General features: G+C 71.1%; 201 protein-coding genes and 2 pseudogenes (1 of these 203 only partly in view). 87 read left to right on the top strand and 116 right to left on the bottom strand.

Features of this window, described 5'->3' with window-relative positions; all coding sequences use genetic code 11:
- Positions 1–20: 20 nt before the first annotated feature.
- The 8 genes from OG251_RS26690 to OG251_RS26655 form a co-directional block, all read right to left on the bottom strand.
- Entirely contained in the window at positions 21–1,841 is a 1,821-nt protein-coding gene (locus tag OG251_RS26690; RefSeq protein ID WP_326679505.1) for a DUF3492 domain-containing protein, read from the bottom strand.
- Between the two features lie 190 nt (positions 1,842–2,031).
- The gene (locus tag OG251_RS26685) at positions 2,032–3,801 is read right to left on the bottom strand and encodes an ABC transporter ATP-binding protein (protein ID WP_326679504.1); all 1,770 of its coding nucleotides are present in this window, start codon (positions 3,799–3,801) and stop codon (positions 2,032–2,034) included.
- Positions 3,798–4,787, bottom strand: coding sequence for an ABC transporter permease (locus OG251_RS26680; protein WP_326679503.1), 990 nt, complete (start codon positions 4,785–4,787; stop codon positions 3,798–3,800). The genes OG251_RS26685 and OG251_RS26680 overlap by 4 nt, the downstream gene beginning before the upstream one ends.
- Positions 4,784–5,815 (bottom strand): ABC transporter permease, encoded by a 1,032-nt coding sequence (locus OG251_RS26675; RefSeq protein WP_326679502.1) that lies wholly within the window; start codon positions 5,813–5,815, stop codon positions 4,784–4,786. The genes OG251_RS26680 and OG251_RS26675 overlap by 4 nt, the downstream gene beginning before the upstream one ends.
- Before the next feature lie 2 nt (positions 5,816–5,817).
- Complete coding sequence (locus OG251_RS26670; protein ID WP_326679501.1) at positions 5,818–7,542, bottom strand: ABC transporter substrate-binding protein; 1,725 nt, start codon at positions 7,540–7,542, stop codon at positions 5,818–5,820.
- A 249-nt stretch (positions 7,543–7,791) separates the two neighbouring features.
- Positions 7,792–7,887: an Ms4533A family Cys-rich leader peptide gene (locus OG251_RS26665; protein WP_326679500.1), complete on the bottom strand. Its 96-nt coding sequence runs from the start codon at positions 7,885–7,887 to the stop codon at positions 7,792–7,794.
- A gap of 77 nt (positions 7,888–7,964) precedes the next feature.
- The gene (locus OG251_RS26660; protein WP_326679499.1) at positions 7,965–9,542 is read right to left on the bottom strand and encodes a DUF3152 domain-containing protein; all 1,578 of its coding nucleotides are present in this window, start codon (positions 9,540–9,542) and stop codon (positions 7,965–7,967) included.
- Positions 9,527–10,492, bottom strand: coding sequence for an alpha/beta fold hydrolase (locus OG251_RS26655; RefSeq protein WP_326679498.1), 966 nt, complete (start codon positions 10,490–10,492; stop codon positions 9,527–9,529). Before OG251_RS26655 ends, OG251_RS26660 begins: the two co-directional genes overlap by 16 nt.
- Positions 10,493–10,602: 110 nt before the next feature.
- Here OG251_RS26655 and OG251_RS26650 point away from each other — a divergent pair, with 110 nt between their 5' ends.
- The 4 genes from OG251_RS26650 (at position 10,603) to OG251_RS26635 (ending at position 12,513) form a co-directional block, all read left to right on the top strand.
- Complete coding sequence (locus OG251_RS26650; protein WP_326679497.1) at positions 10,603–10,818, top strand: hypothetical protein; 216 nt, start codon at positions 10,603–10,605, stop codon at positions 10,816–10,818.
- A 169-nt stretch (positions 10,819–10,987) separates the two neighbouring features.
- Positions 10,988–11,629, top strand: a complete 642-nt coding sequence (locus tag OG251_RS26645) for a TetR/AcrR family transcriptional regulator (RefSeq protein WP_073717985.1) — start codon at positions 10,988–10,990, stop codon at positions 11,627–11,629.
- Between the two features lie 130 nt (positions 11,630–11,759).
- Complete coding sequence (locus OG251_RS26640) at positions 11,760–11,987, top strand: DUF3107 domain-containing protein (RefSeq protein WP_073717986.1); 228 nt, start codon at positions 11,760–11,762, stop codon at positions 11,985–11,987.
- A gap of 253 nt (positions 11,988–12,240) precedes the next feature.
- A complete protein-coding gene (locus OG251_RS26635; protein WP_326679496.1) occupies positions 12,241–12,513 on the top strand; it encodes a hypothetical protein in 273 nt (90 codons plus the stop codon).
- A 41-nt stretch (positions 12,514–12,554) separates the two neighbouring features.
- On the opposite strand, the gene OG251_RS26630 is transcribed toward OG251_RS26635, so the two are convergent.
- Positions 12,555–13,310: a ferritin-like fold-containing protein gene (locus tag OG251_RS26630; protein ID WP_073717988.1), complete on the bottom strand. Its 756-nt coding sequence runs from the start codon at positions 13,308–13,310 to the stop codon at positions 12,555–12,557.
- Positions 13,311–13,760: 450 nt separating this feature from the next.
- Here OG251_RS26630 and OG251_RS26625 point away from each other — a divergent pair, with 450 nt between their 5' ends.
- Together OG251_RS26625 and OG251_RS26620 are read left to right on the top strand one after the other, a co-directional pair.
- The gene (locus OG251_RS26625) at positions 13,761–15,857 is read left to right on the top strand and encodes a DEAD/DEAH box helicase (RefSeq protein WP_326679495.1); all 2,097 of its coding nucleotides are present in this window, start codon (positions 13,761–13,763) and stop codon (positions 15,855–15,857) included.
- A 109-nt stretch (positions 15,858–15,966) separates the two neighbouring features.
- The gene (locus OG251_RS26620) at positions 15,967–16,833 is read left to right on the top strand and encodes an alpha/beta fold hydrolase (RefSeq protein ID WP_326679494.1); all 867 of its coding nucleotides are present in this window, start codon (positions 15,967–15,969) and stop codon (positions 16,831–16,833) included.
- Positions 16,834–16,891: 58 nt separating this feature from the next.
- Here OG251_RS26620 and OG251_RS26615 read toward each other — a convergent pair whose 3' ends face one another.
- Entirely contained in the window at positions 16,892–17,803 is a 912-nt protein-coding gene (locus OG251_RS26615; protein WP_326681426.1) for an NYN domain-containing protein, read from the bottom strand.
- A gap of 212 nt (positions 17,804–18,015) precedes the next feature.
- On the opposite strand from OG251_RS26615, the gene OG251_RS26610 reads away from it, so the two are divergent.
- Positions 18,016–18,168, top strand: coding sequence for a hypothetical protein (locus tag OG251_RS26610; protein WP_198676864.1), 153 nt, complete (start codon positions 18,016–18,018; stop codon positions 18,166–18,168).
- Positions 18,169–18,291: 123 nt separating this feature from the next.
- On the opposite strand, the gene OG251_RS26605 is transcribed toward OG251_RS26610, so the two are convergent.
- The 3 genes from OG251_RS26605 to OG251_RS26595 form a co-directional block, all read right to left on the bottom strand.
- The gene (locus OG251_RS26605; protein ID WP_073717992.1) at positions 18,292–18,897 is read right to left on the bottom strand and encodes a MarC family protein; all 606 of its coding nucleotides are present in this window, start codon (positions 18,895–18,897) and stop codon (positions 18,292–18,294) included.
- 185 nt (positions 18,898–19,082) lie between these two features.
- Positions 19,083–19,949 (bottom strand): PHP domain-containing protein, encoded by an 867-nt coding sequence (locus tag OG251_RS26600; RefSeq protein ID WP_326679493.1) that lies wholly within the window; start codon positions 19,947–19,949, stop codon positions 19,083–19,085.
- Positions 19,950–20,043: 94 nt separating this feature from the next.
- Positions 20,044–20,721: a DUF6758 family protein gene (locus OG251_RS26595; RefSeq protein WP_326679492.1), complete on the bottom strand. Its 678-nt coding sequence runs from the start codon at positions 20,719–20,721 to the stop codon at positions 20,044–20,046.
- A 157-nt stretch (positions 20,722–20,878) separates the two neighbouring features.
- On the opposite strand from OG251_RS26595, the gene OG251_RS26590 reads away from it, so the two are divergent.
- Complete coding sequence (locus OG251_RS26590) at positions 20,879–22,111, top strand: MFS transporter (RefSeq protein ID WP_326679491.1); 1,233 nt, start codon at positions 20,879–20,881, stop codon at positions 22,109–22,111.
- Positions 22,112–22,146: 35 nt separating this feature from the next.
- Here OG251_RS26590 and OG251_RS26585 read toward each other — a convergent pair whose 3' ends face one another.
- On the bottom strand, positions 22,147–22,731 hold the full coding sequence (locus tag OG251_RS26585; protein ID WP_326679490.1) for a suppressor of fused domain protein: 585 nt from the start codon (positions 22,729–22,731) through the stop codon (positions 22,147–22,149).
- A 411-nt stretch (positions 22,732–23,142) separates the two neighbouring features.
- On the opposite strand from OG251_RS26585, the gene OG251_RS26580 reads away from it, so the two are divergent.
- Both OG251_RS26580 and OG251_RS26575 read left to right on the top strand, forming a co-directional pair.
- Positions 23,143–24,273, top strand: a complete 1,131-nt coding sequence (locus OG251_RS26580) for a magnesium and cobalt transport protein CorA (protein ID WP_326679489.1) — start codon at positions 23,143–23,145, stop codon at positions 24,271–24,273.
- Between the two features lie 31 nt (positions 24,274–24,304).
- Positions 24,305–24,829 (top strand): hypothetical protein, encoded by a 525-nt coding sequence (locus tag OG251_RS26575; protein WP_326679488.1) that lies wholly within the window; start codon positions 24,305–24,307, stop codon positions 24,827–24,829.
- A gap of 112 nt (positions 24,830–24,941) precedes the next feature.
- Here OG251_RS26575 and OG251_RS26570 read toward each other — a convergent pair whose 3' ends face one another.
- The gene (locus OG251_RS26570) at positions 24,942–25,703 is read right to left on the bottom strand and encodes a hypothetical protein (RefSeq protein ID WP_326679487.1); all 762 of its coding nucleotides are present in this window, start codon (positions 25,701–25,703) and stop codon (positions 24,942–24,944) included.
- A 227-nt stretch (positions 25,704–25,930) separates the two neighbouring features.
- On the opposite strand from OG251_RS26570, the gene OG251_RS26565 reads away from it, so the two are divergent.
- From OG251_RS26565 to OG251_RS26555, 3 genes are read left to right on the top strand one after another with little or no spacing between them, the layout of a single operon-like run.
- Entirely contained in the window at positions 25,931–27,205 is a 1,275-nt protein-coding gene (locus OG251_RS26565) for a magnesium transporter MgtE N-terminal domain-containing protein (protein ID WP_326679486.1), read from the top strand.
- The gene (locus OG251_RS26560; protein ID WP_326679485.1) at positions 27,195–27,755 is read left to right on the top strand and encodes a DUF1003 domain-containing protein; all 561 of its coding nucleotides are present in this window, start codon (positions 27,195–27,197) and stop codon (positions 27,753–27,755) included. The genes OG251_RS26565 and OG251_RS26560 overlap by 11 nt, the downstream gene beginning before the upstream one ends.
- Positions 27,756–27,798: 43 nt before the next feature.
- Entirely contained in the window at positions 27,799–28,932 is a 1,134-nt protein-coding gene (locus OG251_RS26555; protein ID WP_326679484.1) for an Mrp/NBP35 family ATP-binding protein, read from the top strand.
- A gap of 120 nt (positions 28,933–29,052) precedes the next feature.
- Here OG251_RS26555 and OG251_RS26550 read toward each other — a convergent pair whose 3' ends face one another.
- The 5 genes from OG251_RS26550 to sigE all read right to left on the bottom strand — a co-directional run bounded on the left by OG251_RS26550 (position 29,053) and on the right by sigE (position 34,051).
- Positions 29,053–29,712 carry a hypothetical protein gene (locus tag OG251_RS26550; protein ID WP_326679483.1) on the bottom strand — a complete coding sequence of 220 codons (660 nt, stop codon included), beginning with the start codon at positions 29,710–29,712 and terminating at the stop codon, positions 29,053–29,055.
- A gap of 125 nt (positions 29,713–29,837) precedes the next feature.
- On the bottom strand, positions 29,838–30,338 hold the full coding sequence (locus tag OG251_RS26545; protein ID WP_326679482.1) for a sec-independent translocase: 501 nt from the start codon (positions 30,336–30,338) through the stop codon (positions 29,838–29,840).
- Positions 30,339–30,456: 118 nt separating this feature from the next.
- Positions 30,457–32,184 (bottom strand): S1C family serine protease, encoded by a 1,728-nt coding sequence (locus OG251_RS26540; RefSeq protein ID WP_326679481.1) that lies wholly within the window; start codon positions 32,182–32,184, stop codon positions 30,457–30,459.
- 89 nt (positions 32,185–32,273) lie between these two features.
- A complete protein-coding gene (locus tag OG251_RS26535; RefSeq protein ID WP_326679480.1) occupies positions 32,274–33,293 on the bottom strand; it encodes an anti-sigma factor family protein in 1,020 nt (339 codons plus the stop codon).
- Positions 33,290–34,051: an RNA polymerase sigma factor SigE gene (gene sigE, locus OG251_RS26530; protein ID WP_326679479.1), complete on the bottom strand. Its 762-nt coding sequence runs from the start codon at positions 34,049–34,051 to the stop codon at positions 33,290–33,292. The genes OG251_RS26535 and sigE overlap by 4 nt, the downstream gene beginning before the upstream one ends.
- A gap of 181 nt (positions 34,052–34,232) precedes the next feature.
- Between sigE and OG251_RS26525 the strand changes: the two genes are divergently transcribed.
- Entirely contained in the window at positions 34,233–34,898 is a 666-nt protein-coding gene (locus tag OG251_RS26525; RefSeq protein WP_073718008.1) for an O-methyltransferase, read from the top strand.
- A gap of 169 nt (positions 34,899–35,067) precedes the next feature.
- Here OG251_RS26525 and OG251_RS26520 read toward each other — a convergent pair whose 3' ends face one another.
- Positions 35,068–35,235, bottom strand: a complete 168-nt coding sequence (locus OG251_RS26520) for a DUF3117 domain-containing protein (RefSeq protein ID WP_003966491.1) — start codon at positions 35,233–35,235, stop codon at positions 35,068–35,070.
- 314 nt (positions 35,236–35,549) lie between these two features.
- Between OG251_RS26520 and OG251_RS26515 the strand changes: the two genes are divergently transcribed.
- Positions 35,550–36,362 (top strand): enoyl-CoA hydratase/isomerase family protein, encoded by an 813-nt coding sequence (locus OG251_RS26515; RefSeq protein ID WP_326679478.1) that lies wholly within the window; start codon positions 35,550–35,552, stop codon positions 36,360–36,362.
- A 42-nt stretch (positions 36,363–36,404) separates the two neighbouring features.
- Here the strand turns inward: OG251_RS26515 and OG251_RS26510 are convergent, their stop codons facing one another.
- Both OG251_RS26510 and OG251_RS26505 read right to left on the bottom strand, forming a co-directional pair.
- Positions 36,405–36,992, bottom strand: coding sequence for a DNA-3-methyladenine glycosylase I (locus OG251_RS26510; protein WP_326679477.1), 588 nt, complete (start codon positions 36,990–36,992; stop codon positions 36,405–36,407).
- The gene (locus OG251_RS26505; protein WP_326679476.1) at positions 36,989–37,384 is read right to left on the bottom strand and encodes a DivIVA domain-containing protein; all 396 of its coding nucleotides are present in this window, start codon (positions 37,382–37,384) and stop codon (positions 36,989–36,991) included. The genes OG251_RS26510 and OG251_RS26505 overlap by 4 nt, the downstream gene beginning before the upstream one ends.
- Positions 37,385–37,475: 91 nt before the next feature.
- Between OG251_RS26505 and folP the strand changes: the two genes are divergently transcribed.
- Entirely contained in the window at positions 37,476–38,348 is an 873-nt protein-coding gene (folP, locus tag OG251_RS26500) for a dihydropteroate synthase (protein ID WP_326679475.1), read from the top strand.
- 178 nt (positions 38,349–38,526) lie between these two features.
- Here the strand turns inward: folP and OG251_RS26495 are convergent, their stop codons facing one another.
- Positions 38,527–39,312 carry a TIGR00730 family Rossman fold protein gene (locus OG251_RS26495; RefSeq protein ID WP_326679474.1) on the bottom strand — a complete coding sequence of 262 codons (786 nt, stop codon included), beginning with the start codon at positions 39,310–39,312 and terminating at the stop codon, positions 38,527–38,529.
- Between the two features lie 83 nt (positions 39,313–39,395).
- Positions 39,396–40,475 (bottom strand): succinyl-diaminopimelate desuccinylase, encoded by a 1,080-nt coding sequence (gene dapE, locus OG251_RS26490; RefSeq protein ID WP_326679473.1) that lies wholly within the window; start codon positions 40,473–40,475, stop codon positions 39,396–39,398.
- 62 nt (positions 40,476–40,537) lie between these two features.
- On the opposite strand from dapE, the gene OG251_RS26485 reads away from it, so the two are divergent.
- Together OG251_RS26485 and OG251_RS26480 are read left to right on the top strand one after the other, a co-directional pair.
- Complete coding sequence (locus OG251_RS26485) at positions 40,538–41,464, top strand: hypothetical protein (protein WP_326679472.1); 927 nt, start codon at positions 40,538–40,540, stop codon at positions 41,462–41,464.
- Between the two features lie 298 nt (positions 41,465–41,762).
- Positions 41,763–42,227: an ATP-binding protein gene (locus tag OG251_RS26480; RefSeq protein ID WP_326679471.1), complete on the top strand. Its 465-nt coding sequence runs from the start codon at positions 41,763–41,765 to the stop codon at positions 42,225–42,227.
- An 84-nt stretch (positions 42,228–42,311) separates the two neighbouring features.
- On the opposite strand, the gene dapC is transcribed toward OG251_RS26480, so the two are convergent.
- Positions 42,312–43,409, bottom strand: coding sequence for a succinyldiaminopimelate transaminase (gene dapC, locus OG251_RS26475; protein WP_326679470.1), 1,098 nt, complete (start codon positions 43,407–43,409; stop codon positions 42,312–42,314).
- A gap of 212 nt (positions 43,410–43,621) precedes the next feature.
- Positions 43,622–43,942, bottom strand: coding sequence for a ferredoxin (gene fdxA, locus OG251_RS26470; RefSeq protein WP_018956287.1), 321 nt, complete (start codon positions 43,940–43,942; stop codon positions 43,622–43,624).
- A 117-nt stretch (positions 43,943–44,059) separates the two neighbouring features.
- Between fdxA and OG251_RS26465 the strand changes: the two genes are divergently transcribed.
- The gene (locus OG251_RS26465; RefSeq protein ID WP_326679469.1) at positions 44,060–45,064 is read left to right on the top strand and encodes a GNAT family N-acetyltransferase; all 1,005 of its coding nucleotides are present in this window, start codon (positions 44,060–44,062) and stop codon (positions 45,062–45,064) included.
- A 25-nt stretch (positions 45,065–45,089) separates the two neighbouring features.
- The gene (locus OG251_RS26460) at positions 45,090–46,061 is read left to right on the top strand and encodes a transglutaminase-like domain-containing protein (protein ID WP_326679468.1); all 972 of its coding nucleotides are present in this window, start codon (positions 45,090–45,092) and stop codon (positions 46,059–46,061) included.
- A 101-nt stretch (positions 46,062–46,162) separates the two neighbouring features.
- On the opposite strand, the gene OG251_RS26455 is transcribed toward OG251_RS26460, so the two are convergent.
- Entirely contained in the window at positions 46,163–47,140 is a 978-nt protein-coding gene (locus OG251_RS26455) for an ArsR/SmtB family transcription factor (protein WP_326679467.1), read from the bottom strand.
- A 60-nt stretch (positions 47,141–47,200) separates the two neighbouring features.
- Between OG251_RS26455 and OG251_RS26450 the strand changes: the two genes are divergently transcribed.
- Together OG251_RS26450 and OG251_RS26445 are read left to right on the top strand one after the other, a co-directional pair.
- A complete protein-coding gene (locus OG251_RS26450; RefSeq protein ID WP_326679466.1) occupies positions 47,201–48,511 on the top strand; it encodes an MFS transporter in 1,311 nt (436 codons plus the stop codon).
- A 90-nt stretch (positions 48,512–48,601) separates the two neighbouring features.
- Positions 48,602–49,060, top strand: a complete 459-nt coding sequence (locus tag OG251_RS26445; protein ID WP_326681425.1) for a MarR family winged helix-turn-helix transcriptional regulator — start codon at positions 48,602–48,604, stop codon at positions 49,058–49,060.
- 102 nt (positions 49,061–49,162) lie between these two features.
- Here OG251_RS26445 and OG251_RS26440 read toward each other — a convergent pair whose 3' ends face one another.
- The 7 genes from OG251_RS26440 to OG251_RS26410 form a co-directional block, all read right to left on the bottom strand.
- Positions 49,163–50,287 carry an NAD(P)/FAD-dependent oxidoreductase gene (locus tag OG251_RS26440; protein ID WP_326679465.1) on the bottom strand — a complete coding sequence of 375 codons (1,125 nt, stop codon included), beginning with the start codon at positions 50,285–50,287 and terminating at the stop codon, positions 49,163–49,165.
- 155 nt (positions 50,288–50,442) lie between these two features.
- Positions 50,443–51,309: an NmrA family NAD(P)-binding protein gene (locus OG251_RS26435; RefSeq protein ID WP_326679464.1), complete on the bottom strand. Its 867-nt coding sequence runs from the start codon at positions 51,307–51,309 to the stop codon at positions 50,443–50,445.
- 55 nt (positions 51,310–51,364) lie between these two features.
- The gene (locus tag OG251_RS26430; RefSeq protein ID WP_326679463.1) at positions 51,365–51,829 is read right to left on the bottom strand and encodes a hypothetical protein; all 465 of its coding nucleotides are present in this window, start codon (positions 51,827–51,829) and stop codon (positions 51,365–51,367) included.
- A 95-nt stretch (positions 51,830–51,924) separates the two neighbouring features.
- Positions 51,925–52,446 (bottom strand): MarR family winged helix-turn-helix transcriptional regulator, encoded by a 522-nt coding sequence (locus OG251_RS26425; RefSeq protein ID WP_326679462.1) that lies wholly within the window; start codon positions 52,444–52,446, stop codon positions 51,925–51,927.
- Positions 52,447–52,555: 109 nt separating this feature from the next.
- Positions 52,556–53,428, bottom strand: coding sequence for a DMT family transporter (locus OG251_RS26420; protein WP_326679461.1), 873 nt, complete (start codon positions 53,426–53,428; stop codon positions 52,556–52,558).
- Positions 53,429–53,634: 206 nt separating this feature from the next.
- The gene (gene cpt, locus OG251_RS26415) at positions 53,635–54,156 is read right to left on the bottom strand and encodes a chloramphenicol phosphotransferase CPT (RefSeq protein ID WP_442818434.1); all 522 of its coding nucleotides are present in this window, start codon (positions 54,154–54,156) and stop codon (positions 53,635–53,637) included.
- 140 nt (positions 54,157–54,296) lie between these two features.
- Positions 54,297–54,662 (bottom strand): hypothetical protein, encoded by a 366-nt coding sequence (locus OG251_RS26410; RefSeq protein ID WP_326679460.1) that lies wholly within the window; start codon positions 54,660–54,662, stop codon positions 54,297–54,299.
- A gap of 185 nt (positions 54,663–54,847) precedes the next feature.
- On the opposite strand from OG251_RS26410, the gene OG251_RS26405 reads away from it, so the two are divergent.
- The 4 genes from OG251_RS26405 to OG251_RS26390 all read left to right on the top strand — a co-directional run bounded on the left by OG251_RS26405 (position 54,848) and on the right by OG251_RS26390 (position 59,706).
- Positions 54,848–56,125 carry an XRE family transcriptional regulator gene (locus OG251_RS26405; RefSeq protein ID WP_326679459.1) on the top strand — a complete coding sequence of 426 codons (1,278 nt, stop codon included), beginning with the start codon at positions 54,848–54,850 and terminating at the stop codon, positions 56,123–56,125.
- Positions 56,122–56,688, top strand: a complete 567-nt coding sequence (locus tag OG251_RS26400) for a GNAT family N-acetyltransferase (protein WP_326679458.1) — start codon at positions 56,122–56,124, stop codon at positions 56,686–56,688. Before OG251_RS26405 ends, OG251_RS26400 begins: the two co-directional genes overlap by 4 nt.
- Positions 56,689–56,951: 263 nt before the next feature.
- Positions 56,952–58,727 (top strand): coagulation factor 5/8 type domain-containing protein, encoded by a 1,776-nt coding sequence (locus OG251_RS26395; RefSeq protein ID WP_326679457.1) that lies wholly within the window; start codon positions 56,952–56,954, stop codon positions 58,725–58,727.
- A gap of 139 nt (positions 58,728–58,866) precedes the next feature.
- On the top strand, positions 58,867–59,706 hold the full coding sequence (locus OG251_RS26390; protein ID WP_326679456.1) for an isocitrate lyase/PEP mutase family protein: 840 nt from the start codon (positions 58,867–58,869) through the stop codon (positions 59,704–59,706).
- A gap of 166 nt (positions 59,707–59,872) precedes the next feature.
- Here the strand turns inward: OG251_RS26390 and OG251_RS26385 are convergent, their stop codons facing one another.
- Positions 59,873–60,721, bottom strand: a complete 849-nt coding sequence (locus tag OG251_RS26385; protein WP_326679455.1) for an ABC transporter permease — start codon at positions 60,719–60,721, stop codon at positions 59,873–59,875.
- On the bottom strand, positions 60,718–61,632 hold the full coding sequence (locus OG251_RS26380; RefSeq protein WP_326679454.1) for an ABC transporter ATP-binding protein: 915 nt from the start codon (positions 61,630–61,632) through the stop codon (positions 60,718–60,720). The genes OG251_RS26385 and OG251_RS26380 overlap by 4 nt, the downstream gene beginning before the upstream one ends.
- Positions 61,633–61,764: 132 nt before the next feature.
- On the opposite strand from OG251_RS26380, the gene OG251_RS26375 reads away from it, so the two are divergent.
- Together OG251_RS26375 and OG251_RS26370 are read left to right on the top strand one after the other, a co-directional pair.
- Complete coding sequence (locus OG251_RS26375) at positions 61,765–62,424, top strand: histidine kinase dimerization/phosphoacceptor domain-containing protein (RefSeq protein ID WP_326679453.1); 660 nt, start codon at positions 61,765–61,767, stop codon at positions 62,422–62,424.
- Positions 62,421–62,516: pseudogene (locus tag OG251_RS26370) on the top strand (DNA-binding response regulator); the annotation flags it as partial. The gene OG251_RS26375 and the pseudogene OG251_RS26370, both read left to right, overlap by 4 nt.
- Before the next feature lie 66 nt (positions 62,517–62,582).
- Here OG251_RS26370 and OG251_RS26365 read toward each other — a convergent pair.
- The 8 genes from OG251_RS26365 to OG251_RS26330 all read right to left on the bottom strand — a co-directional run bounded on the left by OG251_RS26365 (position 62,583) and on the right by OG251_RS26330 (position 70,237).
- Positions 62,583–63,194: a response regulator transcription factor gene (locus tag OG251_RS26365; protein WP_326679452.1), complete on the bottom strand. Its 612-nt coding sequence runs from the start codon at positions 63,192–63,194 to the stop codon at positions 62,583–62,585.
- Positions 63,191–64,393: a sensor histidine kinase gene (locus OG251_RS26360; RefSeq protein WP_326679451.1), complete on the bottom strand. Its 1,203-nt coding sequence runs from the start codon at positions 64,391–64,393 to the stop codon at positions 63,191–63,193. Before OG251_RS26360 ends, OG251_RS26365 begins: the two co-directional genes overlap by 4 nt.
- On the bottom strand, positions 64,390–65,145 hold the full coding sequence (locus OG251_RS26355) for an ABC transporter permease (RefSeq protein WP_326679450.1): 756 nt from the start codon (positions 65,143–65,145) through the stop codon (positions 64,390–64,392). The genes OG251_RS26360 and OG251_RS26355 overlap by 4 nt, the downstream gene beginning before the upstream one ends.
- Positions 65,142–66,098, bottom strand: coding sequence for an ABC transporter ATP-binding protein (locus tag OG251_RS26350; protein WP_326679449.1), 957 nt, complete (start codon positions 66,096–66,098; stop codon positions 65,142–65,144). The genes OG251_RS26355 and OG251_RS26350 overlap by 4 nt, the downstream gene beginning before the upstream one ends.
- Before the next feature lie 150 nt (positions 66,099–66,248).
- Positions 66,249–68,309 (bottom strand): hypothetical protein, encoded by a 2,061-nt coding sequence (locus OG251_RS26345; protein WP_326679448.1) that lies wholly within the window; start codon positions 68,307–68,309, stop codon positions 66,249–66,251.
- A gap of 175 nt (positions 68,310–68,484) precedes the next feature.
- Positions 68,485–68,964 (bottom strand): DUF6113 family protein, encoded by a 480-nt coding sequence (locus OG251_RS26340; RefSeq protein ID WP_326679447.1) that lies wholly within the window; start codon positions 68,962–68,964, stop codon positions 68,485–68,487.
- Positions 68,961–69,914, bottom strand: coding sequence for an N-acetyl-1-D-myo-inositol-2-amino-2-deoxy-alpha-D-glucopyranoside deacetylase (gene mshB / locus OG251_RS26335; protein WP_326679446.1), 954 nt, complete (start codon positions 69,912–69,914; stop codon positions 68,961–68,963). The genes OG251_RS26340 and mshB overlap by 4 nt, the downstream gene beginning before the upstream one ends.
- 128 nt (positions 69,915–70,042) lie before the next feature.
- Positions 70,043–70,237, bottom strand: coding sequence for a hypothetical protein (locus OG251_RS26330; protein WP_003966517.1), 195 nt, complete (start codon positions 70,235–70,237; stop codon positions 70,043–70,045).
- Between the two features lie 165 nt (positions 70,238–70,402).
- On the opposite strand from OG251_RS26330, the gene OG251_RS26325 reads away from it, so the two are divergent.
- Positions 70,403–72,529 carry a prolyl oligopeptidase family serine peptidase gene (locus OG251_RS26325; RefSeq protein WP_326679445.1) on the top strand — a complete coding sequence of 709 codons (2,127 nt, stop codon included), beginning with the start codon at positions 70,403–70,405 and terminating at the stop codon, positions 72,527–72,529.
- 74 nt (positions 72,530–72,603) lie between these two features.
- Here OG251_RS26325 and OG251_RS26320 read toward each other — a convergent pair whose 3' ends face one another.
- The 13 genes from OG251_RS26320 to OG251_RS26260 form a co-directional block, all read right to left on the bottom strand.
- The gene (locus OG251_RS26320) at positions 72,604–73,773 is read right to left on the bottom strand and encodes a hypothetical protein (RefSeq protein WP_326679444.1); all 1,170 of its coding nucleotides are present in this window, start codon (positions 73,771–73,773) and stop codon (positions 72,604–72,606) included.
- Between the two features lie 399 nt (positions 73,774–74,172).
- Entirely contained in the window at positions 74,173–75,426 is a 1,254-nt protein-coding gene (locus OG251_RS26315; RefSeq protein WP_326679443.1) for an ABC transporter ATP-binding protein, read from the bottom strand.
- Complete coding sequence (locus OG251_RS26310) at positions 75,416–76,393, bottom strand: ABC transporter ATP-binding protein (RefSeq protein ID WP_266803059.1); 978 nt, start codon at positions 76,391–76,393, stop codon at positions 75,416–75,418. Before OG251_RS26310 ends, OG251_RS26315 begins: the two co-directional genes overlap by 11 nt.
- A 13-nt stretch (positions 76,394–76,406) precedes the next feature.
- Positions 76,407–77,384: an ABC transporter permease gene (locus OG251_RS26305; protein ID WP_326679442.1), complete on the bottom strand. Its 978-nt coding sequence runs from the start codon at positions 77,382–77,384 to the stop codon at positions 76,407–76,409.
- Positions 77,377–78,300: an ABC transporter permease gene (locus OG251_RS26300; protein ID WP_073718045.1), complete on the bottom strand. Its 924-nt coding sequence runs from the start codon at positions 78,298–78,300 to the stop codon at positions 77,377–77,379. The genes OG251_RS26305 and OG251_RS26300 overlap by 8 nt, the downstream gene beginning before the upstream one ends.
- Before the next feature lie 108 nt (positions 78,301–78,408).
- Positions 78,409–80,037: a peptide ABC transporter substrate-binding protein gene (locus tag OG251_RS26295; RefSeq protein ID WP_326679441.1), complete on the bottom strand. Its 1,629-nt coding sequence runs from the start codon at positions 80,035–80,037 to the stop codon at positions 78,409–78,411.
- Positions 80,038–80,190: 153 nt separating this feature from the next.
- Complete coding sequence (locus OG251_RS26290) at positions 80,191–81,333, bottom strand: ABC transporter ATP-binding protein (protein WP_326679440.1); 1,143 nt, start codon at positions 81,331–81,333, stop codon at positions 80,191–80,193.
- Positions 81,326–82,384 (bottom strand): ABC transporter ATP-binding protein, encoded by a 1,059-nt coding sequence (locus tag OG251_RS26285; RefSeq protein WP_326679439.1) that lies wholly within the window; start codon positions 82,382–82,384, stop codon positions 81,326–81,328. Before OG251_RS26285 ends, OG251_RS26290 begins: the two co-directional genes overlap by 8 nt.
- A gap of 11 nt (positions 82,385–82,395) precedes the next feature.
- Entirely contained in the window at positions 82,396–83,343 is a 948-nt protein-coding gene (locus tag OG251_RS26280; RefSeq protein WP_326679438.1) for an ABC transporter permease, read from the bottom strand.
- Complete coding sequence (locus OG251_RS26275; protein WP_073718049.1) at positions 83,336–84,268, bottom strand: ABC transporter permease; 933 nt, start codon at positions 84,266–84,268, stop codon at positions 83,336–83,338. Before OG251_RS26275 ends, OG251_RS26280 begins: the two co-directional genes overlap by 8 nt.
- Positions 84,269–84,434: 166 nt before the next feature.
- Positions 84,435–86,072, bottom strand: coding sequence for a peptide ABC transporter substrate-binding protein (locus OG251_RS26270; RefSeq protein ID WP_326679437.1), 1,638 nt, complete (start codon positions 86,070–86,072; stop codon positions 84,435–84,437).
- A 439-nt stretch (positions 86,073–86,511) separates the two neighbouring features.
- Positions 86,512–88,386 carry a translational GTPase TypA gene (gene typA, locus OG251_RS26265; RefSeq protein ID WP_326679436.1) on the bottom strand — a complete coding sequence of 625 codons (1,875 nt, stop codon included), beginning with the start codon at positions 88,384–88,386 and terminating at the stop codon, positions 86,512–86,514.
- Positions 88,387–88,733: 347 nt separating this feature from the next.
- A complete protein-coding gene (locus OG251_RS26260) occupies positions 88,734–91,232 on the bottom strand; it encodes an ABC transporter family substrate-binding protein (protein WP_326679435.1) in 2,499 nt (832 codons plus the stop codon).
- Positions 91,233–91,518: 286 nt separating this feature from the next.
- Between OG251_RS26260 and OG251_RS26255 the strand changes: the two genes are divergently transcribed.
- The 4 genes from OG251_RS26255 to OG251_RS26240 all read left to right on the top strand — a co-directional run bounded on the left by OG251_RS26255 (position 91,519) and on the right by OG251_RS26240 (position 95,481).
- Positions 91,519–91,755 carry a hypothetical protein gene (locus OG251_RS26255; RefSeq protein ID WP_326679434.1) on the top strand — a complete coding sequence of 79 codons (237 nt, stop codon included), beginning with the start codon at positions 91,519–91,521 and terminating at the stop codon, positions 91,753–91,755.
- Positions 91,756–91,911: 156 nt separating this feature from the next.
- The gene (locus OG251_RS26250) at positions 91,912–92,670 is read left to right on the top strand and encodes a hypothetical protein (RefSeq protein ID WP_073718931.1); all 759 of its coding nucleotides are present in this window, start codon (positions 91,912–91,914) and stop codon (positions 92,668–92,670) included.
- Positions 92,671–92,749: 79 nt separating this feature from the next.
- Positions 92,750–94,708: a fumarate reductase/succinate dehydrogenase flavoprotein subunit gene (locus OG251_RS26245; protein WP_326679433.1), complete on the top strand. Its 1,959-nt coding sequence runs from the start codon at positions 92,750–92,752 to the stop codon at positions 94,706–94,708.
- Positions 94,705–95,481, top strand: coding sequence for a succinate dehydrogenase/fumarate reductase iron-sulfur subunit (locus tag OG251_RS26240; protein ID WP_326679432.1), 777 nt, complete (start codon positions 94,705–94,707; stop codon positions 95,479–95,481). Before OG251_RS26245 ends, OG251_RS26240 begins: the two co-directional genes overlap by 4 nt.
- 35 nt (positions 95,482–95,516) lie before the next feature.
- Here the strand turns inward: OG251_RS26240 and OG251_RS26235 are convergent, their stop codons facing one another.
- Both OG251_RS26235 and OG251_RS26230 read right to left on the bottom strand, forming a co-directional pair.
- The gene (locus OG251_RS26235; protein WP_326679431.1) at positions 95,517–96,068 is read right to left on the bottom strand and encodes an isochorismatase family protein; all 552 of its coding nucleotides are present in this window, start codon (positions 96,066–96,068) and stop codon (positions 95,517–95,519) included.
- A 127-nt stretch (positions 96,069–96,195) separates the two neighbouring features.
- The gene (locus OG251_RS26230; protein ID WP_326679430.1) at positions 96,196–96,687 is read right to left on the bottom strand and encodes a MarR family winged helix-turn-helix transcriptional regulator; all 492 of its coding nucleotides are present in this window, start codon (positions 96,685–96,687) and stop codon (positions 96,196–96,198) included.
- A 222-nt stretch (positions 96,688–96,909) separates the two neighbouring features.
- Here OG251_RS26230 and OG251_RS26225 point away from each other — a divergent pair, with 222 nt between their 5' ends.
- A complete protein-coding gene (locus OG251_RS26225) occupies positions 96,910–98,004 on the top strand; it encodes a LacI family DNA-binding transcriptional regulator (RefSeq protein WP_326679429.1) in 1,095 nt (364 codons plus the stop codon).
- 125 nt (positions 98,005–98,129) lie between these two features.
- Here the strand turns inward: OG251_RS26225 and OG251_RS26220 are convergent, their stop codons facing one another.
- Positions 98,130–99,137 carry an acetylxylan esterase gene (locus tag OG251_RS26220; RefSeq protein ID WP_326679428.1) on the bottom strand — a complete coding sequence of 336 codons (1,008 nt, stop codon included), beginning with the start codon at positions 99,135–99,137 and terminating at the stop codon, positions 98,130–98,132.
- A 255-nt stretch (positions 99,138–99,392) separates the two neighbouring features.
- On the opposite strand from OG251_RS26220, the gene OG251_RS26215 reads away from it, so the two are divergent.
- From OG251_RS26215 to OG251_RS26185, 7 genes are all read left to right on the top strand, one after another.
- Entirely contained in the window at positions 99,393–100,637 is a 1,245-nt protein-coding gene (locus OG251_RS26215) for a sugar ABC transporter substrate-binding protein (protein ID WP_326679427.1), read from the top strand.
- Between the two features lie 5 nt (positions 100,638–100,642).
- Positions 100,643–101,635, top strand: coding sequence for a carbohydrate ABC transporter permease (locus tag OG251_RS26210; protein WP_326679426.1), 993 nt, complete (start codon positions 100,643–100,645; stop codon positions 101,633–101,635).
- Complete coding sequence (locus OG251_RS26205; protein ID WP_326679425.1) at positions 101,632–102,534, top strand: carbohydrate ABC transporter permease; 903 nt, start codon at positions 101,632–101,634, stop codon at positions 102,532–102,534. The genes OG251_RS26210 and OG251_RS26205 overlap by 4 nt, the downstream gene beginning before the upstream one ends.
- 108 nt (positions 102,535–102,642) lie before the next feature.
- The gene (locus tag OG251_RS26200; protein ID WP_326679424.1) at positions 102,643–103,845 is read left to right on the top strand and encodes a glycoside hydrolase family 1 protein; all 1,203 of its coding nucleotides are present in this window, start codon (positions 102,643–102,645) and stop codon (positions 103,843–103,845) included.
- Positions 103,846–104,168: 323 nt separating this feature from the next.
- A complete protein-coding gene (locus tag OG251_RS26195) occupies positions 104,169–105,689 on the top strand; it encodes a glucoamylase family protein (RefSeq protein ID WP_326679423.1) in 1,521 nt (506 codons plus the stop codon).
- A gap of 122 nt (positions 105,690–105,811) precedes the next feature.
- The gene (locus OG251_RS26190; protein ID WP_326679422.1) at positions 105,812–107,902 is read left to right on the top strand and encodes a TPM domain-containing protein; all 2,091 of its coding nucleotides are present in this window, start codon (positions 105,812–105,814) and stop codon (positions 107,900–107,902) included.
- A gap of 128 nt (positions 107,903–108,030) precedes the next feature.
- Complete coding sequence (locus tag OG251_RS26185; protein ID WP_326679421.1) at positions 108,031–108,744, top strand: PspA/IM30 family protein; 714 nt, start codon at positions 108,031–108,033, stop codon at positions 108,742–108,744.
- A 64-nt stretch (positions 108,745–108,808) separates the two neighbouring features.
- Here OG251_RS26185 and OG251_RS26180 read toward each other — a convergent pair whose 3' ends face one another.
- The 6 genes from OG251_RS26180 to OG251_RS26155 all read right to left on the bottom strand — a co-directional run bounded on the left by OG251_RS26180 (position 108,809) and on the right by OG251_RS26155 (position 115,844).
- The gene (locus OG251_RS26180) at positions 108,809–111,364 is read right to left on the bottom strand and encodes a SpoIIE family protein phosphatase (protein WP_326681423.1); all 2,556 of its coding nucleotides are present in this window, start codon (positions 111,362–111,364) and stop codon (positions 108,809–108,811) included.
- 192 nt (positions 111,365–111,556) lie between these two features.
- Positions 111,557–112,099 (bottom strand): ATP-binding protein, encoded by a 543-nt coding sequence (locus OG251_RS26175; RefSeq protein ID WP_326679420.1) that lies wholly within the window; start codon positions 112,097–112,099, stop codon positions 111,557–111,559.
- Between the two features lie 186 nt (positions 112,100–112,285).
- Positions 112,286–112,687, bottom strand: coding sequence for a (deoxy)nucleoside triphosphate pyrophosphohydrolase (locus tag OG251_RS26170; RefSeq protein WP_326679419.1), 402 nt, complete (start codon positions 112,685–112,687; stop codon positions 112,286–112,288).
- A gap of 61 nt (positions 112,688–112,748) precedes the next feature.
- On the bottom strand, positions 112,749–112,949 hold the full coding sequence (locus OG251_RS26165; RefSeq protein WP_326679418.1) for an SPOR domain-containing protein: 201 nt from the start codon (positions 112,947–112,949) through the stop codon (positions 112,749–112,751).
- A 187-nt stretch (positions 112,950–113,136) separates the two neighbouring features.
- Complete coding sequence (locus OG251_RS26160; RefSeq protein WP_326679417.1) at positions 113,137–114,858, bottom strand: purine-cytosine permease family protein; 1,722 nt, start codon at positions 114,856–114,858, stop codon at positions 113,137–113,139.
- Positions 114,859–115,091: 233 nt separating this feature from the next.
- Positions 115,092–115,844, bottom strand: coding sequence for a GntR family transcriptional regulator (locus OG251_RS26155; protein ID WP_073718069.1), 753 nt, complete (start codon positions 115,842–115,844; stop codon positions 115,092–115,094).
- Positions 115,845–116,167: 323 nt separating this feature from the next.
- Here OG251_RS26155 and OG251_RS26150 point away from each other — a divergent pair, with 323 nt between their 5' ends.
- A complete protein-coding gene (locus OG251_RS26150; protein WP_326679416.1) occupies positions 116,168–117,601 on the top strand; it encodes a glycoside hydrolase family 18 protein in 1,434 nt (477 codons plus the stop codon).
- A 259-nt stretch (positions 117,602–117,860) separates the two neighbouring features.
- Here OG251_RS26150 and OG251_RS26145 read toward each other — a convergent pair whose 3' ends face one another.
- Positions 117,861–119,444 carry a S8 family peptidase gene (locus OG251_RS26145; RefSeq protein WP_326679415.1) on the bottom strand — a complete coding sequence of 528 codons (1,584 nt, stop codon included), beginning with the start codon at positions 119,442–119,444 and terminating at the stop codon, positions 117,861–117,863.
- A gap of 235 nt (positions 119,445–119,679) precedes the next feature.
- Between OG251_RS26145 and OG251_RS26140 the strand changes: the two genes are divergently transcribed.
- The 4 genes from OG251_RS26140 (at position 119,680) to lanL (ending at position 126,731) form a co-directional block, all read left to right on the top strand.
- Positions 119,680–120,792 carry a threonine synthase gene (locus tag OG251_RS26140; RefSeq protein ID WP_326679414.1) on the top strand — a complete coding sequence of 371 codons (1,113 nt, stop codon included), beginning with the start codon at positions 119,680–119,682 and terminating at the stop codon, positions 120,790–120,792.
- Positions 120,793–121,010: 218 nt separating this feature from the next.
- Positions 121,011–123,647 (top strand): discoidin domain-containing protein, encoded by a 2,637-nt coding sequence (locus OG251_RS26135; protein ID WP_326679413.1) that lies wholly within the window; start codon positions 121,011–121,013, stop codon positions 123,645–123,647.
- 295 nt (positions 123,648–123,942) lie between these two features.
- Positions 123,943–124,125 carry an SflA family class IV lanthipeptide gene (locus tag OG251_RS26130; protein WP_073718075.1) on the top strand — a complete coding sequence of 61 codons (183 nt, stop codon included), beginning with the start codon at positions 123,943–123,945 and terminating at the stop codon, positions 124,123–124,125.
- A gap of 2 nt (positions 124,126–124,127) precedes the next feature.
- Positions 124,128–126,731 carry a class IV lanthionine synthetase LanL gene (lanL, locus tag OG251_RS26125; protein WP_326679412.1) on the top strand — a complete coding sequence of 868 codons (2,604 nt, stop codon included), beginning with the start codon at positions 124,128–124,130 and terminating at the stop codon, positions 126,729–126,731.
- 207 nt (positions 126,732–126,938) lie between these two features.
- Here lanL and OG251_RS26120 read toward each other — a convergent pair whose 3' ends face one another.
- Positions 126,939–127,220: a type II toxin-antitoxin system Phd/YefM family antitoxin gene (locus OG251_RS26120; RefSeq protein ID WP_326679411.1), complete on the bottom strand. Its 282-nt coding sequence runs from the start codon at positions 127,218–127,220 to the stop codon at positions 126,939–126,941.
- 250 nt (positions 127,221–127,470) lie between these two features.
- On the opposite strand from OG251_RS26120, the gene OG251_RS26115 reads away from it, so the two are divergent.
- Together OG251_RS26115 and OG251_RS26110 are read left to right on the top strand one after the other, a co-directional pair.
- Positions 127,471–127,722: a hypothetical protein gene (locus OG251_RS26115; protein ID WP_166027784.1), complete on the top strand. Its 252-nt coding sequence runs from the start codon at positions 127,471–127,473 to the stop codon at positions 127,720–127,722.
- The gene (locus tag OG251_RS26110) at positions 127,722–128,114 is read left to right on the top strand and encodes a DNA-binding protein (protein WP_326679410.1); all 393 of its coding nucleotides are present in this window, start codon (positions 127,722–127,724) and stop codon (positions 128,112–128,114) included. Before OG251_RS26115 ends, OG251_RS26110 begins: the two co-directional genes overlap by 1 nt.
- A 131-nt stretch (positions 128,115–128,245) precedes the next feature.
- Here OG251_RS26110 and ychF read toward each other — a convergent pair whose 3' ends face one another.
- A complete protein-coding gene (gene ychF, locus OG251_RS26105; protein WP_326679409.1) occupies positions 128,246–129,334 on the bottom strand; it encodes a redox-regulated ATPase YchF in 1,089 nt (362 codons plus the stop codon).
- A 315-nt stretch (positions 129,335–129,649) separates the two neighbouring features.
- On the opposite strand from ychF, the gene OG251_RS26100 reads away from it, so the two are divergent.
- Positions 129,650–130,291, top strand: a complete 642-nt coding sequence (locus tag OG251_RS26100) for a DUF6542 domain-containing protein (protein WP_442818379.1) — start codon at positions 129,650–129,652, stop codon at positions 130,289–130,291.
- 22 nt (positions 130,292–130,313) lie between these two features.
- Here OG251_RS26100 and ppgK read toward each other — a convergent pair whose 3' ends face one another.
- Together ppgK and OG251_RS26090 are read right to left on the bottom strand one after the other, a co-directional pair.
- Complete coding sequence (gene ppgK, locus OG251_RS26095) at positions 130,314–131,051, bottom strand: polyphosphate--glucose phosphotransferase (RefSeq protein ID WP_326679408.1); 738 nt, start codon at positions 131,049–131,051, stop codon at positions 130,314–130,316.
- A gap of 38 nt (positions 131,052–131,089) precedes the next feature.
- Positions 131,090–132,079 (bottom strand): 4-hydroxy-3-methylbut-2-enyl diphosphate reductase, encoded by a 990-nt coding sequence (locus OG251_RS26090; protein ID WP_326679407.1) that lies wholly within the window; start codon positions 132,077–132,079, stop codon positions 131,090–131,092.
- Positions 132,080–132,166: 87 nt separating this feature from the next.
- Between OG251_RS26090 and OG251_RS26085 the strand changes: the two genes are divergently transcribed.
- The 4 genes from OG251_RS26085 (at position 132,167) to OG251_RS26070 (ending at position 136,156) form a co-directional block, all read left to right on the top strand.
- A complete protein-coding gene (locus OG251_RS26085; RefSeq protein ID WP_326679406.1) occupies positions 132,167–133,573 on the top strand; it encodes an APC family permease in 1,407 nt (468 codons plus the stop codon).
- Positions 133,574–133,732: 159 nt separating this feature from the next.
- Positions 133,733–134,944 carry an exodeoxyribonuclease VII large subunit gene (xseA, locus tag OG251_RS26080; protein WP_073718086.1) on the top strand — a complete coding sequence of 404 codons (1,212 nt, stop codon included), beginning with the start codon at positions 133,733–133,735 and terminating at the stop codon, positions 134,942–134,944.
- Positions 134,945–135,067: 123 nt separating this feature from the next.
- Positions 135,068–135,322: an exodeoxyribonuclease VII small subunit gene (locus tag OG251_RS26075; protein WP_326679405.1), complete on the top strand. Its 255-nt coding sequence runs from the start codon at positions 135,068–135,070 to the stop codon at positions 135,320–135,322.
- 243 nt (positions 135,323–135,565) lie between these two features.
- Positions 135,566–136,156 (top strand): malonic semialdehyde reductase, encoded by a 591-nt coding sequence (locus OG251_RS26070; protein ID WP_326679404.1) that lies wholly within the window; start codon positions 135,566–135,568, stop codon positions 136,154–136,156.
- A gap of 153 nt (positions 136,157–136,309) precedes the next feature.
- On the opposite strand, the gene OG251_RS26065 is transcribed toward OG251_RS26070, so the two are convergent.
- A complete protein-coding gene (locus OG251_RS26065; protein ID WP_326679403.1) occupies positions 136,310–136,831 on the bottom strand; it encodes a DUF4245 domain-containing protein in 522 nt (173 codons plus the stop codon).
- A 144-nt stretch (positions 136,832–136,975) separates the two neighbouring features.
- On the opposite strand from OG251_RS26065, the gene glpX reads away from it, so the two are divergent.
- Positions 136,976–138,007, top strand: a complete 1,032-nt coding sequence (gene glpX, locus OG251_RS26060) for a class II fructose-bisphosphatase (protein ID WP_326679402.1) — start codon at positions 136,976–136,978, stop codon at positions 138,005–138,007.
- A 79-nt stretch (positions 138,008–138,086) separates the two neighbouring features.
- On the opposite strand, the gene OG251_RS26055 is transcribed toward glpX, so the two are convergent.
- On the bottom strand, positions 138,087–138,458 hold the full coding sequence (locus OG251_RS26055) for a WhiB family transcriptional regulator (RefSeq protein ID WP_326679401.1): 372 nt from the start codon (positions 138,456–138,458) through the stop codon (positions 138,087–138,089).
- Positions 138,459–138,616: 158 nt separating this feature from the next.
- Positions 138,617–139,291 carry a DUF1707 SHOCT-like domain-containing protein gene (locus tag OG251_RS26050; RefSeq protein WP_326679400.1) on the bottom strand — a complete coding sequence of 225 codons (675 nt, stop codon included), beginning with the start codon at positions 139,289–139,291 and terminating at the stop codon, positions 138,617–138,619.
- A 281-nt stretch (positions 139,292–139,572) separates the two neighbouring features.
- On the opposite strand from OG251_RS26050, the gene OG251_RS26045 reads away from it, so the two are divergent.
- A complete protein-coding gene (locus OG251_RS26045) occupies positions 139,573–141,240 on the top strand; it encodes a fumarate hydratase (protein ID WP_326679399.1) in 1,668 nt (555 codons plus the stop codon).
- Positions 141,241–141,441: 201 nt separating this feature from the next.
- Here OG251_RS26045 and OG251_RS26040 read toward each other — a convergent pair whose 3' ends face one another.
- On the bottom strand, positions 141,442–142,443 hold the full coding sequence (locus OG251_RS26040; protein WP_326679398.1) for a LuxR C-terminal-related transcriptional regulator: 1,002 nt from the start codon (positions 142,441–142,443) through the stop codon (positions 141,442–141,444).
- 166 nt (positions 142,444–142,609) lie between these two features.
- Between OG251_RS26040 and OG251_RS26035 the strand changes: the two genes are divergently transcribed.
- The 5 genes from OG251_RS26035 (at position 142,610) to OG251_RS26015 (ending at position 155,387) form a co-directional block, all read left to right on the top strand.
- Positions 142,610–144,031 (top strand): MFS transporter, encoded by a 1,422-nt coding sequence (locus tag OG251_RS26035; RefSeq protein WP_326679397.1) that lies wholly within the window; start codon positions 142,610–142,612, stop codon positions 144,029–144,031.
- On the top strand, positions 143,934–147,287 hold the full coding sequence (locus OG251_RS26030; protein ID WP_326679396.1) for a type I polyketide synthase: 3,354 nt from the start codon (positions 143,934–143,936) through the stop codon (positions 147,285–147,287). Before OG251_RS26035 ends, OG251_RS26030 begins: the two co-directional genes overlap by 98 nt.
- Positions 147,284–153,196, top strand: a complete 5,913-nt coding sequence (locus tag OG251_RS26025; protein ID WP_326679395.1) for a MupA/Atu3671 family FMN-dependent luciferase-like monooxygenase — start codon at positions 147,284–147,286, stop codon at positions 153,194–153,196. The genes OG251_RS26030 and OG251_RS26025 overlap by 4 nt, the downstream gene beginning before the upstream one ends.
- The gene (locus tag OG251_RS26020; RefSeq protein ID WP_326679394.1) at positions 153,193–154,491 is read left to right on the top strand and encodes a M18 family aminopeptidase; all 1,299 of its coding nucleotides are present in this window, start codon (positions 153,193–153,195) and stop codon (positions 154,489–154,491) included. Before OG251_RS26025 ends, OG251_RS26020 begins: the two co-directional genes overlap by 4 nt.
- A 164-nt stretch (positions 154,492–154,655) precedes the next feature.
- Complete coding sequence (locus tag OG251_RS26015) at positions 154,656–155,387, top strand: thioesterase II family protein (RefSeq protein WP_326679393.1); 732 nt, start codon at positions 154,656–154,658, stop codon at positions 155,385–155,387.
- 167 nt (positions 155,388–155,554) lie between these two features.
- Here the strand turns inward: OG251_RS26015 and OG251_RS26010 are convergent, their stop codons facing one another.
- Positions 155,555–157,090 carry a ricin-type beta-trefoil lectin domain protein gene (locus tag OG251_RS26010; RefSeq protein WP_326679392.1) on the bottom strand — a complete coding sequence of 512 codons (1,536 nt, stop codon included), beginning with the start codon at positions 157,088–157,090 and terminating at the stop codon, positions 155,555–155,557.
- 106 nt (positions 157,091–157,196) lie between these two features.
- Between OG251_RS26010 and OG251_RS26005 the strand changes: the two genes are divergently transcribed.
- From OG251_RS26005 to OG251_RS25990, 4 genes are all read left to right on the top strand, one after another.
- The gene (locus tag OG251_RS26005) at positions 157,197–158,600 is read left to right on the top strand and encodes a class II fumarate hydratase (RefSeq protein WP_073718098.1); all 1,404 of its coding nucleotides are present in this window, start codon (positions 157,197–157,199) and stop codon (positions 158,598–158,600) included.
- 290 nt (positions 158,601–158,890) lie between these two features.
- Positions 158,891–159,577, top strand: a complete 687-nt coding sequence (gene fomD, locus OG251_RS26000) for a cytidylyl-2-hydroxypropylphosphonate hydrolase (RefSeq protein ID WP_326679391.1) — start codon at positions 158,891–158,893, stop codon at positions 159,575–159,577.
- Positions 159,578–159,947: 370 nt separating this feature from the next.
- Positions 159,948–161,876, top strand: a complete 1,929-nt coding sequence (locus OG251_RS25995; RefSeq protein ID WP_326679390.1) for an ATP-binding SpoIIE family protein phosphatase — start codon at positions 159,948–159,950, stop codon at positions 161,874–161,876.
- Between the two features lie 134 nt (positions 161,877–162,010).
- Complete coding sequence (locus OG251_RS25990; RefSeq protein ID WP_326679389.1) at positions 162,011–163,474, top strand: catalase; 1,464 nt, start codon at positions 162,011–162,013, stop codon at positions 163,472–163,474.
- 156 nt (positions 163,475–163,630) lie between these two features.
- Here OG251_RS25990 and OG251_RS25985 read toward each other — a convergent pair whose 3' ends face one another.
- Positions 163,631–165,871, bottom strand: coding sequence for a transglycosylase domain-containing protein (locus OG251_RS25985; protein ID WP_326679388.1), 2,241 nt, complete (start codon positions 165,869–165,871; stop codon positions 163,631–163,633).
- A 222-nt stretch (positions 165,872–166,093) separates the two neighbouring features.
- On the opposite strand from OG251_RS25985, the gene OG251_RS25980 reads away from it, so the two are divergent.
- The 5 genes from OG251_RS25980 to OG251_RS25960 all read left to right on the top strand — a co-directional run bounded on the left by OG251_RS25980 (position 166,094) and on the right by OG251_RS25960 (position 171,047).
- Positions 166,094–167,074, top strand: coding sequence for an SPFH domain-containing protein (locus OG251_RS25980; RefSeq protein WP_326679387.1), 981 nt, complete (start codon positions 166,094–166,096; stop codon positions 167,072–167,074).
- Positions 167,071–167,322, top strand: a complete 252-nt coding sequence (locus OG251_RS25975; protein WP_326679386.1) for a hypothetical protein — start codon at positions 167,071–167,073, stop codon at positions 167,320–167,322. The genes OG251_RS25980 and OG251_RS25975 overlap by 4 nt, the downstream gene beginning before the upstream one ends.
- A gap of 112 nt (positions 167,323–167,434) precedes the next feature.
- A complete protein-coding gene (locus OG251_RS25970; RefSeq protein WP_326679385.1) occupies positions 167,435–167,959 on the top strand; it encodes a PadR family transcriptional regulator in 525 nt (174 codons plus the stop codon).
- On the top strand, positions 167,956–168,642 hold the full coding sequence (locus OG251_RS25965; protein WP_326679384.1) for an ABC transporter ATP-binding protein: 687 nt from the start codon (positions 167,956–167,958) through the stop codon (positions 168,640–168,642). The genes OG251_RS25970 and OG251_RS25965 overlap by 4 nt, the downstream gene beginning before the upstream one ends.
- The gene (locus tag OG251_RS25960; protein WP_326679383.1) at positions 168,639–171,047 is read left to right on the top strand and encodes an ABC transporter permease; all 2,409 of its coding nucleotides are present in this window, start codon (positions 168,639–168,641) and stop codon (positions 171,045–171,047) included. Before OG251_RS25965 ends, OG251_RS25960 begins: the two co-directional genes overlap by 4 nt.
- 91 nt (positions 171,048–171,138) lie before the next feature.
- Here OG251_RS25960 and OG251_RS25955 read toward each other — a convergent pair whose 3' ends face one another.
- The gene (locus OG251_RS25955; protein WP_326679382.1) at positions 171,139–172,104 is read right to left on the bottom strand and encodes a hydrogen peroxide-inducible genes activator; all 966 of its coding nucleotides are present in this window, start codon (positions 172,102–172,104) and stop codon (positions 171,139–171,141) included.
- Positions 172,105–172,236: 132 nt separating this feature from the next.
- Here OG251_RS25955 and OG251_RS25950 point away from each other — a divergent pair, with 132 nt between their 5' ends.
- Both OG251_RS25950 and OG251_RS25945 read left to right on the top strand, forming a co-directional pair.
- Positions 172,237–172,791 (top strand): peroxiredoxin, encoded by a 555-nt coding sequence (locus OG251_RS25950; protein WP_073718109.1) that lies wholly within the window; start codon positions 172,237–172,239, stop codon positions 172,789–172,791.
- A gap of 12 nt (positions 172,792–172,803) precedes the next feature.
- A complete protein-coding gene (locus tag OG251_RS25945; RefSeq protein ID WP_073718110.1) occupies positions 172,804–173,337 on the top strand; it encodes an alkyl hydroperoxide reductase in 534 nt (177 codons plus the stop codon).
- A 65-nt stretch (positions 173,338–173,402) separates the two neighbouring features.
- Here OG251_RS25945 and OG251_RS25940 read toward each other — a convergent pair whose 3' ends face one another.
- From OG251_RS25940 to OG251_RS25925, 4 genes are all read right to left on the bottom strand, one after another.
- Positions 173,403–174,812: an AI-2E family transporter gene (locus OG251_RS25940; RefSeq protein ID WP_326679381.1), complete on the bottom strand. Its 1,410-nt coding sequence runs from the start codon at positions 174,810–174,812 to the stop codon at positions 173,403–173,405.
- Positions 174,813–174,951: 139 nt separating this feature from the next.
- Positions 174,952–175,656 (bottom strand): lytic transglycosylase domain-containing protein, encoded by a 705-nt coding sequence (locus OG251_RS25935; protein ID WP_326679380.1) that lies wholly within the window; start codon positions 175,654–175,656, stop codon positions 174,952–174,954.
- Positions 175,657–176,045: 389 nt separating this feature from the next.
- Positions 176,046–177,368 carry a PhoH family protein gene (locus tag OG251_RS25930; RefSeq protein ID WP_073718113.1) on the bottom strand — a complete coding sequence of 441 codons (1,323 nt, stop codon included), beginning with the start codon at positions 177,366–177,368 and terminating at the stop codon, positions 176,046–176,048.
- Positions 177,369–177,800: 432 nt separating this feature from the next.
- Positions 177,801–178,562, bottom strand: a complete 762-nt coding sequence (locus OG251_RS25925) for an isoprenyl transferase (protein ID WP_073718114.1) — start codon at positions 178,560–178,562, stop codon at positions 177,801–177,803.
- Between the two features lie 219 nt (positions 178,563–178,781).
- Between OG251_RS25925 and mgrA the strand changes: the two genes are divergently transcribed.
- Both mgrA and OG251_RS25915 read left to right on the top strand, forming a co-directional pair.
- Positions 178,782–179,819, top strand: coding sequence for an L-glyceraldehyde 3-phosphate reductase (gene mgrA / locus OG251_RS25920; RefSeq protein WP_326679379.1), 1,038 nt, complete (start codon positions 178,782–178,784; stop codon positions 179,817–179,819).
- A gap of 300 nt (positions 179,820–180,119) precedes the next feature.
- Positions 180,120–181,292, top strand: a complete 1,173-nt coding sequence (locus OG251_RS25915) for a winged helix DNA-binding domain-containing protein (RefSeq protein WP_326679378.1) — start codon at positions 180,120–180,122, stop codon at positions 181,290–181,292.
- Between the two features lie 41 nt (positions 181,293–181,333).
- Here OG251_RS25915 and OG251_RS25910 read toward each other — a convergent pair whose 3' ends face one another.
- The 3 genes from OG251_RS25910 to OG251_RS25900 form a co-directional block, all read right to left on the bottom strand.
- Entirely contained in the window at positions 181,334–181,777 is a 444-nt protein-coding gene (locus tag OG251_RS25910) for a hypothetical protein (RefSeq protein WP_326679377.1), read from the bottom strand.
- Between the two features lie 172 nt (positions 181,778–181,949).
- Positions 181,950–182,744 carry a class I SAM-dependent methyltransferase gene (locus OG251_RS25905; RefSeq protein ID WP_326679376.1) on the bottom strand — a complete coding sequence of 265 codons (795 nt, stop codon included), beginning with the start codon at positions 182,742–182,744 and terminating at the stop codon, positions 181,950–181,952.
- Between the two features lie 189 nt (positions 182,745–182,933).
- Entirely contained in the window at positions 182,934–183,812 is an 879-nt protein-coding gene (locus OG251_RS25900) for an A24 family peptidase (RefSeq protein WP_326679375.1), read from the bottom strand.
- Positions 183,813–183,916: 104 nt separating this feature from the next.
- Between OG251_RS25900 and OG251_RS25895 the strand changes: the two genes are divergently transcribed.
- Complete coding sequence (locus tag OG251_RS25895) at positions 183,917–184,294, top strand: DUF192 domain-containing protein (protein ID WP_326679374.1); 378 nt, start codon at positions 183,917–183,919, stop codon at positions 184,292–184,294.
- A 172-nt stretch (positions 184,295–184,466) separates the two neighbouring features.
- On the opposite strand, the gene OG251_RS25890 is transcribed toward OG251_RS25895, so the two are convergent.
- Together OG251_RS25890 and OG251_RS25885 are read right to left on the bottom strand one after the other, a co-directional pair.
- Positions 184,467–184,862 carry a hypothetical protein gene (locus OG251_RS25890; protein ID WP_326679373.1) on the bottom strand — a complete coding sequence of 132 codons (396 nt, stop codon included), beginning with the start codon at positions 184,860–184,862 and terminating at the stop codon, positions 184,467–184,469.
- A 164-nt stretch (positions 184,863–185,026) separates the two neighbouring features.
- On the bottom strand, positions 185,027–185,620 hold the full coding sequence (locus OG251_RS25885; RefSeq protein WP_326679372.1) for a hypothetical protein: 594 nt from the start codon (positions 185,618–185,620) through the stop codon (positions 185,027–185,029).
- Positions 185,621–186,048: 428 nt separating this feature from the next.
- On the opposite strand from OG251_RS25885, the gene OG251_RS25880 reads away from it, so the two are divergent.
- The 3 genes from OG251_RS25880 to OG251_RS25870 are packed head-to-tail and all read left to right on the top strand — an operon-like array spanning position 186,049 to position 189,193.
- On the top strand, positions 186,049–188,067 hold the full coding sequence (locus tag OG251_RS25880) for a hypothetical protein (RefSeq protein ID WP_326679371.1): 2,019 nt from the start codon (positions 186,049–186,051) through the stop codon (positions 188,065–188,067).
- 44 nt (positions 188,068–188,111) lie between these two features.
- Positions 188,112–188,723: a hypothetical protein gene (locus OG251_RS25875; RefSeq protein ID WP_326679370.1), complete on the top strand. Its 612-nt coding sequence runs from the start codon at positions 188,112–188,114 to the stop codon at positions 188,721–188,723.
- 20 nt (positions 188,724–188,743) lie between these two features.
- Positions 188,744–189,193 carry a DUF3592 domain-containing protein gene (locus tag OG251_RS25870; RefSeq protein WP_326679369.1) on the top strand — a complete coding sequence of 150 codons (450 nt, stop codon included), beginning with the start codon at positions 188,744–188,746 and terminating at the stop codon, positions 189,191–189,193.
- Positions 189,194–189,428: 235 nt separating this feature from the next.
- On the opposite strand, the gene OG251_RS25865 is transcribed toward OG251_RS25870, so the two are convergent.
- From OG251_RS25865 to OG251_RS25800, 14 genes are all read right to left on the bottom strand, one after another.
- Positions 189,429–190,076 (bottom strand): OmpA family protein, encoded by a 648-nt coding sequence (locus OG251_RS25865; protein WP_442818433.1) that lies wholly within the window; start codon positions 190,074–190,076, stop codon positions 189,429–189,431.
- Positions 190,077–190,084: 8 nt separating this feature from the next.
- Positions 190,085–190,699: a hypothetical protein gene (locus OG251_RS25860; RefSeq protein ID WP_326679368.1), complete on the bottom strand. Its 615-nt coding sequence runs from the start codon at positions 190,697–190,699 to the stop codon at positions 190,085–190,087.
- 32 nt (positions 190,700–190,731) lie between these two features.
- Positions 190,732–191,340, bottom strand: a complete 609-nt coding sequence (locus tag OG251_RS25855) for a pilus assembly protein TadG-related protein (protein WP_326679367.1) — start codon at positions 191,338–191,340, stop codon at positions 190,732–190,734.
- Positions 191,337–191,567: a Flp family type IVb pilin gene (locus OG251_RS25850; protein WP_326679366.1), complete on the bottom strand. Its 231-nt coding sequence runs from the start codon at positions 191,565–191,567 to the stop codon at positions 191,337–191,339. The genes OG251_RS25855 and OG251_RS25850 overlap by 4 nt, the downstream gene beginning before the upstream one ends.
- A 200-nt stretch (positions 191,568–191,767) precedes the next feature.
- A complete protein-coding gene (locus OG251_RS25845; RefSeq protein WP_326679365.1) occupies positions 191,768–192,832 on the bottom strand; it encodes a response regulator transcription factor in 1,065 nt (354 codons plus the stop codon).
- 21 nt (positions 192,833–192,853) lie between these two features.
- Positions 192,854–194,182: a sensor histidine kinase gene (locus OG251_RS25840; RefSeq protein ID WP_326679364.1), complete on the bottom strand. Its 1,329-nt coding sequence runs from the start codon at positions 194,180–194,182 to the stop codon at positions 192,854–192,856.
- A 49-nt stretch (positions 194,183–194,231) separates the two neighbouring features.
- A complete protein-coding gene (locus tag OG251_RS25835; RefSeq protein ID WP_326679363.1) occupies positions 194,232–195,119 on the bottom strand; it encodes a DUF5936 domain-containing protein in 888 nt (295 codons plus the stop codon).
- Between the two features lie 22 nt (positions 195,120–195,141).
- Entirely contained in the window at positions 195,142–196,086 is a 945-nt protein-coding gene (locus OG251_RS25830; protein ID WP_073718130.1) for a type II secretion system F family protein, read from the bottom strand.
- 10 nt (positions 196,087–196,096) lie between these two features.
- Positions 196,097–197,434: a CpaF family protein gene (locus OG251_RS25825; protein WP_073718131.1), complete on the bottom strand. Its 1,338-nt coding sequence runs from the start codon at positions 197,432–197,434 to the stop codon at positions 196,097–196,099.
- A 106-nt stretch (positions 197,435–197,540) separates the two neighbouring features.
- The gene (locus tag OG251_RS25820) at positions 197,541–197,963 is read right to left on the bottom strand and encodes a TadE/TadG family type IV pilus assembly protein (RefSeq protein WP_326679362.1); all 423 of its coding nucleotides are present in this window, start codon (positions 197,961–197,963) and stop codon (positions 197,541–197,543) included.
- A 3-nt stretch (positions 197,964–197,966) separates the two neighbouring features.
- Positions 197,967–198,338, bottom strand: a complete 372-nt coding sequence (locus OG251_RS25815) for a TadE/TadG family type IV pilus assembly protein (RefSeq protein WP_326679361.1) — start codon at positions 198,336–198,338, stop codon at positions 197,967–197,969.
- Positions 198,339–198,512: 174 nt separating this feature from the next.
- Positions 198,513–199,802 carry an AAA family ATPase gene (locus OG251_RS25810; protein WP_326679360.1) on the bottom strand — a complete coding sequence of 430 codons (1,290 nt, stop codon included), beginning with the start codon at positions 199,800–199,802 and terminating at the stop codon, positions 198,513–198,515.
- A 7-nt stretch (positions 199,803–199,809) separates the two neighbouring features.
- Positions 199,810–200,517: a Flp pilus assembly protein CpaB gene (cpaB, locus tag OG251_RS25805; RefSeq protein ID WP_326679359.1), complete on the bottom strand. Its 708-nt coding sequence runs from the start codon at positions 200,515–200,517 to the stop codon at positions 199,810–199,812.
- Positions 200,518–200,967: 450 nt separating this feature from the next.
- Positions 200,968–201,834, bottom strand: a complete 867-nt coding sequence (locus OG251_RS25800) for a hypothetical protein (RefSeq protein WP_326679358.1) — start codon at positions 201,832–201,834, stop codon at positions 200,968–200,970.
- Positions 201,835–202,485: 651 nt separating this feature from the next.
- Between OG251_RS25800 and OG251_RS25795 the strand changes: the two genes are divergently transcribed.
- Positions 202,486–204,213 carry a chitinase gene (locus OG251_RS25795; RefSeq protein ID WP_326679357.1) on the top strand — a complete coding sequence of 576 codons (1,728 nt, stop codon included), beginning with the start codon at positions 202,486–202,488 and terminating at the stop codon, positions 204,211–204,213.
- Positions 204,214–204,328: 115 nt separating this feature from the next.
- Here OG251_RS25795 and OG251_RS25790 read toward each other — a convergent pair whose 3' ends face one another.
- From OG251_RS25790 to OG251_RS25775, 4 genes are all read right to left on the bottom strand, one after another.
- Positions 204,329–205,804 (bottom strand): GntP family permease, encoded by a 1,476-nt coding sequence (locus tag OG251_RS25790; RefSeq protein WP_326679356.1) that lies wholly within the window; start codon positions 205,802–205,804, stop codon positions 204,329–204,331.
- 121 nt (positions 205,805–205,925) lie between these two features.
- A complete protein-coding gene (locus OG251_RS25785; protein WP_073718137.1) occupies positions 205,926–206,336 on the bottom strand; it encodes a RidA family protein in 411 nt (136 codons plus the stop codon).
- A gap of 6 nt (positions 206,337–206,342) precedes the next feature.
- Positions 206,343–207,101 carry an IclR family transcriptional regulator gene (locus OG251_RS25780; protein ID WP_326679355.1) on the bottom strand — a complete coding sequence of 253 codons (759 nt, stop codon included), beginning with the start codon at positions 207,099–207,101 and terminating at the stop codon, positions 206,343–206,345.
- Positions 207,098–208,192, bottom strand: coding sequence for a sugar kinase (locus OG251_RS25775; protein WP_326679354.1), 1,095 nt, complete (start codon positions 208,190–208,192; stop codon positions 207,098–207,100). The genes OG251_RS25780 and OG251_RS25775 overlap by 4 nt, the downstream gene beginning before the upstream one ends.
- Positions 208,193–208,329: 137 nt before the next feature.
- On the opposite strand from OG251_RS25775, the gene OG251_RS25770 reads away from it, so the two are divergent.
- Both OG251_RS25770 and OG251_RS25765 read left to right on the top strand, forming a co-directional pair.
- Positions 208,330–209,622, top strand: a complete 1,293-nt coding sequence (locus tag OG251_RS25770; protein WP_326679353.1) for an alanine racemase — start codon at positions 208,330–208,332, stop codon at positions 209,620–209,622.
- Between the two features lie 118 nt (positions 209,623–209,740).
- The gene (locus OG251_RS25765; protein ID WP_326679352.1) at positions 209,741–211,375 is read left to right on the top strand and encodes an N-acyl-D-amino-acid deacylase family protein; all 1,635 of its coding nucleotides are present in this window, start codon (positions 209,741–209,743) and stop codon (positions 211,373–211,375) included.
- 45 nt (positions 211,376–211,420) lie between these two features.
- Here OG251_RS25765 and OG251_RS25760 read toward each other — a convergent pair whose 3' ends face one another.
- Positions 211,421–212,263, bottom strand: coding sequence for a siderophore-interacting protein (locus OG251_RS25760; RefSeq protein ID WP_326679351.1), 843 nt, complete (start codon positions 212,261–212,263; stop codon positions 211,421–211,423).
- An 81-nt stretch (positions 212,264–212,344) separates the two neighbouring features.
- Between OG251_RS25760 and OG251_RS25755 the strand changes: the two genes are divergently transcribed.
- Positions 212,345–213,181 carry a TetR/AcrR family transcriptional regulator C-terminal domain-containing protein gene (locus tag OG251_RS25755; protein WP_326679350.1) on the top strand — a complete coding sequence of 279 codons (837 nt, stop codon included), beginning with the start codon at positions 212,345–212,347 and terminating at the stop codon, positions 213,179–213,181.
- Positions 213,182–213,232: 51 nt separating this feature from the next.
- Here the strand turns inward: OG251_RS25755 and OG251_RS25750 are convergent, their stop codons facing one another.
- Both OG251_RS25750 and OG251_RS25745 read right to left on the bottom strand, forming a co-directional pair.
- Entirely contained in the window at positions 213,233–214,111 is an 879-nt protein-coding gene (locus tag OG251_RS25750; protein WP_326679349.1) for a S1 family peptidase, read from the bottom strand.
- Between the two features lie 95 nt (positions 214,112–214,206).
- The gene (locus OG251_RS25745) at positions 214,207–214,752 is read right to left on the bottom strand and encodes a winged helix-turn-helix transcriptional regulator (RefSeq protein ID WP_326679348.1); all 546 of its coding nucleotides are present in this window, start codon (positions 214,750–214,752) and stop codon (positions 214,207–214,209) included.
- A gap of 94 nt (positions 214,753–214,846) precedes the next feature.
- Between OG251_RS25745 and OG251_RS25740 the strand changes: the two genes are divergently transcribed.
- The 4 genes from OG251_RS25740 (at position 214,847) to OG251_RS25725 (ending at position 218,626) form a co-directional block, all read left to right on the top strand.
- Positions 214,847–215,680 (top strand): NAD(P)-dependent oxidoreductase, encoded by an 834-nt coding sequence (locus tag OG251_RS25740; protein ID WP_326679347.1) that lies wholly within the window; start codon positions 214,847–214,849, stop codon positions 215,678–215,680.
- 129 nt (positions 215,681–215,809) lie between these two features.
- Positions 215,810–216,622: an arylamine N-acetyltransferase family protein gene (locus tag OG251_RS25735; RefSeq protein WP_326679346.1), complete on the top strand. Its 813-nt coding sequence runs from the start codon at positions 215,810–215,812 to the stop codon at positions 216,620–216,622.
- A gap of 270 nt (positions 216,623–216,892) precedes the next feature.
- The gene (locus tag OG251_RS25730; RefSeq protein ID WP_326679345.1) at positions 216,893–218,104 is read left to right on the top strand and encodes a pyridoxal phosphate-dependent aminotransferase; all 1,212 of its coding nucleotides are present in this window, start codon (positions 216,893–216,895) and stop codon (positions 218,102–218,104) included.
- Between the two features lie 81 nt (positions 218,105–218,185).
- Positions 218,186–218,626 carry an SCO4983 family protein gene (locus OG251_RS25725; protein WP_326679344.1) on the top strand — a complete coding sequence of 147 codons (441 nt, stop codon included), beginning with the start codon at positions 218,186–218,188 and terminating at the stop codon, positions 218,624–218,626.
- A 64-nt stretch (positions 218,627–218,690) separates the two neighbouring features.
- On the opposite strand, the gene OG251_RS25720 is transcribed toward OG251_RS25725, so the two are convergent.
- A complete protein-coding gene (locus OG251_RS25720) occupies positions 218,691–220,421 on the bottom strand; it encodes an Ig-like domain repeat protein (RefSeq protein WP_326679343.1) in 1,731 nt (576 codons plus the stop codon).
- A gap of 296 nt (positions 220,422–220,717) precedes the next feature.
- Entirely contained in the window at positions 220,718–222,550 is a 1,833-nt protein-coding gene (locus tag OG251_RS25715) for a phosphoenolpyruvate carboxykinase (GTP) (protein ID WP_326679342.1), read from the bottom strand.
- A gap of 211 nt (positions 222,551–222,761) precedes the next feature.
- Between OG251_RS25715 and trhA the strand changes: the two genes are divergently transcribed.
- Positions 222,762–223,451 carry a PAQR family membrane homeostasis protein TrhA gene (gene trhA, locus OG251_RS25710; protein WP_326679341.1) on the top strand — a complete coding sequence of 230 codons (690 nt, stop codon included), beginning with the start codon at positions 222,762–222,764 and terminating at the stop codon, positions 223,449–223,451.
- 73 nt (positions 223,452–223,524) lie between these two features.
- Here the strand turns inward: trhA and OG251_RS25705 are convergent.
- Positions 223,525–225,563 (bottom strand): annotated as a pseudogene (locus tag OG251_RS25705) (thioredoxin domain-containing protein).
- A 217-nt stretch (positions 225,564–225,780) separates the two neighbouring features.
- Between OG251_RS25705 and OG251_RS25700 the strand changes: the two are divergent.
- Complete coding sequence (locus tag OG251_RS25700) at positions 225,781–226,800, top strand: LacI family DNA-binding transcriptional regulator (protein ID WP_326679340.1); 1,020 nt, start codon at positions 225,781–225,783, stop codon at positions 226,798–226,800.
- A 106-nt stretch (positions 226,801–226,906) separates the two neighbouring features.
- On the opposite strand, the gene OG251_RS25695 is transcribed toward OG251_RS25700, so the two are convergent.
- The 4 genes from OG251_RS25695 to OG251_RS25680 form a co-directional block, all read right to left on the bottom strand.
- Complete coding sequence (locus OG251_RS25695) at positions 226,907–228,262, bottom strand: GH1 family beta-glucosidase (RefSeq protein ID WP_326679339.1); 1,356 nt, start codon at positions 228,260–228,262, stop codon at positions 226,907–226,909.
- Positions 228,263–228,354: 92 nt separating this feature from the next.
- Entirely contained in the window at positions 228,355–229,194 is an 840-nt protein-coding gene (locus tag OG251_RS25690) for a carbohydrate ABC transporter permease (protein ID WP_326681420.1), read from the bottom strand.
- Positions 229,195–229,222: 28 nt separating this feature from the next.
- Positions 229,223–230,221: a carbohydrate ABC transporter permease gene (locus OG251_RS25685; RefSeq protein WP_326679338.1), complete on the bottom strand. Its 999-nt coding sequence runs from the start codon at positions 230,219–230,221 to the stop codon at positions 229,223–229,225.
- Positions 230,222–230,235: 14 nt separating this feature from the next.
- Positions 230,236–230,686 carry the 3' end of an extracellular solute-binding protein gene (locus OG251_RS25680; protein WP_326679337.1) on the bottom strand. It continues 866 nt past the right edge of the window, so 451 of the gene's 1,317 nt are visible here — the last part of the coding sequence; its start codon lies beyond the right edge, outside the window; the stop codon is at positions 230,236–230,238.

The following is a 230,686-nucleotide window of genomic DNA, read 5'->3' as shown; positions in this document are numbered from 1 at the left end:
GGTCGTGGCCCGTCAGGTGGTCACGCATCGCCGCCCCCGGTTCCCGCGCCGCCCGCCGCGCCCGCGCACACGCCCGCGGTTTCGGCGGCCCATCCGGGCGCCCGGGCGGCGCGCCGCGTCCAGTGGCCGGACACCTGGGCCTCCGGCGGGGTGGCGAACGGACGGGGATCGCCGTCGGCGTCCACCGCGTCGGCCTCCCGGCACACCGGCGAGCGTGAGATCAGCTCCAGGTAAATGCCGCGAAATGCCGCGAGGTTCTGTTCGACGGTGAACAGTTCGAGCGCCCGCGCCCGCGCCGCCGCGCCCAGGCGTGCACGGCGTTCGGGGTCGCGCAGCAGCGTGACGCAGGCGTCGGCGAGCGCCCGCGGATTGCGCGGGGGCACGACGAGCCCCGTACCGCCGATCACCTCGACGACCGCTCCCACGTCCGTGGAGACGGTGGCCCGGCCGCAGAACATCGCCTCGACCAGACCGGTCGGAAAGCCCTCGACCACGCTGGAGAGCACGACGACGCCGGCCGCCGCGTACGCCTCGGGGAGGCCGGGGACCTCGGGGCCGCCGATCTCCCCGAAGGAGACCGGGCTGCCGCCTTCGGTGCGGGCTCCGGTGGGCTCGTCGGGGAAGAGCCGGTCGGCCAGCGCCCGGCAGTGCATGAGGTATGTGGTGTCCTCGGCGCCCTCGGCCGGGGCGGCGAGGATCCGCAGCCGGGCGGCCGGTTCGGCGCGGCGGACCTCGGTGAACGCGTGGAGCAGGGAGATCAGGTCCTTGGCGGGCTCGATCCGGCCGACCCAGACCAGGGTGTCCGGGCCACCGTTGTCGTCGCCCTCCCCCACACCCGTGAAACGGTCCTCCGCCATGCCGGGGTGGACCGTGCGCAGCTTGGCGCGGTCGGCGCCGCACCGCTCCTGCCAGCGGCGTACATGGGTGCTGCCGGGGGTGATGAGCTCGGCCCGGCGGTAGACCTCGGCGGCCAGCAGTCCGTGGAAGTTCGCGAGCAGGGCGTGTACCGGCGCGCTGAACGGCGCGTCGGGCGCGGCCAGATAGTGCTCCCGCAGGGGCACATCGTGCTCCGTGACCAGCAGCGGCACCCCGAAGAAGCGTTTGGCCAGCAGCCCCGGCAGCGCGGCGGCGCCACCCGACGCCGCGTGGCAGAGGTCGACCGCCCCGAGGCTCTCCCTGCCGTACCAGTCGAGGGAGAGCGGGCGCAGGATGCGCTCCAGCTCGGCGGCGAAGGCGAGGTGATCGGGCACGGTGGCGCTCTGGACGGTCCGGCCGGTGCCACGGGCACGGCAGGCCGACTCCAGGATGCGCACGGTGGTCTCGGAGCGCAGGGCGGTGTGCAGACCGCCGCGTTCCGCGGCCAGCTCGGCCAGCCCGTAGAGCCCCTGGGCGAAGAGCGCACCGGGCGTACCGGCCGCCGCACCGCACTCACCGGAGCCGGGGCCCGCCTCGTGACACGTACCGGCACCGGGCCCCGTGTCCCCACCGATGCCGCCCGTCGCGCAGACCGCGGTGGCGAGCGCCGTCATGTGCGCCCTGAAGCGCCGTCGTTCGCGCCTCCCGTACGAGCCCCGGCCCCCCGTCACGAGCCGGGCCAGGAGCCCGCGCCCGCCGCTGCCGCGCAGGGTGCCGTCCTCGGGGGCCCACAGCGGTGCGGTGCGTACCCGGCTCACGTGGTGCGGGAGCCGGACCCAGCCCTGGTCCTCCTGGTGGGCGGAGCGGCTCAGCGCGAAGAGGTCGAACTCGTGCTGGGGAAGACCGCGCACCAGTCGGCCGCACCAGAGTCCGGACTCACCGGCCGCATACGGGTAGCCACCGTCGGTGAGCAGTCCGATGCGCACGAGTACACCCCCGATCTCCCTTGTCAGCGGCCGCCGTTGGAACGGCGACTCACAGCGGGACGACCGTAAGCGGATACGCCGGTGGCGCGACGGACGGTTGTCCGTCGCGCCACCGAAAGGGGTGAACCGTCGTAACTTTCCCACCCCGGCGGCGTTCCGTCGCGGTATGGGGTCGGGGAGTTACGCAGGGTCAGGCAGCGGCCAGCTCCTTGCGGGCCGCGCGGCGCACCGCGGCGAGTCCCGGGTCGAGGGCGGGCACGGCTGCCAGCAGCTGCTTCGTGTACGGGTGCTGAGGCGACCCGTACACGTCGTCGGCATCGCCCTGTTCGACGACGATCCCGTTGCGCATCACCGCGACCCGGTCGCTGACCTGACGGACGACGGCGAGGTCGTGCGCGATGAAGACCAGCCCGATGCCCAGCTCGCGCTGGAGTTCGGCGAGGAGCCCGATGACCTGCGCCTGGGTGGTGACGTCCAGTGCGGAGACCGGCTCGTCGCAGACGATCAGCTTGGGTTCGGCGGCCAGCGCGCGGGCGATCCCGACGCGCTGACGCTGCCCGCCGCTGAACTCGTGCGGATAGCGCTCGTACCGGCCGGGGTCCAGGCCCACCCGTTCCAGCAGCTCGCCCACCCGGTCGCGGATACGGCTCTCGTCGCTCTCCCCCGCCGCCCGGAGCGGGTCGGCGACGGATTCTCCGATCGACCGGCGCGGGTTGAGCGAGGCGACGGGGTCCTGGAAGACCATCTGGAGCTCGCGCCGGACCGGCCGCAGCCCCCTCTCGGAGAGTGAGCCGATCTCCGTACCCCCGTAACGGAGCCGGCCCGACGTCGGATCGAGCAGCCGCACCAGCATCCGCCCGAGCGTCGTCTTGCCGCTGCCGCTCTCGCCGACGATGCCGAGCGTCCGGCCGGCGTGCACGCTGAGCGAGACCCCGTCCACGGCGGCGACCCGGCCGCGACCGCGGCCGAACTCGCGCCGCAGATCGACCGCTTCGAGCAGCGGCGGCGCGTCGGCCCCGACGGCGACGACGGAGGCACGCGGCGCGGCGGAGGCGTCCGGCGCGGCAGAGGCGTGCGACTCGGCAGAGCTGTCGTCCGGGCCCGGGGCGCGGGGCACCACGACGGCCGACGTGCGGGGCACCGGAACGGACACCGCGTCCGGCACCACCCGCTTCACGTCCACCCTCGGCACCGCGGAGAGCAGTTCCCTGGTGTACGCCTCGCGGGGCCGGCCCAGCACCTCGGCGACCGGTCCGCGTTCGACCTCGCGGCCCGCCCGCATGACGAGCACCTCGTCCACGCTCTCCGCCGCCACCCCCACGTCATGGGTGACCAGCAGCAGCCCCATGCCGCTCTCACGCCGCAGCCCGTGCAGCAGATCCAGGATCTGGGCCTGCACCGTGACGTCCAGCGCGGTGGTCGGCTCGTCGGCGATCAGCAGCCGCGGTTCACAGGCCAGGGCCATCGCGATGAGCGCCCGCTGCCGCATGCCGCCGGAGAACTCGTGCGGCCGGGAACCGGCCCGACGCGCCGCGTCCGGGATGCCGACCCGGTCCAGCACCTCGACGGCACGGGCGCGTGCGGCCCGCCGGGACACGGAGTTGTGCACCCGGTACACCTCGGCGATCTGGTCGCCGACCGTGTAGTACGGGTCGAGCGAGGACAGCGGGTCCTGGAAGACCATGGCGGCCTTCGCGCCCCGCAGCGCCCGCAGCGCGGCGTCGTCCGCGGCGCCCACGTCCGTACCGGCGACTTGGACCGAACCGCCGACCCGGGCGCCCGTACCGCGGTGCAGTCCGAGCAGGGCGTACGCGGACGCGCTCTTGCCGGAGCCGGATTCACCGACGACGCCGAGCGCGCCGCCCGCCTCCAGGGTGAACGAGAGCCCGTCCACGGCCCGGACGGTGCCGAAGTCGATGGTGAGGTCCTTGACCTCGACCAACGGGGAGGGAGTTGTCATGACAGGACCACCCGTCGGTCGGCCAGCGCGTACAGGACGTCCGCCACGGTATTGGCGAGCACCACGAAGAAACCGGTCACCAGCACCATGCCGACGACGACGGGCAGGTCCACGACCTTGACGGCGTGCACCAGTTCGCGGCCGATGCCGGGGATGCCGAAGAGTGATTCGGTCAGGACCGCGCCGCCGAACATCGAGCCGAAGTCCAGCGCGCTGAGCGCGATCACGGGTGCGACGGCACCGCGCAGGGCGTGCCGCCCGATGATGGCGCGCTCGCTGACGCCGTACGCGCGAAAGGTGCGCACATGGTCCTCGGCGAGCGTCTCCAGCATGGAACTCCTGGTCAGCCGGGCGTATTTGGCGGACTCGATGAGGGCCAGCGACACCCAGGGCAGGAGCAGCCCCCAGGCCCACTGCTCGGGATTCTCCGTGAACGGTACGTACGTCGGGGACGGCAGCCACTGGAGTGTGGAGCAGAAGACGATGATGAGCAGCAGCCCGATGACGAAGACGGGCGTGGCGGTTCCGGCCAGGGTCAGCCAGGTCAGCACCCGCTCGGTGATCCGGCCCCGCCGCCAGGCGGACAGCACTCCCGTGCCGACGCCGAGCAGGACCCAGCCCACGAAGGCGCCGATCACGAGCGAGGCGGTGACCGGCAGCTTGGCCAGGATCAGCCGGGTGACCTGCTGGTCGCTCTGGTACGAGACCCCGAGGCAGGGGGCGGAGCAGTGCTCGACCCCGGTGCCGGTGGAGAAGTCGCGTCCGGCGACGATGCCCTGGAGGAAGTGCCAGTACTGCACGTACACCGGGTCGTCCAGCCGTAGCTGCTGGGTGACCTGGGCGACCTGGGCGGGTGAGCAGCGCGGGCCGCAGGCGATCTGGGCGACGTCGCCGGGGGCGACGTAGAAGATCGCGTACAGGATCACGGTCAGCGCGAGAAGGACGAAGACGGCTCCCCCGAGCCGTCGCAGCAGAAACCCGGTCATGCCCGGTCCTCCTCGGACTTCTTGGCCGCCGTGTCCGCACCGGAGTCCTTGGCTTCCTTGCGTCCGGTGCCGATCCGCAGCCGGGACGCGGCGCGCGGGTCGAGTGCCGTGCGGATGCCCTCGCCGAGGACGGTCAGGGCGAGCACGGTGACGAAGAGCAGTCCGGCGGGGAGCAGCAGATAGGTGGGGGCCGCCTGGTACCAGGTGTCGGCCTCGGTGAGCATCTGTCCCCAGGACGGGGTGGGCGGTTTGATGCCGACGCCGAGGAAGGACAGGGCCGCCTCGACGACGATGTTGGTGGGGAACATCAGCGCGGCGTAGGTGATGACGGGTGCGGCGAGCGCGGGCAGGAGTTCGCGCCGGGCGATGCTCCACTTGCCGCGGCCGCTGAGCCGGGCCGCCGAGACGAAGTCGAGGGATTTCAGGGTGAGGGCCTGGGCCCGCACGATCTTCGACGTACCGGCCCAGTTGATCCCGCCGATGACCAGGGCGATCAGCACGGGCCGGGGGAAGGTGTCCGGGACGATCGCCAGGAGCGCCAGGGCGATGACCATGATCGGCAGGGCGACGTTGATGTCGGTGATGCGGCTGAGGATCTGGTCGACCCAGCGGCTGCCGAGGGCGGCGGCGAGACCGATGGCCAGCCCGATCGCGATCTGGAGGACCGTGGCGACGACGGCGACGCCGAGCGAGACCCGGGCGCCGTGGACGATACGGGCGAACAGGTCGCGGCCGGTCTGCGGTTCGACACCGAGCCAGTGATCCGCGCTGATGCCGCCGAAAGAGCCGATGGGCACACCGCCGGCCGCCGAGTCGACGAGGTCGGGGTGGTACGTGTTGGGGTCCTGGCCCGCCAGTGCGCTGAGCAGCGGCGCGGCGAGTGCGACCAGGACGAGCAGGAGGACCACGGCCGCCGCGGCGGTGGCCGCGCGCTGGGCGCGCAGCCGCCGCCAGAACAGCCGGGCCCCCGAGGCGGGGGCGGCGGTGTTCGCCGCTCCCGCCTCCTGGACCAGAAGTGCTTCCGACATGATTACTTGACCGAGACCTGGGAGATGTCGAGGACGCCGGTCCAGTCGCTGATGACGACGTTCTTGATGTCCTGGCCGACGAGCCGCTTGTAGACCGGGTGGAAGAGCGGCACGGTCAGTGCCTGCTCACCGATCTTCTTGTCGAGCGCGCCCCAGCGGGTGGCCGCGGCGCTCAGATCGGTGAGCTTGTTGATCTCGTCGATCTCCTTGTTGACCGCCGGGTCGTTCAGGAAGCCGGAGTTGAAGTTGGCGCCGTCCTTGACGATCTGCCGGCCGTCGAAGATCGGGGCGAGGAACGGGCCGCCGGAGGGCCAGTCGGCACCCCAGTGGGCGAGGAAGAAGCCGGGCTCCTTGGCGGCGCTGTGGGTGGTGTCGGAGTAGTCGTTGCTCTCCAGACCCTGGAGCTTGACCGTGATCCCGGCCTTCTTGAGCGCGGCCTGGAGGGCGGTGGCGATCTCCGGGCTGGTCTCGAAGTCCTTGTCGTTGGAGTGGGTCAGGGTGACGGTCAGGCCCTTGGCGTACCCGGCCTCCTTCAGCAGCTTCCTGGCCTCCTCGGCGTTGCCCGTCTTCCCGGCCGGGAAGTGGTCGTAGGGCGTGTAGCCGAAGGACTTCTGGTTCGGCAGATAGGTGGTGGCGGCCTCGGCGAGCGAGGAGCCGCCGGCGGCGTTGATCACGGAGGAGCGGTCCACGGCGTACGAGATCGCCTGGCGCACCTTCGGGTCGTCGAACGGCTTCACCTTCGGGTTGAAGGCGATGTAGTTGGTGTAGCCGAAGTGGCCGGTGCCGACGCGGGTGGCGAGCTTCTTGTCGCCGGTGACCTTGGCGAGTTCGGCCGGCCCGAGGTTGGTGTCGGTGGTGACGGCCGCGGCGTCGGCGCCCTGGGAGGCGGAGAGCCGCTGGTTGATGACGGCGGAGTCGAGCCCGGAGCGTACGTCGATCCGGTCCGGGTACGCCTTGCGCTCCTCGTCGGTGGTGGCCGACCAGTGCGGGTTGCGCTCCAGGACGAGCCGCTCGCCGTCGTTCTCGTTGGTGACGACCTTGTACGGCCCCGAGGAGACGGGGTGCTCCTCGTACTTGGTGCCGGTGTCCTTGGCCCGGGGCACCGGGGTCGTCTGGGTCTGCGTGGCGAGGTAGGGGAATTCGCCCTCGGGCTTGTTGAGGTGGAAGACGATCGTCTTCGCGTCGGGCACCTCGATGGAGGCGAGGCCCTTCTTGTCCTTGTACAGGCCCTGGTAGTCGGCCCCGCCGATGAGCCAGTCGCGCAGGTACGGGGCGCCGCCGGAGAGTTCGGCGGCGAAGGAGCGCTCGATGCCGTACTTGATGTCCGCGGAGGTGATCGCGGTGCCGTCCTCGTACTTCAGGCCGTCCTTGAGGGTGTACGTCCAGACGGTGGCGTCCTTGCTGGGCGTGCCCAGGTCGGTGGCCAGGTCGGGGACGACCTTCGCGCCCGCCGCGCCGTCCTCGCGGTTGCGGGTGGTGAGCGTACGGAAGACGAGGGAGGGGACGTTGCCGCCCCCGGAGGTGTAGAGCCGCGCGGGGTCGAAGTCCTCCTGCGGGTTGCTGTTGAGGACGGTGAGGGTGCCGCCCTTCTGCGGCTTGCCCTCGGCGCCGGAGCTGCCGTCGCTGCCCTTGCTGTCCTCGGGCCCGCAGGCCGCGGCACCCGCGGCCAGTACGAGACCCACGGCTGCCGCTGCCACGCGGCGCGATATGACGGACGGTTGACGCATCGGAAGATGACCTCTCGGAGTGCTGCAAACAGGAGGAATGCATGGAAAGCAGAAGAAAAGACCCGTGCAGGCGACAGCGAAAGGAGGCATCGGAGCACCGAAGTGCCGATAAACACCGAAAAGCCGCGCCTACGGACGGAATACGCCGGGCGCGGCAGTCATGGGTGACCCACGGAGACCCCGAAAAGGGCTCACCGAGCCCTGAACGGGCTCATGGAGAAGGAGGGCCGACGCGCGCTCGGGCGGGCGTCAGCGACAGAGAACGTCGGCTACGCAATGTCCGGCCACGCCGATGAGCGCCAGCTCGATGGCGGCGCGCTCGGGGGTGACCGGGATGCGTGACATGCCGAGAAATATGGACGACCGCCTCGGCGATGTCAACGCGGAATGAGACGGCCATCTCGGAATGTGGACTGCGGCGATCAACTACCTGGATGCACCCACGGGTTGGCCTTGCACTTGATCCCCTTGAGGTTCAGCGACTTCGTCTGCTGCTGCATCACCGGAGCCAGTGCGCCGGGTGTGTCACAGCTCGCGTGGTCGTGCCCGAGACGATGGCCGACCTCGTGGTTGATCAGCATCTGGCGGTAGATCAACAACTTGTCCGGGCCGTAGGTGGACGAGCCCTGCGCCCAGCGATAGGCGTTGATCATGACCCGGTCGGTCGCGGCGGAATCGCAGGAGACATTGTCGATGGTCGTATCCAGACCGGACTTCCGGCACCAGTCACCGGTGGTTCCCGGACTGGCCAGCGTGATCACGAAATCCGGTTCACCCGAGGAAATACGCTCGAATGTCATCGCCCCGCCGTGCGCCCAACTCCGGTCGTCATTCAGCGTTTTCTGTACGGCCTCGGCGAAAAGGCCGGCATCGAGAGCGAGGCCCTTTTCGACATCGATGCGATAGCGGTACTTCTGCCCCTTGCCCGGCGCCTTCGCCAGGCCCGGAACGGCGTCGAATTTCCCGCTCGCCTTCAGCTCGGGATCGAGCGGATAGGGCTGGGCCATTTTCTCCGCGTACGAAAGGGGCTTGACCTCGGGCGCCTTCGCGGGGGCGGGACGGGCGTCGGAGCGCGAGGTGTCGGAACTGCCGTCCCGTTCCACGCCCGCGGGCCGCGGCGCGCCGTCCCGGCCCTCGGCGTCCTGCGCCACCTGTCCGGCCACGATCACCGCGAGCACGGTGGTCACCGCGGCGGCGGCGATACCGGTGAACGTCCGGCCCCTGCCGCCCCGGCCGCCGTCCCTGCCGTCCTCGGCACCCGGCCCGCCGCCGTCACCGGCCGGGCCCACGGTGCCGTCGTCCCCGTCGGCGACCGGGACCTGCGGGCCGGCGGGAAACGCGGACGACGGAGGCGTCGTCGCCGGCGCCGCGTCGGACCGCACCGCGGCGAACTGCGCCGTGGTGGACGGTGATGCGGTGGACCGCGGCACGGCGGACCGCGGTGCGGCGTCGAAGGCGTCGACGAACTCTCTGCGCGGGCCCGGTATCAACGGGCCCCCGCCGGGTGCGGGCCGCGCCGCCACGCGCCCGTCGGCGGCGCGCTGCGCCGCCTGCTGCGCCGAGACCTGACGCGCCACGGCTTCCTGGCGGGGCGAGGCCCCGGGAGCCGGGGCGTACCCGCCCGGCTGTCCGGACTGCCCCGGAACGACCGGTATACCCGGCGCCATTGACGGTCCGGGAACTCCCGGACGACCCGGCGACCGCCCATCCCCGTACCCCTGGGGCCCGCTTCCCCAGCCGCCACCCGCCTCGCGCTGTTCGGGATGGCCGCCGCGGACCTGCGGGCCGTCATGGAACGGAGTGCTCCGCTCGCCGGACGAGGCGTTCGCCTCGCCGCCCGGCGGTCCGGGAGCGGCCCTGCGGCGTCGCCCGTTGCCCGGCGCGGACCGGGGTGCTCCGCGCTCGCCGCCCGACTCCGGCGCGGCCGGGGCCTGAGGGCTTTTGGCCTCGGGGCCCTTTCGACTGTGTCGTCCCACGCCCCGGATCAGCTCCCGCCACATTCGTCGAGCAGATCCCGGAACGCCTGGGCGACCGCCTCCGGGTACTCCATCATCGCCACGTGCCCCGCGTCGGGCAGTGACAGCAGTCGCGAATCGCGGAAGGCCGCGGACGCTCTGCGCGCCATCCGGTACGAGACCAGCCGGTCCCGTCCGCCGTACACCAGTTGGGTCGGTGCGAGCACCCGCTCGGCCTGGCGCCACAGCCCGTGCTGTCCGCCCAGCGTGTAGGCATCGACGATGCCACGGGCGGAGCGCGTCATGGCGTCCCAGAAGTACGGCAGTTCCAGTCGTCGCTCCATTTCGGCCACCGCGTGGCGGAAGCCTTCTTCGGAGATACGCGCCGGATCGCCGTAACAGAGTGCCATGACCCCGCGTGTGCGCTGCTCCGCCGTCCACTCCTTCGTGAGCCGGGAGAACAGGGATGCGACTCCGGGGATCGCCAGCAGCCCGGTCGGAACGGCGGGCCGCTGCACCCGGATCTCGGGCAGCGCGGGCGAGACGAGGGTGAGGGTGCGCACCAGGTCGGGGCGGACGGCGGCGACCCGGGTGGCGACCGCGCCGCCCAGGGAGTTGCCGAACAGATGGACGGGCCCGCGCTCCCCCGCGTCCAGCAGCCGGATCACCGCACGCGCGTGCCCGGTGACCGAGTAATTGCCGTCGTCGGGCGGCGGCGAGTCCCCGAATCCGGGCAGATCGACGGCCTCGCCGTCGACCACGTCCGCCAGCAGCGGCATCATCGCCGACCAGTTCTGGGAGGAACCGCCCAGCCCGTGCACATACAGCGCGGGGGGCAGCCCGGTCCGGTCCCCGGGCCGGGCGCGGACGGTCAGGCTGAGTCCCGGCAGCGAGACGGAGCGCAACCGCTCACCCTCCGCGACTCTGACGGCACTGACCGTGGGGGCCATCGCGGCGGCGGCGGCACGGGCACCCGGCAGCTCGGTCGAAGACATGCGGCAATGTTACGAGACGATCACGTGCCGATTCATGTGTTCGCCGTCACAGGCCGCATCGCGGCGCGGGAGGGTTGCTCCTACGCTTCAAGGGAAGGAAGGGAGCCACCATGACGGTCGATCCGAGCGACCCGGAGACCTTCGAGGAAGTCGAGCCGGACGAGCTGGACCCGGAGACCCCCGAAGCCGATGCCGCCGAACAACTGCTCGACCTCCAGCAGCGGAACGACGAACCGCTGACGGACATCGACCGGGACACCGCCAATGAGGCGGACGCCGCGGAACAGAGCCGGGTTGTCGCACAGGATGAAGACGATTACCGGTAATACGCCCCGCTTTGTTCCCTGACTCGTTGAATCTGTGGCTACCGCAGTCGTCCGGTCCGTGAAATTCTGCGTCCGCGCCGCGCGCACCCGGGTTACTCAAAAGTACGATGGCTGTACGGCGCAGCGTGTAAACGAACGGCTGTGCTTGATCACAATTTTGGGAGGCGGCGTGACAGCCATCGAGCAGACAGAGGCAGCGCGCCCGCGGGGCACTCGCCTGCCCCGCCGCGCCCGACGCAATCAGCTGCTGGGGGCCGCGCAGGAGGTCTTTGTCGCGCAGGGCTACCACTCCGCGGCCATGGATGACATCGCCGAGCGCGCCGGGGTCAGCAAGCCGGTGCTCTACCAGCACTTCCCGGGCAAGCTGGAGCTCTATCTGGCCCTGCTCGACCAGCACTGCGAGGCGCTCCTGGCGGCCGTGCGCACGGCGCTGGCCTCCACGACGGACAACAAACTGCGCGTCGAGGCCACGATGGACGCCTACTTCGCGTACGTCGAGGACGAGGGCGGCGCCTTCCGGCTGGTCTTCGAGTCCGACCTGACCAACGAGCCCGCGGTACGCGAACGGGTCGACCGGGTCTCGCTCCAGTGCGCGGAGGCCATCTCCGACGTCATCGCCGGCGACACGGGGCTGTCCAAGGACGAGTCCATGCTCCTGGCGGTCGGCCTGGGCGGGGTGTCCCAGGTGGTGGCCCGCTACTGGCTCTCCAGCGGCTCCAGCATTCCGCGCGACACCGCGGTCCAGCTCCTGACCTCGCTGGCCTGGCGGGGCATCGCGGGGTTCCCGCTGCACGGCATCGACCAGCACTGACCGACGGACCCTCGGCCGTGTTCGCTGCGGGCGTTGCCGGTCGGGCCATGACCTCGGGTTCCACCCGGCTAGTGTGGCTGCGTACGGCGCGGTTCACCGCGCAGGGACTGACCGTCGGAGGGACATAGCCGTGGAGGTCAAGATCGGGGTGCAGCACACGCCCCGGGAGATCGTTCTGGAGAGCGGGCTTTCCGCCGAGGACGTCGAGAGCGCGGTCGCCGAAGCGCTCAACGGCAAGGCGCAGCTGCTCAGCCTCACGGACGACAAGGGCCGCAAGGTCCTGGTGCCGGCCGACCGGATCGCGTACGTGGAGATCGGCGAGCCCAGCACCCGGCGTGTGGGGTTCGGCGCGCTGTAGCTCACGCGACGCAGTGAACGAGGAAGCGGTCCGGCAGGGAATCCCCCGCCGGACCGCTTCTTCGTACCCGGTCCCTCACCGCGCCCGGACGGGTTCCGCCGATCATGTGCCCCGGCGGCCCGGACGGGCCCTCGTGTCCGGGCGTGCTCGAACGGTTTCCGCAGCTCGCGGGAGGGTTGCGTCCGGTGACCCACGGGTAGTACCGCCTACGACCGATTTGACCGCCCCGCACACCCCCGCGAGGTGATCCTCTGTGATCTGGGAAACCTTCGGCTCCGCGATGCTCGGACTCGCCCTTTCCTGGGCGGCGCTCCGTTCACTGCCCGGCCGTCTGCCGTCCGGCCGTCCCGTGTTCCTCACCGGCACCCTGGGCGCCCTGTTCGGCGCGTATCTGACGCATTCGGCCCTCGGCTCCGGCCATGTCCTGGCAACGCTGATCGGCGCGGTGCTCGTCGGGTCGGTGACGCTGTCGCTGCTGATCCGCCCACGCGGCCGCCGCCTCGGCCGATCGGCGGCGGCCCAGTAGTCCGGGCGGCCCGCCGGGGCGGCCGACGGCGGCCGGCCCGGCTACGCGGCCAGGCCCAGCGCGGCCATCCGCTTGGTGTGCGCCTCGGTGATGCGGGAGAACATCCGTCCCACCTCGGCCAGGTCGAAGCCGTCCGCCACACCGCCCACGAGCATCGTCGACAGGGCGTCCCGGTCGGCGACCACCCGCTGGGCCTGGGAGAGCGCCTCTCCCATCAGCCGGCGGGCCCACAGCGCGAGCCGGCCGCCGACCCTCGGTTCGGCCTCGATCGCGGCGCGCACCTTCTCGACCGCGAAGTTCCCGTGGCCGGTGTCGTCCAGCACGGCGAGGACGAGCGAGCGGGTGTCCGTGTCGAGCCGGGCCGCGACCTCGCGGTAGAAGTCGCTGGCGATCGAGTCACCGACGTACGCCTTGACCAGCCCCTCCAGCCAGTCCGACGGCGCGGTCTGCCGGTGGAAGTCGTCGAGCGCCTTGGCGAACGGCTCCATCGCGGCGGTCGGGTCCGTCTCGATCGCGGTGAGCCGGTCCGTCAGCTGCTCGAAATGATGGAATTCGGCGGAGGCCATCTTCGCCAGTTCCGCCTTGTCACCGAGTGTCGGCGCGAGTTTGGCGTCCTCCGCCAGTCGCTCGAAGGCCGCCAGCTCGCCATAGGCGAGCGCACCCAGCAGATCCACGACCGCTGCGCGGTACTGCGGCTCGGCGGATGCGGTGGCCCAGTCCTGGGCGGCGATTCCGGTGGGTGCGGGGGTTTCGGGAGCTTCGTTGGCGGGTTCAGCGGCGTTGTCAGGCGTCTCCATGGAGCGCACAATAGCCCGCTCGCCGGACCGTCGAAGGGCCCGGCCAGCCACAGACATCACACCGTTCCGATGAATTCGCCCAACACACATGCGCGAATCCGGGGTACAGTGGTATTGCGTCTACTGAGCATTTTCCAGTGCCAGGGGCGCGACCTTGAATGAGGATGCCCGGTCGGTGGCCCGATCGGCTCCGACCCGACAGCCCTCCACGCGGGGCGTACGACACGTACGACCGCAGATGAGGGGCCCCCTCAGCGGCACGAGCGCTCGAGCGACGGCAGTGGTCCCGCGCCACCCGGCCCATCCACGGCCGGATGACCAACCCCGGCACGGTACGACCCCCAGCGTTCGCCTCGGTCCGCGTTTCACAGAAGAGGCAGCACCCTGACTACGTTCCGCGACCTCGGGATCCTTTCCGAGACGGCCGAAGCCCTTGAGGCGGTCGGCATCATGTCCCCGTTCCCCATCCAGGAGATGACGCTCCCCGTAGCGCTCTCCGGCAGTGACGTCATCGGCCAGGCCAAGACCGGCACCGGCAAGACGCTCGGCTTCGGACTGCCGCTCCTGGAGCGTGTCACCGTCCCCGCCGACGTCGAGGCCGGGCGCGCCGCGCCCGAGAAGCTGACCGACGCCCCGCAGGCCCTGGTCGTCGTACCGACCCGCGAGCTGTGCCAGCAGGTCACCAACGACCTGCTGACCGCCGGCAAGGTCCGTAACGTCCGCGTTCTCGCGATCTACGGCGGCCGTGCGTACGAGCCCCAGGTCGAGGCCCTCAAGAAGGGCGTCGACGTGATCGTCGGCACCCCGGGCCGACTGCTCGACCTGGCGGGCCAGCGCAAGCTCGACCTGTCCCACATCCGCGCGCTCGTCCTCGACGAGGCCGACGAGATGCTGGACCTGGGCTTCCTGCCCGACGTCGAGCGCATCATCACGATGCTGCCGCCGAAGCGCCAGACCATGCTGTTCTCGGCGACGATGCCCGGCGCCGTCATCAGCCTGGCGCGTCGCTACATGTCGCAGCCCACCCACATCAACGCCACGTCGCCCGACGACGAGGGCTCGACCGTCAAGAACACCGCGCAGTTCGTCTACCGCGCCCACTCGATGGACAAGCCCGAGATGGTCTCGCGCATCCTCCAGGCCGACGGCCGCGGGCTCGCGATGATCTTCTGCCGTACGAAGCGGACGGCCGCCGACATCGCCGAGCAGCTGGAGAAGCGCGGTTTCGCCTCCGGCGCGGTCCACGGCGACCTCGGCCAGGGCGCCCGTGAGCAGGCGCTGCGCGCGTTCCGCAACGGCAAGGTGGACGTCCTCGTCTGCACCGACGTCGCCGCACGCGGTATCGATGTCGAGGGTGTGACCCACGTCATCAACTACCAGTCCCCCGAGGACGAGAAGACCTACCTCCACCGCATCGGCCGCACCGGCCGCGCGGGCGCCAAGGGCATCGCGGTCACGCTGGTCGACTGGGACGACATCCCGCGCTGGCAGCTGATCAACAAGGCGCTGGACCTGAAGTTCCCCGACCCGCCCGAGACGTACTCCACGTCCCCGCACCTCTTCGAGGAGCTCAGCATCCCCGCGGGCACCAAGGGCGTACTGCCCCGTGCCGACCGGACCCGTGCGGGTCTGCGCGCGGAAGAGGTCGAGGACCTCGGCGAGACGGGCGGCCGCGGCCGCAAGTCCGCGGCGAGCGCACCGGCCCCCGCCCGCGAGGAGCGCGAGCCCCGTACGCGTACGCCGCGTCAGCGTCGTCGCACCAGGAACGGAGCCGCGCTGGAGGAGGGCGTCGCCACGGTGCCCGCACCGGCCGGCGAGATCACCCCGGCGGCACCCGACGCCGCTGACGCCCCGGCTGAGCCGCGCACCCCGCGCCGCCGTCGCCGTACCCGCGTAGGCGCCCCGGAGGCCGCTGCCGAGGCAGCGGTGGCCGTGGCGGAGGCCCCGGCGGCCCCGGCCGTCGAGGCCGTGACCGAGGCGGAGCCCGCGGCGGAGACCAAGCCGCGCCGCCGCCGCGCCCGGACCGCCGCCGTGAAGCCGGTGACCGAGACCGTGACGCAGGCTCCGGCCGTCAAGGCCGAGGCCGAGTTCCAGACGGTGGCCGTCGCGGTCGGCTTCGCCGAGCCGGTGGCGGAGACCAAGCCGCGCCGCCGCACCCGGGTCGTGAAGCCGGTCGTCGACGAGGTCGACTTCCAGATCGCCCCGGCGTCCGAGCCCGAGCCGGAGACCAAGCCGCGCCGCAGCAGGCCCCGCGCCGCCGCGAAGCCGAAGACGGAGTCGAAGCCCAAGGCGGACGCCAAGGCGAAGACCACGACGAAGGCAGCGACGGAGACGGCGACGCAGGCTCCGGCCGAGGAGGCCGAGGCCAAGCCGCGCCGCCGCCGTGCGACCCGCGCCGCCACCGCCGGTACGGAGGCCGCCGTGGTCTCCGAGGCCGAGGCCGTGGTGAGCCTGGCCGCGTCCGACGCAGAGGCCCCGGCCAAGCCGCGGCGCCGCCGGGCCACCCGCGCGACGGCCAAGGCCGAGTCGGCCACGACCGAGGGCTGATCGCCGCACCCGCATCACACGGCCCCTACGGCCCCGGTCCCGCAGTCGCGGGACCGGGGCCGTAGGGCTGTACGGCGCGAGGTGGGCGGCCGGGGATAGCCTCGGTGGTATGAGCCGGCCGCCCACCTTCACCCCGCCCCCCTGTGCCCGTGCCCGTGTGCTGCGTACCGTGCGCGGGGACTTCGCCGTACTGGACGCCGCACCGCGTACCGAGGCGCACGCCACCGCCCTGCTGCTGCCCGGATACACCGGCAGCAAGGAGGACTTCATCGCGCTGCTCGAACCGCTCACCGACGCCGGGTACCGGGTCGTCTCCGTCGACGGCCGGGGACAGTACGAGACCGGGGGAACGGACCGTCAGGAGGCTTACTCCCAGGTGGAGTTGGCCCGTGATGTGCTGGCCCAGGCGGCGGCGCTCGGTGCGCCCGCGGGGCCCGACGGCACCGCGGGCCGCGTACATCTGCTCGGTCATTCGCTCGGCGGTCAGATCGCCCGTGCCGCCGTCCTGCTCGACGTCGCACCGTTCCGCTCGCTGACCCTCATGTCCTCGGGTCCCGCCGAGGTCGTCGCCGCCCAGCGGGACAAGGTGAAGACGCTCAGCGACGCGTTGTCGGTGCTGAGCATGGCCGAGGTGTGGGACGCCATGCAGGCCCTCGACCCGCCGCAGGACGCGGACACCGGCGGTGGCGAGGAGCTGCGCCGCCGCTGGCTGCTCCACCACCCGGCGCAGCTGATCGCCACCGGCGCGCAGCTGGCCGCCGAGCCGGACCGGGTGGACGAACTGGCCGCCCTCGCGCTGCCCGTCCATGTGATCTCCGGCGAGCGCGACGACGTCTGGCCGGTCGAGCGGTTCGATGCGATGGCGCGGCGGCTGGGGGCCCGCCGCACCACGGTCGGGGGTGCCGAGCACTCCCCCAACACAGCCCGGCCCCAGGAGACGGCCGCGGCCCTGATCTCGTTCTGGGACAGCCTCTGACGGCCGGCACAGCGGCTCGGCGGATCCGGTCGGTCAGGGCCTCAGCGGCTCCGGTGCGTCAGTACTGCGCCTGGAGGTGCTGCCAGAATCCGTCCCGCAGCGCCCGCCGCAGATGCGCGTGGCCGCGCAACGAGTGCTGGAGCAGCCGTTCCGCCTCGACGAGCAGGTCCTGGTCGACGGAGCCCGGAAGGTAGGGGTGTCCGGGCAGCAGGTCGGCGAGGGATTCGCGGCCACGGGCGGAGAGCCAGGTGGCGGCGATCTGCGCACCGACGAAGCGGACGTCCTCGCGCGAGGGGGCCGGGGTGTCGTCCTCGTACGTGGTGACGGGCCGCCGGGTGACGTAGGGGCGGCAGAAGTCGAGGTCGAAGGTGCGCTGGCTGTCGACCTCCCAGAGCAGCGGCTCGGCCTGGTTGCGCCCTTCGCCGGCCTCGATCCCCCAGAGGTGGACCCGGGCGCCGTAGCCCTGGGCCGCCTCGACCGCCGACACCAGGTCCTCGTCGCCGCCGACGAGGGCCGCGTCGCTGATGGCGCGGTGCCTGGCGAGTGATTCGAGGTCGGTACGGATGAGGGAGTCGACGCCCTTCTGCTGGTTGTTGGCGTTGAGGTTGCCGAGCCGCACCTTGACGTCGGGGAGTTCGGCGATGGACTGCTGCTCGACGGTGTGGATGCGGCGCCTGGCCCCGTCGTACCAGTAGACGCGCAGCAGTCTGCTGTCCGCGAAGATCGTGCGGGCCTTGTCGATGAAGGCCTCGATCAGCCCCTCCGCGTCGAGGTCGAAGGAGCGGCGGTCCTCCGTGCCGGTGACGAGCAGTCCCGCCGCCGCGTACACATATCCCGCGTCCACGAAGATCGCGTGGGTCGACGGGGTCTTCGACACCTCGGCGAGCACGCGCTGGAGCAGCTCGTTGGTGCGGTCCAGGCGCTCTTCGATGTCGGTCTCGCCGAATGGCTGTGCGTCCGCTTCGTTCATGCGGACCTCGTCGTCTGCGTACACGCAGCTACTGGATAGTACTTAGACATCCAAAAAATTTCCTTAGCGTAGGGAATGTTTGCAGAGGGCAAGCCGTTGTACCCCCTGTGGAGCGCGAGACGTAGCCGCCTTGCGCTCCTCATCCTTGCGGACGGGGTCGCCCCGTCCTCCCAGTAGTTCTCCAGCAGGAGGATCAGACGAAGGGAAGCCATATGCGCTTCGAGATCATGCGACTCGACGATGTCGACGGTACCGCCGTGGACAGCACTGTCGTGGACGCCGCCTCCGTCAACCGGATCGTGCAACAGGCCGCGGCAATAGGCCAGCGCATCTACATCCGGCCGGCCGAAAGCTCGGCTTCGTAACGCCTTGGACCGTCCGGCACATGCCGTTCGGCCTTGATGACGCATTGCGCCGCTAAAGACGAAGCGCCCCCGCACGGAAGATCCGTGCGGGGGCGCTGTGGTGTCCGGTGCCACCGGCGGCGGTCAGGCGTTCTGGATGACCTGGGTGACACCGTTGATGATCTGCTGCACGGCGATGGCCGAGAGCATCATTCCGGCGAGCCTGGTCACCAGCACCACGCCGCCGTCCTTGATCACCCGGATGATCAGCAGCGAGTAGCGCATGGTGAGCCAGAGCACCACGTGCATGGCGACGATCGCCGACCAGACCGAGATCTGGCCGCCCACCCCGTCGGCGTGCTGCACCGCCAGGATGACCGAAACGATCGCGCCGGGCCCCGCCAGCAGCGGCATGCCCAGCGGTACGAGCGCCACATTGACGTCCTTGGTCTGGGTCGGCTCATCGGTCTTGCCGGTCAGCAGGTCCAGCGCGATCAGCAGCAGGAGCAGACCTCCCGCGATCATCAGCGCGGGCACGGAGACATGCAGATAGTCCAGGATCTGCTGGCCGAGCAGACCGAAGACGGCGATCACCCCGAAGGCGACCGCGACCGCCTGCAGCGCCATCTTGCGCTGCACCTTGGCGGGGCGGCCCGCGGTGAGGGCCAGGAAGATCGGGGTGATCCCGGGCGGGTCCATAATCACAAAAAGCGTGAGAAACAGGGATCCGAAAACAGCGACGTCGAACACAGTGAGCCTTGCGAGGAGAGAACGGGCGGTACGGGGAGGTGCGCGCGGACCGGCCCGGGGCAGCGTCAGCGGCGGGCCGGGGGCGGTCGCCCGGAGGCCGTGTGACGGCGTCCGGGCGCGCGGGGAGCGGTGCGTGAGGTGGTTGCGTGGTGCGGTGAGGGGCCCGCGCGGGTGCGCGCGGTGTCCTACGGGCGGCCGGTTCCGCCGGCGCCCGGCACCGGGAAGGCTCCCGTGGCGCGCCGGGTGATCTCGCCGTAGATCTCGGGGTCGGTCGTGTACTCGCCCAGCCCCACCGTCTTGCGGGAGCCGTGGTAGTCGCTGGATCCGGTCGTCAGCAGTCCCAGCTCACGGGCGAGCCCGCGCAGCCGGGCCCTGGTGGGCTCGTCGTGGTCCATGTGGTCGACCTCGATGCCGGCGAGCCCCGCGGCGGCGAGCCGGGCGATCGCGGACTCGGGCACCACGGCGCCGCGCTTCACAGCTGCCGGGTGGGCGAACACCGTGACGCCGCCCGCCGCCCGGACCAGCCGGATCGCCTCGAACGGGTCGAGTTCGTGCTTCTCCGCGAACGCGCGTCCACCGTCCGCCAGCCACTCGGGCGTGAAGGCGTCGGAGACCGTCCCGACGACGCCGAGTTCGACGAGAGCGGTGGCCACGTGCGGCCGGCCGACCGAACCGTCCCCGGCGATGCGCGCGACCTGCTCCCAGGTGACCGGGACGCCCAGCGCCTGGAGTTTGCGGACCATCTCCTGGGCGCGCGGCACCCGGTCGTCCCGTACCAGCTCGCGCTCGCGGGCCAGCTCGGGCTCCTCGGGGTCGAAGAGGTAGGCCAGCATGTGCAGGCCCACGCCGTCGAGCTTGCAGGAGAGTTCGGCGCCGGTGACGAGGGTGAGGCCCTCGGGCAGGGCATCGATGGCCTGCCGGTGTCCGCCGACGGTGTCGTGGTCGGTGAGGGCGACGACATCGAGCCCCGCGGCCGCGGCGGCCGCCACCAGTTCGGCCGGGGTGTCCGTGCCGTCCGACGCGGCGGAGTGGGTGTGCAGATCGATGCGCACGACGCGTACTCCAGGGCTCGCGGGGGATGGGGCGGAGGAAAGTGACAGACGGGGCAGGACGGCGGTCGCTCAAGGATAACCGCCGCGAACCCCCCTATACCCCGGCGGACCCCTGCCGGGGCGGGTCGTCCGGAGTGCTGAGCAGCCGCGGGGTGAGCGCGCCGCAGGGGACGAGGTCCGACTCCCCCCCGGCGTCGCGAAGATCGGTCAGCACCAGCTCGTCATACATCAGCAGCCCCGACTGCTCGGGCCAGACGATCGCCCAGAGCCACAGGCCGCACGCCTCTCCCGCGAAGACCGCCCGGTCCTCCGGTGCGCCCTTGACGTGCCAGAGGGGGGTGGGGCGCCCGGCGGCGAGGACCTTGGCGTCGGGCACCCCGTCGACCTGGAAGTAAGGGCCGGGGTCGGGCCCCTCGATGCCCGCGTACCGCGCACCGAGTCCGACCCCCAGCTCCTCGGCGACGAGCAGCAGCTCACCCATGCCGCCGAGCGGTCCCGGGCCGGAGCAGGCGACGACGGTGGCGCGGCCGCCGCTGCGGTCGTCGCCCGCGGAAGCCACTCCGGTGAACAGCCAGCCCACCGGGAGCGGCCAGGGCATCCACACCGGTACCCGGGCGCGGTGCACGACCACGCCGAGCGCCTCGACGCTGGGCGGGATCACGGGCTGCAGCGGATGGACCTGGCCGTGCGCGGAGCACTGCCAGGCGTCGGCAAAGAGACCGGGCGCCCTGACCCGGCCACCGCACTTCGGGCAACTGGGTTCGCCCCTCATAACCGCCAACGGTCCTCCGCGGCGGTCGCCGCGTCAAGGACGATCACCCGTCCGCAGCGTGGCTCCCGCCGGGGGAAATAGATGTAGCTTGCATTTATTAGAGTGTCTAACTTATTCTGTGCATAACACAACGATCTAGTGGAGAGCGAGAGAACCCATGCCGGGAGAGGATCCGTTCGACGAAGGGGCGTCAAGCATCCTGCGCCAGCCGAAGGCCGTCTGGGCCACGGCCGGCGCGTCTGTCGTCGCCTTCATGGGAATCGGCCTGGTGGACCCGATCCTGCCGTCCATCGCCAAGGGGCTTCAGGCGACACCCAGCCAGGTGTCCCTGCTCTTCACCTCGTACTTCCTGATCACCGCCGTCGCGATGCTCGTCACCGGCTTCGTCTCCAGCCGCATCGGCGGCCGCAAGACGCTCCTGGCCGGCCTCGCGCTCGTCATCGTCTTCGCCGCCCTGTCCGGCACCTCCTCGTCCGTCGGCGAACTGGTCGGCTTCCGGGCCGGCTGGGGTCTGGGCAACGCGCTCTTCGTCTCCACCGCGCTCGCCGTGATCGTCGGCGCGGCGGCCGGCGGCAGCGCCGCGGCGATCCTGCTGTACGAATCGGCGCTCGGCCTCGGCATGGCGTGCGGGCCGCTGCTCGGCGCGCTGCTGGGGGACGCCAGCTGGCGCTACCCCTTCTTCGGTACCGCCGTCCTGATGGCGATCGGCTTCCTGTGCATCACCGCGTTCCTCAAGGAACAGCCCAGGCCGGCGCGGAAGACCTCACTGCTCGACCCGCTCAAGGCGCTCGGCCACGGCGGTCTCGCCTCGGTCGCGGCCTCGGCGTTCTTCTACAACTACGCGTTCTTCACGATCCTGGCCTTCACCCCGTTCGTGCTGAACATGACCCCGTACAAGTCGGGCGCGGTGTTCTTCGCCTGGGGTCTGCTGCTCGCGGTCTTCTCGGTGCTCGTCGCCCCGCGGCTGCAGAAGCGCTTCGGCTCGCTGAAGGTGGTCGGTGCCTCGCTGGTGCTGCTCGCCGTCGACCTGCTGATCCTCGGCTACGGCGACCACACGACGGCCATCGTCTGCACGATCGTCTCCGGCGCCTTCATCGGCATGAACAACACCGTGTACACGGAGCTGGCGCTCGGTGTGTCGGACGCGCCGCGACCGGTGGCGAGCGCCGGATACAACTTCGTCCGCTGGTTCGCCGCGGCGGCCGCCCCCTTCCTCGCCCCGAAGATCGAGGAGTGGAGCAGCATCCACATCCCGTTCGTCGTCGCCGCGATCGCCGCGCTGGCCGGCGCCGTCGTCATCCGGGTCCGGCGTACGGCCCTGACCCACGAGGCCGAGGAACTGGAGCCGAAGCACGCCACCGAGGACGGCGTCACGGTCTTCGCCGACTGACCCCGCCCGCCCCCTCCGGCCCCGGCGGGGGGGCTTCAGTCCAGCGTGACGGAGGCGCGCAGCGGATCACGCAGGTCCGTCCCGTGCGACAGCCACCGTTCCTGGAGCTCCTGCGCCCCCCGGACCCGCTTCCAGGCGGCCTCGTTGTGCGTCATCGGCAGCAGCGGCAGGAAACGCACCGGCTCGCGCGGCTCGGCCAGCTCCAGATCCTCGACCAGCCCGCCCGGCTCGGCCACCAGCACCGAGCTGAACGGCGCCCCCGTCCAGAGCGGCTGCCCGAGGTCCAGCGAGGCGCCCGGGGCCACGATCAGCCCCTCGACCTGCGGAGAGGCGGCCAGTACGGCGAGCGGGCGCAGCACCTGGTCGGTGTCGGCGAGCCCGGCCCGTACCGACAGGACCAGTTCGGCGCGGGGCCCCTTCACCGGATCGGCGAGCGGCGAGGTGGGGTCGGCCATCGGCTGCGCGGACATGCCGAGCGTCGCATAGCGCACCACGTCCCCGTCGATGAAGCGGAGCACCTCGATGCGGTCCGTACCGAGGAACGTCACATCGGCGCGGGCGTCCGGTTCCCCCAGGGCCGTCCGCAGGCGTGCCTCGACCAGAGCAAGAATTTCTCCCATGTCGCGAGCATAGAACGCGTATCGAAGGGGCAAAGTAAGGGATTGGGCCCTAGGTGGCTGATAGCCTGGCCGCCGGTCGGGACAGCGCGCAGAAGCGTCGCTCTCTCAGTCCCGACGACACGTCGTCCCTCACGGGGGACCGACCGGAGGAGGTGGGGACTGCCATGGATCCAAGTCGACCGTGCAGTACCAGCCGCTCTTCCGCACGACGCCTTCCCTCGGTGATCTGACCCTTTCCCGGTCCAGGCCCACGGCAGTTCGCACCACGGAAGAGCCTTTCGTTTTTGCCTGTCTGTAGCGAACGCCGTCATCGCGCCTGCGCGGTGCCGCCCGCTTTGCGGACGTGAGCACACGTCCCCATTCCGGGCTGTTCCACGCCCCGCCGACGGCCCTCCGTGAAGGAGTCAGCCCATGTCGATGATCCGCGACCTGCGCGCCGCCGTGCGCCCGTCCCTGCGTCCCTCCCTCCGTAAGAACAGCGCCCCGTTCAGCGGTGGCTACGACACCACCCGCGACCCGTCCGCCTCCAGCGCCGTCGTCGACTGCGCGGTCTACCGCGACGGGCGGCGCCTCGAAGCCTCGGCCTGCCCGACCCCGCACGAGGCGATGCTGCGGGTACGGGAGGACGGCGGCTTCGCCTGGATCGGCCTGCACGAGCCGACGGAGGAGGAATTCGCCGGTATCGCCCGGGAGTTCGGCCTCCACCCGCTCGCCGTGGAGGACGCCGTCCACGCGCATCAGCGCCCGAAGCTGGAGCGCTACGACGACACGCTGTTCACCGTCTTCAAGACCATCCACTACGTCGAGCACGCCGAGCTGACCGCGACCAGCGAGGTCGTCGAGACCGGTGAGGTGATGTGCTTCACCGGCCGGGACTTCGTCATCACCGTGCGGCACGGCGGCCACGGCTCACTGCGCGCGCTGCGCCACCGGCTCCAGGACGACCCGGAGCTGCTCGCCAAGGGCCCCTCGGCCGTGCTGCACTCGATCGCCGACCATGTCGTGGACGGCTACATCGCGGTGGCCGAAGCGGTGCAGGACGACATCGACGAGGTAGAGATCGATGTCTTCTCCACCCCGACGAAGGGCACCCCGCGCGGCTCGGACGCCGGCCGGATCTACCAGCTCAAGCGCGAGGTGCTGGAGTTCAAGCGGGCCGTCTCCCCGCTGCTGCGGCCGATGCAGCTGCTGAGCGAGCGCCCGATGCGGCTGATCGACCCCGACATCCAGAAGTACTTCCGGGACGTCGCCGACCACCTCGCCCGGGTGCACGAGGAGGTCATCGGCTTCGACGAGCTGCTGAACTCGATCCTCCAGGCCAACCTGGCGCAGGCCACCGTCACCCAGAACGAGGACATGCGCAAGATCACGTCCTGGGCGGCCATCATCGCCGTACCGACGATGATCTGCGGCGTCTACGGCATGAACTTCGACCACATGCCGGAACTGAAGTGGACGTACGGCTATCCGATGGTGCTGGGCTTCATCGGCGTGGTCTGCTTCTCCATCCACCGCATGCTCAAGCGCAACGGCTGGCTCTGAGCGGGGCGGCCCGGTCCCATAGAGTGCGGCCATGACTGCTGCCGCTGACGCGCTGATGGACCGGGCCCTCGTCGAGGAAGCCACCAAGAAGTCCGGTCTGATCTGGGTGCGGGGCACCGGGCCCGCCCGCGCGCTGTGGCACGTCTGGCACGAGGGCGCGGCCCATCTCGTCGGCGACGGTCCCGGCGAACAGCCGTTCCCGGCCGGGATCACCGACGGGGCCGGTGCCGAGGTGACCGTCCGCAGCAAGGACAAGGGCGGCCGCCTCGTCGTCTGGAGCGCCTCGGTCTCCGTACTGGCACCGCACTCCGAGGAGTGGGAGGCCGCGGTCGCCGAACTCAGGGGCAAGCGGCTGAACGCGCCGGACGCCGAACAGATGACCGAGCGCTGGGCGCGGGAGTGCGTGGTCGTCCGGCTGACACCCGGCGTGACCCGCACCGGACTGCCGGACACCTCACTGGCGGCCCCGCCGCTGCCGACCCCGGCGACCACGCGTCGGCCGGTGCCCGCCGCGCTCCCCCGGCTGCTGCTGAAGCGCCGTCGCCGCACGGGCTGACACGGCACCTCGGCCCCGTGACACCGGCGCGGGCCCCCCGGGCCGGGCGTCCGGGCCCGAGGACGTCGGTCGGCGGGCCGAGGGCACGAAGGCCCTCCAGGACGCGAGGACCTCAGCCCGAGGACTTCGGGAGCTGGCCCCCGTAGTCGACGGTGTCGGCCTCGTCCGGTGCCTCCAGCGCGAAGGACTTGCCCCAGTCGGCGAGGGTGACGCTGCCCCCACCGCCGCCGCGTGCCACCCGCACGGGATACGGCTTGCCCTCGAGGGAGACGTCGAGCACGCCGCCCTCACCCTTTCCGCCCCGGATCTGGATGGTGCGGACCCCGGAGATCTTGTCCCGGTCGCCCTTGCTGACCTCGCCGTGCAGCGAGAGCAGGCCGTCCAGCAGGATCTCCTTGTCGGTGAAGCCGCGCAGCTGCTTGTACGTGGGGTCGCCCTCGGGGACCTTCACATACTTGCCGTTGAGCTTGTCGGCCGCCGCCTGGTCGGTCTTCTCGCCCTTGTCGCTCTCCTCGTGGTTCCAGAAGGAGGAGTCGGCCTTGAGGAAGAGTTCGTCACCGATCCGCAGCAGTACGAACGTGCTCTGCTTCGAGGTGACGGACCCGGTGCCGCCCTCCGCGTTGAGCCGCATGTTCAGGGTGTACGTGCCGCCCTTGCTGACGAGCTTGCCCGCGAGCCGCACCGCGTCCGCCGCGTCCGCCGCGTCTCTCGTCTTCTTGTCGATCTCCGCGGCCGGGAGTCTGCCGACGCCGTTCGTCCCCTTGTCCAGGTCCTCGCCCGCACAGGCCGTGAGGGCTGCGGTGAGCCCGGCACAGAGCACTACGGCGAGAGCGGCCCGGCGGTGGTTCCGGACGGCCGGGGCAAAAGAGGTCACGGGCGCACTGCCTCTCAACTGCGTGTACGGGGTGGCAGACGGCAGCGTACCGGTCCGTCCGCGCCCGCCCGCAGCGAGGCGTACCGAGACGTCCGCCGGGGCGGAGTGGCGTGGTACGGGCTAGCCTGATCCCGGCATAACGGCGAAATCGACTGATCGATATGACGTGGTGCGGTCCGTGCGGCACACACCGCGGACGGCACCGTCGGGCGAAGGAGGCGCATCGGATGGCGGCAGGCGCCCCCAGGGTCTTCGTGTCACATCTTTCCGGTGTGCCGGTCTTCGACCCCAACGGTGATCAGGTCGGCAAGGTCCGTGACCTGGTGGCGATGCTGCGGGTCGGCGGCCGCCCGCCGAGGCTGCTCGGGATGGTCGTCGAGGTGCTCAGCCGGCGGCGGATCTTCCTGCCGATGACCCGGGTGACGGGCGTCGAGTCGGGCCAGGTCATCACCACGGGTGTGGTCAACATGCGGCGCTTCGAGCAGCGGCCCACCGAACGCCTGATCCTCGGGGAGTTCCTGGACCGGCGGGTCCGGCTGGTGGAGACCGGCGAGGAGGTCACCGTCCTCGACGTGGCGATCCAGCAGCTGCCGGCCCGCCGCGACTGGGAGATCGACAAGTACTTCGTCCGCAAGGGGCGCGGCGGGGCGCTGCGCCGCAAGGGCGAGACGCTGACGGTGGAGTGGTCGGCGGTCAGCGGGTTCTCGCTGGATGAGCACGGACAGGGCGCCGAGAGCCTGGTCGCCACGTTCGAACGGCTGCGGCCCACCGATGTGGCCAACGCCCTGCACCATCTGTCGCCCAAGCGCCGGGCCGAGGTCGCCGCCGCGCTGGACGACGACCGGCTCGCCGACGTCCTGGAGGAGCTGCCCGAGGACGACCAGGTGGAGATCATCGGCAAGCTCCAGGAGGAGCGGGCCGCCGATGTGCTGGAGGCGATGGACCCGGACGACGCGGCCGACCTGCTCTCCGAGCTGCCCGAGGAGGACAAGGAGCGGCTGCTGGCGCTGATGCGGCCGGACGACGCCGCCGATGTGCGCCGCCTGATGTCGTACGAGGAGCGGACCGCGGGCGGTCTGATGACGACCGAGCCGATCGTGCTGCGGCCGGACGCCACGGTCGCCGACGCGCTGGCCCGGGTCAGGCAGTCGGACCTGTCACCGGCACTGGCCGCGCAGGTGTACGTCTGCCGCCCGCCGGACGAGACCCCGACCGGCAAGTACCTGGGCACGGTGCACTTCCAGCGGCTGCTGCGCGACCCGCCGTTCACCCTGGTCAGCTCGATCGTCGACAGCGATCTCGTGCCGCTGTCCCCGGACACCCCGCTGCCGGTCGTGACCAGCTATCTGGCCGCGTACAACATGGTCTCGGTGCCCGTCGTCGACGAGAGCGGCTCGCTGCTCGGCGCGGTGACGGTGGACGACGTCCTGGACCACCTGCTGCCCGACGACTGGCGTGAGACCGACTTCCACGGTGAGGAAGGGATCGCCCATGGCCGGTGAGGAGCGTGCGAAGGCGGCGTCGACGGGTTCCTCCGGCATCGTGCGCCCGCCGCGGAACCGGATCGACCAGCCGAAGGACCCCCGGCGCAAGCTGCTGCCGGAGTACGACCCGGAGGCGTTCGGCCGGTTCTCCGAGCGGATCGCCCGGTTCCTGGGCACCGGACGGTTCATCGTCTGGATGACGCTGATCATCATCCTCTGGGTGCTGTGGAACATCTTCGCGCCGCGTGACCTGCGGTTCGACGGGTATCCGTTCATCTTCCTGACGCTGATGCTGTCGCTCCAGGCGTCGTACGCCGCTCCGCTGATCCTGCTCGCGCAGAACCGCCAGGACGACCGGGACCGGGTCACCCACGAGCAGGACCGCAAGCAGAACGAGCGCTCCATCGCCGACACCGAGTACCTCACCCGGGAGATCGCCGCGCTGCGGATGGGCCTCGGCGAGGTCGCCACCCGGGACTGGATCAGGTCGGAACTCCAGGACATGATGAGGGACATGGACGACCGGCAGGTTCTCGCCCGCCACGAGAGTGACGAAGGCGACCGCTGAAGGGTTACCCGCGCGTACGGCCCTGCGCCGTACCATCGTCCCTATGGCTACGGAAGACGCGGTGCGTGAAGCACTGTCGACAGTGAACGACCCGGAGATCCACCGCCCGATCACCGAGCTGGGCATGGTGAAATCGGTCGAGATCGATGCTGACGGTGTAGTCGCTGTCACGGTGTATCTCACGGTCTCCGGCTGCCCGATGCGCGAGACGATCACCAAGAATGTGACCGAAGCGGTCGCGCGGGTCGAAGGCGTCTCGCGCGTCGACGTCACGCTCGATGTGATGAGTGACGAACAGCGCAAGGAACTCGCGTCCGCGCTGCGCGGCGGCACGGCCGAGCGCGAGGTCCCCTTCGCCCAGCCCGGCTCGCTGACCCGGGTGTACGCGGTCGCCTCCGGCAAGGGCGGCGTCGGCAAGTCCTCGGTAACGGTGAACCTCGCGGCGGCCATGGCGGCCGACGGGCTGAAGGTGGGCGTCGTGGACGCGGACATCTACGGGCACAGCGTGCCCCGGATGCTCGGCGCGGACGGCAAGCCGACCCAGGTCGAGAACATGATCATGCCGCCGTCCGCACATGGCGTGAAGGTCATCTCCATCGGCATGTTCACCCCGGGCAACGCCCCGGTGGTGTGGCGCGGACCCATGCTGCACCGCGCGCTGCAGCAGTTCCTCGCCGATGTGTACTGGGGCGACCTGGACGTGCTGCTGCTCGACCTGCCGCCGGGCACCGGTGACATCGCGATCTCCGTCGCGCAGCTCGTGCCGAACGCGGAGATCCTGGTCGTCACGACCCCGCAGCAGGCCGCGGCCGAGGTCGCCGAGCGGGCCGGCTCCATCGCCGTACAGACCCACCAGAAGATCGTCGGCGTCGTGGAGAACATGTCGGGCATGCCGTGCCCGCACTGCGACGAGATGGTCGATGTGTTCGGCTCGGGCGGCGGCGCGCGGGTCGCGGAGGGCCTGACGCGGACGGTCGGCGCCGAGGTTCCGGTGCTCGGCTCCATCCCGATCGACCTGCGGCTGCGCGAGGGCGGCGACGAGGGCAAGCCGGTGGTCCTGTCCGACCCCGACTCCCCGGCCGGCAGCGCGCTGCGGTCCATCGCGGAGAAGCTGAGCGGCCGTCAGCGCGGCCTGTCCGGCATGTCGCTGGGCATCACCCCCCGCAACAAGTTCTGACACCCACCGACCCGACAGCGCGGTCCCGGCCCCCGGGTACCGCGCTGTCCTCGGTCCCGGCACCGCTGATCCCGGTCGCCGGGCGGACGCTTCCGCCCGCCCGGCAGCCGCCGGGACCGCCTAGACGTACGTGGTGATGTCGCCGATCACCGCGAACCCCAGCCCGTACGCGCTCATCCCCCGCCCGTAAGCCCCGATGTGCACACCGCCGTGCGCCGAACCGGCCAGCACCCAGCCGAACTCGGACTCGCGGTAGTGGAACTCCACCGGAACGCCGTCCACCGGAAGCGAGAGCTTCGACCAGGGCGGGGTGCCGAGGTCGTCGGCGAGTGCGAACGCCGTCTCGGTCTGCTGGTCCAGCCAGTCGTCTCGCAGCGCGTGGTCCAGCTGCGGGGGCCAGGTGTATGCCAGGAGGCCGGAGCCCGCCAGCCAGGCGGCCGAGGAGACCGTGGTGGCGTCCAGCACCCCCGTACCGTCGCCGCTGCGCCGCACCGGGCTGCTGGCCACGGTCACGACGACCGCGAAGCGTTCCTTCTCCGGGCGCGCGTCGGACCGCACCAGGGGCTCGTCACCGTGTCCGGTGGAACCGTGCTGCACCGTGCCGTCCGCCGCGGTGCCGACCTGCATCGGCCAGCGCGGCCCGGTGAATGCCTCGTCCAGCCCGTACCACGGGAACGGCGCCCGCAGATAGCCGTCGACCGTACGCCGGGTCGCCGGCACCCCCTCTGCGGTGACTGTGCTGGGCGCACCTTCCGCCCCTACCCGACTCGTCGTCTCCATCTGCCCGGCCGCCTCCTCGATCTGTTCCGATCCGGAGCGGCCCGCCCCCCGCGGGCTTGGGCGTCCTCGCAACCGGACAGATGGAGAATAGCCATACCGTAGGGGCGAGTCGGGATTGACCGGTCTCAGGTGGCGTCTGCGTCGAACGGCGGGCGCTCGTCCTTGGTCGGCGGCGCCGGCTTCTTGAGCAGGTCAGGGGTGGTGGAGGAGCCGTTCACCGCACCGTCGGACGCACCGCCGGACGACTCCTTCGCCGAGCCGTTCACCGCACTGTTGGCGGAAGCGGAGGACACGCTCTCGCGTCCGTTCACCGCGTCGGTGACCTCGGCCATCTCCTTGCGGAGGTCGAAGCTCTCGCGGATCTCCTTCAGCCCCAGGTCGTCGTTGCCGTCCATCAGCTGCTTGCGGACGAACGTCTTGGGGTTGAGGTCCTCGAACTCGAAGTCCTTGAACTGCGGACCGAGCTCCGAGCGGATGTCTTCCTTGGCGCTGTCCGAGAACTCGCGGATCTTGCGAATGGTGCGCGTGACGTCCTGAATGACCTTCGGCAGCTTCTCGGGGCCGAAGACCAGTACGGCGAGAACCACGAGCGTCAGCAGCTCCAGTGCGCCTATGTCATTGAACACCTAGCTGCTCCTCGTGTTCTCCGCGTGTTCTCCGGGTCTTCCCCACCAGGCCGGATGACGGCCCGGACCGCTCAACGGTACCTGTCGAAGCTGTCCGGGCGGTACCTTCCGGTGGCCGTTACGTGCCGCTTGCCGAGCCGAGCGTCAAAGTCATGGACAGGTCTTTACCACCGCGGGTCAGCCGGAGGACGAGCCGATCGCCGGGGCGGTGGGCACGGATCTTCACGATCAGCTCCTCGCCGCTGTGCACCCGCTGGCCCTGGACCTCGGTGATGATGTCGCCCGGCCTGATGCCAGCCTTCGCCCCGGGGCCGCCGGTGGTGACCGCGGGCCCGCCGTCGGCGCCCTTCGCACCGACCTTGGCCCCGTCACCGGTGTACTTCATGTCCAGGGTGACGCCGATCACCGGGTGGGTCGCCCGGCCGGTGTTGATCAGCTCCTCGGCGACGCGCTTGCCCTGGTTGATGGGTATGGCGAAGCCGAGGCCGATGGAACCGGACTGGGCGCCCTCGGATCCGGCCCCGCTGTCCGCCGCGCGTATGGCGCTGTTGATCCCGATGACATGGGCCTGGGCGTCGACGAGCGGGCCGCCGGAGTTCCCGGGGTTGATCGGAGCGTCGGTCTGGAGCGCGTCGACATAGCTGACGTCGGTGCCGTCGCCCTTCTCGCCACCGGCGGTGATCGGCCGCTGCTTGGCGCTGATGATGCCGGAGGTGACCGTGTTCGACAGGTCGAAGGGGGCACCGATGGCCACCACCGGGTCGCCCACCTGCACATTGTCGGAGTTGCCGAGGGGCAGCGGCTTGAGTCCGGAGACTCCGGTGACCCTGACGACGGCCAGGTCGTAGCCGCTGTCCTTGCCGACGATCTCGGCGGCCGCCGTCTCGCCGCCGCTGAACGTCACGGTGATGTCGCCACTGGAGCCGGCCGGGGAGACGACATGGTTGTTGGTGAGGATGTGGCCCTTGTTGTCGAGGACGAAGCCGGTGCCGGTGCCGGACTCCGACGCACCGTTGACGTGCAGGGTGACGACGCTGGGCAGGGCGCTGGCGGCGATCCCGGCGACGCTGTCGGGAGCCCGCCCCCCGCTGTCCCGGCCGGTCTGGGGAAGCTCGACGCTGGTCAGGCCACCGTTGCGCTCGACGTAGGCGCCGATTCCACCGCCTATGCCGCCCGCGACCACGGCGAGCAGGACGGCCCCGATCAGGACGGTCCCCCGGCGGCTCTTGCCGCGCCCGGCGGGTTCGGTGCCGAGCGGGGGACCCGGCTGGGTCAGCGGCTGCCGCGGCGCCCCCCAGGGGTCGTACTGGAGCCACTGGGAGGGCGGCTGCTGTCCGGACTGCTGCGGCACCTGCTGCGCCTGCGGGTGGGGCGGCAGGTGCTGCGGCGGGGCCTGGGGCGGCATGCCGCCGGGCACCGGTCCGGGCGGCGGAACCTGATCGACGGCGACGGGAGCCCCGTTCGTCGCGGCGTACTGCGGGGGTACGGGGGTCCCGTGCGCCGGGGTCGGCACGGGTCGCTGTACGGGGGGCGCGGGCGCCCATGGACCGGGGCCGCCGTAGGGCGGAGTGCTGTACTCGTCGGGCTCGTGCAGCGGCCGCATCGCGGGGGCGGCGGGCCGGAGCGGCTCGTCGGCCGGGAGTGCGGGCGTCGGCACACCGGGGACCGGCTGTTCCGATACCGCCGCACTCCCCGTCCCGGCCGCGTCCGTCACGTCTGCCGTATTCGCGGCTCCCGCGGAGTCCTCGGCGGGAGATACGCCTTCCGGTTCCGTGCGACCGCTGCGCCCCGTCGTGGGACGGCTCCACCACTTCGCCTTGGGCCCGGTGGGCTTCGCGTCGTCCATGATCTCCCCGCAACTGGCCTCTGTACGCCCCCACAGGGGCGTCCCTCCCGGAATTCAACCAGGTTTGCGAATCCCCGCGCAGGGCCCCGTCAGCGCCGGGGGAAAAGCGGGAGTGCGTGATCGTTGGGCGGCAGCGCGGAGGCGGGTGCGGACGGCCTCGCCGAGGCCGGTGCGGACGGAGCGGCCGACTTCGGCGCCGGGGCACCACCGAGCGCCGCGGCCAGCAGCGACGTGGTGCCGGTCGGCCGTATCAGCGGGGGCACGGAGACATTCAGTGCGGGGAGGACGAACGGGTTCCCGGTGAGCGGCGCGGCCCTGAGCGACGAGGGCACTGCCGCGAGCATCTGCGGGGCCATCGGGGCCCGGACGGCCGGCGAGGCCGAGGGCACCGCGGTGGAGCCGATCGCCGGACGGTCGCCGTCCACGGCGAGCGCGCCACCGGCCCTGCGGCTGGCCGCGCTGCCGCTCTCGGCCCGCGCGTCGGCGTCGAGCGGGGTCACACTGCTGCCCGTGCCCTCGGCCCGGAGCGCGGTGTCGGGAGCGGAGTCCAGGGGGAGGGTGCCACCGAGGGCGATGGCCGCCAGCGACACGGCGCTGGCCGCGGCGAAGGCGATTCTCCGGCCGCGCCAGGGCGAACGGTCGGCGTCACGGGCCACGTCGTGTATGCGGAAGACGCCGCGGGAGCCGCCGCCCGGCAGGACCGCGGTGGAGCCGTGCCCGGCGGGGAGGTAACCGAAGCTGTCGAGCGGCGAGGAGCCCGGGGCCGGGTCCGTACGGCTGCCGCCGGAGGGCCGCATCGCGGGGAAGAACTCGTCGGCGAAGCGTCCGCTGCCGCCGAACGGTCCGCCGGGGCCGCCGTCGCCGCCGCTGGGACCCCCGGGAAGGCCCTGCAGACGGGCCAGGAACCCCTCGGAGGGCGAGGGTGAGCTGGACAGGGCGAAGGCACTCTTCAGGCGCCGCTGGGCGTCGGCCTCGGCCTTGCACTTGGGACAGGTGGCCAGATGGGCCAGGACCCGTTCACGGGCATCATGTTTCAGCTCACCGTCGACAAGCGCGGCGAGCCGGTCCCCCAGATGCTGCTCCGCGGGGGTCGGTCCTGTACCACTCACGCCGATCCGACCTCCCCTGCCAGGACCGCGTCCGCCAGGGAGCGCTGCTCGGCGCGGGCCTCGGGCGAACGGTGCTTGAGCGCCTTGCGCAGGTGCGAGCGACCGCGGTGGATACGGCTGCGCACGGTGCCGAGCTTCACGCCCAGGGTCGCGGCGATCTCCTCGTAGCTGAGCCCCTCGATGTCGCAGAGCACCACTGCCGCGCGGAATTCGGGCGCGAGGGTGTCCAGGGCCTGCTGCACGTCGGCGTCGAAATGGGTGTCGTTGAAGACCTGCTGCGGGGACGGCTCGCGGCTCGGGAGCCGCTCGGCGGCGTCGTCGCCCAGCGAGTCGAAACGGATCCGCTGCTTACGGCGGACCATGTCCAGGAAGAGATTGGTGGTGATGCGGTGCAGCCAGCCCTCGAACGTGCCGGGGGTGTAGGTCGACAGGGAACGGAACACCCGGACGAAAACTTCCTGGGTGAGGTCCTCGGCATCGTGCTGGTTGCCCGTCAGCCGGTAGGCAAGGCGGTACACACGTCCGCTGTGCGTGCTGACGATCTCTTCCCATGAGGGCGGGGTCCACGCCTGAGAGTCCGCATCTGAGGCGAAGGTCGCGGTCGTTGCGGAGTCGTTGGAAGAACGGTCAGCAATGTTGGTCACGGATTTCGGCTCACCCGCCGACCCGAGAAGGCGCCGCAGCACCCCTCTCCGATCCACAGGCGCAGCCGCACCTCCCCTATCGGCTCTGGTGGTGTCCAGTGGAGCCCCTACCATAGCCACCTCGCCCGTTAGCTCCGGATAAGCCTTTTTTCCTGCTGGGGCCGGGCGTCGCCCGGGAACTGCCGGCGCACGGTCGCGGGCCCGATCCGCGGGCCCGTTCGCTGCGCTTTCCCCTGTCCTTGCACAACGCCCGGTCCCATCTGCGGGTTCCCGGGTCCAGCGGATACAGTCACCGTTGCGCCAACTACGGGGTCAGGAGAGGGTCATTACCGCCAACCGGCAGACGAGCTGGGCGTTCGCCGACGCCTTTGTCGCCGAGGACGAAGCACTGCGCTGGGCCCGGGAGCGGGCCCGCGAGGCAGGGCTGCGCTCGGTGTCCCCAGGCACCGGTTCCGCGCTGCGCCTGCTCGCTGCCGCCGTGGACGCCAAAGCGGTGGCGGAGATCGGGACGGGAACAGGCGTGTCCGGCATCCATCTGCTGCACGGAATGCGCCCGGACGGCGTACTGACCACGGTCGATCCGGAACCGGAACGCCAGCAGTTCGCCCGCGAGGCCTTCCGCGCGGCGGGCTTCGCCGCGAACCGGGCCCGGTTCATCCCCGGGCGCGCCCTGGACGTCCTGCCCAGGCTCGCGGACGGCGGGTACGACCTCGTCTTCTGCGACGGCGACAGGCTGGAGAGCCTGGACTGCCTCGCTGAATCGTTGCGCCTGCTGAGACCGGGCGGACTGGTCTGTTTCGAGGGCGTTTTCGCGGACGGCCGCACGGTCGATTCCGCCGCTCAGCCCGCCGAGGTGCTGCGCCTGCGCGAGCTGCTGCGCGCCGTGCGGGAGAGCCAGGAGCTGATGTCGACGCTGCTGCCGGTCGGTGACGGCCTGCTCTGCGCGGTCCGTCGCGGCTGACGGCCGTTCCGCTCGTTCCGCCCGCCGCATCCGGCGCGCGCCACCAGGCGCACCCGTGCCACACCCTTCGCCCGGCCCGTTCACGTATCCGCCGGTCATCCCCCCGAACGCGCCACTGCCCCGGCACGGTATCCGTGCCGGGGCAGTGGTCGCGTGTGGGCGTTCCGCGTCAGCCGACGACCTTCTTCAGCGCATCGCCGAGGGCATCGGCCTCGTCCGGAGTCAGCTCGACAACAAGCCGACCGCCGCCTTCGAGCGGAACGCGCATGACGATGCCCCGCCCCTCCTTTGTCACCTCGAGCGGGCCGTCGCCCGTCCGCGGCTTCATGGCCGCCATGCTCGTTCCCCTTCCTGAAACCAGCTCATCGCAACCGGCGGCCCCATGACAGGCGCTGCCTCACCGGCATCGAACACATTGCTTCCCCACCATTATCCCGCATCACAGACCCTGATGACCAACATCGGTCGGCATCGCTTGCGCAACGCGCTCACGCAAAACCACCCAATTCGGCGATCCGGCTGCGATACTGCGCCGCCCTGCGCCCCCAGGTGAGGGGCAATTGTTAGACGCAGGTCACATACCCGCCCCGCCCCGAGTCGGCCATGCTTGCCTGCAGTGGCAACGATGCCGAGCCGTAAGGGGACACCGCAATGGCCGACGACATGGCGAACACCGTGCTCTACGCAGTGGACGAAGGTCTCGCGACGATCACGATCAACCGTCCCGACGCGATGAACGCCATGAACACCGAGGCCAAGGTCGCGCTGCGGGACGCACTGCGGGACGCGGCGGCCGACACGGCCGTGCGCGCGGTTCTGCTCACCGCGACCGGGCGCGCCTTCTGCGTGGGCCAGGACCTCAAGGAGCATGTCGCCACGCTGACGGCCACCCGCGAGGCGGGCGGCGGCAATGCGCTGAGCACCGTGCGGGAGCACTACAACCCGGTGGTGCGGGCGATCACGGAGATGGAGAAGCCCGTGGTCGCCGGGGTCAACGGCGTCGCGGCGGGCGCGGGATTCGGATTCGCGCTGGCGGCCGACTACCGGGTGGTCGCCGACACCGCGTCGTTCAACACGTCCTTCGCGGGCGTCGCGCTGACCGCCGACTCGGGCGTGTCCTGGACGCTGCCCCGGCTGATCGGCCGGAGCCGCGCCGCCGACCTGCTGTTCTTCCCGCGGTCGATCTCGGCGCAGGACGCGTACGAGCTGGGTATCGCGAACCGGGTGGTGCCCGCCGCCGAGCTCGCCGAGGAGGCCGCGGCCGTGGCCCGCACCCTGGCCGAGGGCCCGACCGTGGCGTACGCGGCGCTGAAGGCGTCCATGGCGTACGGCGCGGGGCACACGCTCGCCGAGACGCTGGAGAAGGAGGACGAACTCCAGACGAAGGCGGGCGCGTCGCAGGACCACACCATCGCGGTGGAGGCGTTCCTGGCCAAGCGGAAGCCGAAGTACCTCGGCAAGTAGGCGGCTACGGGCCCTCGAGGGGCGCTCGCGGCCCCCGAGGGCCTACGGACGGGCCCCGCGGGCCACACAGTCGGCGAGGTGGTCGTCGACCAGGCCGCACGCCTGCATCAGGGCGTACGCGGTCGTGGGACCCACGAAGCGGATGGAGCGCTTCTTCAGCTCCTTGGCGAGCGCCGTGGACTCCGATGTGACCGCCGCGACGTCCCCCAGCACGCGCGGTACGGGCCGGCCCGCCGGATCGGGGGCGTACGACCAGATCAGCGCGTCCAGCTCCCCGGCCGGCCAGCCGGCCAGCACCTTCGCGTTGGCGAGGGTCGCGTCGATCTTGGCGCGGTTGCGGATGATGCCGGCGTCGGCGAGGAGCCGTTCGCGGTCGGTGTCGGTGAACGCGGCCACCGCGGGAATGCTGAACCCGGCGAAGGCGGCGCGGAAGCCCTCACGGCGGCGCAGGATCGTCAGCCACGACAGACCGGACTGGAACGCCTCCAGGCAGAGCCGCTCGAAGAGCGCGTCGTCGCCGTGGACCGGGCGGCCCCACTCGGTGTCGTGGTAGGTCAGGTAGTCCTCCGTGGACAGCCCCCAGGGGCAGCGCAGGCCGCCGTCCGGGGCCGGTTCGGCTCCACCGCTCATCGCTCGTCCTCCTCGTCCCGGTACGGTCCCGGGTCCTGGCTCAGCGGCTCGCCGGGCCTCTTGAACAGATCGGGACCGCCCGTCGCGGCGGACCGGGCTCCGGCCAGGGCCGACTCCAGCTCGGCGATCCGGGAGTCCCGCTCGGCCAGCTCGGCGCCGAGCCGGTCGAGCGCCTCGTCGACATCCGCCATCCGGTAGCCGCGGGGGGCCATCGGCAGGCGCAGCGCCTCGACATCCGCCCGGCCGACCGGGCGCGTCGCGGGCAGCGGGTCGGTCAGCCGTTCGGGCGGCGCGTCCTGGAGCACCGGGCTTCCACCGCCGCCGACCACCGCGAGGGTGACCGCGGCGACCACCACGACCATGGTGAGCAGCAAGAACCAGAACACGAGCATCTCCCCGGGGCGGAATCCTGTCCGGGTCCGATCGTGCCATGCGGCACCGACGGTTAGGGTCGCAGGCGACCTACTGAGGAGGAAACACGGGATGCGAAGCGGTGCACTGAGGCTCGGACGGCGGGAATTCGGGCCGCACGAGCCGGTGATCATGGCGATCGTGAACCGGACCCCGGACTCCTTCTACGACCAGGGCGCGACGTTCCGGGACGAGCCCGCGCTCGCCCGGGTCGAGCAGGCGGTCGCCGAGGGCGCCGCGATCATCGACATCGGCGGGGTGAAGGCCGGTCCCGGCGCGGAGGTGACGGCCGAGGAGGAGGCCCGCCGTACGGTCGGGTTCGTGGCCGAGGTCCGCCGCCGCCACCCGGACGTGGTGATCAGTGTGGACACCTGGCGCCACGAGGTGGGCGCGGCGGTCTGCGAGGCGGGCGCGGACCTGCTGAACGACGCGTGGGGCGGGGTCGACCCGAAACTGGCGGAGGTCGCCGCGCGGTACGGGGCGGGCCTGGTGTGCACGCACGCGGGCGGCGCCGAGCCGCGGACCCGTCCGCACCGCGTCGCGTACGAGGACGTGATGGCGGACATCCTGCGGGTGACGGTGGGACTGGCCGAGCGGGCCGTGGAGCTGGGGGTGCGGACGGACGGGATCATGATCGACCCCGGTCATGACTTCGGGAAGAACACCCGGCACTCGCTGGAGGCGACACGGCGGCTCGGCGAGATGGCGGAGACCGGGTGGCCGGTGCTCGTCTCGCTGTCCAACAAGGACTTCGTCGGGGAGACCCTCGACCGCCCGGTCAAGGAACGCGTGATCGGCACCCTGGCGACGACGGCCGTGTCGGCGTGGCTGGGCGCGCGGGTGTACCGGGTGCACGAGGTGGCGGAGACGCGGCAGGTGCTGGACATGGTGGCGTCGATCGCGGGGCTGCGGGCCCCGGCGGTGGCGCGCAGGGGGCTGGCGTAGGAGTTCGCGTGGCGGCGGGGCCGGCGTGGCACGGAGGGGTGGAGCGCAGGAGTGGAGCGGGTCCGGGGGCGGGACGCCGCCCCCGGACCGCCGCCGGATCCGGGGGCGGTCCGGTCCGGATCAGTCCGGTTCTGCTCGATCCGGACCGGGCCGATCCGGGCCGGTGCGGGCGACGGCCCTACCTGCCGACCTCCTTGGTCACCAGCCTGACCGCCTCCTCCACGTCGTCCGTGACATGGAAGAGCAGCAGGTCCTTCTCGGACGCCTTGCCCTGCGCCACCACGGTGTCCCGCAGCCAGTCGACGAGGCCGCTCCAGTACGCCGAGCCGAAGAGCACGATAGGGAAGCGGGTCACCTTGCCCGTCTGGACCAGGGTCAGCGCCTCGAAGAGTTCGTCCAGCGTGCCGAGGCCGCCGGGCAGGACCACGAAGCCCTGGGCGTACTTCACGAACATCGTCTTGCGGACGAAGAAGTAGCGGAAGTTGACGCCGATGTCGACGTGCGGGTTGAGGCCGGACTCGAACGGCAGCTCGATGCCGAGGCCGACCGAGACGCCCTTGGCCTCCCGTGCCCCCTTGTTCGCCGCCTCCATCGCCCCGGGGCCGCCGCCCGTGATCACCGCGAAGCCCGCCTCGACGAGCGCCCGGCCGATCCGTACGCCCGCCTCGTAGTCCGGCGTGCCGACCGGTGTGCGGGCCGAGCCGAAGACACTGATGGCACTCGGCAGCTCGGCCAGGGCGCCGAACCCCTCGACGAACTCCGACTGGATACGCATCACCCGCCAGGGGTCGGTGTGCACCCACTCGGAATCGCCCTCGGAGTCCAGCAGCCGCTGATCGGTCGTGCCGGGCTGCACCTGGTCCCTGCGACGCAGTACCGGGCCCATGCGCTGTTCCTCGGGCCTGATCGCGCCCTCGGGAACCTCCGCGCCCTGTGCGTTGCGTGCATCCTCGGGGTTGCCCATGACCTGCTCCCTCCGCCGACCTGCGATGTGCTTGTCGGGCCAGCGTAGATCGACGGAGGTGAAGACCGGGGGAAGCCCATGAGTCAGCTGGTGAGCCAGGAGCGGAGGCGTTCCTCGCAGTGGGTGATCCGCTCGGCCACGACGTGTTCGTCGCGCTTGTGGGCGAGGAGCGGGTCGCCGGGGCCGTAGTTCACCGCGGGCACGCCGAGCGCACCGAAGCGGGAGACGTCCGTCCAGCCGAACTTGGGCTGGGCCGTGCCGCCGACGGCCGCCATGAACGCCTGGGCCGCCGGGTGGCCGAGGCCGGGCATGGCGGCACCGGAGTGGTCGTCGACCGTGAACTCGGTGACTCCGCAGTCCGCGAAGACCTCATGGACGTGGGCGAGGGCTTCCTCGGCGCCGCGGTCGGGGGCGTACCGGTAGTTGACCACCACGACGCAGGCGTCCGGGATGACGTTGTTGGCGACGCCGCCCTCGATCCGTACGGCGTTGAGGCCCTCGCGGTATTCGAGCCCGTCGATGACCGGGCGGCGCGGTTCGTACGCGGCGAGCCTGTCCAGGATCGGTGCCGCGGCGTGGATGGCGTTGGCGCCCATCCAGCTGCGCGCGGAGTGGGCCCGCTCCCCCGCCGTGTGCAGGTGGACCCGCAGCGTGCCCTGGCAGCCGCCCTCGACCTGGCCGTCGGAGGGTTCCAGGAGGACGGCGAAGTCTCCGTCGAGCCAGTCGGGGTGGGCCTCGGCCACGTGCCCGAGGCCGTTGAGGTGGGCGGCGACCTCTTCGTTGTCGTAGAAGATGAAGGTGAGGTCGCGGTTGGGCTCGGGGACGGTCGCGGCGATGCGCAGCTGTACGGCGACGCCCGACTTCATGTCGGAGGTTCCGCACCCCCACAGCACGCCGTTGTCGTCGAGCCGGGACGGGACGTTGTCGGCGATCGGCACGGTGTCGATGTGGCCGGCGAGCACGACCCGCTCGGCGCGCCCCAGCCGCGTCCTGGCCACGACGTTGTTCCCGTACCGGTCGACGGTCAGATGGGGAAGGCCGCGCAGTGCCGTCTCGATCGCGTCGGCCAGCTCGGTCTCCTCCCCGCTGACGGAGGGGAAGTCCACGAGCCGGGCGGTGAGCGCCGGTCCGTCCAGGGTGAGGTCAAGCGTGCTTTCGGCCATGGCCACGACCCTAAGGGACTTCGGTATCCACCCCGGTCGTACCCTCCAGTACCGTGGGCCCCGTGCCCCGGACCTCCACGCCCGCCCGCCGCAGCCGCCTCTTCCGAGTCACGGCCGCCTTCGCCGTGCTCGTGGCCCTGGGGGGATATCTGGCCGTGCAGTACGTCTCCGGCAACAAGGGGCAGCCCCACTGCACCGTGCGCTCCGCGGACGGGACGCGGGGCGAGGACCGTACGTACGAGATGACTCCCGATCAGGCCGCCAACGCCGCGACCATCTCGGCGGTCGGCACCACCCGCGGCATGCCGGAACGCGCGGTCACCATCGCGCTGGCGACGGCCCTGCAGGAGTCCGCGCTGCGCAACCTCGATCACGGTGACCGCGATTCGCTCGGGCTCTTCCAGCAGCGCCCCTCGCAGGGCTGGGGAACCGCGCGGCAGATCATGGACCCGGTCTACTCGGCCGGGATGTTCTACGACCGTCTCGCCGAGGTCCCGGGCTATTCCAGGCTCCCGCTGACGGTGGCCGCGCAGCGTGTGCAGCTCAGCGGTTTCCCCCAGGCGTACGCGAAGCACGAGCCGGACGCCGCGCTGCTGGCGGCCGCGCTGACCGGGCGCGCGCCCACCGCACTGAACTGTTCCCCGTCCACGGCGACCGCGACCGGTCCGGGCGACGCGGCGAAGGTCCGTTCCGAGCTGGTGAGCGCCTTCGGCAAGGACGTACTGCCGTCGGCCAGGGCCGCCGGGGCGTCCGCCGCGACGTCGGTCACGGTGCCCGTGCCCGCCACCGCGGCGAAGACCGGGGGCGGCACGGCGCCGCAGCGCGGCTGGGAGCTGGCGCACTGGGCCGTCGCGCGGGCCGAGGCCCTGCGGATCGACCGGGTCGCCTTCGCGGACCGGGTGTGGACGGCCGACGACGGCTGGCGGACGGAACGCTCAGAGCGTACGGAATCGGGCACGGCCGAGGTCAGGATCGGGCTCGCGCAGTAGTACGGCCGACCACCCGTACGAAGCATCCGGCCGGTCTCCGGCAGCCCTGCCGACGGCGCTTTCACCCGCACGGGCCGCACTGGCCGATTCCCTTGCCGCCACAGGGAAGTGACGGTTCGCCCAGCGGTCGCCGCACGCATTGTTTGCCCGGGTTCCTCCGCTGCGGATTATCGGACGCATTGCTCACTCTTTACCTTGCCGCACCGCAACCTTCCCCGCCCCCGGACCGGTTGTCAGTGCGTCCGATCACCGGACAGACAGATTCCCGAGTCTGTTGGATTCCCGTCGAAGGAGCATCATGTCCCTCCCCCTGACCCGTCGGATCGCCCGTGCCGCGCTGCTGATCGCCGCGGGCGCGGCCCCCGTGGTCGGTGCGGCCGGCGCCGCAGGTGCCGCGGAGCTCCCGCCGGCCCCCGACCTGGGCGGCCTGACCTCGCTCGACGGCGCCGGTCTCGGCGACACCGTGGACAGCGCCTCGCAGCAGGGCACCAAGGCCGTGGGCGAAACCGGCGGCCGGCTCGTCGGCACGGCCATCCCGGCCGTGGGCAGGACCGTCGGCCAGGCGGGTTCCGTTGCCCTCCCGGCCGCCCAGAAGACCGTCGGGGAGACCGCGGGCCAGGCGGGCGAGCTCGTCGGCAGCACGGCCACCGCCGCGACCGCGGGCGGCCTGCCCACCGACAGCATCGGTGGCGCTCTCCCGACCGACAGCCTGGGCGGCGGCCTCACCGGCGGCCTGCCCCTGAAGGGCCTGCCGCTCGGCTGATCCCCACGCAGGAACACACAGGACGCGCCGAGGGGCCTCGGGAGTGCGCACTCCCGAGGCCCCTCGGCGCGTGGTGTCCGTGGGTCAGGACAGCCGCGCGACCGCCGCCGCCACCCGCTCGTCGGTCGCCGTGAGCGCCACACGTACGAAACGGTCGCCCGCCGGTCCGTAGAAGTCGCCGGGCGCCACCAGGATGCCGAGTTCCGCGAGGTGGGCCACCGTCTCCCAGCACGGCTCGTCGCGCGTCGCCCAGAGGTAGAGGCTCGCCTCGCTGTACTCGATGCGGAAGCCGTGGGCCTCCAGCGCGGCGCGCAGGGCGGTGCGCCGGTTCGCGTACCGGGCGCGCTGTTCCGCGACATGGGTGTCGTCGCCGAGCGCCGCGACGGTGGCCGCCTGGACCGGTGCGGGCGCCATCATCCCGCCGTGCTTGCGGATCAGCAGCAGCTCGCCCAGGACGTCCGCGTCGCCCGCGATGAAGGCGGCGCGGTATCCGGCGAGGTTGGAGCGCTTGGAGAGCGAGTGGACGGCGACGATGCCCTCGTACCGGCCACCGCAGACGTCCGGGTGGAGCACGGAGACCGGTTCGGCCTCCCAGCCCAGTTCCAGGTAGCACTCGTCGCTGAAGACCAGGACGTCGTGCTCACGCGCCCAGGCGACGATCCGGGTCAGCTCGTCCTTGGACAGGACGCGGCCCGTCGGGTTGGACGGCGAGTTGAGCCAGAGCAGCTTGAGACCCGTCGGGTCCAGCTCCGTGGGGTCGTCGTAGGCGACGGGCTCCGCGCCGCAGAGCCGGGCGCCGACCTCGTACGTCGGGTACGCCAGCCGCGGGTAGGCGACCTTGTCGCCCGCGCCGAGGCCCAGTTGGGTCGGCAGCCAGGCCACCAGCTCCTTGGAGCCGACGACCGGCAGCACGTTCTCGTGGGCCGTCCCGACCGCTCCGAGACGCCGCTCCACCCAGCCGGTGAGGGCGTCGCGCAGGGCCGCTGTGCCCCACACCGTCGGATAGCCGGGGCTGTCCGCGGCGGCCACGAGCGCCTGTTGGATCAGCTCGGGCACCGGGTCGACGGGCGTGCCGACGGACAGGTCGACGATGCCGTCCGGGTGGGCGGCGGCCGTCGTCTTGTACGGCGCGAGCCTGTCCCAGGGGAAGACCGGAAGGCGGGAGGAGACTGCTGCGGACACGGAACTCTGCTTTCTCGTACGGGCGGCGAACCACAGGGGGTCACGGAGCCGCCGGGGCCGCGGGGTCCCGGGGCACCTGGCGGCCCTCCGGCCGCACCGGCGGCTCGGGCTGCTGAAGAGGGGCGCCGGGCGGCGGTGGCGCGCCGGAAAACACCGCGGTCCCGCACGGTGACGAGCCGTACGGGACCGGGCGGCGCACGTGCGGCCGCTGCTTACTGGTTCTGCGGCGGCAGCGCGGCGATGAACGCGTGGTCGCGCTCGATCAGGCCCAGCTTGGAGGCACCGCCCGGCGAGCCGAGGTCGTCGAAGAACTCGACGTTCGCCTTGTAGTAGTCCTTCCACTCCTCCGGGGTGTCGTCCTCGTAGAAGATGGCCTCGACCGGGCAGACCGGCTCACAGGCTCCACAGTCGACACACTCGTCCGGGTGGATGTACAAGGACCGCTGGCCCTCGTAGATGCAGTCGACGGGGCACTCTTCGATGCAGGCCTTGTCCTTCACGTCGACACAAGGCTGCGCGATGACGTAGGTCACGCTGTCGTTCCTCCTCGGTAGGGCGTTGGCTCTCGCGCGGGAGCGCGGCGTCGTCGATGCCCGCACCTAGTATCTCCGTTCCCGGGCACGAACCGAACAGGAGGGGCGGAGAGAGCTGTGGAATTCACCATCGGCGGACGGCTGGAGGTCCGCATCACACCGGCTGACGTGGGCAAACGTGTGTCGGTCAGGCGTCGCCCCCAAGGGGTCGGCGAAGGCGCCATGTTCACGGACACCGTCGGGGTTCTCACATCGTGGGACAACCATGTGCTCTCGATCACATCCAAGAGTGGTGAATCCGTCCACATCGCGGAATCCGCGCTGGTGGCGGGCAAGGTCGTGCCCGCCGCACCGGCCCGGCGGCGGGGGCCCGCGGCCTCCTTCGACGAGCTCGCCCGGGTCTGCGCGCGGGCCTGGCAGCCGGTGGAGAGCGAGCCGCTGGGCGACTGGCGGCTGCGTGCCGCCGGCGGCTTCACCCGGCGGGCCAACTCCGTGCTGCCGCTCGGTGATCCGGGACTGCCGGTCGGCGAGGCGCTGGAGCGCGTACAGCGCTGGTACGGGGAACGGGAGCTGCCCGCGTACGTCCAGACCGCGACCGGCGCCGAGGGTACGCAGGAGGCACTGTGCGCGGAGCTGGAGCGGCACGGCTGGCTGCGCGAGGTGTCGGCCGAGGTACGGATCGGGGCACTGGCGCCGGTCGGGGATCTGGACGCGGATGTCCCGGCGGTCCGGCTGAGCCGTGAGCCGGACGCCGCGTGGCTCTCCCGCTACCAGCGCTTCGACACCCCGGGCGCCCATGTGCTCCAGGTCCTCGGCTCCGGGCCCTCGGTGTGGTTCGCGACCGAGCCGGGCGACCCGGAGGGCACGACGCCCGCGGCGATCGGGCGGTGCGTCGTGGACGGGCGGTGGGCCGGGTTCATGGCGGTCGAGGTGGGGCCCGAGCACCGGCGGCGCGGGCTGGCGACCTCGGTGATGACCGCGCTGGCGCGACGCGCGCTGGAGGAGGGCGCGTCGGCCGCGTGGCTCCAGGTGGAGACGGACAACGACGGGGCGCGGGCGCTGTACGACGGCATGGGCTTCGCGCTCCACCACAGCTATCACCACTTCCGGTCCGCACCGTGAGGACCAGCAGGGATACGTGTCGCATATGAGTCCCCCCAGCTCTCCCGGCTCCCGGGGCCCGCAGGATTCCGGCGCGGCCGAACGGCGGCGGCAGTTCGCCGAGGAGGCCCGCTCCGAGCGGCCGGACCTCGCCCTGCTCTGCCTGCTGCTGGGCGCGGAGGCGGGGCCGCTCGGGGGGCGGCCGTCGCCGGCGCCGGGGTCGGACGCACGGGTGTCCGGGCAGGACCGGGCGGTACCGGGCGGGGACGGGGCGGACGGGCACGGTGGTGGGGCCTCCCCCGATCCGTACGGCATCGACGCCTCGCAGATCGAGCTCGACCGGCTGGCCGGACTGCTGCCGTACGGAGCGCGCTCCGCCCGTGCCTGGGCCTCCGTCCTGGCCGAGCTGCTCGGTGAGCGGTGTGGATTCACCGGGGCTTCGGCCGACTACCAGCGGCTGGACTCGTCGCTGCTCCAGCAGGTGCTGCGCCGCCGTCGCGGGCTGCCGATCCTGCTGTCCGTGATCTGGATCGAGGTCGCGCGGCGGGCGGGCGCACCGGTGTACGGGGTGGCGCTGCCCGGTCACTTCGTCGTCGGTTTCGGCGATCCGGCGGAACGGGTGCTGGCCGATCCGTTCGCCGGTGGCGCGCCGCTGAGCGGGCAGGACGCCGAGCTGATGGTGGCCGGGGCGACCGGGGCGCCGCTGACCGAGTCGATGCTGGTGCCCGCGCGGCCCCTGGAGATCGTGCTGCGCATCCTGAACAACATCAGGGCCTGGGCCGCGGCACGCCCCGAGTACACGGATGTGGCGCTGTGGGCGGTCGACCTGTCGCTGCTGCTGCCCTCGCACCCGGCCAGGCTGCGCTACGAACGGGCCCAGCTCCTGGTCCAGCGCGGGGAGTTCCCGCAGGGGGCGGCGGAGATGGAGGAGTACGCGGAGATCGTCGCCGGAATCGACCCGGCGACGGCCGACGCGGTCCGGCGACGGGCACGGGCGGCGCGGGCGCTGCTGAACTGACCGGTGGCGGGCCGCCGGTGATGCCCGGCCGTACCTGTGGCGGGCCGCCGGTGATGCCCGGCCGCACCGGTGACGGGCCGCCGGTGGTGCCCGGCGGCGGGTCACCGTGCCGTGCGGACCAGGGCCTCTCCGGCGTCCGTACGGCGGTAGAGCACGGAGCGGCCCGCCCGGCGACGCCCGACCAGCCCGGCGTCGAGCAGGACCTTGAGGTGACGGCCCACCGAACCCAGGCCCTGCCCCGTGAGCGCCACCAGCTGCGTCGTGCTCAGCGGGGTCGACAGCAGCACGAGGACAGCGGCCCGTGCGGGCCCGATCAGCGCACCCAGGGCCCTGGGCACCGGCGTACGGTCCGCCTCGGCGAGCGCCCCCGAGCACGCGTACACCACGCCGTACCGGTGCGGGGCGTCCCAGGAGACCCAGGACTGGTCCGGGGTGACGGGCACGAACAGCAGCTGGGACCCGGCCAGTTCGCGCGGCGGGTGGTCGTGGGTGTTGATCTGGAGCCGGCTCTCCCCCAGCCAGCGCATGCCCGGACGCATGCCGTTCAGCGCCGCGGCCCAGCCTCCCCGGCTCAACTCGGCGGCGCGGGCGACCACATCGGCCTCCAGGATCCGGCGCCGCCTCGGCCAGAGGGGCAGCACCGTGTGCGTCCACACCCACTCCAGGACATCGGCGGTCCGCGGCGCCAGGTCGTCACGGTCCAGCCGGGCGGGCAGCGGTCCGCGGAGCGTCTCCACCAGGTCGGCGCGGGCGTCCTCCGGCGGGGTGGCGCGCATCCGCGACAACTCCCGGGCGAAGTCCGGCGGCGCCTCCCCCGCGGGGGTGGCCATGGGGGTGGGGGTGAGGAAGTTGGCGTTCCACCGGGGTGCCAGGGCGGCCCGGACGATCATCGCGGAGACCGGGTCCTCGGTCTGCCGCCGCCGGTAGGCGGGCAGATGGGCGTCGAGCCAGACGCGCTCCCCCGGATGGGCGGCCGTCCCCCGCTCCAGGACCTTCATGCTCGCGATGGTCTCGGTCAGCGGCGAGACGGCGAACCGGCTGTTCGCGAGCGTGTCCGCGCTGATCTGCCACCAGCCCATTGCTTTCGCCTCCCGGCGAAACACTAACCGCCCCCGCGACCGCGCCCGGAGACTCCGGCCATGCGCACCTACCGCGAACTCCTGCGGACTCCGGAGTTCACCCCGCTCTTCGCGACCGTCTCCGTACAGGTGGCGGCCCAGACCGCGACCGGCCTCGCCCTCGGCACTCTGGTCTACTCCCGCACCGGCTCACCGCTGCTGTCCTCGCTGGCCATGTTCGGCACCTCCCTGGCCCAGATGCTGGGCGCGGCCACGCTCCTGTCGGCGGCGGACCGGCTGCCGCCGCGCGGGGCGCTGACCGGTCTGGCGCTGCTGTTCGGTCTGGGCTCCGCCGTACAGGCCGTCCCCGGCCTGCCCCTGTGGGCCCTCTTCGGAGTCCTCCTGCTGCTGGGGCTGGTCTCGTCCCTGGGCGGTGGAGTGCGGTACGGGCTGCTCAACGAGATCCTTCCGAAGGAGGGTTTCCTGCTCGGCCGGTCGGTGATCAACATGTCGGTCGGCACCATGCAGATCGGCGGGTTCGCGATCGGCGGGGTGCTCGTGACCACGCTGTCGGCGCGCGGCACCCTGCTCGTCGGCGCGGCCCTGTATCTGGTGGCCGCGGCCGTCGCGCGCTGCGGGCTCACCGCCCGGCCGCCGCGGGCCGCCGGACGGCCGTCGGTGAAGGAGACCTGGCGGACCAACGCACTGCTCTGGTCGTCGGTGCCGCGCCGCTATGTCTACCTGGCCCTGTGGGTGCCCAACGGGCTGGTGGTGGGCTGCGAGTCCCTGTACCTCTCCTACGATCCCCGTCACGCGGGGCTCCTCTTCGCCTGCGGCGCCCTCGGCATGCTGGCCGGGGACACGGTGCTCGGCCGGTTCGTCCCCCGGCGGTGGCGGGACCGGCTGGGCAACCCGCTGCGGCTGCTCCTCGCCGCGCCGTACCTGGTCTTCGCACTGCATCCGTCACTGCCCGTGGCGGTGGTGGCGGTGGTGCTCGCCACCACCGGGTTCTCGGCGAGCCTGCTGCTCCAGGAACGCCTGATGGCGCTGACCCCGGACGAGCTGAGCGGGCACGCGCTCGGCCTGCACACCTCCGGGATGCTGACCATGCAGGGAGTGGGCGCCGCGCTCGCGGGAGGCGTCGCCCAGCTCACCTCCCCGGCGACGGGCATCGTCGTACTGGCGGCGCTCTCGCTCGCGGTGACGCTGGCCCTCGCCCCCGGGCTGCGGCCCGAGCGCGGACCGGGCGGCGACAGCGAGGGGTCCGGCGGCCGGAGCGCCCGCCCCAAATCGCTGCCGGGTCAGGCGGTGGCGCGACCCGAAGAGGTTCCTCCCATGCCGGGAGCGGCCTTCGTGCCGGCAGCGGCTTTCCCTCTCCCCGCTAGTTCGTGACACGAATCAAGCGAACCGAAAGGCTCGGAGGCGGAATAGACCCGGCCGTTCCCGTATTCTGGCCGCATGGGGAGATCAGCGGATGAACACATGGGGGTCGTCACCGCGCTGGTGCGTTCCTCGTTCCTGGTGAATGCGGTGTACGCCGAGTCGGGCCGGGCGTTCGGCCTGACACCACAGCAGGGGCAACTGCTCTGCGTCCTGATGGCCCAGCCGTACGGAATGAGCGAGCTGGGCGCGACGCTCGGGCTGGCCAAGTCGAGCCTCACCGGCCTGGTGGACCGGTCCGCGCAGCTCGGACTCGTACACCGCGAGCCGGACCCCCGGGACGGGCGGGCGATCCGAGTGGCCCTCACGGACAGGGGCGGACGGCTCGCCCGCGAGTTCTACGACGAGACCTCCCGCCGCGTCGGAGACCTGCCGGCCGGTCTCGACCCGGCGGACCGCGACCGGCTCGCGGAACTCCTCGGGCGCCTGGTCCGGGAGAACGAGGTGCCGGTGGTCTTCATGGAGGCGGGCGAGGGCCCCGTCCGCGCGGAGCGCGCCTGAGGGCACGGGGCAGGCCCCGTCCGCGCGGAGCGCACCGGGCGCGCGGCGCGGGACCCGGCCCCCGCGGAGCACGGCGGACGGGCCTTCACCGCCCCCACGGGCTCAACCGGTACCGAACAGCTCGGCGAACCGGCCGGTGAACAGGTCCGCCCCCTTGTACGCGGCCACCGCCTCCGCCGACAGCACGGACGGCCCGTCGGGCGTGGGCACTTGGCCGACACCGCCCTCGGGGCCGAGCGGGAGCAGCACCGAGGGGACGGGGGAGGGCCGGTACACCGCGACCGGTTCCTCGCCGCGCACCTGGGCGAGGATGTTCCGCGCCACCACGTCGGCGTGCTTCATCGCGTGACCGGCCATCTTGGCCTCGTCGAGATCGGTGAGGTCGCCGAGCGCGTAGATATGGCCGTAGCCCACCGCGTTGAGCCGCTCGGTCACCCGGACCAGCCCCTGCGGCGTGCGTACCGAGGGCATCGAGTCGGCGAGATAGCCACTGTTGACACTGACGCCGTAGCAGCGGAACCAGATGTCCGCGGTGATGTCCTCGGAGCGGCCGGCCCGGTGCCCGGCGCCGCGTTCGCCTCCCGCGGTGCCGACAGTGAAGGTCTTCGCCCGCCCCGGCCCGGTCGGCGGCTCCTCGGCCAGCCGGGTGGAAAGGCGCAGTTCCACGCCCAGTTCACGGAGTTGGGCGGTCAGCTCCTCGCGCATCGCCGGATCGAACCCGGGCATCAGCTGCCCGGCCGGATCGACGACGGTCACCCGTGTGTCCGGCCACACCGCTTTGATCTCGCCGGACAGCTCCAGGCCGACCGGCCCGGCTCCGACGATCAACACCCTTTTCGCGTCGGCGAGTTCTCTGTGGGTGGCGTGCACCCGCGCCAGCGCCTCGCCGGAGACATCGGTGTCCGTCCTGGCGGGGTAGGGGTAGTCGGAGCCGGTGGCGAGGACCAGGTAGTCGGCGTCGACACGGGCACCCGAGGCCAGCGTGACGCCACCGGGGTCCACCGAGACGGCGCGCTCCCGGATGACCCTGCCGCGTCGCAGCAGCTTGTCGTACGGGAAGAAGATGTGGTGCGCCCAGTCCGGCCGGACCAGTGCGCGCAGGGAGCCCGCGACGTGCACGAACGCGTCCTTGGGCTCGACCAGGACGACGTCGGCCTCCTCGTCCAGTGCCTTGGCGACGGCGGCGCCGCCGTAACCCCCGCCGATGACCGCGACCGTACGACGCATGTTTCCGACCCCCACAGAAGAATCCAGTTCGCCCTACGAACCATATTAGTTCGTAGGGCGAACTGTAAACACCGGTCGGACCGGCGGTCCGTCCCGAGGTGGCGTACGGCTTTCCCGTCAGCCGCCGGAAATGCCCGGCCGCCGGCGGATGCCGGTCAGATGCCCGGCGCGAACACGGCGCGGTGCTCGCGGAGGAAGGCGTCGAGCGTCCGGGCGGGGCGGCCGAGGACGGCCTCCACCGTCCCGTTCGGGGACTCGGGACGCGCGACGGCCAGTCGCTGGATCTCCACGACATGGCTCGCGAGCCAGTCCGGCAGGTGTGCGGTGCGGACGAGATGGCCGTGGAAGTCGTCCGGAGGCAGGTCGATGTGACGGACGCGCCGGCCGGTCAGCTCACCGAGAAGATGCGCGAGTTCCGGACAGCTGAAGGCCCGCGGGCCGGTCAGCGTGTACGTGACCCCGTCGAGGCCGGGGCGCAGGAGGACCTCCGCGGCGACATCGGCGATGTCCCGGACGTCGATGTAGTTGCAGGGCACGTCGCGCATCGCCGCGACGAGCACGCCCTCGGCGACCGCCGGAGCGTTCAGGAGCAGCTTCTGCATGAACGCGTAGGGCCGGAGCAGCGTGGCCACCATGCCGGTCGCCGCGAGGTGCGCCTCGACCTGCCAGTGCCCGCGCGAGACGGCAACCGGCGAGTCGGGCTCGGCGGCCGGGGCGGAGAGTTTGACGACGTGCCGTACGCCGCACGCGGCCGCGGCGTCCACCGCGTTGATCTCCAACGCGACTTGCCGCGGGCTGTTGGCCATGGCGAGGAACAGTTGCGTGGAGCCGTCGAACGCGGCGCGGAGCGCGCGGGGGTCCGCGGCGTCCGCACCGACGACCTCGACCGGCGCCTGCGCGCCGATCGCGGCGCGCAGTCCGTCCGGAGTGCGGCTGATCGCACGGCAGGGGATGTCCAGCTCGATCAGGCGCCGGAGCAGCGCGCCGCCGGTGGCGCCGGTCGCGCCCATGATGGTGATCACGGTGTGCCTTTCGTGGTGCGGGTGGGTCCGGGGATTCGAGGGGAGAGCGGCCGGGTCACTTCCGCCGCCGGGTTGCCGTGCCGCTCCATCGCCAGGTGACGATCGTGGTGGCCAGGGCGGCCGACAGCGGCAGGTCGATCCGCAGCCGGTCCAGCCACCCGGCATCGGGCACCGGTGTGTGCGCCGGCAACCAGCCGGACGCGAACCACCCGGCCAGTCCCGCGATTCCGGTAGCGGCCGCACCGAGCCCGATGGTGATCACCGGGCGGGGCACCGAGGTCGTCCACCGGCGCGGCCGGCCCCGGCGGTGCAGCCATCCGCCGACGACGAAGGCCACCACGGCCGAGGTGATCCCGATGGAGGTGAAGGCGGCCGTCGTCAGTTCGGGCTGCCCGCCGAGGACTCCACCGATCCCGGCCGAGAGCGCGGGGGCCAGGTAGGCGACGGCGACCTCCTTCCAGAGCGTGAACGGGCGGGCGGCGGAACCGCGCTGGGCGGCCTTGTTGCGGACAGTGCTCACGTACACTCCTCGAAAAGTTATTAGGGGCCTAACTATGTGGGCATGGGGAGACAGTCGCCCGTTCGATGCGGGCGCTTCCCGTGCGGTGCGGGACGCTACTCGGCGGTCAGTGCGCCGATCCCCCAGGTGATCCGTTCCAGCAGATCCAGGAACAGCCCGCGCTCGTCGGCGGTCAGCCCGCCGACCAGCGCCTGGAGGCGCGCGAAGTGATCCGCGGCCATACCGCGCAGCCGCTGGGCACCGCACGCGGTGAGCGCGACCACCGCACCCCGCCCGTCCTCCATGGACGCGTGGCGGGTCACGAGGCCCTCGCGCTCAAGCCCGTCCACCAGGCCGGTCACCGTGGCACGCGAGACACCGAGGCTCTTCGCGAGCAGCGACGGCGACTTCCCCCCGCCGCCGTCCTCAAGGTCCACCAGGAGGCGGTAGCGCCCGATCGACAGCCCGAAACGGGAGAAGTGCACTTCGGACGCACGGTCCAGCCGCGCCCCGGCGGTCATCAGACGCACGGCCACAAGCACCGCCTGCGGGTCGGCGTCGAGCCCGTACCGCGCGATCTGACTCCGCGCCTGATCAAGCGTGGGCACAGCGCCGGAGTTCGCGTCCTCGTCACTCATAAAATTAATATGGCACCTAACTACATACTCGGTCAAGCCGCGTCCGCCGGAACGGCAGCCGCCCTGCGGACCCCACGCGCGTCTCCGCCCCGGTCGGCCGCACGGGGGTTCACCCCTTCACCGGAAGCCGCGCCCGCGGCCGGACGGTGACCAGCGCGATCCCCCCGCAGCACAGGGCGAGGAGCAGCAGTTCGGCGGGCGTGGGCGCGGGCGCGGTGCCCAGCGCCCAGTCGCCGAGGCGCACGGTGAACGGGACGGCGAGCTGGACGGCGGCCGTGAAGACCGGCCCGCGCAGCAGGATGAGCCGGTGCTGTACGAGGTAGGCGGGCGCGTAGACGGCCGCACCGAGCACCACGATCCCGCCGGTCGCGGCGAGCGTCGGCGGACGGCCGATCAGCGCGGGCAGGGCCATCGGCAGGAGCAGGCAGGTGGCCGCCGCGAGCAGCACGGGCAGGACGGCCGACGGCGGCAGCCCGGAGAGGCGTTGCCGGTACAGGAACCCGTACACAGCGAAGGCCGCCGTCGCGCCCGCCACGAGCAGCAGCCCCGTGCCGTCCATATCCCCCGCTTCGGCGCCGAGTGCCGCGTATCCGGCCGCCGCCGCGCAGGCGAGCGCCGCCCCGGCAGCCTTGCGCGGGGCCGCGCGTTCGCCGAAGAACAGGGCCCCCACCACCACCGACGCGCACGGCATCAGCGCGACGACGAGGTTGGTGAGCGAGGTACCGATGCGCGGGATGGCGAGGAGGGTGCCCGCGGCGTATCCGGCGAAGCCGAGCAGTCCCAGCAGCCATACGGTGCCGGGCCGGGCGGCCGCGCGGCGCAGATCGGCCCGGCCGCCCCCCGTGGAGGCGGCGACGGCGGTAAGCGCGGCGCAGCAGACGGCGGTACGGCCGACGGCGACGATCAGCGGATCGGTCCCGGTGACCAGGGCGCCGGACAACAGCCAGGTCCCGGAGAGCAGAAGCACCAGGGCGACCGGCATCGCACGGCCTTTCCATGAGCGGCGGTTGGGGCGGGGGCGCCGGTAGCGTATGCCGTGCCCGCGGATCGGCACATCGCCGGTGTGCCGACCTGGACAGGAGCAGTGCTCCCGGCGTGCCGGACGGTTCCCGCAGGACCCGCCGCCCCGTCCCCACGCCACGGTCGGGCGGGGTTCCCGCAGTGGTGCTCACGCGCGGGGCGGCCGATTCACCCGACGCGGGCGGCGATGATCCGCGCACACTCCATCGACTCGGTGTGTGTCGTGTCCACCTCCAGGTCGTAGGACACGCCCCGGTGGACCATGTCCGCCTGCGACGCCGCCATCCCGGCGACCCGGTCACCCCGCGCGGTCTCGCGGCCCGCGGCGACCGCCCCGTCGCACCTGACCCCCACCCACAGCACCCGCAGCCCGCCGAGGGCCCGCAGCCACCGCTGCTGGGACTCCCCTCCGCCCAGGAAGACCTCGTCGACGACGATCCGGGCACCCGCACCCGCCATCGCGACGAGCCCTTCGATCCACGCCGCCTCCAACGTCCGGAAGCCGGGGCCGACGACCACCTCACCGTCCGGAGCGAACTCGATCCCGGTGTCCGAGGTCAGCAGGGACGCGGGCATCGCGTCGACCAGGGTGTCGACCCCGAAGGCCAGCCAGGGGTCCGGCAGCACCGACTGGAGACAGCGGACGATCCCGGACTTCCCCGAACTGGAACCACCGTTGAGAACGATCATCTGTGTCATCACGGGCCCACCGTAGAGGCGCTGCGGCGACGGCCGGAACGGAATTCTCCCAGGCACGCCCGGAGCGGCCCTTCGGGCATGGGCAGCACCCGCACGGTGCAAGCCTCCCCCTCCCCTACGGCCCCGCCCGCTCACCCCGCGGCTTCCCTCGACCGGCTCACGTAGAGGTCCCGGAACGCCGCCGTCAGGCTCGCGATCGTCCGCCAGTACGTGTACGCGTCGTCGTCCGACGTCGTGTCATCGGGACGGACCGCCAGGTCGAGGTTCCGGTACGCCACCCGGAACAGCACCCGGACCGCACCCCGCCCCGGCTCGTCGTGGCCGTAATCGTCCACGGCCATCAACGACCGCAGATGGCGGATCAGTTCATCCGTTCCCGCGTTGATCACGCTGCGCGGCGGAAGGGCCGCACGGGGGGCCAGGGCATGGTCGAGCGCTGTCGTGATCGCCTCGATGCCGAGGGTCGCGCGCGGCCAGGTGGCGTCGGCTTCGGTCACATGTCCTCCTCACCCGTGGCCGGTGGTGGCCACCACCGTCCGTTCCTCCGACGGTGATGTATCAAGGAGAACGGTGAACGAGCCTGGGGCCAAGGCAATTCACGCTTCCATTCAGTCACCGGAAACCGGCAATTTCGACCCGCCCACCGGTCATCGCCGGTGCGGAAACCGCTACCGTGAGTTTCATGACGAGGAAGACCGGCAATGTTCTGCTGGCCGCCCGTATGAGCGCCGCAGGGCTGAAGCAGCACGAGCTCGCGAGTCGGCTCAACGAGCACATCGAGAGCCTGACAGGGCGACCGGGGTCTCTTCAGGACCGGCATATCCGGAATTACCTGACGGGAACCACGCGTTGGCCGCATGCGCGCCAACGGATCGCCCTGGAAAGGGAATTCGGATGTTCCGCCGAGGAACTCGGGTTCGTCCCCCGTCAACGCACCGGGCCCCCCGACGGCATTCGGGCGATGGCACCGGGGAATCCGGTGGAGCGGCGGGACTTCACCCAGCGGGCCGCCGTGATGGCCGCGACCGTCGTCCTGCCCCCGGGCCGCACCACCGTCGGCATCTCCGACGTCAGACGTGTCGGGCAGGCGCTCGCCTCCCTCTACCGGCAGGAGTGCCGGGTCGGCGGTACGGCACGGATCGAGGCCCAGCTCCTGACCTGGATGCGGCACGCCCTGTCACTCCTGGACTCGGGCCGCGCCTCGGCCCGCGTACGGTCCATGCTCTACGCGGCTGCCGCGAACGCGGCCAGCACCGCCGGCTGGGCCGCGTTCGACTCCCGCAACCAGCAGCGCGCGGCGCACCACCTCGACCGTGCGGTGACGCTCGCGGGCCTGTCCGGGGACGCGGATGCCATGCACCGGGTGTGGAACAACGTCGCCATGCTCGCCGGGCAGCGGGGCGGTCTCATCGAGTCGCTGCACGCCTCGCAGGCGGTGCGGGACGCCGGAATGGCGCGGCGCGATCCGCTGTACGCCTCGCAGGCACACGCACGCATCGCGCTGTCCCACGCCCGTCTCCGCGACAAGCGGTCGGCGTTGCGGGCGCTGGGGCACGCCGAGGACGCGCTGGCCCGCGCGGACCTGAGCCATCGGCCCACCTGGCTGGCCTTCTACGACCACGCCGAACTGCACGGCCTGGCGGGCATCGTCCACCATCGTCTGGGACAGGCCGAGCCGGCCGAGGCGCGCATCCACCAGGCGCTGGCACTGCTGGGTCCGGGATTCACCCGTAACCGCGTCTACTACACCGCCCAGCTCGCCCTGGCCCAGCTCGGTCAGCATGACGTCGAGGCGGCCTGCGCGACCGCCGACCGCGCGCTCGCCACGGCCGCCACCGCGCCCGGCAGCCGGCGCATCGGCAGCCTTCTCGACGACTTCCGCCGTCAGTTGGCGGTGCACCCCGCATCACACGCCCAGGACTGGCTCCAGCGAACAGCGAAGGGGACACCCTCACCATGACCGTCCAGTTGCGCCGCTACACCGCGATCGACCTGCCGGACATACGTCCGGTCCTCCTGGACGTCTACGCGGAGGTGTACGCCGACTCCCTGCACGTCCCCTTCACCAGCCTGGCGCGCTTCGACCAGCGGCTGACCAACCACGCCGGCGGCGCCGGGTGGGAAGCGGTGATCGGTTACGACGGCGACCAGCCCGTGGGGTACGCGTACGGCGCACCCCTGCGCCGGGGCGCCCGCTGGTGGTCGCACATGACGACCCCGCTGCCCGAGGGCTTCGCGGAGGAGGACGGGTCCCGCACGCTCGCCCTCTTCGAGCTGATGGTGCGCGCCCCGTGGCAGGGCACCGGCGCGGCGCACCGCATCCACGAGGATCTGCTGTGCCCGCGGCCCGAGAAGCGCGTCACGCTCCTGTGCGACCCGGAGCATCCCCGGGTCCTGGCCCTCTACGCGTCCTGGGGTTATCGGCACATCGGTGATCAGCAGCCCTTTCCGGACGGTCCGCGGTTCTCGGTCCTGGTGCGCGAGCTGGAAGGCGCGCCAACCCCTCGCGAGATCATCTTGTGAAGTCAACGAGCCCGCCGACCGGGTCGATTGCGGGGCAATTGCCGCTCGGTTGACGTTAGTTGTTGCGCCCAACGCATTCGGTCGGGCGTTCTGACGCACACCTCTTGACGTGTCCAGGGCAACACGGGAAACATCGCTCACACGTGAGAGCGCTCTCACAGATTCCCGCGGAGCCGTCGCGGGCCTTCCCTCGGCCCGCCCCCCATGGGCTCTGCCGACCGCCAGTCGTGCACCCACACCACGACCTCAGGAGACGTACCTTCATGCATGTTCCCCCCACACCGGCAGGCGGATACCGCCGCTCCCGCGTGCTCGGCCTCGCCGCCTTCGCGCTCTCGCTGATCATGGCCGTCCCCACCGCCGGCACGGCGTTCGGCGAGGAGGCCGCGGCCGTTCCCGGCGGCGGCGACCTCGGGCCCAATGTGCTGGTCTTCGACCCGTCGACGCCCGGCATCCAGGCCAAGGTCGACGAGATCTTCAAGAAGCAGGAGTCCGCGCAGTTCGGCAGCGACCGCTACGCGCTGATGTTCAAGCCGGGCACGTACGACAACATCAACGCCCAGCTCGGCTTCTACACCTCGATCGCCGGGCTCGGGCTCAACCCCGACGACACCACCTTCAACGGTGATGTGACCGTCGACGCCGGGTGGTTCAACGGCAACGCCACCCAGAACTTCTGGCGGTCGGCGGAGAACCTGGCGCTCAAGCCGGTCAACGGCACCAACCGGTGGGCCGTCTCCCAGGCCGCGCCCTTCCGGCGGATGCACGTCAAGGGCGGGCTCAACCTCGCTCCCGACGGATACGGCTGGGCCAGCGGCGGCTACATCGCCGACAGCAGGATCGACGGCACGGTCTCGCCGTACTCTCAGCAGCAGTGGTACACCCGGGACAGCGCGATCGGCGGCTGGGGCAACGGCGTCTGGAACATGACGTTCTCCGGCGTCGAGGGCGCGCCCGCGCAGAGCTTCCCGCAGCCTCCGTACACCACGCTGGAGACCACACCCGTCTCGCGCGAGAAGCCGTTCCTCTATCTGGACGGCGCCGACTACAAGGTGTTCGTCCCCGCCAAGCGCACCGGCGCACGCGGCACTTCATGGGGCAACGGGACCCCGCAGGGCGAGTCGATCCCGCTGGACCGGTTCTACGTCGTGAAGCCGGGCGCGAGCGCCGCCACCATCAACGAGGCCGTCGACCAGGGGCTGCATCTGCTCTTCACCCCGGGCATCTACCACATCGACCGGCCCATCGAGATCGACCGCCCGGACACCGTGGCCCTCGGGCTCGGGCTCGCCACGATCATTCCGGACAACGGAGTGAGCGCGATCAAGGTCGGGGACGTCGACGGGGTGAAGCTGGCCGGTCTGCTGATCGACGCCGGTCCGGTCAACTCCGAGACGCTGGTGGAGGTCGGGCCGGACAACGCCTCCGCCGACCACTCGGCCAACCCGACCTCGCTCCAGGACGTGTTCGTACGGATCGGCGGCGCCGGCCCCGGCAGGGCGACCACCAGCATCGTCGTCAACAGCGACGACACGATCATCGACCACACCTGGGTCTGGCGCGCGGACCACGGCGAGGGCGTCGGCTGGGAGACCAACCGGGCCGACTACGGAGTCCATGTGAAGGGCGACGACGTCCTGGCCACCGGGCTGTTCGTCGAACACTTCAACAAGTACGACGTGCGGTGGTCCGGCGAGCGGGGCCGGACGATCTTCTTCCAGAACGAGAAGGCGTACGACGCCCCCAACCAGGCCGCCATCCAGAACGGCGACATCAAGGGGTACGCCGCCTACAAGGTCGACGACTCCGTCACCACCCACGAGGGCTGGGGCATGGGGAGCTACTGCTACTTCAACGTCGACCCGACCATCCGTCAGCAGCACGGGTTCCAGGCCCCGGTGAAGCCCGGCGTGAAGTTCCACGATCTGCTGGTCGTCTCGCTGGGCGGCAAGGGCCAGTACGAGCACGTCATCAACGACACCGGGTCCCCCACGTCCGGTTCGGACACCGTCCCCTCGCAGGTGGTGTCCTTCCCGTAGAGCAGGGCGGCCCCTCCCGCGGGGCGGGGCGGCCCTCCCGCGGGGCGGGGCGGGGAGCCGGTCCTGGCTCCCCGCCCCGCCGACGTACAGGTCGCAAACCTGCCGGACTCCGCGCACACCCGGCTGATGCACTGGAGCCATGAGCAACCAGCACACCTCCGCCCTGACCTTCCGTTCCCTGCACCACGACCGCACCGCCCCGCTCGCCCTCGCCAACGTCTGGGACGCCGCCGGGGCCCGGCTCGTGGAGGACGCCGGAGCCACCGCCCTCGCGACCACCAGCGCCGGGGCCGCCTGGAGCCTGGGAGTGGCCGACGGCGACCGGTTGGGCAGGGAACGCGCGCTCGGCCTCGTCGCCCGTGTCGTGGCCGCCGTACGGGTGCCGGTGAGCGCCGACATCGAGAGCGGTTACGGGACCGGGCCGGACGAGGTCGCCCGGACCGTCGCCGGGGTGCTGGACGCGGGCGCCGTGGGCGTCAACATCGAGGACGCCGCTCCTGACGGGTCCGGCCCGCTGCGCCCGGTCGCCCATCAGGCCGCGTGTCTCGCCGCGGCCCGCGCGGCGGCCGACGCCGCGGGGATCGCCCTGTTCGTCAACGCCCGTATCGACACGTATCTGCGGGCGGTCGGCGACCCCGGGACCCGGCTGCGTCACACGCTGGAACGGGCCGCGGCCTATGTGGACGCCGGTGCCGACGGGATCTTCGTCCCCGGGGTCACGGACACGGCGACCGTCACGGCGCTGGCCGACGGGGTCGGCGTACCGCTCAATGTGCTCGCCGGGCCCGGAGGCCCGTCCGTGGCGGAGCTCGGGCGCCTCGGTGCCGCCCGCGTCAGCCTCGGCTCCGCCCTGGCCGAGGCCGCCTACGGAACGGCGCGCCGGGCCGCCCGCGCGTTCCTGACCACCGGAACCTGCCCCGTGCCCGAGGAGCCGGCCGGCTACCAGGAGCTGAACCTGCTGCTCTCCGCCCGTGGATGAGGGCAGTCGGTGGCGCAGGGATGCGGAGGCCCGTGGGCGAAGACGGCGGGTGAGCGCCGCGGGTGAAGACGGCGGGTGAGCGCCGCGGGTGAAGGCAGTGGTCCCGACGGCGCGGGCCTTCCCGACGCGGATCGACGCCCGTCCGCCGGCCCCGTCCGCCGGCCCGCTACTGGTCCCGGCGCTGTACCGCCGTCACCGCGACCGTCGCCGCCGCCAGCGCCCACACCGCGTACACCGTCCAGGCCCCCGCGTTCGTCCACGGGAACGGGACGGGCAGGTCCCGCACGTCGGTCAGCCGCATCCACGCGCTGAGCGGCAGGACGTGGTCGGCGACCGCCGTCGCGTACCGGCGGTCGCTCATCACCATCGGCAGCAGGAGCAGCACCCCGACCGAGCCGGCCACCGAGCCCGCGCCGTGCCGGACCAGGGTGCCCAGCGCCAGGCCGGCCAGTGCGCACACCGGTGCCAGCAGCGCCGAGGCCACGACGACGCGCAGGGCGCCCGGGTGGCCGAGGGGGACTCCGGCGTCCCGCCCGGACAGGATCGCCTGGGTCAGCCAGAAGGAACCCCCCGCCACGACCGCGCCGAACACGGTCATGACCGCCGTGAGCACGATCGCCTTGGCCGCCATCACCGAGCGGCGGGCCGGCACGGCGGTGAACGTCGTGCGGATCAGGCCGGAACCGTACTCACCGGTGACCGACACGGCCCCGATCGCACCGGCGGCCAGCGCCAGGAGCATGCCCGCGTTCGTGGTGAAGGCGTCCAGCAGGGGTATCCCGTCGGCGACGAAGCCGGTCCGGCCCCCCTCGTCGTACTCGTACCAGTACTTGTAGTGGTCGTACGCCGTACCCGCGTTGAACGCGATGACCACCAGTGCGGTGATCAGGTACGTCCACGGGGTCGAGCGCAGCGACCACGTCCTGAGCCACTCGGCCGCCAGCAGATCGGTGAACCGGGCACGGGGGCCGGTGCCGGCCCTGCCGCCGACGGGGGCGGTGCTCACCGTGGTCATCGGGGGTCTCCTGCGGGGTATTCGACGCTGTCGGCCGTCAGTTCCATGAACGCCTCCTCCAGGGAGGAGCCGCGGGTGCTGAGTTCGTGCAGCGGGAGGCGGTGGCGCAGGGCGAGTTCACCGATCCGGGCCGCGTCCAGACCGGTCACCGTGAGCAGGCCGTCCGCGGGCTCGCGGTGCACCGAGGCGCCCTCCGACGTGAGCAGCGGCACGAGCCGGGCCGTGTCCGGGGTGCGTACGCTCACGCTCTGCCGGGTCCCCCGGGCCGCGAACCGTGTCAGGCTCTCCTCGGCGATCAGTTCACCCCGGCCGATGACGACGAGCCGGTCGGCGGTGTTCTCCATCTCGGTCATCAGATGGCTGGAGACGAACACGGTGCGCCCCTCGGCGGCGAGCCGCCGGAACAGGCCGCGCACCCACAGCACGCCTTCCGGGTCGAGCCCGTTGAGCGGTTCGTCGAACAGCAGCACCGGAGGGTCCCCGAGCAGCGCGGTGGCGATGCCCAGGCGCTGGCGCATGCCGAGGGAGAAGCCGCCGATGCGACGGCGGGCCGCACCGGCCAGGCCGACCTCCTGGAGCACCTCGTCGACCCGGGTGCGCGGGATGCCGTTGCTGCGGGCCAGGGCGCGCAGGTGGGCGCGGGCGGTGCGGCCGCCGTGGGCGTCGCCCGCGTCGAGGAGCGCGCCGACGTGCCGCAGGCCCCGGGCGTGGTGGCGGAACGGCAGCCCCTGGAGGGTGGCGGTCCCGGCTGTGGGCTCGATCAGGCCGAGCAGCATCCTCAGGGTGGTGGTCTTTCCCGCGCCGTTGGGGCCGAGGAAGCCGGTGACCTGGCCGGGGCGCACGGTGAAGGTGAGATTGCTGACGGCGGCGGTCGGACCGTACCGCTTGGTGAGTTCGTTGACTTCGATCACGGTGTCCACGGTGGCGCCGGCCGCCCCCGTACGTCATCGGCCCTCCGCTGACACTCCTGGGCATGTCTGTCGACCGTGGGTGTACACCCCCGGTCCGATGCCGCCGCCGGGGCCCGTGGCTACGATCGGGCCATGCCGATGCCGCCCCTCCCCCTGCTCAAGCGTGTGCCGCCGGGCGTCTGGGCGGCCCTCCTGTGGAGTGCCGCGACGCTCTCCTCGGTACGCGCGCAGTTCGGCGTTCCGGGGATGCCCAGCGGTCTTCCCCTCCTGGCGGCCGAGGACTGGCTGCTCCTGGCCGCGGCCACCGTATCGGCGCTGACGGGCAGTCGGCTGCTGTCCGTCCGGCCGTTGCCCGCACTCGTCCTGCTGGCCGTCGGCTCGCTCGGGGCGGCGCTGGCGGTGGGCTCGCTGGGGGTCGCGTTCCTCCATCATCTGACCCTCGACATCGCTCTCGGCTTCCTCGTGGCGACCCGCTCCCGCCGCAGCTGGGGCCCCGCGTTCGCCGTGACCGTCGCGGTGCTGCCCGGCTATGTGCTGCTGCGCGCGCTGCTGGGCCTTCCCCTGCGGCTCCCGCACGGCGCCTACACCAGCTGGACCTACTGGGAGGCCGTCTCCCTGCTGGCGGTGATCGCCTGCCTGGCCGGGATGTCGGTGCGCCGGACGCGTGAGTACGCCCAGGAGCTGACGGCCCGCGCGGCGGCGCAGGCGGTCACCGCCGAACGGCTCCGGATCGCCCGCGAGATGCACGACACGGTCGCGCACAGCATCGGCGTCATCGCTCTCCAGGCCTGACCCGGCTGCTCGCCAAACTGGACGCCCGGGACCGGGTGCAGCTGGTGATCATCGCGTACGAGGCGGGGCTGGTGCCGACCGGTACGCGGTGAGCCCCGCGAGCCGCGCGCACCCGGCCCCCGAGACGCTGCCCGCCGGGCCTCGGACGCGGCAAGGGCCTACAGCCAGCCCTTCTCACGGGCGATGCGGACCGCCTCCGCCCGGTTGCGGGCCACCATCTTCTGGATGGCCGTGGAGAGATAGTTGCGCACGGTCCCCTGCGAGAGGTGGAGGGCGCCCGCGATCTCCGCGTTGGTCGAGCCGTCGGCCGCCGCGCGCAGCACGTCGCGCTCGCGGTCGGTCAGCGGGCTCGCCCCGTCGGCGAGCGCGGCGGCCGCGAGGGTCGGGTCGATGACCCGCTCCCCGGCGAGCACCTTGCGTACGGCCTGTGCGAGTTGGGACGCCGGGGCGTCCTTGACCAGGAAGGCGTCGGCGCCCGCCTCCATCGCGCGGCGCAGATAGCCGGGGCGGCCGAACGTGGTGACGACCACGATCTTCACGCCGGGCAGTTCGCGGTGCAGTTCGGCGGCGGCCTCGATCCCGGTCATCCCGGGCATCTCGATGTCCAGCAGGGCGACATCGACGCGGTGTTCACGGGCGGCGGCCAGAACCTCGTCGCCGCGGGCGACCTGGGCGGCCACCTCGATGTCGGGTTCCAGGCCGAGGAGGGCCGCGAGAGCCTCGCGGACCATGGACTGGTCCTCGGCGAGGAGAAGTCTGATCATGCTCATTCCCCGGATCCTAGGCCCGATCCGGTGGGGACGCGGAGGGTCAGGGCAAAACCTCCGCCCGGGGACGCCGGCTCCGTGGAGAGCGTGCCGTCGACCGTGGTGAGGCGTTCGGCGATCCCGGTGAGGCCGTTGCCCGCCTTCGTGCCCGCCTTCGTGCCCGCCGGGCCCCGGCCGTCGTCGGCGACCCGCAGTTCGAGGACCGGCCCGGCGAGGGTCTGGCGCGGGGTGAGGGTCACCGTGCAGTGGCGGGCGCCGCTGTGCCGTACGACGTTGGTGACGGCCTCCCGCAGCCCCCAGGCGAGCACCTCCTCGGGCTCCTCGGGGAGGCCGCCGGGGGCCTCGGGCGGGATTCCGGCGGCGATTCCGGCGGCGGCCAGCGCCGTACGGGCCGCGGCCAGTTCGCCGGGGAGGGTGGGACGCCGGTAGCCGGACACCGCGTCGCGCACGTCCACCAGGGCCTGTCTGCTGACCTGTTCGATGTCGGCGACCTGGGCGGCCGCGAGTTCCGGGCTGCCGGGGAGCATCCGGCCCGCCAGCTCGCTCTTGAGCGTGATGAGGGAGAGCGAGTGGCCCAGCAGATCGTGCAGGTCGCGGGCGAGGCGCAGCCGTTCCTCGTTGGCGGCGAGCTGCGCGACCGTCGCACGGGCCTCGCGCAGCTCGATCGTCGTACGGATCATCTGCTGTACGCCGGTCATGGCGAACCCGCCGAGCAGCGCGGGGAAGACGAGGGCCGTGATGATCTCGCGCGGGTGGTCGCCGGTGAGGCCGATGAGTACCAGTACGCCGCTGGTCAGCGGGATCAGCCAGCAGGCGAGCCGCATCGGCAGCGTGGCTCCCGCGGAGACCGCGACGTACACGAACAGCACCAGCCAGGGGGTGCCGAGCGTCAGCGAGAGGGTCACCGCGAGGGCGGCGAGGAAGCCGATCGTCGCCAGGACCCTGGTGCGGGCGAGCGCCCTGGAGGTGTGGCGGAAGACCAGGACGAGGTAGGCGGCCACGAAGACCACCAGTCCGAGGGCGCCGAGCGCGCGGGCCCACGGGGTGTGGTCGCCGTGCGCCACATCGGTGACGGGCGCGCTCATGAAGGCGAGCCAGATGCCGATCCACAGCAGCTTGACGAAGAACTGCCTGCGGTCCTGGGGCGGGCGCCCCAGACCCACGTACGTCTCGTGCGAACCGCCGTCTGCCACGCCACTCACGCCTTCAGGGTGTCTTTCCGGTAGAGCCGGGCCGCACCGCCCGCGAACAGCAGGAAGTAGCCGCAGAGGAGCGCGATGTCCTTGGCCTCCGGCGCGCCGCCCATCCCGATGGACTGGCCGACAGCAGCGTACGCGTGGGTGGGCAGCCAGACGGAGATGTCCTGGAGCCACTGGGGGAAGGTGGCGGTCGGCATCCACAGTCCGCCGAGGATCGACAGCCCGAAGTAGATGATCATCGTGATCGGGCGGACCGCGTCCCCGGTGGCGAGGTAGCCGATGGCGACGCCCAGCGCGGCGAAGACCAGCGACCCGGCCCAGATGGTGCCGGTCAGGGCCGCCCACTGCCAGGCGTCGAAGGTGACGTGCTTGGCCGACGCGGCGACGACGAACACCACCACGATGCACGGCAGCGTGACGATCGCGGCACTGGCGATCTTGGCCAGGACGTAGCCGCTGCCGGGCAGGGGCGTCAGGCGCAGCTGGCGGACCCAGCCCTTCTCGCGCTCCTTGGCGATGCGCTCGCTGTTGCCCATGAGCACGGCGGTCAGGGCGCCGAAGGAGGCCATCGAGACCATGAAGAACGCCTGCATGGTCAGATCGGTGCCGGGCACCGTGTCGGTGGTGTTCCGGGTGCCGGAGATCAGCAGGTAGATCACCGACGGGTAGATGACCGAGAAGAACATGAACTTCTTGTTCCGCAGGGTGCGGGTCACTTCGAGTCCGATGAGGGCACCGGAAAGGGGACCGGTCATGAGGTCCTGGCCTCCTCGGCCTCGGTGATGGCGACGAATGCCTGCTCCAGGCCGAGCCCGCCGACTTCGAGTTCGCGGGGGAAGAGCCCGAGGCCGTAGAGCGCGTGCACGGTCGCGTCGGCGTTGTGCGACTGGATACGGACCCGGTCGCCGCTGATGTCCAGTGCGGCGAGGAACGGGAGCGTGCGCAGGGCGGCGGTGTCCGCCGCGCCCGGCAGTGCGAAGGAGATCCGGCGGGCCCCGGCCCTGGCCTTGATCTCGGCGGCGGTGCCGTCGGCGAGGAGGCGGCCCTTGTGCAGGACGAGGACGCGGTCGGCGATCGCGTCGGCCTCTTCGAGGTAGTGGGTGGCGAACAGGACGGTACGGCCCTGCTCGGCCTGCTCGCGCATGGTCGCCCAGAACGCCTGGCGTGCGGGGACGTCCATGCCGGTGGTCGGCTCGTCGAGGACGATCAGGTCGCTGTTCCCGGCGGTGGCGAGCGCGAACCGCACCCGCTGTTCCTGGCCGCCGGAGAGCTTGTTGACCATCCGGCCGGCGATCTGTGCGACTCCGGCCCTGGCCAGTACCTCGTCCACCGGGTACGGCTTCGGGTGCAGCGAGCTGACGAGGCGGACCAGTTCCTCGACGGTGACGTCCTCCATCAGTCCGCCGCTCTGGAGCATCGCGCCGACCCGGCCCGCCGCGATCGCCTCCTGCGGGCCGGTGCCGAAGAGCCGGACCGAACCGGAGTCGGGGGTGCGCAGGCCGAGGAGCAGGTCGAGGGTGGAGGACTTCCCGGCACCGTTGGGGCCCAGGAGCGCCACGGTCTCGCCGGGGTGCAGCTCCAGGGTGAGCCCGTCGACGGCGCTCACGTCCCCGTACGCCTTGCTGACGTTCTCGAAACGCACGGCGGCGGTTCCCGGGACGGCCCCCGCGGGCGTTCGTCCGGCCGGGTGCGCGGCTGTTGTTGTCATGCGTCCAGCGTGGCCGTCGGGGGCGTCCGGGCGGCAGGGGCGGCTGTCGTGAAAGGGGGATGACAGATGTCATGCCGCGCGTATGACGCCGCCCCCGGCCGGAGGGTTCCGGCCGGGGGCGGCGTCATACGCGCGGGGTGCGCGGGCCCGTCAGCCCTGGCCCGTCAGGTCGATCGTGACGGTGCGCTCGGCCTCGGTCCTCCCCGCCAGCGCGGTCTTCATGGCCTGGGCCACGTCGTCCGCGCTGACCTGGTGCTTCTTGCCGTCGCCCTTGACCGCCATGATGCCGTCGAAGACACCGTCGCAGAGGGTGTCGATGGCCTTCTTGTCGTAGTGGTCGACCAGCCGGCCGTCGATCGCCCTCATGGACAGGATCTGCGGCAGGGACTTCGCCGGGCCGAACTGGATCTCCTTGGGACCGGCCTTGATGGTGATCAGGCCGGACATGGCGGGCTTGGCGAACTCCTTCATCGCCCGGTCCAGTTCGGCCTGGGTGATGGTCGGTTCGTGGCTCGCGACGGGCAGTTCGACCACGCCCGCCTTTCCGGTCTGCACCTGGGCGCGGTAGGCGTCCCGTACGGAGATCAGCGACTGGTTGACGTCCAGCGCCTTGCCCGCCTTGCCCGGTACGGCGACGGCCTTGTTGGGCTCGAACTTGATCGTGCCGTCGTTGGCGGAGCCGGAGACGCCCGCCAGATCGGTCAGCGCGACCCCGAGCTTCTCCTCGTCGACCGGGATCACCGGGTCGGCGGGACGTACGCCGCCGAACAGGGAGCCGATCACCGAGACCGGGTTGTAGTCGCTGCCCGCCGCCTCGCGCACGGTCTCCTGGCTGTCCAGGGTGAGTCCGGCCTTCTCCGGGTCCAGCTTCTCCTTCTTGCCGTCCACGGACAGCTGGAGGGGAGCCTGGGCCCGCTCGCCGAGGGCGGCTTCGAGCTTGCCGACCGCCTGCTCCTTCGTGCCGCCGCCGATGTCGACGCCGAGCACGGTGGTGCCCTTGGGGACCTCGGAGTGGTTCAGCACGAGCCCGGCGCCGTACGCGACACCGAACAGCACGAAGACGCCCGCGCCGAGCAGGACCAGCTTGGAGCGGCCCTTCTTGGCGGGCGCGGCCTTCGGGGCCGGGCGGGCCGAGGGTCCGGGCGCCGGGACGGCCGCACCGGCGGGTCCGCTGCCCATCGGGCCCGGTCCGGCCCCGTCGAGGCCGGCCGGCCTGCTCGGGAACGTCGAACGGGGCTCGCTCGGCACGACGGGGATGCCGCTGGTGAGCGTGTCACCGGAGACATGACCGCCGGGTCCGGGCTCGGGTGCCGGGGGCTGCGGGGTCAGGATCGCGGTGTCGTCCGACATCCGCGGCGGTACGCCACCGGGGCCGCCGGGCACCATCGGCCCCGGACCGCCGGGCACCATCGGGCCGGACCCCGCCGGGCCGCCCATGCCGTGGAGCGCGCCGAGGTCGGGCGTCAGGGACGAACTGCCGGTGGCCGGACCCGTGGTGGGACCGGACGGGCCGGGCGTACGCACCCCGAGGTTGGGGGTCGCCCGCGGACCGCCGCCGGGAACCCCGGCACCGAACTCGTCCAGCGCGCTGCCGCCGGGCTGCGGGCCGTCCGAGAAGTACGGCAGCTCGGCCCGGGGCGGGGTGGCCCCCGCACCGGCTCCGGTGCCCGCGCCGCTGCCCGGTCCGGGCGCCGGGGCGCCGCCGTCGGCGGACCCGGTGCTGCCGACCACGGAGGTGGTCGTCGGGGTCTTGCGCGGCGCGAACCAGTCGCTGCCGCTCTTCTCCCTGGCCGGCTTGTCGGCGGACGGCTCGGCGGGCGGACCGCCGTCCCGCGCCTCCGCGGCCGGTCCGCCGGGTGGTGTCCCGCCCGCGGTGGGCGAGGAGCCGGGACCGGGCACGCCGGGCCGCGGGGTGCCGCCCGTGCGCTCGGATTCGGAACGGCCCCCGGACGTGTCGCCGTCGCCCATCGGCTTACGCATCACGACCGGCGGGATGGGACGCGAACCGGGGATGTTGATCCGGATGCGCGTCGTCAGCGTCGTCTCGGTTCTCGGTTCTCCGGGCCGGGGCGGGTCCGCAGGTTCCGGCGTCTCGTCCGGGCCGTCCTGCGACGGATACTGGCGGGATCCGTACGGCGGCGTACCCGACGGGTACGCGGCCCCGCCGCGCCCCTGGGGTCCGGAGGACGAACTGTCAGTTTCACGACTCAAAGCAGGTTCTCCCGATTGGCTCCGCCGCCCGTACTTCCCCCATGCCGCAGGCCAGGGGACGGCTCGGCGCGCGCACCACCATACTTGCCGCCGCCGACGGAGACTCCGCGAGCGGGCGAAACCTCCACCTGCGCATCACACCTGTGGGGGCCCTCAAGGGCCCGGACATGGCACATCAGGTACCGGACCGGCCGGTGCGGGTGGCTGATTGCGGCAGCCTGGAGGTGGTGGCACACATCACAGCGACGGCCATCCCGCCGAGCAGGAAGAGCGTCAGGCCGAGTTCGTCGCCGAAGACGTAGTCGCCCTCGGGTCGGCCGCTCAGCAGGACGATCACCGCGACCAGCCAGCCCGCGGCCGGGGCCAGCGCGCCGAGCTGCGTCCCGAACAGGACGCGGCCGCCGTAGAAGAGGCCCGCCGTGGCGGCCAGCGCGATCAGCAAACCGCCGGGGAACCAGGCGGCTTGGACGAGCGAGCCCGTCACCGCGACCAGGGCCCCCAGTACCGCGAGGCCGAGGTAGGCGGCGATCCGGGCGGGGTTCGGCGGAGCGGCGAGGCCGGTGGGCCGTGCGTCGCTCCTGGGCGGCGCGTTGGTGCGCGGCGCGTGCGCCCGGGTCCTCGCCTGGGCCCGCGCCTTGTCCTTGCCCTGGCTCATGCCCGCGCTCCCCGCACGTGTGCCGCGTCCCGTACATGCGGTGCGTCCGGGGTGGGGGACGCTTCCGGCAGGCCCGCGAACAGGTCGTGCTCCCGGGTGCCCCCGGCCGCGCCCGGGGCTCCGCGCACCAGTTGGTAGTACTCGGTGGTGAGGACGGGCTGCCCGAGGTCGTTCGACAGAGCGAAGTACGGGCCGTGCAGCGCGATCTGTGTGACATGAGCGCGCATGGCTGCCGTCTTCGCGTCCGCGTACGCCGAGCCGTCGATCTCCGTGGTGATCTCCGCGTCCCCGGTCACGCCCGGCACGTCGTCGACGGCGGCGATCCCCCCGAAGGCGTCCGGGGCGGTGTCCCGCAGCCGGGCGAAGGCCGCCTCGGCCACCGGGCGGGGCACCCGGTTCCAGTAGATCTTCGCGATCGTGTGCGGGGCGGCGGTGCCGGGGCCGTACGCCGGGTCCGCGGCCAGGTCGGCGGCGCGCATCGCGACCCGGTGCGCCTGGATGTGGTCCGGGTGCCCGTAGCCGCCGTCGGGGTCGTAGGTGACGAGGACCTGGGGCCGGACCTCCCGGATCACTTCGACGAGCGGGGCCGCCGCGTCGTCCACGGCGGTGTCCCAGAAGGCGCCGGGGCGGTGGTTCTGCTCGGCGCCCATCATGCCGGAGTCGCGGAACCGGCCGGGCCCGCCGAGGAAACGGTGATCGCCGACGTGGAGCTCCCGCATCGCGGCGGCGAGTTCACCGATGCGATGGTCGCCCAGCGTGTCGTCCCGGTCGGCGGTGAGATGGGCGAGCGAGGGCGGGATGACCTCGCCCTCCTCGCCGAGCGTGCAGGTCACCAGCGTGACGTGGGCGCCCTCGGCGGCATACCTGGCCATGGTGGCGCCGTTGTTGATCGACTCGTCGTCCGGGTGCGCGTGCACCAGGAGCAGACGGCGCGCGGGAAGGTCCTTCATGAGGACCACCCTACGAGCCCGGCCCGGGTCCGGGGAGCAGCGTCCGGGGCTGGGGGCTCAGATACCCGGCATCGACCGGTGCGCGGGCAGAAGCCGAGCGCACACGGTCAGAAGTCGGGTGCGCACGGTCAGAACTTGATGCTGCCGATCATCCCCGCCACGTTGCTCGTCAGATCGGAGATGGTCGGCGCGATGGACGAACTCGCGATGTAGAACCCGAGCAGCATGCAGACCACCGCGTGACCGCCCTTCAGTCCGGATTTCCGGATCAGCAGGAAGACGATGATCGCCAGCAGCACTACCGCCGAAATCGAGAGCGCCACGGCGGTTCACCTCCATCAGTACGGTCGGGACGGGCAGCACACGTGGAGCCAGCAGGTTCATACCCACCGAGCGCTACGGATCATAACTATCCGTGCCAACGCATTGATCGGGGCACAGCAGCACGAGGGGCGCACGGACCGGCGGCTCGGTCTAAGTTCAGAGCCATGACCTCGAAGAAGCTGTCCTTTCCCCGCCAGCACGCACGGACCCAGCGGTTCACTCTCGGCGCACCACGCGCGTTCACCGTCTCACCGGATGAGACACGGGTGATCTTCCTGCGCTCGTCAGGCGGCACCGATCGCACCAACCGGCTCTGGGTGCTGGACCCGGCGACCGGCGAGGAGCGCGTGGCCGCCGACCCCGAGGCGCTGCTGGGCGGTTCGGCGGAGCGGCTGTCCCCCCAGGAGCGGGCGCGGCGCGAGCGGACCCGTGAGGGGTCGGCGGGCATCGTCGGCTACGCGGTGGACGCCGCGGCCGAGTTGGCGGCCTTCGCGCTCTCCGGCAAGGTGTACGTGGCCGAATTGCGGGCCGGGACGGCGCGGGCACTGCCGGTGCCCGGTCCGGTGATCGACCCGCGGCCCTCCCCCGACGGCCGGCACATCGCCTACGTCGCACAAGGCGCGCTGCGGGTCGTGGGGGCGGCGGGCGAGGACGACCGGGCGCTCGCCGAACCGGAGGCCCCGCACATCGCCTACGGCCTCGCGGAGTTCATCGCGGCCGAGGAGATGCAGCGCTTCCGGGGCTTCTGGTGGTCGCCGGAATCGGACCGGCTGCTGGTGGCCCGCGCCGACGACAGCGCCGTACAGCGTTGGTGGATCGCCGATCCGGCGCATCCGGACCGCAGGCCCGCCGAGGTCGCCTACCCGGCCGCGGGGACGCCCAACGCCGAGGTGCGGCTCTTCCTGACGGACCTGGACGGGGCCCGCACCGAGGTGGTCTGGGACCGGGCGCGCTACCCGTACCTCGCCCAGGTGCACTGGTCGGCGGCGGGTGCGCCGCTGCTGCTGGTGCAGGCCCGTGACCAGCGCGGCCAGCGGTATCTGGCGGTGGACACCGGGACCGGTGCGACGCGGACCGTCCACGCCGACGAGGACCCGGTGTGGCTTGATCTTTTCCCCGGCGTGCCCGCGTGGGCGCCGGACGGGCGGCTCGTACGGATCGCCGACGAGGGCGGCGCGCGGGTGCTCGCGGTCGGCGACCGGCCGTTGACGGGGGCCCAGTTGCACATCCAGGCGGTGCTGGACATCGGGGAGTCGGACGTCCTCGTGTCGGCGACGGCGGGCGAGGAGGCCGCCGATCCGGAGACCGGGCAGAGCCATGTGTACCGGGTCAACGAGCTGGGCATCGAACGGATTTCCGAGGGGGTGGGGGTGCACTCCGCGGTGCGGTCCGGCGCCCTGACGGTGCTGGTGTCGGCGTCGCCGGACCGGCCCGGGACGACCGTGCGGGTCCTGCGGGACGGCAAGCGGATCGCCCAGGTCGCGAACTTTGCCCAGGAACCGGTGCTGTCCGCCCGGGTGACGCTCACGGAGGGGGGCGCACGGCGAATTCCGTGCGCCGTGCTGCTTCCCACGGGCTATAAGGAGTCGGACGGTCCGCTTCCGGTTCTCATGGATCCGTACGGCGGGCCGCACGGCCGCCGGGTGGTCGCCGCGCACAACGCGCATCTGACGTCCCAGTGGTTCGCCGATCAGGGCTTCGCGGTGGTCGTCGCGGACGGCCGGGGCGCACCGGGCCGGTCGCCGGGCTGGGAGAAGGCCGTCCGGGACAACTTCGTCCTCACCCTCGACGACCAGATCGAGGCGCTGCACGCGCTCGCCGGGCGCTTCCCGCTGGACCTGTCCAGGGTGGCGATCCGGGGCTGGTCCTACGGCGGGTATCTCTCCGCGCTCGCGGTGCTGCGGCGCCCCGACGTCTTCCACGCGGCGGTCGTGGGTGCCCCGGTGACCGACTGGCGGCTGTACGACACCCACTACACCGAGCGCTATCTCGGCGACCCCGCCGAGCAGCCCGAGGTGTACGCGCACAACGCCCTGATGACGGACGACGGGCTCTCCGAGCCCGCCGAGCAGGCACGCCCGATGATGATCGTCCACGGGCTGGCGGACGACAACGTGGTGGTCGCCCACGCGCTGCGGCTGTCCTCGGCGCTGCTCGCGGCGGGGCGGCCGCACGAGGTGCTGCCGCTGAGCGGGGTGACGCACATGACGCCGCAGGAGCAGGTCGCGGAGAACCTGCTCCTGCTCCAGGTGGACTTCCTCAAGCGGTCACTGGGACTGATGGGCGCCTGAGCCCGCGGCGGTGAGGCCCCGTGCGGCCCGGCCCCCGAGAGCCCGGTGGCCGGGCCGCTGCCGGTGAGGCCCCGTCACCAGCCGGGCGGCGGGGACGAGGGCGGCGGGGGCCCGTAGCCGGGTGCCCCGCCCGGCGGGGCGGCGGGCGGGGCGCCCGGTGCGGAACTGTGGGGTCCGCCCGGCGGGGGGCCGTAGCCGGGAGCCTGGCCGGGGACGGACGGGTACCCGTAGCCGGGGCCGGGGCCCTGTCCCGGGCCCTGCCCGTACCCCTGTCCGGCGGCGGGACCCCACCCCTGGCTCCAGCCGCCGGGGCCGTAGCCCTGACCGCCGGTGCCGGGGACCTCCTCGACGCCCCCGCGTCCCAGCGCGACGAGGGTGACCGCCCCGGCGAGGACCGAGAAGAACAGGGTCAGCAGATTCAGCTGGTACTCGGTCCCCAGGTCGGCGAAACGGTCCAGCAGGTCGTGGTGGACCGTACGGGCGACGCCCAGGACCCCGGAGGTCAGCACGAACCCGGCGGCGATCATGCCCAGCGGCCGGGAGTGGACCGCGCGGACGACGGCACTGAAGGCGGCGACCAGGCAGAGCAGGGCGACCGCCACACTGTTCCAGCCGGGCGGCGCGTCGGTGAGCACGACCCTGATCTGCTCCCCGCCGGTGTACCAGGCGGGGTAGAGATAGCCGGGCAGCACGAACGCCTGCCGGACCTCCCAGGCGAGATAGAACACCCCGGTGGCGCCCAGCGCCAGGAAGGCCAGGACCCCGGCACCCCGGCCGGGCCGGACGTGCCGGGCCGCGCCGCCGTCGTCCGCCGGCCTGCGTCCCGCCGCCCCGGTGACGACGAGCGCGAGTGCTGCGGCCAGCGCCACGAAGGTGCCGAGCATCGCGCGGGTGCGCAGCTCGTCCGCGTAACTGCCGTTCATCCACGAGGAACCGGTGATCCAGACCCCGGGGAGGCGCACGGCCAGGGTGGCCACTCCGGTGGCGACCAGTACCGAGGCGGCGATCGAGGAACGCAGCGCGGCGACGGCGGCCAGCACATAGACCACGAGCAGCACTCCGCTGCCCTGCGAGGTGGCGGGCACGCCCTTCGCCCGCGCATCCATGTAACCGGCCCAGTACTCCCACAGTTCGGCCGGTCCGCCGGTCACCCTGAGGTCCCGTACGATCCAGCCCGCCGTGATCAGCGCGAGTACGGCGCAGAGAACCGCGCCGGTGATTCTTGCTCCCCGTGTGAATGTCACACCGGCGATACTCCACTGCCCCGCGGCGATGAACAAGGGGATCCGGAGGAAAGGCGGGTAACGGGTAACCGACCGGGGCGACATGACGACACCCCGGCCGGTTCACGGCACCCGCACGGCCGTACGTCGTTCATCCTGAGGCGTGCGTATATCCGCGCCGCGACAGCCGAGTTGCTTCCGTGTTAACGAATTTGGTGCGCATTTATCGCTTCATGTCGCCCGGCTCCCCGGTCGCACCGAACCGCCGGGGCCCCGCTCCGAGCCCTGTTCCGAGGCCGTCCGGTCCGCCCTGGCCCGCCCTTGCCCCGGCCAGGCGCTGTTCCCTGGGGAATTGACGGGGAATTCGGTTCGGCACCGGTGGAAGACCGTCCGTTCGGATGTGCGCACGGCGGCTGTTCCTCAATCGCCGGACGGGTTTGCATTGCCGGATTCCTCATCGGAATTCTCCGGCGGCGGGCCCTTCCTGAGTGCGGTGCCGGGAGCCTCCACGTCGGGGCCCCGGGTCTGCCCCGCGCTGTCCGGCCGGCCGCCCGGCGGCACCACCCGCTTCTCCTCCGCGAAGTGGCACGCCGAGTCGTGCTTCGCCGGGGTGTCCACCAGCCGGAACACCGCCGGGACCGCCAGCAGCGGCACCTCCAGCTCGCACCGCTCCTGCGCCTTCCAGCAACGGGTGCGGAAGCGGCAGCCCGACGGCGGGTGCGCCGGTGAGGGCACATCGCCGTGCAGGATGATCCGCTCGCGGTACTCGCGGGCCATCGGGTCCGGCACCGGGACCGCCGACAGCAGTGCCTGGGTGTAGGGGTGCGTGGGGTGTTCGTAGATCTGCTCGTCGGTGCCGATCTCGATGATCCGCCCCAGGTACATCACCCCGACCCGGTCGGAGATGTGCCGGACGATCGACAGGTCGTGCGCGATGAACAGGAAGCTGAGGTCGAACTCCGCCTGGAGCCGGTCCAGCAGGTTGACCACCTGCGCCTGCACGGACACGTCGAGCGCGGAGACCGGCTCGTCGGCGACGATGATCTCCGGGTTGAGCGCGAGGCCGCGGGCGATGCCGATGCGCTGGCGCTGGCCGCCGGAGAACTGGTGCGGATAGCGGTTGATGTACTCCGGGTTGAGCCCGACGACGTCCAGCAGGTCCTGCACCTTCCGGCGCCGGCTGCCCTTGGGCGCGACCTCGGGGTGGATCTCGTACGGCTCCCCGATGATGTCGCCGACCGTCATCCGCGGGTTCAGCGAGGTGTACGGGTCCTGGAACACCATCTGGATGTTGCGGCGCACGGCCTTCAGCGCACGGCCGGACAGCTTGGTGATGTCCTCGCCCTTGTAGCGGATCACGCCCGCCGTCGGCCGTTCCAGGTGGACCAGCATCCGGGCGACGGTCGACTTGCCGCAGCCGGACTCCCCCACGATGCCGAGGGTCTCGCCCGCCGACAGGTCGAAGGAGACCCCGTCGACCGCCTTGACCGCGCCGACCTGCTTCTTGAACAGGATGCCCTGGGTCAGCGGGTAGTGCTTGACGAGGTCGCGGACCTCCAGGATCGGGTCGCCGTTCGCGTACGCCGTCCGCTCCCGCGCCTTGGACAGCAGGGTGGCGGCCACCTCGCCCTCCTCACGCGCTTCCTTGCGTCCGCCGGAGTGGTCAGCGTGCATCGAGCGTCTCCTTCCAGAAGTGGCAGGCGCTCTGACGGTGCTCGGCCACGTCGTACAGCGGCGGCTCGTCGGTGCGGCACACGGCCTGGGCCATCGGGCAGCGGGGGTTGAAGGCACAGCCGGGCGGGATGTGCAGCAGGTTGGGCGGCAGTCCCTTGATCGCGTACAGCTCCCGGCCCTTCTGGTCCAGGCGCGGGATGGAGCGGAGCAGGCCCTTGGTGTACGGGTGGGCGGGGGCCCGGTAGATCTCGTGGACCGGGGCGGTCTCGACGATCCGGCCCGCGTACATCACGGCGATCTTGTCGGCGACGTCCGCGACCACACCGAGGTCGTGGGTGATCAGGATGAGCCCCATGTTCAGCTCGCGCTGGAGTTCCGCGAGCAGGTCCATCACCTGGGCCTGCACGGTCACGTCGAGGGCGGTGGTCGGCTCGTCGGCGATGATCAGGGAGGGCTCCAGGGCCATCGCCATGGCGATCATGATGCGCTGGCGCATCCCGCCGGAGAACTGGTGCGGGTAGTTCCCCACCCGCTCCTTGGCGGCCGGGATGCGGACCCGGTCCATCAGCTCGATGGACCGGGCCCTGGCGTCCTTGCGGGACATCCCCCGGTGCACGACGAACATCTCGCCGAGCTGCTGTCCCACCGTGAGGACCGGGTTCAGCGAGGACAGCGCGTCCTGGAAGATCATGGCCATCTCCTGGCCGCGGATCTTGCGCCGCTCCTCCGGCTTGAGCTTCAGCAGGTCGCGGTCCTTGAAGAGGATCTCGCCGCCGCTGATCTTCCCGGGCGGCATGTCGAGGATGCCCATGATCGCCTGTGCGGTGACCGACTTGCCGGAGCCCGATTCGCCCAGCACGGCGAGCGTCTCACCCTCGGACACCGAGTAGTTGACCCCGTTGACGGCCTTGGCCACCCCGTCGCGGGTGTGGAACTCCACGTGCAGATCGCGCACTTCGAGCAACATGGCAACGGGCTCCTCAGCGCAGCTTGGGGTCGAGGGCGTCGCGCACCGCGTCGCCGAGCATGATGAACGCGAGCACGGTGACCGCCAGCGCTCCGGCGGGCCAGAGCAGCATGTGCGGGGCGTTGCGGATGTAGTTGGACGCGGCGGAGATGTCGATGCCCCAGGACACCGCGGGGTCCTTCAGGCCGACGCCCAGGTACGACAGGGTCGCCTCCAGCGAGATGTACGTACCGAGGGCGATCGTCGCGACGACGATGACCGGGGCGATGGCGTTGGGGGTGATGTGGCGCAGCATCATCCGTGTGTTGGAGGCGCCGAGCGCGCGGGCCGCCTGGACGTAGTCGTTCTGTTTGGCGGTGATCACCGAGCCGCGGGCGATACGGGCGATCTGCGGCCAGCCCAGCAGGACGATGAAGCCGACGACGGGCCAGACGGTGGAGCTGGTGACGACGGAGAGGAAGACGAGCCCGCCGAGGACCACCGGGATGCCGAAGAAGACGTCGGTGATGCGGGAGAGGATCGCGTCCCAGAAGCCGCCGAAGAAACCGGCCAGGCCGCCGAGCACGCTGCCCAGGATCGCGACGCCGAGGGTGGCGCAGACACCGACGGTGACCGAGGTCCGGGTGCCGTAGACGACCCGGGTGTAGACGTCGCGGCCCTGTGGGTCGAAGCCGAAGGGGTGGCCGGGCTCGGAGCCCTTCTGGGCGTCGTCCAGATTGGCCTGGAGCGGGTCGCCGCTCGCGATCAGCGACGGCCAGATCGAGATGATCACCAGGAAGAGGATGACCAGGGCGGAGATGATGAAGACGGGGTTGCGGCGCAGGTCGCGCCAGGCGTCCGACCAGAGGCTGTGCGGTTTGCCGGACGGTCCCGTTCCTTCGGGGCCGCCCGGCGTCTTCTCCAGGGTGGTGCCCTCCTCCAGGGCGAGGTCCATCGCGCCACCGGCTCCCGCCGGGGAGATCGCACCGTCCGATGACTGCGGCTCAGGCATAGCGGATCCTCGGGTCGAGTACGGCGTACAGGAGGTCGACGATCAGGTTGGCCGCCAGGAAGACGAGGACCAGAACGGTGACGAACCCGACGACGGTCTGGGAGTTCTGGCGCAGGATGCCCTGGTAGAGCTGGTAGCCGACGCCGTGGATGTTGAAGATCCGCTCGGTGACGATCGCCCCGCCCATCAGGGCGCCCACGTCCGTACCGATGAAGGTGACGACGGGGATGAGGGAGTTGCGCAGCAGGTGCCGGACGACTACGCGGCGCCTCGGCAGGCCCTTCGCGACGGCGGTGCGTACGTAGTCGGCGCGGGCGTTCTCGGCGATCGAGGTCCGGGTGAGCCGGGTGACGTAGGCCAGCGAGACCGAGGCGAGGACGAGTCCGGGGATCAGCAGCTCGTTGACGGGGGCCTCGGGTGACACGGACGGTTTGATGATGCCCCACTCGACGCCGAGGAGGAGCTGGAGCAGCAGGCCGGTGACGAAGGTCGGGATGGAGATGACGACCAGGGTGAGGATCAGCACGGTGGTGTCGATGGGCCGGCCGCGGCGCAGTCCGGTGACGACGCCGAGGCTGATGCCGATGACGACCTCGAAGGCGATCGCGATGATGGTGAGCCGGATGGTGATGGGGAAGGCGGTGGCCATCAGCTCGGTGACCGGCTGCCCGTTGAACGCGGTGCCGAAGTCGCCGGTGAAGACATTGCCCATGTACGTCAGGTATTGCTGCCAGACCGGCTTGTCGAGACCGAATTCCGACCGCAGCTGGGCGGCGGTGGCGGGGTCGCACTGGCGGTCGCCGCAGAGACCCGCGATGGGGTCGCCCATCACGTTCACCATGAGGAAGATCAACAGCGTGGTGCCGAAGAAGACGGGGATCATCTGCAGCAGCCGCCGGATCACATAACGTCCCATGAGGGGCTCCGGGGGTCGGGGCGAACAGGCGGAGAAGGTGGACCGTGGCAAGCCCTGGGCCGGGTGACGGGGACGCTCGGGACGCCCCCGTCACCCGGTGTCAGTGGGTCACTTGACCTTGATCTCTTCGTAGACCGGGACGCTGAACGAGTTCAGCGCGACGTTCGACACCCGGTCGGAGTAGCCGGCGCTGCCGTTCTGGTACCAGAGCGGGATGACGGGCATCTGCTGGACGAGGATCCGCTCCGCGTCCTGGAAGGTGGAGACGGCCTTGGCCTTGTCCGTCTCGGCGTTCGCCTGATCGACCAGGTCGTCGAACTTCTTGTCGCTCCACTTGCCGTCGTTGGAGGGGGCGTTGGTGTAGTACACCGGCTGGAGGAAGTTCTGGATCAGCGGGTAGTCCATCTGCCAGCCCGCGCGCCAGGCACCGGACAGCTTCTGCTGGGAGACCTGGCTGCGGAAGTCGGCGAAGGTGCCGACCGGGCCGCCCACGCACGCCTTGTTGTTGCCCATGACGTTGTTGATGCTGTTGCAGACGGCGTCGACCCATTCCTTGTGGGAGCCGGTGTCCGCGTTGTACGAGATCTTGAGCTGACCGCCGGGGATGCCGCCGCCGTCCTGGATCAGCTTCTTGGCCGCGGCCTTGTCGTACGTGCACTCCTTGCCGCACAGCCCCTTCTTGAAGCCGCCGTCCGCGCCGAGGACCGGGGAGGTCCAGTCGGAGGCGGGGGTGCGGGTCTTCTGGAAGATCTGGTTGGTGATCTGCTCCCGGTTGATGGCCATCGACAGGCCCTGGCGGACCTTGGCACCGTCCGGGGTGTTCCACGCCTTCTCGTAGAAGGGGAAGGCGATGGTCTGGATGATCCCGGCCGGGGTGTTGATGTAGCGGCCCCCGAGGTCCGCCTTGACGTTCTTGAGCTGGGAGGCGGGTACGTCGTCGACGAGGTCGAGGTTGCCGGCCGTCAGGTCGGTGTAGGCGGTGTTGTTGTCGGTGTAGACCTTGAGGTCGATGCCGCCGTTCTGCGCCTTGTCGTCGCCGGGGTACTTGTCCCACTTGCGCAGGTTCATCGACGAGCCCTTGGCGTACTTGTCGATGGTGTACGGGCCGTTGCCCACGGGCTTGGAGAGCCAGCCCGCGTGGTCCGTGAAGAACTGCTTGGGCAGCGGGGCGAAGGCCGGGTAGCCGAGGGTGTCCGGCCACAGCGAGAACTTCTGGCTGAGCTTGGCGGTGAAGGTCATCTCGTTGACGATCTTGAGCCCGGCCAGGGTGTCCGTACCGGCCTTGCCGCTCGCCGGATGGACCTTGTCGTAGCCGTCGATGTACTGGAAGAAATAGGCGTTCTTCTGGTTGTTCTTCAGCGCGGCGCCGTAGTTCCAGGCGTCGACGAAGGACTTGGCGGTGATCTTCTCGCCGTTGGAGAACGTCCAGCCGTCCTTGACCGTGATGGTGAAGTTCTGCGAGTCGGTGGTCGCGATCTTCTCGGCCAGCATGTCGGTGGCCGCCCCGGTCTTCGGGTCGTACCGCTTGAGTCCGCGGAAGACCATGTCGAGGACCTTGCCGCCCTGCACCTCGTTGGTGTTCGCGGGCTCCAGGGGATTCTGCGGGTCGCCCCAGGAGGAGCTCACGATCCCGTCGGCGCCACCACCGCCGCTGTCGTCCCCGCCGCCGCAGGCCGTCGCTGCCAGGGCGACGGCCACCGCACATGCGGCCCACCTGGCCCGTGTGGCTCCGCGCATGAAGTGCCTCCTAGAGTCCATTGATTAGCTCAATGCCCTATATCACCCCATTTGACGGACTATCGCATGTTCGCTTACCCCGTACGGGCACACGCGAAGGTGCCCGGCCCCCCAGGGGGACCGGGCACCTCGTGGATCACTCGGGCAGAGAGGTTACGCCGCGTGCACGACGTCCTTCTCCTCGGCGAAGTGGCACGCCGACTCGTGCGCGGCCGGGGTGTCCACGGACCGGAAGCGCTCGGGGATCGCCAGCAGCGGCATCTCCGTGGCGCACTTGTCCTGGGCCTTCCAGCAACGGGTACGGAAGCGGCAGCCCGACGGCGGGTTCGCCGGCGACGGAACGTCACCGGTGAGAATGATCCGCTCACGGCCCTCACGGGCCTCCGGGTCCGGAACCGGGACCGCCGACAGCAGCGCCTGGGTGTAGGGGTGCGTCGGGTGGTCGTAGATCTGCTCGTCCGTACCGATCTCGGCCATCTTGCCGAGGTACATGACGCCGACCCGGTCGGAGATGTGCCGGACGATCGACAGGTCGTGCGCGATGAAGAGGTAGGAGAGGTTGAACTCGTCCTGGAGCTTCGCCATCAGGTTGATGACCTGCGCCTGCACCGACACGTCGAGCGCGGAGACCGGCTCGTCGCAGATGATGATCTCCGGGTTGAGCGCGAGGCCGCGGGCGATGCCGATGCGCTGGCGCTGGCCGCCGGAGAACTGGTGCGGGTACCGGTTGATGTACTCCGGGTTGAGCCCGACGACGTCCAGCAGGTCCTGCACCTTCCGGCGCCGCTCGCCCTTCGGGGCCACCTCGGGGTGGATCTCGAAGGTCTCCCCGATGATGTCGCCGACCGTCATACGCGGGTTCAGCGAGGTGTACGGGTCCTGGAACACCATCTGGATGTTGCGGCGCACGGCCTTCAGCGCACGGCCGGACAGCTTGGTGATGTCCTGGCCCTTGTAGAAGACCTCACCGGCGGTGGCGCGCTCCAGCGTCATCAGGAGCTTGGCGACCGTGGACTTGCCACAGCCGGACTCGCCCACGATGCCGAGGGTCTCGCCCGCGTAGAGATCGAAGGAGATCCCGTCCACGGCCTTGACCGCACCGACCTGCTTCTTGAACAGAATGCCCTGGGTCAGCGGGAAGTGCTTGACCAGGTTGCGCACCTGGAGAATCGGCTCGCCCTGCGAGACCGGCGCGTCGATGGCTGCGACGGCCTCCGCCTCCGTCGCCGCGTCGACCGTCTCCACTTCGGTGACGCTCGGGGTGGCGTCCACGGGCTCCTTCTTGATGTCAGCCATGGATCGTCTCCTTCCAGAAGTGGCAGGCGCTGCCGCGGCCGACCAGCTCGGTGCCGTCCTGCTCGGTCACCGGGCGCAGGGCCGGGATGTCCGTACGGCAGATGTCCTGCGCCATGGTGCAGCGCGGGTTGAACGCACAACCCGTGGGCACCTTGAGCAGGTTGGGCGGCAGGCCCTTGATCGCGAAGAGCTCCTGGCCCTTCTGGTCCAGGCGCGGGATCGACTCCAGCAGACCCTTGGTGTACGGGTGCGCCGGGCGCTTGTAGATCTCGTGGACCGGGGCGGTCTCGACGATCCGGCCCGCGTACATCACGGCGATCTTGTCGGCGACGTCCGCGACCACACCGAGGTCGTGGGTGATCAGGATCAGGCCCATGTTGTACTCGCGCTGAAGCTCCGCGAGCAGGTCCATGACCTGGGCCTGCACCGTCACGTCGAGCGCGGTGGTCGGCTCGTCGGCGATGATCAGGTCCGGCTCCAGGGCCAGCGCCATGGCGATCATGATGCGCTGGCGCATACCGCCGGAGAACTGGTGCGGGTAGTCCGAGACACGGGCCGCGGCGGCCGGGATCTTGACCTGGTCCATCAGCTCGATGGCCTTGGCCTTGGCCGCCTTCTTGGACAGCCCCTGGTGGACCCGGAACATCTCGCCGAGCTGGTAGCCGACGGTGAGGACCGGGTTCAGCGAGGACAGTGCGTCCTGGAAGATCATCGCGATCTTCTGGCCACGGATCTGGCGGCGCTCCTCGTAGGACATCTTCAGCATGTCCTGGCCGCGGAAGAAGATCTCGCCCTGCGGGATCTTGCCGGGCGGCATGTCGAGGATGCCCATGATGGCCTGCGCCGTCACGGACTTGCCGGAACCCGACTCACCGAGGACGGCGAGCGTCTCACCGGCGTCCACGCTGTAGTTCACGCCGTTGACGGCCTTGGCCACGCCGTCACGGGTGTGGAACTCCACGTGCAGGTCGCGGACTTCGAGCAGCGGGCCGACATGGTCGTCACCCGAGCGCGCGGACGGGATCTCTGCGGTCTTGCTGACGGTGGTCACGTGCGCCCTCCTTATCGCGTCTTCGGGTCGAGGGCGTTGCGGACGGCTTCGCCGAGCATGATGAACGCCAGAACAGTGAGGCTGAGCATGATCGACGGGTAGATCAGGATGTGCTGGGCCACCCGGATCTGGCTCGAACCGCCGGAGATGTCCATACCCCACGAGACGGTCGGCGGAGCCAGACCGAGACCCAGGTAGGACAGGGTCGCCTCGGCCGAGATGTACACACCGAGCGAGATGGTCGCCACGACGATCACCGGGGCCAGGACGTTCGGCAGGATGTGCCGGAACAGGATCCGGGTCGTACCGGCTCCCAGCGCTCTGGCCGCCTGGACGAAGTCCGCCTGCTTGATCGTGATCACCGCACCGCGCATGACACGCGCGATCTGGGTCCAGCCGAGGAACGCCAGGGCGAAGACGACCACCCAGATCGTCCGCTCGGTGAACGCCTGGAGGACGACCATGGCGCCGAGCAGGAAGGGCAGGCCCAGGAAGATGTTGGTGAAGCCGGAGAGGAGCGCGTCGACCCAGCCGCCGAAGTAACCGGCCAGCATGCCGATCAGACCGCCGAACAGGGTCACGACGAGCGTCACCGAGACACCGACGATGACCGAGGCGCGGGTGCCGTAGATGACACGCGCGTAGACACTGCGGCCCTGGCCGTCGAAGCCGAACCACTCGGGCGAACCGATCTTGCTCAGCTCCGGCTTGCCCAGGAAGTGGTGCACCAGGTCGCCCGTGGTGGGCGAGGCGCTGGTGAACAGGCTCGGGAAGATCGTGATCACGAGCAGCAGCAGGATCAGGACGGCCGAGATGATGAAGTACCAGTTGCGGCGCAGGTCCTGCCAGGCGTCGCCCCAGAGGCTGCGCGCCTTCTCGGCCTTGACGACGGCCGACGGGTCGGCGAGGGGAGCCTTGGCGTCGTCGGGCGCGGGAGCGGTCTTGGTCAGGTCAGGCATACCGGATCCTCGGGTCCAGGACCGCGTACAGCAGGTCGACGATAAGGCTCATGAAGAGGTAGACGAGCACCAGGATGGTGACCAGTCCGACCAGGGTCGTGCCCTCGCGGCGGACGATCGACTCGAAGATGGTGCCGCCGATGCCCTTCACGTTGAACAGGCCCTCGGTGACGACCGCTCCACCCATCAGAGCGCCGAGGTCGGTGCCGAGGAAGGTGATGACCGGGATCAGCGAGTTGCGCATCAGGTGCACACCCACGATGCGGCGCTTGGGAAGTCCCTTGGCCACGGCCGTGCGCATGTAGTCCGAGCGCAGGTTCTCCGCCATGGTCGTACGGGTCAGCCGGGCGACGTACGCCAGTGACAGTGACCCGAGAACGACAGCGGGGGCGATCAGCTCGCCCCAGGTGGCGTCGTTCGAGACGTTCGGCGAGATCCAGTCGAGCTGGAAGGCGAACACCGACTTGACGATGAAGCCGAGAACGAAGACCGGGATCGAGATGATCAGCAGCGTCAGGACCAGCACGACGTTGTCGGTCAGCCGTCCGGCGCGCAGACCGGCGGCCATGCCGAGGCCGAGGCCGAGGACGATCTCGATCACGAACGCCATGGCGGCGAGCCGCAGGGTGACCGGGAACGCGTCGCCGAGCACGTCGGTGACGGGGCGCCCACTGGCGATCTGGGTACCGAAGTCGAAGTGAAGGACGATGCCCTTCATGTACTCCCAGTACTGCACCAGGATCGGCTGGTCGAGCCCGAGCTTGTGCCGCATCGCTTCGAGGGTCGCCGGGTCGGCCCCCTTGTCCCCGAAGAGTCCCCGCACGGGATCACCGGGCAGTGTGTAGACCATCAGGAAGATCAGCAGAGTTGTCCCGATGAACACCGGGATCATCTGGAGCAGTCGTCGTGCGACATAGCGCCCCATCGTGCCTCCATGTAAATAGGCAAGCGGCAGCCGACGGGCCCTCCCCCGCCGCAGGCACCCAGTGGATGGTCTGCGGCGTGGAAGGGCCCCCCGGCCACGGCGTGCAGGCGGGTGCGGGACCGATGTCAGTTTCGGTCCGGCACCGGCCCGCGGACTACGTCGGTGGTTACTTCTTGACCTGGACTTCGGTCAGGATCGGGTCGCCGTCCTGGGCGTACTGGACGTTCTGGACCTTCTCCGAGTAGCCGGCGTTGACCTTGTAGTACCAGAGCGGGATGGAGGGCATGTAGTTCACCAGCTCCTTCTCGATCGTCTGGTAGGCCTTCACCGATTCGTCGAGCGAAGCGGCCGAGTCGGCCTTCTTGATCTCGGCGTCGAGCGCCTTGTTCGAGAAGTCGCCCTGGTTACCGGCAGCACCGGTACGGAACAGGTCGCTGATGAAGTTGGCGTTCACCGGGTAGTCGAGCACCCAGCCGGAGCGGTACAGGGACTTGACCTGCTTGGCGTCACGGGCGTTCGTGTCGGCCTGGAAGTCGGCCTTCGAGTCGCCGGTGCACTTGACGCCGGTCGCCTGGGTGATGCTGTTGCAGACAGCCTCGACCCATTCCTTGTGACCGCCATCGGCGTTGAACTGGATGGAGATGGCGTTCTTGGGAACGCCGCCACCCTCCGCGATCAGCTTCTTGGCCTTCGCCGGGTCGTACTTGGTGACGTCACCGGTGGCGTTCGGCTGGAAGCCGAGAACACCCTTGGCGACCCAGCCCGTGGCCGGCTCACGCGTGCCCTGCAGCACCGTCTTGGTGATGGTGTCGCGGTCGATCGCCATCGACAGACCCTGGACAACCTTGGGGTTGATGCCCTTGAACTGGTCCGTGTAGTACGCGACGGCGATCGTCTGGATGGCGGAGTACGCCTTGTCCACCGCGCGGTCACCGAGGTCGGCACGGTAGACCGGAAGGTCCTTCGGGCCGATCTGGCGCAGCACGTCGACGTTGCCGGACTTGAGGTCCTCGTAGGCGGTTTCGAGGGTGGTGTAGTTCTTGAAGATCACACCACCGTTCTTCGCCTTGTCGAGACCCTTGTAGTCGTCGTTGCGGACGACCTTGATCTGCTTCTTGTGGTCCCAGCTGACGAACTTGTACGCGCCGTTGCCGACCGGCTTCTCGCCGGCGGCCTTCGGGTCCGCGTAGAAGGACTCGGGCAGCGGGGAGAAGACCGTGTAGCCGAGCTTGTACGAGAAGTACGGCAGCGCGCCGTTCAGCTCGATGGTGAAGGTGTAGTCGTCGACGACCTTCAGGCCCGACATGGCGTCGGACTTCGGCTTGGCCTTCTTGCCCTCGGGGTGGACGTCGGCGTAGCCCTTGATGTCGGCGAACCACGACGCGTTGGTCTGCGCGTTGTTGATGTTCGCGGCCCAGTTCCACGCCTTGACGTAGGAGTTGGCCGTGACCGGGGTCCCGTCGTGGAACTTCCAGTCCTTCTTGAGCTTGACCGTCCACAGCTTCGAGTCGGTGGTCTCCACCGACTCGGCGTTGATCATCTCAAGCTTGCCGTCGGGGTCGTAGTCGACGAGCTGCGAGAAGACGGCGTCGGTGACGATGCTGCCGTTCGACTCCATCGTGTTCGCCGGCTGCAGCGGGTTCTGCGGCTCACCGACCTCGACGGAAAAGATGCCGTTGGCGTCAACAGCGCCCTTCGCGCTCTTGCCACCGTCCTTGCTGTCGTCGCCGCCGCCACAGGCGGTCGCGGCCAGGGCGATGATTGCCGCTCCCGCGACCCACTTGGCGCTCTTGGCACCGCGCATGGGTTTCCTCCTCATGAGTCCACTTTTGACTACAAGAGGGGCACTGGAGAGATCTACCGACACCCCTGACGGCGATCGTTTCCGTGCCCCGAGTGTGCTCGTGAGTCGGCACTCCCCACAGTGCGTGACCCATTGACCCGAGCTCAATGGAGCCAACTATTAAGTACGCCCGGGCTGTAAACCACACTTAAAGGGTCTCGGTTTGACAACATCAGTACGGGCCCTGTGCCCGAAATCCGGACAAAGTGATCCCAGACAGACACGCCCGAAACGGACCGTTAACACATGTTCCGGAGAGCGACGTCCGATATCCGGACACCCGGGGCAGAAAAACTCATTGACGAAAGGCCCGGCCTCCCACAATCTCTGCGGGGACCGGGCCTCGTATTCGGCCTCGTATCGGACTCCTGTTGACGGATGGCCCGCCGGAGTGCTCGGTTCAGCCGTTCTTGGCGCGCGAGGCCGTACGGCCACGCTGCTTGGCGTCCAGGACGACCTTGCGGATGCGCACGGTCTCCGGGGTCACCTCGATGCACTCGTCGTCGCGGCAGAACTCCAGGGACTGCTCCAGCGAGAGCTTGCGGGCCGGCACCACGTTCTCCGTGGTGTCGGCGGAAGCCGCACGCATGTTGGTGAGCTTCTTCTCCTTGGTGATGTTCACGTCCATGTCGTCGGCGCGGGAGTTCTCGCCGATGATCATGCCCTCGTAGACCTCGGTGCCGGCCTCGGTGAAGATGACACCGCGCTCCTGGAGGTTGACCATCGCGAACGGCGTCACCGTGCCCGAACGGTCCGCGACGAGCGAGCCGTTGTGACGGGTGCGCAGGTCACCGAACCACGGCTCGTGGCCCTCGAAGATGGAGTGCGCGATGCCGGTACCGCGGGTCTGGGTCAGGAACTCCGTACGGAAGCCGATGAGCCCGCGGGACGGGACGATCCACTCCATGCGGACCCAGCCCGAACCGTGGTTCGTCATGGTCTCCATGCGGCCCTTGCGGGTCGCCATGAGCTGCGTGATGGCGCCGAGGTGCTCCTCGGGCGAGTCGATCGTCATGCGCTCGATCGGCTCGTGGGTCTTGCCGTCGATCTGCTTGGTGACGACCTCGGGCTTGCCGACGGTCAGCTCGAAGCCCTCGCGGCGCATCTGCTCCACGAGGATCGCCAGCGCGAGCTCACCGCGGCCCTGGACCTCCCAGGCGTCCGGGCGCTCGGTGTCCAGGACGCGCAGCGAGACGTTACCGACCAGCTCGCGGTCCAGGCGGTCCTTGATCTGGCGGGCGGTGACCTTGTGGCCCTTGCCGCCCTTGCCGACCAGCGGCGAGGTGTTCGCACCGATGGTCATCGAGATGGCCGGCTCGTCGACCGTGATCAGCGGCAGCGCGATCGGGTTCTCGGGGTCGGCCAGGGTCTCGCCGATCATGATGTCCGGGATACCGGCGATGGCGCAGATGTCGCCCGGACCGGCCATCTCGGCCGGCTTGCGGGTGAGCGCCTCGGTCATCAGCAGCTCGGTGATGCGGACGTTGGACATCGTGCCGTCGCGCTTGATCCAGGTGACCGTCTGGCCCTTGCGCAGCTCGCCCTGCTCGACGCGGCAGAGCGCGATACGGCCGAGGAAGTTGTCGGCGTCCAGGTTGGTGACGTGGGCCTGAAGCGGGGCGTCCTCGTCGAACTCCGGGGCCGGGACCGTGGAGAGGATCGTGGTGAAGAACGGCTCCAGGTTCTCGCTGTCCGCCGGGACGGTGCCGTCCTCCGGCTTGGTCAGCGAGGCGACGCCGTCACGGGCGCAGGCGTAGACGATCGGGAACTCGATCTGGTCCTCGTCGGCGTCCAGGTCCAGGAAGAGGTCGTACGTCTCATCGATGACCTCGGCGATCCGGGAGTCCGGACGGTCGGTCTTGTTGATGCAGAGGATGACCGGCAGCTTGGCGGTCAGCGCCTTGCGCAGCACGAACCGGGTCTGCGGGAGCGGTCCCTCGGAGGCATCGACGAGCAGCACGACCGCGTCCACCATCGACAGACCGCGCTCGACCTCGCCGCCGAAGTCGGCGTGGCCGGGGGTGTCGATGATGTTGATCGTGATCGGGTCCCCGCCGTCCTTGGGGTGATACTTCACCGCCGTGTTCTTGGCGAGGATCGTGATGCCCTTCTCACGCTCCAGGTCGTTCGAGTCCATCATGCGATCGTCGAGGTGCTCGGCGGCGTGCGCGGCGAACGCGCCGGCCTGCTTGAGCATGGCGTCGACCAGCGTGGTCTTGCCGTGGTCGACGTGGGCGACGATGGCTACGTTACGGATGTCGTGGCGCGTGGGCATGGGTGGCTTGCGCTTCTCTCGGATCGTGGGATCAGGCGTCTCAGTCGGTCTCGAGTCCTCGTACGCCCGCCGGGCGGACACGCCACGGCTCGTCCAATGGTACGGGCCCGGCGCGTCCCGGGCTTCCCGGCCCGATCCGCGAGACCGTTCTTCCGCTGGGATTCAGCCGATATTCAGCCCGTATTACGTCACCGAACAGCTGCTCGGCAGCCGGGTGACAGGGGGAAATCCGGGGGTGTGGGGAGAATCGAACAGCCCGGGTCGGGGCGGAAACCACCTTGCCCGCCGGGCAACCGGCGGGCAAGGGAATTGAGCTGCTTCTGAGCTTTGGCAGCGGGCTTGACCTGCTACTTCTTACGATTCGCGGGGGAACCTGCCGCTTGCGGCTTCTTGAATCCGATGTCCTGGTAGCGGGGAGCGGCGAAGCCGAAGGCGCCGACGTTCGCGAGCTTCCTGTCGACCGCCACGAGCTGCGGGCGCTGATAGAGGGGAATGGATCCGGCGGCCGCCCAGATCCGGGCGTCGGCCTGCTTCATCAGGTCCCGGGCGGCACCCTCGTCCAGCTCGGAGGCCGCCTGGTCGAAGAGCTGGTCGATGTGGTCGGTGCCGACACGGGTGTAGTTCTGCTCGACGAGCAGCGACCCGTCGGTGGCCGGCTCCGGTTTCGCGTAGATCGGGCGTCCGTCGGTCGCCGGGTAGGCGGTGGCGGGCCAGGAGTACAGCGCCAGGTCGTAGTCCCCCGAGGCGATGTGGTCCTTGAAGTAGCTGTCGTCGGCGACCTTCGTGATCTCCGTGCCGATGCCGATGGACTCCAGCATCGCCGCGATCTTGTCGCCGACGGTGCGCAGCGACTGGGAGCCGGGTCCCGACGGGAGGACGAAGCGCAGGGTCAGCGGCTTGCCCTCCTTGCCGAGCGGGCCGCGCACCGAGGCGGGGGCCGGTGCGGCGGTGCCCGCGGGGGCGTACGCGCCCGCGGCGCCGCCGGGCTGCTTGTCCTGTGCGCTGACCTTGGTGGGCGTCTCGTCGGTGGCGCTGTCGGCCTTGGCCTCCGTGCCGGTCACGGGCTTCGCGTCCGCGAGGGCACCGGCCTGGCGCAGCAGGGCGGCGCTCTGGGCGGCGGCCGCCGGGGCGGGGGCGAGGACGTGGACGGCGGTGGTGCCGTCGGTGAGGAGGGGGCCGTCGTTCAGGGCGGGGGCACGGCCGGGTCCCCGGCCCGGCTTGTTGTCCTCGCCGACGATGTAGGTGCCGTCGTCGGCCTTCTTCCCGTCCTTCTCCGCGGCGTCGTCCTTCTCCGCGGCGCCGTCCCTCTTCTCCGCCCCGGCCTTCTCCGCGGCGGCCTTCTCCTGCTCCGCCGTCCTCTCCTCCGCCTTTCCGGCGTCGGCATCCTCCTCGGCGGCCGAGCTGTCCCCCGCCGCGGCCTTCTTCTCCGCCGCCGCCTTCTCCGCCTCGCTGCCGGCCTTGGTGTCCTTGGGCTTCTGGGCCGCGCCGCCCCTCGTCCAGCCCGCGTCGGCCAGCAGCGCCTGGGCCTCCTTGGTGTTCTGGTCGCCGAGTGCGCCGCTGCCGTCCTTGTATCCGGGCTGCCCGGCGAGGCTCAGGTGGCTCCCGAGCGGAGTAGCGGGAAGCCCCAGCGGCCCGAGTACGGTGTCGGCGAGCTCCTGGCGGTCCAGGGCGCGGGCCACGGCCCGGCGTACCCGGTCGTCCGCGAGCGGCCCCGACTCCCCGTTCAGCGCGAGCTGGGTGTAGGCGGGCTCCAGGGACTTGCGTACGACGTAGCCGCGCAGGGCCTTCTGCTCGGCGCTGTACGCCGCGACGGCCGCCGTGTTCTTGTCGCGGGCTTCCCGGGCGGTCTCCGCCTCGTCCTCGTCCGAGCCGTGGGCCAGCGCCCAGGAGCGCAGGGCGGCGGCGGGCGTGATGTCGGATCCCGGGCCGTGGGCGGGCGGCTGTCCGGCCGCGCCCCTGTCACGCGCGGCCAGGGTGATGCGGTTCGCCGCGGAGGCGTCGACGTCCGCGATGTCGACGGTGCCCGCGGCAAGGGCTTCGGTGCGGTCCTGGGGCTTGACCGCGTGGAAGACGAGCGTTTCGAGCTTGGCCTCGTCGCCCCACCAGCGGGGGTCGCGCACCAGGGTGACAGTGCCCTCGTCCTTGCTCACGCTGCGCAGCCGGAACGGTCCCGCCGAGGTCTTGAGCGCGGTGCGCGCACCGTCGTTGAAGGCGTCCGGGGAGCCGGTGACCTCCTTCGGGTACAGCGGCGAGAAGAGCGCGCGCCAGTCGGCGTACGGCTTGGAGAAGGTGACCCGGACCTGGAGGTCGTCGGAGCCGCGCTCGATCTTCTCGATCCGCTCGTAGCCCGCGTTGCGGGCGGTCCAGAACGCCGAGTCCTTGCCGCTCAGCGCACGCCACTGGGCGACGAAGTCGGGAGCTCCGATCTCCCGTCCGTTGCTCCACACGGCCTGCTGGTTGAGCTTGTAGAGCACGACCTGCTTGGGTTCGCGCCCGATGACCTTCGCGGACTCCAGGAAGTCCGGGTTGAGCCGCGGCTTCCCGGTCGCGTCCAGGGGGAAGAGGGTCGGCAGCACGGCTCCGGTGACGCGTGCGGTGGAGCTGTCGGCATCCGCCTGGTAGGCGTTGAGGGTGGCGGGCACCGTGTCGATCGCCCAGTTCACCGAGGAGCCGTCGGCGACCTGGTCGCGGGCGGTCCGGGAGATGTCCTGCGGGAAGGGCCGCGCGCTGTCGTCGGCGCCCGAGCTGCAGCCGGCCAGCACCGGGATCGTGAGCACACCCGTCGTGAGGAGCGCGAGTGAGCGGCGCTTGCGGGCCGTCCCGCGCGGGACGCCGACGTGGGACATGGCTGATACCTCCGGGGCCGGCCCGGACCACCCCGTACCGGAATGGACCGGATTATGCGTTTTGGTGGCATTTGCAGTTGATCACACTGGTTCCGTCCGTCCACTGAAAGCGCCCCCGCGCGGGAGGCGGCGCAGACACGGCGGACGGGAGCCGCAACCTCACCCGAGCGGAGGAACGTTTCGGCAAGACAGCACGCCCCGCTCCCTTCACAAAGGTGATGTGACGCGCGACACTCGCATGCGCATGAGCATTGCCACCCGCCCCCCGCGGAAGTGAGGGCAAGTCATGTCCCTGCACGAGGAATTGACGGCAGTTCAGCGCTGCCTCGACGATCTGGCCCGCACCGTCGGACGACTGGAACGGAGCCTCGCGCAGCTGCGCGAGGCCGATGCCGCGGACCGCTCACCGGCGCCGGACCACCGCGCCGGCATGGTCACCATCACCGAAGCGCCGTACGACGCCACGCTGTGGACGGACTCGGACGACGAGGGTCTGGGCGTCCGCGGCCGGCACGCCCCCTAGGAGAGTTCCTTGGCCACCGGTACGGATTCAGGAACGGAACCAGGCACAGGACCGGGCCCGGGTACGGAACGAGGCGCGGGACCGGCGGTCGCGACCGCCCGGACCGACCCGCCCGGACGCCTCGCGGGAGGCGTCCGGCACGCCTCCCGCGCCGCCATCCCCGCCCGTCACCTGCGGACCGACCGCTGGTGGTCGGCGCCCGCCGTGACCGCAGCGGGCCTCCTGGCCTTCATCGTCTACTCGACCTGGCGGGCCTTCGCCAACGCCGACTACTACGCCGCCCCCTATGTGTCGCCGTTCTACTCGCCCTGTCTGGCGGAGAACTGCGCCCCCATGCGGTCGGGACCGAACTGGGAGATATTCGGCAGCTGGTGGGGCCTCTCCCCCGCCCTGCTGATCCTGATCTTCCCGCTGGGCTTCCGGCTGACCTGCTACTACTACCGCAAGGCCTACTACCGGGGCTTCTGGGCGTCGCCCCCGGCCTGCGCGGTCGCCGAGCCGCACACCGCGTACAGCGGCGAGACCCGCTTCCCGCTCGTCATGCAGAACATGCACCGGTACTTCTTCTACGCCGCGGTTCCGGTCGCCGGAATCCTCACGTACGACACCGTGCTGTCCTTCCGCGACGAGCACTACGCCTGGGGCCACATGGGGCTCGGCTCGCTGATCTTCCTGGTCAACATCGCGCTGATCTGGGCGTACACCGTCTCGTGCCACTCGTGCCGGCACATCATCGGCGGCCGGCTGCGGCACTTCTCCCGGCACCCCGTGCGCTACCGGCTGTGGGGGTGGGCCGGGAAGCTGAACGCCCGGCACATGCAGCTCGCCTGGGCCTCCCTGATCAGCGTGGCGGTGGCCGACTTCTACGTCTACCTGGTCGCCTCCGGGGCCTTCGACGACCCGAGGTTCTTCTAGCGACCGCGCGCTCCGTCCCCCGACCGTGTGCCCCCGTCCCCGACCGTGAGGTGTTTCCCGTGACCGTGAGGTTCTTCCTGTGACTCAGCTCGAACGGCAGCAGTGGGACGTCGTCGTGGTCGGTGCCGGCGGCGCCGGGCTGCGCGCCGCGATCGAGGCCCGGGAACGCGGCGCCCGTACGGCGGTCATCTGCAAGTCGCTCTTCGGCAAGGCCCACACCGTCATGGCGGAGGGCGGAATCGCCGCCTCCATGGGCAATGTGAACGCCGGGGACAACTGGCAGGTGCACTTCCGCGACACCATGCGCGGCGGCAAGTTCCTCAACCAGTGGCGGATGGCCGAGCTGCACGCCAAGGAGGCTCCCGACCGGGTCTGGGAGCTGGAGACCTGGGGTGCGCTCTTCGACCGTACGCCCGACGGGAAGATCTCCCAGCGCAACTTCGGCGGCCACGAGTACCCCCGGCTCGCGCACGTCGGGGACCGTACCGGCCTCGAACTGATCCGCACGCTCCAGCAGCGGATCGTCGCGCTCCAGCAGGAGGACTTCCGGGAGACGGGCGACTACGAAGCCCGGCTGAAGGTGTTCCAGGAGTGCACGGTCACCCGGATCCTCAAGGACGGCGGGCGGGTCTCCGGCACCTTCTGCTACACGCGTGAGTCCGGGCGCTTCTTCGTCCTCGAAGCCCCCGCCGTGGTCCTCGCGACCGGCGGTATCGGCAAGTCCTTCAAGGTGACGTCGAACTCCTGGGAGTACACCGGCGACGGCCATGCGCTGGCCCTGCTGGCGGGCGCTCCCCTGCTGAACATGGAGTTCGTGCAGTTCCATCCGACGGGCATGGTCTGGCCGCCCTCGGTGAAGGGCATCCTGGTCACCGAGTCGGTGCGGGGCGACGGCGGGGTGCTGCGCAACTCCGAGGGCAAGCGGTTCATGTTCGACTACGTCCCCGAGGTGTTCAAGGAGAAGTACGCGCAGTCCGAGGCCGAGGGCGACCGCTGGTACGAGGACCCGGACCACAACCGCCGTCCGCCCGAGCTGCTGCCGCGCGACGAGGTCGCCCGCGCCATCAACTCCGAGGTCAAGGCGGGCCGCGGCTCACCGCACGGCGGGGTGTTCCTGGATGTGTCCACCCGGATGCCCGCGGAGACGATCCGGCGGAGGCTGCCGTCGATGTACCACCAGTTCAAGGAGCTGGCCGATGTCGACATCACGGCGGAGGCGATGGAGGTGGGCCCGACCTGTCACTACGTGATGGGCGGCATCGCCGTGGAATCCGACACCGCCGCCGCCCTCGCCGTGCCCGGCCTGTACGCGGCGGGCGAGGTCGCGGGCGGCATGCACGGCTCCAACCGGCTCGGCGGCAACTCCCTCTCCGACCTGCTCGTCTTCGGCCGGCGGGCGGGTCTGCACGCCGCGCGGTACGCGGCGGGGCTCGCCGCCCTCCCCGCGGTGGAGGAGGAGCAGATCGACGCGGCGGCGGCGGAGGCGCTGCGCCCGTTCAGCGCGGAGGACCCCGCGGCGGCCGGGGAGCCCGCGGAGAATCCGTACACCCTGCACCAGGAACTCCAGCAGACGATGAACGACCTGGTCGGCATCATCCGCCGCGAGCCCGAGATGGCCGAGGCCCTGGAGAGACTGGCCGCACTGCGCGTACGGGCGGGACGCGCCGGGGTCGAGGGCCACCGGCAGTTCAACCCGGGCTGGCACCTCGCCCTGGACCTGCGCAACATGCTGCTGGTCAGCGAGTGCGTGGCACGGGCCGCGCTGGAGCGCACCGAGAGCCGCGGCGGTCACACCCGCGAGGACCACCCGGTGATGGAGAACTCCTGGCGCCCGGTCAATCTGCTGTGCCGGATCGCCGACGAGACCGCCGCACCGCCGGCCGGTCACGCCGTGTCCCCGGTCGGCCGCGCCGCATCGCCGGCCGGCCGCATCGAGCTCGTACGGAGAACGACCGAACCCATCCGTCCGGACCTGCTCTCCCTGTTCGAGAAGGAGGAGCTGGTCAAGTACCTCGCCGAAGAGGAGCTGTACGAATGAGCGGCTACGAGGCCCGGTTCAGGGTGTGGCGCGGCGACACCGAGGGCGGTGATCTGGCGGACTACACGGTCGAGGTGAACGACGGCGAGGTCGTCCTCGACATCATCCACCGCATCCAGGCCACCCAGGCGGGCGATCTCGCGGTGCGCTGGAACTGCAAGGCGGGCAAATGCGGTTCGTGCAGCGCGGAGATCAACGGGCGGCCACGGCTGCTGTGCATGACCCGGATGTCGGTGTTCGGCCGCCAGGAGACGATCACGGTCACCCCGCTGCGGGCCTTCCCCGTCGTCCGTGACCTGGTGACGGACGTGACCTTCAACTACACGAAGGCGCGCGAGGTGCCCGCCTTCGTGCCGCCCGAGGGGGTGAAGGCGGGTGACTACCGGATGCAGCAGGTCGATGTGGACCGGTCGCAGGAGTTCCGCAAGTGCATCGAGTGCTTCCTGTGTCAGGACACCTGCCATGTGGTGCGCGACCACGAGGAGAACAAGGCGGCCTTCGCCGGGCCGCGCTTCCTGATGCGGGTCGCGGAGCTGGACATGCACCCCCTGGACGCCGCAGCCGAGGCGGGCCTGGACCGGAAGGCGAGCGCCCAGGAGGAGCACGGCCTCGGCTACTGCAACATCACCAAGTGCTGTACGGAGGTGTGCCCCGAGCACATCAGGATCACCGACAACGCGCTGATCCCGCTGAAGGAACGCGTGGTGGACCGCAGCTACGACCCGCTGGTGTGGCTGGGCAACAAGATCGGCCGCCGCCGGGAGAGCGGCTGATCCCGGCCGACGGGGCAGACCCCGGGGCGCGTCTCTCAGGCCAGCAGCGCGATGACGGCCTTGGTGGTGTCGGTCTCGCCGAGCCTCGGGAAGATGTTCTCGACGCTGTTGCGGTGGGCGTCGGCGTTGAGGTCCGTCACCGCGTCGGTGACGACCGTGACGTGGTAGCCGTGCTCATGGGCGGCGCGGGCGGTGGACTCGACACCGATACTGGTCGCGATGCCCGCCACCACGACCTGGGTGATGCCCCGGCGGCGCAGGTGGAGGTCGAGGCCGGTGCCGTAGAAGGCGCCCCACTGCTGCTTGGTGACGACGGTGTCGCCGTCCTCGGGCCCCAGTTCCGGGACGATCTCGGCCCAGTCGGCGGCCGGCCTCCCGGACGGAGCGGCCGTGCCGGTGCGGCCGGGGGCACCGCCGGTGACGCGGACGAGGAAGACCGGAAGGCCCTTGGCGCGGAAGGCGTCGGCGAGGGCCGCCGCGTGCGCGACGACATCGGCGGCGGGGTGGGCGGTGGGCAGCGCGACGATGCCCTTCTGGAGATCGACGAGGACGAGTGCGGTCCGCGGGTCCAGGGTGGTGGCGGTCATGGTGAAGCTCCTTGTCGGTGGTGCGGTGGAGCGCCCGCGTCGGCGGCCGTGCCGCACACACGGGGTGGGAAGGCGGGGAGGGGCGGGCACACGCGGGTACGGGGGAGGTGACCGGCGGGCCCGCCGGTCACTGCTCGACCAACCGGCCGATGAACACCACGGCCTCGGCGACAGCGCGGCGCTCGGCGCCGTCCAGTTCCGCGGCGATGGCCTCGGTGAGCCAGTCGTGCTTGGCGGCCCGGACCCCGGCGAGCGTGGCGCGGCCCAGGTCCGTGAGCGACATGACCGACTTCCGGCCATCCGACGGATCGGGCGCCCGCCCGACGAGTCCCCGGCTCTCCAGCGCCCCCAGCGTCAGCCGCATGGACTGCGGCCGGACGAGTTCGGCGCGGGCCAGCGCGGCCGTGGTGGCCGGGCCTTCGCCCTCCAGCCTGGCCAGCACCGACCGCTGGGAGGGCGAGAGCAGGCTGTCGGACGAGGTGGTGCGCAGACGCCGCAGCAGCCGGCCGACGACAGCGGCGAGGTCGGTGGCCACCTGCTGGGGCGTCGGGTCGCCGGGGTCCGGCGAGCCGGAGGTCCCTGACGGCGGGGGCTGCGGGGTCCCAGGGGGTTCGGACATCTCGCCACCGTAAAAGATGCACAGGGCATCTTGCAAGGTTGCCTGTCGGTATCCGCCGATGGCGTGATCCGGTGCACGCCCTACCGAGTGGCCTTGCCCGCGTGACAGCCCACGATCTAGGGTGAATGCGCTTTCAAAACGCCAGAGTGAACTGCACCAATCAGGACAAGTCAGCACGAGCCAGCACACGCAACAGCACACGCATCAGGCGCGTCGCTACGAATGAAGAAGCGGACGGTCGGTCGAGTGAGCGCCCCCACGGTGTACGACGTCGCCGAGCGATCGGGCGTCTCCATTGCCACGGTTTCGCGGGTCTACCGCAACCCTGATTCCGTACGCGTCCAGACCCGCGAGCGGGTCCTGGAGGCGGCCCGCGAGCTCGGTTACGTACCGAGCGGCAGCGCCCGGGGCCTGGCCAGCCGCACCACCGGCGTGCTGGGTCTGTGCTTTCCCGACTACGCCGACCCGGACACCGAGACCGCCGCGGCGATGAGCGACGCCGACGACGACCACGCCGTCATGCTCTACTCCGACCAGATCATCCGGGGCATGGAGCGGGCGTCCCGGCGGCACGGCTACGCGCTGCTGATCGCCGCTTCGCTGGACGGCGGGCCCGAGAGCCTGGTGGCGAAGGTCGCGGGGCGGGTCGACGGCTTCGCCGTACTGGCGCAGACGGTGCCGACCGAGGACCTGGAAGTGATATCGCGCCGGCTGCCCGTGGTGATGCTGGCCGGGCCGCGCGAGATCGACCACCTGGATCACATCGTGGTCGCCAACGCCGACGGGGAACGCGAGCTGGCCCGCCACCTGATCGAGGACCACGGGCTGCGCAGGCTCGCGTTCATCGGCGGCGAGGCGAAGTCGCCGGACGCCGGAGCACGGTTCCACGGGTTCCGGGAGGCGTGCCGGGAGGCCGGACTCACGGTGCCGGAGCAGCCGGAGCTGCGGGCCGAGATGATGACGCAGGCGGAGGGCGCCCGGACCGCGCAGGCCCTGCTGGACCGGGCGGACGCGGCGGGTCTGCCCCGCCCGGAGGCGATGCTGTTCGCCAACGACCAGATGGCGGTGGGCGCGCTCCAGGCGCTGGAACGGCGCGGGGTGCGGGTGCCGCACGACATCGCCGTGACCGGCTTCGACGGGATTCCGCTCAGCCGGATCGTCCGCCCGCCGCTGACGACCGTGCGCCAGCCCATACGGCAGCTCGGCGAACAGGCGGTGGAGCTGCTCGTGAAGCGCCTCGCCGACCGTGACCGCCCGCCGGTGTCCCTGGAGCTCCCGGTCTCCATGGTCCGCCGGGCCAGCTGCGGCTGCGGCTGAGAGCGGCGGGGGCGCCGGTCCGGATCACACCGCCCGCCCACGTCCCGCGCCCCGGCCTCTCCGCCCCTCCGCGCCCCGGGAGCGGCCACGCACCCCCGGGGGACCTACCGCCTACCGCCTACCGCCTACCGCCCCAGATGCTCGCCGAAGAACCGCGTCCGGTTCGCACACAGCTCCTCCTTCTCCTCCGCCAGACCGTCGTACGTGAAGTGCCCCGCGCTCAGCACCTGGAGCTCCCGCACCCCGCCCAGCGCGTTGTACACGGCGAACTGTCCGGGCGGCGGCACCGAGGGGTCGAAGAGGGCTGCCGCCACGAGCGTCGGCAGCTCCACCCGCGCCGCCGCCGTCGCCGCGTCGAAGTACCGCAGTACGCCGGTGACTTCGGGGTGCTCGCGGTGGTAGGCCCGTACCGATTCCCCACTGCCCGCGCACGGCAGCGTGAGCCGCAGCGGGTGGTTGCCGAACGTCGGCACGGTGAGCTGCGCCGCACCGAAACGGTCGTCCCACGGCAGCGCGAGGGCCCCGAGCCCGCCCCCGAAGCTCTCCCCCAGAAGGCCCAGGCGCGGTGCGCCCTCCTCCGCGAGCTCCGGTACGAGTTCCCGCAGCGCCGAGGCCGCACACCAGAGGTCGGCCACGCAGTCGCCGATGACGTACGTGTCGCGGGACGCGATGCCGTGCAGGACGTGCGCGGCGGCCTCGTCCGGGATTCCGGCGCACAGTCCGCGGCGGCCCATCCCCCGCACGGACGGCAGGATCGCGGCGGACCCCGGCAGCGGCAGCGGCACATCGGGGCCGGGCGCCTGGCGCCCGCCGTAGCCGTGTCCGATCACGAAGCCGTGTCCGGCGGGCCCCTCGGCGGGCAGGGCGAGCCAGCCGCCCAGCCGCACTCCCCCCACGGAGGTGTAGGTCACACCGTGGATCCGAACACCGTCGCGCTCCTCCTCGACCGGGCCGAGCTCCGGCTCCGTGGCGACCGCGCGGGCCGCCGCGTGGCGGGCCCTCCAGAAGTCCTCGAAGTCGTCGGGGGCGGGCGGTGCGGGGACGCCCAGCAGGTCGTCGAGCGTGTACCCGTATGCCGGGTCGAACGGGAAGTCGTGTGCGTACGAAGGGACGCCAGGTGCGTGCGAAGCCATGATCACGACAGTAGCCCTGCGCTCCGGCTCCCCCACGAGCACCTCGACACCTCCCATAAGGGAGCGGAATCGGTCACATCTGCTGTTTTTCCGCAAACCGTGCGTTTACCGTTCAACTGCGGGACGTCGAGATGTCGAGCACGTTGCGCGAGTGTGACCTAGCACCCTCTTGCGGATTCCCGATCGTCTGCCGCAGAGTGATGTATGCGCTTACAGGCAGCGCATACATCCGGAATGCTCAAGGAGGAGCCCTCCATGTCCCGCACCGCCAGAAACGCCTCCATCGGCATCGCAGTCGCGCTCGCCTTCGGCATCACCGCTTGCGGCAGCTCCGGTGGCGACGACGTCGCCGCGGACAAGAAGCAGACGCTCACCGTCTGGGCCATGGGGGCCGAGGGCGAGAAGCTCGCGGATGTGGCCAAGGTCTACGAGAAGGCCAACCCGAACATCACGGTCAAGGTGACCCCGGTGGGCTGGGACGTCGCCCACCAGAAGCTGGTCTCCGCCGCCGCCGCCGGCACCATGCCGGACGTGGCGCAGATGGGCGGCAGCTACATGGGCGAGTTCTCCGAGCTCGGTGTGCTGGAGCCGGTCGACACCAAGACCTTCGACAAGAAGGACTTCTTCGAGTCGGGCTGGAACCAGGGCGAGGTGGACGGCACCGCCTACGGCGTGCCGTGGTACGTCGACACCCGCGTCCTCTACTACCGCACCGATCTCGCCGAGAAGGCGGGCATCGACAAGGCTCCGACCAGCTGGAAGGAGATGCAGGACCTCGCGACCGCGTACCAGAAGAAGGCCGGTACCAAGTGGGGCCTGTCCATCCAGCCCAGCGGCCTGGACACGGTGCAGAACTTCTACTCCTTCCTGTACTCGGCCGGCGGCGAGATCGTCAATGACAAGGGCGAGGCCGTCATCGACAGCCCCGCGGCGGTCAAGGCGCTGAAGGAGTACGGCTCGTACTTCGACAAGGGCCTCTCCAACAAGTCCATCCAGCCCGGCTACGACGTCGTGAAGGACTTCGGCAACGGCCGCGTCCCGATGTTCTTCGGCGGCCCCTGGCACGTGACCCTCCTGAACGAGGGCCAGCCCCAGATCAAGGGCAAGTGGGCGGTGGCCAACGTCCCGACGGAGAAGTCCTCCGTCTCCATGGCGGGCGGCTCCTCCCTGGCGATCTCCAAGGACAGCGAGCACAAGGCCGCCGCCAAGGAGTTCATCAAGTACCTGACCGACACCAAGGGCCAGGCCGACTGGTACGAGCGCACCAAGGACCTCCCGGCCAACACCTCGGCCTGGACCTCCGGCACGCTCGCCGACGACACCAACCTCCAGGTCTTCAAGAAGCAGATGGACACCGCCAAGTCCTCGCCGTCCATGGCCAAGTGGACCGAGATCACCGACAAGGTCGACCAGGCCATCGCGAAGGTGACCCAGGGCAAGGCTTCCGCCGAGGACGCGCTGAAGACCGCGCAGTCCGAGATCGAAGGCCTCGTGAAGTAGGAGCCATGAGCACCACGACCGGAAAGGCCGCGCAGCCGGCCAAGGTGTCGGCCGGGCCGGGGACCGCACAGTCCCCGGCCGCCGGGCCGAAGGATCGCCGGGGTCGCAGGAAGCCGACGATGGGTGTGCAGAACGCGGCCGGCTGGCTGTTCTCCACCCCCTTCATCGTCCTCTTCACCGTCTTCATGGCGTTCCCGATCCTCGCCACGCTGGTGATGAGCTTCACGGACTTCGGGCTGCGCAATGTCACGCGCCCGTGGGAAGCGAACTTCATCGGCTTCGAGAACTACGTCAAGCTGTTCGGCGACGAGAAGTTCCTCAAGTCGCTGTTCAACACGGCGTACTTCGTCGTCATCGGGGTCCCGCTGACCATCGGTATCGGGCTCGTCGTCGCGGTACTGCTGAACAACGGCATCGACCGCGCGCGGACCTTCTTCCGCGTCGGTTTCTACGCCCCGGTGGTCACCACCATCGTCGCGGTCGCCGTGGTCTGGCGGTTCGTGCTCGACCCGAGCGACGGGCTGATCTCCGGCCTCTTCTCCGAGGTCGGCCTCACCTCGCCGGACTTCCTCGGTTCCGAGACGCTCGCGATGCCCTCGATGATCGCGATGGCGGTCTGGCGCAACGTCGGTACGGTCATGGTGCTCTTCATCGCGGGTCTGCAGGCCATTCCCACCGAGGTCCGGGAAGCCGCCAAGCTCGACGGCGCCGGGCTCTGGCAGGAGTTCAGAGGCATCACGGTGCCGCTGCTGCGGCCCACGCTCCTGTACGCCACGGTGATCACCACCATCGGCTACCTCAATGTGTTCGAGGAGCCGTTCGTGATGACCCAGGGCGGTCCCTCCGACTCCACCCTCACCGTCTCGCTGAACATGTACCGCGAAGGCTTCAACTTCTTCCACATGGGCTATGCGAGCGCCATGGCGTATGTCCTCTTCGTAGTGATCATGGGCATCACGGTGCTCCAGCTCCGACTGCTGAAGGACAACACCAAATGAGCGCCAGCAATGCACCCGGTGCCGTGCGGACGGCGCCGTCGAAGAAGCCCGAGCAGTCGTCCGTACCGAAGAAGAAGCGCAACCTGCGGCGTCCGCTCGTCTACGTCCTGCTCTCGTTCGGCCTGCTGATCATGTCGGCGCCCTTCCTCTGGATGGGGCTCTCCGCCTTCAAGACGACCAGCGAACTGTCGGCCAGCCCGCCGGTGTGGATTCCCACCGAGTGGACCCTGGAGAACTTCCGGCAGCTGCTCGACAAGCTGGACCTGCCGCTGTACTTCATGAACTCCGTGATCGTCGCGGTGCTGGTCACCGTCTCGAACCTGGTGTTCTGCTCGATGCTCGGCTACGCGCTGGCCAAGCTGAACTTCGTCGGCAAGAACAAGATCTTCGGTCTGGTTCTCGGCGCTCTGATGGTCCCCGGCAACCTGATGCTGCTGCCGCTCTTCGTGCTGATGAGCAAGCTCCAGCTGATCGACTCGTACGCGGGTCTGGTGCTGCCGTTCGCCGCCGGAGCCTTCGGGGTCTTCCTGATGCGGCAGTTCATGCAGTCGATCCCGGACGAGCTGTTGGAAGCGGCCCGGATGGACGGCGCCGGTGAGTGGTACATCTTCTGGCGGATCGTGATGCCGCTGGTGAAGCCCGCTCTCGCGACGCTCTCGATCTTCACCTTCCTCGGCTCCTGGAACAACTTCGTCTGGCCGCTGATCGCGACCAACAATCCCGACAAGTACACGCTCCCGGTCGCTCTCGCGACGTTCGCCACGGACCCCAACAAGGCCGGTGGCTCCAACGGCATGCTGATGGCCGGAGCGTTCCTGGTCGTGCTGCCGGTGCTGATCCTCTTCATCGCACTGCAGCGGCACTTCACCCAGGGCATCGCCACGGCGGGCATGAAGTAGCCCGCCCGACCCGATCGCCCCCTCCGGAACACCCCGGACCTGTACGAGGCCCTGCCCCACACCCTGGCGGCGGCCACACCCCTTCACGCAGCAGAAAGACAACTCGCGATGACTCACACCACGGTCCCGTTCCCCGAAGGCTTCCTGTGGGGTGCCTCCACGGCCGCCCACCAGATCGAGGGCAACAACACCAACAGCGACTGGTGGGTCAAGGAACACTCCACCGGCACGCACATCCAGGAGCCCAGCCTGGACGCCTGTGACAGCTACCACCGCTGGAACGAGGACATGGACGTCCTGGCCGGTCTCGGCTTCACGGACTACCGGTTCTCCATCGAGTGGGCGCGGATCGAGCCCGCCGAGGGCCAGTTCTCCCGGGCCGAGCTCGCCCACTACCGGCGCATGGTCGACGGTGCCATCGAGCGCGGCCTGCGCCCGATGATCACCTTGCACCACTTCACCGTGCCGCAATGGTTCGAGGCGCGCGGCGGCTGGACCGCCGACGGCGCCGTCGAGCTCTTCGCCCGCTACGTCGCGGCCTGCGCACCGGTGATCTCCGAGGGCGTCAGCCACGTCTGCACCATCAACGAGCCGAACATGATCGCCGTGATGGCCGGCCAGGCCAAGCGCGGTGACATCGGCTTCCCGCCCGCCGGTCTGCCGACCCCGGACGACGAGACGACCCAGGCCGTCATCGCCGCCCACCACGCGGCCGTCAAGGAGGTCCGGGCGATCGACGCGGGCATCCAGGTCGGCTGGACCATCGCCAACCAGGTCTACCAGGCGCTCCCGGGGGCCGAGGACGTCACCGCGGCCTACCGCCACCCGCGCGAGGACATCTTCATCGAGGCGTCCCGCGGCGACGACTGGATCGGTATCCAGTCCTACACCCGCACCAGGATCGGCGCCGAGGGCCCGATCCCGACCGCGGACGACGCCGAGCGCACGCTGACGCAGTGGGAGTACTACCCCTCCGCCGTCGGCCACGCCCTGCGCCACACCGCGGGTATCCTCGGCAACGGGGTCCCGCTGATCGTCACGGAGAACGGCATCGCCACCGATGTCGACACACGCCGTGTCGACTACTACACCGGTGCGCTGAGCGAGGTCGCCTCCGCGCTGGAGGACGGCCTCAACGTCCAGGGCTACCTGGCATGGAGCGCGCTGGACAACTACGAGTGGGGCTCCTACAAGCCCACCTTCGGTCTGATCGGCTGGAACCCGGAGACGTTCGAGCGGCTGCCGAAGCCGTCCGCCGTCTGGCTGGGCGAGATGGGCCGCAGCCGCACGCTGCCGCACATCACCGGCTGACCGGCCACCCCTGACCGGGAGCCACCTGACGGCTCCCTCCGGTACGGGAGCCGGCGCACCTGACGGCCGCCGGCTCCCGTACCTCCCCGGCGTCGTCGGCGCCCGTCGCCGATGCCGCCGCCCGCCGTCCGGTGCGGCCGGAGCCCCGTGGCTCCGGCCGCCCGCGCACATCCGGGGCTCCGCCGCCCGCCGGGCCGCGCCCCGCACCACCCCCGCGTCACGCCCCGCCCTGTCACACCCGCGACCGCCGCCGTTGTGCGGCCGCCGCCGAGCACGCCACGAACTTCCCCCTTCCCCCTTCTGCCACAGGGAGCTGGACCTTCATGGACCGTCGCACGTTTCTCGCCGCCACAGGGACAGGGGCAGCGGCCCTCTCCCTCGGGGCCGTAGCCGCACCCGCCACCGCCGCACCGTCGCCCGCCCGCACCGCCGGGTCCGCGGCCGGAGCGGGCCGCGGCGCCCACTCGCCGCACTCCGTCGACAGCGGGCAGCTGCTGCGCTGGTTCCGCGACACCTACCGTTCCATCGAGGCGATGACGACCGACTTCGGTCTCGCCACCGACAAGATCGACGTCAGCGGCTCCGGCGCGCCCGTGCAGTCCCGCCAGACCTCGCCCACCAACATCGGTTGCGGTCTGTGGTCGACCGTCGCCGCCGCCGGGCTCGGGGTGATCGGCGAGGGCGCGATGCTCCGCAAGCTGGAGCGGACCGTCGCGGCCGTCGAGAAGCTGGAGCGCCACCACGGCTTCTGGCTCAACTGGTACGACGCGCACGACGGTTCGGTGCTGACCCAGTGGCCGGGCACCGGCGACCCCGTCCGCCCGTTCCTCTCCTCGGTCGACAACGCATGGCTGGTCACCGGACTGCGGATCGCCGCCGACGCCGCGCCGTCGCTGCGCCCGCGCATCGCGCGCATCCTCGCGGACGCCGACTGGTCGTACTACTACACGCCCTTCGACCCGGCCGATCCGGTCGCGGGCCCCGGCCAGCTGCGCGGCGGGTTCTGGACCGACACCGAGGAGCCCACGGGCCACCACTACGGGGCGCTCAACACCGAGCCCCGGATGGCCAGTTACCTGGGCATCGCGGACGGCTCGCTGCCCGGTGACCACTACTGGCACCTGCTGCGCACGATGCTTCCCGAGCACGGGCAGGAGCAGTATCCGCAGGGCAGTTACGTCGCCATGGACGGCGTACGCGTCTGGCAGGGGCACTACACCCACCGCGGCCGGAAGATCGTCCCCACCTGGGGCGGCTCGATGTTCGAGGCGCTGATGGTGCCGCTGTTCGTACCGGAGCCGGAGTGGTCGCCGCGGTCCTGGGGCCGCACCCACCAGCGCTACGTCCGGAGCCAGATCGAGCACGGCATGCGGGAGGCGCAGTACGGGTACTGGGGCTTCTCCCCCTCGAACATCCCCGAGGGCGGCTACCAGGAGTACGGCGTCGACGCGCTCGGCATGCAGGTGGACGGCTACGCCTCCAACACCGACCGGACGTACACCACCGACGGCGAACCGCTGCCGCCCGCGTCCGCGTTCACCAATGGCGTGGTCACCCCGCACGCCTCGTTCCTCGCCCTGCCGTACGCCCCCCAGGAGGCGGTCGCCAACCTGCGGGCGCTGGACCGGGACTTCGGCGCGTACCACGACGGCTACGGCTTCCGGGACTCCGTGAACGTCGGCACCGGCCGGGTCAGCGACTTCATGCTCGCCCTCGACCAGGGGATGATCGCGGCGGCGCTGGCCCAGGCGATCCGCCCCGGTCTGCTTCAGGCGCCGTTCCGGACCGGCGGTTTCCGCTCCCGGGTGCGCCCGCTGCTCGCCAAGGAGCGTTTCTCCATCTGAGGGCGCGGACCGGCCGGCCGGGGGCCCGTTACCCGGCCGGCCGGTCGGCTCCGGGGCGACGGGCCTCCCGGTAGCGGGTCACCGAGGGTGGACATAGCCTCACAAATGTGATGCCGCCTGTGATGCGTATCCGGAGTCCGATACCCGGCAGGGCCCTGCTCAGCGCCTTGCTGGCGCTGTGCTGGCTCGCTCTGCCCGCCGCCGTGACCGCACGGGCCGACGGCCCTGCCACGCTGTCCCGCGACGGGCAGATCACCGACAAGGTGGGGGCGCTCGGCAACCGTCGGGCAGAGGTCGCGGCGGCCCTCGACCGGCTCTACACGGACCGCCGCGTCCAGCTCTTCGTGGTGTACGTACGTGATTTCTCCGGCCGGTCCGCGCAGACCTGGGCCGATGAGACCGCGAACCGCAACGGTCTGGGCCAGGACGACGTGCTGCTCTCCGTCGCCACCCACGACCGGCAGTACGCCTACTCCGTCGACGCGGGCTCCCGGCTCACCGACTCCCAGCTCCATGACGTGGCGGCCACCGCGATCGAACCCGCCCTCCGGCAGAACGACTGGGCCGGTGCAGCGATCGGAGCGGCCGACGGCTACTCCGCCGTGCTGGCCGGGCAGCCGGTACCGACCCCCGCCCTCACACCGGGCCCCGCCGACCCCGGAACGGGCTCCTCCAACTCCACGAGCGCCGGGGATCTGGTCCTGCCGGTGGCCCTCGTCGTCGGCGCGGGCGCGGTCGCCGTCTACGCGTACACCCGGCGCAAGCGGCGCATGACGGGCCGCACGACCCCCGCCGCGGGCGGATGGGGCGGCGGGGGCGGTGCGCCGGAGCCGCTGATGGCCCTGCCCGAACTCGACGCGCAGGCGAAGGGAGCGCTGGTGGACACCGATGACGCGGTGCGCACCAGCGAGGAGGAACTCGGTTTCGCCACCGCCCAGTTCGGCGAGGAGGCCGCCGCGCCCTTCACCGAGGCCGTCACCCGGGCGAAGGCCGGGCTGACCGCCGCCTTCCGGCTGCGCCAGCAGCTCGACGACGCCTTCCCCGAGGACGACGCGACGCGCCGCCGGATGCTCGACGAGATCATCAGCCGCTGCGCGGACGCCAATGAACGGCTCGACACGGTGACCGAGGACTTCGACCGGCTGCGCGCCCTGGAACGTACCGCTCCGCAGGCCCTGGCCACCGTCGAGACCACGTTCCGCGAGCTCACCGGGCGGATCACGGCCGCCGAGGAGACCCTGACCGGACTGCGCGGCCGGTACGCGGACTCGGCCGTCGCTCCCGTGGCGGACGGCATCGAACAGGCCAAGGACCGGCTCGTCTTCGCCACGGCGAGCCTCAACCAGGCCCGCCAGGCGGTGGACGACGGCGACAACTCCAAGGCCGCGGTGTACGTCCGGGCCTCCGAGGGGGCGGTCGGGCAGGCGGCCACCCTGGCCGACGCCGTGGACCGGCGGGCCGCGGAGCTCGGCGAGGCGTCGGACAGGCTCCCGGCGGCGCTCACCGAGACGGAGACGGACCTGGCCGACGCGGGCGGTCTGCTGGAGGGCACCGCGGAGGGGGTCTCGACCGCGGATCTGCGCGGCCGGATCGCTCGCGCCGAATCGGTGCTCACCGATGTGCGCGGTGAGGTGGCGGCCGGTCGTCACGACCCCGTCGACGCCCTGCGCAGGGTGGAGGAGGCGGACACCGCGCTGGACGAGGCGCTGGCCGGGGCACGCGAGCAGGAGCAGGGCCACCGGCGGGCGCGGTCGCTCCTCGATCAGGCGATGCTCACCGCCCGTTCCGCGATCGCGGCGGCGGCCGACTACATCACCACGAACCGCGGCGCGGTCGGCAGCCAGGCCCGCACCCGTCTCGCGGAGGCCCAGCGGCGCTGGGAGCGGGCCGGGGAGCTGGCGGGGACGGACGACGCGCAGGGCGCGCTGGCCGAGGCGCAGCAGGCGGACGCGCTGGCCGGGCAGGCGCGGAGCCTGGCCGAACAGGACGTACGCGGCTTCGGGAACCAGCAGGGTCCGGGCGGCGGCATGGGCGGAGGGGGCGGTGGCATGGGCGGGGCGGTACTCGGCGGCATCATCCTCGGCGGACTGCTCGGCGGGGGCGGCCGGGGCGGCGGCATGGGCGGCGGCTTCGGGGGCGGGTCCCTCGGGGGGCCGGGCAGTTTCGGCGGCGGGGGCACCCGTGGCAGGCGGGGCGGCGGAGGCCGCTTCTGACCCCTTCCGCTCCCCTTCCCCTTCCGCTCCCCTCTCCCTCCCCCGCTCTCGTACCTCTCGCCTCTCAGCTCTTCCCGCCCTCTTCCCTCCTCTTCCCGTCCTCCGTTCGTCGTCGAAGGAGCAGTGCCATGACCAAGCAGACCATTCTGGGCCGCGTCACCCAGCTGGCGAAGGCCAACATCAACGCCCTGATCGACCAGGCGGAGGACCCGCAGAAGATGCTGGACCAGCTGATCCGGGACTACACGAACAACATCGCGGAGGCCGAGCAGGCGGTGGCCGCCACCATCGGCAACCTCCGGCTGATGGAGCAGGACCACCGGGAGGACGTCGACGCGGCGGCCGAGTGGGGCGGGAAGGCGCTCGCGGCCAGCCGGAAGGCCGACGAGCTGCGCGCGGCGGGCTCGGCGGCCGAGGCGGACACGTTCGACAACCTGGCCAAGGTCGCCCTGGGCCGTCAGCTCCGGTCGGAGCAGGAGGCGAGGACGGCGGAGCCCACCATCGCCTCGCAGACGGAGGTGGTGGACAAGCTCAAGTCGGGCCTGGACCAGATGAAGGGCAAGCTGACGGAGCTGACGTCCAAGCGCGACGAGCTGGTCGCACGCGCCAAGTCCGCCCAGGCGCAGAACCAGATGATGGACGCCGTCAAGAACATCGACGTGCTCGACCCGACGAGCGAACTGAGCCGCTTCGAGGACAAGGTCCGGCGCGAGGAGGCCAGGGCGCTGGGCAAGCAGGAGCTCGCCGCGTCGTCGCTGGACGCCCAGTTCGAGCAGCTGGACAGCCTGGGCGAGAGCGCGGAGGTGGCGGCGCGGCTGGCGGCCCTGAAGGCGGGCTCGTGACGGGAGGCCACAGAACGCGGCACCGGCCCGCGGTCCGGCTTCCCCTCCCGTCCACTCCCAAGGCTCAGTACATGCTCAGCAGCTGCTCCACCGAGAGCTCACCGGCCGGGGCGCCGTCGGGCAGGGGCAGTTCGAACCAGACGGTCTTGCCGCGCGGTGTCCGCCTGGACCCCCAGGCGGCGCTCAGCAGTCCGACCAGTTGCAGCCCGCGCCCGCCCTCGTCGGTGTCGCGGGCCCGGCGCCGCCGGGGCTGGACGAGCCCCGCGTCCCAGACCTCGCACACGAGCGTACGGTCACGGAGCAGCCGGAGCCGGATCTCGCCCTCGCCGTACCGCAGGGCGTTGGTGACCAGCTCGCTGACGAGGAGTTCGGTGGTGTCCACCAGGTCGTCCAGGTCCCAGGCGAGCAGCTGGGAGCGGGCCAGCTCACGGGCGCGGCCCACGGAGCGGGGCTCGGGCGGCAGCCGCCAGTCGCCGACGGCTTCCACCGCCAGCCCCTGGACACGTGCCATCAGCAGAGCGATGTCGTCCTCCCCGTGCCCGGTGTCCAGGGTGCTCAGGACGTGGTCGCAGACGTTCTCCAGCGGCTGCTCGGGGGCGGTCAGGGCCGCGCGGAACGCCTGGAGCCCCTCTTCGAGCGGATGGTCGCGGGACTCGACGAGGCCGTCCGTGTAGAGGGCGAGGAGGGCACCCTCCTTCAGCTCCACCTCGACCTCCTCGAACGGCTCGCCGCCGACGCCGAGCGGCATCCCCGGCGGTACGTCGAGAAGCTGGGCCGGCTGGCCCGGCTCGGCCACGAGCGGAGGGAGGTGACCGGCGTTGGCGAAGGTGCAGCGCCGGGTGACCGGGTCGTAGACGGCGTAGACACAGGTCGCCAGATAGACCTCGGACAGGTCCGCCTCGCGGGACTTGTGCGCGACGCGGGAGGGCCACTGCGCTCCGCCGCCCCCGCCGAAGCCCCCGCCGCCGGGGGTGCCGAGCCCCCGGGCGACCTCGTCGAGGGCGGAGAGCACCTCGGCGGGTTCCAGGTCGAGGAGGGCCAGGGTCCGTACCGCGGTGCGCAGTTCACCCATGGCGACGGCGGCCCGCAGCCCGCGGCCCATGACGTCACCGACGACCAGGGCCGTGCGGTGTCCGGGCAGTTCGATCACGTCGAACCAGTCGCCGCCGACCTCGGTGGCGGTGTTGCCGGGCAGATAGCGGCAGGCGATGTCCAGGCCCGCGGCCTCCGGGTCGCCGGGCGGGAGGAGGCTGCGCTGGAGTATCAGCGCGCGCTCGTGTTCACGGCGGTAGAGACGGGCGTTGTCGATGCAGACGGCGGCTCGGGCGGCGAGTTCGGTGGCCAGCGCCCGGTCGCGCTCCCCGAAGGGTTCACTGCCCTTCGTACGGGAGAACTGGACGAGTCCGACGACGGTGTCGTGGGCGACCATCGGCACGGCGAGCGTGGACTGCACGAAGCCGAGGCCGTCGCCGGGAACGTCCTCGACGTGGCCGGTGCGCAGGGCGACGGCGCACGGGGAACCGTAGGGGAAGCGGTGCACCGAGCCGAGTGCGGGAGACGTGCCGGCCGGCCCCGGAGCGGTGATGCCGGACACGGCGGCCGGCATCGCGTCGACGACGGCGCTGGCATGGGCCACCCTGCGCAGTTCGGCGGAGCCGCCGCCGGACTCGCCGTGCGGTGCGCCCCCGCTGCCGGGCGGGGCCTCGTCGCCGGAGAGCAGTCCCTGGTACAGGTCGACGGAGGCGAGGTCGCAGAAGCCGGGGACGGCGACGTCGAGCAGCTCGCGAGCGGTGGTCTCCAGGTCGAGGGAGGTGCCGATACGGGCGCCCGCCTCGTTCAGGAGGGCGAGATTGCGTCGGGCGCTGGCCGCTTCGCGGGCGGCGATCTGGCGGCGGGTGACATCGGTGGCCAGTCCGGCGATACCGACGGGCCGGCCCGACCCGCTGTGCACCCGGTACAGGTTCATGGACCAGTGGCGGCGGCCGGTGTCGCCCGGTGCGGTGCCGATCAGCTGGAGGTCGGTCACGGATTCGCCGGTCTCCAGGACCCGCTTCAGAGTGGCGGAGAGACGCTCGGCCTCGGGCCGGGCGAGATAGTCGTCGACCGTACGGCCCCGGTGGTCGTCGGCGGCTCCGCCGAAGACCGTCGCGAAGCGCTGGTTGGCCCGGACGACCGTGAAGTCCGTGCCGAACAGTACGAAGCCGAAAGGAGATTGACCGAATATCGCCTGCGAGGCGGCGAGGTCCGTCTCGATGTGGCGCAGCGCCCGGACGTCCACGACGATACAGAGCGCGGCCCGTTCACCCGCTGCCGTCAGACTCGGCATGACATAGATCTCCGCCAGCCCGTGCGCACCGCCCTCACCCGGCATCCGGAACGGGACGAGTCCCGTCCACTCCTTGCCGTCGAGGATTTCACCGACCCGCCGATGGCCCTCCGGGCGCAGCTCGGCGGGCATGAACGCATCGACCGGGTCCCGGCCGACCGCCTCGTGCGAGGCCATGCCGAACAGACCGGCGGCCCGCCGGCTCCACTGCTCGATCAACCCGTCGGGCCCGATCGAGAAAGAGGCGACCCTGATGTAGTCGTAGATCGAGCCAGGCGGGCTGCTCTGCCACACGATGTCGCCCGCTGTCCCAGGTATTTCGCTCACGCGACCGTCCCCTCCAGCTCACACACCGGACCGGTCCTGCACGCAGTATTCAGTACTACGGCCCCGACCGACACGGCGTTCACGATCACAGCAAGGTCTCGGTCCCTTTCAGCCAGGGTTCTGCCCGACCTCCGGTGATCGTTGCGCGTCTCCCCACTCCTAACCAGGGAGAGCCAGCTCGAACCACACCGTCTTGCCGTTCTTTCCGCGCCGGGTCCCCCAGCGACGTGCGGAACAAGCCACGAGCTGTAGTCCTCGGCCCCCTTCGTCATCGGGTCCCGCGCTGCGTTCGGTGGGTGGATCCGGAAGCGGATCAGAGACTTCCACGAGGAGTCCGTGATGGGCGGACGGGGAACCGGTGACGCTCTCGGAACCGTCCCCGCCGGCGTCTGCGGGGGCGCTCCGGCCGGAGCCACCGGAGCCACCGGCACTGCCAGTACCGCCGATTCCGCCGAGTGCCCCGGCGTACGCCCCGTCGGGGCTCGGCCGCACCAGACGTACGCCGATGGGACCGGAGGCGTACCGCAGGGAATTGGTCACCAGCTCGCTGACGAGCAGCACGGTCACATCACCGAAGACCTCGTCGAGCCCCCAGCCACGCAACGCGTCGCGGACCGCATGCCGGGCGCTGCGCACGGACCCCGGCGCCGCCGGAAAGGCCCACTCGGCGCAGTCGCCTTCGGTATCGATCACGCCGATCACTTCCCAAGACCAGCAACGAGGGCGCACCCCCGCACAGAAGAGTACTAACCGGCCCATACCCGATATACGGGCTGGACTATCCCGCATCGTGACGTATGGGTCGTACGGGTGCATCGCCTGGGTCGTACGGGTGCATGACCCGGGCAGACGGCCCTCGTCATGGGCGCGCGGGAATCCGGCGCGGTGTCACCGGCGTGCGGGAATCCGGCGGACGGCCTCCGCGACGGCGGGCCGGTCCTGGTCCAGCCAGTCGACCTGGTCCACCTCGTCGGGCGCGAGCCAGCGCAGCTCGTCGTGATCCTCAAGCGGCCGGGGCACTCCGGACAGCAGGCGCACGGTCCAGACATGGAGGACGTATCCGGCCTTCAGCGGCCAGGCGCCCGGAATGCGCTCCAGCGCCTCCGTCTCCACGCCGAGCTCCTCGCGGAGTTCCCGTACGAGCGCCTGCTCGCCGGTCTCGCCCGGTTCCACCTTGCCGCCCGGCAGTTCCCAGCGGCCGGCCAGCTCGGGCGGTGCGCTGCGACGGGCGGCCAGCAGCCGCCCCTGGTCACAGACGGCTCCGGCCACCACCACCACAGAATCGTTCATACGGCGGAGCGTAGCCGCCCGCCGCCCCCGCTCCGGTCCCGAGCGATCCGGACCGGGGCAGCTACGGCCGCGCGCGCCGGTCCATGCGCTCCACCCAGTACAGCTGTTTGTGTCCTCGGGTGTCGAGGCCGTCCGCTATCTTCTGGGCCTCCTCCTGCGTGGCGTACCTGCCGACGCGGTAGCGATTGCCGTTGTCGTCCTGCCGTATCACCAGCCACGCCAGCACGGCACCGCTGTCGCTCATCGTGTCGCTCCCCCGCATTTCGCCCCTCTCCCCACCGGCGTGCACGTCTCTAAGGATCCCCAGGAAACCGCAGTACGCATATGCCCGAGCCTACGCCTGACCTTCACGCTGCGGAGGCGTCTTTACACAAAGAGATACACACCCGGTCGCGCGAGGGGGGGCGCATCCTCTCGGATACGCCCCCCCCTCGCGAGTTCCGGCCGGGTCAGCCGGCCGTTCGGCGCACGGTCGGCATCGGCATCAGGACCGGACCGGCCGCCGGTTCCTTGCGGCAGACGTCACCGCATCCGTCGTCCAGCGAGCAGCACAGGGAGCAGATCGGTCCCGACCGCACCGGGCAGTCGGCGATGTCCGGCAGCTCGTAGGCGGTCTCGCAGACCGCGCAGGTGTGGGTGGCGGTGATGTCGGGGACCTCGACGTCGGGCCCGTTCACCGGGTTGGGGCGGGCCAGGTAGTACTTCCCCTTCGTCGCCCGGGCGATCAACGGGCACAGGACCAGCGACAGTCCGGCCGCGATGAAGGTGGAGAACGCCTCCGCGTAGGTGCCGAACAGCCCGAAGAACGCCAGGATGGAGACGGTCGAGGCGATCACCATCGCACCGAACCCGGCCGGATTCACCGGATACAGATATGCCCGCTTGAACTCGATGTACCGGGGGCTGAGGCCGATGCGCTTGTTGATGACCAGGTCGGCGGCGACGGCCACGATCCAGGCGATGCCCACGTTGGAGTAGAAGCCCAGCAGCTTGTTCAGGGCCGCGAACATGTTCATCTCCATCAGCGTGAGCGCGATGGCGAGGTTGAGGAAGATGTACCAGACCCGGCCGGGGTGCTTGTGCGTGATCCGGGAGAAGAAGTTCGACCAGGACAGCGAGCCGCTGTAGGCGTTGGTCACATTGATCTTGATCTGGGACACGATCACGAAGAGTGCGGCCGCCGGCAGCGCGAACGAGCCGAGCCACGGCTTCAGCGCCTCGATCTGCGGGGCGATCGGCTCCAGGGCATGCGTCTTGCCGACCGCCTCCAGCGCGACGAAGGCGAGCAGGGCCCCGCCGAGCTGCTTGGCGGCGCCGATGATCACCCAGCCCGGCCCGGCCGCGAGCACGGCGAGGTTCCACCGCCGCTTGTTGGCCTCCGTCCTGGCCGGCATGAAGCGCAGATAGTCGGCCTGCTCGCCGATCTGGGCGATGAGCGAGAGCGCGACGCCCGTACCGAGCCCGAAGGCGACCCAGGAGAAGCCCGGGCCGGCCCCTTCCGTGCCGCCGAAGGAGCCGAAGGCGCCCCAGGCGTCCGGGGCTTCGAAGGCGAGCACCACGAACGGCAGCACCATGCCGACGATCCAGACCGGCTGTGTCCACGCCTGCACCTTGGCCAGTGCGCCCATGCCCCGGAAGACGATCGGAATGACGATGAGTGTGGTGAGGAGATAGCCGATCTCCACGGGGAGCCCGATGGCCTGGTGCATGGCCTGGGCCATGATCGAGCCTTCGAGCGCGAAGAAGATGAAGGTGAACGACGCGTAGATCAGCGAGGTGAGCGTCGAGCCGAAGTAGCCGAAGCCGGCGCCACGGGTGACCAGGTCCATGTCCAGGCCGTACTTCGCGCAGGCGCGGGCGATCGGTATGCCGGTGAGGAAGATGATCGCCGCGGCGGCCAGGATCGACGCGAGTCCGCTGGTGAATCCGTAGGTGAAGACGATCGAGGCGCCGATCGCGAAGTCGGCGAGATACGCGATCCCGCCGAGCGCGGTGCCCGCGACCGTGGCGGGCGACCAGCGCCGGAAGGAGTGCGGGGCGTAGCGGAGCGAGTAGTCCTCGCGGCTCTCGTCCGCCGCGAGCCTGGCGTAACTGCGCGCGGGTGCGCCGGGGCCGTCCTGGGGCCCCGCTTCCGGCACGTCGGCCGTCGTGGGGGTGGCGGTGTCCGTCATCGGTGACTTCCCGTTCGTCAGTCCGGTGTGCGGGTAACGAACGGGAAGTTAGGAGCCGGACATGACAAGTCACTGGTGCCGGTGGTTGCCCGGGGGTTACGGGTCCCGAGGGGGCGTTAACTCGGCATCACGCGGGGCGGACAGGCCGTCCTGATATCGGTCACCCGAAAGGAGCGCCGCTCACGCGGCACTTCCGCACCGCTGCGGCATCGCCCGGCACGGGTGCCCGGGGGTCATTTGACCGGCAGATGGTACGCAACTCGGTAGCGGTCGGCCGGAATCACGACGTCCGCCGTCTCGACGGCGCGTCCCGACGCGTAGTACGTCCGCCCGATCACCATCACCACATGGCCCGGTACGCCGCCGAGCGCCAGGAGCTCCTCCGCCAGCCCCGGGCGCGCGCCGACCTCCTCGGCCACGTTGTCCACGACGACGTCGATCGCCGCCATCCGGTCGACCACACCGCAGCCGCCCAACGGGCCCTCCTCCGGCAGCATCACCGGCGTACGCCCGGTGACGGCGAGCGGCTCCCAGGAGGTGGAGAGCATCATCGGCTCACCCGCCTCGCGGAAGACGTAGTGCGTACGCATCACCCGGTCGCCCTGCTCGATACCGAGCCGTTCGGCGATCTCCGCACTCGCCTCCTCCTGCTCGCTGCGCGACTCCCAGGTCCCGCGCACCCCGTCCGCCGTCTGTTCCTGGCGGAACGGGCTGGCCCCGGCGCCCGGCCGGTAGCCGGAGCGGGCGATCGGACGCGGCACGGGACGCTCGCGCACATACGTACCGGAACCGGAGCGCCCCTCGACCAGCCCCTCGGCCATGAGCACCTTCCGCGCCTCCAGGGCGACGGTGTCCGATACCCCGTACTCCTCGCGGATACGGGCCTGCGACGGCAGGCGCGTATGGGGCGGCAGCGCGCCGTTGACGATCTTCTCTCTGAGATCGCTCGCCACGCGCAGATAGGCGGGCTGCTCACCGAAAGTCACAGGCCACTCCCAACAGGTTGACAGTCTGCAACAGACTGGCAACCGTGGGTTGTGGACCGCAAGCAATGGCCAAAGTTTCACTCGAAGTGATGATTTGGCGTCACTCGGTGCATATTTCGAACATGAGCGCCACAGGAGTCTCGGCCTTTCTCTGCCCCAGATTCCCCCCTGCGACACGATCCGGGCGATCGGTCATCGCCAAACCCTTGACCGGTTTTGGTCCAGACCAATAACTTCCTGTGCACAGCACAGCACGGCACAGCACGGCACTCGCACTCTCCAGCCGCATCCCCAGCTCCAGTTCACGCACAGGAACGAGCCTCATGCGTCGAAGAACCCTGTCCAGAATGACCGTTGCCGCCTGCGCCCTCACGCTGCTGGCAGGCATCGCGCCCGCGGCCACGGCCAGCGCCGGCCGCTCCGGCGATCGCCCCTCCGACAGCAGCACGGCGGGCGACACCGACCGCACCGAGGGGCACCACCGCCCCGCGTTCAGGAGCGTCGGCTACTTCACCCAGTGGGGCGTCTACGGGCGCGACTTCCAGGTCAAGGACCTGGACACGAGCGGCACCGCGGCCAGGCTCACCCACGTCAACTACGCCTTCGGCAACGTCAGCGCCGACGGAAAGTGCTTCACCGGCAATGTGCCGGGTCAGTCCGACGCCTGGGCGGACTACGCCCGTCCGCTGGACGCGGCGGGATCGGTGGACGGCGTCGCCGACACCGACACCCAGCCCCTGGCGGGCAACTTCAACCAGCTGCGCGAGCTCAAGGCCAAGCACCCCGGCCTCAAGGCGATGATCTCGCTGGGCGGCTGGAGCTGGTCCACCCACTTCTCCGACGCCGCCCGCACCGCGGCCTCCCGCAAGGCACTCGTCTCGTCCTGCGTCGACCTGTACATCAAGGGCAATCTGCCGGTGGACGGGGCACGCGGCGGCGCCGGGGCCGCGGCCGGTCTCTTCGACGGCATCGACATCGACTGGGAGTGGCCCGGATCCGAGGGCAACACCGGCACGGTCTTCCGCCCCGAGGACAAGAAGAACTTCACCGCGCTGGTGCACGAGTTCCGCAAGCAGCTCGACGCCTACGCCAGGACTTCCGCCAAGGCCACGAAGGCCGACGAGGGCAAGGGCAAGGGGCACGGCCACACGCCCCGGCCCCGGCACTACGAGCTGTCGGCCTACGTCCCCACCTCCCCCGCCAAGATCGACGCGGGCTTCGACGTCCCGCGCATCATGCGGGACTTCGACTTCGTGAACCTTCAGGGTTACGACTTCCACGTCTCCGGCGAGAAGACCACCGCCCAGCAGTCCGCGCTGTACGCGAAGGGCGACCACAGCGTCGACCAGACCGTGCGCGACTGGATCCGACGCGGCGCCCCGGCCCGCAAGCTCGTCGTGGGCATGCCGTTCTACGGGCAGGGCTGGACCGGGGTGACGGGCGGCGGCGACGGCCTCGGCCAGCCGGCCGCGGCACCGGCGCCCGCCACGTACGCGGCCGGTTACGAGGACTACAAGGCCCTCAAGAAGCTGGCCGCATCCGGAACGTACGCGCTCCACCGGGGCACCCGTAACGGGCACGCGTGGCTGTTCGACGGCACCACCCTGTGGACGTACGACGACCCCCAGGTGCTGCGCACCAAGGCCAAGTACGTACGGGACCGCGGGCTCGGCGGCGCGATGTTCTGGTCGCTGGACGGCGACACGGAGAACGGTGAGCTGATCACCGCCGTCGACCGCGGCCTCAACCGCCGCTAGCCCGGCCGGATCGGTCCGGATCAACCCGGACCGATCCGGACCGCTCCCGACAGGGACGGACCGCTCCCGACAGGGACGGACCGCTCCCGACAGGGACGGACCGCTCCCGACAGGGACGGACGGGAACAGACAGGGACGGACGGGAACAGACAGGGACGGACAGGGGCGCGGGGCGGTCGCGTGATGCGACCGCCCCGCACTCGTCGTTCACTCATTCACTCACTCGTCGCTGCCGCGTCCACCGCGGCTCGGGCACTCGTCAGAACTGCAGTGCCCAGGTGTTGATCCGCCCGGTGTCCGCGGACGCGTTGTCGCTGACCCGCAGCTTCCAGACACCGTTGGCCACCTCGGAGGACGCGTTCACCGAGTAGGTGGTGATCACGTTGTCGGTGCTGCCGCCCGTCCCGTACGCCTTCAGGTTGTAGACCGAACCGTCGGGCGCGACCAGGTCGATCTTCAGGTCGCCGGAGTAGGTGTGCGTGATGTTGACCGGCACGCTGAGCGCGGCGGGAGCGTTGCCGCTGATGCCCGTGACGGTGACCGGCGCCTCGACCGTGGCGTTGTCGGCGATCGCGTAGCCGGTGGTGTTCTCGAACTTCTTGCCGGGCGGCGTGGTGGTGCCGGTGCCGACGTTCAGCAGCCGGTTGGGGGAGCCGGTGCCCGGGTTCGTCACCACTCCGGTGCTCGCCGCCGCGACCAGGCCGGCGGAGACCTGCGCCGGGGTCTCGCCCGGGTGGTCGGCGAGGTAGAGGGCTGCCGCACCGGCCACGTGCGGGCTCGCCATCGACGTACCGGAGATGGTGTTGGTGGCGGAGTCGCTGGTGTTCCACGACGAGGTGATCGAGGAGCCCGGCGCGAAGATGTCCACCACGGTGCCGTAGTTGGAGAAGCTGGAGCGGGCGTCGGTGCTGGTGGTGGAGCCGACCGTGATGGCCTCGCCGACGCGTGCCGGGGACTTGGTGGAGGCGTCGGTCGACTCGTTGCCCGCCGCGACGGCGTAGGTGATGCCGGACGCGATGGATTTGCGCACGGCGGCGTCGAGCACGGAGTCCGCTCCGCCGCCGAGGCTCATGTTGGCGACGGCGGGCTTGACGGCGTTGGCCGTCACCCAGTCGATGCCCGCGACGACCTGGTCGGTGGTGCCGGAGCCGCTGTTGTCGAGGACGCGGACGCCGACGATCTTCGCCTTCTTGGCGACGCCGTACGACGACCCGGCGACGGTGCCCGCCACGTGCGTGCCGTGGCCGTGCCCGTCCTGCGCGGTGTTGTCGTTGTCGATCGCGTCGTAGCCGTTCGAGGCCCGGCCGCCGAAGTCACTGTGACTGATCCGTACACCGGTGTCGATGATGTACGCGGTGACACCCTCGCCCGCCTTGTCGGGGTAGGTGTAACTCTGGTTCAGCGGAAGGGTCTTCTGGTCGATCCGGTCCAGGCCCCAGGAGGGCGGCGAGGGCTGGGTGCCGGAGATCCTGAAGGTCCGGTTCTGCACGACGGACGCGACGGCCGGGTCGGCGGCGAACTTCCTCGCCTCGGCGGCCGAGAGCTCGACCGCGTAGCCGTTGAGGGCCGAACGGTAGGTCCTCTTGATCTCGGCGCCGTACTCCTCGGCCAGTGCCTTGCCGCGTGCGGAGCCCGCGTCGGGAGCCGACTCGTCGAGGGTGACGATGTAGCTGCCGCTGATCGCGCCCGGGGCGCCCGCGTTCTCGATCACGCCTTCCGCCGCGCGCTCGGTCGCGGTGGCCGGGAAGGCCGCCGCGGTGGAGAGAGCGAGGGCGGCACCGGCTATCACGCTCGCCGTGGCGAGTCTTCGACGGGCGTGGGGGGTGTGACGCGTGGCTGACATCTGAGGGGTCCTCCTCATGGGCGGGTGCTGGTGGGGGCACTGGAGCCGGACGACGGCTCCAGGCAGGTACATGACAAATCAGCCAACGGAGGGCCACACTTTCTGCGCCACCGGTGGTCGGCCTGCCGTGCTGCCAGCCGAAACTTTGACCGATCCATGGCAAACCCACAAGGGTGCCTTGGGACACGCAATGCACTCGACATTCATCTGCCATCCGCCTGACATGCTGGCGGGCATGGCCACGTATCTCTGCCCGCAGGACGGGACCCGCACCGCCGACACCGATCTGACCTGGTGCTGCCCGGTCTGCCGGGGCCCCTGGGACCTCGACTTCGACCCGCCGCGGGCATCGGCCGGGCTCTCGCTCGACTCCCTTGCCGGGCGCGTTAATTCACTGTGGCGTTACGAAGAGGTACTGCCCCTCTCCGCCCCCGCGGTCTCCCTCGGCGAGGGCCGCACCCCGCTCGTCCCGCTCACGGACACCGTCTCGGCCAAACTCGACTTCCTGATGCCGACGCTCTCGTTCAAGGACCGCGGCGCGGTGATGCTCGCGGAACTCGCCCGCCGGCTGAACCCCGCCCGCGTCGTCGCGGACAGCAGCGGGAACGCGGGCACGGCCGTCGCCGCGTACTGCGCGCGGGCCTCCCTGCCCTGCACGGTGTACGTCCCCGAAGGGACCTCCGCGAAGAAGACCGAACAGATCCGGGCCCACGGCGCCCGGCTGGAGACCGTCCCCGGCGACCGGGAGGCCACGGCGCTGGCGGCCCGCGCCGCCGCCGGCGAACCCGGCACCTTCTACGCCTCGCACGTCTTCAACCCGTACTTCCTGCACGGCACGAAGACGTACGTGTACGAACTGTGGGAGGACCTGGGCGGCCGACTGCCGGACGCGATCGCCGTCCCCGTGGGCAACGGCACCCTGCTCCTCGGCGCGGCCCTCGCCACCGCCGAACTCCACGCCCTGGGACTCATCGAGCGGCGCCCGGCCCTGATCGCCGTCCAGGCGGAGGCGGTCTCCCCGCTGGCCTCCGCGTTCCACGCGGGCGCACCGGAGCTGCCCGCCGCCGCCACCGGCACGGCCCCCACCCTCGCGGAGGGCATCGCCATCCCCCGCCCGCCGCGCGCCCGCCAGATCCTCGCGGCCGTCCGCGCGTCGGGCGGCACCTTCCTCACCGTGTCGGAGGACCGGATCCGGGACGCCCAACTGGACCTGGCGGCACGGGGGTTCTACGTGGAGACGACCGGGGTGGCCTGCTGGGCCGCGGTGGGCGGCTGGACGGACCGCAGCGTCGTCGTACCGCTGTGCGGCGCGGGCCTCAAGACGGGCCTGGCAGCACCGCGCGAGTGACGGGAGCGGGGGGGTGATCGCCGGTCGGTCCGGTACACGTCCCGGCGAGGACGCGCCCCGCAGGCGTCCCGTACGCGGAGTACCCGACGAAGCCCCCCTCCGCTGCCCCCCTCCGCTGCTCCGCTCCTCTGCTCCATCCGGCGCTTCGTCGTGCGGCCGTGGGCCGATCGCGCGCGCCGCGCACCCGCCCGCGCCACCGTCTTCCCTACCTTCGTACGGTGAGCCTCTCGCGCATCCCTCTCCTCGCGTCCTTGGCCGCGGCCGCCCTGATCGCGCCGCTGCCGCCCCTCTCGCACGCGGCGGAACTCCCGCACGGCGCCGCCCCGCCCCCGGCCTGCGGCCGGACGGGTGATCAGGACGCCTCCTGGGCGCCGACGTCCACCCGCTTCGGTGAGGCCGAGGGCTACGACCCCTATGTCGGCAACGGTTACCTCGGACACCGGGTGCCCGCGACCGGCGCCGGATACGACGCCCGGAGCGAGAAGACCGGCTGGCCCCTGTACACCCCCCGCTACGACGGCGCCTTCGTCTCCGGGCTGTACGCCAGGGAGCAGGGCACCGCCGAGGGCCGCGAGGTCGTCGCCGCCCTGCCGAGCTGGACGAACCTCGACGTGCGCGTCGGCGAGGAGACCTACGGCACCGGCACACCGGCCGGCCGGATCTCGGACTACCGCCAGACCGTGTTCCTGGCCTGCGGACTGGTCCGTACGTCGCTGCGCTGGACCACCGCCGACGGCCGGGCGACCGACCTGACGTACGAGGTGCTGACCGACCGCTCCGACGTGCACACCGGCGCCGTACGCCTGCGCATGACCCCGCACTGGAGCGGCACGGCGACCATCACCGGACGGCTGGACGAGCGGGGCGCACGCCGGGTCACGGTCGCCGCGGACGGCACGTTCCGCACCCTGGGGACCGGGACGGAGGGGGCCATCGCGCAGACCATGCGGCGCGGCGCGGGCGTCGTGGAAACGCTGCGGCCGGAGTCCGGGAAGCCCCCGCGGCCCACTCCGGTACGGGACGGTGCCACGTACACCTTCGAGAAGTACGTCGGCGTGGACACCGCGCTCACCTCCCGCACCCCGGCGGCGTCCGCCCGCGACGCCGCGCACCGCGCGGCCCGGCGCGGCTGGGCGGGTGTCCTCGCGGAGAACGCCGCGGCGTGGCGGCGGGACTGGGCCTTCGACGTGAGCGTGCCGGGCCGCCCCGAACTCCAGGGATGGCTGCGCTCCGCACAGTACGGACTGCTCGCGAGCAGCCGCACCGGCTCCTCGGACAGCATCGCCCCGGCCGGTCTGACCAGCGACAACTACGCGGGCATGGTGTTCTGGGACGCCGAGACCTGGATGTACCCCGGGCTGCTGGCCACCCGCCCCGCACTCGCCCGTTCGGTCGTCGAGTACCGCTACCGCACGCGTGACGCCGCCCGCGCGAACGCGAAGAAGCTCGGTTACGAGGGCCTGTTCTACCCCTGGACCAGCGCGAGCAGGGGCCGGCTCGACTCCGAGTGCCAGAGCTGGGACCCGCCGCACTGCCTGACCCAGAACCACCTCCAGGGCGATATCGCGCTGGCCGTCTGGCAGTACTACCTGGCCACCGGCGACCGCGACTGGCTCGCGACGCGCGGCTGGCCGCTGCTCAAGGGCATCGCCGACTTCTGGCGTTCGCGTGCCACCGGGAACAGCGACGGCAGCTATTCCGTGCGGAACGTGGCGGGCCCGGACGAGTACAGCAACGGGGTCACCGACGGGGTCTTCACCAACGCGGTCGCCGTCACCGCCCTGCGCCACGCGACCCGCGCCGCCGAACTCCTCGGTCACCCGGCGCCCGCCGCCTGGGCGCGGGTCGCGGACGGTCTCCGCATCCCGTACGACGCGGAGCGGAAGATCTTCCTCCAGTACGCGGGTTACCGCGGCTCGACCATCAAGCAGGCGGACACGGTGCTGCTGATCTATCCGCTGGAGTGGCCGATGGAGCCGGGCGCGGCCGCCGCCACGCTCGACTACTACGCCGCCCGGACCGATCCGGACGGTCCCGCGATGACCGACTCGGTGCACGCGATCGACGCCGCCACGATCGGGGCCGCGGGCTGTGCGACGTACACCTACCTCCAGCGCGCCGTGCGCCCCTTCGTCCGCGGTCCGTACGCCCTGTTCTCCGAGGCGCGCGGCGAGAAGTCCGGTGCGCAGGACCCTCTTTCGGGCTTCCCCGCCGAGGATTTCCTCACCGGCAAGGGGGGCTTCCTCCAGGTGTTCACGCACGGCCTGACCGGGCTGCGGCTGCGGGAGGACGGGGTGCGGCTCGACCCGATGCTGCCGCCGCAGCTGCACGAGGGCGTCACGCTGACGGGCCTGCACTATCAGGGCCGTACGTACGACGTGGCCATCGGCGCCCGGACGAGCACGGTACGGCTGACGTCGGGGGCCCCGTTCACCGTCCACACCCCGGCGGGCCCGCGGCGGCTGTCCACCACCCTCACCCTGCCGACCCGCCGCCCCGACCTGACCCCGACGGCCGACGCGGCACGCTGCCGCCCGGCGACGGCCACCTCCGAAAGCCCCGGCCTGTACGCGGAGGCGGCGGTGGACGGCAGCCCGGCGACGTTCTGGTCACCCGTCGGGGCGACGGGCTCCCTGACGGTGGACCTGGGGCGGGAGCGCCGGGTCACCTCCGTCGTACCGGACTGGAGTGACGTACCGCCCCTCTCGCACCGCCTGGAGACCTCGCTCGACGGCCGGTTCTGGCGGCCGTACCTGGCCGGGGACAACGCCCGGAAGGTACGGGTGTCGGTCACGTCGGACAACGCGGACAAGCCCGCGGGGATCACCGAACTCCGGGTCGGCACGACGCGCTGAACCGCTCCGGACGCGGGAGGCGGGGGCAGGCGCGGACGCGGGCCGGTTCCGGAGCCGGCTCACCGCCGTCCGGGGGTCGACGGGCGACGCGTCGGCCCTTGCGCCACTCCCGCCGCGGAGGTCCGGCCCCCGGCCCCCGTGACCGACGTACAGAACCAGCCGTATCTGACCTCTTGTCACACAGATCGTTTCTGCCTACCTTCTGGATCAGCACCTTGACTCAGCGGGCTCACCGGCCCCGGCCGGTCACGTCCCGCACCATCAGCACATGCTCGACGAGACACGGAGGCGTCACATGCCCATAGCCATGCTGGAACTCCCGAAGGTCGACCAGTTCCGCGACGCGGGACCGCTGGAACTCGACGACGAGGCAATCGTGTTCGAGGACGACGACCGGAGCGACCGCGAGCACACCGCGTGTCTCTCCGATCCCTGGGTCACCGCCACCACCCGCTTCAGCTGCGACAAGAACTCCTAGCGGTGGCCGAGTCCATCGCCGGCCCCGGCAGACCGTCGGACGACACATGGTCGTACCTGAACGATCCGCGGATGCCGGCGATGGACCACGGCTGGAAGCTGCACATCTCGGCCCGCCCCGGCGATCTGGAGGACGTGGCCGCTCTGGTACTGCCGGTACTGCGGCGGCATGTCTGTCACGCGAAGTTCGCCAAGGATCCGGAGACGCTGCGGGCCATCAATTCCGGGGTGTCGAGCGCGGGCGTCGTCGGCAAGGCGATCACGGTCTACCCGCTGCCCGGCACCGTGGTCGAGATCGCCGGGGAACTCGTCGCCGTACTGCGCGGCCGGGAGGGCCCACAGGTCGTCAGCGACCGGCGGGTTGATCCGCAGGCCCCCGTCTACTACCGCTACGGACCCTTCACGGGCGACTACCGGACCGGCCGGAGCGGGCGGCTGGAGTCGGTCATGACCGGACCCGACGGGCAGGTCTTCGACGGACTGGCCGACGGTTCGTACCGCTGCCCGCCCTGGGCCGAGGACCCCTTCGCGAGCGAATCCGGACGCGGCGGCAAACGGTCCTCACGCGAATTCGGCGGCGGACGCTACACGGTGACCGCCGGCATCGTGCGCAAACCGCAGGGGAACGTCTACCGCGCCGTCGACCGGCTCTCCGGGCGGCCGGTGGTGGTCAAGCAGGCGAGGGCCTTCGTGGCCGAGGACGAGTCCGGTACGGACACCCGTGACCGGCTGCGCAATGAACGCACGGTCCTTGAGGCACTGGACTCCGTCGCGGGTGTGCCCCGCGGGCTGGACTACTTCCGGCACCGTACGGACGAGTACCTGGTGATGAGCAGCTGCGGCGAACGGGACCTGCGCCGGGACGTCCAGGACAACGGCCCCTACCGGGACGACGACGCTCACGCATCCCGCACGCTTTCCGGTCTCGCCACCGGGCTGCTGCGCATAGTGGACGACATCCACGGCCGTGGCGTGGTCATCCGCGATCTCAAGCCCAACAACGTGGTCCTCGACGACGCGGGGCGCTGCCACGTGATCGACTTCGGGATCAGCGAGCTGGCCGGGGTCGGCCCGAGCGGCGCGACCCCCGGCTACAGCGCACCGGTCCTGCGGGAAGCGGGACCGGCCGATCCCGCCGACGACTACTACGCGCTGGGCGCGACCCTGTTCTTCGCCGCCACCGGGCTGGACCCGGTGATCGTGGACCCCGACGACGCGGTGAACCGGGAGCGGACCCTCGACGGCCTGGCATGGGCGCTGCCCGGCCACGGTCACCGGGAGCTGCGGGCCTCGATCGCCGGGCTGATGAGCTTGGACGCGTCCGTACGCACCACGGTCGCCACCGGTCTCCGCACGTCCGTACGCACCACGGTCGCCGCCCGGCTCCGCACCGGGGCGCCCCGTGCCTCCGGACCGTCCCGGCGACCCCGGCCGCCCCGGCTCGACGACGGCCTGCTCCAGGAGATCATCGAGCACACCACCGCGTACTGCGCCGACGAGGCACGCAGGATCGCGGACCCGGTACAGGCCGCCCGCTCGAACATCCCGACGCCGATCGATGTCTACGGCGGCAGCTCGGGGCTGGGACTGGAACTGCTCCACCATCTCCACCGCCCCCGGGTGCGCGAGACGGTCGACGCACTGGCGCGGTGGACGGCGCAACAGTCCCGGACCATGTCACCGGGCTTCTACTCGGGCCGGACCGGCGTCGAGGTGTTCCTCGCGGAGGCACATACGGCGACAAACACGACAGCGCCGTACGTCCACCACTCCGCCCACCGAACCCACCCGGCGCTGCCCACCCGGACGCCGGACGGCGGACTCCCCGAAGCGGACCTGATCGAGGGCGCCGCCGGAATCGGCCTCGGCCGGCTCCGGCTCGCCCGGCACGCCCTCACGGCAGGCGACCGCCACGCCGCCGACCGGCACCTCGCCATCGCCACCGAATGCGCCCGGATGTGGGCGTCGGGCGAAGCCCGGCTGACGCCCACCGGCTCCGGCACACCGGGCGGCGCCGCACTCCGCGAAGGCTTCGCACACGGGGAGGCGGGCGTCGCCCATTTCCTGCTGGAATACGGCAGCGCGACGGGCGACCCGGCCGCCATCGCCGGATCAGGGGAGGCCTGCGCACGCCTCGCCTCGGTCACACCCGGCATCATCGCGGCGGCGTCCGGACCCCGGGCGACACGCCGCTACGGCTCATGGTGCCGTGGCCTCGCCGGAATCGGCGCCGTACTCGCCCGGTCCGCCGCCCGCCTCGACGAACCCGACCACCTGGCCCTCGCGGAACAGGCCGCCCGCACCTGCGCCGCACTGGCACCGCGCATGCCGCTGGTCACGCAGTGCTGCGGGCTGGCCGGAGTCGGCGACTTCCTGCTGGACATGGCGAAGGCGTCCTCATCCGCATCCGAGGAGTTCCGGGCCGCCGCCGAAACCGTCGCCATGATCATCCTGAGCCGCAGCGGCGGCACCCGGCCCCACCCCGTCTTCCCGGACACCGGCCTGACCGGCCCGAGCGCCACCTGGGCCGGCGGCTCCGCCGGAGTCCTCGGCTTCTTCAGACGCCTGCACGACGGGGGCGGCCCCCGCCTCGGCCTGCTGGACTGACCGCTCGCACGGCGAACCGGAGCGTCCGCACCAGAGCAGTGCCCCGCAGAAGCACCGACCCGACCAGGCCCGGGGAAGCCGCACCTCAACGGCTCAGGCGTGTCGACCCTGACAAGGGATCACCCTTGACCTCTTCAGGCGAGCATCCCGCGCACACTCTTGAGCCGGAACGCGCAGTACTCCCAGCTCCATCCCCGAAGAGACACCTCACGCGACCCCCGCAGCAGGACCCTCCGCATCCGGAACAACCAGCTCGCGCTCCGACACCTTGATATCGCCCAGCGCGTTCTCGTATGCCCTGAGCAGTCGGCGGGCGTTCGCGGGCGAGCGCAGCAGGTACGAGCCCTCGCGCAGCGACGCGTGGTCCTCGGCCGAGACGAGCACGGCATTGCCGTGCTCGGAGACGATCTCGATGGCCTCGTGATCGTCGTTGACCTTCTTGATCAACGGAAAGAGAGCGTTGTGGGCTTCGCTCGCGGATATGGACATGACCTGCCCCCTCCATCGCGTGGTACCGGACAACGTACGGCTCCCGGCGTCCTCCCGAGGCCGAACGACTGCTGAAGCGGCAGCGTCCCAGCACGGGAAACAGCCAGGGGCCCGGCTCCGAAGAGACGGACCCCGACTGGACCGCACGTCCACCCGGACGGCAGCGAGGCGCCGAGCCACCCGCTCACACGTTGAACCGGAAGGCCGAGCCACGATCCAGACCGATACGACCGCCGGTAGGATTGGCGCCATGAGCGGTAGCAGAAAGTACTCCATCAGCTTGCCTGAGGACCTCGCCGAGGCCGTACGCGCCCATGTCGGGCCCGGCGGCTTCTCCGCCTACGTCGCCGAAGCCCTGGAACAACGGGTCGCCATGGACAAGCTTCGGGAGATCGTCGCCGACTTCGAGACCGACAACGACGAGCTCACCCGCGAGGAGGTCGAGGCCGCCCGCGCGCTGCTGCGCCATGACCACCGTCAGGTCGGCGGTGCCGCCGCCTGATGCCCGGCACCCTGCTGCTCGACAGCGAAGGACTCTCCAAGCTCTACCGCAAGGACCGCACTGTCGTAGCGCTGGTCCAAGCGGCGTCAGAGGAGGGCATCCGCGTGGTCACCAGCGCCATGACCACTCTTGAGGCCGATTATGAGCGGATCCACCCGGCCCGCATCAAGTGGGTCCTCTCCCGCGTCGACGTTCACGACGTCACCAGAGAGGTCACCGACGACGCCGCCGCCCTCCTTCGCGTCCATCATCTCCACGGCCACAAGTACGCCATCGATGCGGCCTTCGCCGTCATCGCGCGTAACGCGGCCCAGCCGGTCACCGTCCTCACTTCCGACCCCGAGGACCTGACGCTCCTGTGCGGCCCTTCCGTAGAGGTCGTCAAGGTCTGAAGCACGCCGGCCGCAGCCACGCCGGTCAGGCCGGCAGTCAGCCACAGCACCTCGCCGACGAGGACTTCCCGCGGACAGACGCCTGCGCCCGGCCCGCCAACGAGCGGGCCGGGCGTCGCCTTGATGGAACGTCACACGTTGAAGCGGAACTCCACCACGTCGCCGTCCTGCATGACGTACTCCTTGCCCTCCATGCGGGCCTTGCCCTTGGCGCGGGCCTCGGCGACCGAGCCTGTCTCGACCAGGTCGTCGAAGGAGATGATCTCGGCCTTGATGAAGCCCTTCTGGAAGTCGGTGTGGATCACACCGGCCGCCTCGGGGGCCGTGGCGCCCTTCTTGATCGTCCAGGCGCGGGCTTCCTTCGGGCCTGCCGTGAGGTAGGTCTGGAGGCCCAGGGTGTCGAAGCCGACGCGGCCGAGGGTGGCCAGGCCGGGCTCTTCCTGGCCCATGGACTGGAGGAGTTCCAGGGCCTCGTCGTCGTCCAGCTCGATCAGCTCGGACTCGATCTTGGCGTTCAGGAAGATCGCCTCGGCGGGGGCGACCAGGGCGCGCTGCTCGTTCTTGAAGTCCTCGTCGACCAGTTCGTCCTCGTCGACGTTGAAGACGTACAGGAAGGGCTTGGTGGTGAGGAGGTGCAGCTCGTGGAGGAGCCGGCCCTTCTCGGTGCCCGCCGTGATGCCCGCGGAGAAGAGGGTCTCGCCGGACTCCAGGATCTTCTGGGCCTCCTCGACGGCCGCGAGAACCGCCACCTTCTCCTTCTGGAGGCGGGACTCCTTCGTCAGGCGCGGGACGGCCTTCTCGACGGACTGGAGGTCGGCCAGGATCAGCTCGGTGTTGATCGTCTCGATGTCGTCCTTGGGCGAGACCTTGCCGTCGACGTGGACGACGTTCTCGTCCTTGAACGCGCGGATGACCTGGCAGATCGCGTCGGACTCGCGGATGTTCGCGAGGAACTTGTTGCCCAGGCCCTCGCCCTCGCTCGCGCCGCGCACGATGCCCGCGATGTCCACGAAGTCGACGGTGGCCGGGAGGAGCTTCTGCGAGTTGAAGATCTCCGCGAGCGTGTTCAGGCGCGGGTCCGGGACGCCGACCACACCGACGTTCGGCTCGATCGTGGCGAACGGGTAGTTGGCCGCCAGCACGTCGTTCTTGGTCAGGGCGTTGAACAGGGTCGACTTGCCGACATTCGGCAGACCGACGATTCCGATCGTGAGCGACACTTTGGCGACTTCCTGGAGTGAGGAGGTGAGGAGGGGTCGTGCTGTTCGGGCCGGGCCTCGGAGCGGACACCGATTCTCCAGTTTACGGGCGGCGGCGGGCGGCCCGTCACGGGTCCGTCGCGGCCCTGCCCCGGCCCGGTCGGGGGGTACGTCGCGGGTGCGTCGGGGGTACGTCCCCGGGTCCTGCCCGGTCGGCGGCCGGGACGGGTCGAACAGGGCGGGATTCGGCCGTGTGACATCGAACTCAACCCCAAGGTCGGCCAAAGCGCGTGTCCAACGCCTGCTTCTTCCCGCCTCCCGACCTACGTTGTGCACGTGGAGCAGCACAAGACACGTACCCCGCAGCGCAGGCAGCCCCAGCAGGCTCCGCCGGCCCCGTCCCCGCAGGGCGCCCCCGGCGAGAGTGCCGCCGTCTACCGGGTGGTGGGTGCGCCCGCGGTCCGGGCGCGCACCCTGCCGCCCGTGGTGCTCGCCCTGCGCAGGTTCCCCAATCCCCGGCTGACGGGCATCGGGGCGGGTCTCTTCGCCGCCCTCACCATGTTCGTGCTGGCCTGCGTCGACCGGCTGCTCCTGGACAGCTCGGAAGTCGTGTTCGGGCTGCTGTTCCTGCCGGTCAGCGCGCTGACCGCGCTCTGGGTGCGGCCCGCGGACCTTGTCACCGCGCCGATCAGCGTGCCGATCGCCTTCGCCGTCGGCGTCATCCCCGTCGCCGGGGGCAGCGGCGGTCTGGGCGGGCAGACGATGGCCGTCGTCACCGCGCTCGCCGTCCATGCGGGCTGGCTGTACGGCGGCACCCTCATCGCCGGAAGCATCGCGAGCGTCCGCAAGGTCCGGCACATGCGGGCGCGACGGCGTCAGCCGGCGCAGTCCGCCCCGTCGGCCCCGCACGCGCAGCCCGTGGCCGTCCGCGGCGCGAAGGCCGCCGCGGGCGGAGCGCGCCGCCCCCGGCGCCCGTAGGTCCGGAGCCTCGGCGGGGCGGCTACCTGCCCGCCGCCGCCATCGCCGCGCCCACGATCCCCGCGTTGTTCTGCAGCTCCGCCGGGACCATCTCGGCCCGTACGTGTTCGATCAGCGGCAGGAACTTGTCCGACTTGCGGCTGACCCCGCCGCCGATGATGAACAGCTCGGGCGAGAACAGCATCTCCACATGGGCCAGGTACTTCTGCACCCGGTGCGCCCAGTGGTGCCAGCTGAGGTCCTCGTCCTCCTTGGCCTTCGTGGAGGCGTGCTTCTCCGCGTCGTGGCCGTGCAGCTCCAGGTGGCCCAGCTCGGTGTTGGGGACGAGCCGGCCGTCCGTGAAGACCGCGCTGCCGATGCCCGTACCGAAGGTGAGCATGATGACGGTGCCCTTGCGGCCCCGGCCCGCGCCGAACGACATCTCGGCGATGCCCGCCGCGTCGGCGTCGTTGAGGATCGTGACGGGCTGCCCGATCCGCTCGCCGAGCAGCGTGCCGGCGTCCGTGTCGATCCAGCCCTTGTCGACATTGGCCGCGGTGCGGGTGATGCCGTCGGTGACGACGCCCGGGAAGGTGATGCCGACCGGTCCCGACCAGTCGAAGTGGCCGACGACCTCGGCCACGCAGTCGGCCACGCCCTTGGGCGTGGCCGGGTGCGGTGTCAGTACTTTGTGGCGCTCCTGCGCCAGGTCTCCGCGGTCCAGGTCCACGGGAGCGCCCTTGATCCCGGATCCGCCGATGTCCACGCCGAAGATCTGCATGGCAACCACCGTACGGGCAGCTCGGGCACCTCGCCCGGCTACTCGGCGGAAAGGGCGGCCGCCTCGGCCCGCAGATCGCGGCGGAGCTCCTTGGGCAGCGAGAAGGTGATCGACTCGTCCGCCGTCTTCACCGTCTCGACGTCGCCGTAACCCCGCTCGCCGAGCCATTCCAGTACCCCGTCGACCAGCACGTCGGGGACCGAGGCGCCCGAGGTGAGGCCGACCGTGGTGACGCCCTCCAGCCAGGCCTCGTCGATCTCGTCGGCGAAGTCCACCAGATGCGCGGCGGGGGCGCCCGCGTCCAGGGCGACCTCCACCATGCGGATGGAGTTCGAGGAGTTCTTGGAGCCGACGACGATGACCAGCTCGGCGTCCTCGGCCAGCTTCTTCACCGCGATCTGGCGGTTCTGCGTGGCGTAGCAGATGTCGTCGCTGGGCGGCGAGAGGAGGTTGGGGAACTTCTCCTTGATGGCGCTGACCGTCTCCATCGTCTCGTCGACCGAGAGAGTGGTCTGCGAGAGCCAGACGACCTTCGACTCGTCGCGGACCCGCACGTTCGCCACGTCCTCGGGGCCGTCGACCAGCGTGATGTGGTCCGGCGCCTCACCGCTCGTGCCGATGACTTCCTCGTGGCCCTCGTGGCCGATCAGGAGGATGTCGTAGTCCTCCTTGGCGTACCGGACGGCTTCCTTGTGGACCTTGGTGACCAGGGGGCACGTGGCGTCGATGGTGGCGAGCCCGCGCTCGGCGGCCTCGGCGTGGACGGTCGGCGCGACGCCGTGCGCGGAGAACATCACGATGGAGCCCTCGGGGACCTCCGCGGTGACGTCGACGAAGATCGCACCCTTCTTCTCCAGGGTCTGCACGACGTACTTGTTGTGCACGATCTCGTGGCGCACGTAGATCGGGGCCCCGTACTGCTCCAGAGCCTTCTCGACGGCGATCACGGCACGGTCCACGCCCGCGCAGTAGCCACGGGGAGCGGCGAGCAGGACACGGCGGGCAGGAGTTGCAGTCATGCGTCCCATCGTAAGGCCGTACCGAACAGGCGCCGGTACGGCCGGGTCGGGAGACTGTTGGCGACGTGGATGTGCACGGACGGCGATGGAGGTCGGATGTCGGCGAGCAGCAGCACGGAACGGCCCACCCTGCGGCGCACGCTCGGCTTCCGGGACCTGGTGGTCTACGGCCTGCTGTTCATCGCCCCCATGGCCCCGGTCGGCGTGTTCGGCACACTCGACGCGAAGTCGGACGGCGCGGTCGCCCTGGTCTACGTGGTGGCGACCGTCGTCATGGCGTTCACCGCCTACAGCTACGCCCAGATGGTGCGGGTCGCTCCACTGGCGGGTTCGGTCTTCGCCTATGCCCGCAAGGGGCTCGGGGAAGGGCCCGGGTTCATCGCCGGGTGGATGGCGATGCTCGACTATCTGCTGATTCCGGCGGTCGCCTACCTCTTCTCCGGGATCGCGATGAACGCGCTGGTCCCCGAGGTGTCGCGGTGGGTGTGGACGACGATCGCGGTCGTGGTGACCACCCTCCTCAACCTGTGGGGCGTTCGGGCCGCCGCCCGGGTCGGCTTCGCCGTGCTGGCCATGGAGATCGTGGTGCTGCTGGTGTTCCTGGTGTCGGCGGTGGTGGTGCTCGTGCGCGACGGCGCGCAGCGCGGCTGGCTGTCGCCGCTCACCGGCGATTCCGGGTTCTCGATGACGGCGGTGATGGGGGCCGTGTCCGTGGCCGTGCTCTCCTATCTGGGGTTCGACGCGATCGCCTCGTTCGCCGAGGAGGTGACCGGCGGCTCGGCGAAGGTGGCGCGTGCGCTGTTGTTCTGCCTGGTCCTCGCGGGCGTGCTGTTCATCGCGCAGTCCTATCTGGCCGCGCTGCTGGAGCCGGTCAGCTCGGCGGAGCTGGCGGCCGATCCGGCGAAGCAGGGGTCCGCGTTCTACGACGCGGTGGATGCCTCCGTCGGGAGCTGGCTGCACGATCTGGTGGCGGTCAGCAAGGCGATCGGCGCCGCGTTCGCCGCGCTGGCGGGGCAGGCGGCCGCGGGGCGGCTGGTGTTCGCGATGGCGCGGGAGCGGCGGCTGCCGCCGTTCCTGGCGAGGGTCGACGCGAAGTCCGGGGTGCCGCGGGTCGCGATCCTGGGTGCGGCGGTCGTGACGCTGGTGGCCGCGGTGTGGGCGGCCCGGCGCGACGACGGCCTGGATCATCTGGTGTCGGTCGTGGACGTGGGCGCGCTGACGGCGTTCGTGCTGCTGCACGCGTCGGTGGTCGGCTGGTTCGCCGTACGCCGGATGGAGGGCGAACCCAGCTGGTGGCGCCATGTCCTGATCCCGGTGGTCGGTGCGGCGGTGCTGATCGCGGTGATCGTGGAGGCGACGACGAGCGCGCAGGTGGTCGGGCTGTGCTGGCTGGCGGTGGGGCTCGTGGTGCTCGCGGTGCAGTGGGGGCGGCGGCGTCCGGGGGCCGGGGTCGGTGGGGCGGATCCGATGGAGAGGGAGTCGGGCGGCCCGGGAGCGGGGTGAGCGGCTGCCGCCGGTCGAGCGGGGAGGCGTGCGGGGTGGCCCCGCTGTGGGGCGGCGCCTTGCGGTGGGGCGCGCCACGGGTGGCCGAGCCCGTGAACCGGGGGCTTCCCGTCGTGCTGCCCGCCCCTCCTGTCGGCGCCTGCCGATACGCTCGTCCGCATGGCTCTCAACACATCCGCGGAAGCGCCGCTGCCCGTCGGTGAGGTGTCACGGCTCATCGGGGGGTGGATCGACCGGCTCGGGGCGATCTGGGTCGAGGGGCAGATCACCCAGCTGTCGCGGCGGCCCGGTGCCGGAGTCGTCTTTCTGACCCTGCGCGATCCGTCCCACGACATCTCCGTGAGCGTCACCTGCTACCGGCAGGTCTTCGACCGCATCGCGGATGTCGTGACGGAGGGTGCGCGGGTCGTGGTCCTCGCCAAGCCCGAGTGGTACGCGCCCCGGGGGCAGCTGTCCCTGCGGGCGACGGAGATACGGCCGGTGGGCATCGGGGAGCTGCTGGTCCGGCTGGAGCAGCTGAAGAAGTCGCTCGCCTCGGAGGGGCTCTTCGCGCTGGACCGCAAGAAGCCGTTGCCGTTCCTGCCGCAGCTGATCGGGCTGGTCTGCGGGCGCGCCTCGGCGGCCGAGCGCGATGTCCTGGAGAACGCCCGGCGCCGCTGGCCCGCCGTGCGGTTCGAGGTGCGCAACACCGCGGTGCAGGGCGTGCACGCGGTGAACCAGGTGGTCAAGGCCGTCGAGGAGCTCGATGCCCTGGACGAGGTCGATGTGATCGTGGTCGCCCGGGGCGGCGGCAGTGTGGAGGACCTGCTGCCGTTCTCCGACGAGCAGTTGATCCGGGCGGTGGCCGCGTGCCGTACGCCGGTGGTCTCCGCGATCGGGCACGAGCCGGACTCCCCGCTGCTCGACCTGGTGGCGGACCTGCGGGCGTCGACGCCGACGGACGCGGCGAAGAAGGTCGTACCGGACGTGGGCGAGGAGCTGGACCGGGTGCAGCAGTTGCGGGACCGGGCGCTGCGCACCGTACGGGGCATGCTCGACCGGGAGGAGCGGGGGCTGGCGCACGCGCTGGGCCGCCCGTCGATGGAGCACCCCCAGCGGCTGGTGGACGAGCGGGCCGCCGAGGTGGACGCGTTGGCCGGGCGGAGCCGCCGGGTGCTCGGGCATCTGCTGGACCGGGCCGATTCGGAGCTCGCGCACACCCGGGCCCGGGTGGTCTCGCTGTCACCCGCCGCCACCCTGGAGCGGGGTTACGCGGTGCTCCAGCGGCCCGACGGCCATGTGGTGCGCTCCCCCGCCGACGCCGGTGCGCCCGGCGAGCCGCTGCGGGCGCGGGTGTCGGAGGGCGAGTTCACCGTACGGGTGGAGGGGTGACCGGTACGGGACCCGCGGCACCCGGCCGGGCACGTACGGGTCACGCGGATCCCGGCCCCGCGGGTACGGGTTCCGTGGGGTCCGCTCACGGTGTTTTCTCAGCTCACGAATAGGGTGGATCACATGACGGACGACGGGACGGCGACGGCTGCCGCGGCAGGCACGCTCGGGTACGAGCAGGCGCGGGACGAGCTGATCGAGGTCGTGCGCCGCCTGGAGGCGGGCGGCACGACGCTGGAGGAGTCGTTGGCCCTGTGGGAGCGGGGCGAGGAGCTGGCGAAGGTGTGCCGGCACTGGCTGGAGGGTGCCCGCGCCCGACTGGACGCGGCCCTGGCCCGCCCGGAGGAGCCCGCGCGGGACCCGGGCGCCGACGACTGAGGCGTCCACCGGGCGCGCCGTACGCGGACAGGCCCATCGGCCGGCCGCTCGGCTCCTGTACCGCGGGGGCTCCGCTGCGCGGCCCCGCTGTGGGTGGACCTGCCCTGGAGTGGCCCTGCCGTGGAGTAGCCCCGCTGTGGGGTGGCTCACTCCCGCCCCGTTTTAGTTGAAAGTTAACCTACCTCTCCGTTACGGTGATCTCATCGCTTGATCCCCCTGTTCGTCCGGAAGGTAATTCGCAAGATGTCGCTCGCTCTTGACCCCGCCGCCCAGGACCTCCTCTTCCGTGAGGCCCGCACCGCCAACACGTTCACCGACGAGCCGGTGACCGATGAGCAGGTCCAGGCGATCTACGACCTGGTCAAGTACGGCCCCACGGCCTTCAACCAGTCGCCGCTGCGCGTCATCCTGGTCCGCTCCGCCGAGGGTCGCGAGCGCCTCGTCCAGCACATGGCCGAGGGCAACCGGCCGAAGACCGCCACCGCCCCGCTCGTCGCGATCCTCGTCGCCGACAACGAGTTCCACGAGGAGCTGCCGGCCCTGCTGCCGCACTTCCCGCAGGCCAAGGACGCGTTCTTCTCCGAGCGCCCGGTCCGCGAGTCGGCCGCCCTCCTCAACGCCGCGCTGCAGTCCGCGTACTTCATCATCGGTGTCCGCGCCGCCGGTCTGGCCGCCGGCCCGATGACCGGTTACGACGCCGCGGGCATCCAGAAGGAGTTCCTGGACGACGACCACGTCCCGCTGATGGTCATCAACATCGGCAAGCCGGGCGAGGACGCCTGGTTCCCCCGTTCGCCGCGTCTGTCGTACGACGAGGTCGTCACGACCATCTGATCCCGCGACTTCCGCGCATGCGGCGATCGCCCGCGGAAAGCCGCTTGTACATGCGCCCGGCCAGGGATTCCCGGCCGGGCGCTGTGCGTGTGCGGCCGGGAGCGCCGCGGGGGTGCCGTCAGCCGGTCGCGGCCGTCTCCCGGGGGCGTCAGGTCAGGGGGTGGTCTTCAGGGCCGCGGCCATCTCCACGAGCCGCCCCTTGGGTGCCGAGCCCGTGACCACCGTGGTCGAGCCCTTCTCCTGCAGGACGAGGGCGTCGTACTTCGGCCCTTCCCAGTGCTCCCACGCGCGGCCCGCGACATCCTCGGTGCGCCCGGTGTTCCTGGCGTCCCGGCTGACCTCGGGGACGTACTTCTTGGCCGGGGTCGTGGACTGCTCGACCGCGACGTACCTGCCGTCCGGGTCGAGGAAGCCGAGGTGCCAGCTGTCCCCCGCCTTGCGCTCGTACGAGACGGAGGTCGACTTCCAGTCCTTCGCCAGGCCGTCCGGCGCGGCCACCGGATAGGGCGCCGCCCGCCTCGCCGTGGCGAGTTCCACCCTGAAGTCGACGGCCTTGATCGGATCGGCCTTGTCGTCGTGCGGGATGAACACGTAGATGCCGCCCGCGACGGCGGTGATCACCATCATCGACAGGAACATGTCCCGGACCGTCTGCTTGCCTCGCTTGCTCGCCACGGGGTCAATGGTGGCATGGGCCTCTTCACGACCGGCCACGGGGAGGCTGCTCATACGTGACCCGCCCTGCTCATTTTATCGACCTACCGATAGAGTCGCAGCACCCTCTTTTCCGGTCGTCGCCGTACAGAAAGGTGCGCTCCGATGTCCGAGCATCATCTGCCGTCCCAGCTAGAGGTCTCCCCGGAGGCCCCCGACCGCAACCTGGCCCTGGAGCTGGTCCGGGTCACCGAGGCCGCCGCCATGGCAGCCGGGCGCTGGGTCGGCCGCGGCGACAAGATCGGCGCCGACGGCGCCGCCGTGAAGGCCATGCGGACCCTCGTCTCCACCGTCTCGATGAACGGCGTCGTCGTCATCGGTGAGGGCGAGAAGGACGAAGCGCCCATGCTGTTCAACGGCGAGCGCGTCGGCGACGGCACCGGCCCCGAGGTCGACATCGCCGTCGACCCGATCGACGGCACCACGCTCAACGCCAAGGGCATGCCGAACGCGATCGCCGTCCTGGCCGCCGCCGACCGCGGCGCCATGTTCGACCCGTCCGCCGTCTTCTACATGGACAAGCTGGTCACGGGCCCCGAGGCCGCGGACTTCGTGGACATCAACGCGCCCGTGTCGGTGAACATCCGGCGTGTCGCGAGGGCGAAGAACTCGATGCCCGAGGACGTCACCGTCGTCATCCTCGACCGCCCCCGCCACGAGGGCATCGTCAAGGAGATCCGGGAGACGGGCGCCCGGATCAAGTTCATCTCCGACGGCGATGTCGCGGGCTCGATCATGGCGGCCCGCGAGGGCACCGGCGTCGATCTGCTGATGGGCATCGGCGGCACACCCGAGGGCATCATCTCGGCCTGCGCCATAAAGTGCCTCGGCGGTGTCATCCAGGGCAAGCTGTGGCCCAAGGACGAGGCCGAGCGTCAGCGTGCGCTGGACGCCGGGCACGACCTGGACCGGGTGCTGTCGACCGACGACCTGGTCAGCGGCGACAACGTGTTCTTCGTGGCGACCGGTATCACCGACGGTGAACTCATGCGCGGTGTGCGGTACCGCGCGGAGACGGCGACCACCGAGTCGATCGTCATGCGTTCGAAGTCGGGCACGATCCGGAAGATCGACTCGACCCACCGGCTGTCGAAGCTGCGCGCCTACAGCGCGATCGACTTCGACCGCGCCCAGTAGGGTCCGCCCGCGCGGAGAACAGTGCGACGGGAACATGGGTGAGGGGGCTGCCGGCCGGCAGCCCCCTCACCCATGTTCCTCAGCCCGCTGCGGCTATCTGTTCCGCCGGCGCCGCCGACGTGAGCTCTATCTCGCGCCTACGGCGCCGGGCGAGCACCACGCGGCGTTCCGCGGCGGTCAGGCCGCCCCACACCCCGTACGGCTCGGGTTGCATCAAGGCGTGCTCCTGGCACGCCACCATCACCGGACAGCGGGCGCATACGCGTTTGGCGGCCTCCTCGCGGGACAGTCGGGCAGCAGTCGGCTCCTTCGACGGGGCGAAGAACAACCCGGCTTCGTCCCGGCGGCACACCGCCTCCGAATGCCAGGGTCCCGCCTGGTCTTCCCGAGCGGGAGTGCGCTGGGGAGGAACGGCGACGACCTGCAGAGTCTGATGCGGCGGTTGCAGCACGGTCTACTCCTGACGACGGCTTCGCGAGCGAGAGACGATGCAGCATTCCCTACCCGCTGTGCGCGTGCCTAAGCGCTGCGTGGCACAGGCTTCCGGGGCGCGCAATTGCACCCGCGGCGCACTTTGGCCGGATCCCGAAGCCCGTCCGCCACCGCCGCTCAGCGGCCGAGGTGTTTGCGCAGTTGGTCGTGGAGGTCGGCAATGAACTTGCCCCGCTTGGGCTTTGCTTCCACGTTTCCGAAGACGGAATAGCCGTTCACCACGACGACCGGTGCTTCCGGATCTGCGGATTCCAGTGTCACCACTTCGAAATTACCGAAAACACCCGTCCCGCTGCCGCGCAGCGAGATGTTCTGCGGCACCTTGATCTCGACACTGCCGAAGATGGACGTCGCGTTGATGACGGTGAGCCGTTGGCCGAAAAGAGCCTCCGTCAGATCGATCTCCACGGTGCCGAACAGCGCGAAGGCGTTCGTACGGCCACCGACCCGCCAACGCCCTTTCCTGGTCGAGCTGGAGAAGATCGCCACGAGGTTGTCGGCCGGCCCGGCCGGGCCCTCGGGGCCGTAGGCGTAGGGCCGCGCACCGGACTGCGGGGCGGTGACGCCGGGCGCGGGCAGGTCGCGGACCAGCGGTTCGAGTTCACCGAGGGTCTTGGCGCGGTACACCAGGTCGATCCGCTCGGCGTGCTCCTCGGCGGTCAGCCGGCCCTCGGCCATGGCGTCCCGCAGGATGTCCGCGATCCGGTCGCGGTCGGCGTCGGAGGCTCGGATACCGGTCGGTGCGGGTTCAGCCGGGGCGACGGGCTGCTGGGGCTGCTTTTCGAGGTCCACCGATCCAGCGTACCCAAACGCGATAGATCGCGACTAGGGGCAGTCCGGGCGATCCGGCCAATCCTGGGCGGTCACCGGCCGGTCCGCCCGCCCGGCCACCCCCGGATCCGGAAGTGACTCCTCCCCGACCCCAGGCCCGTTCCGGATCCGCTGCGGGTCCGTACCGGGTCCGTTCCAGGTGAGCCTTACCTCACAGGATCGGCGGCCCCGCGGCGTTCTACGCTGGTGGATGCGCTGCCCAAGGGAGGTCAGCCGCTGTCGCCGAGTGAGGAATGGCCGTAATGCCAGAGTTTGCGTACTCCGATCTGCTCCCCCTGGGAGAGGACACCACGCCCTATCGTCTGGTGACCGCCGAGGGTGTCTCCACCTTCGAGGCCGACGGCCGTACGTTCCTCAAGGTCGAGCCCGAGGCCCTGCGCACGCTCGCCGCCGAGGCCATGCACGACATCTCGCACTTCCTGCGCCCGGCGCACCTCGCACAGCTGCGCCGGATCGTGGACGACCCCGATGCCTCGTCCAACGACAAGTTCGTCGCGCTCGACCTCCTGAAGAACGCGAACATCGCCGCCGCGGGTGTCCTGCCGATGTGCCAGGACACCGGCACGGCGATCGTCATGGGCAAGCGCGGCCAGAACGTGCTGACGTCGGGCGGTGACGAGGAGGCGCTGTCGCACGGCATCTTCGACGCGTACACCAAGCTCAACCTGCGCTACTCGCAGATGGCCCCGCTGACCATGTGGGACGAGAAGAACACCGGCTCGAACCTTCCGGCGCAGGTCGAGCTGTACGCCACCGACGGCGGCGCGTACAAGTTCCTCTTCATGGCGAAGGGCGGCGGTTCCGCCAACAAGTCGTTCCTCTACCAGGAGACCAAGGCGGTCCTCAACGAGACCTCCATGATGAAGTTCCTGGAGGAGAAGATCCGTTCGCTGGGCACCGCGGCCTGCCCGCCGTACCACCTGGCGATCGTCGTCGGCGGTACGTCGGCCGAGTTCGCGCTGAAGACCGCGAAGTACGCCTCCGCGCACTACCTGGACGAGCTGCCCGCCGAGGGCTCCCCCACCGGGCACGGCTTCCGGGACAAGGACCTGGAGGAGAAGGTCTTCGAGCTGACGCAGAAGATCGGGATCGGCGCGCAGTTCGGCGGCAAGTACTTCTGCCACGACGTACGCGTCGTCCGGCTCCCCCGGCACGGCGCCTCGCTGCCCGTCGCCATCGCCGTGTCCTGCTCGGCGGACCGCCAGGCCACCGCGAAGATCACCGCCGAGGGCGTCTTCCTGGAGCAGCTGGAGAGGGACCCGGCGCGCTTCCTGCCGGACACCACCGACGACCACCTGGACGAGGCCGCGGATGTCGTGCGGATCGATCTGAACCGGCCGATGGACGACATCCTCGCCGAGCTGACCAAGTACCCGGTCAAGACCCGGCTCTCGCTGACCGGCCCGATGGTCGTGGCGCGCGACATCGCACACGCCAAGATCAAGGAGCGGCTGGACGCGGGCGAGGAGATGCCGCAGTACCTGAAGGACCACCCGGTGTACTACGCGGGCCCGGCGAAGACGCCCGAGGGATACGCCTCCGGTTCCTTCGGCCCGACGACGGCCGGCCGCATGGACAGCTATGTCGCGCAGTTCCAGGCGGCGGGCGGCTCCAAGGTGATGCTGGCCAAGGGCAACCGGTCCCGGCAGGTCACCGACGCGTGCGACGCGCACGGCGGCTTCTACCTCGGCTCCATCGGCGGCCCGGCCGCGCGCCTCGCGCAGGACTGCATCAAGAAGGTCGAGGTCATCGAGTACGAGGAGCTCGGCATGGAGGCGGTCTGGAAGATCGAGGTCGAGGACTTCCCCGCGTTCATCGTGGTCGACGACAAGGGCAACGACTTCTTCACCGAGCCCGCCCCCGCGCCGACCTTCACCAGCATTCCGGTACGGGGCCCCGGCCTCGGCTGACCGGCGTACGGGCCTACCGGCGTACGGGCCGTCTGACCGGCCGACGTACGGACCGCCCGGCTGACCGGCGTACAGGCCGGCCGGCGTACAGGCGAGCAGTGGTGGGGGCGTTCCGGACGGAGCGCCCCCACCGTGCGTTTCCGGCCACCCCGCCCCGCGCCGCCGCCCCACCGCGTTCCCGCGGCCGTCGCCGTACGCCGGTCAGCCGTCCAGCAGGCCCGAGGTCGCGACCAGATAGCCGAGCTGGGCGCGGCTGTTGCTGCCCAGTTGCTCGGAGACCTTGCGCATGTGCTCGGCGACGCTGCGCCTGCTCATGCCGATGCGCCGGGCGATCGCCGCGTCCGTCTCGCCGTTGACGACCGCCTGCAGGATCGCGCGCTGGAGGTCGGAGGTGATGACGGAGGTGCGCAGCGGTGCGCGTTCGGGGCGGACGGGGACCGAGCGGGCCCATGCCTCGTCGAAGTGCCGGACCAGGAAGCGGACCAGGGGCGGGTGCTGGATGCGCAGCGCGTTGTGCGGTTCGTCGGAGAACGGGATGAACGCGAGGTCGCGGTCGAACACGATGATCCGGTCGGCGACCTCGGTGAGCGTCCTGACCTCGGCCCCCGCCTCGGTCACCTGCTCGATGTACGCGAGCGTCGTGCGGTCCGAGCGGACGGTGTGCTGGTAGATCGTGCGCTGCCGGATGCCGCGCCGCAGGTTGTTCAGGTCCCGGGGCAGCGACTCCTGGAGGATGTGCGCGGGACGGCCGCCGCCCGGGTGCGCGGTGCGCACCTCCTCGCGGCAGCCGCCGACTCCCGCTTCGAGGGCCTTGCTGATGACGGCGTGTCCGGAGAGCCGGGTGAGGGCGGGCTGTTGGAGCCGGTGCACATCGGCGTACAGGCCCTCGAAGGCGGCGAGGGCGGCGCGCGCCGAGCGCAGGGTGCGGCGCTGTTCGAGGATCGCCTCCTCGATGGGGGCGAGCGCGGCGAACGACGCGGTCTCCGGCGGCACGGGGATCATGAAGCCCGGTGATTCCCGGTCGGCCACCATCAGATGCAGGGCGCGCAGACAGCCGGCCACCTCGCCCCGCGGAAGGCTTCCCTCCAGGAGCGCGCGCCGGTAGGTCGTGAGTGCCGTCTCGCAGGGCCGCTCCGGCATCGGGCGGTCCGGCGTCGATTCGCGGCAATCACATACCGGTGGGAGGGATTGATCGTCCTGCACAAGTATGCAGATTACCTTTGTGCGAACGGGACTACATCGGTGAGTGCTCCGCCTGCACGAGTATGTGCGGGTGACACCCGGTATCAACAGCAGCGGCAGCGAATCGAACAGCCCAACAGCGAACGAAGCGGACGGCGAAACAGGTGGAGAAACGGAGAACGCGGCGGTGAGCTCTGTCAACACGGCGCGTTCCGAGCGGCGTTATCGATTCCTCGTCGCGGGATACGCCGTCTCTTCGTACGGCACGTTCCTGAATATGGTGGCGCTCAATCTGTTCGTCTATGAGACGACGGGCAGAGCGCTCGCCATGGGCCTGTTCATGGCCGTTCGGCTGGCTTCCGGATTTGTCGCCGGACTGATGGCGGGCGGGCTGCTCGCCCGCTTCACGGCGAAAAGCATCATGCTGTGGGTGAATGTCGCGCAGGCGGCGGTGATGCTGCTGCTCATTCTGGCGCCGGACGGACTGCGCACGGCCGCGCTGATGTCCGTCTCGCTGGTCATCGGGGCGTGCGGAACGCTGTTCATGGTGTCGTTGCGCAGTTCGATCCCGGAGATGGTCGGCGAGGACCGCCGGGCCTGGGCGAACTCCCTGTCGATCACGGGACGTTCGCTGGCGATGGTGGCGGGCTTCGCCTCGGCGGGTGTGGTGGTGTCCCTGGTCGGGTACACCGCGGCCTTCGCCGTCGACATGGCGACCTTCGCGGCCTGCGCGCTGACGGTGGCCCTGCTGCCGATCGCCGCGGGCGGCAGGGGTGCGGGCGCCGCGCCGGATTCGGAGGGGGATTCCGGCGGGCGCGCGGGGGAAGGGCCGGCACCGGAGCCGGCCGGGGGCGCGGCGGCGAAGGAGACCGGGCGGCGCGGGGCTCTCGCCTTCCTCGCGGGGTGGCGACGGAGGCCCGTCGCGCTCCTGGCACTGGCCGCCGCGCCCGGCATGGGCCTGATGGTGGCGCTGCGCGGGGTGGACGCGTTCGGTTCGTCCTCCCACAACGCGGCGCTGCCGATCTACTCCACCGAGCTGGACGCGTCGAACCCCGCGGTGTTCGTGTCCGCCTTCTGGTGTGTGTGGGCGCTGGGCAACATCGGCGCGCAGCAGGTGATCCAGCGGTATGCGAAGCGCACCGGGCGGTCGGTGGGCGCGCTGGGCTTCGGTTACGGGACCGTCGTGATGTCGGCGGCCTTCATCCTGGCCTTCGCCGGTTTCCCGCTGCCCGTGACGGCGGTGATCGCGCTGGTCGCGGGCGCCGCGGACGGCCTCACCGAGGTGTCGTACACCTCGCATCTCCAGACACTCCCGGCCGACTTGCGCGGCCATGCCTTCGGGCTCTCCGCAACGTTCGAGAACCTCGGCTTCGGGGTCGGCATGATCCTCGTGGCCGCCGCTCTCGACCGGTACACCTCCTTCACCGTGGTCGCGTGGTCCCATGGGGCTGCCATCGTGGTCGCGCTGGCGTTCCTGCTGCGGGTGGCGGGGCTGCGGAGGGGAGAGGCAGTTGAAGGACAACCGCATCGCGGTGAAGGACCGTCGCACAGCGGTGAGGGACCGTCCGATCGCGGTGATCGGGACGGCGCTGAGGTTTCCCGGGGCTGACAGCACCGAGGAGTACTGGCGCGACATCCGCGCCGGTGTCAGTCATGTACGCCGCTTCACCGAGGCCGAGTTCGCGGCGGCCGGGGTACCGGAGTCGGAGTACCGCGCGCCGGGGTACGTCGGGGCGAGCGCGCTGCTGGATTCCGTGGACGGTTTCGACGCCGCGTTCTTCGGGATGAGCGGGCGGGAGGCGGCGCTCACCGATCCGCAGCAGCGGCTGTTCCTGGAGTGCTGCTTCCACGCGCTGGAGGACGGCGGGTACGCGCGGCCGGACGAAGCGGTACGGATCGGGGTGTACGGGAGCTCCGGCTACCGCCTGTACTCGCTGCACAGCTATCTCGCGGAGAACCTCGCCGCGGAGTCCCGGTCCGGCGACTGGATGACGGCCAAGCAGGTACAGGTCGGCACCTACCCGGACTTCACGGCCAACCGGGCCGCCTACCGGCTCGGCCTGACCGGTCCCGCGGTGAACGTGGCGACGGCCTGTTCGAGTGCGCTGGTCTCCGTGCATCTGGCCTGCCAGGCGCTGCGGGCCGGGGACGCGGAGCTGATGCTGGTGGCCTCCTCCGCCCTGCATCTGCCGCAGATCACCGGGCACCGGCCGGTGAAGGGCTCCACGCTCTCCCCCACCGGCACGGTCCGGGCGTTCGACGCGGACGCGGACGGCACCGTCGGGGGCAACGGGGTCGCCGCCGTCCTGCTGAAGCCGCTGGACCGGGCGGTCGCCGACGGGGACACCGTGCGTGCCGTGATCCTGGGCTCGGCCGTCACCAACGACGGTTCGGACAAGGCCGGGTTCGCCGCGCCGGGGGTCGCCGGACAGCGCGACGCGGTGCTCGGGGCGCTGCGCGCGGCCGGGGTCCCCGCGGAGTCGATCGGCTATCTGGAGGCGCACGGCACGGGCACGCTCAAGGGCGATCCGATCGAGTTCGCCGCCCTGACGGAGGCGTTCCGCCGGCACACCGGCCGGACCGGATTCTGCGCCCTGGGCTCCACGAAGCCCGCCATCGGCCATCTGGACAGCGCGGCCGGGCTGGCCGGGCTGATCAAGGCGATCGAGGTGCTGCGGCACGGGATCGTCCCGCCACTGGTGAACTTCTCCCGCCCCAACCCGGCGCTCGCGGTCGACGACAGCCCCTTCGTACTCCCGGCCCATGAGCGGGACTGGCCGGTGAGCGGCGTACGGCGCGCCGGTGTGCACTCCATCGGCATGGGCGGTACCAATGCGCACGTGATCATGGAACAGGCGCCCCCGCGTGCGGAAGACGTGCCCGGCGCGCTCCCGCGTGCGGCACGGACGGCCGGCGCGTTCCCGCGTGCGGAACGCCTGTCCGGCGCGGACGGTGCGGAGGTCCCGGCGCTGCTTCCGCTGTCCGCCGCGAGCGGGGAAGCGCTGGTGGCGTACGCCCGCTCGGTACGTGACCATCTCGTACGCCGGCCCGGCACGGACCGCGCCGATCTGCTGGTCACCACCGCGCTGGGACGGCGCCTGCTCCCCCACCGGCTGGTCGTCACGTCCGCCGACCCGGTCGCCGGGCTCGACGCCTTCCTCCGCGACGAGGCGGCGGGCGGGACCTCAGGCACGGTGGCGGGCGCGGCGGCGGGCCGTGCCTCCGGTGAGGAGTACGTGACGGGGGTGGTGGACGGGGAGGGTGCGGTCGAGCCGGTCTTCCTGTTCAGCGGACAGGGCGGCCCGCGCCCCGGCATGGGCGCCGAACTGTCGGCCCGCTTCCCGGTGGTGGCCGCGACACTCGCCCTCTGTGCCCGGCTGTACGAGGAGGAGACCGGCCACCGCGACTTCCTGGCCCGGGTGGTGGACGGGCGGGGGCCGGACCGGTGGGACACGGCCTTCGCCCAGCCCGCGCTGTTCGCCCTCCAGATCGCCCAGGCCCGGCTGTGGGAGGAGCTGGGTGTCACGCCGGGGCGGGTCGCCGGACACAGCGTCGGCGAGTACGCGGCGCTGTGCGTGGCCGGGGCGATGGACGTCGAGGACGCGATGCGACTGGTCTGCCGGCGCGGGCAGTTGATGCAGCGGGACGTGGCGCCGGGTGCCATGATCGCCGCCTTCGTGCCGGGCGAGCGGGTACGGGAACTGCTGGCCGCGGTCGACGGACTGGAGCTCGCCGCGGTCAACGCCACCGCCGCGCATGTCCTCGCCGGCCCCCCGGCGGCGGTCGCCGCGGCCCGTTCCCTGCTGGCGGACCGGGGCGAGGCCCACGAGCCGCTGGACCTGGACCGGGCCTTCCACACCGCGCTGCTCGACCCGATTCTCGACGATCTCCGGATCCTCGCCGAGAAGACGGAACTCCGGCCGCTGCGCACGGAGTTCGTCAGCGGCCTGGACGGCGCCGCGCGGCCCGTCGGCTGGCTGCCCGACGCCGACCACCTGGTCCGGCAGGCCCGCCGCAGAGTGGACTTCGCCGCCGTACTGGACACCCTCGGCGATGCCCCCGTCCTGCTGGAGCTCGGACCGTCCGCCGTGCTGAGCGGGATGGCCCGCCGGGCCCGGCCGGACGCCGTCTGCGTACCGACCCGGCAGTGGGAGCGGGCGGTGGCCCGGCTGCACTGCGCGGGGACACGTGTCGACTGGTCCGCGCTGCTCGCCGGGTGCGGCGGGCGGCGGGTGCCGCTGCCGACGTACCCGTTCCGGCATCAGTCGTACTGGTCCGGTCCGGCCCCGGTACGGGCCGCCGCGATCCCGCACATATCCACACGCTCGACGGAGGATGGCATGACCGAACAGGCCGTACTGGACCGGGTGCTGGAACTCGCCGCCCGCCATCTGGGCCACCGGCCCGCGGAGGTCGGCGCCGACCGGTCGTTCGTGGCAATGGGCGCGGACTCGTTGCAACTGATCGGTATGGTACGGCAGTTGGAGGCGGAGTTCGGTACGGAGCTCGCCATGCGGGAGATCCTGGAGGAAGCGGGGACCCCGAGGCTGACGGCCCGGCTCATCGCGGGCCGGACGGCACAGGAGCCGGGCCGTGCGCAGGACCGGGGGCAGGACCGGAAGCAGGACCGGTGGCGCGAGCGGGCGCCCGAGCAGGTGCCGGCGCAGCGACGGGCACCGCAACCGGAGCCGGAGCCGGAGCGAGGGCACGGAGCGCCCGACGGGCCCGTGTACGCCACCCGCGCCGAGGTCGAGGAACTGTCACGCCAGATAGGCCAGTTGGCGCAGACCCAGGCCGCGATGCTGACCCAGCTCTCCGCCGCGGTGGCCCTGCTGACCGACCGTACCGAGGCGGCGGACCGATGAGCACGGCGTCCGGCGAGGACCGGAACGCCACGGCCGAGGCGGTGGCCAGGGCGGCGGCACTCTCCCGGCAGCTGACCGAGCAGCTCGCCGCAGCCGGACGGGACCGTACGCGGCGACCGGCACCCCGGCCGCCGCGGCCCGCCGCTCCGGCCGGTCCGGAGCCGGACGCTCCGCCGGCCGCCTCCCACGGCCCCCGCCTCGTCGTGGAGGCGTCGGGCGGCATGGCCGGGGCAGGGGCCGACGCCGCGCAGCGCGCCCACACCGCGTCCCTCGTCGACCGGTTCACCGAACGGACCCGCACCTCCAAGCGGCTCGCCCAGCGGCACCGCCCGGTGCTCGCCGACAGCCGGGCCGTCGTCGGGTTCCGCGACGCCACCAAGGAGATGCTCTACCCGATCACCGCCCGGTCGGCACAGGGCTCCCGGATCACCGACGTCGACGGCAACGACTACACCGACATCACCATGGGCTTCGGCTCCCTGCTCTTCGGCCACGAACCGGAGTTCGTCACCGAGGCCGTCCGGCGTCACCTCTCCCGGGGCCTCCGCCTCGGCCCCCGCTCCCCCGACACCGGCGAGGCCGCGGCGCTGCTCGCCGAGCTGACGGGGCTGGACCGGGTGGCCTTCGCCGCTTCCGGTACGGAGGCGAACTCGGCAGCCGTACGGCTGGCCCGCGCCGCCACGGGCCGCGACAAGGTGGTCATGTTCCGCGGCTCGTACCACGGGCACATCGACTCCGTACTCGGCCGCCCCGGCGGTCCGGACCACCACGCCGTCCCCGTCTCGCGCGGCATCCCGGCGAGCGCCGTCGCCGAACTGATCGTGCTGGAGTACGGCGGCCAGGAAGCGCTCGACACCATCGACGCGCTGGGCGACCGCATCGCCGCCGTCCTGGTGGAGCCGGTCCAGTGCCGCAATCCCGCCCTGCGCCCGGTGGAGTTCCTGCGCTCCCTGCGCGAACTGACCGCGCGCCGGGGCATCGTGCTGCTCTTCGACGAGATGCTGACCGGGCTGCGCCCGCACCCGCGCGGCGCCCAGGACCACTTCGGGGTCGTGCCGGACCTCGCCACCTACGGCAAGGCACTGGGCAGCGGCTTCCCGGTCGGGGCCGTGGCGGGGCGGGCCGATCTGCTCGACGGGGTCGACGGTGGCTTCTGGAGCTACGGGGACGGCAGCCGTCCTCCGAGGGAGACCACGTTCATCGGCGGCACGTACATGCAGCACCCGCTCTCCATGGCGGCGGCGAGGGCGGTGCTCACCCATCTCAAGGAACAGGGGCCGGGGCTCCAGGAGCGGCTGAACGCCCGCACCGTGGCACTCGCCGGGCAGCTCAACGACTTCTTCCGGGACGAGGAATTCCCGCTGGAGCTGGCGCACTTCGGCTCGATGTTCCGCTTCACGCACCGCGCCGACATGGAGCTGCTCTACCACCACCTCCAGCTGCGCGGCGTGTACGTGTGGGAGTGGCGCAGCTTCTACCTCTCCACCGCGCACACCGACGAGGACGTGGCGGCGGTGGCGGACGCGGTGAAGGGTTCACTGCGCGAACTGCGCGACGGCGGTTTCTTCCCCCGTACGGAACCGGCGCCGAGGCCCGCGAAGCAGCCGGTGCGACCGGTGCGCCCCGCCCCCGACTTCGGGGTGTACTTCTTCGGCGACCATCCGGAGGCCGACGCGTCCCCGGACGGCGGCGCGTCCCCGGAGGGCGGCGACACCTCCGCGTACGCCACGAGCACCACCGAGGCGTACGACGCGGTCTTCGAGACGGCGCGCTTCGCCGACGAGAACGGTTTCTCCTCCCTCTGGCTGCCCGAGCGGCACTTCCACTCCTTCGGCGGCCTCTTCCCCAACCCCGCCGTCCTGGCCTCCGCGCTGGCCCGCGAGACCGGCCGTATCCGGATCAACGCGGGCTCCGTCGTCCTGCCGCTGCACGACCCGGTGCGGGTCGCGGAGGAGTGGTCGGTCGTCGACAACCTCTCCGGCGGCCGGGTCGGCATCGGGTGCGCCACCGGCTGGCACGCCCAGGACTTCGCGCTGCACCCCGACCGGTTCACCGGCCGGCGCGAGATCGCGTTCGCGCACCTGGACGAGGTCCGCAGGCTGTGGCGCGGCGAGGCCGTCCGGCGGCTCACGGGCGAGGGCGCCGAGACCGAGGTACGCGTCCATCCGCGGCCGGTCCAGAAGGAGCCGCCGCTGTTCCTCGCCACATCCGGGCAGCGCGCCTCGTACGGGGAGGCGGCCCGGCTCGGGCTCGGCGTCGTCACCAATCTGATGAGCCAGACCGTGGCCGAGCTGACCGCGAACATCGCGCACTACCGGCAGGTCCGCGCGGACCGCGGGCTGGACCCGGAGACCGGCCGGGTGACCGTCCTGGTGCACACCTACCTCGGTACGGACCACGACACCGCACGGGCCGAGGCGCTGGAGCCGATGAGCCGCTATCTGCGGTCCTCGCTGCTGATGCGGTCGGCCGCCACCGCGCTCGGCCGGAGCCCGCAGGACGTCGCGGAGGCGAGCGAGGAGGACCTCGACTATCTGTTCCGGCGTGCCTACGACCGGTACTGCGACCAGCGGGCCCTGATCGGTACGCCGGAGAGCGTCGCGCCGTTCGTCGACGCGCTGCACCGGGCGGGCGTGGACGAGATCGCCGCGCTCGTCGACTTCGGGGTCGGGCGGGAGCAGCTGCGCTCGGGGCTCACTCAGCTGGACGTGCTGCGCCGGCGCACCCGGGAGCGGGTGCGAGAGACGGTCGCGCCCGCCACCTCCGCGCAGCGGCGGCTGTGGCTGGCTTCCCGGCTGCTCGGCGACTCCGCCGCGTACAACGAGACCCAGGCGGTACGGCTGCGCGGGCCGCTGGACGAGGCCGCGCTCCGTACCGCCGTGGACGGGCTGGTGGAGCGCCATGCCGGACTGCGGACCGTGTTCCGGGCCGGACGGGGCGACGGGCCGGGGGACGAGACCGTGATGCAGGTCGTCCGGTCCGGGCAGCGCGTTCCCCTGCGGGTCACCGATGCCCTCGGGCAGCGGCCCGACACGGCGATCGGAGCAGTGCTCTCGGAGGAGAGCACCCGTGTCTACGACCTGGCGGCGGGGCCGCTCTTCACCCCCAGGCTGGTCCGACTGGCCGAGGACGACCACGTGTTGGTGCTCGGCCTGCACCACATCATCACGGACGCCCACTCGGCCGGACTGATCGCGGCCGACCTCCAGGAGCTGTACCGGGCGGCGTCCGCCGGTCGCCCGCCCGTGTTCGAACGGCCCGCGGGGACGACTGTCGGGGCCGCCGAGCCACCCCGCACCGAGGCCGACCTGGCCTGGTGGCGCGAGTCCCTCGGCGAGAAGCCACCCGTCCTGGAGCTGCCCACGGACCGGCCGCGCGGGCGCCGGGTGGCTGGGCGCGGTGGTGCGGAGGCCCGCACGCTGGACCGGGAGCGGACGGATCTGCTCCGGGAGTGGAGCGGGGAGCGGGGCGTCACCCTGTTCGCCACGCTCTGCACCGCCTGGCAGCTGGTGCTGCGGCGGCGCTCGGGGCAGGACGACTTTCTGCTCGGCACGACCTTCGGGCGGCGTCAGCCGGAGACCCTGGACACGGTCGGGTTCCATGTGGCGTTGCTGCCGTTGCGGCTGCGGGCGACCGACGCGACCCCCGTCGCGGAGTCCGTACGGGCCACGGGGCGAGCCCTGTTCGACGCGGAGGAGCACAGCCGGGTGGACCTCGACGCCCTGCTCGCCGCGGTCCACCCGGCTCCGGGCCGTCCGCGGCCCTTGATCACCGTGTCGATCGACCTCGACGGCGCGCCGCTGGCCGGAATCGAACTGCCGGGTCTGCACGCGGAGGAGGTGGCGGCGGGGACGGAGTCGGCCCCGCTGGAGCTGGCCCTGATGGCCACCCGCACGACGGCGGGCGGACTGCGGTTGCGGCTGCGCTACGACGCGGATCTGTTCGACGCCGCCACGGCGCTCGGGTATCTCACCGAGCTGGACGACACCCTGCGGTCGATGACCGAGGACGGCGCGGAACGGGAGGAAGGGTCCGCGAGTGAGGACCGGGACGGATCGGCCGGTGACGGGACGGCGGCCGTGCTGCGGGAGGTGTGGGAGGCCGTCCTCGATGTGCGCGGCTTCCCCGCCGAAGCCAATTTCTTCGACCTCGGCGGCAACTCCATCGCCGCGATCCGGCTGGTGAACCGGGTCCGCGACACGCTCGGCGTCGACTACCCGCTGGCGGACTTCTTCGCCGAGGCCACATTGCGGGCGATGACGGAGCAGCTCACGGACGGGATCGCGGGCGGGATCACGGAAGAGGTCCCGGGGGGCGTACCGGAAGAGGTCCCGGGGGGCGTACCGGAAGAGGTCCCTGGGGGCGTACCGGAAGAGGTGCCGGGGGGCGGGGCGGAAGACGTGGCGGAGACCGTCCTCGACCGTGCCCCCGTCAGCGCCCAGCAGGCGCGGATGATCGACGGTCACCACGCCGTCCCGCAGGCCGAGGTGTGGAACGTGCCGACCCGGATCACCTTCACCGGGCCCCTGGACCCCGAGGCGCTGCGGTCCGCCGTCGCCGAGGTGATCGCCCGCCACGACTCGCTGCGAACCCGCTTCGTACAGGACTCCGGCGGGAAGGGGCCCGTACCCGAGGAGTCCGTACCCGAGAAGTCCACACCCGAGGGATCCGTACCGCGGCAGCCGGACCGTGCGGCGGTGGGCGGTGACTGGTGGCAGGAAGTGGTGGCCCCCGCTCCGCTCGTCCTGCCCGTCGAGGATCTCACCGGACTGCCGCCCGGCGAACGGGCGGCGCGGGCCGAGGCGTTGTGCCGGGAGACGGCCGCGAGCGGCTTCGATCTGGGCCGGCCCGCCCTGCCCAAGCTGCGGCTCCTGCGCGTCGAGGAGGACCGCTGGGCGCTGATGTTCGTGCTGCACCACATCACCATCGACGGCTGGTCCCTGTCGCTGCTGCTCGCGGAGATCGCCGAGCTGTACACCGCGGCGGCAGCGGGCGTGATCCACACGCTCCCGGCACCGGCCCTGCAGTCCCCGGAGTACGCCCGCCGGCAGCGCGCGCACCACGACCCGGCGACCGAGGCGGCCAGGGCCGCCTACTGCGCCGCGTACCTGGACGGGGTGCCGTCCGCCGTCCCCGTACCCACCGACCGTCCGCGCCCCGAGCGGCTGAGCGGGCGCGGGGACACGATCCGCTCGGTCGCGTCGGGCGAGGTGCGGGCGGCGGTGGAGGAGTTCGCGAGCGCCCGGCACACCACCCCGTTCGCGGTCGCGGCGGCGGCCCTCGGGGTGTTCCTGACCCGGCTCTCCGGGGAGCCGGACATCCTGCTGAGCGTTCCGTACGCCAACCGTGAGGGCACCGAGTCCGAGTCGCTCGTCGCGATGACATCGACCGCGGTGATGGTGCGCGTACGTCAGGATTCAGCCAATCTCGCGGAGAGCTGCGCGGAGTTCGCGGTGCGCACCGGGGCGGGAGCGATGGGTGCCATGGCCCACGTCCTGCCGACCGCGCGGATCATGCAGGCGATGCGGGATGCGGGCGCGGACAGTGTCCCCGACCGGGTGCCGCACGTCCTGGCGTTCCAGAATTCCGTCGACACGGACATCGAGATACCCGGTCTCCGGGTCGAGGTGGCCGATCTGGCACCGCCGCTTTCCCGCAGCGAGCTGTGCTTCGGGCTTGCGCCACGACGGGACCCTGCGAAGGGTTATCGGACGTTCCTGGAGTTCTCCTCGGACCTCTGGAACCGGGAAACCGCCGAGAACCTCCTGTCCTCGTACACCGAACTGCTCGCCGAGTTCTGTGCCCGGCCCGACCGGCCGGTCCGTGAACTCCTGGAGACGACCGAAGTGCCATCAGTGTTCTCACCCTCGCAGTCACAGCCGAACACCGGAAAGGCGGACGCCGTATGACGCCGGCCCCCCACCGCAGCCACACCGACGACCTGCTCTCCTTCATCGCGGCCAGCCCTTCGCCCTACCACGTGGTGGCGAGCGCCACCCAGCGCCTGGAGAAGGCCGGATTCCGCGAGCTGCGCGGTACGGACGACTGGACCGGGGCGACCGGCGGCTGTTTCGTCGCCCGTGCCGGTGCGCTGATCGCCTGGTACGTCCCCGAGGGCGCCCCCACCCACACCCCCTTCCGGATCGTCGGCACCCACACCGACTCGCCGAACCTGCGGATCAAGCCGTCGCCCGACACCGGGACGGCGGGCTGGCGCCAGATCGGCGTGGAGATCTACGGCGGGGTCCCGCTCAACACCTGGCTCGACCGCGACCTGGGCATCTCCGGCCGGCTCGCCCTGCGCGGCCCGGACGGCAGCCCCCGCAACCGGCTCGTCCAGATCGACGAACCCCTGCTGCGGGTGCCCCAGCTGGCCATTCACCTGGACCGCACGGTCAACGAGGGCGTGGCACTCGACCGGCAGCGGCACATCGCCCCGATCTGGGCCCTGGGCGATCCGCAGGAGGGCGCGCTGCTGCGCCGGGTGGCGGCGGCGGCCGAGGAGGACCCGGCCGATGTGCTGGGCTGGGACCTGATGCTGCACGACATCCAGCCGCCCGGATACCTGGGGGTCGACCGGGAATTCGTGGTGTCGTCCCGGCTGGACAACCAGATCTCGGTGCACGCGGGGGTCACGGCGCTGGTCGAGGCGGCGACCGGGGTCGAGGAGCCCCGGTACATCCCGGTGCTGGCCGCCTTCGACCACGAGGAGGTCGGCAGCGGCTCGGAGACCGGGGCGCAGAGCCCGCTGCTGGAGCGGGTCCTGTCGCGTTCCGTCTCCGCTCGGGGCGGCAGCGGCGAGGACTGGTCGCGGGCCCTGTCCGGCGCGTTCTGCGTCTCCGCCGACATGGCGCACGCGGTGCACCCCAATTACGCGGAACGGCACGACCCGGACCACCGGCCGCTGCCCAACGGCGGCCCGACGGTCAAGGTCAACGTCAACCAGCGGTACGCCACCGACAGCACCGGCATCGCGGTGTTCACGGCGGCGTGCGAGCGGGCGGGCGCCCCGTGGCAGCCGTTCGTCTCCAACAACGCGATGCCGTGCGGCACCTCGATCGGTCCGCTCACCGCGGCCCGGCTGGGTGTCACGACGGTCGACGTGGGGGTGCCCGGGCTGTCCATGCATTCGGCGCGCGAACTGTGCGGCGCGGACGACCCGGCGTATCTGGCGGCCATCCTGGGCGCCATCATGACCGGCTGAGGGCTGACCCGGGAGGGGCCGTCCCACGCCGCCCGGCGTCGGACGGCCCCTTCGCCCGGCCGCCCCGCACCACCGCTCCGCACCACCGCCCGGCGCCGCGCCACGGCGCCGCGCCGCCGCTCGGCCCGCTCATATCCCCGAACCGGAAGAAGGACCGCACGACCGTGGAAGAGACCGTCCTGATCTGCCTGCCCTTCGCCGGGGCCGGTCCCTCGTTCTTCACTCCGTGGCAGGCACTGGCCCCGGCGGGTCTGCGGGTGCTGCCGGTGCAGCTGCCGGGCCGTGAGAAACGGTTCGTCGAGCCCGCGTACACCTCGGCCGCCCCTGCCGTGGAGGACGCGTACGCGCAGGTCACCGCCGCGCTCGGGGCGGACGGGAGCCGGGTGGTGCTGTTCGGGCACAGCATGGGCGCGGTGCTGGCGTACGAACTGGCGCACCGGATCGAGGGGGCTCCCGGCACGGCGGGGCTCCGCCTCGACGCCCTCGTCGTCAGCGGTTCGCCCGGACCGTGGACGGTCAGGACCGACCGGGCGGGCGGGCTGCCGGACGAGGAGTTCGTGGCGCGCGTGCGGACCTTCGCCGGCTATGCCCATCCGGCGCTGGAGGACCCGGAGATGCGGGAGCTGCTGCTGCCGTCGCTCCGGGCCGACGTCCGGCTCCACGAGACGTACGTGCCCTCGTCGGACCGTCCGCTGTCGGTGCCCGTCACCTCGGTCAGGGGCCGGACGGACACCTTGGTCGGGGCGGCCGACGCGGCGCAGTGGAGCCGGGCGACCAAGGGGAGGCTGACCGTGGCCGAGCTGGACGGCGGCCATATGTATCTGGCCGAGCGGCCGGAAGCGCTGCTGGAGCTGGTGGCGGAGGGCGCCGGCGGGAACGCTGACCGGGGACTCTGACCGGGAAGGCTGACCGGGCGGTGTTCCGGGGACGCCGACCGGGAGCGGTGTTCCGGGGACGCCGACCGGGAGCGGTGTTCCGGCGAGGGCGAAGAGGGAGGGGGTGGCCGCGTCGCCGCGGCCACCCCCTCCCCCGTTCCCCCGTGCTTCGGCCGTGCGGGTCTCCCCTACACGAACCGCTGCTTCGCGCCGCCGTCGCACGCCTGGAGCTTCAGCGGGTCCTTGGCCCCCGCCAGCGTCAGGCAGAGCCCGGTCGCGGCGGCGGGGCGGACGGTGCCCGCCTGCTGCACGAACTTCTGGTTCGCCGCGCCCGAGCAGTCCCACAGGACGAGCGTGGCACCGGCGTCGTACTTCGCGCCCGGCACGTCCAGGCACCGGTCGTGGCTGAGTTCCGTGCGGACGGTCTTCGCGGTGGAGTCGTACCACCAGCCCTGGTTCCGGCCGTCGTGGCAGTCCCAGCCGCCGATCGCGGTGCCGTTGCGGGTCTCCGACGCGGGGACGTCCACGCAGCTGCCGGTGGCCTCGTTCTTCAGGGGCTTGAAGACGTCGTCCCAGGCGGCGGCCTGGAGCACCGGGCTGCCCGTGCTGCCCGGGTCGGCGCAGCCCGCCTCGCGCAGCGAGGAGTTGTAGATCTGGGTGAGGCAGGAGGCGAAGGCGCCGTGGCCCGCCGCGTTGGGGTGGAACGACTGCCGCACCGAGTTGGCGTCCGGCAGGCCCGGCTTGGAGAGGTCGATGTAGAGCCCGCGCGCCCAGGTCTGCTGGGTGCAGACCTCATGGCCGTGGAAGAGCCGGGAGTTGTCGAGGAAGACGGCTCCCGTCGAGGCGGCGGCCTTGCGCATGCCGACCTCGAAGGCGGGGACGGCGGTGTTGCGGCCCCAGACGGTGTCGGAGTCGTAGCCGAGTCCGCCGCAGGCGAGCTTCCCGGGGAAGTCCGGGTTGTCGCGGAAGTCCGGGCCGATCGGACTCGGGTAGCCCATGACGACCAGCTTGTAGTCGCTGTTGGTGTAGCCCGCGCCCGTCATGACGGTGCGCAGGTCACGGACCGTCTGCTCGACCTTGGGGACGAGCGCGTCGACCCGGGCCTGCCAGCCGCCGGCGTACTTGGGCTCGCAGGGGCCCTGGAGGCTGATGTAGCGCACGACGCAGTCGGTCATGACCGGACCGAACTGAAGGTCGTCGTTGGCCCCGGCCACCAGCACGATCATCTTGATACGGGTGTTGCGGGCCTTCACGGCGAGGCTGTCGCTCTGGACCAGCTCGTCGGCGTACTGCTTGGATCCGCCGATCTTGATGTTGCCGGTGTAGGCACCGGAGCACGAGACGTTGTACGTGACGTCCGCCGCGATGCCCGTACGGTGGATGGCGGCATCGGGCGAGCGGTGGCACCAGTTGTCCGGGCCGTTGGTGCCGGGCTCGTACGTGCCGACGCCCTCCCCGGAGATCTCGCTGTCGCCCAGCGAGATCAGCCCGGTCTTGCGGTCGGCGAGCGGCCGCTCGGCGGGGCTGCCGTACAACTGGGTGGCCTCGGCTGCCCGGACGGCTTCCAGTTCGGGCGGGAGCGGGGTGGATGCGGTAGTGGTGGTACGGGACTCGGTCGCGCCTGCCGGTCCGGCGGCAGCCATGCCGCCGACGGCCGCCGCGAGGGCCGCGACGGCCGCGACCGTACAGCGAAGCCCGCGAAGTCTGAGCCTGGTGCGCCTCATTGCGCCTCCTGGTGAGTTGTTACCCCCGGTATTTACTGGTCGGTAGGCGCCAAGGGAATACGTAGAACAAGACAAGTGCTCAACTTTTTCAGGAGGTTTAAACACCATGGACGATTCGTCGGGCGCCACGGAGTACCGCATCGAGCACGATTCGATGGGTGAGGTGAGGGTCCCCGCGCACGCCAAGTGGCGGGCCCAGACCCAGCGGGCCGTGGAGAACTTCCCCCTCTCCGGTCAGCGTCTGGAGCGCGCCCACATCGAGGCTCTGGCCCGGATCAAGGCCGCCGCCGCGAAGGTCAACGCGGAACTGGGGGTGCTCGATCCGGACATCGCCGCCGCGATCGGGGACGCGGCGGCGGAGGTCGCCGAGGGCCGGTGGGACGAGCAGTTCCCCGTCGATGTGTTCCAGACCGGGTCCGGCACCTCGTCCAACATGAACACCAACGAGGTCCTCGCCACCCTCGCCACCGAGCGCCTGGGCCGCGAGGTCCACCCCAACGACCACGTCAACGCCTCGCAGTCGTCCAACGACGTGTTCCCGTCCTCCATCCACATCGCCGCGACCGCCGCCGTCACCGGGGACCTGATCCCGGCGCTGGACCATCTGGCGGCTGCCCTGGAGCGGAAATCGGCCGAATTCTCGGAGGTCGTGAAGTCGGGCCGTACCCATCTGATGGACGCCACCCCCGTGACCCTGGGCCAGGAGTTCGGCGGCTACGCGGCCCAGATCCGGTACGGCGTCGAGCGGTTGCGCGCCTCGCTCCCCCGGCTCGCCGAGCTTCCGCTGGGCGGTACGGCGGTGGGCACCGGGATCAACACCCCGCCCGGCTTCTCCGCCGCCGTGATCGCCGAGGTCGCCGGAACCACCGGGCTGCCGCTGACCGAGGCCCGCGACCACTTCGAGGCACAGGGTGCCCGGGACGGGCTCGTCGAGACCTCCGGCCAGCTCCGGACGATCGCCGTCTCACTGACCAAGATCTCCAACGATCTGCGCTGGATGGCCTCGGGCCCCCGCACCGGACTGGCCGAAATCAGCCTGCCCGACCTCCAGCCGGGCTCGTCGATCATGCCGGGCAAGGTGAATCCGGTCATCCCGGAGGCCGTGCTGATGGTGGCGGCCCAGGTGACGGGGAACGACACGACGGTCGCCGTCGCGGGCGCCGCGGGCAACTTCGAGCTGAACGTGATGCTGCCGGTGATCGCGAAGAACCTGCTGGAATCGGTACGGCTGCTCGCGGCCGCATCCCGGCTGCTCGCCGACCGCACGGTGGACGGCATCACCGCCCATGTGGAGCGGGCCCGCGCGTACGCGGAGTCCTCGCCGTCCGTGGTGACCCCGCTGAACAAGTACATCGGCTACGAGGAGGCGGCGAAGGTCGCGAAGAAGTCCCTCAAGGACGGCACCACGATCCGCGAGACGGTGCTGGCCTCGGGCTATGTCGAGCGCGGCGACCTCACCCTGGAGCAGCTGGACGAAGCACTGGATGTGCTGCGCATGACCCGTCCGTGAGGTACGCCGCACACCCCGTACGTCAGGTACGGCGCACGACCCGCCCCTGACGTACGGCACGCGACGCCTGACGTACGACGCGCGACGCGGCACGCACCCCCGAGCTGCCTCCTGCCCCCCATGTGCCGCGTGCGCCCCATGCAGGGCGTCGGGCGCACGACGTGCCTCTGCTGCGCCGCGCACGCCCCCTCCGCGACGCCTCGCGTGCGGCGTGTCCGATACGTGTCAGGTACGACCGCCCAGTGACGCGTATCGCAGCGTCCCGGCCCCGGCGTCCGTAAGATCCCTCCATGACAGACACGGGAGAGCGCGCACGCTGGGTGCCGGGGGACCAGATCCTCTGGCGCTACCGCGACAACGGCCGGGCCCACGGGGCGTCCACCGCCCGCCCCGTGCACATCTGTCGCCCGGTCACGGTCGTCGAGGACTCCGCCGAACTGCTCGCCGTGTGGATGGCTCCCGGGACCGAATGCGTACGGCCGGTTCTCGCCGACGGCACCCCGGTGCACGCCGAGCCCCTGGCCACCCGCTACACCGCCCCGCGCACCACGGCCCGCTCGACCTGGTTCGGCTCGGGGGTGCTGAAGCTCGCCAGGCCCGGCGAACCGTGGTCGGTCTGGCTGTTCTGGGACCGGGGCTGGCTCTTCCGCAACTGGTACGTGAACCTGGAGGAGCCGCGTACGCGCTGGTCCGGCGGGGTCGACTCCGAGGATCACTTTCTCGACATCTCCGTGCACCCCGACCGGAGCTGGAAGTGGCTCGACGAGGACGAGTTCGCCCAGGCGCAGCGGGTCGGCCTGATGGACGTGAGGACCGCCGGGCGGGTCCGGGAGGCGGGCCGCGCGGCCGTGGAGGTGATCCAGGAGTGGGGCGCACCGTTCCGCGACGGCTGGGAGCACTGGCGTCCCGATCCCCGGTGGCAGGTGCCGACGCTGCCGGATGACTGGGACCGCACCCCCGCCCATATGCCGTCGTGAGACCCTTGGAGCAGCCTGGGGAGCCCGACCGTAGGATCGTCCCCCTCAGGGGCTCGCCACCACAACCGGCGGGCATGGCACAGGACCTGACCACAAGTCATCGCGCCGGCCGCTCGAACCGCACGGGGCACGGACCCGGACGGTACCCACGGCCGCATGAACCACTACGAGGGGGTGGAGCCGTGCTCACTGTCCGCTGCCCCGTCCCCGGAAACGTTGTCAACCGGCCACCGCGCAGACACTCGGTTTCGGCCCAGCGAATGCGGGCATCCGGTGACAGCCGTTGTTCTTACCGCTCTTGCCGGGGCACAGTAGCGCCCCACGAGGTGACTGCCTCATACAACCGGCCCGGACGGACGGAATCCCACGCGTGACGGAGCACCCCACCTCCCACGAAGGCCGGCAGCCCCTCGCGGCCCGGTCGCAGGAACGCACCCGGCCGCGGCAGCAGGACGCCGCGGCGGCGGCCGCGTCTGCCACCGCCGCGATCCCCGGCCCCGCCGCCGCTCCCGGCCCGGGTCCACGGACCGCGGCGAACACGAGCCCCGGCCCCGTCCCGCCCGACCACCAGGCGGCCGCCCGGCGCGAGGGCGACCGGCTGCGCTTCGTCGGCGCGGCCACCCGGCGCATCGCCCGCGGCATAGACCTGGACGAGATCGTCCTGGGCCTGTGCCGGGCCAGTGTGCCGACGTTCTCCGACGCGATCCTGGTCTACCTCCGCGACCCGCTCCCGGTCGGCGACGAGCGGCCCGTCACCCCGTTCGTCCTGCGGCTGCGCCGCAGCGACCGGCTGCGGCTGACCGAGGAGGAGACCGAGAGCGGCTCCGACACCGAGCGCCTGCGGCTGCCGGTCAGCGACCCGCACGCCGGTCTGATGCCCGCGGCCGAGCTGTGCGAGGTCCGCCCCGGCGGGGCGCTGGCCGAGGTGCTGCGGGGCGTACGGCCCGTCTTCGGGGACTCCGCCGCCGCCCGCGCCGCCCTGCCCGAACTGCTCGGGGCCGGTCACAACGTGCCCACCGGGCACCGCGCGATCCTCGCCCCGCTGCGCGGCCGGCGACGGGTGATCGGTGCCGCCGTCTTCCTGCGCGGGACCGAACGGCCGCCGTTCGAGGCCAACGACCTGCTGGTCGCGGCCCAGCTCGCGACCCACACCGCGCTCGGCATCGACAAGGCCGTGCTGTACGGGCGCGAGGCCTACATCGCCGACGAGCTCCAGCGCACCATGCTGCCCGACTCGCTGCCGCAGCCGACCGGTGTCCGCCTCGCCTCCCGCTACCTCCCGGCCGCCGAGACGGCCCGGGTCGGCGGCGACTGGTACGACGCGATCCCGCTGCCCGGCAGCCGGGTCGCCCTGGTCGTCGGCGATGTGATGGGGCACTCCATGACCTCCGCGGCGATCATGGGCCAGCTCCGTACCACCGCGCAGACCCTGGCCGGTCTCGACCTGCCGCCGCAGGAGGTACTGCACCATCTGGACGAACAGGCGCAGCGGCTCGGCAGCGACCGCATGGCGACCTGCCTGTACGCGGTGTACGACCCCGTCGCGCACCGGATCACCATCGCCAACGCCGGGCACCCGCCGCCCGTCCTGCTGCACCTGGGCGGGCGCGCCGAGGTGCTGCGGGTCCCGCCGGGGGCACCGATCGGGGTCGGCGGCGTCGACTTCGAGGCCGTCGAGCTGGACGCGCCCGCCGGCGCCACGCTGCTGCTGTACACCGACGGTCTGGTGGAGTCCCGGCTGCGGGACGTCTGGACGGGCATCGAGCAGCTGCGGGAGCGCCTCGCGGCCACCGCCCAGCTGACCGGCCCGGACCACTCGCCGCCGCTGGAGGCGCTCTGCGACGACGTGCTCGACATGCTCGGCCCCGGGGACCGGGACGACGACATCGCGCTGCTGGCCGCCCGCTTCGACGGGATCGCGCCCAGCGATGTGGCGTACTGGTTCCTGGAGCCGGAGGACGCCGCTCCGGGGCGCGCCCGCAGGCTGGCCCGCCGGGCGCTCAGCCGATGGGGGCTGGACGACCTCTCCGACGAGGTGGAGCTCCTCGTCAGCGAGGTCGTCACCAACGCGGTGCGGTACGCGGAGCGGCCGGTGACGCTGCGGCTGCTGCGGACCGACATCCTGCGCTGCGAGGTCGGCGACGACTCCCCGCAGCTGCCGAGACAGCGCCGCGCCCGCGAGACGGACGAGGGGGGCCGCGGGCTGTTCCTGGTGAACAGGCTGGCCAGGCGGTGGGGAGCGACCCGGCTCTCGACGGGCAAGGTGGTCTGGTTCGAGATGGCGACACGGGGGCAGTAGGGAGCCTGTGGGTCCGGTGCGGTGGCCGGTTCACCGCACCGGACCGAAATGTTGCCGACCCCGAAACGCCGGAGTTGACTGCATTCGTGAACGAAGCGGCCTGACCAATACCCCCCACCGACGGGAGGACGCTCGTGACCGAGGAAACCCCGCAGCTTCCGTACACCACGAACAACGCCGGGATCCCGGTGGAGAGCGACGAACACTCGCTCACCGTCGGATCCGACGGCCCGATCCTGCTCCAGGACCACTACCTCATCGAGAAGATGGCCCAGTTCAACCGTGAACGGGTCCCCGAACGGGTGGTGCACGCCAAGGGCTCCGGCGCGTACGGCACGTTCAAGGTGACGAACGACGTCAGCCAGTTCACCAAGGCCGACCTGTTCCAGCCGGGCAAGCAGACCGACATGCTGGCCCGCTTCTCCACGGTGGCCGGTGAGCAGGGCTCCCCCGACACCTGGCGCGACCCCCGCGGGTTCGCACTGAAGTTCTACACCGAGCACGGCAACTACGACATGGTCGGCAACAACACGCCGGTCTTCTTCGTACGGGACCCGATGAAGTTCCAGGACTTCATCCGCTCGCAGAAGCGCCGCCCCGACAGCGCGGTGCGCGACCACGACATGCAGTGGGACTTCTGGTCGCTGTCGCCCGAGAGCGCGCACCAGGTCACCTGGCTGATGGGCGACCGGGGCATCCCGAAGACGTACCGCAACATGAACGGCTACAGCTCGCACACCTATATGTGGGTGAACGCGGGCGGCGAGCGGTTCTGGGTGAAGTACCACTTCAAGACCGACCAGGGCATCGAGTTCTACACGCAGGACGAGGCCGACCAGATGGCGGGCGTCGACGGCGATGTCCACCGCCGGGACCTGTTCGAGTCGATCGAGCGCGGTGACCATCCCAGCTGGACGCTGAAGGTCCAGATCATGCCGTTCGACGCGGCACCGGACTACCGCTTCAACCCCTTCGATCTCACCAAGGTGTGGCCGCAGGGCGACTATCCGCTGATCGAGGTCGGCCGGATGACGCTGAACGAGAATCCGGAGGACTTCTTCGTCCATATCGAGCAGGCGTCCTTCGAGCCGTCGAACCTGGTGCCCGGCATCGGTCCGTCGCCCGACAAGATGCTGCTCGGCCGGCTCTTCTCGTACCCGGACACCCACCGGTACCGGATCGGCCCGAACTACGCCCAGCTGCCGCCCAACCGGCCGCGCTTCGGGCGGAACTCGTACGCGAAGGACGGTCCGATGCGGTACGAGCCGTCCCGCACGGGTGCGGTCTACGCACCGAACTCGTACGGCGGTCCGGCCGCGGACACCGAGCGCTACGGCGATCCGGCGGGCTGGGCCACGGCGGGCGAGATGGTCCACGAGGCGTACAAGCTGCACAGCGAGGACGACGACTGGGGCCAGGCGGGCACGCTGGTGCGCCAGGTCATGGACGACGCGGCGCGCGAGCGGCTGGTCTCCAACATCTCCGGCCATCTGCTGGACGGCGTCAGCCGCCCGGTCCTGGACCGTTCGCTCCAGTACTGGCGCAATGTGGACAAGGACCTGGGAGACCGGGTCGCGAAGAAGGTCAACGGGGGCTGAGGCCCGCGGACGAGGGGGCGGTGCCGGTCGGCACCGCCCCCTCGTCATGTCCTCGGCCGCGTCACACGCCCGGCCGCGATGGCGTCACGCTCCGGGCCGCGTCACACGCCCGGCCGCATCATGTACCGGGCCGGTCATGCCCTGACCGGCCCGCTCTCACCGGCCGAACAGATCGTTGCTGTTGCTGTTGCCCGGCCGCTCGCCCGGCTGGCCCTCTCCGTCCCCCGGGTCCGGCGGCAGGTCGGGCGACTCGCTGGGAGTGACCGACGTGCTCTCGGACGGCGTGACGGGAGGTGAGCTCTGGCCCGTGGGCGGGCCGCTGGGCGTCCCGGACGGCGTCCCCGACGGGGTGGGCGGGGTCTCGCTGGGCTTCGTGGACTCCGAGGGCGTCGAGGAGGGGCTGTCGCTCGGCGTGACCTCACCGCGCTCGACGTCCTGCAGATCGAACTGCGCGTTCGAGCCGCCGCCCAGCGCGCCGAGCGTGTAGTCCGCCCAGATCTCCGCCGGGAAGCCGCCGCCGTTGGCCCGGCCGGAGTTGGCGGTACCCGTCAGGCTGACCTGACCGCCGCCGTCCTTGGCCGACTCGCCGAAGAGCGCCACGACCGTGGTGAGCTCCGGGGTGTAGCCGGCGAACCAGGCCGACTTGTTGTTCTCCGAGGTGCCCGTCTTGCCCGCCGCGTCGTACGCGGAGGTGTTGGCCGCCCGGCCGGAACCGGCGTCGACGACCCCGGTCAGCCCGGAGGTCACGGTGTCGGCCGACTTGCGGCTAATCACCTGCTTGCCGATGCCGTCGACCGTCTTCGCCGTGAGGCTGCGGTGCTCGGCGGACTTCACGATGTGCGGGGTGACCTGCTTGCCGTGGTTGTCCAGGGTGGCGTACGCGCCGGCCATGTCCCAGGTCGAGGCGTTCATCGTGCCCAGCGTGATCGCGGGGCGCTCGGGGAAGTTCTTGTCCGGTACGCCGAGGCCGAGCGCGGTCCGCTTCACCGCGGCGGGGGTGACGTCGACGACCATCTGCGCGAAGACCGAGTTGACCGAGCTGTTCAGCGCCTTCTGGACACTGATGGGGCCGTAGGACCGGTCGTCCTCGTTCTGCGGCTTGAACGGGGTGTCGCTGCCGACGACGGGGCGCCTGCTGGTGCCGTCGTAGACCGTGTTCAGCCCGATCAGATCGCCGTCCTGGGTCTTCGCCTCGTTCTCCAGGGCGGAGGCGAGCACCAGCGGCTTGAAGGTGGAGGCGGGCTGGTAGTCCTGGCGGGTGGCGTTGGATATCCAGTGCTGGGTGGCCCCGACGCCGCCGTACAGCGCGACCACGGCACCGTTCTTCGGGTTCACGGAGGTGGCGCCCGCCTGGACGGTGGCGTCGACCTTGTTCCCCTCGCGGTCGAGCTTGGACTCCAGCTGGTCCTCGACCGACTTCTCCAGCTGCTTCTGGCGCTTCTTGTCGATGTTCAGCGTGAAGGTCCAGCCACCGGCCTCACGGGCCTCGTCGGTGAGGCCCTGCTTCCTCAGCTCCTGGTTCGCCGCCTCCACCAGATAGCCGGTCTGGCCCTCCATGCCGGGGGCGGGCTTGGGCTTCTGCGGAACGGGGAACTTCTGCTTGGCGCGCTCGGCGGGGTCGAGCCAGCCCATCTCGACCATGTTGTCGAGGGTGTACGCCCAGCGTTCGGAGACCAGCCGCTTCCCGGTCTCGCTGGCGACGGCCCAGTCGTACTGACTGGGCGCCTGGAGCAGCGAGGCGAGATAGGCGCCCTGGGAGACGTCGAGGTCCTTGGCGTCGACGCCGTAGTACGCCTGCGCGGCGGCCTGGACGCCGCTGGCTCCCCGGCCGTAGTACGCGGTGTTGATGTACCCGGCGAGGATGAAGCTCTTGCTCTTCTTCTGGTCGACCTTGAGGGAGATCACGAGCTCCTTGAGCTTGCGGCTCACGGTCGCGTCCTGCGTCAGGTAGTAGTTCTTCACGTACTGCTGGGTGATGGTCGAGCCACCCTGCTTGCCCTTGCCGCTGAGGGTGTTGAGCAGACCGCGGGTGGTGCCCTTCAGGTCGACGCCCTGGTCGTCGTAGAAGGACTTGTTCTCGGCGGCGACGAAGGTGTGCTGCACCTCCTTGGGCACGACGGCGAGGTCCACGATCTGGCGGTTGACGCCCTTGCCGTCCCGGGCGAGGAGCGAGCCGTCGCTGTACTTGTAGACGTTGCTCTGCCGCTCCGCCATGGCGTTGGCCTCGGGCACGTCCACGTACACATAGAGCGCCACGAAGGCGCCCATGACCAGCAGGCACAGCCCGAAGAAGGTGCCGAGCAGCTTCTTCCAGGTGAAGAGTCTGCGTATGCCGCCGCTCTTCGCAGCCCGACGCGATCCTCGCGCCCGGGCTCGTCGCGCATCCGCTCGACCCATTGCCGTTTCGCTCCTGTTTCTCTGCTCGACCAGCTCGCTCAGCCCAGCCAGCTAACACCGTCGGCGTGGACAAAAAGCAAGTGATCCGGTCTTTTCCGGACGTGACAATCAGCACCTGTTCCCTAAGGAACCGACTCACGAGAGGTGCGCAGGGTTGCGAAATCCATTAATGTGAAATCACATTGATAGCGCGGCCGCCGGCCGCACGACTCGGGGGACCTCATGACCGAACAGCACGACCACTCCGGCCCGGCCACCCCGGCCGGCACCCCTTCCGGCCTCACGCCGGACGCCCCGGACATGCCCGCCCCGCAGGTCAGAGAGGTGACCGCGCACTCCATCCCGGGCGGCCTCGGCCTGCTGCTGACGGTGCTGGGGGTGCTCCTCGGCGTCGGCGTCGCGATCCTCGGCGGCGTGCTCGGCGCGAACGGCCACAACGGCGCCGGAGTCCCGCTCCTCATCCTCGGACTGCTCCTCGTCATCGCCTCCTTCTTCTGCATGAGCGGTGTGAAGATGGTCGCTCCGGGCGAGGCCCGCGTGATCCAGCTCTTCGGCCGGTACGTCGGCACGATCCGCTCCGACGGGCTGCGCTGGATCAATCCGCTGACCTCCAGCCGGAAGATCTCCACCCGGGTCCGCAACCACGAGACAGCCGTTCTCAAGGTCAACGACGCCTACGGCAACCCGATCGAGCTCGCGGCGATCGTCGTGTGGAAGGTCGAGGACACCGCGCAGGCGCTCTTCGAGGTCGACGACTTCCTGGAGTTCGTCGCCACCCAGACCGAGGCGGCCGTCCGGCACATCGCGATCGAGTACCCCTACGACGCCCACGACGAGGCCGCCCTCTCCCTGCGCGGCAACGCGGAGGAGATCACCGAGAAGCTGGCCGTGGAACTCACCGCCCGGGTGCAGGCCGCGGGCGTCCTGATCATCGAGTCGCGCTTCAGCCATCTCGCGTACGCCCCCGAGATCGCGTCCGCGATGCTCCAGCGCCAGCAGGCGGGCGCGGTCGTCGCGGCCCGTCAGCAGATCGTGGAAGGAGCGGTCGGCATGGTCGAGATGGCCCTGACCCGGATCGCCGAGCAGGACATCGTCGAGCTCGACGCGGAGCGCAAGGCGGCCATGGTCAGCAACCTCATGGTGGTGCTGTGCGGTGACCGTGCGGCGCAGCCGGTCCTCAATACGGGCACGCTCTACCAGTGACCGACGAGACGCCTCCCCGGCGCACTCCCGCTTCCCGGCCGCAGCAGCGCAAGCAGATGCTGCTGCGGCTGGACCCCGCGGTGCATGACGCGCTGGCCCGCTGGGCCTCCGACGAACTGCGCAGCGCGAACGCGCAGATCGAGTTCCTGCTGCGGCGGGCCCTGGCGGAGGCGGGCCGTCTGCCGGGCTCGGCGGCGCCGATCGCCCGGCGGGGCCGCCCGCCGAAGCCGGAACCGTCCGGCGACTGAGGGCCTCACCGGAGCTCCACCGAGGCAGCACCGCCGCCCGTCTCCCACGCGGCGGGCACCCTCGCAGCCCCGGTATACACCGAAGGTATACATGCCATGTAGAGTGCCTGGCATGTCAATCGGTCACACCCTCCTCGGACTCCTGGAGTCCGGCCCGCGCCACGGCTACGACCTCAAGCGCACGTTCGACGAGAAGTTCGGCCACGACCGACCCCTGCACTACGGGCAGGTCTACTCGACCATGTCCCGGCTGCTGAAGAACGGGCTCGTCGTGGTCGACGGGGTCGAGAGCGACGGCGGTCCCGAGCGCAAGCGGTACGCGATCACCGACGCCGGGATCACGGATGTCTCCACCTGGCTCACCCAGCCGGAGAAACCGGAACCTTACCTTCAGTCGACCCTGTACACGAAGGTCGTCCTGGCGCTCCTGACCGGTCGCAGCGCCGCCGATCTGCTGGACACCCAACGTATGGAGCACCTGCGTCTGATGCGCATCCTCACCGACCGCAAGCGCCGGGGCGACCTCGCCGACCAGCTGATCTGCGACCACGCGCTGTTCCACCTGGAGGCCGACCTGCGCTGGCTGGAACTGACCGGCGCTCGGCTCGACCGGCTCGCCGAGGTGGTGGCCAAGTGATCCCCGACGGCTCCCTGCTCGCCGCCCACGACCTGCGCAAGACCTACGGTTCGACGCCGGCCCTGGACGGCGCCTCGTTCTCCATCCACCCGGGCGAGGTCGTCGCCGTGATGGGCCCCTCCGGCTCCGGCAAGTCCACCCTGCTGCACTGCCTCGCCGGCATCATCACCCCCGACTCGGGCACCATCACCTACGCGGGCCGCGAACTGTCGGCGATGTCCGACGCCGAGCGCAGCGCCCTGCGCCGCAGCGATTTCGGATTCGTGTTCCAGTTCGGCCAGCTCGTCCCGGAGCTGACCTGCGTGGAGAACGTCGCCCTGCCGCTCCGGCTCGACGGCGTCAAGCGCAAGGCGGCCGAGCGCACCGCCCTCGAATGGATGGAGCGCCTGGAGGTCGACGACCTCGGCGACAAACGTCCCGGCGAGGTATCCGGCGGTCAGGGCCAGCGCGTCGCCGTGGCCCGTGCGCTGGCCGCCTCCCCGAAGGTGATCTTCGCGGACGAGCCGACCGGCGCGCTGGACTCCCTGAACGGCGAGCGGGTCATGGAGCTGCTCACCGAGGCCGCCCGGTCCGCCAACGTCGCCGTGGTGCTGGTGACGCACGAGGCCCGGGTCGCCGCCTACTCCGACCGTGACGTCACCGTGCGCGACGGCCGCGCCCGCGACCTGGAGCACTCCGCATGACCGTGCTCGACGAGAAGAAGGCCCCGTCCGGCGGACGGCCACAGCCCATCGCGCGCCCCGCACCGCCCTCACGGGTCGCGGCGATCCTCCGCGACCTCGGCCTCGGCATCCGGTTCGCCGCCGCCGGGGGCCGCGAGGGCTGGGCCCGTACGCTGCTGACCGCCGTCGGCGTCGGCCTCGGGGTCGCGCTGCTGCTGCTCGCCTCCTCCGTACCGCATCTGCTCGACGCGCGCTCCGCGCGGGATCAGGCACGCAGCGAGGCGCGGATCTCCAGCTCGCCCGACGCGCAGGCCCCGAAGTCGGACAGTTCGGTGCTGCGGATCAACACGACCACCGACTTCCACGACCGGACCGTCGAGGGGTATCTGATGCGGGCGGACGGCTCGACGCCCGTCCGCCCGCCGGGGGTCGACCGTTTCCCCGGGGCGGACCAGATGATCGCCTCCCCCGCCCTGAAGGAACTGCTCGCCGACCCGGACAGCGAACTGCTGCGGGAGCGGCTGCCCTACAAGATCACCGGCACGATCGGTGATGCCGGACTGCGCTCCCCCGGTGAGCTTCTCTACTACGCGGGCAGCGACACCCTGACGGCGGCCAAGGGCGGCCACCGGATCGGCGCGTACGGCGACGAGCGCGAGGGCGACCCCCTGCCGCCGCTGCTGATCGTGCTCGTCATCATGGTCTGCGTCGTGCTGCTGGCGCCGGTCGCGATCTTCATCGCCACGGCCGTGCGATTCGGCGGTGACCGGCGCGACCGACGGCTGGCCGCGCTGCGTCTGGTCGGCGCGGACATCCGGACGACCCGGCGCATCGCCGCCGGGGAGGCCCTGTTCGGCGCGCTGCTCGGGCTGCTGTTCGGCCTGGGGTTCTTCCTGGTGGGGCGGCAGTTCGTCGGCGCGGTGGAGATCTGGGACGTCAGCGCGTTCCCGGCCGACCTGGTGCCCGATCCCCTGCTGGTCGTGCTGATCGTGGTGGCGGTGCCGCTGACGGCCGTGTTCGTCACCCTGGCGGCGATGCGGTCCGTGGTGATCGAGCCGCTCGGTGTCGTACGCCGGGGGCGTGAGCGGGGCCGACGGCTCTGGTGGCGCCTGCTGCTGCCGCTGGCCGGTCTGGCGGTGCTCGGATTCACGGGCCGGATCGACGAGTACGCGCCGGTGAACCCGTTCCCGATCGCGGGCGGTGCCGTGCTGGTGCTGGTCGGGCTCGCCCTGCTGCTGCCGTGGCTGGTCGAGGCGTGCGTGAACCGGCTGCGCGGCGGCCCGGTGCCCTGGCAGCTCGCCACCCGCAGGCTCCAGTTGAGCAGCGGGGCCGCGTCCCGCGCGGTCAGCGGGGTCACGGTGGCGGTGGCGGGAGCGATCGCCCTGCAGATGATGTTCGCCGCGATGAACGCCGACTTCAACCGGATGACCGGCCAGGACCCCTCGCGGGCCCAGTTCGCCACCTACTCCGAGGACGTCACGGGTGCGGCGGCGACCTCGACCATCGAACAGTTCCGCGCCACCAAGGGCGTGGAGGTGGTCATCGGTTCGGTGGAGGCGTACGCGTCCAAGCCCGGCGTCTACGCCGAGGACGAGATCGAGCCCACCACCTCGCTGACCATCGGCACCTGCGACACCCTGCGCGAGCTGGCCCGGATCGACGCCTGCGAGGACGGCGACACCTTTGTCGTCCACCCGGCGGGCGACAAGGACATGTCCCACTGGGTCGACCAGGCCGCCCGCAAGGGCAAGGTGGTCGAGATCGGCTCCGGGAGCGGCAAGCCGGTGCGGTGGACGCTGCCCGCCGACTCCCCGACCGTGACGGGGCGCAACGACCCGATGGGCACCCCCCACTGGGGGATCATGGCCACCACCGGCGCGATCGACGCGGGCACGCTGCCCGGCGCGACGATCACCGCCCAGATCCGGGTCGACAAGAGCGTGCCGGACGTCGCCGAGTACGTACGCAACACGGCGGCCAGGATCGATCCCGGCATGCGCTTCGTCACGCTCGACTCGGTGGAGCGCGACCGCCAGTACGCCAGCGTCCAGACCGGCCTCCAGGTGGGGGCGTCCGTGGTGCTGCTGCTGATCGCCGCCTCCATGCTGGTCTCCCAGCTGGAGCAGCTGCGGGAGCGCAGGCGGCTGCTGTCGGTCCTGGTGGCCTTCGGCACCCGGCGTACGACGCTCGGCTGGTCGGTGCTGTGGCAGACCGCGGTGCCGGTGGTGATCGGTCTCGCGGTGGCGGTCCTGGGCGGTCTGGCGCTCGGGGCGACGCTGACCTGGATGATCGGGAAGACGGTCTCCGACTGGTTGCTGTTCCTGCCGATGGTGGGCGCGGGCGCGGGGCTGATCCTGCTGGTGACGCTGTTGTCGCTGCCCTCGCTGTGGCGCCTGATGCGCCCGGACGGGCTGCGTACGGAGTAGCCCGCCCGGTCACCGGACGGGAACGAGGGGCGGACCGCGTACGGGGCGGGCCGCCTCTCAGCCGTGTCCGGCCGCCCGGCGGGGCCGCCCCTCAGCCGCCGCCGGCGGCCGACACCCGTACCGGCAGCACCGCCATCGCCTCCCGCAGTGCGGCGGCGAGCTCCTCGAACTCCTCGTGCCGCGCCGTCCCGCTCCGCATCGCCAGCGCCACCCGCCGCGAGGGCGCCGGTTCCGCGAAGTACCCGGTCGCCAGCGCCTCGTTGCGCGCGGTCTCCACGGTCACCGCGGTGCGGGGCAGCAGCGTGACCCCGAGCCCGCCCGCGACCAGCTGCACCAGGGTGGAGAGCCCGGCGGCGGTCGTGGTCACCGGCGCCCCCTCCGTACGCCCCGCCTCGCGACAGATGTCCAGGGCCTGGTCCCGCAGGCAGTGCCCCTCGTCGAGAAGGAGCAGCGGCAGCTCGCGCAGGGCCTCGCGGGGAATGTCGGCGCGGCCGCCCAGCCAGTGCCGCTGCTCCATGACGAGAACGAAGTCCTCGTCGAACAGGGGAAGTTCACTCACCCCGGGCACCCCCAGCGGCACGGCGAGCAGCAGCAGGTCCAGCCGTCCGGCGGCCAGCCCCTCCAGCAGCGAGGACGTCTGTTCCTCGTGGACCTGGAGGTCGAGGTCCGGGTAGCGCTCATGGACCAGCCGGAGCACGGTCGGCAGCAGATACGGGGCGACGGTCGGGATCACGCCGAGCCGGAGCACTCCGGTGAAGGGCGCCCGGACCGCCTCCGCCTCCTCCATCAGCTCGCCGACGGCCTCCAGCACCGCCCTGGCCCGCACCGCGAGCCGCTCTCCGGCGGGCGAGAGCAGTACCTTGCGCGTCGTACGCTCGATGAGCTGGACACCCAGTGCCTCCTCCAGTGCCGATACGGCTCCGGAGAGTGCCGGCTGACTCATCCCGATTGCTGCCGCCGCGTCCCTGAAGTGCAGATGTTCCGCGACGGCCGTGAAGGCGCGCAGCTGCGAGAGACTGGGCTGTTTGGGCCGGTTGCCCTGATTACCCTGGGCCACTGATAGGCACCTCCGATCATCGCGACCGAGTGTAGCTATTTCCGTGATCAATGCACTCTGTGCCAAGGTGGGACTCGTCCAACCCTCAGGAACTCCCCCAAAAAGGGAATTCCTACGCTGCAAGGAGAGCGCGTGCTCACTGTCGGTGACAAGTTCCCCGAGTTCGACCTGACTGCTTGTGTTTCGCTGGAGAGCGGCAAGGAGTTCGAGCAGATCGACCACAAGACCTACGAGGGCAAGTGGAAGATCGTCTTCGCGTGGCCGAAGGACTTCACCTTCGTGTGCCCCACCGAGATCGCCGCCTTCGGCAAGCTGAACGAGGAGTTCGCCGACCGCGACGCGCAGATCCTCGGCTTCTCCGGTGACTCCGAGTTCGTGCACCACGCCTGGCGCAAGGACCACCCGGACCTGACCGACCTGCCCTTCCCGATGCTGGCCGACTCGAAGCACGAGCTCATGCGTGACCTCGGCATCGAGGGCGAGGACGGCTTCGCCCAGCGCGCCGTCTTCATCGTCGACCAGAACAACGAGATCCAGTTCACGATGGTGACCGCCGGTTCCGTGGGCCGTAACCCCAAGGAGGTCCTGCGGGTCCTCGACGCCCTGCAGACCGACGAGCTGTGCCCCTGCAACTGGACCAAGGGCGAGAACACCCTGGACCCGGTCGCGCTCCTCTCGGGCGAGTGAGCTGACACCGACATGGCACTCGACGAACTGAAGGCCGCCGTTCCGGACTTCGCCAAGGACCTGAAGCTGAACCTCGGTTCGGTCATAGGCAACAGCGATCTCCCGCAGCAGCAGCTCTGGGGCACCGTCCTCGCCTGCGCGATCGCCTCGCGCTCGCCGAAGGTGCTGCGCGAGCTGGAGCCGGAGGCCAAGGCCAACCTCTCCGCCGAGGCGTACACCGCGGCGAAGTCGGCCGCCGCCGTCATGGCGATGAACAACGTCTTCTACCGGACCCGGCACCTGCTGTCGGACCCGGAGTACGGCACGCTCCGTGCGGGCCTGCGGATGAACGTCATCGGCAATCCGGGCGTGGAGAAGGTCGACTTCGAGCTGTGGTCGCTCGCCGTCTCCGCGATCAACGGCTGCGGCCAGTGCCTCGACTCCCACGAGCAGGTGCTGCGCAAGGCCGGCGTGGACCGTGAGACCATTCAGGAAGCCGTCAAGATTGCTTCGGTGATCCAGGCGGTCGGCGTGACCCTCGATGCCGAGGCCGTGCTCGCCGAGTAACACCGCAGTACCCCTGATACGAGAAGGGCCCCGAGGACGACCGACCGTCTTCGGGGCCCTTCTTTTCACTTCTGCGGTGCGCCGTCGCCGTCCTGGTCCTCGTCCTCGTCCGCGGGAAGCGCGTCCGAATCCTTGGAGAGCGGCCCCGGCGCCGGGACCGCTGCCACCGCGAGCGCCGAGGCCCCCTGGGACGGTGGCATGCGGCGCCGGGCCTCCTCCCGCCCGTACGCCCGCAGATAGCCGACCACCGTATTGGTCACGGCGACCAGCGGTACGGCGACCACCGCGCCGCCGATGCCCGCGATCATGCCGCCCGCGGCGACCGAGAGGACCACGGCCAGCGGATGGACCCGGACCGCGCGGCCGAGGATGAACGGCTGGAGGATGTGGCCCTCGATCTGCTGCACCAGAAGGACCACGGCCAGCACCAGCAGTGCGGTGAACACGCCCTCGGTGACCAGTGCGACGACCACCGCGAGGGCCCCGGAGACCACGGCGCCGACCAGCGGGATGAAGGCGAACAGGAAGATGAAGACGGCCAGCGGTACCGCCATCGGCACATCGAGGCAGTAGATCCCCAGCCCGATGAAGATCGCGTCGATCAGCGCGACGATCACCGTGCCCCGCACATAGGCGGTCAGTGTGCGCCAGGCGCGCGGGCCGGCGCCCGCGACGCCCGGCCGCGCCTGGGCGGGCACGAGCTTGAGCACCCAGTGCCAGATGCGCTTCCCGTCGTACAGGAGGAAGAGCGTCGAGAACATCGCCAGCAGCATCCCGGTGAGGAACTCCACCATCACGGTGACGCCCTGGAGCCCGGCGGAGGTGATCTCCTCGGTGTTGGTGCCGATGGTGTCGCTGAGGTTCTTCGCGATGTCGTTGATCTGCGACTCGGTGACATGGAAGGGGCTGTCGAGCAGCCACTGCTTCAGCTCGTCGATACCGGCGCGGACCTTGTCGGACAGCGTGTCGAGGTTGTCCATCACCTGCCACACCACGAACCAGCCGACCAGCCCCATGATGACGAAGCCGAGAATCGCGGTGACGGCGGTGGCGAGCCCGCGCGGCAGCCCGAGCCGCCGCAGCCGGACCACGGTCGGCTGGAGCATCGCGGTGACGAGCAGAGCCGCGACGAAGGCCAGCACGACGAGCTGCACGGCGCTGATGACCCGCATCATCACCCAGAGCGTGCCCGCCAGGACCAGCAGCCGCCAGCCGGCCTCGGCCGCGACCCGCATCCCCCACGGAATCGCCGCGACCGGATCGGGCCTGGCGGCGACGGAGGGGGCGTACGAGGGTGGTGCGGGCACCGATCCGGGAGCCCCGGTCTCCGGCTCACCGCCGGCCGCCTCGCTCCGGCTGCGCGACGCGCGTTCGTCGTCGTCGGACTCGGCCTGCGCCCGCCGCTCGTCCAGGCGCGTGCCCAGCTCGGTCAGTTCGGCACCGACCCGCCCGAGCCACCTCGGCAATTTCGACATTCTGGTCCCTTCCCCCACGATCGTCCCGTCACTCCCACGGGACGTCCGATGGTGACCGTACACGCGTGAAGCCCCCCACCGTAGGACGGCGGGGGGCTTCACGGGGTTGAGGGCGGAACCTGCAGCTCCGCCACTCGTCCTAGTACCAGTGGTTGGCCTGCCAGAAGGACCAGGCGCCGCACGGGCTGCCGTAGCGGCCGTCCATGTAGCTGAGGCCCCACTTGATCTGGGTGGCCGGGTTGGTCTGCCAGTCGGCACCGGCGGACGACATCTTGGAGCCCGGGAGCGCCTGGACGAGCCCGTACGCCCCGGAGGACGGGTTGCTCGCCCGGTAGTTCCAGGTCGACTCGTGGTTCACGATGTTGCTGAAGCACTGGAACTGGTCCGCGGGGATCATCTGGCGGGCCATCGCCTGGACTTCGGCCACGCTGTACGAGCCCTGCGCGGAGAAGGAGGAGGCGTCACGGACGGACGAACGGCTCGCACGCTCCGCGTCGTCCTTCTTCTTCTGACGCTCGGCCTCCAGCTTGTCCTCGGCCGCCTGCTTCTTCGACTTGGCGTCCTTGGCGGCCTGGATGCGGGCCGTCTCCTCGGCGGACTTCTTCGCGGCGGCGTCCGCGGCGGATGCCTGGGCATCGGCCTGCTGCGTGAGCGAAGCGGTCTGCACCTGGGCCTGCTGGCCCGCGGGGATGTCTGCGAGCAGCGTGGTGTCGGCTGCGGCCGTCTCGAAGTTGTTGTCGTCGGCAGCGGGAGTGCTGCCCGAAGCAACGCCTACGACGGCGCCTACGGTGGTGACCGCGGTGGCAGATGCCACGGCGAACCCCCGGACCGAGATCCGGCTCACACGGTGTCCTTCCAGCATCGCCCGCTTAGGTGACCTCGCGGGCGCAATCGTGCCCTTGACACTGGCCTCCCTACTGCTTGGGTCACGGGAGGCACGGGCCCGGTGGGCATCTCCCTTGCGAGGAGTGCCGCGTGGTGCTCGCGGGCGGCATACGGACGGCGATTGTTGAGTTGTGTGGTGTGCGGCACCTCTGGAGGTGCCTGTGTGCCGTATGCGGGGCCTGACGGAAGCAAGACTCTGCCCGACGGGAACGCGTGAGGCAATTCTGTGTTGCGTGGGAAAGCTCACACCTCGTTTGGGTGCTCCGTTTCGTGGAAATGACGGCACAACACGAAGCCGCCCGGCTAAGCTCCTTGGCTCGCCGGGCGGCATCAATGGGTCATCCCGTGTCAGATCTGGCCTTCCTCCAGCATTTCGGTCACCAGTGCGGCGATCTGCGAACGCTCGGAGCGTGTCAGCGTGACATGGGCGAAGAGCGGATGGCCCTTCAGCTTCTCGACGACGGCGACGACTCCGTCGTACCGCCCGACCCTGAGGTTGTCCCGCTGTGCCACGTCATGCGTGAGCACCACACGGGAATTCGCCCCGATCCGTGACAACACGGTCAGCAGGACATTCCGTTCGAGCGACTGCGCCTCGTCCACGATCACGAACGCGTCGTGGAGCGAACGGCCCCGGATGTGGGTGAGCGGCAGGACCTCCAGCATCCCGCGCCCCAGCACCTCCTCGATCACCTCGCGCCCGGCGACCGCCGAGAGCGTGTCGAAGACGGCCTGCGCCCAGGGGCTCATCTTCTCGGCCTCGCTGCCGGGGAGATAGCCGAGCTCCTGCCCGCCGACCGCGTAGAGCGGACGGAAGACCATCACCTTCTTGTGCTGCTGACGCTCCAGCACCGCTTCCAGCCCCGCGCAGAGTGCCAGGGCCGACTTGCCGGTGCCCGCCCGGCCGCCCAGCGACACGATGCCGACGTCCTGGTCGAGGAGCAGATCCAGGGCGATCCGCTGCTCGGCGCTGCGGCCGTGGATCCCGAAGGCCTCCCGGTCGCCCCGCACCAGCCGCACATTGCCCTCGGGGGTGACCCGGCCGAGCGCCTTGCCGCGCTCCGACTGGAGGACCAGTCCGGTGTGCACGGGCAGCTCGGCCGCCTCCGGGATGTAGAGCGTCTCCTCGCCGAACAGCAGGTCCACCTGCTCCCCGGAGAGGGACAGTTCGGACATGCCGGTCCAGCCGGAGTCGGTGATGGCGAGTTCGGCGCGGTACTCCTCGGCGAGGAGGCCGACCGAGGACGCCTTGATCCGCAACGGGAGGTCCTTGGAGACGACGGTGACGTCGTACCCCTCGGCCTGGAGGTTGCGCGCGACCGCGAGAATCCGTGAGTCGTTGTCCCCCAACCGGTAGCCGGCGGGCAGTACGCCGGGATCGGAGTGGTTGAGTTCGACACGGAGCGTCCCGCCCAGATCCCCGAGCGGGATCGGGGCATCCAGTCGGCCGTACCGGACCCGGAAGTCGTCCAGCAGGCGGAGCGCCTGCCGGGCGAAGTACCCGAGCTCGGGATGGTGCCGTTTGGCCTCCAACTCCGTGACCACCACGATCGGCAGCACGACTTCGTGCTCGTCGAAGCGGGCCATGGCGTTGGGGTCGGCCAGCAGGACGCTGGTGTCGAGAACATAGGTGCGCCTGTCGGGCATGCGGCGCTTAGTGCTGGTCACCACGGAAGGACGTACCCCCTCGGACGAGGTCGGGGAGTGCGACGGACGTCGCGGAACTTCCCAAAGGGAGAGGACGGACCGGGTTCTGGACCCTGCGCGAGGGCCGAACGCCGGCCCTCCGCGTCGGCCGCACGATACGTACGGTCCTTCGTGTGCAAAGGGCCTCCCGGGCGAGCGGGCTGGGTGCCGCTCACTTGGATACGACATCCGCCTGGTTACTGACCGGACGTCGACCTGTCAGGGGTATTCCCTCGAACACGCGAAGCCATGCCCCCGCATATGACACGGTGCGGAACAGTCCTGGTGGACGTGGGGTGACGGCCCGGTTCCGGCACCTTCGCGCAGCACTGCGAAACCCCCGCGGGACCCCTATATAGAGGAGTGGGTACGCGGGGGCGCAGAGGGCGTGCGGGACGGGTACGCGCGGGGGCGCGCTCAGGCGCCGTAGCGCCTGCCGCGTGCCGCGTAGTCACGCAGCGCGCGAAGGAAGTCGACCTTGCGGAAGGCCGGCCAGAAGACTTCGCAGAAGTAGTACTCCGAATGCGCGCTCTGCCAGAGCATGAAGCCCGACAGCCGCTGTTCCCCGCTGGTACGGATCACCAGGTCCGGGTCCGGCTGCCCGCGGGTGTAGAGGTGCTCGGAGATCAGGTCGGTGGAGACGACCTCCGCCAGCTCCTCGAACGTCGTGCCCTTCTCCGAGTGCTCCAGCAGGAGCGACCTGACCGCGTCCGCGATCTCCTGGCGGCCACCGTAGCCGACTGCGACATTGACGATTATTCCGTCGATATCGGACGTCGCCTCCTGCGCCTCCTTGAGGACGGTCTGCGTACGGGCCGGCAGGAGGTCGAGCGTGCCGACGTGATGGACCCGCCACCGCCCGTCCGCCGCGAGGTTGCGCACGGTGTTCTCGATGATGCCCAGGAGGGGGATCAGCTCGGCCTCGGGCCGGTCGAAGTTGTCCGTGGAAAGCAGCCAGAGGGTGACGACCTCGACATCGGTCTCACTGCACCAGCCGAGCAGATCGGAGATCTTGTCCGCACCTGCCTGGTGCCCCTGCACGGCCGAACCGCCGGACGCCTTCGCCCATCGCCGGTTGCCGTCGAGGATGACCCCGATGTGTTTCGGTACCTGGGCGTGATCCAGGCGGCCTTCCACCCGGCGCGCGTAGAGCCCGTACACCAGGTCACGCAAGTTCACTGAGTTCACCCTCTCGGTTCCGTACGGGCCGCAGGCCCGTCCGCCCCGTCGCCGGGGGTACGGGGCCCGTCCCCCCGTGGGGGGATCGCCACAAGGTCCGCACGGTCCGCAGGTATTCACCGCGCCGCACATCGGCATTCCCCGAAGCCGCCACATTACTGCGAGCGGGTCACGGGGGCCCAACCCGGTCTGTCACAACACCGTGATAAAGAGACAAACGTGACTGATTCTCTTCCCTACCGCGCCGCCGGCTCGCGCTACGACTCCATGGAGTACCGCCGCACCGGCCGCAGCGGTCTCAGACTGCCCGCGCTCTCGCTCGGCCTCTGGCACAACTTCGGGGACGACCGCGCGCTGGATTCCCAGCGGGCGATCCTCCGCCGCGCCTTCGACCTCGGCGTGACCCACTTCGATCTGGCCAATAACTACGGCCCGCCGCCCGGCTCCGCCGAGCTCAACTTCGGCAAGCTGTTCCGGCAGGACTTCGCCCCGTACCGCGACGAGCTGATCATCTCCACCAAGGCCGGATACGAGATGCACCCCGGCCCGTACGGCGAGTGGGGCTCCCGCAAGTACCTGCTGTCCTCCCTCGACGCCTCGCTCAAGCGGATGGGGCTCGACCACGTCGACATCTTCTACTCGCACCGCTTCGACCCGGACACCCCCCTTGAGGAGACGATGGGCGCGCTGGCGTCCGCCGTGCACCGGGGCAAGGCGCTGTACGTGGGGGTGTCCTCGTACACCGCGGAGCAGACCGCCGAGGCCGCCCGGCTGCTCAAGGAGATGGGTGTCCCGGCCCTGATCCACCAGCCCTCGTACTCGATGATCAACCGCTGGATCGAGGACGACGGGCTGCTGGGCACCCTGGAGACGGCGGGCATGGGCTGCATCTCCTTCGTACCGCTCGCACAGGGCCTGCTCACGAACAAGTACCTGACGGGCATCCCGGCCGGCTCGCGCGCCACACAGGGCAAGTCCCTCGACCCGGACCTGCTCTCGGACGAGGTGCTCCGCCGCCTCAACGGACTCGACGGCATCGCCCGGCGCCGGGGGCAGTCGCTCGCCCAGCTGGCCATCGGCTGGGTCCTGCGCGACAGCCGGATGACGTCCGCCCTGATCGGCGCGTCGAGCGTGGGGCAGCTGGAGGAGAATGTGGCCGCACTGGCCGCACCGCCGCTGTCCGCCGAGGAGTTGAAGGAGATCGACACCTTCGCCGTGGACACCGCGGGGACCAACATCTGGGCCGGACGGAGCTGACACCGGGCCGTCGCCGCACCGGCCAACAAAAAACGGGCCGGTCCGTGGGGGGGATACGGACCGGCCCGAGGGGGGGGTTTCCACCATAACCCTTCGTAAGTGATGCTGCGTGCCACGCCACTCGACAACTACTCTCCGAATTCGGCGGACTGCGTTCCGGACGGAGGGCGGGGGTACCGCAGGCCCCTGATGCCCTGTCCGGGACGTACGAACGGCTGCGGGCGCCGGCTTGACGCACCGGCCGGGAGCCTCGCGCGAAGAGGACGGATTCCGGCCTATTGCGGCCCTAGATTCGGGCGCATGACGACACGAACCGCCACCGTGACCGTGACCTGGCCCGAGGCGAACGCGCGGCGGCTGTCCCGCCAGCACGTGTACCCCGACGCCTCGTCGGAGGCCGGGTTCTCGGCGCCCGGGGCCGTGGGCGCGATGCTCGGGGCACACGCCCAGGTGATGTCCGCCGCCGAGCTCTCCGTGGGGCTGCGCGCCGACGGGCTGACCCGGACCGGCGTGCGTACGGCACTGTGGACCGACCGCACCCTGGTCAAGACGTTCGGGCCGCGCGGCACCGTCCATCTGCTCCCCGCCGGTGACCTCCCGTTCTGGACCGGCGCCCTGTCCGCCGTACCCACCGGCACCGGCCCGTTCGCGAAGGACGCCCGGATGACACCGGACCAGGTGGAGGCGGTCGTCACCGCCGTCGCCGACGCCCTGACCGGCCGGGAGCTGACGATCGACGAGCTCTCCGACGAGGTCGTCGCCCGGACCGGGCCGTGGGCCGGGGACCCGGTGATGCCGGCGTTCCAGGCGATGTGGCCGCGCTGGCGCCAGGTGCTGCATCTGGCGGGTCACCGGGGAGCCCTGTGCTACGCCCCGAACCGCGGCCGCAAGGCCACGTACACCAACCCGGGCAGCACTCCCCTGCCCGGCCCACGGGCTCTGGCCGCCCTGGTGGAGCGCTATCTGCACGCGTACGGGCCCGCCACGCCCGCGCACTTCGCGAAGTGGCTCGCCGCGCCGAAGCGCTGGGCCGACGAGCTGTTCGCCTCCCTGTCCTCGGCAGGGGCCATCGAGGAGGTGGCGTTCGAGGACGCCGGAGCGGCCTGGGTGGTGGCGGGCGACACCGCGTTCCCGGACGGTCCGGTACGCGGGGTGCGGCTGCTCCCCTACTTCGACGCGTTCACCATCGCCTCCCAGCCCCGCGAGCGGCTGTTCCCGGGCGTCGCGTACCAGCGGGCCCTGGCGGGCGGCCAGGCGGGGAACCACCCGGTACTGCTGGTGGACGGCGAGGTCGCCGGGGTCTGGCACCAGCGTCGCTCGGGGCGCCGGATCGCGGTGACGGTGGAGCCCCTGACCCCGCTGAGGCCCGCACAGCTGCGGGCGCTGGAGGAGCAGGTGGAGCGGGTGGCCGCGGTACTGGAGGGGAAGGCGGAGCTGACGGTGGGGAAGGTGACGGTGGGGGCGCACGCGTAGGACGGCGGAGGGAAGGCGGGGGCGACACCGGTCCCCGTGCCTCAGTGACGGTCGAAGCGGACCGCCATCGTGTCCCCTCCGGCGACCACGAAGTCCCCGTCCTCGCACCGGATGACGGCCTCGCGCACCTCGCCCTTCTCGTCCCGGCGCTCCCGCGTACCGATGACCGTCCACGCTCCCCCGTACGGCACCGGGGGAAGATTCGTCACGGCGGCGTGCTGCCACTGATTCGCCGGTACACACCATGCGGGCAGCTCCGGCCAGGCGCCGGGGGTGACCCGCAGCGTCCCGTCGGAAGCGCAGGTCAGCAGCACCGACTGACCGTCCGGGATCACGAACTCGACGGCCTCCGGCTCGCCCGCGCGGCCCTCCGGCCGGTAGAAGACGCCCTGGACCTCGGTGATGCGGGCGCCCCGGAGCCATTCGGGCCTGCCGTGCCGCGGACGGCCCGCCGGCCCGCCGGGCTCTTCCCTCTCCACCGTCATGACCTGCCCACCCCTCCACTGCGCGCTCCGCCACCAGGGTCGCACCGCCCTTGGGTAGGACGGCCGTGGAGCGCATCCCGTTGCCTGCGGTGCGGTCATGAACTGACGTACGTGGTGAGCGGGTTGACACCGGCACGGCGGCCGGGCGGGCCGTGCGGGCCCGGGTTCGGGGCTAGAGCGGCTTGCGGGCCTCGATCAGGAAGCGGGTGGTGTGGGCGACGAACGGGCCCTCGGCCTCGATCTGCCGGTGCAGGGCGGCCAGCCGCGGGCGGTAGCGCTCGACCGTGAAGCCCGGCACCATCCAGATCACCTTGCGCAGGAAGTAGACGACGGCCCCGATGTCGAAGAACTCGGTGCGCAGCCGTTCCGGCCGCAGATCGACCACGTCGAGACCGGCCGCTTCGGCGGCGGCACGCGCCTGCTCCGGGTCACGGGCCCCGCGCACCTCGGGCGGCTGCGGGCCGAGGAAGTACTCGACCAGCTCGAAGACGCTCGCCGGTCCGACCTGCTGCGAGAAGTACGTGCCGCCCGGCGTCAGGACCCTGGCGATCTCCTCCCACCAGGTGGTCACCGGGTGCCGGCTGACCACCAGGTCGAAGGCCGCGTCCCCGAACGGCAGCGGCGGCTCGTCCTCGTCCACGACGACGACGGCACCGCGCGGGTGCAGCAGGGCGGTGGCCTTGGCGACGTTGGGGGGCCAGGACTCGGTGGCCACCGTCAGCCGGGGGAGCTTCGGCGCGGCGGCCAGGACCTCGCCGCCGCCGGTCTGGACGTCGAGTGCGGCCTCCGCTCGGGCCAGCCGGTCCGCCATGGCACGGGCGTATCCCCAGGAGGGGCGCTGCTCGGTGGCCCGGCCGTCGAGCCAGGAGAAGTCCCAGCCGTCCACGGAGACGGCGTCGGCCTCGGCGACGAGGGCATCGAACCGCGCGTCGGAGGCTGCGGAGGAGGGGGTGGACTGTTCGGGCATACGCGCATCGTGGCAGGTGGACACGGAGGTACGCGACCGCATTCCGTGCCGGGCACGGCGGGTGACGGGTGGCGGGCCGGACGGGTGCGGGCGCGGGGCGGCGTACGTGGTCCGGACGGGTGCGGGCGGGGGTGCGGCACACGTGGTCAGGACGGGCGCGGGTGCGGCGTACGTGGTCCGGGCAGGCGCTCAGGCGGCCAGGGCGCCCAGCAGCAGACCGACGAGCGCGCCCGCGATCATGAACGGGCCGAACGGGATGCCGGTCCTGCGTCCGGCGCGGCGCAGGATCACGAGCCCGAGCCCGTACGCCGCCCCGAACAGGAACCCTGCGAAGCCCCCGACGAACAGCACCGCCCAGCCGTACCAGCCCAGGGCGACGCCGAGGGCGAGGGCGAGCTTCACATCGCCGAAGCCCATGCCGTTGGGGTTGATCAGGAAGAGCAGGAAGTAGAAGCCGCCGAGGGCGAGGCCGCCGAGCAGTGCGGAGGTCCAGGATCCGGCGTGTTCGGGGAGCAGGGAGACGGTTCCCAGGAGCAGCGCCGCAGCGGCGGCCAGGGGCAGGGTCAGCGGGTCGGGCAGCCGGTGGACGCGGCGGTCGACGACGGCGAGGAGCACGGCGACCGGGGCGAGCAGCAGCCAGACCGCGAGTTCGGGCCTGAGCCCGGCGCCGGCCGCCAGCGCGGCGCAGGCGAGTGCGGTGACGGCAGGGGCGAGGATGCCGGGGGCGTAGCGGCCGGTGCCCGGAACCGGGGAGCCGGTCGCCTCCGCAGTCGCGTCACGGCCCCCGTCGCCCTCACGGCCGCTCTCGCCGTCGCGGCCCCCGTCACGCTCGCCGTCGTGATCGCCCGGTGCCACCGGCCGGGAGACCGGGACGACCGCCACGGCGCAGGCCGTGCACCGTGTCGAGCCGAGCCAGCCGCGGGCGGGTCCGGTGAGCGGGTGCCCCGCGGGGCAGGTGTCGCGCCAGGGCTCCTCCGGCTCGACGGAGAACCGGTACGCGGCACGCGGGATCAGCAGCCCGGTGGCGGCGCCCCACAGGGCGGCGACGGCGATCAGCGTTGCGTCCACACCTGGACCTTAATCGGGCGGTACGACAAGGGGCTTGGGCCCTGGGGCCCACTGGTGGCCGTTCGGGACCCACGATCCGGCGCCGGGGGCTACGGTCGGTGCCCATGAGGAAATGGCGCGATGGCGACGCAGTGCTCACGGTCGGCGCGGACACCGGGGAGCGTGAGGTTCCGCTGCGGATAGCGGCCTCCTACCGGGCCCGTACCCGGGGGCTGCTCGGGCGGGACGGGATCGACGGGGCGCTGATGCTCACGCCGTGCGGGAGTGTGCACACCTTCCGGATGCGGTTCACCATCGATGTGGCGTACCTGGACCGGAAGTTCAACGTGCTGGCGGTCCGCACGATGAAGCCCGGCCGGCTCGGGCTGCCGCGGCTGCGCGCCCGGCATGTGATGGAGTCGGAGGCCGGGGCGATGGAGCGCTGGGGGCTGCGGCCGGGCGCGCGGGTCGAGGTCCACGTGACGGCCGGGAGCGACGCGTAGCCGCTCTCCCGCGTCGCGGCAGTCGCGGGGCACGGTGTGACGATGGGCGGCCCTCGCGCGACGGGGCCGCCGCCGTCAGCGGTGGGACGCCTTGGTACCGCGGGCGGGGCCGGGGAACTCCGCGCGGGTTCCAGTCATCTCTGTCACCCGCGCGCCTGCGGGCGGGAGCGGGTCAGAAGCGCGCGTGGCGGGTGCCGAGCCCGCGGCCGACCAGCGGGCCGACGGTGCGGATCAGCTTCAGCTGGGTGGAGCGCAGGACGCGCACGGTGAGGTCGTCGGGCCAGCCGGTCGTCGTGGCCCACCCGTATCCGGAACCGACCACCTCACTGGCGAAGGCGAGTTCGGTGGCCAGCAGCGCACGCGCCCAGTCCATCGGCTCCAGGGCCTGCCGCGCGGCCAGCGCACCGCGGATCCGGATGCCCCGGTCGTACAGGTCCTCGGTGCCGGCGAAGCCCATGGCGACGGCGAACTCCTCCGTACAGCGGGCCGGACCGGTCCATTCGATCAAGCCCTGCTGGAGGAGCTGGGACTCCTCCTCGGTCAGCGTGAGCTGCTCCGCCGTCTGCACGTGTTGCCGTCACCTTCTGGTAGCGGTCCGGCCCGGCACCATGGGGGAGCGCCGGGCCGGACCCTGATCCGGTACCAAGGTGACGCTAACCGCCCAGGTCGCGGACGTCTTGGGCCCCAGGACCCACTGGCCGCCGGGCTCCATGAGCGGGGTGCCGCGCCGCGTCAGACACTGAGCACCGCGTTCCCGAACACCCGCCACGGGGAGTGCCCCACCGAGTCCAGGACCGCCAGCTGCGGATGTCCGGCGGCGATTTCCTCGCGCACGGCGACGACGTCGGGCCACTCGTCTAGAGACGCCGCGCCGTCGATGACGACGCCGTCCCAGTCGGTGGCGGCCGTCGTGCCCCGCCGGTCGACGACGAAGCCGATGCACAGGACGGATGCCCGCCCGATGGTCCGGCGTATGGCGCTCACGACCCTGTCCTGCTCGGCCGGCGGCAGTTCGCCCAGGCCGAACTCGACGGCCACCGCCCCGCTCCGGGCGCGGCGGATGCGTACGAGGACGTCCGTGGAGCCGCCCACCCAGAGCCGGAACCCGATCTCGGCGAGCCTTTGCAGTCCGGCGATGGACAGCAGCTGTTCGCGGGTGACGGGGGAACGGGCCCCGGCCGACACGGAGTCCTGACTGACCAGGACGGTGCGCCCGGTTGCCGGATGGGCCAGGCGCAGCCCTTCCGCTTCGAGGTCGCCCAGGAGTGTCTGAGCGTCCAGCCGGGTCCAGCCCAGGTGGTACGAGTAGAAGAAGCCGGCACTCATCGACGCCTCACCCCATCACAGCGTGAACATGAATATTCGCGTGCGCAAATTCGACAGTAGGGGTCGATGCCCGGTCGGACAAGCACCACCGGAGATCGATTTGCCTATGGGTATGGCCCGGAGGTGATCGTGCGGACATCCGGACACAGAGCTGGACAGCGGCGGTGTCGTGGTCGGCGAACCACCGGCAGGTACGAGCGTATTGAGCCGCGACGGTTCCGGCGTGGGTCCACGGGCCCAAGAGCGGCCCAAATCGGAACCTTCGCCCCCGTCATGCCAAACCGGCGCACCCGTCCGCCCGGTACGCCCCCGTTCAGGGCACGGGAGTTGGGCCCGGCTTTGGGACCGGGGACCCGCGCCACCGCCGATTTCCGGCCGTACGCTCACGGTCAACAGGCAACACACGTGTGCCGGAGAGAGGTTGAACCGTGAGTGGTGGCGGCGGCTGGGGGGACAGGAGCGCGGGCCACATATCGGCGGGACACCGCGGTCCGGACGGGTCCGGCACCCTGTATCAACGGGAACAGAGCGGCTGGTTCTTCGCGTTGACGCGGAGCTGGGCCACGGGTGCGCTGGTCTACATCGCCGCCGGGTTCATGACCAACCGGGTGCTGGTCGAGCTGCTGGGCAGCGAAGCACGCCTGGAGTCGTTCGGCTGGCGCCTCGCCCTCATGCACGTACCGAGCCTCGTCGTCACCCTGCTGACGGTCCTGGCCGCGGCCCGCATCCTCCCCGACGAGCACCGCGAGAACCGGATCGTCTATCTCCTCGGTGCCCTGGCGGTCCCGCTGGCCGGCCTCGTGTACGGATTCGCCGTCTCGTGGGACGTCGTGGACATCGAGGGTGTCCTGATGCCGGTCGTCTCGCTGGCCACGGGTGCGGCAGCGGGTGTGGCAGTCGACCGGCTGCTGGAGGAGCGCGCCACCCAGCCCCCTCCCACGCCGCACTACTCGTACAACTGGCGGGACGGCGGGGCCACCGCCATGGAGTACCTCGGGGTGGTCGTCCTCGTCGTCACGCTGATCGGCGCGATGGCGATGGCCGGGGTAGGCGGGAGGATCGGCGAACGCATCCGGTGCGCGATCAGCTCGCTCGCCGGTGGCGGCGGCTCCTGCTCCACGGGCGGCGGGGAACCCGAGGCGAAGCCGAAGACCGACGCCGACTACGAGCCCAAGATGTGCCAGGTCTCCAGCATCTCGGACACGGCCGGCGGCAAGGTCAAGATCGGCTGGTTCGAGTGGGGCGAGGAGTACGGCTTCCAGCAGAAGGTGTCGCGGGCCAACTCCGATGTGAACGGGGACGGCAAGGTCGACGAGAACGACAAGCAGGTCTCCATGACGTTCACCGACGCGGCCTCGGCGGGTGCCACCGCCAGCACCCCGGGCGTCAAGCTCGGCAGCCTCGGCAAGGCGGACGTCGACATCGGCGGCGGCATCAAGATCACCAACGGTGACACCTGGATCTTCAAGAGCGAGGAAGAGGCTCAGAAGATGCGGGACGACATCGAGGAAATGAAGATGTGGGAGACCGCCACCAAGCACAGCGGTGGGTACGGCGGCGGCTGGTACTCCGGTATGAAGTGGGCCGAGAAGAAGGAAGACATCGAGAAGAAGATCGGCGACAAGAAGATCTCCTACTCGACCGTCGGACTCAACGCGTACGCGGACGGCGGCCTCTCCATCAAGTCGGGCGACGAGACGGAGCTCGGTGCCAAGCTGGGCGGCAAGGCCAAGTTCTCCCCCGACGTGACCATCACCAAGGACGACGTGAACGGCAACGAGTCGTCCACGTACACCGCCAAGCTCGAACTCGAAGGCAAGGTCAGCGGAAACGCGGGGCCGCTGAAGGGCACGCTGGGCGGCAAGGAGAACCACACCGGCGCCATCACCGTCACCCGCGACCAGAAGACCGGGAAGATCGTCCGGATCGACATGACCCAGACCGTGGACAAGGGCTCCACGTCCGGCAAGGTCGAGGTCGGCGGCGACAACGGCGAGAAGGGCGAGGACAAGCGCGGCGGCAAGGGCAGCGTCGGCGACTCCTCCGGCGACTCCGGCATCGACGTCCAGACGAACTCGATCATCTTCGGCAAGGACACCGACAAGGCCACCGAGGACAAGCGGGCCATCGCCGAGCAGTGGCTGGACGGCTCGGGCAACAACACCGCCCCGTTCGAGTACATGTTCGGCGACCACGCCATGGACAAGCGGCCCGAGGGAAGCGACCCCTTCGAGCAGATGATGTTCGAGGACGGCCTGTCCAGCACGATGCGCTACCTCGGCGAGACGGACGCCCAGGAGTTCGGCTTCGAGGTCTCCCTCGGGATGAGCCTCGGCTTCTCCCTCTCCGACGAGCACAAGAAGGAGACGCTGACGGACGCGCGGTTCCTCGGAGCCCCGCAGGGCGACAATCGCACGTATCTTCCGTACAGCTACTGCGCGAAGTGAGCACGGCGGACCGACCGCACGACGAAGAGGCGATGAGACCACCGATGACGGCCACGAACACGTCCCCGTTGAAGAAGTCCCGGCCGTTCGGCGCGGCGGCAGCAGCCGCCGCGGCCGTCATCGCCCTGACCACCCTGCTCACCGGCTGCGGCAGCGACGACGCCGCGTCGGTCCCGGACGGCTGGGGCACGCTGGACACCAAGGCGCTCTCCGTCGGTTACCCCAAGAACAAGGGGTACGCCGAGCAGCCCGCGGACCGGCGCAGCAAGAGCAACGCCGCCGTGGCGCTCAAGCAGGAGTCCGGGGTGCGCACCGGCATGGTCTCGGTCCAGCTGGACTTCGCCACCGGCGTCAGCACCGCGGGCGAGGCGGCGGCCGCGGCGGGCGCCGGCCTGGGCCTCGGCTCCACCCGCAAGGCGACCGAGGACATCCGGCTCGTCGGCGCGGAGAGCGCCCGTGAGGCCCGCAGGATCGACTACGAGTTCACCGCGGACGGCAAGGAGGACACCCCGACGGTCGGGACACCGATGACGGGCGTCGTGGTCGCGGGCGTCGACTCCAAGGGGGTGCCGTTCGCCGTCCGGATCAACGCGGTGAAGGACCAGTTGAGCACCGGAGACCTGGACGCGTTCGTCAAGTCCATCACCGTCAAGTAGCGCCGCCGGGCCCGCCTTCCATGGACTTCCTGCCCGGCGGCACCGCCACCTTCCTGTTTCTGTTCGGCCTGTTCCTGGCCGCGTTCGCGGCCGGCTCGGCCCTGCGGACGGCCCGGGTGCTCCGCCTGGTCCGGCACGGCCTCCTCGCCGAGGGCCGCTGCGCGCGACGTCGCACGGTCGACCGCGGCCCGGACACGGAGCGCGGCTACGCGACGGAGTACGTGTTCGCCTTCACTGCCGCGCAGGGCCACGAGGTCGAGTTCACCGATGCCTCCCCCACGCTCTCCGGCATCGGCCCAGGGGCTCCGGTCCGGGTCCGCTACGACCCGTCGGACCCGGCGCGCCGCGCCACGGTGGCGGGCCCGGGAGCCTGGTGGCCCCTGCTGAAGCCGGCCCTGTTCACGCTCGTACTCACCCTGTTCGCGGCGGGCCTGCTGCTGGGGTTCGCGGCGACGGGCGGATGGACCTGACGGCGCGCACCGGCGACTCGAGTACGGGGCGGAGGCGCCGGTACGGGTACGGGGGCGCGGTACCTGTATGGCCACGGGGGCGCGGCATCTGTACAGCCCGGTCACAGGGGGCACGGTACCTGTGCGGCGACGGAGCCGAAGGGGCGGCCGAAACGGCGAGGGCCCGGCACCGCGACCCTGGGGTTCCAGTGGTCGCGGTGCCGGGCCCCGCGCACGTCGCGCGTTGCGGTGGGGGTCAGGAAGCGCTGCCGCGCGGGAAGGAGACCTCCACGCGCCGGTTCTTCTTCCTGCCCTCTTCGTTGCTGTTGCTGGCGATCGGGTACTGCTCGCCGTATCCGCGGATCTCGAACGAGATCGTGGCCCCGAGCTCCTTCGACAGCACCCCGTGCACGGCGTCGGCGCGCTGCTTGGAGAGCACGTCACCGTGGGCCGAGGAGCCGAGGTCGTCGGTGAAGCCGAAGACACGGACCTTGGTCGCGTTCTGCTTCTTGATCTCCGCCGCGATGGCGGCGATACGCGAGTTGGCCGCCGGACTCAGCTTCGCGCTGTCCTTGCCGAAGAGCACCTCGGCCTGGAGCGCGAACTTGATGTTGGCGTTGCTGTCCTCACGGCGCTCCTCGCCGCCCATGTCCTCGACCACCTGCACGATGTCGAGAACCTTGCCGGGCGCCAGCGTCCCGCCCTCCGGCATCTTGAGGTCGGGGTCGTTGGCGTCGAGCTGCACCGGGGCCTGGGACGTCGCCTCCGTCCCCGGCGGCACACTGGGACCGTCGTCGCTGAACGCGGTGGACGCGCCGAACACCGTGGTTCCGGCCAGGAGCAGGCCCACCACCAGGACGCGCCCGGTGTGACGCCCTGACGCGGACCGTCGCATGGTCGTCATATCGGCGCTCACCCAGAAATCTTCAGCGACGCGGTGGCGAAGGTGGGCAGGGAGAAGTCCACCTCGGTCGTCGTCTCCGGGGGAGCCGGGAACTGCATGAAGATCGGAGCGGACTCCCCCGGTGACAACGGGGCGATCGCCGTGGTGCACAGGCACCGCGCGTCCGTGTCCCTGAGAACGTAGTAGCGCTTCTTGCCGACCTTGTCGACCAGCGTGGCGCCGGCCACCGAGTTCGGGTTCTTCGCGACGACCGAGCGCTCCTGCCCTCCCCAGCTCGCGGTGTTACGGGTCCCGTCGCCGCCGTTCGTGATCTCCGCCTGCACGGTGACGAAACCGCCCGCATCACGCGTGACCTGCTGGACGACGAGTTTGAGCCCGCCTTCCCCTCGCACCTCGGCCAACTTGGCATTCGGGTCCACGTTTTCCCCGGCAGCGGTGTCTTCCTGCTGCTTCCCCTTGCCCTCCGCCGAGGGCGTGGCCGGGGTGGAGGGCGCCGAAGAGCCTCCGCCCTGCGCCTCTCCACCGCTGTCCTCACCGCAACCGGTGAGAGCAAGGGTGATGGTCGCCGTCATCGCGACGGCGGCCATCATCCTTCTGGCCGTCGTGGTACGCCGAATACTCATGGTCCGATTCCTCTACTCGTCGTTCGCTGTCACTAGTCGACCAACCGCACGTCAAAGAGAATCTTGCTGATCTCGGACCAGGGCGGCTTGACACCCAACGGCTCGATCTCGACCACCCCGGCCTTGCCGCACGAGAAGACGTACAGATCCTGGGTACCGTCGTCGTTGAAGTCGAAGGACTGCCAGTCACAGCGGAACTCGATGACGGCCGTGGCCTTGGCCGTGGCGAAGGTGCGCTCCGTACCCGGGATGACCGACGAGTCCACCGCTTTGCGACCCTCGACCTCGACGGTGATTCTGTCGAACCTGGGGACGATTTCGGGCGGTTCGCACTTCACGACATCCGCGTCATTGTCGGAAGCGAAGCTCTGGGCCGCGCCGCACGATACGGGGAAGGGAGCCGCCAGGAACGCGTCGAGCATTTTCTCGGGGAGCGAGGCGATGAACCCCGACTCGAAATTCGCACGAGTGGCTTGAGCGGCGGCGAGCGCGGCGGCGTCCGCCGCGCCCTGGGACCCGTTGCGCAAGGCCGATGCCTTGCCGACAGCAAAGAAGGCGAACACGAGGAAAAGCAGGCCCGCCACCATCACAATGTAGATGGGGAAGGCCTGCCCTCGGTCCGACCGGCGGCGTCCGATCACTTCGAGGTGATGGAAGTGACCAGCCCGTCGATCCGCGACGAGATGTTCCCGCCGATGCCCGAGGCCGCGATCGCACCGATGATCGCCACGACCACCAGGATGATGCCCAGGTACTCGAATGCCGTCTGACCCCGGTCCTTCGCCGCGTAGCGCTTCTGGATGCTGCTGACGGCGGTGTTGGCCCAGCCGTTGACGCGGACGGCGGTCTTCAGGGTGATGTTCGACATGGTGTTCCCCTCCTGATTCGGCCGACCGATTGCCGGCCGACTCGCACGTTCCTGGCATGTCGCGCCCGACTCCGGCTTCCTCCTGGCCGGTGCCGCTTGCGACATGAGAAACATAGAGGGGGACGCCCGGTCCCCCAGAGGGTCCCAGGGCCCATTCCCGGGCCCAAAGCATGCTCTGGGCCCCCGCGTTGCCGTCTCGCTCAGCCATGACCGCCCGCCCCTCGCGAGCCGCTGCCCGTCGCGGGTGCCGTGCCCAGCCAGCGGGCGATCGCCTCGCTGCGGCTGCCGCTGTGAAGTTTCGTGAAGATGCGGTTGATGTGGTTCTTCACGGTCTTCTCGCTGATGAAGCAGGTGGCGGCGATCTGCTGGTTGCTCATTCCGGACGCAATCAGCTCCATGACCTCCACCTCCCTCGAACTCAGCCCGTGGTGTTGCCTGTTGAGAGCCGCGCCGGGCCCCCTGGTCATGGAAGACTGTCCCACAACAGGTTGCAGTTGCGAAAGACCTTCCGGTTCTCGGACCTGTCGTGGCGCCACCGTGAGTGGTGGCGATGGTGTGAAGCCGGGCTGTGCCTCGTAGCCGGGGGGCGGGTACGGTCCGCCGACGGTCAGGGCGGTGCCCAGGCCCTCCGGGAGCGTTCCGCGCCCGGGGTCCACGCCGTTGCGCATATGGGCGAGCAGGGCGTTCGCGGCGGTGGCCGTGAAGTTGGCCCGGCCGTGCTTCGTGTCGCGCACCGCCTGGACCAGCTGGTCCGCCGTGAACTCGCCGTGCACCAGATAGCCGCCCGCGCCCAGCCGCAGGGCCTCGTGGACGATCTCGCTCTCACGGCTGTAGGTCAGCATCATCACGGGTGCGATCCGCACCAGGTGCGGCAGGGCCGAGATGCCGTCGACCCCGGGCATCCGGACGTCCAGCAGGACGACGTCCGGGCGGTGCCGCAGGGCCAGCTCATAGGCCTGGCGGCCGTCCGCCGCCTCTGCGACGACCTCGATGTCGGCGCGGCCGGAGAGCAGTACGCCCAGGCCGGCCCGGACCACGGGGTTGTCGTCCGCCACCACCACCCTGAGCTGGGCGGGAGCCTGGGGACCGGGTGTCGTCGGGAAGGGGACGGGCAGGACCTCGGGTGCCGCGGTCTGCTGGGGAACGGGAAACCCTGAAGAGCCGTGTTCCGTGGTGCGCGGTGCGATGTGCGGCGAGGCGTGCGGGGAGGCGTGGTTCTGTGCCACCCAGTTCTGACTCGACGCGCGGGGGACGTCGTCCGGCATTCTGCGACCTCCTCTCAGGAGCTACGGGTGGGGGGTGGATGGAGGGACGGTATCGGTGGTGCCAAGAGCGGCGAGGGGTATTTCCAGGCGCACCTCGGTGCCCTGGGAAGCCTCTCCCCTGCCGATCCGGATGCGGGCGCCGATGGAAGCGGCGCGTTCGACCATGCCGACGAGGCCGAAGTGTCCGGCCCGGCGGAGGGAGTCGAGGGTGGTGCCCGCGGGCAGGCCGCGTCCGTCGTCGTAGACGCTGACGCGCAGGACGTCGCCCTTCACGCCCGCGAGAACGATCAGGTAGGTGGGGCCCGCGTGGCGGTGGGCGTTCTCCATGGCTTCGGAGGCGACCGTGAGCAGCTGCCGGGCGACCGCCTGCGGGACGGGCGGTACGGGGATGTGCTCCTGGATCCGGCGGAAGGTCGCGGCGAGGCCGTGGCGGTCGCTGAAGTCGGCCGCACGGGCGCGGAGTTCGTCGACGACGTCCACGCCGCCGTCCAGGCCGGACTCGCGCCGGAGGTCGGTGAGCAGTTCGCGGGACTCGGCCGCGGCCCGGCGGGCGGCACGGGCGACGAGTTCGGCCTGCTGCCTGACGGTGGGCGGGTCCATCCGGTCGGCGGATCCGGCGAGGCCGTCGGCGGCCAGGGCGAGACCGTGCAGGGTCTTGGCGACGGAGTCGTGCATCTCGCGGGCGAGACGGGTGCGTTCCCCTTCGACGGCCTCGTTGACGGCGAGGCGGGCGCGGGTCTCGGTGAGGGCCTGGCTGGCTGTGCCGAAGCGCAGGAGCAGATTGCGCAGGGTGACGCCGACGGCACCGGCGATCACGCAGAAGCCGGGAAGCAGGAGGTTGGTCGCGTCGCCGCCTTCGAGCTTCGGGACGGTGTTGTAGACGCCGAAGACGATGACGACCTGGACGGCGGCGAAGACCGCGGCTCCCCGCCAGCCGTAGACGAGGCCGGCGAGGAGCGGGGTGCAGACGGTGACGTAGGCGAGCGTCGACTCGGGGGTGGCGGTGATCAGCAGCAGTGCGCCGAAGAACACGTCGATGCCGAGCAGCCAGGGGTGGCGCAGAAGGCGCGGGCCGAAGCGTTCCCAGTCGCGGAACAGGAGGTAGCTGCCCATGAACGTGATGAGGATCGCCGCCCCGATGAACCAGGTGGCGAGGCCGCGCGCGGTGTGGCTGATGGCGAACGGGGTGGCTATGGCGATCATCGCCAGCCGGAAGCCGAAGACCTGACGGCACATCGCCTGGAGGGCGTTGACCTGGATGGCGAGCGCGGGGCGCGCCTGCGGGTCGGTGGCGGCCGTGGACATGTCCGCGGTGAGTCCGTGCTGGATGCCGCTGAGCTGAAACGTCATGGGCCTGCCACCTCCCGTCTGTCCCCGTGATCGCCGTCGTCGGTCATCGTCAGCCGCCCGTCAGCGCGCCGAAGTCGACGTTGGCGCCGTAGACGAAGCCGACGGTCAGCAGGAGGAGCGTGCCGGGCAGGAGGAACGAGGTGACGGCGAAGGTCGCCTTGGGCACGGCCTTGGCGGCCTTGCGGCGGGCGTTCTGGGCGTCGGTGCGGCGCATGTCGTTGGCGATCTGGATCAGTGTCTCGACGATCGGGGCACCGAGCTCCTCGCCCTGCTGGAGCGTGGTGACGAACATCGCGACCTGCTCCGAGTCGTTGCGCCTGCGCAGTTCGTCGAATGCCTGGCGCCGGCTGACACCCATGTCCATCTGACGCAGGGTGATGCGGAGTTCGTCGGCCCAGGGGCCTTCGTACTTCTCGGCGACGCGGGCGAGCGCCTGGCGGAAGCCGAGACCGGCCGACACGACGACGGCCAGGACGTCCAGGAAGTCGGGAAGGGTGCGCTCGATGTGTTCGCGGCGGACCCGGATGGCGGACCAGATGCCCGCCTCCACCCAGAAGAGACCGAAGGCGATCATGAAGATGGCGAGGAAGAGCTGCCCCTGCAGGACCATCGCGAACGCACCGAGGGCGCCGAGCGCCCCGTAGACGGCGCGCCGGGCGGCGTACCGGTCGATGGTGAGACCGCCGGGGTTACCGGCCAGGTCGATCTGACGGCGCTTCTTGGTGACCGCCTTGGGTCCCATCATCCGCAGCACCATGGGGGCCCAGCGGATGCCGAGCCGGTCGATGCCGGAGCCCACCGCGCTGGTGCGGGTGGCGCCGGATTCCAGGGCGATGGCGAGGTCGCCGGGCAGTTTGGCATCGGCCCGGTACATCCGGATGCCGTGGATGGCTCCGTACACCGCGAGTCCGACGACGAGTGGAAGCAACAAGTCCATGTCTGGTTCTTCTCTCAGGCCGTCAGACGTCGATACGGGACAGGCGCCGGATCACGATGAATCCGATCGCGTACAGGACGATGGAGATGACGACGGCGATCTGGCCGATGAGGGCCCCGGTCATCCGGTCGAGGGCGCCGGGCATCACGGCGTTCATCAGCAGCATGGCGCCGATCCCGAAGCCGGGTACGGCGTACGCGGTGACGGTGACCTGGGACAGCTGGGTCTTGACCTCGCGCCGGGTCTCCTTGCGTTCCTCCAGGGTCTCGGTGAGGTTGCGCAGGGAGCTGACGACCGTACCGCCGGCCCGGTTGGAGAGGACCAGTGTGGTCACCAGGACGACGAGTTCGCGTGAGGGCAGCCGGTCGGTCACCTCGCTGAGCGCGTCCTCCAGGGGTTCACCGACGGCGAGGCGGCGGGCGACGCGGGCCAGTTCCTCACCGGCCGGGTTCTCCAGCTCGTCGGCGGCCATGGACAGCGCGGTCCGCAGGGCCAGGCCCGCCTGGGTGGCGTTGGCGAGGATGCGGGACAGCTCGGGGAGCTGGTTGATGAAGCGTTCGGTGCGCTTGACCCGCTGCCAGTTCAGGAAGGCGTTGGTGCCCCACAGGCCGATCAGGGCGGCCACCGGGCCGAAGAACGCGGCGAGCATCGAGGAGGCGATCATCCACAGCCCGGCCATCGCCAGGAGCGCGTACACGAAGAACTCGCCCGGTGTGAGCTCCATGCCGGTCGCGCCGAGCTTCAGTTCCAGCTTCCGGCCCAGAGCGGTTTTGCGCAGCTTGCGGTCGAGCGTGCGGAACCGGCGACGACGGCCCGTCTCGGGAAGGTGACCGACGTGGGAGAGCCGGTCGACCAGCTCGTCGCGGTCGGCCTTGCCGCCGGAGTAGGCGTGCAGGCCCATGACGCCGAGCACACCGCACAGCAGGGTGACGCCGATCGTGATCAGGGGGAGATTCACATTGTCCATGGCTCGGTACCTAGTTGGCCTCTCGGGTGGCGAGCTGTTCGGCGGATGCGGCGACACCGAACGCCTGGGGGATGGGCTGGCTGGCCATGTAGAGGCGGTCGGCGATCCGGCGGGGCAGGGGGAGGTACTGGAAATCCCCGAGGATCCGTCCTTCGGCATCCATCGGCCGGGCGTTGAACTTGGCCACGGTGACGATGCGGTACGGGTCCCGGCCGTGCGAGTCCAGGGCCGCGATCTCGGTGACCTTTCGCGTTCCGTCGGCGTGCCGGGTCAGCTGGACGATGACGTCGACGGCGCTGTTGATCTGGTCGTGCAGCGCCTCGAACGGGATCTTGATCTCCGACATGGAGGCCAGGGTCTGCAGACGCATCAGCGCGTCCTCGGCGTTGTTGGCGTGGACGGTGGCGAGCGATCCGTCGTGACCGGTGGACATCGCCTGGAGCATGTCAAGCGATTCGCCGCCTCGGACCTCACCGACGACGATGCGGTCGGGGCGCATACGCAGGGAGTTGCGCACCAGGTCGCGGATGGTGATCTGGCCCTTGCCCTCCACGTTCGCCGGTCGGGACTCCAGCCGGATCACATGGCTCTGCTGGAGCTGGAGTTCGGCGGAGTCCTCGATCGTCACGATGCGCTCGCTGTTCGGGATCAGCCCGGACAGCGCGTTGAGCAGCGTCGTCTTTCCGGTGCCGGTGGCGCCGGAGACGATGATGTTGAGCTTGGCCTGTACGAGACCGGCGAGCAGGATCAGCATCTGCTCGTCCAGCGACCCGAAGCCGATCATCTCCTGGAGGGTGAAGGACCTCGGGAACCGCCGGATGGTGAGCGTCGCGCCGGTCAGGGACAGCGGCGGGATGATCACGTTGACACGCTCACCGCTGGGCAGTCGCGCGTCGACCATGGGGTTGGACTCGTCCACCCGGCGGTTGACGGTCGACACGATGCGCTCGATGGTCTGCATCAGCTGCTCGTGCGAGCCGAAGCGCATCGGGAGCTGTTCGACCTTGCCGCTGCGCTCCACGAAGATCTGGTCCGGCCCGTTCACCATGATTTCGGTGATGGAGGCGTCTTCGAGGAGCGGTTCCAGGATGCCGAGTCCGAGGGCCTCGTCGACCACGCGGCGGATCAGCTGCGAGCGCTCCATGGTCGAGAGGACCGGCCCCTCGCGGCTGATGATGTGCCCGAGGACGCGCTCCAGGCGGGCCCGCCGCTCGGCGGCGGCCAGCGAGGACATCTCCGCGAGGTCGATCTCCTCCAGCAGCTTGGCCCGGTAGGTGGCCACCATGTGGCCGTCCTCCCGTGCCCCGCCTTGCTCCTCCGGGGCGGTCATGCGTGCCCGCAGGCTCATGTGCGTAACTCCTCGGTCTCACTGTCCGGTCGAACCTGCGGGTGGTCGGTCCCGCAGGCGGTCGTTCCCTCGGGGGCGAGCGGGCGGGCGGCCCGGCTCGCGGGGGCTAGCCGCGGGGCATGGTGGAACTCCGTTCGGCCTTGCCCCATTTGCCCTTCATCCCTGGAACCACGTTGGGGACCTCGATCTTGATGGTGACCGTCACATCGCCGGAGCCTTCGCGCTCGTCGTACTTGAAGCCGTCCTCCGCGAGCCAGTCGCTCATCGCGTCCCTGGCGGCCGTACGGGCGTCGCCGGTGGGGAAGTCCTTGGACGCCGTCCTGGCCGCCGCACGGGCCGCCGTACCAGCCTGGGCGGTCGTGTACGCGGCGAGTCCGGCCTGGATGGCGAGGAGGGCGACGAGGAGGAGGAGGGGGAGGAAGCCCAGGTACTCGATGGCGACCTGGCCCCGGTCGGTACGGCGGGGGCAGGGCCGACGGCTGTCGGTGTTCCTGCCACCGAAGCGCTTCACACGTGAGGTTGCGGTCATCACTCAGCCCTCCAGCGCCGAGCCGGCGTGGCCCGTGATCTTCACGTCCAGGTCGAACAGGCCCGGAACCAGGACAGGGACCTTGAGTTTGACGTCGGCCTTGTACAGCTCACGGCTGGACCTGCACGTGATCTTGACGCCGTCCTTCCAGGCATCCGGCAGGTGCGCCTTCGCCCCCTGCTTGCACGCCCGGCTCTGCGCGTACTCCGCGCCGCTGCCCTTGCGCGCGCCCACGTCCGCCGCGTTCCCCGCGAGGCTCCAGGTGTAACCGATCAGCGCGCACTCCCAGAGCACGAGCATGATCAGGATGATGAACGGGGTCATCCCCAGGAACTCGATCGCGGTCTGCCCGCGGTCTCGGTCACGGCCTCGCACGAAACGGCCGTGTACGAAACGGCCGCGTACGCGGAGGCGGTGGGCGGCCGTGCGCCTCAGGCCGCTCCGTGAGGGCGTGAGCCCCTCCGGGGAGCGCGTGAGCCCGTCCCGGGAGCTGTGGGCGTCACGCCTCCCCCGTATCTCGGTGTCCGGTGCCCGGTTGGTAGTCATCGGTCAACGTGTCCCCTCGGTCTTCCCGTGGCCCTGGTCGTCCCCGTCGCGCCGTCGGCGCGGCCGTCCGATCGAGCCACGGTCGTTTTTGAATGCGACGCCGCTCTTCTTCTTGCTCGCGCTGACCTTGACGATGCCCAGTTCTCCGGCGAGTCCCCAGAGCGCTTGCTTGACGGTGCTCTTGGCATCCAGTTCGTGCAGGCGACCGGCGTCCACCGATGCCTGGAGTTCCTTGAAGTTCGCGGGCACCGCCGCGTTCGCCACCTGGGTTCCGGTGATCTTCTGGATCAGGGGCGGCTGGATCTCGGTGTTGCGGGTGAAGCGGTTGACGAGGGTGATGGTCTCCTCCGCCTTGCGGATCTGGAGCCGTTCCCACATCCGTACGATGCGCTTGGCGCCGCGCACCGCGATGACGTCCGGGGTCGTCACCAGCAGGGCCACGTCCGCCATCTCGATGGCCGCCGCGTTGGCCCCGTTCATCTGGCCGCCGCAGTCGATGACCACGATCTCGTAGCGGGTGCGCAGCGCGCTGACGATCTGGCGGGCGGACCGGTCGCTGACCTCCTCGCCCCGTTCCCCCTCGCCGGGTGCCAGCAGCAGGGCCAGGCCCGTCGAGTGGGAGAACACCGCGTCGGCCAGGACCCGCGGCGAGATCTCCGTGATCAGCGCCAGGTCGACGAGCGAGCGCCGGAACTGCACATCGAGGTACGAGGCGACGTCACCGGTCTGGAGGTCCATGTCGACCAGGGCCACCGTGTGGCCCGACGCCTGTGCCGCCAGGGCGAGTTGGATCGCCGTGACGGTGGCACCCACGCCGCCCTTGGCGCCGGTCACGGTCAGGACCATGCCCCCGGGGCCGGTGAACACGTCATTGCTCGCCGTGAGGTGGCGCCGGACACCGGCCGACCACTGGGACGCGGCCTGGACCCGGTTGGCCAGCTCCTCGTAGCTCAGCGGCAGCGTGACGAGCCCGCGGGCGCCGGAGTCCATGGCGTCGGCGAACAGGCCGGGGTTGGCATCCGCGGTGATCAGGACGACCCCGACGGACGGGAAGCGCATCGACACTTCCCGGATGAGCTCCAGGGCCGGTACCGGGCCGATCCGCTCATGGACCAGCACGACCTCGGGCAGCTCGTCGAGGGATTCGCCCGCGAGCCTGGCCAGGGTGTCGATCAGCTGGGTCGAGTCGCCGACCGGCGCGGCCGGTTCCGCGTCGGGCAGCTGGCTGAGCAGTGTGGTGACCGATCTGGCCGCGTCGAGGTCACCGACGGCCGGGAGGATTCTGGTGGTCATCCCATCCTCACTTGTCCTTGTCGAGCGTGTAGGTGCGGTCCCCCGGGCGGATGGTGCCGTCGCTGCCGGGCGCGACGAGGGCGAGCCGCACGTGCTCCGCGAAGGACTCGGCGTAGGCCACACGCTGGGTGTCCAGCGTGTTCAGGGCGAAGGTGATCGGCACGGCCTCGGTGCTCTGGGTGCTCCGCTGGTCCCCGCGGGGCTCCAGAGCGGTCAGCTTGCCCACGTCCAGCACCTTGGCGTTGGAGACGATGACCTTGGACTGGGAGACGTCGTCCCGGTCCTCACCGGCGAACGTGGCGTAGATGTTGACGGTGGCGCCGGGCGTGATCTTGCCCGCGACACCCGTCGCCGCGTCGATCATGATGGCGATCTCCTGCTCACCGGCACGGAGTTCGGGCTTGCGGGCCATCATGTCCGACTGGAGCAGCGAGCCCTTGCGGAGCTGGGTGACGGCGATCTTCGATTCGACTTCCCGCAGGTTGGTCACGGCGTTCTCCGAGAGCCAGCGCTTGGGCATCTTGATCTTCTCGAACTGGCCGTCGTTCAGGGCCGTATAGGGGGCCACGTCGGATTTCAGCTGATAGGCGGTCACCTCGGGGCCGACCTTCGAGTTGACGTCGCTGATCACCGAGAGCACGCCGGCGAAAGCACCGAAGGCACACAGGACCGACAGGAGCAGGAGTATCACGCCGCGGCGCTGGCGGGAGTTCATGGGCCGGACAACCTCGTTCGAATCGGATGCGTGGGGCAGCGGACAGAGAGGGATGCGCGGAAAGCGGAAGGACGAGTGCGGACGCGAAGTGCGGTGTTGCAGGAGCACAACGCGCGTAGTGCGGTGATTCGGCGTGCGAAGTGCGGGGTTCGCGGAGATGACGGTGGGGCGGGGGGACGGGCCGGTGCGGGAGCGGGGAGTGGAGCGGTGTGAGCCGGTCGGTGCTCACTGGTGCGGGTGGAGCTGGGTGAGCCGGAGGAGGCTCGGTGATACGGGTACTGCTCGGTGAGCCGGAGGAGGCTCGGTGGTACGGGTACTGCTCGGTGAGCCGGAGGAGGCTCGGTCGTACGGGTACTGCTCGGCGGTGCTCGGTCGTACGGGTCGTACTCGGTGGAGCGGGTACTACGTGTGGTGCGGGTGAAGCTCAGTGGTGCGGGGTGACGGGCGGCGCTATGACACGGCCGGCACATTCGCCTCGTGGTGCAGGACACCGGTGGAGTGTGTTCGGTTCTCCGAGGCGGCGAGCGGGGAGGAACAGAAGCCGCAACGATCGCCGATGAGTTCCATTTCGCACCAGTGACACTTTTCCCTCCGTACGGAGGAGATCAGTTGATACAGGACGGAGATGTCCGGGAGGTAGGCCGCGAACTCCACCAGCTTTCCCGTACCCCACCAGCGGGAGGATTCGCCGGGAAGGCTCGCGTCATGAATGGCCTGGACCTTCCAGGCGGGCGCCAGGGTCTCCTGGACCCAGTCCGACTGCGACTGCCCCTTGGCCACCAAAAGATGCGTACCGAATTCCGGTCCGGCCAGAGGTTCCGCCTGCGGCCCGACCTTGATGAGCTGTGACTCGGGCCCGGCGAGCGCGGCGAACTGCGAGCCGGGCACCCAGGACTTCGCGTGACTCTTCAGGCTGACGGGGAACCGGTCCAGCTTGGCCACCGAGTGCAGCAGCGCACCCGCGTAGATGTAGTGCGACAGCAGCCGGGCGGCGGAGGCGACCACCCCGGGACTGAGGTCACTCACGGACAGCTGGCGCAACTGTCGTACCAGTACGGCCACTCCGAGCGGCGGCAGGTCCACCTTGACCAGCGCGATCCGGTCGCTCTCCAGGATCGAACGGATGCCGTGCAGCCGTCGTTCATGGGCGGGTTGGATGCTGGACGGATACAACACGATGACATACCCGTGCTGTTCGAGCAGCAGATGAGTGTCGCCGATCGCGAGCTCCATGGTCTGGGCCTCGGGGGCCTGGAGCAGCGCCGCGGTCGGTGTCTGCTGATCGGTGGGCGGCAGCACCAGATCTGCGCTTGTCACTGCTATTGCGGTCGGCACGCTCTTCCCCGTTCAGCTCCGGCCGTCGTGGTGTCGTCGGCCGCAATCGCTCCTGCCCGGTGCTCCTGCTCCAGCACTTTAGCCACGTCTTACCAGGCAGAGAACACTTATCGGAGACCGATACGACAACATACGAACACCGCCCGACCGACGCCCAGGTACTAAATAGGACGAAATCGAGACTGGTTAACTCCTGTACCACTGCGGAGGGTTACGGCAGCGGCGTGCAGTCGACGGCCCGTCACTTCATCGGCGCACGTCAGGAAGGCCCCGGGGGTCGTTCCGGTTCATTTCGACTGCGCACGTTCGTCACGGTCCGAAGATCTCGCGCGAAGTCACCCGCGAGGGGACAACGGGGTGGCCACAGCGACATCTTCGCGTAAAGAAATGGCGGTCCGGGGGCCGCGCGAAGGACCCCCCGAAGGGGTTGTCGAACACCCGTCGGAGGTACCCATCGCTGCCAGAGGTCTTGACAACTTGATTGGTCTGGACCAGTTTATCGGCCAGCGGTGGCCACCGTTCCTCGTCTCCACATCGCCCGTACACCCCCTGTACGTCCCGCACCCCCGCACGGCCCCCCGCCGGCCCCCACCGGCACCCCCCGCACATCCCCGACTCCCCCCGGAGGCAGCAGTGGAACGCTCCGTAGGCAGCAGGCGCAGAAGGCGTCACACCCGACCCGTACTCGGCGGCGCCATGGCCGTCGTCGCGGCCGGGGCCCTGACCGTCACCGGACTCGTCAGCAGCGCCCAGGCGGCCGACGTCAACGTCGCCAAGAACGCAGGATTCGAGTCCGGCCTCGCCAACTGGACCTGTAGCGGAGGAACCGGCACCACCGTCTCCTCCCCCGTGCACGGCGGTACGTCCGCGCTCAAGGCCACCCCGGCCGGCCAGGACAACGCCAAGTGCTCCCAGACGGTGGCCGTCAAGCCCAACTCCACGTACACGCTCAGCTCCTGGGTCCAGGGCGGATACGCCTACCTCGGCGCCAGCGGCACCGGCACGACGGACGTCTCCACCTGGTCACCGGGCTCGACCGGCTGGACCCAGCTCTCCACGAGCTTCAAGACCGGCGCCTCCACCACCTCGGTGACCGTCTACACCCACGGCTGGTACGGACAGGCGTCCTACCTCGTCGACGACATCTCGGTGACCGGCCCCGACGGGGGCGGCGGCACCGACCCCGGCCCGTCGATCCCCGCCTCGCCCGCCGGTCTCGCCGCGGGCACGGCGACGACCTCCTCGGTGGCCCTCTCCTGGAACGCCGTCTCCGGCGCCACCGGGTACACCGTGTACAAGGACGGCGCGAAGGCCACCACGTCCACCGGGGCCTCGGCGACCGTCACCGGCCTGGCCGCCGACACGGCGTACCAGTTCTCGGTGAGCGCCACCAACGCGGCCGGTGAGTCGGTCAAGTCCGCCGCGGTCAGCGTCCGTACGGCGAAGGAGGGCACGGGCCCCGGCCCGGTGACCTCGGTGCCCAAGCACGCGGTGACCGGCTACTGGCAGAACTTCAACAACGGCGCCACCGTCCAGAAGCTCAGCGACGTCCCCGCCAACTACGACATCATCGCGGTCTCCTTCGCGGACGCCACGACGACGCCGGGCGCCGTCACCTTCAACCTGGACTCCGCCGGACTGAACGGCTACACGGTCGCCCAGTTCAAGGCCGACATCAAGGCCAAGCAGGCCACCGGGAAGAACGTCATCATCTCGGTCGGCGGCGAGAAGGGCTCCGTCGCGGTCAACAGCGACGCCTCCGCCACGGCCTTCGCGAACTCGGTCTACGCGCTCATCCAGGAGTACGGCTTCAACGGGGTCGACATCGACCTGGAGAACGGTCTCAACTCCACGTACATGACGAAGGCGCTGCGCTCGCTGTCCTCGAAGGCGGGCTCCGGCCTCGTCATCACGATGGCGCCGCAGACCATCGACATGCAGTCGACGTCCGGTGAGTACTTCAAGACGGCGCTCAACATCAAGGACATCCTGACCGTCGTCAACATGCAGTACTACAACAGCGGTTCGATGCTGGGCTGCGACGGCAAGGTCTACTCGCAGGGCTCGGTGGACTTCCTCACCGCGCTCGCCTGCATCCAGCTGGAGGGCGGCCTCGACGCCTCGCAGGTCGGCCTCGGTGTCCCCGCCTCCACCCGGGGCGCGGGCAGCGGCTACGTCGCCCCGTCCGTCGTGAACGCGGCCCTGGACTGCCTGACCAAGGGCACCGGCTGCGGCTCCTTCAAGCCGGCCAAGACCTACCCGGCACTGCGCGGCGCGATGACCTGGTCCACGAACTGGGACGCCACGGCGGGCAACGCCTGGTCCAACGCGGTCGGCCCGCACGTCCACGGCCTGCCGTAACCCCCGGACTCCGCGAGGACGTCCCGACTCCCCGGGTCAACCCTGACCAGCAGCGCCGCCGCTCCCCCGGCGGCGCTGCTGCATGTTCCGGACCGGGCGTTCCGGACGGAAGGCCCTAGATCACCAGGCTGAGCAGCGCCGCGACGGCGAAGCCCGCCACCGACAGGACCGTCTCCAGGACCGTCCAGGACTTCAGGGTGTCGCGCTCGGAGATGCCGAAGTACTTGGCGACCATCCAGAAGCCGCCGTCGTTGACGTGCGAGGCGAAGATCGAGCCGGCGGAGATCGCCATGATGATGAGCGCGAGGTGGGCCTGGGACATGTCCTGGCCCTCGACCAGCGGGACGACGATGCCCGCCGTGGTGACGATCGCGACCGTCGCCGAACCCTGGGCGACGCGCAGCGCCACGGAGATCAGCCAGGCGAGCAGGATGACCGGCAGGCCGACGTCGTTGAAGGTGTCGGCGAGGGCGTCCGCGATGCCGCTGCCCTTGAGGACGGCGCCGAAGATGCCGCCCGCACCGACGACGAGCAGGATGTTGCCGACCGGCTTGAGCGAGGACGTGGAGACCGATTCCAGGGACTTGCGGGACCAGCCGCGCCGGATGCCCAGCAGGTAGTACGCCAGGAGCAGCGCGATCGTCAGGGCGACGAAGGGGTTGCCGAAGAACTCGATGACCGAGCGGAGCGTGGAGGGGTCCAGCGCGATGGAGGAGAACGTCGCGGCGAGGATCAGGATCAGCGGGGTCCCGATGATCGCGAGGACCGTGCCGAGCGCGACGGGCTGCTCGCGCGGGGTGGACCCGGCGGCCCGCTGCTCGGCGGCGACGGCCGCCTTGGCCTCCTCGGCGGCCTCGACCATGTCCTGCGGGACCGCGACGAAGATCCGCTTGCCGATCCAGGCGGCGTAGCCCCACGCGGCGAGCACGGACGGGATGCCGACGACGGCGCCCATCAGGATGACCCAGCCCAGGGAGACGTTGAAGAGACCGGCGGCGGCCACCGGGCCGGGGTGCGGCGGCAGGAACGCGTGCGTCATCGACAGTCCGGCGAGCAGCGGCATCGCGTAGAGCAGGATCGATTTGCCGGAGCGCTTGGCGGCGGCGTACACGATCGGCGCCAGCACGAAGATGCCGACGTCGAAGAAGACCGGGATACCGAAGATGAGGCCGGTGAGGCCCATGGCGAGCGGGGCCCGCTTCTCACCGAAGAGGTTCAGCAGGCGGGTGCTCAGCACCTCCGCCCCGCCGGAGACTTCGAGGATCGCGCCGAGCATCGTGCCCAGTCCGATGATGATCGCGACATGGCCGAGGATGCCGCCCATGCCCGATTCGATGACCGAGACGGCGGCGGACTTCTGGACGGTGCCGAAGAGTTCGGTGACGGAGAGACCGGCACCCAGGCCGACGGCTATGGAGACGGCGAGCAGCGCGACGAACGGCTGGAGCCGGGCCTTGATGATCAGGAAGAGGAGGAGGGCGATGCCGAGGGCGGCGACGGTCAGCAGACCGGCGGTGCCGTCGATCAGGAGGAGCAGTCCACCGGTGTGGGGTGGTGTCTCGACCGGCGGTGGGGTGGCGGCGAGCAGCATGGCGACTCCGTGGGGGCGAGGGGGAGTTCGGGGCAGGGGGGAGCGCGGCACGGCGCCACCGCGGTGCGGGGCGCCGTGCCGGGCGGCGTGCTGGAGCGGTACTGCGGGTGGGGCAAGTCGATCAGCCGAGGACCGCGAGGGCGTCGATCTCGATGAGCAGGCCCTTGGGGAGGCCGACGTAGACCGTCGTACGGGCCGAGGCGGGCGCCTTGAGGCCCTGCTCCTCGAAGTACGCGTTGTAGATCTCGTTCATCTCGGCGAAGTGGGCGACGTCCGTGAGGTACACGCGCGTCATCATCACGTCGTCCCAGGTGGCACCGCCCTCTTCGAGGATGGCCTTGACGTTGGCGAAGGTCTGGAGGGTCTGCTCGCGCAGCGTCGGGCCGACCACCGTGGCGGGCTTGCCCTCCTCGGCGGGCAGGAAGCCGACCTGGCCGGCGACCTGGAGGATGTTGCCCTTCTTCACGCCGTGCGAGAACTTCGCGGGCGGGGCGGCGTGGGTGCTGGGCGTGAGGGAGATCTTCTCGGTCATGACTGATCAGGCTTTCTTGTGTGGGGTGGTGCCGGAGTACTCCCGGCTGATGGCGTCGGCGGTGCGGCGCACCAGCGGGAGCAGGGTGAGGAGTTCCTCGGCCGTGACGACCACGTTGGGCGCCGACACGGACATCGCCGCGACGACCCGGCCGTCCGCGCCGCGGATCGGAGCGCCGATGCAGTTGATGGACTCCTCGTGGCCGCCGAGGTCGGTGGCCCAGCCCTGTTCGCGGACGACGGCGAGCTCCTTGAGGAACGCACCGGCGTTGGGGACGGAACGGGACGTGTACATGGGGTAGTCGAGCGTCTCGGCGATCGCGCGCCGCTCGGGCTCGGTCAGGTCGGCGAGCAGCAGCTTGGCGACGGCCGCGACGGTGATCGCGACGGGCTTGCCGATCCGTGAGTACATCCGGACCGGGTAGCGGCTCTCGACCTTGTCGATGTAGAGGACCTCGTGTTCCTCGTACACCGCGAGATGGACGGTGTGCCCGCACCGGTCGTTGAGGTCGACGAGGTGGGGGTGGGCGATCTCCCGTACGTCGAGGTTCTCGACGGCTTCCTGGGCGAGCGCGAAGAGCCGGGCGCCGAGGCGGTAGCGCTGGTCCTGCTGGCGGTAGACGAGCCCGTGCTCGTGGAGCGTACGGAGCAGGCGCAGCGCCGTGGACTTGTGGACGCCGAGCCGCTCGGCGACCTGGCCGAGATCGGCGGGGCCCTGGGCGAGCAGCGGCAGGATGCTCAGCGCCCGGTCGACGGTCTGGCTCATGTCGTACGTACCTCCTGGTCGTCCCCCGTCCACCCGGGGCCGAGACGAAGTCTCCCCCAGGCGTCGTCGTCGAGGGCGGCGAGGCGGTCGGCGCGGTCGCGGGGCGGCGGGTCGGTCAGGTCCCCGGGGACGGTGAGGACGGCGGCGGCCATCAGATGTCCGTGCCGGACGCGGTCGCGCACGGGCAGCTCGCGCAGGGTGGCGGAGAGGAATCCGGCGGCGAAGGCGTCACCGGCGCCGACGGGGGCGACGACATCGACGCGGAGGGCGGGGACGTCGGTGACGGTGTCCGTCCGCTCCCCGGTGCCGGCCGCGTCGGCTGCGGTGGGGGCTCCGGAGGGGGGGCGCGAGAAGACCGTCGCCCCGTCCGCGCCGCGCTTGACCACCAGTACCGCCGGTTCCGGCAGGGCCGCGCGGATGGCCTCGGCGCCCTTCAGCCCCCAGGCCTCCTCCGCCTCGTCCTCCCCGACGAAGACCAGGTCGGAGCGGTGGGCGAGGTCGAGCAGGACGCCCGGCCCCGCCTCGCTGCCCCGCCACAGACCCGGGCGGTGGTTCACGTCGAAGGAGATCAGCGGGCGGTCCGGCCGGGGGGCGGTCAGGTCGTGGAGGAGGGCCAGGCAGTCCGCCGAGAGCGCCGCCGTGATGCCGGACAGATGCAGGACACGGCCCGCGAGGAGCTTCTCGTACGGGACGTTGCGCGGGGACATCGCGGAGGCGGCGGAACCGGCCCGGTAGTACGCCACTTCGTGGGTGTCGGTGGCCCGGTCCGTGGCGGTGCGGAAGTAGATGCCGGTGGGGCGGTCCGGGTCGCGGCGGACGGCGGAGGTGTCGACCCCGTACGCGGCGATGGCGCCGACGAGATGGTCGCCGAAGCCGTCGGCGCCGACCCGGCCGACCCAGGCCGCCCGGTGTCCGGCGGCGGCGAGCGCGCAGGCGACGTTGGACTCGGCGCCGCCGATCCCGCGGCCGAAGGAGGGGACGTCGGCGAGGCGGCCGGGACAGGAGGGCAGGAACGTCACCATGGACTCGCCCAGACACACGACCTCGGTGGTCGTGGCGGCGCTGGGCGTCCCTGCTGCGGGTCCGGGCACTCTGGGCTCCTCGCTGATCGGGCGTGCGGCGCCGGTTCTCACCATTGACCCGGCATCGGCTCGGATGTTAGACAGCATTGAGCGATATGCGCAATGGGTGTTGCATATGGTGCAACGAATACTTCGAGGAGTCTCCCTTGGCAGCCGACCGCCCCACCCGCCACACCGTGTCCGACCTTGCCGGGGAGCGCGTCGATCACCGCTTCAAGTCGCTGCCGCCCGACGCGGAGGGCCTGACCGTCGGCGCCCTGGCCGCCGAGCGCCGCGACCTCTTCACCGGTGGCTTCACCACCCCGGTGCTCGCCCTGTCCGCCGAGTCGGTCGAGCACAACCTCGCCCTCCTGGAGACATACGCCGAGCGCCACGGCCTCCTGTTCGCCCCGCACGGCAAGACGTCCATGTCCCCGCAGCTCTTCGCCGACCAGCTGGAGCGCGGCGCGTGGGGCATCACCGCGGCCGTCCCGCACCAGGCGCGGGTCTACCGGGCGTACGGAATCCAGCGGATCTTCCTGGCCAACGAGGTCGTCGACGCGGTGGCGCTGCGCTGGCTGGCCGGTGAGCTGGCGGCCGACCCGGAGTTCCGCTTCGTCTGCTACGTCGACTCGGTGCGCGGCGTCGAGCTGATGGACGAGGCCCTGAGCGCCGCGGGCGCCGTGCGTCCGGTCGATGTCGTCGTGGAGCTGGGCGCGGGCGAGGGCGCACGCACCGGCGCCCGGACCGGGGCGGACTGCGCGGCGGTCGCCGACGCGGTGGCCGCCGCCGGGACCCTGCGCCTGGTGGGCGTCGCGGGGTACGAGGGCGAGGTGCCCGAGGCGTCCCCGGAGCGCGTACGGGAGTGGCTGCGGCGGCTCGTCGCGCTGGCGGGCGACTTCGACCGGGCGGGCCGTTTCGCCGGCTGCGACGAGATCATGATCAGCGCGGGGGGCAGCGCCTGGTTCGACGCGGTGGCGGACGTCTTCGCCGAGATCCCCGAACTGAGCGCGCCCGTACTGAAGTTGCTCCGCTCGGGCGCCTATGTCTCGCACGACGACGGCCACTACAAGCGCCTCACCCCCTTCAACCGGGTCCCCGGGGAGGGCGCACTCCAGCCCGCCTTCCGGATCTGGGCACAGGTCGTGTCCCGGCCGACCGGCGAACAGGCTTTCCTCAACGCGGGCAAGCGCGACGCGGCGTACGACCTCGACCTGCCCGAGGCGCAGGTCGTCCGCTCCGGCCGGGACGGCTCGGTACGGCCCGCGACGGGCATCACCGTCACCGGCCTCTCCGACCAGCACACCTGGGTACGTACGGAGCCGGGGTCCCAGCTGGAGGTGGGCGACTGGGTCGGGATGGGCCTGTCGCACCCGTGCACCAGCTTCGACAAGTGGCAGCTGATTCCGCTGGTCACGGCGGACGGCACGGTCACGGACTACATCCGCACGTTCTTCTGAGCCCACCCGGGGCGCTCTCCCGTACGGGGGGGGCGCCCCCTCGAAGGCCCCGCCCCGGCCCGCCGGTCCCGCCCGCGTGCCGGTCCCGCCCCGCCCGTCCCCGAAAGGTGACACCCCCATGGACCTGGTCATCCGCGACGCGCTGGTCGTCGACGGCACCGCCGCCCCCGCCCGCCGCGCCGACGTAGCCGTCGACGGCGGCCGGATCACCGAGATCCACGTCGAGGGCGCCCCCGGCCCGCGCCCCACCGCCACCCGCACCCTCGACGCCGACGGTCTCGCCCTCTCCCCCGGCTTCATCGACATGCACGCCCACAGCGACCTGGCTCTGCTGCGGGACCCGGACCACAGCGCGAAGGCGGCGCAGGGCGTCACCCTCGAAGTGCTGGGCCAGGACGGGCTGTCGTACGCCCCCGTCGACGACCGCACGCTCGCCGAGGTACGCCGCTCCATCAGCGGGTGGAACGGCGGGGCCCCCGAGGACACGGGCGTCGACTTCGACTGGCGCACGGTCGGCGGCTATCTGGACCGGCTCGACAACAACTTCGGCGGCCGGGGCATCGCGGTCAACGCCGCCTACCTCGTCCCGCAGGGCACGGTCCGGATGTACGCCGTCGGGTGGGACGACCGGCCCGCCACCGAGGCCGAGCTGAACCGGATGAGGGAGCTGGTCGCCCAGGGCATGGCCGAGGGCGCGGTCGGCATGTCCTCGGGGCTGACGTACACCCCCGGGATGTACGCGGACGACGCCGAACTCACCGAGCTGTGCCGGGTGGTGGCCCGGTACGACGGCTACTACTGCCCGCACCACCGCTCGTACGGCGCGGGCGCGCTGGCGGCGTACGAGGAGATGGTGCGGCTCACCCGTAGCGCGGGCTGTGCCCTCCATCTCGCCCACGCCACCATGAACTTCGGCGTGAACAAGGGGAAGGCGCCGGATCTGCTGACCCTGCTCGACGGCGCCCTGGCCGCGGGCGCCGACATCTCCCTGGACACCTACCCGTACACCCCCGGCTGCACGACGCTCGTCGCGTTGCTGCCGAGCTGGGCGAGCGAGGGCGGCCCGGAGTCGGTCCTCACGCGTCTCGCGGACGGGGCGACGGCGGAGAAGATACGGCACCACCTGGAGGTGCTGGGCTCGGACGGCTGCCACGGGGTGCCGATCGAGTGGGACACCATCGAGATCTCGGGCGTCGGCGCGCCGGGGCTGGCCGGCCATGTCGGCCGTACGGTGGCGGAGTCGGCCCGGCTGCGCGGCGAGGCCCCCTGGGTGACCGCGCGGCGGCTGCTGACGGAGGACCGGCTCGGCACGACGATCCTCCAGCACGTCGGCCACGAGGAGAACGTCCAGCAGATCATGCGCCACCGCGTGCACACCGGGGGCAGCGACGGCATCCTCCAGGGCGACAAGCCGCACCCGCGCGCGTACGGCACGTTCCCGCAGTATCTCGGCCGCTACGTCCGGGAGCTGGGCATCCTGTCGCTGGAGGAGTGCGTCGCCCATCTGACGTCCCGCCCGGCCGCCCGGCTGCGGCTGGCGGACCGCGGCCTCGTCCGCGAGGGCTACCGAGCCGACCTGGTCCTGTTCGACCCGGCGACCGTGGCGGCCGGATCGACGTTCGAGGAGCCGCGCACCCTGCCGGTGGGCATCCCGCACGTACTGATCGACGGCCGCTTCGTCATCGAGGACGGCCGGCGGACCTCCGTCCTGGCGGGACGGTCGGTACGGGGCGCGGGAAGCGCACGGCGCTGAGGAGCGGGGCGAACGGGAACGTACGCCGACGGGGCACGGGGCGGGTCAGGCCCCGGCCGCCCGCTCGCGGGCCCAGGCCAGGTCCTCCTCGGTCGGGGCGTCGTCCTGGGTGAGCCTGCGCCGCCAGTAGCCGCTGAACTCGACCGACTCCTTGGGCAGCCGCCGCTCCTCGACCAGATGGCGGCGCAGCGCCCGGACCTCCCCCGCCTCCCCCGCGATCCACGCGGCGCCCGCCCCGTCGCCGGGGAGCCGTGCCGCGCGGACCGCCCCGAGCAGCGAACCGCCCCGGTCGCGGTGCACCCAGTGCACGCCCACCCCGGCGGCGGACGGCAGCTCCTGTTCCTCGGCCGCGTCCGCGACCTCGATGTACGCCAGGGCCCGCGCCCCGGCCGGCAGGGCTTCGAGCAGTGTGCCGATCGCCGGGAGCGCGCTCTCGTCACCGGCGAGCAGCAGCCAGTCGGACGCGGGCAGCGGGCGGGCGTACACCGAGGAGGGCCCGACCATGCCGAGCACATCGCCGGGGCGGGCGGCCGAGACCCAGCGGGTGGCGGGGCCGGTGTCGCCGTGGAGCACGAAGTCGACGGTCATCGCGTTGCGTCCGCGGTCGTAGGAGCGGACGGTGAAGCCGCGCATCCAGGGGCGTTCGCTCTCGGGAATCGCCAGGTACGCCTCGTACCAGCGCGTCCCGTAGGTGTCGTCGGCGTCCTTCCGGGGCAGCCGGGGCAGCCGCTGCCCCTCGCGCGGGAGGCAGAGCTTCATCTGCTGGTCGGGGCGGTCCTCCATGAGGTCCGGCAGGTCCTCCCCGGTGAAGGTGACGCGCGCCGTCCTGGGAGTGACCCGCCGGACGTCCGTGACCTGTACATATGTGACCGGCAGCGCCTGACTCATCGGGCCGGGCCCCTCTCACTGATACCTTACGAGGTAAAGAATTACCCGGCCGAAGTTACTTTATGGCGTAAGGAGTCGCAAGTGGTGGTCTTTGCCGGGCAGGGTGACGCCCGCCGCTCCCTCTCCCTGCTGTGGCGCGGGGACGCTCCGGCACAGCCGCACGGCGGGCCGGGACCCAAGCCCCGGCTGAGCGTGGACGCGATCGTCGCCGCCGCCGTCACGGTCGCCGACACGGAGGGCATGGCCGCGCTCTCGATGCGCGCGGTGGGCGACCGGCTCGGCCGGACGGCGATGGCGCTCTACACCTACGTCCCGGGCAAGAGCGAACTGCTGGACCTCATGTACGACGCGGTGCACGCCGAACTCCCCTCGCACTACCCGGAGTCGGCCGACTGGCGGGCCTCGCTCAGCGCCTGGGCGCGGGACCTGCTGGAGTTCTACGTCCGCCACCCCTGGGTGCTCCAGGTCTCCCAGGCCCGCCCGGTGCTGGGCCCGCACGAGTACGCGGGACTGGACACGCTCGTCCGGCTGCTCCAGGGGACCGGGCTCGACGCCCGGGTCCTGCGGCGGCTGGTGGGGACGCTGTTCCACTTCGTGCGCGGCGCGGCGGGGGCGGTGGCCGATTCCCGGCAGGCGGCGGCGGTGACCGGCAGCTCGGACGAGGAGTGGTGGGCGGCCCGCGCGGCGGTGCTCGGCGAGATGGCCCCGGACTTCGCGGACCGCTTCCCCGCCGTGAGCCGGCTGGAGCACGAGGGCACGCCGGACGCGCCGCCGGCCGACGACCCGGTGCCGTATCCGGAGCGGGAGGCGCGCGAGACGTTCCGGGTGGGCCTGGAGGTGCTGCTCGACGGCATCGGCACACGCGTCACCGCCCACGAAGCCCACGAAGCCGACAGCGCGGACGCCGCACGGGCCTGAGTGACGGCCCGTGCGGCGTCCGCGCGGTTGTCCTGCCTGCGGGTACCGGGGTTACGGCTTGGGCAGGGCGCAGCCGGCCCGGTTCAGGTCGATCTTGCTACCGGCGCCTATGCACGGGACCATGTTGTACGTCTGCTGGGCGTAGTTGATGCCTTCGCGGACGGTCACGTTGCCGCTCTCGTCGACCTCGCACGGGTTGTTGTCCGTGCACCGCTGGCCGTCCTCATTGCCGGTGTTGTTGACGGCGACCACCTTGCCGGTGGCGTTGTTGATCACCGGGGAGCCGGACGTACCGCCGATGGTCTGGCAGGCGGAGGTGTAGCGGACCGAGTCCTTCCAGGTCCACTGGCCCTCCTTGAGGCGGTAGGCGAAGCCGTCGACGTTGCAGCCGTACGTGCGCTTCCAGTACCCGGAGACCACGGTGATCGCGGCGCCCGCCGTCGGGTGGGCGGTGTCCAGCTCCAGCGCCTTGATGCCGTAGCTGCTCTCGATCTGGGCGTAGGTGCTGGTGAGCTGGTACAGCGAGATGTCCGTGTCGGTCATCGTGCCGTAGGCGATCTTGCTGGCCCGCAGGGTGCCGACGCCGCTGCCCGCGGCGTTGAGCAGGGTGAACGAGCGGGTGGACGACTGGTTGAGCACGACCTGGCCGGGGCCCGGGAAGCCGGACTCCATGCAGTGCCCGTTGGAAAGCACGAGGGCGGGGTCGGTGGGCTGTGAGCCGGGTGCGCGGACCACGGAGCCGGAACAGTTGCTCAACGCCACGGTCCCGGCGAAGTTGACCGCCTTGGGCTTGGCCGTGGCATGGGCGTCGTCCGAAACCTTCGCTTCGGCCTTGACTCCGGGCGGCGCCGGGGACGCCGCGACAGCGGGCGCGACCCCCGCTCCCAGGAGCAGGACAGCGAGGAACGCACCGACGAGAGGCTTCTTCATGGGGGGTCCCCTCCAGTGATGTCAGTGACCGGAAATCTTCCGGTTTTTGACATGCGCATGCTGGCGTACATGCGGGGACGCCACAAGGGGCGAATTCAAGCCGTCCGTACGGCACTACGGCGGGCCGCCGACCGCGCACCGCCCACCGGGCCCGCCTCAGCCCCGGAATCGCCCCCGTGCCCCGGTCCGTCCGCGCGGTCGTCCCCGCGCCCGGGCCCGTCCGCGCGGAAGTCCCCGCACGCGGACCCTCGCTCCGGCCCGTCCGCGCGGTCGCCCCCGGCCTCGGACCGGTCGGCCGGCTCGGACTCCTCGCCGCCCCGGCGGATGTGGTCCCGCCCCCAGGAACCGAGCGGGCTCAGCGCCTCGTTCAGCGTGAAGCCGAGCGGAGTGAGCGAATACTCGACGCGGGGCGGCACTTCGGCGTGCACCTCGCGGTGCACGATGCCGTCGTCCACCAGCTCCTTCAGATGGGAGCTGAGCACCTTCTCCGTCACCCCGGGCACCTGCCTGCGCAGCTCACCGAAACGGCAGGTGCCCTCGTTGAGCGCCCAGAGGATCAGCACTTTCCACTTGCCGCCGATCACGTCCATGGCCGCGTCGATCCCGCAGACGAACGGCCCGGGCCGTCGTACGAATCCCATCGTCCCCCTCCCACCAGGTCACTGACCGCGAGGTAACCACCCACTCCCAAGTGGGTACTTGAGCCTCCCGAAGCATTCGACCAGCCTAGTCCCCATGCCCGACAACACCTCTGGAAAGACCCCGATCAGCCTTCTCGGGCTCGGTGCCATGGGCACCGCGCTCGCCCGTACCTGGCTCGCCGCCGGCCACCCCCTGACCCTCTGGAACCGCAGCCCCGGCCGGTCCGCCGCCCTCGCCGCCGACGGAGCGCGGGTGGCCTCGACAGCCGCCGAGGCCGTGGCCGAGAACGGTCTCGTCGTCCTCTGCCTGCTGGATGACGCCTCGGTCGGCGACGCACTGGCCGACGCCGATCTCACCGGCAAGGACCTCGTCGACCTCACCACGACCACCCCGGCCGAGGCGCGGGAACGCGCGCGGTGGGCGGCCGGGCGCGGCGCCCGCTTCCTGGACGGCGGGATCATGGCGATCCCGTCGATGATCGGCACGCCGGGCTCCGGCGGCTATGTCCTCTACAGCGGGTCCCGCGAGCTGTTCGAGGACCGGAAGGACGTCCTGACCGTGCCCGCCGGTACGAAGTACGTGGGGGCGGACGCCGGATTCGCCGCCCTGTACGACGTGGCGCTGCTGAGTGCGATGTACGGGATGTTCGCCGGGATCTCGCACGCCTTCGCGCTGGTGCGCGAGGAGGAGATCGAGGCCGGGGAGTTCGGCTCGCTGCTGGCGGACTGGCTCATCGCCATGGCCCCGCACGCCCGTTCGTCCGCCGCCGGTCCGGACGGCGGCGACCCCGCGGACCAGGACACGACCAGTCCCGCCGTGGTGGCCGCGGGCAACTCCACGCTGCTGCGCACCGCCGTGGAGCAGGGCGTCGGCACCGGCCCGCTGACCGCGTTCATGGCCGCCACGGGAGAGGGCGCGGCCGGCTGAACCGGCGCACGGAGCCCGGCCGCCCGAGCAACCCGCACGGAGCCCTGTCCCCCGAGGGGACCCGCCCCGCAGCCGGGTCGCGGGCAGCCGAAATGGCCCGGCACCGCCCCGGCTGCGTACCGTCGACGTATGACACTCGACCTCGACGCGTACTTCACCCGCATCGGCTGGAAAGGGGAGCCCCGCCCCACCGCGGAGGTGCTGCGCTCCGTGCACCGCGCCCACATGCTGGGCATCCCGTTCGAGAACCTGGAACCGGTCCTCGGCTCCGCGCCCTCCCTGGTGCTCGCCGATCTGGAGGCCAAGCTCGTCCGCGGCGGGCGCGGCGGGTACTGCTACGAGCACAACACCCTGCTCTCGGCCGTGCTGAAGCGGCTCGGTTTCACGGTGACGCTGCTCGCCGCCCGGGTGCTGCTGGGGGCCGCCCCCGGTGACATCCGGCCCCGGACGCACATGCTGATGCGGGTGGACGTGCCGGGCGGGGACACTCCCTGGCTGGCCGACGTCGGCTTCGGGGCCGTGAGCGCGCTGCTGGAGCCGATCCCGCTGGTGGCGGACGCGGAGCTGTTCGACGGCCCGCGCCACCACCGGCTCGTGCACACCCCGCACGACGGGCCGCTGGAGCTGTGGGAGCTCCAGACCGAGAAGGGCGGCGCCTGGGAGCCGCAGTACGCCTTCACCCTGGAGCCGTTCGAGGCGCCGGACTTCGACGTGATCAACTGGCACATCGCGACCAACCCGCGCTCGCCGTTCCAGCAGGCGGTGTACGCCCAGCTCACGCGGCCGGGCTCCCATCTGGCCCTGTCGGGTCTCGATCTGGTCGAGACGGCCGACGACGGCACGGTCACGGAGCGGCGGCTGCCGGATGCGGCCGAGGCGCTCCGCGTCCTGCGGGACGACTTCGACATCCGCGTCCCGGAGGGGACCCTGCTGCCGGAGTGACGGGGCGGGTCCCGCGCGGTCCGGCCACGGCTCGGGCGGGTCCCGCGCGGTCCCGCCACGGCTCCCGCGGCGATCAGTGGCCCATCTCACCCGCCCCCGCCCGCCGCGCCCGCATTCCAAGCCCCGGCGCCGTCCCGGCCAGGGTTCCCACGGTCCGGGCGGGGGGACACATTCCGTTGGAAGCCGGGGCGCCCCGGCCGCTCGCCCGTCGGGAGCAGCGGGCGGGCAATCTCCGCGCACCGCGCGAAACACGGTCGTAAGCTCGCAGACATGCAGGTCATCCAGTCCACGAAGCTCGCCAACGTCTGTTACGAAATCCGCGGCCCCGTGCTGGAGGAGGCGATGCGGCTCGAAGCGGCCGGTCAGCGCATCCTCAAGCTCAACACCGGCAACCCTGCCGCGTTCGGGTTCGAGTGCCCGCCCGAGATCCTCGAAGACATCCTGCGCAACCTCTCCGGGGCGCACGGCTACGGCGACGCGAAGGGCCTGCTGTCCGCGCGCCGTGCGGTGATGCAGCACTACCAGACCAAGGGGATCGACCTCGACGTCGAGGACGTCTACCTCGGCAACGGTGTCTCCGAGCTGATCCAGATGTCGATGCAGGCGCTGCTCGACGACGGCGACGAGGTGCTCGTACCCGCTCCGGACTATCCGCTGTGGACCGCCTCGGTCTCGCTGGCGGGCGGGACGGCCGTGCACTACCGCTGCGACGAGCAGTCCGACTGGATGCCCGACCTGGCCGACATCGAGCGGAAGATCACCGACCGCACCAAGGCCATGGTGATCATCAACCCGAACAACCCGACCGGCGCGGTGTACGACGACGAGATGCTGCGCGCGCTGACGGAGATCGCCCGGCGGCACCATCTGATCGTCTGCTCCGACGAGATCTACGACCGGATCCTGTACGACGGCGCCACCCACACGCCGACCGCGGCGATCGCCCCCGATCTGATGGTGCTGACCTTCAACGGTCTCTCCAAGAACTACCGGGTGGCCGGTTACCGCTCCGGCTGGATGGCCGTCTGCGGACCGAAGGCGCACGCCACCTCGTACATCGAGGGACTGACGATCCTCGCCAATATGCGGCTGTGCGCCAACATGCCCTCGCAGCACGCGGTGGCCACCGCGCTCGGCGGACGGCAGTCGATCAACGACCTGGTGCTGCCCGGCGGGCGCATCCTGGAGCAGCGCGACGTGGCGTACGACCTGCTGACGTCGATCCCCGGGGTGACCTGCGTGAAGCCGAAGGGGGCGCTGTATCTCTTCCCCCGGCTCGACCCCAAGGTCTACAAGATCAAGGACGACCGGCAGATGGTGCTCGACTTGCTGCGGGCCGAGAAGATCATGGTCGTGCAGGGTACGGGGTTCAACTGGCCGGAGCCCGACCACTTCCGGGTCGTCACCCTGCCGTCGGTCGAGGACCTGACCGACGCGGTGACCAGGATCGGCAGCTTCCTGGACGGTTACGGTCAGCCGTAGGGCAACTACTGTCGGATCGCGCACAACTTTAGACTGAATCCAAGCTAGGATGGCTTCACAGCAATACGCAGGAGGCCATCCATGTACGAGCCGATCCGCACCAAATCGGTCCACACACCGGCCGACGACGCCGACTTCCCGCACCGCACCCGCGAGGAGGAGCTGGACATCCAGCTCGCCGGGCATCTGGGCGCACTGCTCGCGGTCACCGACGAGCTGGGCCTCGGTGCGGCGGGCGACCGCATCGCCGAGCAGGTGGCCCGGCTGCGCGGTGCGCCGCCCGCCCGGCACGCCGGTCTGACCGACGCGCCCCCTGCCGCACTGCACCGCCGCGCCCACGCCCTCGCGGGCCGCGCGCTGGTGGTGGCCGCCGCCCGCGCCGACACGGCGGCGGCGATCCTCTCCGCGGAGCGCATGGACGCCCACACGGCGGCGCCGGCCCCCGACTCCGCTTCCGCGTCCGACACCACTCCGTCCGACGCCGCCGCCCCCGCCGCCCCGCGGCTGGTCGGGGCCCACTGACGGCCCCGGTCCACGGGCCGTCGAGGCGCGTGGACCGGGTGCCACCCACCGGCGGGAGTGCCGGTCAGCCGGCCTTGCGCACCCGCACGGTCGCCGACGCCGTCGAGCCGCTGTGCAGCGCGTCGCCCGCGTAGCCGACCGTGTACGTCACCTGGCCGTTCGCCCGCGGCAGGTCATTGATCCGGAACGTGCCGTCGGCCGCGACCGCCGCCGACGTCAGGATGCCGGTGCCCTTCTTGTCGGTGCGCTCCACGGACACGGTGATCCCGGCCGGAAGGGCGCGGCCCTGCCCGGTCAGCTTGCCGGTGATCTCCAGGGCCTCACCCTTCACGCCCTCCGCCGGAGTGGTCAGCGCGAGCGTGGTCGGGGCCTTGGCGACGGCCACCGCGAGGGTGATGTCCTGTGCCGGGCGGTGGGTGAGGTCACCGGTGAAGGAGACGGTGTACGTGGCGTCGCCGACGAGCGAGGGCACGTCCAGGACGGTGAACGAGCCGTCCGCGTCGACCTCCACCGCGGCGAGCCTGCGGTCACCGTTCGCGTCACGGCGCACCGCCGACACCTTCACCGGCTCGGTGGAGGCGGGGCCGTCCAGCTCCAACCGCCCCCGGATACCGAGGGGTTCACCGACGACGGCCTGCCCCGGCGCCGTGCTGAGCGCCCCGGTGAAGCGGGAGTCGTGCTGGGCGGCCGGGGGCTGGATCACATGCAGCCAGTACTCGTTGCCGTAGACATTGGTGGTGACCGCGAAGAGGCGCGCGCCGTCCTGCGACCAGCCGAGGCCGCGCGGGGCGATCCGGTCCCCCTCCAGAGCGCCGTCGAAGGCGAACTCCAGCGGCGTCGTACGGTCCGCCGGGTCGGCCGGCTGCACCAGCAGATCGGCCGTGCTCCCGGCGGCGGAGGCACCCCGCGCGATGTACTTGCCGTCGCCGCCGAAGGCGACGGCCGACGCCGTGGCGCCCTGGGGCAGCGGCTGGTACGGAACCGGCGCGTCGGACAGGTCGGCGGCGTCCAGGAGCCGGGTGCCCGCGGCGGCGTCGGCGACCGCGATCCGCTGCCCGTCGGCGGACTGTGCGACGTCCTTCAGGTCCAGCGCGCCCTTGCCCCCGCTGTCGGCGAACCGGCGCTCGGGCCCGCGCACGAGCGTGCTGCCGCTCGCGTCGAACGTGGTCAGGAAGGGGTTGGTGACGCCCGTGGTGCGCGGCTGTCCCATGACGAGGCGGCCGGGTTCCTGCGGGCCGCTCCACAGACGCAGTCGGCCCAGGTCGTTCCAGCCGGTGTTGACGACGCCGCTGCCCTCGGCCATCCAGAGCCGGCTGTTGCGGTTGTCGCAGTCGCTGGTGGCCGCGGCCTCGGTGTACCACTGCCTGCCGCCGGCGAACGCCACGTCGCGCGGGCACTCCACGTGGTAGTTGGCGTACGCCTGGCCGGTGCGGGCCCGGGTCTGGGTGTCGAAGGAGAGGATTCCGGTCGACTGGGAGACGTAGAGCGTGGCGCTGTCCGTGCTGAGCGCCATTCCGGAGGGCGAGGTGTCGGTGGCGAGCGTGCCGACCTTCTCCCCCGCGAAGTCGTACACCTGGACCTGGCCGGCGTTGCGGGAACGGGTGTCGTCGGTGAGGTAGACGCGTTCGTGGACGGAGTCGACGACCATCGCCGAGTACGAGGAGACCGGGAGCTTCGCCACCCGGTCCTCGGCCGCCTGAGCGGCGGGTGCGGCCAGCGCGGTCAGGCCCGCGGTGCCGAGGGTCAGCGCGGTCAGGGTCGCCGCGGTACGTATGCGATGCCGGGACTGCTTCAACTTCGTTCCCCCACAGGCTCGGTAGGCCCCACGTGACGAGCGGGCACCTTGTGAAGAACGAGTCAACAGAAGTGAAGATCCCGTGCGCAAGCATACGGCGATGCTTGGACGTTCCCGGTGAAAAGGGGCGGCCCCCGAGCCCTGAGAGGGCTTCGGGGGCCGTACCGCGGCGGGCTGCTGGACCCCACAGGTCAGGGCGGATGTCGGAAGACCCGGCCGCGGGGGTTCGGGCGCGGGCGCACCTCGGGTGGTGCGCCCGGTGGGCGGCGCCGCGCGGGCGCCGCCCCGGGACGGCGTCAGCCCAGGCGCTCGACCAGCGCGTGGTACTCGTCCCACAGCTCCTTGGGCGTGTGGTCACCGAAGGTGTTGAGGTGATCGGGGACCAACGCGGCCTCCTCGCGCCAGACCTTCTTGTCCACGGTGAGCAGGTAGTCCAGGTCGGACTCGGAGAGGTCCAGGCCCTCGGTGTCCAGGGAGCCCTTGGCGGGCAGGATGCCGATCGGGGACTCGACGCCCTCGGCCCGGCCCTCCAGCCGCTCGACGATCCACTTGAGGACGCGGCTGTTCTCGCCGAAGCCGGGCCACACGAACGTGCCCGCCTCGTTCTTGCGGAACCAGTTCACGTAGTAGATCTTCGGCAGCTTGGCCTGGTCCTTGCCGGCACCGACCTTGACCCAGTGGTTCATGTAGTCGCCCATGTTGTAGCCGCAGAACGGCAGCATGGCGAACGGGTCGCGGCGCAGCTCGCCGACCTTGCCCTCGGCGGCGGCGGTCTTCTCGGAGGCGACGTTGGCCCCGAGGAAGACGCCGTGCTGCCAGTCGAAGGACTCGGTGACCAGCGGCACGGCCGAGGCGCGGCGGCCGCCGAAGAGGATGGCCGAGATCGGCACGCCCTTGGGGTCCTCCCACTCGGGCGCGATGATCGGGCACTGGCCGGCGGGGACGGTGAAGCGGGCGTTGGGGTGCGCGGCGGGCGTGCCGGACTCGGGGGTCCAGTCGTTGCCCTTCCAGTCCGTGAGGTGCGCGGGCGCCTCCTCGGTCATGCCCTCCCACCACACGTCGCCGTCGTCGGTGAGCGCGACGTTGGTGAAGACGGAGTTGCCCCACATGGTCTTCATCGCGTTGGCGTTGGTGTGCTCGCCGGTACCGGGCGCGACGCCGAAGAACCCGGCCTCGGGGTTGATCGCGTAGAGCCGGCCGTCCTCACCGAACCGCATCCAGGCGATGTCGTCGCCGATGGTCTCGACGGTCCAGCCGGGGATCGTCGGCTCCAGCATGGCGAGGTTGGTCTTGCCGCAGGCGCTCGGGAAGGCGGCGGCGACGTACGTGGGGCCCTGGGACTCACCCTTCGGCGGCGTGAGCTTGAGGATCAGCATGTGCTCGGCGAGCCAGCCCTCGTCGCGGGCCATCACGGACGCGATGCGCAGGGCGTAGCACTTCTTGCCGAGCAGGGCGTTGCCGCCGTAGCCGGAGCCGTAGGACCAGATCTCGCGGTCCTCGGGGAAGTGCGAGATGTACTTGGTGGAGTTGCACGGCCACGGAACGTCCTCCTGGCCCTCCTCCAGGGGTGCGCCCAGCGTGTGGACGGCCTTGACGAAGAAGCCGTCGGTGCCGAGCTCGTCCAGGACGGCCTGTCCCATGCGGGTCATGGTGCGCATGGAGACGGCGACGTACGCGGAGTCGGTGATCTCGACGCCGATCGCGGAGAGCGGCGAGCCGACGGGGCCCATGCAGAACGGCACGACGTACATGGTGCGCCCGCGCATGGAGCCGCGGAAGACACCCTGCTCACCGGTGAAGATCTCCCGCATCTCGGCGGGGGCCTTCCAGTGGTTGGTGGGGCCCGCGTCCTTCTCCTGCACGGAGCAGATGAAGGTGCGGTCCTCGACACGGGCGACGTCGCTCGGGTCGGACGCGGCGTAGTACGAGTTCGGGCGCTTGGCCTCGTCGAGTTTCGTGAACGTGCCCTTGGCGACGAGCTCCCCGCACAGGCGCTCGTACTCGGCCTCGGAGCCGTCGCACCAGACCACCCGGTCCGGCTCGGTGAGGGCTGCGATCTCGTCGACCCAGGAGACGAGCTCCCGGTGGTTGGTGGGGACAGTGAGGGGAGCCGCGATGTCGCGCGCCACGATCGCTCCTTGTTGAGGGTGTCTGTTGTCAGTTGCCCCGTGGGGGCCGCGACCCGGATGCTTCGAACCTTTCGATTTCCCCTGGCGCTCATCCGGTGCCGACCGCACTCATTTGATCATCCGACCGATTCGCCCATATGTCCAGGGGGCCGCACACGTGAGCATCGCCACTCATATCCGATACCTACGGTGGCGTAGGTAGCATGCGGATATGACTTCTGCCGCCGCTGCCGCTGCGCCCGAACCCGTCGCACTCGACCCCGTACCGGTGAAACCGCGGATGCGCGGCTGGCTGCACGCCGGGATGTTCCCCGCGGTCCTGATCGCCGGGGTCACCCTGATCGCCCTCACCGACAGCACCCGCGGCCGGATCGCGTGCGCGGTGTACATCGTGAGCGCCTGTCTGCTGTTCGGTGTGAGCGCCATCTACCACCGCGGCACCTGGGGGCCGCGCGGCGAGGCGGTGCTCCGCAGGCTCGACCACGCCAACATCTTTCTGATCATCGCGGGCACCTATACCCCGCTGACCCTGCTCCTCCTCCCGGAGTCCACCGGTCGGCCGCTCCTCTGGGCGGTCTGGGCGGCAGCGGTGGCGGGAATCGCCTTCCGGGTGTTCTGGGTCGGCGCCCCGCGCTGGCTCTACACCCCCTGCTACATCGCGATGGGGTGGGCGGCGGTCTTCTTCCTGCCCGACTTCCTGCGCACCGGTGGAATCGCGGTGCTGGTCCTCGTCGTCGTCGGCGGGCTGCTCTACAGCGCGGGCGGCGTGATCTACGGCATCAAGCGCCCCAACCCGTCACCGCGCTGGTTCGGCTTCCACGAGGTCTTCCACTCGCTGACCCTGGCGGCGTTCGTCGTGCACTACGTCGGCATCTCACTGGTCGCCTACCAGCACGGCTGAGCGGTCCGCCCGCGGGCGGACGACGAAAGGGGCCGGACTCCACCGGAGTTCGGCCCCTTCTCCGTACCCGGTCTCAGCCGCCCAGCTTCCGTGCCAGCCCGGCCGCGTCCGTCGTCGGCGCGTCACAGACGAAATGCCGGCAGACGTACGCGGTCGGCGCCCCGCCCACCTGCGGCCGGTCCACCAGCAGCGGGAACTCCGCACCGGCGTCCGGCCCCTCGCCCGCCGCCACGACCGCACCCGGCGCCCGGCCCAGCAGCGCCGTACGGTGCAGCTCACCGCCGACCGGACCGGCGACGGCCACCTCGCGCGGCCCGTCCAGCAGCGCCTCGGCGACCGCGAGCCCCCAGCCGATGAACCGGGGGGCGCGCGGCGCGAGCGCCTTCACCACCCCCAGGGCACCCTCGGCGGCGGCGCGGTGGGCCTCCGAGCCGGTGTACGCCGCGTAGGAGAGCAGGGCGCCCGCCGCCGCCGTCCAGCCGGCCGGAGTGGCGCTGTCGGTGGGGTCCTGCGGGCGGCGGATCAGCTGCTCGGCGTCGTGCGCGGTGTCGTACAGCTGGCCGCCCTCGCCGGTGAACTGCTCCAGCACGATGTCCAGCAGGAAGCCCGCGAACTCCAGCCAGGCCCCCTCACCGGTGACGGCGGCCAGCGCGAGGAAGCCCTCCGCCACATCGCCGTAGTCCTCCAGCACCCCGGCGTTGGTACCCGCACGGCCGTCCCTGGAGGTCCGCGACAGCCGGGCTGCCTCGCCCAGGTGGACCCGTACGAGCAGATCGGCGGCCTCGGTCGCCCGCTCGATCAGATCGGGCCGCCCGAAGTACGCCCCGGTCTCCGCGAGCGCCGCGACGGCGAGCCCGTTCCAGGCGGCGACCACCTTGTCGTCCCGCCCCGGCCGCACCCGCTCCTCGCGCGCCGACAGCAGCCTGGCCCGTACCTCGGCGACCCGCGCGGGGTCCGCCCCGTCCCCGGCCCTCGGCAGCCGGAGGACGGACGAACCCTCCTCGAAGGTCCCCTCCTCGGTGACGCCGAAGTGCGCGGCGGCGAAGGCGGCATCGCTCTCCCCGAGCACCTCGCGCAGCTGCTCGGGCGTCCACACGTAGAACGCGCCCTCGACATGCCTGCCGCTCGCGTCCACGCTGTCGGCGTCCAGCGCGGAGGCGAAGCCGCCCTCGGCCGTCCGCAGCTCGCTCACCATGAAGTCGGCGGTCTCCAGGGCGATCCGGCGGGCCAGATCCGACCCGGTGGCGCGCCACAGATGGGCGTACACGCGGCACAGCAGCGCGTTGTCGTACAGCATCTTCTCGAAGTGCGGCACCACCCATTCCCGGTCCACGGAGTAGCGGGAGAAACCGCCGCCGAGCTGGTCGTAGATCCCGCCCCGGGCCATCGCCTCGCAGGTGTCGGCGGCCATCTGGAGCGCACCCTCGGCCCCGGTGCGGGCATGGTGCCGCAGCAGGAACTCGATCGCCATGGCCGGCGGGAACTTGGGCGCGCCGCCGAACCCGCCGTGCTTCTCGTCGTACTCGCGGGTCAGCCCGAGCAGCGCCCGCGCCGTGTCCGCCTCGTCCGGCACGCCCTCGCCGCCATGGGCCAGGGAGCGCCCGGCCAGGTCCCGGACGATGCGCGCGGCCACCTCGGCGACCTCCTCGCGCCGGTCGGTCCACGCGGCGCTGACCCCTTCGAGCACCTGCTGGAAGGAGGGCGAGCCATGGCGGGGTTCGGGCGGGAAGTACGTACCGAAGTAGAAGGGTTCGGCGTCCGGGGTGAGGAAGACGGTCATCGGCCACCCGCCCTGTCCGGTCGCCGCCTGCACCGCCTCCATGTAGACGGCGTCGACGTCGGGCCGTTCCTCCCGGTCGACCTTCACCGGCACGAAGTGCTCATTCAGATAGGCCGCCACGGTCTCGTCCTCGAACGACTCGTGCGCCATCACATGACACCAGTGAACTAGCAGAAGCATAAGTGGCAGGACGCATAGCCCACACTCAAGAGAATGGGCACGTCCCGCCGCTCAGCTTCTGTCATCGCCTCCTCACCCCATGGCCACCAATCCACCGGATTGGAGGCGTGCTGGAGCAGATAAGGAGACTGGGAGTCAGCCAGTCGATTCATACCGGCATCGTCGCACGACCGGGCGGGCCCGTGATGCCCATCCCTGCCGCAAAACGCCGCATCGCCGCAGGACATGGGGAGACCGCGCGAGGAGACACGGGCGTGGATGTCGCCGCGACCGGGCGGCCGGGGCCCACCCGCGGGCTCCGCGGGAGGGCCCCGGAGCGCTGGTCGGCGGCGCTGTACCGGCCGGAATCCGGAGCGTTAGGGTTCTCGCATGAGCAGACGGGTCCCGACGCTGGAGGATGTCGCGCGGGAGGCGGGGGTGTCCCGGGCGACGGTCTCGCGCGTCGTCAACGGGGTACGCAATGTGGACCCCGACATCCAGGACCTGGTCCGCCACGCCATCGCCCGGACGGGATACGCCCCCAACCGCGCGGCCAGGTCCCTGGTCACCCGGCGGACCGGCACCGTCGCGCTCGTCGTCTCCGGCGCGGGGGACGAGTTCGCCGCCCGGGTGTTCGCCGATCCGTTCTTCGGCCGGGTCGTCAGCGGCGTCGTGGGCTACCTGCGCGCACACGGAACCCATCCCGTGCTGATGTTCGCCGAATCGGCGCAGGCCCGGCGGCAGGCGGTCGACTATCTGCGGCACGGCAACGCCGACGGTGCGCTGGTCGTCTCGATCCAGGCCGCCGACCCGCTGACCGAGATGCTCGTCGACGCCCGGATTCCCTCCGTCCTCTTCGCCCGGCCGGGCCGGCCCCAGCCGCTCAGCCATGTCGACGTGGACCACTACGCCGGAGCCCGGCTGGCCGCCGAGCACCTGCTGGCAAGGGGCTGCCGTCGCATCGCCACGCTCTGCGCCCCGCAGGACCTGCCGGCGGCCCGGGACCGGCTCGACGGCTTCCGTGACGCGCTGGTCCGCGCGGGCCACGGCCTCCCCCCGGTCGTCGAGGGCGCGTTCACCCTCGACAGCGGCGCGCTGGCGATGGCCCGGCTGCTGGACGAACACCCGGGCCTCGACGGCGTGTTCGCGGCCAACGACCTGATGGCCCAGGGCGCCTGCCAGGTGCTGCGCGAGCGGGGCAGGCGGATACCGGACGATGTGGCGGTCGTCGGCTTCGACGACTCCAGCATCGCCATGACCTGCCGGCCGCCTCTGACCACCGTGCGCCAGCCGGTCGAGAGGATGGCCGCGACGATGGCCCGGCTGCTGGACGAGCACGTCCGGGGCAGCCGCTCCGAACCGGTCCACGAGATCTTCGAACCGGAGCTGGTCGTACGCGAGTCGGCGTGATCCCGTGGCCGTGAGGAAGCGGGGACCCCGGCCCGAGCCCGGCCCCGACCCCGGCCCGGCCCCGGCCCGGGACGGGGTTGCCGGGAGCCGGGGCACGGCGCACGGGTCAGGCGCCCGCCTGCCGGTGTTCCCGGATGATCTCGGCGTACCGCAGGCCACTGGTCTTGATCGTGCGGGTCTGTGTCGGGTAGTCGACGTGGACGAGGCCGAAGCGCGGGTCGTAGCCGTAGGCCCATTCGAAGTTGTCGAGCAGGGACCAGGCGTAGTAGCCGGCCAGTGGCGCCCCCTTGCGGACGGCCCGCGCGCAGGCGGCCAGGTGCTGCTCCAGGTAGCGGGTCCGCTCGGGGTCGTGGACGGCGCCGTCGGAGCCCCGGACGTCCGGGAAGGCCGAGCCGTTCTCGGTGACGTAGAGCCGGCGGACGCCGTAGTCGTCGGTGAGGCGCATCAGCAGCGCCTCCAGGCCGTCGGCCTCGATCTGCCAGTCCAGCGCGGTGCGCTCCACGTCGGGCAGGCGCACTTCCCGGGCGTGCGGGACGGGCCCGGTGGGGTCGTCGGTGACGGTGACGGGGAAGTAGTAGTTGAGGCCGTGCCAGTCGAGGGGCGCGGCGATCGTCTCCAGGTCCCCGGGGCGCTCGGGCAGTTCGACCCCGTACAGCTCACGCATGTCGGCGGGGAAGCCGCGGCCGTACACGGGGTCCAGCCACCAGCGGTTGGTGTGACCGTCCATCCGGGTGGCCGCCGCGATGTCCTCGGAGCGGGTGGAGGCCGCGGCCACGGTGGAGTGGTTGGTGACCAGGCCGATCTGCGCGCCGGGGGCCGCCGCCCGGATCGCCTGCGTGGCGAGGCCGTGGCCGAGCAGCAGGTGGTAGGAGGCGCGGACGGCTGCCGTGAGATCGGTCAGGCCCGGCGCCATCCGGCCTTCGAGGTGGCCTATCCAGGCGGAGCAGAGCGGCTCGTTCAGGGTGGCCCACCGGGTGACCCGGTCGCCGAGGCGCTCGGCCACGACGGAGGCGTACGCGGCGAAGTGCTCGGCGGTGTCGCGTTCCGTCCAGCCGCCCCGGTCCTGGAGGGCCTGGGGAAGGTCCCAGTGGTAGGCGGTGACGGTCGGGGTGATGCCGGCGTCGAGCAGCCCGTCGATGAGCCGGTCGTAGAAGTCGAGGCCGGGTGCGTTGACCGGTCCGTCGCCGCCGGGGAGGACGCGCGGCCAGGCGAGGGACAGCCGGTAGGTGTCGGTGCCCAGCCGCTTCATCAGGGAGACGTCCTCGGGCCACCGGTGGTAGTGGTCGCACGCCTCGTCGCCGTTCTCCCCGTTGTCGATCTTTCCCGGGGTGTGGGAGAACGTGTCCCAGATGGAGGGGGAGCGGCCGTCCGCCGTGACGGCTCCCTCGATCTGGTACGCGGAGGTGGCGGTGCCCCAGGCGAAGTCGCGGGGGAAGGCGGCAAGGTCGATGGGTTCGGACACGGAGAACCTCTCGGGAACGGGTCGGCCGGACGACGGTCCGGACAGGAGGGCTCGGGCGGAGGAGGGCGGGCGGGGCCGCCGGAGCGCCGGGGCTACTTGACGGCACCGGCGGTCAGGCCGGTGACGAGGTAGCGCTGGAGGAGGAGGAATCCGGCGACCACGGGCACGCTCACGACGAGGGAGGCGGCCATGATCTGGTTCCAGTACACGTCGTTCTGGGTGGAGTAGCCCTGGAGGCCGACGGCGAGCGTCCGCGTGGTGTCGTTGGTCATGACGGAGGCGAAGAGGACCTCGCCCCAGGCGGTCATGAACGCATAGACGGCGACGGCGACGATGCCGGGGATCGCGGCGGGCACGATGACCCGGAAGAGCGCTCCGAGCGGCCCGCATCCGTCGACCTTGGCCGCCTCGTCGAGGTCCCGCGGCACCGAGTCGAAGTACCCGATGAGCATCCAGATCGAGAACGGCAGCGAGAAGGTGAGGTAGGTGATGATGAGCCCGGCCCGTGAACCGAAGAGCTCGATACCGGTGACGTTGCCGATGTTGACGTAGATGAGGAAGAGCGGCAGCAGGAAGAGGATGCCGGGGAACATCTGCGTCGACAGCACGGTCACGGTGAAGAGCCGTTTGCCGCGGAAGTTGTAGCGGCTGACGGCGTACGCCGCGAAGACGGCGATGACCACGGAGCAGACCGTCGCGGTGCCCGCCACGATCAGCGAGTTCACGAAGTAGTCGGCGAGCGGGACGGTCTTCCAGATGTCGAAGTAGGGGCGCACGGTGATCCCCGAGGGAATCCACTGGAACTTCCCCGAGACGTCCTGGAGCGGCTTGAGCGAGCTGGAGACCATCACGTACACCGGCAGCAGCACGAACCCGGTGAGCAGGGTCAGGAAGATCCGCCGGCTCCACAGGAACGACCGCGGTGGTGCCATGGGAGAGCGGGGCCGCTGCTGGGAGTGGCTAGACATCGGTGGCCTTCCTTCCCCGTGAGGTGAGCAGGAGGTAGATCCCCGTGACCACCAGCAGGAACAGCAGCAGCAGGACCGACATGGCGGAGCCCGTGCCGAAGTTCCAGGTCTGGAACGAGGACTGGTAGATGTGGATGGAGATCAGGTCCGCCTGCTCCGGGGCCGCCTTGCCGAACAGCACGAACGGTGTGTTGAAGTCGTTGAAGGTCCACAGGAACAGGACCAGCACGAGGACCTGGTTGACCGGCCGCAGCGACGGCAGGGTGATGCGGCGGATCTGCTGCCATACGCCCGCCCCGTCCAGGGCGGCGGCCTCGTAGATCTCGCGGGGGATGTTCTGCAGCCCGGCCATCATGATCAGGAAGGCGAACGGCCAGCCCTTCCACAGCGATACGACGAGCAGGGTGACGAAGCTGTTCTCGCCGATCAGCCAGAAGGGCGGGCTGTCGGTGAGTCCGAGCTGGTCGTGCAGGACGTGGTTGATCAGGCCGTTGTCCCGCTGGAACATGAACGCCCAGGTGATGACCGCGGCGTAGACGGGCAGCGCGTACGGGACGAGGAACACGGTGCGCAGGAATCCCCGGCCGCGGAAGCTCTCCTGCATGAAGATCGCGGCGGCGGTGCCGAGCAGCCAGCACAGGCCGACCGAGAGCACCGTGAACAGGCAGGTGGTGAAGAACGACTTCAGCAGCGCCTCACCGACCGGGGCGTCGAAGTCGACCGAGAGCGCGTAGTTGTCCAGGCCCGTCCAGGGAGCGGAGGTCCAGTCCCGGATGTAGAACTGTGTGAGCTGCTTGAAGCTGACGACGACGCCGATCACCATCGGCAGCAGGTGGACGAGGATCTCCAGGAACAGCGCGGGAAACAGCAGCAGGTAGGGCAGGCCGATGCGGCGCAGCCGCCCGGGGCGGCGCCTGCGGGGCGCCGCTCCGGGGTGGTCCTTCGGTGCTGTCCGCCCGCCCGGGGTACTGGGGGCAGCGGTGGTGGTCATGGTGGTGTCCGCACTCACTTCTTGGGCATCTGCTGCTGGGCCTTGTCGAGCTTCGCCCTGACCGACGCCTCGGTCACCGGCTTTCCGGCGGCGGCTTCGGCGAACAGTTCCTTGACCGCGGTGCCCACGACGGTTTCGAACTGCGACTCCTCCGGGACCTGCGGGAGGGCGGCGGCGCTGGTGGAGAGGGTTTCCCTGAGGACCGCGAGCGCCGGGCTGTTGAACGCGGGGTCCTCCTGCGCGGCCTTGACCGGCGGGATCGAGCCGTAGGCCTTGTTGAGGATCTTCTGCTCCTGCTCACCGGTCATGAACTTCACGAACTTCAGGGCGCCGTCGGTGTTCTTGGTGTTCCTGAAGACGGCCATGTTGATGCCGGCCACCATGGAGTTGGTGCTGACGCCCTGGCCCGGCTTGCCGGACTGCACCGGGGCGGGTGCCACGCCCCACTCGTCCTCGTTCATGCCC

It is taken from the genome of Streptomyces sp. NBC_01237 (assembly GCF_035917275.1).
Lineage (GTDB): Bacteria > Actinomycetota > Actinomycetes > Streptomycetales > Streptomycetaceae > Streptomyces.
This window is presented reverse-complemented; position numbering and strand designations above follow the sequence as displayed.

Excerpts from the sequence above, each read along its gene's own strand:
- OG251_RS26585 (WP_326679490.1), bottom strand. The coding sequence starts at position 22,731 with ATGGGAGAAATTCTTGCTCTGGTCGAGGCACGCCTGCGGACGGCCCTG.
- OG251_RS26480 (WP_326679471.1), top strand. The coding sequence starts at position 41,763 with ATGTCCCTCCCCCTGACCCGTCGGATCGCCCGTGCCGCGCTGCTGATC.
- OG251_RS25825 (WP_073718131.1), bottom strand. The coding sequence starts at position 197,434 with ATGAGCCTGCGGGCACGCATGACCGCCCCGGAGGAGCAAGGCGGGGCA.
- OG251_RS26280 (WP_326679438.1), bottom strand. The coding sequence starts at position 83,343 with ATGCCTGACCTGACCAAGACCGCTCCCGCGCCCGACGACGCCAAGGCT.
- OG251_RS26630 (WP_073717988.1), bottom strand. The coding sequence starts at position 13,310 with ATGGAGACGCCTGACAACGCCGCTGAACCCGCCAACGAAGCTCCCGAA.
- OG251_RS25845 (WP_326679365.1), bottom strand. The coding sequence starts at position 192,832 with ATGCCGGACGACGTCCCCCGCGCGTCGAGTCAGAACTGGGTGGCACAG.
- OG251_RS26550 (WP_326679483.1), bottom strand. The coding sequence starts at position 29,712 with ATGGAGACGACGAGTCGGGTAGGGGCGGAAGGTGCGCCCAGCACAGTC.
- OG251_RS26680 (WP_326679503.1), bottom strand. The coding sequence starts at position 4,787 with ATGACCGGGTTTCTGCTGCGACGGCTCGGGGGAGCCGTCTTCGTCCTT.
- OG251_RS26315 (WP_326679443.1), bottom strand. The coding sequence starts at position 75,426 with ATGCACGCTGACCACTCCGGCGGACGCAAGGAAGCGCGTGAGGAGGGC.
- OG251_RS26650 (WP_326679497.1), top strand. The coding sequence starts at position 10,603 with ATGACGGTCGATCCGAGCGACCCGGAGACCTTCGAGGAAGTCGAGCCG.
- OG251_RS26565 (WP_326679486.1), top strand. The coding sequence starts at position 25,931 with ATGGCGGCAGGCGCCCCCAGGGTCTTCGTGTCACATCTTTCCGGTGTG.
- OG251_RS26620 (WP_326679494.1), top strand. The coding sequence starts at position 15,967 with ATGAGCCGGCCGCCCACCTTCACCCCGCCCCCCTGTGCCCGTGCCCGT.
- OG251_RS26215 (WP_326679427.1), top strand. The coding sequence starts at position 99,393 with ATGTCCCGCACCGCCAGAAACGCCTCCATCGGCATCGCAGTCGCGCTC.
- OG251_RS26025 (WP_326679395.1), top strand. The coding sequence starts at position 147,284 with ATGAGCACGGCGTCCGGCGAGGACCGGAACGCCACGGCCGAGGCGGTG.
- OG251_RS25865 (WP_442818433.1), bottom strand. The coding sequence starts at position 190,076 with ATGACGACCATGCGACGGTCCGCGTCAGGGCGTCACACCGGGCGCGTC.
- OG251_RS26340 (WP_326679447.1), bottom strand. The coding sequence starts at position 68,964 with ATGAGCCAGGGCAAGGACAAGGCGCGGGCCCAGGCGAGGACCCGGGCG.
- OG251_RS26420 (WP_326679461.1), bottom strand. The coding sequence starts at position 53,428 with ATGCCGGTCGCCCTGGTGCTTCTGCTCTCCGGGACCTGGCTGTTGTCC.
- OG251_RS26510 (WP_326679477.1), bottom strand. The coding sequence starts at position 36,992 with ATGAGCGGTGGAGCCGAACCGGCCCCGGACGGCGGCCTGCGCTGCCCC.
- OG251_RS26580 (WP_326679489.1), top strand. The coding sequence starts at position 23,143 with ATGTCGATGATCCGCGACCTGCGCGCCGCCGTGCGCCCGTCCCTGCGT.
- OG251_RS25835 (WP_326679363.1), bottom strand. The coding sequence starts at position 195,119 with ATGGACTTGTTGCTTCCACTCGTCGTCGGACTCGCGGTGTACGGAGCC.
- OG251_RS26590 (WP_326679491.1), top strand. The coding sequence starts at position 20,879 with ATGCCGGGAGAGGATCCGTTCGACGAAGGGGCGTCAAGCATCCTGCGC.
- mshB (WP_326679446.1), bottom strand. The coding sequence starts at position 69,914 with ATGAAGGACCTTCCCGCGCGCCGTCTGCTCCTGGTGCACGCGCACCCG.
- OG251_RS26120 (WP_326679411.1), bottom strand. The coding sequence starts at position 127,220 with ATGTCCATATCCGCGAGCGAAGCCCACAACGCTCTCTTTCCGTTGATC.
- OG251_RS25700 (WP_326679340.1), top strand. The coding sequence starts at position 225,781 with ATGAGCAGACGGGTCCCGACGCTGGAGGATGTCGCGCGGGAGGCGGGG.
- OG251_RS26365 (WP_326679452.1), bottom strand. The coding sequence starts at position 63,194 with ATGAGCATGATCAGACTTCTCCTCGCCGAGGACCAGTCCATGGTCCGC.
- OG251_RS25875 (WP_326679370.1), top strand. The coding sequence starts at position 188,112 with ATGACGGCCACGAACACGTCCCCGTTGAAGAAGTCCCGGCCGTTCGGC.
- OG251_RS26075 (WP_326679405.1), top strand. The coding sequence starts at position 135,068 with ATGACGGACGACGGGACGGCGACGGCTGCCGCGGCAGGCACGCTCGGG.
- OG251_RS25750 (WP_326679349.1), bottom strand. The coding sequence starts at position 214,111 with ATGAAGAAGCCTCTCGTCGGTGCGTTCCTCGCTGTCCTGCTCCTGGGA.
- OG251_RS26070 (WP_326679404.1), top strand. The coding sequence starts at position 135,566 with ATGTCGCTCGCTCTTGACCCCGCCGCCCAGGACCTCCTCTTCCGTGAG.
- OG251_RS26625 (WP_326679495.1), top strand. The coding sequence starts at position 13,761 with ATGTCCCCGTTCCCCATCCAGGAGATGACGCTCCCCGTAGCGCTCTCC.
- OG251_RS26385 (WP_326679455.1), bottom strand. The coding sequence starts at position 60,721 with ATGACCACGGTGAGCACCGCCCCCGTCGGCGGCAGGGCCGGCACCGGC.
- OG251_RS26235 (WP_326679431.1), bottom strand. The coding sequence starts at position 96,068 with ATGACCGCCACCACCCTGGACCCGCGGACCGCACTCGTCCTCGTCGAT.
- OG251_RS26230 (WP_326679430.1), bottom strand. The coding sequence starts at position 96,687 with ATGTCCGAACCCCCTGGGACCCCGCAGCCCCCGCCGTCAGGGACCTCC.
- OG251_RS25915 (WP_326679378.1), top strand. The coding sequence starts at position 180,120 with ATGACGACACGAACCGCCACCGTGACCGTGACCTGGCCCGAGGCGAAC.
- OG251_RS26425 (WP_326679462.1), bottom strand. The coding sequence starts at position 52,446 with ATGAGTGACGAGGACGCGAACTCCGGCGCTGTGCCCACGCTTGATCAG.
- OG251_RS26560 (WP_326679485.1), top strand. The coding sequence starts at position 27,195 with ATGGCCGGTGAGGAGCGTGCGAAGGCGGCGTCGACGGGTTCCTCCGGC.
- OG251_RS25980 (WP_326679387.1), top strand. The coding sequence starts at position 166,094 with ATGACCGAACAGCACGACCACTCCGGCCCGGCCACCCCGGCCGGCACC.
- OG251_RS26610 (WP_198676864.1), top strand. The coding sequence starts at position 18,016 with ATGCGCTTCGAGATCATGCGACTCGACGATGTCGACGGTACCGCCGTG.
- xseA (WP_073718086.1), top strand. The coding sequence starts at position 133,733 with ATGGCTCTCAACACATCCGCGGAAGCGCCGCTGCCCGTCGGTGAGGTG.
- OG251_RS25940 (WP_326679381.1), bottom strand. The coding sequence starts at position 174,812 with ATGTCGAAATTGCCGAGGTGGCTCGGGCGGGTCGGTGCCGAACTGACC.
- OG251_RS25985 (WP_326679388.1), bottom strand. The coding sequence starts at position 165,871 with ATGGGTCGAGCGGATGCGCGACGAGCCCGGGCGCGAGGATCGCGTCGG.
- OG251_RS25860 (WP_326679368.1), bottom strand. The coding sequence starts at position 190,699 with ATGAGTATTCGGCGTACCACGACGGCCAGAAGGATGATGGCCGCCGTC.
- OG251_RS26300 (WP_073718045.1), bottom strand. The coding sequence starts at position 78,300 with ATGGGACGTTATGTGATCCGGCGGCTGCTGCAGATGATCCCCGTCTTC.
- OG251_RS26450 (WP_326679466.1), top strand. The coding sequence starts at position 47,201 with ATGCGCACCTACCGCGAACTCCTGCGGACTCCGGAGTTCACCCCGCTC.
- OG251_RS25690 (WP_326681420.1), bottom strand. The coding sequence starts at position 229,194 with ATGGCACCACCGCGGTCGTTCCTGTGGAGCCGGCGGATCTTCCTGACC.
- OG251_RS26355 (WP_326679450.1), bottom strand. The coding sequence starts at position 65,145 with ATGACCGGTCCCCTTTCCGGTGCCCTCATCGGACTCGAAGTGACCCGC.
- OG251_RS26260 (WP_326679435.1), bottom strand. The coding sequence starts at position 91,232 with ATGTCCCACGTCGGCGTCCCGCGCGGGACGGCCCGCAAGCGCCGCTCA.
- OG251_RS26115 (WP_166027784.1), top strand. The coding sequence starts at position 127,471 with ATGAGCGGTAGCAGAAAGTACTCCATCAGCTTGCCTGAGGACCTCGCC.
- OG251_RS26145 (WP_326679415.1), bottom strand. The coding sequence starts at position 119,444 with ATGTCAGCCACGCGTCACACCCCCCACGCCCGTCGAAGACTCGCCACG.
- OG251_RS26375 (WP_326679453.1), top strand. The coding sequence starts at position 61,765 with ATGCCGATGCCGCCCCTCCCCCTGCTCAAGCGTGTGCCGCCGGGCGTC.
- OG251_RS26675 (WP_326679502.1), bottom strand. The coding sequence starts at position 5,815 with ATGTCGGAAGCACTTCTGGTCCAGGAGGCGGGAGCGGCGAACACCGCC.
- OG251_RS26655 (WP_326679498.1), bottom strand. The coding sequence starts at position 10,492 with ATGTCTTCGACCGAGCTGCCGGGTGCCCGTGCCGCCGCCGCCGCGATG.
- OG251_RS26350 (WP_326679449.1), bottom strand. The coding sequence starts at position 66,098 with ATGACAACAACAGCCGCGCACCCGGCCGGACGAACGCCCGCGGGGGCC.
- OG251_RS26240 (WP_326679432.1), top strand. The coding sequence starts at position 94,705 with ATGAGCGGCTACGAGGCCCGGTTCAGGGTGTGGCGCGGCGACACCGAG.
- OG251_RS25740 (WP_326679347.1), top strand. The coding sequence starts at position 214,847 with ATGCCCGACAACACCTCTGGAAAGACCCCGATCAGCCTTCTCGGGCTC.
- OG251_RS26395 (WP_326679457.1), top strand. The coding sequence starts at position 56,952 with ATGCATGTTCCCCCCACACCGGCAGGCGGATACCGCCGCTCCCGCGTG.
- OG251_RS25730 (WP_326679345.1), top strand. The coding sequence starts at position 216,893 with ATGCAGGTCATCCAGTCCACGAAGCTCGCCAACGTCTGTTACGAAATC.
- OG251_RS26210 (WP_326679426.1), top strand. The coding sequence starts at position 100,643 with ATGAGCACCACGACCGGAAAGGCCGCGCAGCCGGCCAAGGTGTCGGCC.
- OG251_RS26520 (WP_003966491.1), bottom strand. The coding sequence starts at position 35,235 with ATGGCGGCCATGAAGCCGCGGACGGGCGACGGCCCGCTCGAGGTGACA.
- OG251_RS25905 (WP_326679376.1), bottom strand. The coding sequence starts at position 182,744 with ATGCCCGAACAGTCCACCCCCTCCTCCGCAGCCTCCGACGCGCGGTTC.
- OG251_RS26615 (WP_326681426.1), bottom strand. The coding sequence starts at position 17,803 with ATGAACGAAGCGGACGCACAGCCATTCGGCGAGACCGACATCGAAGAG.
- OG251_RS25945 (WP_073718110.1), top strand. The coding sequence starts at position 172,804 with ATGGCACTCGACGAACTGAAGGCCGCCGTTCCGGACTTCGCCAAGGAC.
- OG251_RS26020 (WP_326679394.1), top strand. The coding sequence starts at position 153,193 with ATGACGCCGGCCCCCCACCGCAGCCACACCGACGACCTGCTCTCCTTC.
- OG251_RS26685 (WP_326679504.1), bottom strand. The coding sequence starts at position 3,801 with ATGACAACTCCCTCCCCGTTGGTCGAGGTCAAGGACCTCACCATCGAC.
- OG251_RS26090 (WP_326679407.1), bottom strand. The coding sequence starts at position 132,079 with ATGGGACGCATGACTGCAACTCCTGCCCGCCGTGTCCTGCTCGCCGCT.
- OG251_RS25840 (WP_326679364.1), bottom strand. The coding sequence starts at position 194,182 with ATGACGTTTCAGCTCAGCGGCATCCAGCACGGACTCACCGCGGACATG.
- folP (WP_326679475.1), top strand. The coding sequence starts at position 37,476 with ATGCGAAGCGGTGCACTGAGGCTCGGACGGCGGGAATTCGGGCCGCAC.
- OG251_RS26660 (WP_326679499.1), bottom strand. The coding sequence starts at position 9,542 with ATGTGGCGGGAGCTGATCCGGGGCGTGGGACGACACAGTCGAAAGGGC.
- typA (WP_326679436.1), bottom strand. The coding sequence starts at position 88,386 with ATGCCCACGCGCCACGACATCCGTAACGTAGCCATCGTCGCCCACGTC.
- OG251_RS26085 (WP_326679406.1), top strand. The coding sequence starts at position 132,167 with ATGTCGGCGAGCAGCAGCACGGAACGGCCCACCCTGCGGCGCACGCTC.
- OG251_RS26505 (WP_326679476.1), bottom strand. The coding sequence starts at position 37,384 with ATGCTCGTGTTCTGGTTCTTGCTGCTCACCATGGTCGTGGTGGTCGCC.
- OG251_RS26010 (WP_326679392.1), bottom strand. The coding sequence starts at position 157,090 with ATGAGGCGCACCAGGCTCAGACTTCGCGGGCTTCGCTGTACGGTCGCG.
- OG251_RS26460 (WP_326679468.1), top strand. The coding sequence starts at position 45,090 with ATGAGTCCCCCCAGCTCTCCCGGCTCCCGGGGCCCGCAGGATTCCGGC.
- OG251_RS26225 (WP_326679429.1), top strand. The coding sequence starts at position 96,910 with ATGAAGAAGCGGACGGTCGGTCGAGTGAGCGCCCCCACGGTGTACGAC.
- OG251_RS26275 (WP_073718049.1), bottom strand. The coding sequence starts at position 84,268 with ATGGGGCGCTATGTCGCACGACGACTGCTCCAGATGATCCCGGTGTTC.
- OG251_RS26515 (WP_326679478.1), top strand. The coding sequence starts at position 35,550 with ATGGCCGACGACATGGCGAACACCGTGCTCTACGCAGTGGACGAAGGT.
- OG251_RS26670 (WP_326679501.1), bottom strand. The coding sequence starts at position 7,542 with ATGCGTCAACCGTCCGTCATATCGCGCCGCGTGGCAGCGGCAGCCGTG.
- OG251_RS26195 (WP_326679423.1), top strand. The coding sequence starts at position 104,169 with ATGGACCGTCGCACGTTTCTCGCCGCCACAGGGACAGGGGCAGCGGCC.
- OG251_RS26540 (WP_326679481.1), bottom strand. The coding sequence starts at position 32,184 with ATGGACGACGCGAAGCCCACCGGGCCCAAGGCGAAGTGGTGGAGCCGT.
- OG251_RS26190 (WP_326679422.1), top strand. The coding sequence starts at position 105,812 with ATGCGTATCCGGAGTCCGATACCCGGCAGGGCCCTGCTCAGCGCCTTG.
- OG251_RS26185 (WP_326679421.1), top strand. The coding sequence starts at position 108,031 with ATGACCAAGCAGACCATTCTGGGCCGCGTCACCCAGCTGGCGAAGGCC.
- OG251_RS26160 (WP_326679417.1), bottom strand. The coding sequence starts at position 114,858 with ATGACGGACACCGCCACCCCCACGACGGCCGACGTGCCGGAAGCGGGG.
- OG251_RS26325 (WP_326679445.1), top strand. The coding sequence starts at position 70,403 with ATGACCTCGAAGAAGCTGTCCTTTCCCCGCCAGCACGCACGGACCCAG.
- cpaB (WP_326679359.1), bottom strand. The coding sequence starts at position 200,517 with ATGAACTCCCGCCAGCGCCGCGGCGTGATACTCCTGCTCCTGTCGGTC.
- OG251_RS26170 (WP_326679419.1), bottom strand. The coding sequence starts at position 112,687 with ATGAACGATTCTGTGGTGGTGGTGGCCGGAGCCGTCTGTGACCAGGGG.
- OG251_RS26555 (WP_326679484.1), top strand. The coding sequence starts at position 27,799 with ATGGCTACGGAAGACGCGGTGCGTGAAGCACTGTCGACAGTGAACGAC.
- ppgK (WP_326679408.1), bottom strand. The coding sequence starts at position 131,051 with ATGCAGATCTTCGGCGTGGACATCGGCGGATCCGGGATCAAGGGCGCT.
- OG251_RS25820 (WP_326679362.1), bottom strand. The coding sequence starts at position 197,963 with ATGACCGCAACCTCACGTGTGAAGCGCTTCGGTGGCAGGAACACCGAC.
- fomD (WP_326679391.1), top strand. The coding sequence starts at position 158,891 with ATGACAGACACGGGAGAGCGCGCACGCTGGGTGCCGGGGGACCAGATC.
- OG251_RS26130 (WP_073718075.1), top strand. The coding sequence starts at position 123,943 with ATGCCCATAGCCATGCTGGAACTCCCGAAGGTCGACCAGTTCCGCGAC.
- OG251_RS26305 (WP_326679442.1), bottom strand. The coding sequence starts at position 77,384 with ATGCCTGAGCCGCAGTCATCGGACGGTGCGATCTCCCCGGCGGGAGCC.
- OG251_RS26005 (WP_073718098.1), top strand. The coding sequence starts at position 157,197 with ATGGACGATTCGTCGGGCGCCACGGAGTACCGCATCGAGCACGATTCG.
- OG251_RS25960 (WP_326679383.1), top strand. The coding sequence starts at position 168,639 with ATGACCGTGCTCGACGAGAAGAAGGCCCCGTCCGGCGGACGGCCACAG.
- OG251_RS25810 (WP_326679360.1), bottom strand. The coding sequence starts at position 199,802 with ATGACCACCAGAATCCTCCCGGCCGTCGGTGACCTCGACGCGGCCAGA.
- OG251_RS25685 (WP_326679338.1), bottom strand. The coding sequence starts at position 230,221 with ATGACCACCACCGCTGCCCCCAGTACCCCGGGCGGGCGGACAGCACCG.
- OG251_RS25895 (WP_326679374.1), top strand. The coding sequence starts at position 183,917 with ATGAGGAAATGGCGCGATGGCGACGCAGTGCTCACGGTCGGCGCGGAC.
- OG251_RS25780 (WP_326679355.1), bottom strand. The coding sequence starts at position 207,101 with ATGAGCCAGACCGTCGACCGGGCGCTGAGCATCCTGCCGCTGCTCGCC.
- OG251_RS25725 (WP_326679344.1), top strand. The coding sequence starts at position 218,186 with ATGTACGAGCCGATCCGCACCAAATCGGTCCACACACCGGCCGACGAC.
- OG251_RS25760 (WP_326679351.1), bottom strand. The coding sequence starts at position 212,263 with ATGAGTCAGGCGCTGCCGGTCACATATGTACAGGTCACGGACGTCCGG.
- OG251_RS26205 (WP_326679425.1), top strand. The coding sequence starts at position 101,632 with ATGAGCGCCAGCAATGCACCCGGTGCCGTGCGGACGGCGCCGTCGAAG.
- OG251_RS26575 (WP_326679488.1), top strand. The coding sequence starts at position 24,305 with ATGACTGCTGCCGCTGACGCGCTGATGGACCGGGCCCTCGTCGAGGAA.
- OG251_RS26150 (WP_326679416.1), top strand. The coding sequence starts at position 116,168 with ATGCGTCGAAGAACCCTGTCCAGAATGACCGTTGCCGCCTGCGCCCTC.
- OG251_RS26400 (WP_326679458.1), top strand. The coding sequence starts at position 56,122 with ATGACCGTCCAGTTGCGCCGCTACACCGCGATCGACCTGCCGGACATA.
- OG251_RS26665 (WP_326679500.1), bottom strand. The coding sequence starts at position 7,887 with ATGTCACGCATCCCGGTCACCCCCGAGCGCGCCGCCATCGAGCTGGCG.
- OG251_RS26270 (WP_326679437.1), bottom strand. The coding sequence starts at position 86,072 with ATGCGCGGTGCCAAGAGCGCCAAGTGGGTCGCGGGAGCGGCAATCATC.
- OG251_RS26495 (WP_326679474.1), bottom strand. The coding sequence starts at position 39,312 with ATGGGCAACCCCGAGGATGCACGCAACGCACAGGGCGCGGAGGTTCCC.
- OG251_RS25910 (WP_326679377.1), bottom strand. The coding sequence starts at position 181,777 with ATGACGGTGGAGAGGGAAGAGCCCGGCGGGCCGGCGGGCCGTCCGCGG.
- cpt (WP_442818434.1), bottom strand. The coding sequence starts at position 54,156 with ATGATCGTTCTCAACGGTGGTTCCAGTTCGGGGAAGTCCGGGATCGTC.
- OG251_RS26165 (WP_326679418.1), bottom strand. The coding sequence starts at position 112,949 with ATGCGGGGGAGCGACACGATGAGCGACAGCGGTGCCGTGCTGGCGTGG.
- OG251_RS25870 (WP_326679369.1), top strand. The coding sequence starts at position 188,744 with ATGGACTTCCTGCCCGGCGGCACCGCCACCTTCCTGTTTCTGTTCGGC.
- OG251_RS26445 (WP_326681425.1), top strand. The coding sequence starts at position 48,602 with ATGGGGGTCGTCACCGCGCTGGTGCGTTCCTCGTTCCTGGTGAATGCG.
- OG251_RS26595 (WP_326679492.1), bottom strand. The coding sequence starts at position 20,721 with ATGAGGGGCGAACCCAGTTGCCCGAAGTGCGGTGGCCGGGTCAGGGCG.
- OG251_RS26290 (WP_326679440.1), bottom strand. The coding sequence starts at position 81,333 with ATGGCTGACATCAAGAAGGAGCCCGTGGACGCCACCCCGAGCGTCACC.
- OG251_RS25735 (WP_326679346.1), top strand. The coding sequence starts at position 215,810 with ATGACACTCGACCTCGACGCGTACTTCACCCGCATCGGCTGGAAAGGG.
- OG251_RS26390 (WP_326679456.1), top strand. The coding sequence starts at position 58,867 with ATGAGCAACCAGCACACCTCCGCCCTGACCTTCCGTTCCCTGCACCAC.
- glpX (WP_326679402.1), top strand. The coding sequence starts at position 136,976 with ATGTCCGAGCATCATCTGCCGTCCCAGCTAGAGGTCTCCCCGGAGGCC.
- OG251_RS26440 (WP_326679465.1), bottom strand. The coding sequence starts at position 50,287 with ATGCGTCGTACGGTCGCGGTCATCGGCGGGGGTTACGGCGGCGCCGCC.
- sigE (WP_326679479.1), bottom strand. The coding sequence starts at position 34,051 with ATGGTAGGGGCTCCACTGGACACCACCAGAGCCGATAGGGGAGGTGCG.
- OG251_RS25765 (WP_326679352.1), top strand. The coding sequence starts at position 209,741 with ATGGACCTGGTCATCCGCGACGCGCTGGTCGTCGACGGCACCGCCGCC.
- OG251_RS25850 (WP_326679366.1), bottom strand. The coding sequence starts at position 191,567 with ATGTCGAACATCACCCTGAAGACCGCCGTCCGCGTCAACGGCTGGGCC.
- OG251_RS25785 (WP_073718137.1), bottom strand. The coding sequence starts at position 206,336 with ATGACCGAGAAGATCTCCCTCACGCCCAGCACCCACGCCGCCCCGCCC.
- OG251_RS26110 (WP_326679410.1), top strand. The coding sequence starts at position 127,722 with ATGCCCGGCACCCTGCTGCTCGACAGCGAAGGACTCTCCAAGCTCTAC.
- OG251_RS25790 (WP_326679356.1), bottom strand. The coding sequence starts at position 205,804 with ATGCTGCTCGCCGCCACCCCACCGCCGGTCGAGACACCACCCCACACC.
- OG251_RS26140 (WP_326679414.1), top strand. The coding sequence starts at position 119,680 with ATGGCCACGTATCTCTGCCCGCAGGACGGGACCCGCACCGCCGACACC.
- OG251_RS25830 (WP_073718130.1), bottom strand. The coding sequence starts at position 196,086 with ATGGACAATGTGAATCTCCCCCTGATCACGATCGGCGTCACCCTGCTG.
- OG251_RS26455 (WP_326679467.1), bottom strand. The coding sequence starts at position 47,140 with ATGGGCTGGTGGCAGATCAGCGCGGACACGCTCGCGAACAGCCGGTTC.
- OG251_RS26045 (WP_326679399.1), top strand. The coding sequence starts at position 139,573 with ATGCCAGAGTTTGCGTACTCCGATCTGCTCCCCCTGGGAGAGGACACC.
- dapE (WP_326679473.1), bottom strand. The coding sequence starts at position 40,475 with ATGGCCGAAAGCACGCTTGACCTCACCCTGGACGGACCGGCGCTCACC.
- OG251_RS26200 (WP_326679424.1), top strand. The coding sequence starts at position 102,643 with ATGACTCACACCACGGTCCCGTTCCCCGAAGGCTTCCTGTGGGGTGCC.
- OG251_RS25885 (WP_326679372.1), bottom strand. The coding sequence starts at position 185,620 with ATGAGTGCCGGCTTCTTCTACTCGTACCACCTGGGCTGGACCCGGCTG.
- OG251_RS26295 (WP_326679441.1), bottom strand. The coding sequence starts at position 80,037 with ATGCGCGGAGCCACACGGGCCAGGTGGGCCGCATGTGCGGTGGCCGTC.
- OG251_RS25970 (WP_326679385.1), top strand. The coding sequence starts at position 167,435 with ATGTCAATCGGTCACACCCTCCTCGGACTCCTGGAGTCCGGCCCGCGC.
- OG251_RS26310 (WP_266803059.1), bottom strand. The coding sequence starts at position 76,393 with ATGTTGCTCGAAGTGCGCGATCTGCACGTGGAGTTCCACACCCGCGAC.
- OG251_RS26405 (WP_326679459.1), top strand. The coding sequence starts at position 54,848 with ATGACGAGGAAGACCGGCAATGTTCTGCTGGCCGCCCGTATGAGCGCC.
- OG251_RS26255 (WP_326679434.1), top strand. The coding sequence starts at position 91,519 with ATGTCCCTGCACGAGGAATTGACGGCAGTTCAGCGCTGCCTCGACGAT.
- trhA (WP_326679341.1), top strand. The coding sequence starts at position 222,762 with ATGACTTCTGCCGCCGCTGCCGCTGCGCCCGAACCCGTCGCACTCGAC.
- OG251_RS25745 (WP_326679348.1), bottom strand. The coding sequence starts at position 214,752 with ATGGGATTCGTACGACGGCCCGGGCCGTTCGTCTGCGGGATCGACGCG.
- OG251_RS26220 (WP_326679428.1), bottom strand. The coding sequence starts at position 99,137 with ATGGCTTCGCACGCACCTGGCGTCCCTTCGTACGCACACGACTTCCCG.